This is a genomic window from Colwellia sp. MT41 (assembly GCF_001444365.1).
Classification (GTDB): domain Bacteria; phylum Pseudomonadota; class Gammaproteobacteria; order Enterobacterales; family Alteromonadaceae; genus Colwellia; species Colwellia marinimaniae.
In genome coordinates, this window is sequence record NZ_CP013145.1 from 1,441,786 (window position 1) to 1,672,471 (window position 230,686).

Annotated in this window: 194 protein-coding genes, 18 tRNA genes, 3 rRNA genes, 4 pseudogenes and 1 riboswitch (2 of these 220 running past the window's edge); of the genes and pseudogenes, 98 read left to right on the plus strand and 121 right to left on the minus strand. The window is 39.7% G+C overall.

The window, feature by feature from the left end; genetic code table 11:
• The 3 genes from CMT41_RS06105 to CMT41_RS06115 form a co-directional block, all read left to right on the plus strand.
• Positions 1-524, plus strand: partial view of a TetR/AcrR family transcriptional regulator gene (locus CMT41_RS06105; protein WP_057180395.1) — the 3' portion only. It extends 109 nt beyond the left edge of the window; 524 of the gene's 633 nt are visible here — the last part of the coding sequence; its start codon lies off the left edge, out of view; its stop codon occupies positions 522-524.
• A 238-nt stretch (positions 525-762) separates the two neighbouring features.
• On the plus strand, positions 763-2,115 hold the full coding sequence (locus CMT41_RS06110; protein ID WP_058026639.1) for a DEAD/DEAH box helicase: 1,353 nt from the start codon (positions 763-765) through the stop codon (positions 2,113-2,115).
• Positions 2,116-2,159: 44 nt separating this feature from the next.
• Complete coding sequence (locus CMT41_RS06115) at positions 2,160-2,870, plus strand: hypothetical protein (protein WP_057180399.1); 711 nt, start codon at positions 2,160-2,162, stop codon at positions 2,868-2,870.
• Positions 2,871-2,901: 31 nt separating this feature from the next.
• On the opposite strand, the gene CMT41_RS06120 is transcribed toward CMT41_RS06115, so the two are convergent.
• Positions 2,902-3,819, minus strand: a complete 918-nt coding sequence (locus tag CMT41_RS06120; RefSeq protein ID WP_058026640.1) for a GGDEF domain-containing protein — start codon at positions 3,817-3,819, stop codon at positions 2,902-2,904.
• 360 nt (positions 3,820-4,179) lie between these two features.
• Here CMT41_RS06120 and CMT41_RS06125 point away from each other — a divergent pair, with 360 nt between their 5' ends.
• Positions 4,180-6,147: a monovalent cation:proton antiporter family protein gene (locus tag CMT41_RS06125; protein WP_057180402.1), complete on the plus strand. Its 1,968-nt coding sequence runs from the start codon at positions 4,180-4,182 to the stop codon at positions 6,145-6,147.
• An 82-nt stretch (positions 6,148-6,229) separates the two neighbouring features.
• On the opposite strand, the gene CMT41_RS06130 is transcribed toward CMT41_RS06125, so the two are convergent.
• The 10 genes from CMT41_RS06130 to CMT41_RS06175 all read right to left on the minus strand — a co-directional run bounded on the left by CMT41_RS06130 (position 6,230) and on the right by CMT41_RS06175 (position 17,175).
• Positions 6,230-7,381, minus strand: coding sequence for a patatin-like phospholipase family protein (locus CMT41_RS06130; RefSeq protein WP_057180403.1), 1,152 nt, complete (start codon positions 7,379-7,381; stop codon positions 6,230-6,232).
• A 258-nt stretch (positions 7,382-7,639) separates the two neighbouring features.
• The gene (locus CMT41_RS06135) at positions 7,640-7,999 is read right to left on the minus strand and encodes a DUF3718 domain-containing protein (protein WP_231732984.1); all 360 of its coding nucleotides are present in this window, start codon (positions 7,997-7,999) and stop codon (positions 7,640-7,642) included.
• Between the two features lie 59 nt (positions 8,000-8,058).
• Positions 8,059-8,161: riboswitch (cyclic di-GMP riboswitch) on the minus strand.
• Positions 8,162-8,389: 228 nt separating this feature from the next.
• Entirely contained in the window at positions 8,390-9,046 is a 657-nt protein-coding gene (locus tag CMT41_RS06140; protein WP_058026641.1) for a 3-oxoacid CoA-transferase subunit B, read from the minus strand.
• Positions 9,047-9,048: 2 nt separating this feature from the next.
• Entirely contained in the window at positions 9,049-9,774 is a 726-nt protein-coding gene (locus CMT41_RS06145) for a CoA transferase subunit A (RefSeq protein WP_058026642.1), read from the minus strand.
• Between the two features lie 31 nt (positions 9,775-9,805).
• A complete protein-coding gene (locus CMT41_RS06150) occupies positions 9,806-10,747 on the minus strand; it encodes a hydroxymethylglutaryl-CoA lyase (RefSeq protein WP_058026643.1) in 942 nt (313 codons plus the stop codon).
• Positions 10,747-12,807: an acetyl/propionyl/methylcrotonyl-CoA carboxylase subunit alpha gene (locus tag CMT41_RS06155; RefSeq protein WP_058026644.1), complete on the minus strand. Its 2,061-nt coding sequence runs from the start codon at positions 12,805-12,807 to the stop codon at positions 10,747-10,749. The genes CMT41_RS06150 and CMT41_RS06155 overlap by 1 nt, the downstream gene beginning before the upstream one ends.
• Before the next feature lie 4 nt (positions 12,808-12,811).
• Positions 12,812-13,666 (minus strand): enoyl-CoA hydratase/isomerase family protein, encoded by an 855-nt coding sequence (locus CMT41_RS06160; RefSeq protein WP_058026645.1) that lies wholly within the window; start codon positions 13,664-13,666, stop codon positions 12,812-12,814.
• An 88-nt stretch (positions 13,667-13,754) separates the two neighbouring features.
• Positions 13,755-15,371 (minus strand): carboxyl transferase domain-containing protein, encoded by a 1,617-nt coding sequence (locus tag CMT41_RS06165; protein ID WP_058026646.1) that lies wholly within the window; start codon positions 15,369-15,371, stop codon positions 13,755-13,757.
• Positions 15,372-15,496: 125 nt separating this feature from the next.
• Positions 15,497-16,666 carry an isovaleryl-CoA dehydrogenase gene (locus tag CMT41_RS06170; protein ID WP_057180416.1) on the minus strand — a complete coding sequence of 390 codons (1,170 nt, stop codon included), beginning with the start codon at positions 16,664-16,666 and terminating at the stop codon, positions 15,497-15,499.
• 119 nt (positions 16,667-16,785) lie between these two features.
• On the minus strand, positions 16,786-17,175 hold the full coding sequence (locus CMT41_RS06175; protein WP_058026647.1) for a MerR family transcriptional regulator: 390 nt from the start codon (positions 17,173-17,175) through the stop codon (positions 16,786-16,788).
• 309 nt (positions 17,176-17,484) lie between these two features.
• Between CMT41_RS06175 and CMT41_RS06180 the strand changes: the two genes are divergently transcribed.
• The 11 genes from CMT41_RS06180 to CMT41_RS06230 all read left to right on the plus strand — a co-directional run bounded on the left by CMT41_RS06180 (position 17,485) and on the right by CMT41_RS06230 (position 31,671).
• Positions 17,485-18,669 carry an acetyl-CoA C-acyltransferase gene (locus CMT41_RS06180; protein ID WP_058026648.1) on the plus strand — a complete coding sequence of 395 codons (1,185 nt, stop codon included), beginning with the start codon at positions 17,485-17,487 and terminating at the stop codon, positions 18,667-18,669.
• A 188-nt stretch (positions 18,670-18,857) separates the two neighbouring features.
• Positions 18,858-20,015 (plus strand): acyl-CoA dehydrogenase family protein, encoded by a 1,158-nt coding sequence (locus tag CMT41_RS06185; protein WP_058026649.1) that lies wholly within the window; start codon positions 18,858-18,860, stop codon positions 20,013-20,015.
• Between the two features lie 143 nt (positions 20,016-20,158).
• Positions 20,159-20,947, plus strand: a complete 789-nt coding sequence (locus tag CMT41_RS06190; protein ID WP_058026650.1) for an enoyl-CoA hydratase — start codon at positions 20,159-20,161, stop codon at positions 20,945-20,947.
• Positions 20,948-20,991: 44 nt separating this feature from the next.
• Positions 20,992-22,164, plus strand: coding sequence for an enoyl-CoA hydratase/isomerase family protein (locus tag CMT41_RS06195; RefSeq protein ID WP_058026651.1), 1,173 nt, complete (start codon positions 20,992-20,994; stop codon positions 22,162-22,164).
• Positions 22,165-22,282: 118 nt separating this feature from the next.
• A complete protein-coding gene (mmsB, locus tag CMT41_RS06200; protein WP_057180428.1) occupies positions 22,283-23,173 on the plus strand; it encodes a 3-hydroxyisobutyrate dehydrogenase in 891 nt (296 codons plus the stop codon).
• A 10-nt stretch (positions 23,174-23,183) separates the two neighbouring features.
• Positions 23,184-23,954 (plus strand): SDR family oxidoreductase, encoded by a 771-nt coding sequence (locus CMT41_RS06205; protein ID WP_058028159.1) that lies wholly within the window; start codon positions 23,184-23,186, stop codon positions 23,952-23,954.
• A 712-nt stretch (positions 23,955-24,666) separates the two neighbouring features.
• Positions 24,667-26,222 (plus strand): 16S ribosomal RNA (locus CMT41_RS06210).
• Between the two features lie 174 nt (positions 26,223-26,396).
• A tRNA-Ile gene (locus CMT41_RS06215) sits at positions 26,397-26,473 on the plus strand.
• A gap of 619 nt (positions 26,474-27,092) precedes the next feature.
• Positions 27,093-29,997: ribosomal RNA gene (locus CMT41_RS06220) — 23S ribosomal RNA — on the plus strand.
• 131 nt (positions 29,998-30,128) lie between these two features.
• A 5S ribosomal RNA gene (rrf, locus tag CMT41_RS06225) occupies positions 30,129-30,243 on the plus strand.
• The 16S, 23S and 5S rRNA genes sit together here with 1 tRNA gene alongside, the layout of an rRNA operon.
• Positions 30,244-30,483: 240 nt before the next feature.
• Complete coding sequence (locus CMT41_RS06230) at positions 30,484-31,671, plus strand: hypothetical protein (protein WP_058026652.1); 1,188 nt, start codon at positions 30,484-30,486, stop codon at positions 31,669-31,671.
• A 440-nt stretch (positions 31,672-32,111) separates the two neighbouring features.
• Here CMT41_RS06230 and CMT41_RS18565 read toward each other — a convergent pair whose 3' ends face one another.
• A complete protein-coding gene (locus CMT41_RS18565; protein ID WP_083494225.1) occupies positions 32,112-32,507 on the minus strand; it encodes an MATE family efflux transporter in 396 nt (131 codons plus the stop codon).
• A 229-nt stretch (positions 32,508-32,736) separates the two neighbouring features.
• Here CMT41_RS18565 and CMT41_RS06245 point away from each other — a divergent pair, with 229 nt between their 5' ends.
• The 4 genes from CMT41_RS06245 to CMT41_RS06260 all read left to right on the plus strand — a co-directional run bounded on the left by CMT41_RS06245 (position 32,737) and on the right by CMT41_RS06260 (position 35,033).
• Positions 32,737-33,240 carry a regulatory protein RecX gene (locus tag CMT41_RS06245; RefSeq protein ID WP_057180433.1) on the plus strand — a complete coding sequence of 168 codons (504 nt, stop codon included), beginning with the start codon at positions 32,737-32,739 and terminating at the stop codon, positions 33,238-33,240.
• A 118-nt stretch (positions 33,241-33,358) separates the two neighbouring features.
• Positions 33,359-34,042 carry a 2OG-Fe(II) oxygenase gene (locus CMT41_RS06250; RefSeq protein ID WP_058026655.1) on the plus strand — a complete coding sequence of 228 codons (684 nt, stop codon included), beginning with the start codon at positions 33,359-33,361 and terminating at the stop codon, positions 34,040-34,042.
• A gap of 24 nt (positions 34,043-34,066) precedes the next feature.
• Positions 34,067-34,540: a hypothetical protein gene (locus tag CMT41_RS06255; protein ID WP_088568972.1), complete on the plus strand. Its 474-nt coding sequence runs from the start codon at positions 34,067-34,069 to the stop codon at positions 34,538-34,540.
• A gap of 190 nt (positions 34,541-34,730) precedes the next feature.
• Positions 34,731-35,033, plus strand: coding sequence for an antibiotic biosynthesis monooxygenase family protein (locus CMT41_RS06260; protein WP_057180436.1), 303 nt, complete (start codon positions 34,731-34,733; stop codon positions 35,031-35,033).
• A gap of 202 nt (positions 35,034-35,235) precedes the next feature.
• Here the strand turns inward: CMT41_RS06260 and CMT41_RS06265 are convergent, their stop codons facing one another.
• Both CMT41_RS06265 and CMT41_RS06270 read right to left on the minus strand, forming a co-directional pair.
• Entirely contained in the window at positions 35,236-36,453 is a 1,218-nt protein-coding gene (locus CMT41_RS06265) for an HD-GYP domain-containing protein (RefSeq protein ID WP_058026656.1), read from the minus strand.
• A 192-nt stretch (positions 36,454-36,645) separates the two neighbouring features.
• The gene (locus tag CMT41_RS06270; protein WP_232300062.1) at positions 36,646-37,371 is read right to left on the minus strand and encodes a DUF3108 domain-containing protein; all 726 of its coding nucleotides are present in this window, start codon (positions 37,369-37,371) and stop codon (positions 36,646-36,648) included.
• Between the two features lie 564 nt (positions 37,372-37,935).
• Between CMT41_RS06270 and CMT41_RS06275 the strand changes: the two genes are divergently transcribed.
• Positions 37,936-38,853 (plus strand): universal stress protein, encoded by a 918-nt coding sequence (locus CMT41_RS06275; protein WP_058026658.1) that lies wholly within the window; start codon positions 37,936-37,938, stop codon positions 38,851-38,853.
• A 385-nt stretch (positions 38,854-39,238) separates the two neighbouring features.
• Positions 39,239-39,406 (plus strand): hypothetical protein, encoded by a 168-nt coding sequence (locus tag CMT41_RS19340; protein ID WP_197410259.1) that lies wholly within the window; start codon positions 39,239-39,241, stop codon positions 39,404-39,406.
• 140 nt (positions 39,407-39,546) lie between these two features.
• On the opposite strand, the gene CMT41_RS19345 is transcribed toward CMT41_RS19340, so the two are convergent.
• The gene (locus CMT41_RS19345; RefSeq protein WP_197410260.1) at positions 39,547-39,717 is read right to left on the minus strand and encodes a hypothetical protein; all 171 of its coding nucleotides are present in this window, start codon (positions 39,715-39,717) and stop codon (positions 39,547-39,549) included.
• Between the two features lie 474 nt (positions 39,718-40,191).
• Between CMT41_RS19345 and CMT41_RS06280 the strand changes: the two genes are divergently transcribed.
• From CMT41_RS06280 to CMT41_RS06305, 6 genes are all read left to right on the plus strand, one after another.
• Positions 40,192-41,445: an OprO/OprP family phosphate-selective porin gene (locus CMT41_RS06280; RefSeq protein WP_058028160.1), complete on the plus strand. Its 1,254-nt coding sequence runs from the start codon at positions 40,192-40,194 to the stop codon at positions 41,443-41,445.
• Positions 41,446-41,527: 82 nt separating this feature from the next.
• Positions 41,528-42,511, plus strand: a complete 984-nt coding sequence (locus CMT41_RS06285) for a tripartite tricarboxylate transporter substrate binding protein (protein WP_057180441.1) — start codon at positions 41,528-41,530, stop codon at positions 42,509-42,511.
• Positions 42,512-42,594: 83 nt separating this feature from the next.
• On the plus strand, positions 42,595-43,077 hold the full coding sequence (locus tag CMT41_RS06290) for a tripartite tricarboxylate transporter TctB family protein (RefSeq protein ID WP_057180442.1): 483 nt from the start codon (positions 42,595-42,597) through the stop codon (positions 43,075-43,077).
• Positions 43,078-43,081: 4 nt separating this feature from the next.
• Positions 43,082-44,614: a tripartite tricarboxylate transporter permease gene (locus tag CMT41_RS06295; protein WP_057180443.1), complete on the plus strand. Its 1,533-nt coding sequence runs from the start codon at positions 43,082-43,084 to the stop codon at positions 44,612-44,614.
• 128 nt (positions 44,615-44,742) lie between these two features.
• Positions 44,743-46,341 carry an ATP-binding protein gene (locus tag CMT41_RS06300; RefSeq protein ID WP_058026659.1) on the plus strand — a complete coding sequence of 533 codons (1,599 nt, stop codon included), beginning with the start codon at positions 44,743-44,745 and terminating at the stop codon, positions 46,339-46,341.
• Between the two features lie 56 nt (positions 46,342-46,397).
• Positions 46,398-47,117 carry a response regulator gene (locus tag CMT41_RS06305; protein WP_082606458.1) on the plus strand — a complete coding sequence of 240 codons (720 nt, stop codon included), beginning with the start codon at positions 46,398-46,400 and terminating at the stop codon, positions 47,115-47,117.
• Positions 47,118-47,228: 111 nt separating this feature from the next.
• Here the strand turns inward: CMT41_RS06305 and CMT41_RS06310 are convergent, their stop codons facing one another.
• The 3 genes from CMT41_RS06310 to CMT41_RS06320 form a co-directional block, all read right to left on the minus strand.
• Positions 47,229-47,426: a hypothetical protein gene (locus CMT41_RS06310; RefSeq protein WP_057180446.1), complete on the minus strand. Its 198-nt coding sequence runs from the start codon at positions 47,424-47,426 to the stop codon at positions 47,229-47,231.
• Between the two features lie 120 nt (positions 47,427-47,546).
• On the minus strand, positions 47,547-48,392 hold the full coding sequence (locus CMT41_RS06315) for a substrate-binding periplasmic protein (RefSeq protein WP_198149791.1): 846 nt from the start codon (positions 48,390-48,392) through the stop codon (positions 47,547-47,549).
• Between the two features lie 82 nt (positions 48,393-48,474).
• Positions 48,475-49,047, minus strand: coding sequence for a M48 metallopeptidase family protein (locus CMT41_RS06320; protein ID WP_057180450.1), 573 nt, complete (start codon positions 49,045-49,047; stop codon positions 48,475-48,477).
• 813 nt (positions 49,048-49,860) lie between these two features.
• On the opposite strand from CMT41_RS06320, the gene CMT41_RS06325 reads away from it, so the two are divergent.
• The 3 genes from CMT41_RS06325 (at position 49,861) to CMT41_RS06335 (ending at position 51,617) form a co-directional block, all read left to right on the plus strand.
• Entirely contained in the window at positions 49,861-50,121 is a 261-nt protein-coding gene (locus tag CMT41_RS06325) for a DUF2999 family protein (protein ID WP_057180452.1), read from the plus strand.
• 20 nt (positions 50,122-50,141) lie between these two features.
• Entirely contained in the window at positions 50,142-50,498 is a 357-nt protein-coding gene (locus tag CMT41_RS06330) for a HopJ type III effector protein (RefSeq protein ID WP_058028161.1), read from the plus strand.
• A gap of 129 nt (positions 50,499-50,627) precedes the next feature.
• Positions 50,628-51,617 carry a zinc-binding dehydrogenase gene (locus CMT41_RS06335; RefSeq protein ID WP_057180454.1) on the plus strand — a complete coding sequence of 330 codons (990 nt, stop codon included), beginning with the start codon at positions 50,628-50,630 and terminating at the stop codon, positions 51,615-51,617.
• Between the two features lie 197 nt (positions 51,618-51,814).
• On the opposite strand, the gene CMT41_RS06340 is transcribed toward CMT41_RS06335, so the two are convergent.
• The 4 genes from CMT41_RS06340 to CMT41_RS06355 form a co-directional block, all read right to left on the minus strand.
• Positions 51,815-51,891, minus strand: a tRNA-Met gene (locus CMT41_RS06340).
• Between the two features lie 159 nt (positions 51,892-52,050).
• Positions 52,051-52,127, minus strand: a tRNA-Met gene (locus CMT41_RS06345).
• A 62-nt stretch (positions 52,128-52,189) separates the two neighbouring features.
• A tRNA-Met gene (locus CMT41_RS06350) sits at positions 52,190-52,266 on the minus strand.
• A 79-nt stretch (positions 52,267-52,345) separates the two neighbouring features.
• A tRNA-Met gene (locus CMT41_RS06355) sits at positions 52,346-52,422 on the minus strand.
• A gap of 477 nt (positions 52,423-52,899) precedes the next feature.
• Between CMT41_RS06355 and rlmKL the strand changes: the two genes are divergently transcribed.
• The 5 genes from rlmKL to rmf all read left to right on the plus strand — a co-directional run bounded on the left by rlmKL (position 52,900) and on the right by rmf (position 59,653).
• Positions 52,900-55,050, plus strand: a complete 2,151-nt coding sequence (gene rlmKL / locus CMT41_RS06360) for a bifunctional 23S rRNA (guanine(2069)-N(7))-methyltransferase RlmK/23S rRNA (guanine(2445)-N(2))-methyltransferase RlmL (RefSeq protein ID WP_058026661.1) — start codon at positions 52,900-52,902, stop codon at positions 55,048-55,050.
• An 8-nt stretch (positions 55,051-55,058) separates the two neighbouring features.
• Positions 55,059-55,322 carry a glutaredoxin family protein gene (locus tag CMT41_RS06365; RefSeq protein ID WP_057180457.1) on the plus strand — a complete coding sequence of 88 codons (264 nt, stop codon included), beginning with the start codon at positions 55,059-55,061 and terminating at the stop codon, positions 55,320-55,322.
• Between the two features lie 46 nt (positions 55,323-55,368).
• Complete coding sequence (uup, locus tag CMT41_RS06370; RefSeq protein WP_057180458.1) at positions 55,369-57,291, plus strand: ATP-binding cassette ATPase Uup; 1,923 nt, start codon at positions 55,369-55,371, stop codon at positions 57,289-57,291.
• Positions 57,292-57,410: 119 nt separating this feature from the next.
• The gene (locus CMT41_RS06375) at positions 57,411-59,249 is read left to right on the plus strand and encodes a DUF3466 family protein (RefSeq protein ID WP_058026662.1); all 1,839 of its coding nucleotides are present in this window, start codon (positions 57,411-57,413) and stop codon (positions 59,247-59,249) included.
• A 230-nt stretch (positions 59,250-59,479) separates the two neighbouring features.
• Entirely contained in the window at positions 59,480-59,653 is a 174-nt protein-coding gene (gene rmf, locus CMT41_RS06380; RefSeq protein ID WP_057180525.1) for a ribosome modulation factor, read from the plus strand.
• 155 nt (positions 59,654-59,808) lie between these two features.
• Here the strand turns inward: rmf and fabA are convergent, their stop codons facing one another.
• Positions 59,809-60,324 carry a bifunctional 3-hydroxydecanoyl-ACP dehydratase/trans-2-decenoyl-ACP isomerase gene (fabA, locus tag CMT41_RS06385; protein ID WP_057832249.1) on the minus strand — a complete coding sequence of 172 codons (516 nt, stop codon included), beginning with the start codon at positions 60,322-60,324 and terminating at the stop codon, positions 59,809-59,811.
• A 188-nt stretch (positions 60,325-60,512) separates the two neighbouring features.
• On the opposite strand from fabA, the gene CMT41_RS06390 reads away from it, so the two are divergent.
• The 14 genes from CMT41_RS06390 (at position 60,513) to CMT41_RS06455 (ending at position 69,813) form a co-directional block, all read left to right on the plus strand.
• Positions 60,513-60,794: a hypothetical protein gene (locus CMT41_RS06390; RefSeq protein WP_057180460.1), complete on the plus strand. Its 282-nt coding sequence runs from the start codon at positions 60,513-60,515 to the stop codon at positions 60,792-60,794.
• Positions 60,795-61,009: 215 nt separating this feature from the next.
• Positions 61,010-61,654, plus strand: a complete 645-nt coding sequence (gene uvrY, locus CMT41_RS06395) for a UvrY/SirA/GacA family response regulator transcription factor (RefSeq protein WP_057180461.1) — start codon at positions 61,010-61,012, stop codon at positions 61,652-61,654.
• 24 nt (positions 61,655-61,678) lie between these two features.
• A complete protein-coding gene (uvrC, locus tag CMT41_RS06400; protein ID WP_082606459.1) occupies positions 61,679-63,607 on the plus strand; it encodes an excinuclease ABC subunit UvrC in 1,929 nt (642 codons plus the stop codon).
• 160 nt (positions 63,608-63,767) lie between these two features.
• Entirely contained in the window at positions 63,768-64,349 is a 582-nt protein-coding gene (gene pgsA, locus CMT41_RS06405; protein WP_057180462.1) for a CDP-diacylglycerol--glycerol-3-phosphate 3-phosphatidyltransferase, read from the plus strand.
• A 249-nt stretch (positions 64,350-64,598) separates the two neighbouring features.
• Positions 64,599-64,674: transfer RNA gene (locus CMT41_RS06410), tRNA-Gly, on the plus strand.
• A 60-nt stretch (positions 64,675-64,734) separates the two neighbouring features.
• A tRNA-Cys gene (locus CMT41_RS06415) sits at positions 64,735-64,808 on the plus strand.
• A 4-nt stretch (positions 64,809-64,812) separates the two neighbouring features.
• Positions 64,813-64,897: transfer RNA gene (locus CMT41_RS06420), tRNA-Leu, on the plus strand.
• A gap of 45 nt (positions 64,898-64,942) precedes the next feature.
• Positions 64,943-65,018 (plus strand) — tRNA-Gly (locus CMT41_RS06425).
• 316 nt (positions 65,019-65,334) lie between these two features.
• Positions 65,335-65,410: transfer RNA gene (locus CMT41_RS06430), tRNA-Gly, on the plus strand.
• A gap of 118 nt (positions 65,411-65,528) precedes the next feature.
• Positions 65,529-65,613, plus strand: a tRNA-Leu gene (locus CMT41_RS06435).
• A gap of 297 nt (positions 65,614-65,910) precedes the next feature.
• A tRNA-Gly gene (locus CMT41_RS06440) sits at positions 65,911-65,986 on the plus strand.
• Between the two features lie 117 nt (positions 65,987-66,103).
• Positions 66,104-66,188 (plus strand) — tRNA-Leu (locus tag CMT41_RS06445).
• A gap of 524 nt (positions 66,189-66,712) precedes the next feature.
• Positions 66,713-67,942 carry an ABC transporter substrate-binding protein gene (locus tag CMT41_RS06450; RefSeq protein ID WP_058026663.1) on the plus strand — a complete coding sequence of 410 codons (1,230 nt, stop codon included), beginning with the start codon at positions 66,713-66,715 and terminating at the stop codon, positions 67,940-67,942.
• A gap of 74 nt (positions 67,943-68,016) precedes the next feature.
• Complete coding sequence (locus CMT41_RS06455) at positions 68,017-69,813, plus strand: sensor histidine kinase (protein WP_058026664.1); 1,797 nt, start codon at positions 68,017-68,019, stop codon at positions 69,811-69,813.
• 134 nt (positions 69,814-69,947) lie between these two features.
• Here the strand turns inward: CMT41_RS06455 and CMT41_RS06460 are convergent, their stop codons facing one another.
• The 8 genes from CMT41_RS06460 to CMT41_RS06495 all read right to left on the minus strand — a co-directional run bounded on the left by CMT41_RS06460 (position 69,948) and on the right by CMT41_RS06495 (position 79,958).
• Positions 69,948-71,171: a glycosyltransferase gene (locus CMT41_RS06460; protein ID WP_057180467.1), complete on the minus strand. Its 1,224-nt coding sequence runs from the start codon at positions 71,169-71,171 to the stop codon at positions 69,948-69,950.
• Positions 71,164-71,892 (minus strand): acyltransferase, encoded by a 729-nt coding sequence (locus tag CMT41_RS06465; protein WP_057180469.1) that lies wholly within the window; start codon positions 71,890-71,892, stop codon positions 71,164-71,166. Before CMT41_RS06465 ends, CMT41_RS06460 begins: the two co-directional genes overlap by 8 nt.
• A complete protein-coding gene (gene glmS / locus CMT41_RS06470) occupies positions 71,889-73,685 on the minus strand; it encodes a glutamine--fructose-6-phosphate transaminase (isomerizing) (protein ID WP_058026665.1) in 1,797 nt (598 codons plus the stop codon). Before glmS ends, CMT41_RS06465 begins: the two co-directional genes overlap by 4 nt.
• A 132-nt stretch (positions 73,686-73,817) precedes the next feature.
• On the minus strand, positions 73,818-74,924 hold the full coding sequence (locus CMT41_RS06475) for a glycosyltransferase family 4 protein (RefSeq protein WP_058026666.1): 1,107 nt from the start codon (positions 74,922-74,924) through the stop codon (positions 73,818-73,820).
• Positions 74,917-76,182, minus strand: coding sequence for a glycosyltransferase family 4 protein (locus tag CMT41_RS06480; RefSeq protein WP_058026667.1), 1,266 nt, complete (start codon positions 76,180-76,182; stop codon positions 74,917-74,919). Before CMT41_RS06480 ends, CMT41_RS06475 begins: the two co-directional genes overlap by 8 nt.
• 68 nt (positions 76,183-76,250) lie before the next feature.
• On the minus strand, positions 76,251-77,609 hold the full coding sequence (locus CMT41_RS06485; RefSeq protein ID WP_058026668.1) for an O-antigen ligase family protein: 1,359 nt from the start codon (positions 77,607-77,609) through the stop codon (positions 76,251-76,253).
• 8 nt (positions 77,610-77,617) lie between these two features.
• Positions 77,618-78,928 carry a lipopolysaccharide biosynthesis protein gene (locus tag CMT41_RS06490; protein WP_057831849.1) on the minus strand — a complete coding sequence of 437 codons (1,311 nt, stop codon included), beginning with the start codon at positions 78,926-78,928 and terminating at the stop codon, positions 77,618-77,620.
• Positions 78,918-79,958 (minus strand): glycosyltransferase family 4 protein, encoded by a 1,041-nt coding sequence (locus tag CMT41_RS06495; protein ID WP_058026669.1) that lies wholly within the window; start codon positions 79,956-79,958, stop codon positions 78,918-78,920. Before CMT41_RS06495 ends, CMT41_RS06490 begins: the two co-directional genes overlap by 11 nt.
• Before the next feature lie 240 nt (positions 79,959-80,198).
• On the opposite strand from CMT41_RS06495, the gene CMT41_RS06500 reads away from it, so the two are divergent.
• Complete coding sequence (locus tag CMT41_RS06500) at positions 80,199-81,173, plus strand: endonuclease/exonuclease/phosphatase family protein (RefSeq protein WP_058026670.1); 975 nt, start codon at positions 80,199-80,201, stop codon at positions 81,171-81,173.
• 301 nt (positions 81,174-81,474) lie between these two features.
• On the opposite strand, the gene CMT41_RS06505 is transcribed toward CMT41_RS06500, so the two are convergent.
• The 13 genes from CMT41_RS06505 to CMT41_RS06565 form a co-directional block, all read right to left on the minus strand.
• Complete coding sequence (locus CMT41_RS06505) at positions 81,475-82,170, minus strand: tyrosine-protein kinase family protein (protein ID WP_058026671.1); 696 nt, start codon at positions 82,168-82,170, stop codon at positions 81,475-81,477.
• A gap of 1 nt (position 82,171) precedes the next feature.
• Positions 82,172-84,280, minus strand: a complete 2,109-nt coding sequence (locus tag CMT41_RS06510) for an SLBB domain-containing protein (protein ID WP_058026673.1) — start codon at positions 84,278-84,280, stop codon at positions 82,172-82,174.
• Positions 84,281-84,317: 37 nt separating this feature from the next.
• Positions 84,318-85,121, minus strand: coding sequence for an OmpA family protein (locus CMT41_RS06515; RefSeq protein ID WP_057180487.1), 804 nt, complete (start codon positions 85,119-85,121; stop codon positions 84,318-84,320).
• On the minus strand, positions 85,121-85,471 hold the full coding sequence (locus CMT41_RS06520) for an STAS domain-containing protein (protein WP_057180488.1): 351 nt from the start codon (positions 85,469-85,471) through the stop codon (positions 85,121-85,123). Before CMT41_RS06520 ends, CMT41_RS06515 begins: the two co-directional genes overlap by 1 nt.
• A gap of 162 nt (positions 85,472-85,633) precedes the next feature.
• Positions 85,634-86,515 carry a uridine diphosphate-N-acetylglucosamine-binding protein YvcK gene (gene yvcK, locus CMT41_RS06525; protein ID WP_157466292.1) on the minus strand — a complete coding sequence of 294 codons (882 nt, stop codon included), beginning with the start codon at positions 86,513-86,515 and terminating at the stop codon, positions 85,634-85,636.
• 34 nt (positions 86,516-86,549) lie between these two features.
• Positions 86,550-87,191, minus strand: a complete 642-nt coding sequence (locus tag CMT41_RS06530) for a sugar transferase (protein ID WP_057180491.1) — start codon at positions 87,189-87,191, stop codon at positions 86,550-86,552.
• Between the two features lie 8 nt (positions 87,192-87,199).
• Entirely contained in the window at positions 87,200-88,384 is a 1,185-nt protein-coding gene (locus tag CMT41_RS06535) for a glycosyltransferase family 2 protein (RefSeq protein ID WP_057180493.1), read from the minus strand.
• Complete coding sequence (locus CMT41_RS06540; RefSeq protein ID WP_058026676.1) at positions 88,378-89,472, minus strand: glycosyltransferase; 1,095 nt, start codon at positions 89,470-89,472, stop codon at positions 88,378-88,380. Before CMT41_RS06540 ends, CMT41_RS06535 begins: the two co-directional genes overlap by 7 nt.
• Before the next feature lie 10 nt (positions 89,473-89,482).
• Entirely contained in the window at positions 89,483-90,931 is a 1,449-nt protein-coding gene (locus CMT41_RS06545) for a GumC family protein (RefSeq protein WP_057180497.1), read from the minus strand.
• A 1-nt stretch (position 90,932) separates the two neighbouring features.
• Positions 90,933-91,403: a hypothetical protein gene (locus CMT41_RS06550; RefSeq protein ID WP_058026677.1), complete on the minus strand. Its 471-nt coding sequence runs from the start codon at positions 91,401-91,403 to the stop codon at positions 90,933-90,935.
• 292 nt (positions 91,404-91,695) lie between these two features.
• Entirely contained in the window at positions 91,696-92,178 is a 483-nt protein-coding gene (locus tag CMT41_RS06555; RefSeq protein WP_058026679.1) for a hypothetical protein, read from the minus strand.
• A gap of 47 nt (positions 92,179-92,225) precedes the next feature.
• Positions 92,226-94,313: an LruC domain-containing protein gene (locus tag CMT41_RS06560; RefSeq protein WP_058026681.1), complete on the minus strand. Its 2,088-nt coding sequence runs from the start codon at positions 94,311-94,313 to the stop codon at positions 92,226-92,228.
• A 506-nt stretch (positions 94,314-94,819) separates the two neighbouring features.
• Complete coding sequence (locus CMT41_RS06565; RefSeq protein WP_058026682.1) at positions 94,820-96,256, minus strand: sigma-54-dependent transcriptional regulator; 1,437 nt, start codon at positions 96,254-96,256, stop codon at positions 94,820-94,822.
• 177 nt (positions 96,257-96,433) lie between these two features.
• On the opposite strand from CMT41_RS06565, the gene CMT41_RS06570 reads away from it, so the two are divergent.
• The 4 genes from CMT41_RS06570 to CMT41_RS06585 all read left to right on the plus strand — a co-directional run bounded on the left by CMT41_RS06570 (position 96,434) and on the right by CMT41_RS06585 (position 103,220).
• Positions 96,434-97,720, plus strand: a complete 1,287-nt coding sequence (locus CMT41_RS06570; protein WP_058026684.1) for an HD domain-containing phosphohydrolase — start codon at positions 96,434-96,436, stop codon at positions 97,718-97,720.
• A gap of 608 nt (positions 97,721-98,328) precedes the next feature.
• Positions 98,329-99,999: a glutamine--tRNA ligase gene (gene glnS, locus CMT41_RS06575; protein WP_058026686.1), complete on the plus strand. Its 1,671-nt coding sequence runs from the start codon at positions 98,329-98,331 to the stop codon at positions 99,997-99,999.
• Positions 100,000-100,197: 198 nt separating this feature from the next.
• Positions 100,198-102,345, plus strand: coding sequence for a transporter substrate-binding domain-containing protein (locus CMT41_RS06580; RefSeq protein ID WP_058026687.1), 2,148 nt, complete (start codon positions 100,198-100,200; stop codon positions 102,343-102,345).
• Between the two features lie 26 nt (positions 102,346-102,371).
• On the plus strand, positions 102,372-103,220 hold the full coding sequence (locus tag CMT41_RS06585; RefSeq protein ID WP_231732985.1) for a hypothetical protein: 849 nt from the start codon (positions 102,372-102,374) through the stop codon (positions 103,218-103,220).
• A gap of 157 nt (positions 103,221-103,377) precedes the next feature.
• Here the strand turns inward: CMT41_RS06585 and ilvN are convergent, their stop codons facing one another.
• Positions 103,378-103,875: an acetolactate synthase small subunit gene (gene ilvN / locus CMT41_RS06590; RefSeq protein ID WP_057180513.1), complete on the minus strand. Its 498-nt coding sequence runs from the start codon at positions 103,873-103,875 to the stop codon at positions 103,378-103,380.
• A gap of 120 nt (positions 103,876-103,995) precedes the next feature.
• The gene (locus tag CMT41_RS06595) at positions 103,996-105,723 is read right to left on the minus strand and encodes an acetolactate synthase 3 large subunit (protein ID WP_057180514.1); all 1,728 of its coding nucleotides are present in this window, start codon (positions 105,721-105,723) and stop codon (positions 103,996-103,998) included.
• Positions 105,724-106,237: 514 nt separating this feature from the next.
• Here CMT41_RS06595 and CMT41_RS06600 point away from each other — a divergent pair.
• On the plus strand, positions 106,238-106,816 hold the full coding sequence (locus tag CMT41_RS06600) for a DUF4136 domain-containing protein (RefSeq protein WP_057180516.1): 579 nt from the start codon (positions 106,238-106,240) through the stop codon (positions 106,814-106,816).
• 180 nt (positions 106,817-106,996) lie between these two features.
• A complete protein-coding gene (locus CMT41_RS06605) occupies positions 106,997-108,553 on the plus strand; it encodes an HD domain-containing phosphohydrolase (RefSeq protein WP_057180517.1) in 1,557 nt (518 codons plus the stop codon).
• A 392-nt stretch (positions 108,554-108,945) separates the two neighbouring features.
• On the opposite strand, the gene CMT41_RS06610 is transcribed toward CMT41_RS06605, so the two are convergent.
• From CMT41_RS06610 to CMT41_RS06620, 3 genes are all read right to left on the minus strand, one after another.
• Positions 108,946-110,169, minus strand: coding sequence for a pyridoxal phosphate-dependent aminotransferase (locus CMT41_RS06610; RefSeq protein ID WP_058028162.1), 1,224 nt, complete (start codon positions 110,167-110,169; stop codon positions 108,946-108,948).
• 458 nt (positions 110,170-110,627) lie between these two features.
• A complete protein-coding gene (locus CMT41_RS06615) occupies positions 110,628-112,325 on the minus strand; it encodes a proline--tRNA ligase (RefSeq protein WP_058026689.1) in 1,698 nt (565 codons plus the stop codon).
• Between the two features lie 137 nt (positions 112,326-112,462).
• A complete protein-coding gene (locus CMT41_RS06620) occupies positions 112,463-113,461 on the minus strand; it encodes an ion channel (protein WP_058026690.1) in 999 nt (332 codons plus the stop codon).
• Positions 113,462-113,508: 47 nt separating this feature from the next.
• On the opposite strand from CMT41_RS06620, the gene CMT41_RS06625 reads away from it, so the two are divergent.
• Complete coding sequence (locus tag CMT41_RS06625) at positions 113,509-113,991, plus strand: GNAT family N-acetyltransferase (protein WP_058026692.1); 483 nt, start codon at positions 113,509-113,511, stop codon at positions 113,989-113,991.
• Between the two features lie 145 nt (positions 113,992-114,136).
• Here the strand turns inward: CMT41_RS06625 and CMT41_RS06630 are convergent, their stop codons facing one another.
• Together CMT41_RS06630 and CMT41_RS06635 are read right to left on the minus strand one after the other, a co-directional pair.
• Entirely contained in the window at positions 114,137-114,577 is a 441-nt protein-coding gene (locus CMT41_RS06630) for an RNA-binding S4 domain-containing protein (protein WP_058026694.1), read from the minus strand.
• Positions 114,578-114,599: 22 nt separating this feature from the next.
• Positions 114,600-115,016 carry a hypothetical protein gene (locus tag CMT41_RS06635; RefSeq protein ID WP_058026695.1) on the minus strand — a complete coding sequence of 139 codons (417 nt, stop codon included), beginning with the start codon at positions 115,014-115,016 and terminating at the stop codon, positions 114,600-114,602.
• 306 nt (positions 115,017-115,322) lie between these two features.
• Between CMT41_RS06635 and CMT41_RS06640 the strand changes: the two genes are divergently transcribed.
• From CMT41_RS06640 to CMT41_RS06690, 10 genes are all read left to right on the plus strand, one after another.
• Positions 115,323-115,631 (plus strand): DUF3313 family protein, encoded by a 309-nt coding sequence (locus CMT41_RS06640; protein WP_083494229.1) that lies wholly within the window; start codon positions 115,323-115,325, stop codon positions 115,629-115,631.
• A gap of 22 nt (positions 115,632-115,653) precedes the next feature.
• Complete coding sequence (locus tag CMT41_RS06645) at positions 115,654-116,994, plus strand: BamA/TamA family outer membrane protein (protein ID WP_232300026.1); 1,341 nt, start codon at positions 115,654-115,656, stop codon at positions 116,992-116,994.
• A gap of 163 nt (positions 116,995-117,157) precedes the next feature.
• Positions 117,158-117,233, plus strand: a tRNA-Val gene (locus CMT41_RS06650).
• Between the two features lie 44 nt (positions 117,234-117,277).
• A tRNA-Val gene (locus CMT41_RS06655) sits at positions 117,278-117,353 on the plus strand.
• 71 nt (positions 117,354-117,424) lie between these two features.
• Positions 117,425-117,500, plus strand: a tRNA-Val gene (locus CMT41_RS06660).
• Between the two features lie 71 nt (positions 117,501-117,571).
• A tRNA-Val gene (locus CMT41_RS06665) sits at positions 117,572-117,647 on the plus strand.
• Positions 117,648-117,718: 71 nt separating this feature from the next.
• Positions 117,719-117,794, plus strand: a tRNA-Val gene (locus CMT41_RS06670).
• Positions 117,795-118,206: 412 nt separating this feature from the next.
• On the plus strand, positions 118,207-119,619 hold the full coding sequence (gltX, locus tag CMT41_RS06675) for a glutamate--tRNA ligase (protein WP_058026697.1): 1,413 nt from the start codon (positions 118,207-118,209) through the stop codon (positions 119,617-119,619).
• A 42-nt stretch (positions 119,620-119,661) separates the two neighbouring features.
• Entirely contained in the window at positions 119,662-121,011 is a 1,350-nt protein-coding gene (locus CMT41_RS06680; protein ID WP_058026698.1) for a DEAD/DEAH box helicase, read from the plus strand.
• 348 nt (positions 121,012-121,359) lie between these two features.
• Positions 121,360-121,995 carry a pseudouridine synthase gene (locus tag CMT41_RS06690; protein WP_058026701.1) on the plus strand — a complete coding sequence of 212 codons (636 nt, stop codon included), beginning with the start codon at positions 121,360-121,362 and terminating at the stop codon, positions 121,993-121,995.
• Between the two features lie 43 nt (positions 121,996-122,038).
• Here the strand turns inward: CMT41_RS06690 and CMT41_RS06695 are convergent, their stop codons facing one another.
• The 4 genes from CMT41_RS06695 to CMT41_RS06710 form a co-directional block, all read right to left on the minus strand.
• A complete protein-coding gene (locus CMT41_RS06695) occupies positions 122,039-122,362 on the minus strand; it encodes an HNH endonuclease signature motif containing protein (RefSeq protein ID WP_058026703.1) in 324 nt (107 codons plus the stop codon).
• A 607-nt stretch (positions 122,363-122,969) separates the two neighbouring features.
• On the minus strand, positions 122,970-123,176 hold the full coding sequence (locus CMT41_RS06700) for a cold-shock protein (RefSeq protein ID WP_057180547.1): 207 nt from the start codon (positions 123,174-123,176) through the stop codon (positions 122,970-122,972).
• Positions 123,177-123,899: 723 nt separating this feature from the next.
• A complete protein-coding gene (locus CMT41_RS06705) occupies positions 123,900-124,757 on the minus strand; it encodes a 23S rRNA (adenine(2030)-N(6))-methyltransferase RlmJ (protein WP_058026705.1) in 858 nt (285 codons plus the stop codon).
• 86 nt (positions 124,758-124,843) lie between these two features.
• Positions 124,844-126,436: an ABC-F family ATPase gene (locus tag CMT41_RS06710; RefSeq protein WP_057180549.1), complete on the minus strand. Its 1,593-nt coding sequence runs from the start codon at positions 126,434-126,436 to the stop codon at positions 124,844-124,846.
• Positions 126,437-126,717: 281 nt separating this feature from the next.
• Here CMT41_RS06710 and CMT41_RS19015 point away from each other — a divergent pair, with 281 nt between their 5' ends.
• The 4 genes from CMT41_RS19015 to CMT41_RS06725 all read left to right on the plus strand — a co-directional run bounded on the left by CMT41_RS19015 (position 126,718) and on the right by CMT41_RS06725 (position 130,153).
• The gene (locus tag CMT41_RS19015; RefSeq protein WP_157466294.1) at positions 126,718-126,885 is read left to right on the plus strand and encodes a hypothetical protein; all 168 of its coding nucleotides are present in this window, start codon (positions 126,718-126,720) and stop codon (positions 126,883-126,885) included.
• Positions 126,886-127,078: 193 nt separating this feature from the next.
• On the plus strand, positions 127,079-127,435 hold the full coding sequence (locus CMT41_RS06715; protein WP_058026707.1) for a response regulator: 357 nt from the start codon (positions 127,079-127,081) through the stop codon (positions 127,433-127,435).
• Between the two features lie 30 nt (positions 127,436-127,465).
• On the plus strand, positions 127,466-128,089 hold the full coding sequence (locus CMT41_RS06720; protein ID WP_057180553.1) for a chemotaxis protein CheC: 624 nt from the start codon (positions 127,466-127,468) through the stop codon (positions 128,087-128,089).
• 9 nt (positions 128,090-128,098) lie between these two features.
• Positions 128,099-130,153, plus strand: coding sequence for an ATP-binding protein (locus CMT41_RS06725; protein WP_058026708.1), 2,055 nt, complete (start codon positions 128,099-128,101; stop codon positions 130,151-130,153).
• A gap of 342 nt (positions 130,154-130,495) precedes the next feature.
• On the opposite strand, the gene CMT41_RS06730 is transcribed toward CMT41_RS06725, so the two are convergent.
• The gene (locus tag CMT41_RS06730) at positions 130,496-132,793 is read right to left on the minus strand and encodes a YgiQ family radical SAM protein (RefSeq protein ID WP_058026710.1); all 2,298 of its coding nucleotides are present in this window, start codon (positions 132,791-132,793) and stop codon (positions 130,496-130,498) included.
• Positions 132,794-133,316: 523 nt separating this feature from the next.
• On the opposite strand from CMT41_RS06730, the gene CMT41_RS06735 reads away from it, so the two are divergent.
• On the plus strand, positions 133,317-135,218 hold the full coding sequence (locus CMT41_RS06735) for a DUF885 domain-containing protein (protein WP_058026712.1): 1,902 nt from the start codon (positions 133,317-133,319) through the stop codon (positions 135,216-135,218).
• A gap of 116 nt (positions 135,219-135,334) precedes the next feature.
• Here CMT41_RS06735 and CMT41_RS06740 read toward each other — a convergent pair whose 3' ends face one another.
• The 4 genes from CMT41_RS06740 to purM all read right to left on the minus strand — a co-directional run bounded on the left by CMT41_RS06740 (position 135,335) and on the right by purM (position 138,856).
• Positions 135,335-135,826 carry a hypothetical protein gene (locus tag CMT41_RS06740; RefSeq protein WP_058026713.1) on the minus strand — a complete coding sequence of 164 codons (492 nt, stop codon included), beginning with the start codon at positions 135,824-135,826 and terminating at the stop codon, positions 135,335-135,337.
• Positions 135,827-136,188: 362 nt separating this feature from the next.
• Positions 136,189-136,953: a DUF3108 domain-containing protein gene (locus CMT41_RS06745; protein WP_057180562.1), complete on the minus strand. Its 765-nt coding sequence runs from the start codon at positions 136,951-136,953 to the stop codon at positions 136,189-136,191.
• A gap of 137 nt (positions 136,954-137,090) precedes the next feature.
• A complete protein-coding gene (gene purN / locus CMT41_RS06750; protein ID WP_057180564.1) occupies positions 137,091-137,732 on the minus strand; it encodes a phosphoribosylglycinamide formyltransferase in 642 nt (213 codons plus the stop codon).
• 83 nt (positions 137,733-137,815) lie between these two features.
• Positions 137,816-138,856, minus strand: a complete 1,041-nt coding sequence (gene purM, locus CMT41_RS06755) for a phosphoribosylformylglycinamidine cyclo-ligase (protein ID WP_057180566.1) — start codon at positions 138,854-138,856, stop codon at positions 137,816-137,818.
• Positions 138,857-139,035: 179 nt separating this feature from the next.
• Between purM and CMT41_RS06760 the strand changes: the two genes are divergently transcribed.
• Together CMT41_RS06760 and hda are read left to right on the plus strand one after the other, a co-directional pair.
• Entirely contained in the window at positions 139,036-140,466 is a 1,431-nt protein-coding gene (locus CMT41_RS06760) for a DUF2066 domain-containing protein (protein ID WP_231732987.1), read from the plus strand.
• The gene (gene hda, locus CMT41_RS06765) at positions 140,463-141,170 is read left to right on the plus strand and encodes a DnaA regulatory inactivator Hda (protein WP_057180568.1); all 708 of its coding nucleotides are present in this window, start codon (positions 140,463-140,465) and stop codon (positions 141,168-141,170) included. The genes CMT41_RS06760 and hda overlap by 4 nt, the downstream gene beginning before the upstream one ends.
• 155 nt (positions 141,171-141,325) lie before the next feature.
• Here hda and CMT41_RS06770 read toward each other — a convergent pair whose 3' ends face one another.
• The 5 genes from CMT41_RS06770 to CMT41_RS06790 form a co-directional block, all read right to left on the minus strand.
• Positions 141,326-143,272: a hypothetical protein gene (locus CMT41_RS06770; protein ID WP_057180570.1), complete on the minus strand. Its 1,947-nt coding sequence runs from the start codon at positions 143,270-143,272 to the stop codon at positions 141,326-141,328.
• A gap of 40 nt (positions 143,273-143,312) precedes the next feature.
• A complete protein-coding gene (locus CMT41_RS06775; protein WP_057180572.1) occupies positions 143,313-143,708 on the minus strand; it encodes a DUF2069 domain-containing protein in 396 nt (131 codons plus the stop codon).
• Between the two features lie 37 nt (positions 143,709-143,745).
• Positions 143,746-144,102, minus strand: a complete 357-nt coding sequence (arsC, locus tag CMT41_RS06780) for an arsenate reductase (glutaredoxin) (protein WP_057180573.1) — start codon at positions 144,100-144,102, stop codon at positions 143,746-143,748.
• A 67-nt stretch (positions 144,103-144,169) separates the two neighbouring features.
• Positions 144,170-145,639 carry a M48 family metalloprotease gene (locus CMT41_RS06785; protein ID WP_232300027.1) on the minus strand — a complete coding sequence of 490 codons (1,470 nt, stop codon included), beginning with the start codon at positions 145,637-145,639 and terminating at the stop codon, positions 144,170-144,172.
• 60 nt (positions 145,640-145,699) lie between these two features.
• Positions 145,700-146,308: a hypothetical protein gene (locus CMT41_RS06790; RefSeq protein WP_058026717.1), complete on the minus strand. Its 609-nt coding sequence runs from the start codon at positions 146,306-146,308 to the stop codon at positions 145,700-145,702.
• Positions 146,309-146,446: 138 nt separating this feature from the next.
• Here CMT41_RS06790 and CMT41_RS06795 point away from each other — a divergent pair, with 138 nt between their 5' ends.
• Genes CMT41_RS06795 through CMT41_RS06805 form a run of 3 tightly spaced genes read left to right on the plus strand, consistent with a single transcriptional unit; the run spans position 146,447 to position 148,323 of the window.
• Entirely contained in the window at positions 146,447-146,665 is a 219-nt protein-coding gene (locus CMT41_RS06795) for a sulfurtransferase TusA family protein (protein ID WP_057180578.1), read from the plus strand.
• Between the two features lie 53 nt (positions 146,666-146,718).
• Positions 146,719-147,801, plus strand: coding sequence for an AI-2E family transporter (locus CMT41_RS06800; RefSeq protein WP_057180580.1), 1,083 nt, complete (start codon positions 146,719-146,721; stop codon positions 147,799-147,801).
• A 48-nt stretch (positions 147,802-147,849) separates the two neighbouring features.
• Entirely contained in the window at positions 147,850-148,323 is a 474-nt protein-coding gene (locus CMT41_RS06805; protein WP_058026719.1) for a methylglyoxal synthase, read from the plus strand.
• A 188-nt stretch (positions 148,324-148,511) separates the two neighbouring features.
• On the opposite strand, the gene bcp is transcribed toward CMT41_RS06805, so the two are convergent.
• Together bcp and CMT41_RS06815 are read right to left on the minus strand one after the other, a co-directional pair.
• Positions 148,512-148,988 (minus strand): thioredoxin-dependent thiol peroxidase, encoded by a 477-nt coding sequence (gene bcp / locus CMT41_RS06810; RefSeq protein WP_057180584.1) that lies wholly within the window; start codon positions 148,986-148,988, stop codon positions 148,512-148,514.
• Positions 148,989-149,075: 87 nt separating this feature from the next.
• Positions 149,076-149,603 (minus strand): glycine cleavage system protein R, encoded by a 528-nt coding sequence (locus CMT41_RS06815; protein ID WP_057180585.1) that lies wholly within the window; start codon positions 149,601-149,603, stop codon positions 149,076-149,078.
• 201 nt (positions 149,604-149,804) lie between these two features.
• Between CMT41_RS06815 and bamC the strand changes: the two genes are divergently transcribed.
• Complete coding sequence (bamC, locus tag CMT41_RS06820) at positions 149,805-150,974, plus strand: outer membrane protein assembly factor BamC (protein WP_057180588.1); 1,170 nt, start codon at positions 149,805-149,807, stop codon at positions 150,972-150,974.
• 374 nt (positions 150,975-151,348) lie between these two features.
• On the opposite strand, the gene CMT41_RS06830 is transcribed toward bamC, so the two are convergent.
• From CMT41_RS06830 to CMT41_RS06840, 3 genes are all read right to left on the minus strand, one after another.
• Positions 151,349-152,065, minus strand: coding sequence for a M15 family metallopeptidase (locus tag CMT41_RS06830; protein WP_058026721.1), 717 nt, complete (start codon positions 152,063-152,065; stop codon positions 151,349-151,351).
• A 29-nt stretch (positions 152,066-152,094) separates the two neighbouring features.
• On the minus strand, positions 152,095-153,321 hold the full coding sequence (dapE, locus tag CMT41_RS06835) for a succinyl-diaminopimelate desuccinylase (protein WP_083494230.1): 1,227 nt from the start codon (positions 153,319-153,321) through the stop codon (positions 152,095-152,097).
• Positions 153,322-153,397: 76 nt separating this feature from the next.
• Complete coding sequence (locus tag CMT41_RS06840; RefSeq protein WP_058026722.1) at positions 153,398-153,751, minus strand: Spx/MgsR family RNA polymerase-binding regulatory protein; 354 nt, start codon at positions 153,749-153,751, stop codon at positions 153,398-153,400.
• A gap of 575 nt (positions 153,752-154,326) precedes the next feature.
• On the opposite strand from CMT41_RS06840, the gene CMT41_RS06845 reads away from it, so the two are divergent.
• Positions 154,327-156,078: an Ig domain-containing protein gene (locus CMT41_RS06845; RefSeq protein WP_058026724.1), complete on the plus strand. Its 1,752-nt coding sequence runs from the start codon at positions 154,327-154,329 to the stop codon at positions 156,076-156,078.
• 808 nt (positions 156,079-156,886) lie between these two features.
• Here CMT41_RS06845 and CMT41_RS06850 read toward each other — a convergent pair.
• The 3 genes from CMT41_RS06850 to CMT41_RS06860 form a co-directional block, all read right to left on the minus strand.
• Positions 156,887-157,267, minus strand: a complete 381-nt coding sequence (locus CMT41_RS06850) for an ACT domain-containing protein (RefSeq protein WP_057180600.1) — start codon at positions 157,265-157,267, stop codon at positions 156,887-156,889.
• Positions 157,268-157,737: 470 nt separating this feature from the next.
• Positions 157,738-159,858 carry a phosphate acetyltransferase gene (gene pta, locus CMT41_RS06855; protein WP_058026726.1) on the minus strand — a complete coding sequence of 707 codons (2,121 nt, stop codon included), beginning with the start codon at positions 159,856-159,858 and terminating at the stop codon, positions 157,738-157,740.
• Between the two features lie 33 nt (positions 159,859-159,891).
• The gene (locus CMT41_RS06860) at positions 159,892-161,130 is read right to left on the minus strand and encodes an acetate/propionate family kinase (RefSeq protein WP_058026727.1); all 1,239 of its coding nucleotides are present in this window, start codon (positions 161,128-161,130) and stop codon (positions 159,892-159,894) included.
• Between the two features lie 209 nt (positions 161,131-161,339).
• Between CMT41_RS06860 and CMT41_RS06865 the strand changes: the two genes are divergently transcribed.
• Positions 161,340-161,888: a DUF412 family protein gene (locus CMT41_RS06865; protein ID WP_057180604.1), complete on the plus strand. Its 549-nt coding sequence runs from the start codon at positions 161,340-161,342 to the stop codon at positions 161,886-161,888.
• 83 nt (positions 161,889-161,971) lie between these two features.
• Here CMT41_RS06865 and rlmA read toward each other — a convergent pair whose 3' ends face one another.
• Together rlmA and xthA are read right to left on the minus strand one after the other, a co-directional pair.
• Positions 161,972-162,787: a 23S rRNA (guanine(745)-N(1))-methyltransferase gene (gene rlmA / locus CMT41_RS06870; RefSeq protein WP_058026729.1), complete on the minus strand. Its 816-nt coding sequence runs from the start codon at positions 162,785-162,787 to the stop codon at positions 161,972-161,974.
• A 12-nt stretch (positions 162,788-162,799) separates the two neighbouring features.
• Positions 162,800-163,606 carry an exodeoxyribonuclease III gene (gene xthA / locus CMT41_RS06875; RefSeq protein WP_057180608.1) on the minus strand — a complete coding sequence of 269 codons (807 nt, stop codon included), beginning with the start codon at positions 163,604-163,606 and terminating at the stop codon, positions 162,800-162,802.
• A gap of 477 nt (positions 163,607-164,083) precedes the next feature.
• Between xthA and CMT41_RS06880 the strand changes: the two genes are divergently transcribed.
• The 3 genes from CMT41_RS06880 (at position 164,084) to CMT41_RS06890 (ending at position 167,100) form a co-directional block, all read left to right on the plus strand.
• A complete protein-coding gene (locus CMT41_RS06880) occupies positions 164,084-164,800 on the plus strand; it encodes a winged helix-turn-helix domain-containing protein (protein WP_057180609.1) in 717 nt (238 codons plus the stop codon).
• 170 nt (positions 164,801-164,970) lie between these two features.
• Entirely contained in the window at positions 164,971-166,260 is a 1,290-nt protein-coding gene (locus tag CMT41_RS06885; RefSeq protein WP_058026731.1) for an ATP-binding protein, read from the plus strand.
• 189 nt (positions 166,261-166,449) lie between these two features.
• Complete coding sequence (locus CMT41_RS06890; RefSeq protein WP_232300028.1) at positions 166,450-167,100, plus strand: VC2046/SO_2500 family protein; 651 nt, start codon at positions 166,450-166,452, stop codon at positions 167,098-167,100.
• Positions 167,101-167,106: 6 nt separating this feature from the next.
• Here CMT41_RS06890 and CMT41_RS06895 read toward each other — a convergent pair whose 3' ends face one another.
• On the minus strand, positions 167,107-167,604 hold the full coding sequence (locus tag CMT41_RS06895; protein ID WP_058026732.1) for a YchJ family protein: 498 nt from the start codon (positions 167,602-167,604) through the stop codon (positions 167,107-167,109).
• Positions 167,605-167,863: 259 nt separating this feature from the next.
• On the opposite strand from CMT41_RS06895, the gene CMT41_RS06900 reads away from it, so the two are divergent.
• Entirely contained in the window at positions 167,864-170,323 is a 2,460-nt protein-coding gene (locus tag CMT41_RS06900) for a S9 family peptidase (RefSeq protein ID WP_058026734.1), read from the plus strand.
• A 163-nt stretch (positions 170,324-170,486) separates the two neighbouring features.
• On the opposite strand, the gene CMT41_RS06905 is transcribed toward CMT41_RS06900, so the two are convergent.
• From CMT41_RS06905 to CMT41_RS06940, 8 genes are all read right to left on the minus strand, one after another.
• Entirely contained in the window at positions 170,487-171,200 is a 714-nt protein-coding gene (locus tag CMT41_RS06905; protein ID WP_057180616.1) for a DUF3379 family protein, read from the minus strand.
• A complete protein-coding gene (locus tag CMT41_RS06910; RefSeq protein WP_058026736.1) occupies positions 171,193-171,708 on the minus strand; it encodes a sigma-70 family RNA polymerase sigma factor in 516 nt (171 codons plus the stop codon). The genes CMT41_RS06905 and CMT41_RS06910 overlap by 8 nt, the downstream gene beginning before the upstream one ends.
• Before the next feature lie 341 nt (positions 171,709-172,049).
• Positions 172,050-173,876, minus strand: coding sequence for a BatD family protein (locus CMT41_RS06915; RefSeq protein ID WP_232300029.1), 1,827 nt, complete (start codon positions 173,874-173,876; stop codon positions 172,050-172,052).
• Positions 173,877-173,887: 11 nt separating this feature from the next.
• Positions 173,888-175,972 carry a vWA domain-containing protein gene (locus CMT41_RS06920; protein ID WP_058026738.1) on the minus strand — a complete coding sequence of 695 codons (2,085 nt, stop codon included), beginning with the start codon at positions 175,970-175,972 and terminating at the stop codon, positions 173,888-173,890.
• Between the two features lies 1 nt (position 175,973).
• Entirely contained in the window at positions 175,974-177,032 is a 1,059-nt protein-coding gene (locus CMT41_RS06925) for a vWA domain-containing protein (RefSeq protein ID WP_057180621.1), read from the minus strand.
• The gene (locus CMT41_RS06930; protein ID WP_083494231.1) at positions 177,029-177,721 is read right to left on the minus strand and encodes a DUF4381 domain-containing protein; all 693 of its coding nucleotides are present in this window, start codon (positions 177,719-177,721) and stop codon (positions 177,029-177,031) included. Before CMT41_RS06930 ends, CMT41_RS06925 begins: the two co-directional genes overlap by 4 nt.
• A complete protein-coding gene (locus tag CMT41_RS06935; protein ID WP_058026740.1) occupies positions 177,721-178,815 on the minus strand; it encodes a DUF58 domain-containing protein in 1,095 nt (364 codons plus the stop codon). Before CMT41_RS06935 ends, CMT41_RS06930 begins: the two co-directional genes overlap by 1 nt.
• Positions 178,816-178,903: 88 nt before the next feature.
• Complete coding sequence (locus tag CMT41_RS06940) at positions 178,904-179,890, minus strand: AAA family ATPase (protein WP_057180625.1); 987 nt, start codon at positions 179,888-179,890, stop codon at positions 178,904-178,906.
• 470 nt (positions 179,891-180,360) lie between these two features.
• Here CMT41_RS06940 and fadI point away from each other — a divergent pair, with 470 nt between their 5' ends.
• Both fadI and fadJ read left to right on the plus strand, forming a co-directional pair.
• Positions 180,361-181,668, plus strand: coding sequence for an acetyl-CoA C-acyltransferase FadI (gene fadI, locus CMT41_RS06945; protein ID WP_057180627.1), 1,308 nt, complete (start codon positions 180,361-180,363; stop codon positions 181,666-181,668).
• Positions 181,668-183,980 carry a fatty acid oxidation complex subunit alpha FadJ gene (gene fadJ, locus CMT41_RS06950; RefSeq protein ID WP_083494232.1) on the plus strand — a complete coding sequence of 771 codons (2,313 nt, stop codon included), beginning with the start codon at positions 181,668-181,670 and terminating at the stop codon, positions 183,978-183,980. The genes fadI and fadJ overlap by 1 nt, the downstream gene beginning before the upstream one ends.
• A gap of 188 nt (positions 183,981-184,168) precedes the next feature.
• Here fadJ and CMT41_RS06955 read toward each other — a convergent pair whose 3' ends face one another.
• The gene (locus CMT41_RS06955) at positions 184,169-186,979 is read right to left on the minus strand and encodes an insulinase family protein (protein ID WP_058026741.1); all 2,811 of its coding nucleotides are present in this window, start codon (positions 186,977-186,979) and stop codon (positions 184,169-184,171) included.
• 285 nt (positions 186,980-187,264) lie between these two features.
• Between CMT41_RS06955 and sixA the strand changes: the two genes are divergently transcribed.
• Entirely contained in the window at positions 187,265-187,765 is a 501-nt protein-coding gene (sixA, locus tag CMT41_RS06960) for a phosphohistidine phosphatase SixA (RefSeq protein ID WP_057180631.1), read from the plus strand.
• 99 nt (positions 187,766-187,864) lie between these two features.
• Here the strand turns inward: sixA and smrB are convergent, their stop codons facing one another.
• Positions 187,865-188,539, minus strand: a complete 675-nt coding sequence (gene smrB, locus CMT41_RS06965) for an endonuclease SmrB (protein ID WP_058026743.1) — start codon at positions 188,537-188,539, stop codon at positions 187,865-187,867.
• A gap of 197 nt (positions 188,540-188,736) precedes the next feature.
• On the opposite strand from smrB, the gene prmB reads away from it, so the two are divergent.
• The 3 genes from prmB (at position 188,737) to CMT41_RS06980 (ending at position 192,266) form a co-directional block, all read left to right on the plus strand.
• On the plus strand, positions 188,737-189,681 hold the full coding sequence (gene prmB, locus CMT41_RS06970; protein WP_058026745.1) for a 50S ribosomal protein L3 N(5)-glutamine methyltransferase: 945 nt from the start codon (positions 188,737-188,739) through the stop codon (positions 189,679-189,681).
• Positions 189,682-189,781: 100 nt separating this feature from the next.
• Positions 189,782-190,903 (plus strand): chorismate synthase, encoded by a 1,122-nt coding sequence (gene aroC / locus CMT41_RS06975; RefSeq protein ID WP_058026746.1) that lies wholly within the window; start codon positions 189,782-189,784, stop codon positions 190,901-190,903.
• 205 nt (positions 190,904-191,108) lie between these two features.
• Complete coding sequence (locus CMT41_RS06980; RefSeq protein ID WP_232300063.1) at positions 191,109-192,266, plus strand: MFS transporter; 1,158 nt, start codon at positions 191,109-191,111, stop codon at positions 192,264-192,266.
• Between the two features lie 106 nt (positions 192,267-192,372).
• Here CMT41_RS06980 and CMT41_RS06985 read toward each other — a convergent pair whose 3' ends face one another.
• The 7 genes from CMT41_RS06985 to CMT41_RS07015 form a co-directional block, all read right to left on the minus strand.
• Positions 192,373-192,918 (minus strand): manganese efflux pump MntP, encoded by a 546-nt coding sequence (locus CMT41_RS06985; protein ID WP_058026750.1) that lies wholly within the window; start codon positions 192,916-192,918, stop codon positions 192,373-192,375.
• A gap of 567 nt (positions 192,919-193,485) precedes the next feature.
• A complete protein-coding gene (locus CMT41_RS06990; RefSeq protein ID WP_057180643.1) occupies positions 193,486-193,692 on the minus strand; it encodes a hypothetical protein in 207 nt (68 codons plus the stop codon).
• A 136-nt stretch (positions 193,693-193,828) separates the two neighbouring features.
• A complete protein-coding gene (locus CMT41_RS06995) occupies positions 193,829-194,668 on the minus strand; it encodes a class I SAM-dependent methyltransferase (protein WP_058026751.1) in 840 nt (279 codons plus the stop codon).
• Between the two features lie 91 nt (positions 194,669-194,759).
• The gene (locus CMT41_RS07000) at positions 194,760-195,131 is read right to left on the minus strand and encodes a hypothetical protein (RefSeq protein WP_058026753.1); all 372 of its coding nucleotides are present in this window, start codon (positions 195,129-195,131) and stop codon (positions 194,760-194,762) included.
• Between the two features lie 68 nt (positions 195,132-195,199).
• A complete protein-coding gene (locus tag CMT41_RS07005; protein WP_057180646.1) occupies positions 195,200-195,604 on the minus strand; it encodes a DoxX family protein in 405 nt (134 codons plus the stop codon).
• A gap of 168 nt (positions 195,605-195,772) precedes the next feature.
• Positions 195,773-196,075 (minus strand): hypothetical protein, encoded by a 303-nt coding sequence (locus tag CMT41_RS19485; RefSeq protein WP_232300030.1) that lies wholly within the window; start codon positions 196,073-196,075, stop codon positions 195,773-195,775.
• 378 nt (positions 196,076-196,453) lie between these two features.
• Positions 196,454-196,678, minus strand: a complete 225-nt coding sequence (locus tag CMT41_RS07015) for a hypothetical protein (RefSeq protein WP_058026754.1) — start codon at positions 196,676-196,678, stop codon at positions 196,454-196,456.
• A 362-nt stretch (positions 196,679-197,040) separates the two neighbouring features.
• Here CMT41_RS07015 and CMT41_RS18575 point away from each other — a divergent pair.
• Positions 197,041-197,346 (plus strand): annotated as a pseudogene (locus tag CMT41_RS18575) (group II intron maturase-specific domain-containing protein); the annotation flags it as partial.
• 108 nt (positions 197,347-197,454) lie between these two features.
• Here the strand turns inward: CMT41_RS18575 and CMT41_RS07020 are convergent.
• Together CMT41_RS07020 and CMT41_RS19020 are read right to left on the minus strand one after the other, a co-directional pair.
• Complete coding sequence (locus CMT41_RS07020) at positions 197,455-198,063, minus strand: hypothetical protein (RefSeq protein WP_083494233.1); 609 nt, start codon at positions 198,061-198,063, stop codon at positions 197,455-197,457.
• Positions 198,056-198,205 carry a hypothetical protein gene (locus CMT41_RS19020; RefSeq protein ID WP_157466296.1) on the minus strand — a complete coding sequence of 50 codons (150 nt, stop codon included), beginning with the start codon at positions 198,203-198,205 and terminating at the stop codon, positions 198,056-198,058. Before CMT41_RS19020 ends, CMT41_RS07020 begins: the two co-directional genes overlap by 8 nt.
• 417 nt (positions 198,206-198,622) lie before the next feature.
• Here CMT41_RS19020 and CMT41_RS18580 point away from each other — a divergent pair.
• Positions 198,623-198,923, plus strand: a pseudogene (locus CMT41_RS18580) (group II intron maturase-specific domain-containing protein); the annotation flags it as partial.
• A gap of 97 nt (positions 198,924-199,020) precedes the next feature.
• Here CMT41_RS18580 and nadS read toward each other — a convergent pair.
• From nadS to CMT41_RS07045, 5 genes and pseudogenes are all read right to left on the minus strand, one after another.
• Complete coding sequence (nadS, locus tag CMT41_RS07025; protein WP_057180655.1) at positions 199,021-199,305, minus strand: NadS family protein; 285 nt, start codon at positions 199,303-199,305, stop codon at positions 199,021-199,023.
• A gap of 1 nt (position 199,306) precedes the next feature.
• Entirely contained in the window at positions 199,307-199,522 is a 216-nt protein-coding gene (locus tag CMT41_RS07030; protein WP_083494234.1) for a type II toxin-antitoxin system RelE/ParE family toxin, read from the minus strand.
• A gap of 1,089 nt (positions 199,523-200,611) precedes the next feature.
• Positions 200,612-200,749: pseudogene (locus tag CMT41_RS19785) on the minus strand (excalibur calcium-binding domain-containing protein); the annotation flags it as partial.
• 345 nt (positions 200,750-201,094) lie between these two features.
• A complete protein-coding gene (locus CMT41_RS07040; RefSeq protein ID WP_057180659.1) occupies positions 201,095-201,445 on the minus strand; it encodes a VOC family protein in 351 nt (116 codons plus the stop codon).
• 111 nt (positions 201,446-201,556) lie between these two features.
• Positions 201,557-202,009, minus strand: a complete 453-nt coding sequence (locus CMT41_RS07045; RefSeq protein ID WP_057180658.1) for a hypothetical protein — start codon at positions 202,007-202,009, stop codon at positions 201,557-201,559.
• Between the two features lie 775 nt (positions 202,010-202,784).
• Here CMT41_RS07045 and CMT41_RS19025 point away from each other — a divergent pair.
• Positions 202,785-203,090 carry a hypothetical protein gene (locus CMT41_RS19025; RefSeq protein WP_232300031.1) on the plus strand — a complete coding sequence of 102 codons (306 nt, stop codon included), beginning with the start codon at positions 202,785-202,787 and terminating at the stop codon, positions 203,088-203,090.
• A 229-nt stretch (positions 203,091-203,319) separates the two neighbouring features.
• On the opposite strand, the gene CMT41_RS07060 is transcribed toward CMT41_RS19025, so the two are convergent.
• The 6 genes and pseudogenes from CMT41_RS07060 to CMT41_RS07080 all read right to left on the minus strand — a co-directional run bounded on the left by CMT41_RS07060 (position 203,320) and on the right by CMT41_RS07080 (position 206,424).
• Complete coding sequence (locus CMT41_RS07060) at positions 203,320-203,676, minus strand: hypothetical protein (RefSeq protein WP_198149792.1); 357 nt, start codon at positions 203,674-203,676, stop codon at positions 203,320-203,322.
• Between the two features lie 216 nt (positions 203,677-203,892).
• Positions 203,893-204,867 carry a transposase gene (locus tag CMT41_RS07065; RefSeq protein WP_058026764.1) on the minus strand — a complete coding sequence of 325 codons (975 nt, stop codon included), beginning with the start codon at positions 204,865-204,867 and terminating at the stop codon, positions 203,893-203,895.
• Between the two features lie 88 nt (positions 204,868-204,955).
• A pseudogene (locus CMT41_RS18590) lies at positions 204,956-205,090 on the minus strand (transposase); the annotation flags it as partial.
• 161 nt (positions 205,091-205,251) lie between these two features.
• A complete protein-coding gene (locus tag CMT41_RS07070) occupies positions 205,252-205,704 on the minus strand; it encodes a hypothetical protein (protein WP_058026766.1) in 453 nt (150 codons plus the stop codon).
• Positions 205,705-205,966: 262 nt separating this feature from the next.
• A complete protein-coding gene (locus CMT41_RS07075) occupies positions 205,967-206,233 on the minus strand; it encodes a DUF6953 family protein (protein ID WP_058026768.1) in 267 nt (88 codons plus the stop codon).
• Positions 206,233-206,424: a YodC family protein gene (locus tag CMT41_RS07080; RefSeq protein WP_058026769.1), complete on the minus strand. Its 192-nt coding sequence runs from the start codon at positions 206,422-206,424 to the stop codon at positions 206,233-206,235. Before CMT41_RS07080 ends, CMT41_RS07075 begins: the two co-directional genes overlap by 1 nt.
• A 633-nt stretch (positions 206,425-207,057) precedes the next feature.
• On the opposite strand from CMT41_RS07080, the gene ltrA (CMT41_RS07090) reads away from it, so the two are divergent.
• Positions 207,058-208,404, plus strand: a complete 1,347-nt coding sequence (gene ltrA, locus CMT41_RS07090) for a group II intron reverse transcriptase/maturase (protein ID WP_058026772.1) — start codon at positions 207,058-207,060, stop codon at positions 208,402-208,404.
• A 95-nt stretch (positions 208,405-208,499) separates the two neighbouring features.
• On the opposite strand, the gene CMT41_RS07095 is transcribed toward ltrA (CMT41_RS07090), so the two are convergent.
• From CMT41_RS07095 to CMT41_RS07105, 3 genes are all read right to left on the minus strand, one after another.
• On the minus strand, positions 208,500-209,048 hold the full coding sequence (locus tag CMT41_RS07095) for a hypothetical protein (RefSeq protein WP_058026774.1): 549 nt from the start codon (positions 209,046-209,048) through the stop codon (positions 208,500-208,502).
• 119 nt (positions 209,049-209,167) lie between these two features.
• Complete coding sequence (locus tag CMT41_RS07100) at positions 209,168-209,440, minus strand: hypothetical protein (protein ID WP_058026775.1); 273 nt, start codon at positions 209,438-209,440, stop codon at positions 209,168-209,170.
• Positions 209,441-210,528: 1,088 nt separating this feature from the next.
• Positions 210,529-210,810: a hypothetical protein gene (locus CMT41_RS07105; protein WP_157466298.1), complete on the minus strand. Its 282-nt coding sequence runs from the start codon at positions 210,808-210,810 to the stop codon at positions 210,529-210,531.
• A 1,582-nt stretch (positions 210,811-212,392) separates the two neighbouring features.
• Here CMT41_RS07105 and ltrA (CMT41_RS07115) point away from each other — a divergent pair.
• The gene (ltrA, locus tag CMT41_RS07115; RefSeq protein ID WP_082606468.1) at positions 212,393-213,739 is read left to right on the plus strand and encodes a group II intron reverse transcriptase/maturase; all 1,347 of its coding nucleotides are present in this window, start codon (positions 212,393-212,395) and stop codon (positions 213,737-213,739) included.
• Positions 213,740-214,141: 402 nt separating this feature from the next.
• Here ltrA (CMT41_RS07115) and CMT41_RS07120 read toward each other — a convergent pair whose 3' ends face one another.
• Both CMT41_RS07120 and CMT41_RS07125 read right to left on the minus strand, forming a co-directional pair.
• Entirely contained in the window at positions 214,142-214,393 is a 252-nt protein-coding gene (locus CMT41_RS07120; RefSeq protein WP_058026778.1) for a hypothetical protein, read from the minus strand.
• A gap of 149 nt (positions 214,394-214,542) precedes the next feature.
• Entirely contained in the window at positions 214,543-214,914 is a 372-nt protein-coding gene (locus CMT41_RS07125) for a hypothetical protein (protein WP_058026780.1), read from the minus strand.
• A 617-nt stretch (positions 214,915-215,531) separates the two neighbouring features.
• On the opposite strand from CMT41_RS07125, the gene ltrA (CMT41_RS07135) reads away from it, so the two are divergent.
• Positions 215,532-216,878: a group II intron reverse transcriptase/maturase gene (gene ltrA, locus CMT41_RS07135; protein WP_082606468.1), complete on the plus strand. Its 1,347-nt coding sequence runs from the start codon at positions 215,532-215,534 to the stop codon at positions 216,876-216,878.
• 427 nt (positions 216,879-217,305) lie between these two features.
• Here the strand turns inward: ltrA (CMT41_RS07135) and CMT41_RS19350 are convergent, their stop codons facing one another.
• From CMT41_RS19350 to CMT41_RS07185, 10 genes are all read right to left on the minus strand, one after another.
• Positions 217,306-217,683 (minus strand): hypothetical protein, encoded by a 378-nt coding sequence (locus CMT41_RS19350; RefSeq protein ID WP_197410264.1) that lies wholly within the window; start codon positions 217,681-217,683, stop codon positions 217,306-217,308.
• A gap of 435 nt (positions 217,684-218,118) precedes the next feature.
• Complete coding sequence (locus tag CMT41_RS07145; RefSeq protein ID WP_058026782.1) at positions 218,119-218,610, minus strand: SHOCT domain-containing protein; 492 nt, start codon at positions 218,608-218,610, stop codon at positions 218,119-218,121.
• A 126-nt stretch (positions 218,611-218,736) separates the two neighbouring features.
• Positions 218,737-219,012, minus strand: a complete 276-nt coding sequence (locus CMT41_RS07150; protein ID WP_058026783.1) for a hypothetical protein — start codon at positions 219,010-219,012, stop codon at positions 218,737-218,739.
• Positions 219,013-219,131: 119 nt separating this feature from the next.
• A complete protein-coding gene (locus tag CMT41_RS07155) occupies positions 219,132-219,929 on the minus strand; it encodes a hypothetical protein (protein ID WP_058026785.1) in 798 nt (265 codons plus the stop codon).
• 767 nt (positions 219,930-220,696) lie between these two features.
• Positions 220,697-221,032 carry a 5-carboxymethyl-2-hydroxymuconate Delta-isomerase gene (locus tag CMT41_RS07160; RefSeq protein WP_058026786.1) on the minus strand — a complete coding sequence of 112 codons (336 nt, stop codon included), beginning with the start codon at positions 221,030-221,032 and terminating at the stop codon, positions 220,697-220,699.
• A 120-nt stretch (positions 221,033-221,152) separates the two neighbouring features.
• On the minus strand, positions 221,153-221,608 hold the full coding sequence (locus tag CMT41_RS07165; protein ID WP_232300033.1) for a DUF3465 domain-containing protein: 456 nt from the start codon (positions 221,606-221,608) through the stop codon (positions 221,153-221,155).
• 132 nt (positions 221,609-221,740) lie between these two features.
• Complete coding sequence (locus CMT41_RS07170; protein ID WP_058026788.1) at positions 221,741-222,298, minus strand: GNAT family N-acetyltransferase; 558 nt, start codon at positions 222,296-222,298, stop codon at positions 221,741-221,743.
• Positions 222,299-222,407: 109 nt separating this feature from the next.
• Positions 222,408-223,112, minus strand: a complete 705-nt coding sequence (locus CMT41_RS07175; protein ID WP_058026790.1) for a competence protein CoiA — start codon at positions 223,110-223,112, stop codon at positions 222,408-222,410.
• A gap of 115 nt (positions 223,113-223,227) precedes the next feature.
• Positions 223,228-223,548, minus strand: coding sequence for a hypothetical protein (locus tag CMT41_RS07180; RefSeq protein WP_058026791.1), 321 nt, complete (start codon positions 223,546-223,548; stop codon positions 223,228-223,230).
• A gap of 459 nt (positions 223,549-224,007) precedes the next feature.
• Positions 224,008-224,871 (minus strand): 4'-phosphopantetheinyl transferase family protein, encoded by an 864-nt coding sequence (locus CMT41_RS07185; RefSeq protein WP_058026793.1) that lies wholly within the window; start codon positions 224,869-224,871, stop codon positions 224,008-224,010.
• Between the two features lie 477 nt (positions 224,872-225,348).
• Here CMT41_RS07185 and CMT41_RS07190 point away from each other — a divergent pair, with 477 nt between their 5' ends.
• Both CMT41_RS07190 and CMT41_RS07195 read left to right on the plus strand, forming a co-directional pair.
• Positions 225,349-226,206 carry a transcriptional regulator gene (locus CMT41_RS07190; RefSeq protein WP_057180669.1) on the plus strand — a complete coding sequence of 286 codons (858 nt, stop codon included), beginning with the start codon at positions 225,349-225,351 and terminating at the stop codon, positions 226,204-226,206.
• 16 nt (positions 226,207-226,222) lie between these two features.
• Positions 226,223-230,686: the 5' portion of a type I polyketide synthase gene (locus CMT41_RS07195; RefSeq protein WP_058028169.1), read on the plus strand. The gene runs 3,807 nt beyond the window's last position; only the first 4,464 of its 8,271 coding nucleotides appear in the window; it begins with the start codon at positions 226,223-226,225; its stop codon lies beyond the right edge, outside the window.

Sequence of the window (230,686 nt, forward strand, 5' to 3'; positions counted from 1 at the left end):
CGGCTGTAAATTATCATTTTGGCTCTAAAAAAGAGTTGATCAAAGCCGTGATGTCTCGTTATATGGATGAATTATCACCGCAATTAGAGTCCGCACTGGCATTAATATGCCAAGCCGAACGTAAACCGAGCTTACAAGAGGTTTTTTATGCGTTTATAGAGCCGTTACTCAAGCTTAATGAGTTTAAAGAAAACGGTACCAGCACATTTTTGCAGTTATTAGGACGAGGCTATACCGACAGCCAAGGATTTTTACGTTGGTTCCTCACAACCCAGTACCCGGATGTGTTCACCAACTTTACCAAAGCAGTAAAAAAAGCTTACCCAGAGTTGAGTACTGAAGAAATGTTTTGGCGTTTACATTTCACCATGGGCACTATTGTTTTTACTATGTCATCAAGTGAAGCCCTGATTGATATTGCCCAAAATGATTTTAACAATCAGTTAGATATTGCTGGAGTTATCGAGCGCGTTATTCCTTATGTTGCCGCGGGTGTTGCCGCGCCGATTACTAATTATAACTAAGATTTTTATAGCGCATTAGCGGTGGTTTACTCTCAAGGGTAAACCCTCACATTAACAACCTTGGCGGAGGAACTGCTGACCTAGCGTGCCCGCCTAGCCAACAAAAGTTTAAGCTCTAAATTAACGGGCAAGCTAATAAATCAAGACTAGTTCTGTTTTTAATAAAAATATGTATTATAATCCCGCCCCATTATGCTATTTCAGTTTTTTACGCGTTTATTTAGGGTTTAGGTGACATATGAGTGTTGATACAATTGGCTTATCAGCGGATTTATTAAAAGCGGTTAAGGCCTGTGGTTATAAAAATTTAACCCCCATTCAACAAGAAGCTATTCCTGTTATTCGCCAAGGCACAGATCTTTTAGCGAGTGCACAAACGGGTACTGGAAAAACAGCAGCTTTTAGCTTACCCATTTTAGATGCCATTGCTAAAGCCAACCATGCAGCTCACAGTGCGAATACTTCAGGTAATGAAAAAAGCGCATCAGGTCAAGCACTTCGCGCGTTAATATTAACGCCAACCCGTGAGCTGGCCAAACAAGTTGCTGATAACATCAAACAATTTAGTCAATTCATGCCGATAAAAACTGCCGCTATTTATGGTGGCGGTAAAATGGCCTCACAAACTAAGGTGCTAAAACAAGGACTTGACGTTTTAGTGGCCACACCTGGTCGTCTGTTAGAGCACTTAGCCTTGCATAATGTAGATTTATCACAAGTGAAATTCCTTGTTTTAGATGAAGCCGATCGCATGCTGGATATGGGTTTTTTAACCGATATTGAAAAGTTGATGTTAGCGATTAAACATAACCATCAAACGTTAATGTTTTCCGCCACTTTTTCAGAACGGGTCAAATCATTAGCCAATAAATTGTTAAAGACGCCAAAGACCATTAGCGTTTCTAGAGAAAACACCACATCAGGTAAAATAAAGCAATCAGTTTACTGGGTAAGTGAAGCGCGCAAACGTGAATTACTTTCTGAGTTGATCGGGGTGAATAACTGGCAGCAAGTACTTGTTTTTGCTGGCACCAAAGAAAGTGCTAACCTCTTAGCAAAAGAGCTAAAACTTGACGGTATTAAAACGGCATTATGCCATGGCGATAAAACCCAAGGTGCAAGAAATAAGGCCTTAGAGCAATTTAAAGAAGGTAAAGTGCGCGTATTAGTGGCAACCGATGTTGCTGCTCGAGGCTTAGATATTGAAGATCTTCCCTATGTAGTTAACTTTCATTTACCCTTTTTACCTGAAGATTATGTCCATCGTGTTGGCCGTACGGGCCGGGCGGGAAAATCAGGAACGGCTATTTCTTTAGTAAGCCCCAAAGATGAACGTTTTTTAGGTAATATTGAAGAGCTTATTGGGCGGAAATTTGAACGTATTGTCGTACCAGGTTACGAGTTTAATCGCCAAGAAGCCGAGGCTTATCAAGAAGAAAACATTAAGCGTGAGAGTAAAAACAGATATCGTGCTACCCAAGAAAAAAATCAAAACGTAGCTAAAAAAGACGTTAAAAGTAAAGCACAGCAGAAAAATAAAATGGCGCGAACTAACAGTAAATACAATAGTAAAATTAAAAGGAAGCGCTAGCTTTTAGCTGAGCACGTCACTCAGTGTCAAATTGCCATCCCAACATGGATACCCCAATAGCACCAGTAGCAATAATTGAAACACCTTTTAGTAAAAGGCATTGTTGCTGGTTTTGCGGTGAGCCTAGCCAAGTAAGTTTTATTTTTCCAGCCATCAGTGCGACTTCTGCTAATGAGACTAAGCAATACTTGTTACGCTCATGCTCTCATCCCGTGATATCTGTGCCAACTTGCTATGAGTGTCAACAACTGGCTAAAAATAATCATGAAGAGAATATTTGGGCCGTTAAACACTTGGTAAAACGCCAATTGTTAAAGCGCTATGCAAAAGACCTTGCTATCGGTATTCAGTGGTCTGAGCAAGAATTAGCGAGTAGTGAATTTGAGCAAGGAAACTTTGCCGGTTTTGCCCGAAGCGCTTGGTTTATGTATGAAGTGGCCAAGGAGAGAGTTAACTATTTAGGCTGGCCATTAGTGGTTCATGGTATTGAACTCAATGAGGATGAGTTAGTGGCAGCTGATACCTTTAGCTTTGATGGTGTCTTGTATCCCTCATTAGCTGAGGCGATTAATCACTATGCCAAGGTGTTTTTATTAGATGAGCCGTATGTTATGGCTGTTTTACAATACATGAGTCATGGTGATATTGATGAAAAATCATTTGCCCAAGCCGTGCGTTTTTGTCGACTATTAGTGAATGCCACCGCGAATGAACGTAAAGTGGCCTTTAAGGCGCTAATGAATAACAGTGGCTAATGCTAAATAGAGATAGCCAGATCAGCTTTCTTTAGACCACACTTAAATGTGCAGTCGTTTTCATTTTACTTTGGTATAAAACTTTATCTGCACGCTCAAAGAAACTCATTTCATTATCAGCCCTATTCATAAAAGTTGAACCTAAACTGCAACTTAATTGATATTTACTTAACAATACATTGCTAGCTAATGCCAGGTTTATTCTATTTTCAATAATGGCTAAGGCGCTATCGTTAGCATTCTCGACGATAATGGCAAACTCATCGCCGCCAAATCTAAATAAGCTGTCCGAGTCACGAATACACTGACGTAATACATTGGCAAATTCTCGTAAGGCTAAATCGCCGGTTGCGTGGCCATAACAATCATTAATCGCTTTAAACTTATTTAAGTCACTTAAGACCAAACCAACCAAACTATGATGGCGGTTAGCATTATGCATGGCGCGTTTTAATTGCTCATCAAAATAGCGCCGATTTCCTAGCCCTGTTAACGCATCTTGCATGGCCAGTTGCATCGCAGCATGATAGGCAATCGCATTTTTAAGTGGGTGCAATAAACATAGGTGCAGTTGCTGTAAAACTTTATAATTAGTTAAACTGATCGGACTATTAATGCCATAGCTGAGGGTACCGATAAAATCATCGGCAATTTTCAAATCAAATCGGCGCTCTTTTTTAGCTTTCCTGCTACCACGTAATGCCTTATTGAAGCTTTGACTTTTAAAATAAAGTCCAGAAAAATCAACGTAGCGTGCCGCTTCTACGGCAAAAATATTTAATAATGTATCTATGTCCAGTGTGGTTTGTAATTGCGTCATAAAGTCTAATACTTTACGTTTATCATAAACAATATCAGTAATATTTTCTGCAACAAGCGCATCAGTGCCCAATGAACTATAGGTATTGAATGGTGAGAATCTATTATCAAGTACGTTTAGTGTTTGCATACGACAACCTCATTAACTATATCTTTTAACGCCAATTATTCAAAAATTACTGCTAAAAGAGCATATTTTGACGTTATTTTTCACTACTTATTTAAAAGCAATAAATGTACCATTTTGTTGGGATGTATCGTTTTTTAGGTCAAAGAGAGACTATTTGTGCAATCTAGTACTTTAACTAATTGAAATGTAGTTTTTTTTGTTGTTAAAATACTTTAATGCTGGCTAAACTATAATTATTGCAACTAGTTCTTGCCTTGAGTCATAGCTTAGACGGCAAAGTATTGCCGCTTGGCAAATAACGTTAAGTTTTGAGCTATTACTTGTACTTAGAAATGAACATAACAAAATAAAGGAAGTTGTGTGAGCGGTTATTTTGAAATTCTTGCGATATTAACCTGTGCTGTATTTGTCGTATGGCTATTTCGTCGGTTGAAATTACCAGCTATCTTAGCGTATTTAGTCGCGGGTATGATCGTGGGTCAACATGGCTTAAATATCGCTAATGATCAAGCCGATTATGATCACTTTGCCGAGCTAGGCATTGTTTTTTTACTCTTTACCTTAGGGCTGGAATTCTCATTACCTAGACTAATGGCCATGCGCCATCTAGTGGTCTCGGTCGGCAGCTTACAAGTGGCTATTTCTTTACTTATCTTTATGGTCGCGGGATTAGCTTTTGGCTTAAGTTTATCGGCAGCTTTTGTCGTTGGTAGTATATTAGCCCTCTCATCAACCGCGATTGTTATTAGGCAACTCAGTGAAAGTGGCGCCATGAACCGCAAGTCGGGGCAACTTTCTGTTGCTATTTTACTTTTCCAAGATGTTGCGGTAGTACCCTTATTAATTGTTATTCCTATGTTGGCACTTGATAGCCAGAGTTCCATGGTTTGGGCATTAATGCTTGCTATGGTTAAAGGGGTAGTGGTAGTCGCATTATTGTTATTTGTTGGTAAATGGTTACTGCCAAAAGTTTTTAATATTATTGCGCAAGTTCGCACCGATGAGCTTTTTGTTTTAACTACCTTGTTAGTTACCCTTTTAGCTTCTGCTTTCACCCAGTGGTTTGGTTTATCAATGGCCTTAGGCGCATTTCTTGCTGGTATGATGCTAAGTGAAAGTGAATATAAACATCAACTTGAAGCGGATATCAGACCCTACCGTGATATCTTATTAGGCTTGTTTTTTATTACCGTTGGCATGAAGCTAGATGTCGGCTTAATATTATCCTCACCTTTTAGTTTATTAAGTTTGATGCTCTGTTTTATGTTGGTCAAAGTTATGGTCATTAAAACGCTGGCAATTAGAGCGGGAGAGTCAGGTAAAGATGCTTGGGCATCTGGGTTAATGCTGGCGCAAATGGGGGAGTTTGGTTTTGTGTTAATTGCTTTAGCCAGTCAAAGTCAGGTCTTATCACTTGATGTCGCCTCTATGTTACTTGGTGCAGGAGTACTTAGCATGGCGATCACCCCTTTTATGATTAACAATGCTAGATCTTGGGCGCTATTTTTAAGTCAAGAAAAGACCGCAGAGACCTTAGATTTATCAGAATTACCGGAAAATAATGTCTTGGCTGATCACGTCATTATTTGTGGTTTTGGCCGTATTGGTCAAACAGTAAGTCGCTTCCTAAAACAAGATAAAATTGATTTTATCGCTATCGATGTCGATCCACTGCGTACACGAAAAGCCCGCGAAGCTGGTGAGAAGGTACTCTTTGGTTCCTGTCGGCAAACAGAGGTACTAAATGCTGCTAATTTAGCCCAAGCTAAACTGGTGGTTATTGCTTTTGGCAATGATAAACAATCCCTTGAGGTGATTCAAAAAGTAAGAAGTATGAATAAAAAGGTACCCATTTTAGTTAGAACACGTAACGATGACCAACTTACTGCGCTTAAAGCGGCTGGCGCCAATGAAGTTGTGCCGGAAAGCTTAGAGGGTAGTTTAATGTTGGTGTCTCAAGTCTTGTCATTATCAGGCGTACCTTTTTCTCGTATTATGCGCCGTGTGCAAAAAGAGCGTAAAAATCACTATAACCACCTGCATGGTTTTTTTCAGGGCGAGCAAACCGATATGAGCCCTGACGGCATTGACCGAATTGAATTTGCTCATGCAATACTCATCAATAATAACTCTTTTGCCTGTGGTAAATCACTTGCTACCTTAGCGCTAGATCAGCGCCGCGTGCATATTGTCGCCTTACACCGAGGTGATGTGGAAACAGAATCACCCGCATTAGACACTGTTTTACAAGATCAAGATACCCTAGTTGTTAGAGGAAAACCGCGCCGAGTGGAACGAGTTGAGCGTTACTTACAAGAAGGCGGCTAGTATCTGCCTGAGCTTATTAAGCGAGGACAATACTTGCTTCGCAAGGCGTCTATTTTTAAGCAACAACATAAAACTTGTCTATTTAAATGTCTAGAAAGGCTCTAATGGCTTGCTCTTGCTCCATGGCATCAGCGAAGCCTAACCTTATCAATTCACCGCAAAAATTTTTTTCAAATAACAAGTAACTGATGATACTCGATTCTGAGTCATTACCTATGCCAACCCCGCGTAAAAGTATGCGAATAGATAGGGGTAAATCGTAGTAATACTGACTAGCAATAGCATTAAAATCATGGCTCGGGTTAATGACAAAGCTATCTATATGCTGTAATCCTTCATTTTCCTTTCTATTTTTAGCCGATATTAGCTTGAGGGTTGAGTTAATACGGGCCATGCGTTCGAGATCGCTATGCATAGTATCAGCAAAAATAGAGTCCAGTAAATGACCAGCAATCGTTGCCGAACTCGGTGGATGGGGATTGTTTTCTCTTGCATGTAAAGGCTCTTTGGGCTGATCTACCCCAATAACAAATATTTTTTTTGCCCCTAAATGTATTGCTGGGCTTAAAGGTGATAACTGATGCACTGAGCCATCACCAAAGTGTTGATTTTTAATTTTTACCGATGGAAATACCATGGGGATTGCGGCTGAAGCCATTAAATGCTCGGTGTTTAGCTGACACAATTCCCCGCGCCTTTTTACCCGTGACCAAGGGTGTGCTAAGCCATCAGATTGATAAAAGCTAATGGAGTCACCATTGCTATAACTTGATGCGGTAATGGATACGGCGGTTAAGTAGCCACGGGCGATATTTTTATCAATACGGTTAAAATCTAGTATTTGGTCAAGTAACTTTCTTAGTGGCGCATTGTTTAGTAAACTGCGCGGTGATCTATTGGCATAATCAGCTTGAAAGCTCGCTAACATAGCTTGGCTTATGTGACTAAATACTCTAACAGGGTCACTATAGTAGATACTCGATATATTAAAGTTTTTCCATGCCCATTCTAGTTTTTTTACTCCCAAATGATAGCAGGAAGCATAACAGGCAAGTGATGTGGTATTGATGGCTCCGGCAGAGGTACCACAAAGAATAGGAAAGGGAATACCATGGTTTCTTGGGATAAACTTTGCTATCGCTGATAATACGCCAACTTGATAAGCTGCCCGGGCACCACCACCCGTTAGCACAAGAGCATTTTTACTATTAAGGTAATTTCTTTTTAGTGTCATAGATAATAAGTCGTTTTTTATGATTGTTAATGACTTGCACAAATATATTTCTTAATTGGCTTCAATGACTTAAGTGTAAGTGTTTTTTATTTACTTCGCTAGGAAATAGCTGGATTATTATAGGCGATATATTTTATTTAAGACAAAAAAAAGCCAGCAGAAGCTGACTTTTTAAATGACATAGAATTATTAAATAGTATTGCTTTTACTCATCCGTTTTTATTGCTAAAAGGTATTAACGTCTACTTTAAAATAATTTTAACTACTAACGCGAGCGTTAGCAGCGTCTATCAATGGTTGCGATCCAGTTTGCAGGAATGCTAGGTTAGCCGAAACAACTTTCTTTGGTAATTTTGAAATCATCAAAGAACCTGTTTTTACTGAGCCTGAAGTTGATGCAAACTCTAATAAGTTTTTCCCATTACACTTAATACCGTTGAAGATACGACGAATTTTTAATTTATTCGTTTTTAAAAATGAACGCATGCGTTTCTTGTCATCGGATGCCACGTACTGACATAAACTTGTCGCAATGTCAGCAGCTTGTGCCTTTGGTGTTGTTACAACAGACGCTAATGTTAAAACAGTGATGGTTGAAGCTATTAATAATTTTTTCATTTTAAAAACCTTAAATAATGGAGTTAATAAAAGAAAAAACCACGGGATGTACCTGTTAACGAGGTGACTCCGCTGTCGTAGATTAACTTGCTATAAAGCAAATCAACCCTTAGACCGGTGGTTTTGCGTAACACGTTTTCGCGTGTTTTGCCTTTTCTTTGTCAATAGCAAGTATCACGTAATTGTTAGTAAAGTGCAAGTTAAATGGGCTGATCTGTTACTGTCAGTGACATGGTGTGCGTTATTGAGTTAAATTGTTACTAGATTAAAAAAAGGCAACGGTTTGATTAATATTGCCTTTTTGTTTGTGATAAGGGGGCGCGCCTGCTTTTTTTTAATTGTGGTCTATAAAATATATATTGTTACAAAGTTGTCCGAAATTGTACAGGGTTACAGTTTCATCTCTGCTATATCACCATTAACAACAAGCTCACCTTCTGTTAACTGAATTATTTCTTCAACGGAAACACCAGGGGCACGTTCCAGTAAATGAAACTTCCCGTCCTTAATTTCCATAAAGGCTAAATCCGTTAATACTTTTTTAATACAGCCTCTACCGGTTAAAGGCAGAGTGCAGTTTTTAAGCAACTTTGATACCCCATGTTTAGACGCGTGGGTCATAGTAACAATGATATTTTCTGCCCCAGCAACTAAGTCCATTGCTCCACCCATGCCTTTGATCAATTTACCAGGAATCATGTATGAAGCGATATTACCATTAGCATCCACTTCAAAGGCGCCTAGTACAGTTAAATCGACATGGCCGCCACGTATCATGGCAAAAGAGTCCGCTGAGTCAAAGACTGAAGCACCCTTTACCATAGTAACCGTTTGTTTGCCGGCATTAATAAGATCGGCATCAATTTCATCTATCGTTGGAAACTGTCCCATACCCAGTAAGCCATTCTCTGATTGCAACATGACTTCAATATCTTGTGGAATATAATTTGCTACTAACGTCGGAATACCTATGCCTAGATTAACGTAATAACCATCTTTTAGCTCTTGGGCAACACGCTGGGCGATTTGTTCTCTTGATAAAGCCATGGTTATGCTCCTTTTACTTTATGCGGATCTGCAGGGCGAGTAGTACGTTGTTCGATGCGTTTTTCAAAAGTTCCTTGAATAAGGCGGTCTACATAGATACCTGGGGTATGAATTTGATCTGGGTCTAAGCTACCAACTTCAACAATTTCCTCTACTTCAACGACGGTAATTTTACCGGCAGTCGCCGCCAATGGGTTGAAGTTACGCGCTGTTTTTCTAAAAATCAAATTACCATACCGGTCCGCTTTCCATGCTTTTACAATGGCAAAGTCACCGATAAGGGCTTCTTCTAGAATATAATCTCTACCATTAAAACTGCGTACTTCTTTACCCTCTGCTACGGGTGTGCCGACACCTGTGGCGGTGAAAAATGCCGGTATACCAGCGCCACCAGCGCGAATTTTTTCTGCCAGTGTGCCTTGTGGGGTTAATTCTACTTCTAACTCTCCCGCCATCATTTGACGTTCAAATTCAGCATTTTCACCCACATAAGAGGCAATTATTTTTTTAATTTGACGGTTTGGTAGCAACACGCCTAAACCAAAGTCATCGACACCACAGTTATTTGACACTAAGGTTAAACCTTTAGTGCCTTTACGCTTTATTTCGCTAATTAAATTCTCTGGAATACCGCATAAGCCAAAGCCACCGGCAATCACTGTCATGTTATCGGTAAGTCCAGCCAAGGCTTCTTCATAGCTTGCTACTACTTTGTCAAATCCTGCCATCTTTATCTCCTATTACTTTACTCTGAATCGATTATTGTTGTGCTAGGTATGCGGTTGATACTTTAGAAATTGGCGGTTTGCCTAATTTTTTACTGATAAACCAACCTGCTTGCAGCAACTTATCAAAATCTATATTCGTTGTTATACCTAAACCATTAAGCAGGTAAACAACATCCTCTGTGGCAACGTTGCCTGATGCACCTTTAGCATAAGGGCAACCGCCTAAGCCGGCAATAGCGCTATCAACTACTGAAATACCAAATTGTAGAGCGGCGTAAATGTTAGTTAACGCCTGGCCATAGGTATCATGGAAGTGAACCGCTAGTTGAGCCGTTGGTACACGGGCACTTACTGCCTGTAGCATTTTAGTTACGCTGGCTGGGGTGCCAATACCTATGGTGTCACCAAGGGATATTTCGTAACAACCCATGGCATGTAACTTTTGTGCCACCATGGCAACTTGCTCTGGGGCAATATCACCTTCATAGGGACAACCGACTACACAAGAAACATAGCCTCGTACTTTAATATTACGTTGTTTAGCATCCGCTATAATAGGTGCAAAACGTGCAATGCTTTCTTCGATAGAACAATTAATATTTTTTTGACTAAAGCTTTCTGAGGCAGCAGAAAAAATGGCAATCTCATCGGCATTAACCGCCATCGCCGCCTCATAGCCTTTCATGTTGGGTGTTAAAGCCGCATAGACTACTTTGCTGTTACGCTTTATGGTGGCAAAAACCTCCGCAGAGGTTGCCATTTGTGGCACCCATTTAGGGGAAACAAAACTGCCACTTTCGATATAACTTACGCCAGCATCACTTAAAAGTTCTATTAGCGCGACTTTATCGGCAGCACTGATAGCCTTGCCATTAATGAGAGCTTCATTTTGTAAGCCATCTCTTGGCCCTACTTCAACAATCTTTACCTTAGTTGGCAATTGCGGAGCTAGGCTCATCTGTTGATTAGCCATTAATTATCCTCAGCGTCTTTTGAAAATACTAATAATTCTGTGCCACCACTCACCATGTCACCGGCACTGAAAAATACTTCATTGACTATTCCGTCACTTGGCGCTTTGATGGTGTGTTCCATTTTCATCGCTTCCATGATCATTAGCGGTTGATCTTTAGTCACGTGCTCACCAGGGGTGACCAAGACACTAATCATAGTGCCATTCATCGGTGCGGTTAAACCGCCATGGTGATCATCATCCTGATTTTGTCCATGGTCAGGCAATACTTGGCTAAAGCTAAAAACGCCGTGCTCTTGATAAAGGCTTATGCGGTTATCAGTTTTGTTATGCGTAACTGCAACAATACTTTGGCTACGATGACCATCGATAGTTACCGTAATTTTTTCACCTTCAATTTCACCCTGACAATCAACAACGTGGCTAGTGACACCATTACCCTTAATGGAGATCAAATAATAGCTAGCACTGGCTTGACGTTTTTGCTCAATGGTAACGGCGTATTCAATATCATTGTAAGCCAAGGTTAATGAGTGATTATGGGGTTCATTTAAACGCCAAGCGTTGGTTATATGCCAAGGTGAATGGCGATCATTACTTTGTCTTGCTAGCGCTTTGGTTTTATTTTCAAGGTCGAGTATTAGGTATAAGGCGGCGGTAGGTAATTGTTTGGTTAATAACTCATCATTTTGCTTTTCATTGGCTTGATGAAAAATAGCTTGGCGATTTTTTTCAATAAAACTTGTGTCTATGTCGGCATTTTTAAAAGCATCTGTGGTAACCAGGTTATATAAAAACTCGATATTGGTGGTAACGCCTTCAATGCGATATTCACGTAAGGCTTTAGCTAAACGTTGTAAGGCTTTTTCCCTACTTTCATCCCATACAATCAATTTTGCAATCATGGGATCATAAAAAACACTGACTTCATCACCTTGACGAACCCCAGTATCGATACGCACATGTTTACTTTCTACTGGCGTTTTTAATAAATTTAACTGCCCAGTAGCAGGTAAAAAATCATTACTCGGGTCTTCGGCATAAATTCTTGCTTCAAAGGCATGACCCGTTATGGTTAATTCTTGTTGTGTTTTTGGCAACTTTTCACCGGCGGCAACACGTAATTGCCACTCGACTAAATCTTGTCCCGAAATCATCTCGGTTACCGGGTGCTCTACTTGCAAGCGGGTGTTCATTTCCATAAAGTAAAATGAGCCATCAACATCAAGTAAAAACTCAACCGTGCCAGCGCCTTGATAACCAATCGCTTGAGCAGACTTAATTGCTGTTTCACCCATTTTACTGCGCAGAAATTCACTCATGCTAAATGCTGGCGCTTCTTCAATCACTTTTTGGTGACGGCGCTGTACCGAGCAATCACGCTCAAACAAATACACCGCATTCTGGTGATTGTCGCAAAAGACTTGAATTTCAACATGACGAGGTTGCGTTAAATATTTCTCAACCAACATGGTATCGTCACCAAAAGAAGACATTGCCTCACGTTTGGCCGCAGCAAAACCTGCAGAGAATTCATCTTCACTCCATACTTCGCGCATACCTTTACCACCACCACCTGCGGTGGCTTTAAGTAGTACCGGATAACCCATAGCATCGGCTGCCTGTTTTAAGGTGTGCTCATTTTGATCCTCACCATGATAGCCTGGTACTAAGGGTACTTTAGCTTTTGCCATGATGTTTTTGGCAGCAGACTTTGAACCCATGGCTTCAATGGCTGCCACAGGAGGGCCGATAAAAGTAATATTCTCTTGCTGACAAGCACGACAAAAATCTGCATTTTCTGATAAAAAGCCATAGCCAGGATGGATAGCTTGCGCGCCAGTTTTCTTGGCCGCGGCAATCACTTTCTCTATCACTAGGTAACTTTCGCGAGAGGGTGAGGCGCCAAGATAAACGGCTTCGTCGGCCATATGTACATGTAAGGCATCTTTATCGGCATCAGAATAAACGGCGACCGTTAAAATACCCATTTTTTTGGCTGTTTTTATGATGCGGCAAGCAATTTCACCACGGTTAGCAATTAATATTTTACTAAACATCTATTTATCCTTCGCTGTCTTTACTGAGGTGACTGCCGGTTGTGGCACTTTGTTGCCAAGCAGGACTACGTTTATCAAAAAAAGCGCTAAGGCCTTCTTGTCCTTCACTTGAAACTCGAATACTGGCAATACGTGCACTGGTGTCGCTGAGTAGCTGTTCGTTGATATCTTGATAAGCAACATCAAAAGCGAGTTGTTTCGCTTGTCTCATTGCTTGTGGGCTATTGTTAAGCAAGGTGGCTATCATTTTATCTACCGCTGGCGTTAACTCATCTGCCTCGACCACTTCATCAACTAAACCAAGTTGCATGGCTTTATCAGCAAAAAATCGCTCAGCAGTTTGAAAATAGCGTCGTGACGCTTTTAAACCTATGGCATTAACAACATAAGGACTTATGGTTGCAGGAATAAGCCCTAACTTAACTTCGCTTAAGCAAAAACTGGCTTTGTTGCTGGCGATAACTATGTCACAACAACTGGCTAAGCCTACAGCACCGCCAAATGCAGCGCCTTGAATTTTAGCTATGGTTGCTTGTGGCATAAAATTTAACGCTTTAAGCATTTGCGCTAATTTAGTGGCATCTTTGAGGTTATCTTCATAAGAATAACCGGCCATACGTTTCATCCACGCTAAATCAGCACCGGCACTAAAGCTTTTACCATTAGCCGCTAGTACCATGATGTTAATATCGTCGCGCTTAGCAATATCATTGAAAATATCGGTTAAGGTTTTGATAATAATGTCATCAAAAGCATTGTGTTTTTCAGTGTTATTCAAAGTAACGGTAGCTACGCCATTATCGCTTACTGTATAAAGCACTTTCTTTGACTTATTTGAGTCTGCTGTGTCAATCGACATACTTTTTCCTTTACGCTTATTACGGGGAGAGAGTATCGCTTAATAGTACCGGCACTATTAATCAATTATATTTCCCCGTGAGGGCACGTTACATTCTGAAAATACCAAATTTAGTGTCTTCAATGGGTTTGTTTAGTGACGCTGATATGGCTAAGCCTAAGACTTGACGGGTATCAGCGGGGTCTATAATGCCGTCATCCCATAAACGGGCAGAGGCATAATAAGGGTGACCTTGGTGTTCATAGTCGGCAATAATCGGTTGTTTAAAGGCTTCTTCTTCTGCCGCAGACCAAGTTTCGCCATTACGTTCTTTTTTATCTCGGGTAACTTGTGCCATCACACCCGCAGCTTGTTCGCCACCCATTACCGAAATCCTGGCATTTGGCCACATAAATAAGAAACGTGGATCATAGGCTCGGCCACACATACCGTAATTGCCGGCGCCAAAGCTGCCACCAATTAAAATAGTAAATTTGGGGACTTTCGCGGTGGCAACTGCGGTTACCATTTTTGCCCCGTGTTTTGCAATACCACCTGCTTCATACTGTTTTCCGACCATAAAACCGGTAATATTTTGTAAAAACACTAGTGGTATTTTACGTTGCGCACACAGTTGAATAAAATGAGCACCTTTTTCAGCTGACTCACCAAATAACACGCCATTGTTTGCCACGATTCCCACCGGGTAACCAAAGATACTGGCAAAACCACATACCAGGGTAGTACCATAAAGTGCTTTAAACTCATCCAAATTACTGCCATCAACTATACGGGCAATAACTTCACGTACATCATAAGGCTGGCGGGTATCTTTCGGAATAATGCCGTAGATTTCATCGGCTTGGTAAGCCGGCTCTACTACATTATTAAGTGATTCAACATTAAGATTTATCGGTTTTACTCTATTTAAGTTTTTAATCGCAGCGCGGGCAATATCAAGGGCATGATGGTCGTTTTGGGCGTAATGATCGGTTACCCCAGAGGTACGACAATGTACATCTGCACCCCCTAATTCTTCTGCGCTAACTATTTCACCGGTCGCGGCCTTAACCAATGGTGGACCAGCTAAAAAAATAGTACCTTGCTCTTTAACAATGATTGATTCATCCGCCATAGCAGGAACATAAGCACCACCCGCAGTACAGGAACCCATCACCACAGCAATTTGAGGGATATTGTTGGCCGACATATTGGCTTGATTAAAGAAAATTCGACCAAAGTGCTCTTTATCTGGGAAAACATCATCTTGGTTGGGTAAATTTGCACCACCTGAGTCTACGAGATAGATACAAGGCAAGTTGTTTTCTTGTGCTATAGCCTGGGCTCTAAGATGTTTTTTTACCGTTAACGGGTAGTAAGTACCGCCTTTAACGGTGGCATCATTAGCAACAATGACACACTCTTGTCCGGAAACGCGACCAATACCGGTAATAATGCCGGCACAGGGTACGTAGTCGTCATAGACTTTATAAGCTGCTAATTGTGATAATTCGAGAAAAGCGGAACCAGGGTCAAGTAGTGCGTTAACTCGGTCACGCGGCAACAACTTACCTCTGTCTAAATGTCGTTGACGACTTTTTTCACCGCCACCTAGTTTTACTTCACTGAGTTTTTCACGCAAATCATCAATTTGACTTTGCATATGAGCCGCGTTATCGACAAAGTCTTGGCTGCGAGTGTTTATTTTACTTACTATTTTTGCCACGGGAGAGCCTTATAAATTAGTTTATTAATGTAGGAGGGCTTTATTCCCGATTTTTATAAACAATCGCGATTGAAACTGCTCCTACATAATTGCCTTTATTTCAATGGCAATTGCTGAAAAAATCGCTATTTAGATTCGTTAAACAATTCACGACCTATCAACATTCTACGGATCTCTGACGTACCAGCACCTATTTCATACAATTTAGCATCACGTAATAAACGCCCAACCGGGAACTCATTGATATAGCCATTGCCACCTAATATTTGAATCGCATCTAATGCCATTTTTGTCGCCAATTCTGCGCTATATAAAATAACTCCAGCAGAATCTTTACGGGTGGTTTCACCACGGTCACAAGCTTGAGCTACGTTATAAACATATGAACGAGCAGCATTCATTTGTGTATACATATCGGCAATTTTTCCTTGAATTAATTGAAATTCACCAATGGCTTGACCAAACTGTTTTCTGTCATGAATATAAGGAACAACATTGTCCATACAGGCAGTCATAATACCTAGCGGACCACCAGAAAGTACTACACGCTCATAATCTAAACCGCTCATGAGCACTTTTACGCCACTGCCGACTTCACCTAAGACATTTTCTGCGGGTACTTCACAGTCTTGAAACACTAATTCACAGGTGTTTGAACCGCGCATACCTAGTTTGTCTAATTTTTGATGGCGAGAAAAACCGGGGTAATCACGTTCGACAATAAACGCTGTTATGCCTTTTGAACCGGCATGGATATCTGTTTTTGCATAAATAACAAAAGTGTGCGCATCAGGACCATTAGTAATCCACATTTTGGTGCCATTTAAGACGTATTTATCACCTTTTTTAATGGCACTAAGTTTCATGCTTACTACATCTGAACCGGCATTGGGCTCACTCATGGCTAATGCGCCAATATGTTCACCTGAACATAACTTAGGTAAATATTTTTCTTTTTGTGCTTGGGTACCATTACGGTTAATTTGATTAACACAAAGGTTAGAATGCGCGCCATAACTTAATCCAACCGAGGCACTTGCGCGGCTGATCTCTTCAAGGGCAATCACATGTTCCATATAACCTAAGCCACTACCGCCAAACTCTTCCGCAACGGTTATGCCTAATAAACCCATATCACCAAACTTACGCCATAAATCATTTGGAAATTCATTATCAATATCTATTTGTGCTGCGCGTGGCGCTATTTCATCACGGGCAAAAGCATTCACCTGATCGCGAATCATGTCGGTTGTTTCACCTAAATTAAAGTTAAGTGAATTGTATCGTGAAATCATGATTTTTCCTCTTGTTGAACTCAGCCAGACAATGAACAACAGTGCCGAGCAGGTAACGTTAAATGGGCTTGGTTTTATTTATATTTTTTATAATTCATTGTGCTGTTAAATAAATTTTTCTACAGGGTTTTGAGGATGCTATTACAGTTATCCTCTAAGTCATCAAGTTCAATTAAAACCGCATTAATATCATTAAGTTGTTGCTTTAAATCACCTTTCTTATTAGTGATCAATGTCATTATGCTAGTTAACTGTATCGCACTGGTTTTATCAACATCATAAAGCTCAAACAAACGACCGGTTTCCGCTAACGAAAACCCTAGTCGTTTACCACGGAGAATCAACTTTAGTCGAACTTTATCTCGTTGGTTATAAATTCGAGTCTGACCTTTTCTTGCCGGAGAAAGTAATCCTTGGTCTTCATAAAAACGTATGCTGCGGGTGGTGATATCAAACTCTTTCGATAAATCACTGATTGAAAACTTTATCGAAGTCAGTTTCTGGCTCATGCAATATTTACTCAATAAAATTATTTATTGATTTATCTTATATGAAGTTTACGTTAACGTAAAGGTTGTTGAAGTTATACCTTGTCGCTAAAGTTAAGCTGACACTTGCTCTATGATTAGCCATACCCTGATGATTTTATAGCTATCTAGTATAGGAAAGTCTGTAGCTAGTTGCTGTAATTAACTGCTTACACTTTATCAATTGCATGGAACATAAGCCTTTAAGTTTACGTTGGCGTAAAGCAATTATTAAGTTAGGCTTGAACAATTACTAATTATTATTTCTGATTAAATGTGTTGGAGAACCGAATGTCATCATCTGATCCTATTGTTATTGTTTCCGCGGTAAGAACCCCTATGGGCGGTTTTGGCGGGTGCTTTGCCAGCGTTACTGCGCCTGACCTAGGTGCTAATGCAATTAAAGCTGCAGTCGCTCAAGCTAACTTAGCCGCTGACCAAATTGACGAGGTCATTATGGGCTGTGTTTTACCTGCTGGTTTAAAACAAGCACCGGCTAGACAAGCTGCAATTGCTGCAGATTTATCTTTATCAACCGTTTGTACCACTATCAATAAAGTGTGTGGTTCAGGTATGAAAGCGGTTATGCAAGCACACGATGCTTTACTTGCTGGCTCTATCGATACAGCAGTGGCCGGCGGTATGGAAAGTATGAGTAATGCGCCTTATATTTTACCTAAAGCAAGAACAGGTTTGCGTATGGGCCATGGCCAAGTCATTGATCATATGATGCAAGACGGTTTAGAAAATGCGTATGACGGCATTGCTATGGGCTGTTTTGCCCAAGATACTGCTGATGAAGCAAACTTTACTCGTGAAGCTATGGATGAATTTGCCATACGTTCACTTAGTCGAGCTAACCAAGCGATTGAATCGGGTGCTTTTAAAAATGAAATAACAGCCGTGACGGTGAAAAATCGTCGTAGCGAAGTGGTTATTGATACCGATGAGCAACCGGGTAATGCACGCCCAGATAAGATTCCTTCGTTACGTGCAGTCTTTAAAAAGGACGGTACTATTACTGCCGCTAACTCTAGCTCCATTTCTGACGGCGCAGCAGCGCTGGTTATGATGAAACTATCTGAAGCAAAATCTCGTGATTTAACACCACTTTGTAAAATAGTTGCCCATGCCACTCACGCACAAGCACCAAGCGAGTTTACTGTGGCACCGGTAGGGGCTATGAGTAAAGTGTTAGCTAAGGCTAATTGGTCTACCGATGATGTTGATTTGTTTGAAATTAATGAAGCCTTTGCTATGGTAACTATGTTAGCGGTTAAAGAAATGTCATTAGATATTAATAAAGTAAATATTCATGGCGGCGCCTGTGCGCTCGGTCATCCATTAGGTGCAAGTGGCGCCCGTATTATGGTGACCTTAATTCACGCTTTAAAAAATAAAGGTTTATCTAAAGGGGTAGCTTCCCTTTGTATTGGCGGCGGTGAAGCAACTGCTATTGCCTTAGAAATGCTGTAACTGACCACCTTCATGCTTGTATAGCCCAATTTATGTGGGGAAATTTTCCCAGTCAAAGATTGGCGACAAAGGTGTAAACACGATGTTTGGGCTAATGACTCGCGTCAGCGCCGTGCTTTTTCCTTTAACATGAACCATACAACGTAAAGCTGAACATATAGAGATGCCTTTTAAGATAGGAATTACTGATGAATTTTGATTTGACTGAAGACCAGAAAATGTTTGCTGAAACCGCCAAGCAATTTAGCGACAGCGAATTATTACCGAATGCTGCCAAGTGGGACCGAGAGCATACCTTTCCAAAAGATGTCATTACTAAAGCTGGGGCGTTAGGTTTTTGTGGCTTATATGCACCAGAAGAGGCCGGTGGTTTAGGGCTTAGTCGATTAGACTCATCAATAATCTTTGAACAACTATCCATGGGTTGTACCACTACAACGGCCATGATGACTATTCATAATATGGCAACATGGATGATTGCAACATGGGGCACTGCAACAATAAAAGCGGCTTGGTGCCCAGCGTTAGTTACTGGTGAGAAGTTAGCATCCTATTGTTTAACAGAGCCAGGCTCTGGCTCTGATGCAGCATCACTTAGTACCAGTGCAAAAATTGACGGTGACCATTATATTATCAATGGCTCGAAAATGTTTATTTCAGGTGCCGGTGAAACTGATGTTTTAGTTGTGATGGTGCGCACAGGTGAAGCGGGTGCCAAAGGTATTTCTGCCGTGGTTATTCCCGCTGACGCCGAAGGTGTTATTTATGGTAAGGCAGAAGAAAAAATGGGTTGGAATGCCCAACCGACTAAGCAAATTACGTTTGATAATGTCAAAATTCCACGAGAAAATTTACTTGCCAAAGAAGGTGAGGGCTTTTCTCTTGCCATGAAGGGACTTGATGGCGGTCGTATTAATATAGCTACTTGCTCGATTGGTACTGCGCAACAAGCACTAAATACTGCCACGACTTATATGCAAGAACGTCAACAGTTTGGTAAACCCATTGCTGCTTTTCAAGGTTTACAATTTAAACTAGCCGATATGGCAACTGAGTTGGTCGCAGCAAGACAACTTGTGCGCTTAGCTGCTTATAAATTAGATCAAAACGATCCCGAGAAAACCGCCTATTGTGCTATGGCAAAACGGTTTGCTACAGATATAGGTTTCCAAGTTTGTGATGCAGCCCTACAAATTCATGGCGGCTATGGCTATATGAAAGAGTTTCCATTAGAGCGTCACTTTAGAGATGTTCGTGTTCATCAAATTCTTGAAGGTACCAATGAAATCATGCGGGTGATTATTGCCCGCCGACTATTAACTGAAGGGGCAGGACAAATACTTTAGGCAAAGTCTCCCGATAAGGGCGTTTAACGTCCTTTTTGTTCTAACTATAGATTTAAGTTAAAGCCCAAATAAGACTCAAATCAAAGTTAATATAACAGCCCATATATAAAGTACTAAGCAAAGTACCTAGTAGAGGAAAGAAAATGTCTGATTATTCATCACAGTTTTTAACTGTAGAAGTTATTGCCCATACCGCCGTTGTTACCTTTAATAATCCACCCGCGCACACTTGGACGGCACAGAGCTTGGCAGACTTACGAGATTTGGTGTTGTCGCTCAATGAAGATAAAAATATTTATGCCTTGGTCTTAACGGGAGATGGCGGTAAATTTTTCTCAGCCGGCGCTGATCTTAATGTTTTCGCCGATGGCGATAAACAAGTTGCGAGAGATATGAGTGATATTTTTGCTCAGGCATTTGAAACGCTAGCTACTTTTCGCGGTGTTTCAATATCAGCGATTAATGGCTACGCTATGGGCGGAGGGCTTGAAGTCGCCTTGGCTTGCGATATTCGTATTGCCGAAGAGCATGCAGTAATGGCATTACCTGAAGCAAGTGTTGGTTTATTACCTTGTGCTGGTGGTACACAAAACCTTGCCTTACTGGTCGGGGAAGGTTGGACCAAACGCATGATCTTGTGTGGTGAGCGAGTTAACGCTGATAAAGCACTAGCCATTAATTTGGTTGAAGAAGTTGTTGCTAAAGGTGAAGGCAAGCGTGCTGCCATCGCTTTAGCTGAAAAGGTTGCCAAGCAAAGTCCGGTCGCAGTAGCTGCTTGTAAACAATTAATACAAAAGAATCGCGTTATGCCCATTGAGCAAGCCCTGCCACAAGAGCGGCAAGCGTTTGTCGACTTGTTTGACTCACTTGATCAAAAAGAAGGCGTACAAGCTTTTCTAGATAAACGTAAGCCTGTCTGGCTAAATAAGTAGTATTGATACTTTAAAACCTAAACAGCATATAAACAGGAAAAATTATGACGGACGTAGTTCTTTTTCATGAACTTAATTGTGATAACGGTAAAAAGGTTGGCGTGATCACCCTTAATTCTCCTAAATCACTCAATGCCCTCAGTGGCAAGATGATTGGCCTACTTTACCCACAGTTGCTTATCTGGCAGCAGCAACAAAACATTGCTGCGGTGTTTTTGCAAGGCGAAGGTGAGAAAGCCTTTTGTGCCGGCGGTGATATCGTCCATTTATTTGATGCGATGAAAGGTAATGCCATAAAAGCTAGCACCAGTAATAAAGATAAAACGACAGAACGGATTGCCGATAAAAACTTCGCGCCAGAAATTGAAGAATATTTTACCCAAGAATACCAATTAGATTATTTAATTCATACCTTTAACAAACCTTTTATTGTTTGGGGTAGTGGTATTGTCATGGGGGGGGGCTTAGGTATGCTTGTTGGTGGCAGTCATCGAATTGTCACCGAAAATTCACGTATTGCTATGCCGGAAATTAGTATTGGTTTATTCCCTGATGTCGGTGGCAGTTACTTTCTCAATAAAATGCCTGCTGGCTGTGGTTTATTTCTTGCGTTAACCGGGGCATCAATAAATGCTGCCGATGCCAAGTATTGCCAGCTGGCCGATTATTTTATTGAACAACAACAGAAGGATAACTTTCTCAATCAACTTAAAATGATTAATTGGGGAGAGACAATCCCATTAAATCACGACAAAGCATCACAATTATTGCAAGAGTTTGAACAAGGCTCAATCAGTAAACTGCCCACGTCACTATTAAGAGAACATCAAATACTCATAAGCCAGGTTGTGGATAACCAAGGCTTAAGTGAAATTATTGCTGCTATCTTAACTATTGAAAATGAAGATAAATGGCTAAGTAGAGCGAAAAAATCGTTGCAAAAGGGCAGTGCCTTGAGTGCTCAACTGGCTTATACGCAATTTAAATTAGGCAAAGGCCTGTCACTGGCAGAGTGTTTTCGCATGGAATTGAATTTAGCGGTTAAATGTGGACACTTCGGCGAGTTCCTTGAAGGTGTCAGGGCATTATTAATTGATAAAGATAATAGTCCACAATGGCGATATCCATCTGTTGAGTCAATTGACAGCAAGGTGCTTGCTTGGTTTTTCGAGTCTAAATGGTCAAAAGCAGCACATCCACTGGCTAAACTTGGCTAAACTTGCTTAACACCGACTAAGGCACAGACCAAGTGCTGAGTTAGCACTTGGTTCATCGATAAGATATAACAACATATATAACAACGATAATGACAATAATAATTTAAAAGGAATACCCATGGCAAATATCGCTTTTATTGGTTTAGGTAATATGGGCGGCCCAATGGCTATTAACTTAGCTAAAGCGGGTCACCAAGTTTGTGTTTTTGATCTTTCAGCAGATGCTGTGGCTCATGTTGTTGCCGCAGGAGCTAGTACTAAAGCCAGTGCTATAGCATGTGTGCAAGGAGCACAATTTGTTATCTCAATGCTACCAGCAGGTAAACATGTTGACGCGGTATACCTGGCAGAAAATACCGGACTGATTAATCATATTGAAGCGGGCTGTTTAGTTATTGACTCATCAACAATTGATGCTGCTACTTCGTGTAAAGTCGCTAAAGCTTTAGCAACAAAGGATATCAACTTTGTTGATGCGCCGGTTTCTGGAGGTGTTGGTGGTGCGGTTGCCGGTACTTTAAGTTTTATGGTCGGTGGCAGCACTGAAGAGTTTGCTCAAGCTGAGCCGATCCTTATGGCTATGGGTAAGAATATTTTTCATGCCGGTGTTCATGGTGCCGGACAAATTGCCAAAGTATGCAATAACATGCTGTTGTCGGTATTAATGGTCGGTACCAGTGAGGCATTACAATTAGGGCTTGCCAATGGCTTAGACCCCAAGGTGCTATCAAACATCATGAGTAAAAGTTCAGGCAGTAACTGGACCCTTGATGGTTATAACCCTTGTCCAGGTGTTATGGACAATGTACCTGCCTCGAATGATTACCAGGGTGGTTTTATGGTGGATTTAATGGCTAAAGATTTAGGCTTAGCCATGGAAACCTCCTTAGCAAGTCAATCTTCTACCCCTATGGGGGCGTTAGCGCGAAGCTTATACGCTATGCATGCAGCCTCGGGCAATGGTAGTAAAGATTTTTCCAGTATATTTAAACTATTTAATAAAAAGTAAGTTGAGACAAATGAAATTACAAGATAAAACAATCGTGATTACGGGTGGTGGTCAAGGACTTGGTTTGACTATGGCTATGAGCTTTGCCCAAAGTGGCGCAAATATCGCGTTGATCGATTTAAACGAACAGCAACTAAAAGAAAGTGCTGAACAAGTTAAAGCTGCTGGCCATAACAGCGTAAAAGTTAACTATTACCTAGCTAATGTCTGTAAAGAAGCTGAAGTAGAGCAAACTTTTCAACAGATCAATGAAGATTTTGGCGGCATTGACGGCTTAGTTAATAATGCGGGTATTTTACGTGATGGTATGTTTGTAAAAGCAAAAGATGGTGTTGTCGTTAAGAAGATGTCTTTAGCAAGCTTCCAAGCAGTGATTGACGTTAATCTTACCGGCGTATTTTTATGTGGCCGTGAAGCGGCAGTTCACATGATTGAAGGTGGCAAAGCCGGTGTTATCATTAATATGTCATCAATTGCCCGTGGTGGGAATATAGGCCAAACCAACTATGCTGCAGCAAAAGCGGGTGTGGTTGCTATGACAACAACTTGGGCAAGAGAACTAGGTCGTCACGGTATCCGAGTAGCTGCTATTGCTCCAGGGGTGATCCGCACAGCAATGACAGATGCGATGAAGCCTGAGATGCGCGATCGATTAGAGAAAATGAAACCCGTTGGCCGTTTAGGTGAAGCAGAAGAAATTGCCCATACGGCGAAATATATCTTTGAAAATGAATTTTTCACCGGGCGTGTCATTGAAATTGATGGTGGTCTTTGCATGTAGCTTGATGTTTTAGTCTATACAGCCTGTTTTTTAGCGCGATACTTAGCCGATTAGTCACTACTTTGTATGATATTTATGCGAACGAAGCCTTGTTAGTAAAAAAATAAAAATAAGTATTGTACTAAATGAAAAACTCTATAGAATGCGCATCCAGTTCCAAGGGGTTCAGGCAAATAGCTTAACCAACTGGACGTTATCTACAGGATGTAGTGTATTAAGTTAACGCAGGACGCAGTTAACTGTTTTGATAAGTTATCTGCTTCCTTTTAAGGTAAGTCAGCTAACTTAAGCTAACGTTTTAAAGTGTTTTTAAATACTTTATTTTTAATTAAGAAAAACGTTGACATCAAAACTCGGAGGCGTACAATGCGCATCCTACTTCGGGCAAACGGCAACGTTAGCAAGGAGCCAAGGTACTTAGCGAATGCGACTAAGACCTCTTTTCTTTAACAATTAGTTATCATGCAATTTGTGTGGGCACTCACATTAATGTTGTTTTACATAGTTTTCCTTTCGGGGAGAACAAAAACGCTTAATGAATGATGTTCATGCAAATAAATATAGTTACTTATTTCTAGCGAGATAGGTAGCGACTATGTAATGCTTCTTTTACTTGTAGGCGGGAACTTGTTCGCGCAGTACTTTTAAAAGGAACGACAGAATTCATTGAGCAGTAACACATCACTTGTGATGAGGTTACACAAACGATTTTTAATTGAAGAGTTTGATCATGGCTCAGATTGAACGCTGGCGGCAGGCTTAACACATGCAAGTCGAACGGTAACATGAACTAGCTTGCTAGTTTGATGACGAGTGGCGGACGGGTGAGTAATGCTTGGGAATATGCCTTGGAGTGGGGAACAACAGTTGGAAACGACTGCTAATACCGCATAACGTGCTTTTTGTAGTGAAAAGTACCAAAGGGGGGGATCTTCGGACCTCCCGCTTCTTGATTAGCCCAAGTGAGATTAGCTAGTTGGTAAGGTAAAGGCTTACCAAGGCGACGATCTCTAGCTGGTTTGAGAGGATGATCAGCCACACTGGGACTGAGACACGGCCCAGACTCCTACGGGAGGCAGCAGTGGGGAATATTGCACAATGGGCGAAAGCCTGATGCAGCCATGCCGCGTGTGTGAAGAAGGCCTTCGGGTTGTAAAGCACTTTCAGTTGTGAGGAAAGGTGGTGATTTAATAAATCATCACTGTGACGTTAGCAACAGAAGAAGCACCGGCTAACTTCGTGCCAGCAGCCGCGGTAATACGAGGGGTGCAAGCGTTAATCGGAATTACTGGGCGTAAAGCGTTCGTAGGCGGTTATTTAAGCAAGATGTGAAAGCCCAGGGCTCAACCTTGGAACTGCATTTTGAACTGGGTAACTAGAGTACTGTAGAGGGTGGTGGAATTTCCAGTGTAGCGGTGAAATGCGTAGAGATTGGAAGGAACATCAGTGGCGAAGGCGGCCACCTGGACAGATACTGACGCTGAGGAACGAAAGCGTGGGGAGCGAACAGGATTAGATACCCTGGTAGTCCACGCCGTAAACGATGTCAACTAGCCGTTCGTGGACTTGATCCGTGAGTGGCGCAGCTAACGCACTAAGTTGACCGCCTGGGGAGTACGGCCGCAAGGTTAAAACTCAAATGAATTGACGGGGGCCCGCACAAGCGGTGGAGCATGTGGTTTAATTCGATGCAACGCGAAGAACCTTACCATCCCTTGACATCCTCAGAAGCCAGTAGAGATACAGGCGTGCCTTCGGGAACTGAGTGACAGGTGCTGCATGGCTGTCGTCAGCTCGTGTTGTGAAATGTTGGGTTAAGTCCCGCAACGAGCGCAACCCCTATCCTTATTTGCCAGCGCGTTATGGCGGGAACTCTAAGGAGACTGCCGGTGATAAACCGGAGGAAGGTGGGGACGACGTCAAGTCATCATGGCCCTTACGGGATGGGCTACACACGTGCTACAATGGCAGGTACAGAGGGCTGCAATACCGCGAGGTGGAGCGAATCCCACAAAGCCTGTCGTAGTCCGGATCGGAGTCTGCAACTCGACTCCGTGAAGTCGGAATCGCTAGTAATCGTGGATCAGAACGCCACGGTGAATACGTTCCCGGGCCTTGTACACACCGCCCGTCACACCATGGGAGTGGGATGCAAAAGAAGTGGCTAGTTTAACCTTCGGGAGGACGGTCACCACTTTGTGTTTCATGACTGGGGTGAAGTCGTAACAAGGTAACCCTAGGGGAACCTGGGGTTGGATCACCTCCTTATCTTGAAGTAAAATTGCTTAATGAGAGCTTCGGTTCTACGAGTGTTCACACAAATTACATGATAACAAATATGAAGAAACTTGTTTTTTTAGCTTAGCTGGTTAGAACGTACCCATTCCTGATGAAAGCAGGGTGAGGGCGGCGCCGACGAGTTAGATAAAGCATAACCATGATAGGTCTGTAGCTCAGCTGGTTAGAGCGCACCCCTGATAAGGGTGAGGTCGGCAGTTCAAGTCTGCCCAGACCTACCAATTTTGTTTTTATCGGCGTTACTTGCCAACTCGTGTAGGAGTAACTACACGTTGTTACCAAGTGCCTTGATATAAAACGAAATGGTATTGTTTCTCTGTATAAAGAAAGAAGCCAAATTTAAGCTTAACTTTTAAAGTTATTTTAAATTTGGTTTTTTTAAACCACTTTTTAAGCGAATGTGCCTTAAATTGAAGTTCTTTAACAATCTGGAAAGCTGATATAAATATCGGTATTTATGTCGTAACGAACGGTGTCGCGCTGAACGTTGCAATGATATAAATACCAACAAAAGCGATACAATCTCTCCCAAGAGGTTGTATCAACATTCGATTGATGTCTACTCGACATTGATTGTCTTATCAAGTAACTCATCTTATATGAACCTTTCGAGGTAAGTATATTGAGTACGTGAAAATGTCAGACTTTACAATTAGTTCGGATTAGTCTCCGAACATTCTAGTAAAATGTTTTATCTTTTGTTCTTACAATAAATAATTCATTTCGACGGGATTTGTGCTTTAAACAAGGCGCTTAGATATGAAGTGTAGTTTGTTCTACACGAATATTTAAGCAACGAAGTATAAAGGTCAAATAACAAGAAACTACTTAGGGTTGTATGGTTAAGTGACTAAGCGTATGTGGTGGATGCCTTGGCAGTTAGAGGCGATGAAGGACGTGTTAATCTGCGAAAAGCTCAGGTAAGGTGATAACAACCGTTATAGCCTGAGATGTCCGAATGGGGAAACCCACTTAGCATAAGCTAGGTATCGTTAACTGAATACATAGGTTAACGAGGCAAACCGGGAGAACTGAAACATCTAAGTACCCCGAGGAAAAGAAATCAACCGAGATTTCGTTAGTAGCGGCGAGCGAACGCGAATCAGCCCTTAAGCTTATTGGGCGCTAGTGGAATCTACTGGAAAGTAGAACGATACAGGGTGATAGTCCCGTACACAAAAGCAACCTTTAAGTGAAATCGAGTAGGACGGAGCACGTGAAACTTTGTCTGAATATGGGGGGACCATCCTCCAAGGCTAAATACTACTAACTGACCGATAGTGAACCAGTACCGTGAGGGAAAGGCGAAAAGAACCCCTGTGAGGGGAGTGAAATAGAACCTGAAACCGCATACGTACAAGCAGTGGGAGCCAAATTTAGTTTGGTGACTGCGTACCTTTTGTATAATGGGTCAGCGACTTATATTCTGTAGCAAGGTTAACCGATTAGGGGAGCCGTAGCGAAAGCGAGTGTTAACTGCGCGTTTAGTTGCAGGGTATAGACCCGAAACCCGGCGATCTACCCATGGGCAGGTTGAAGGTTGAGTAACATCAACTGGAGGACCGAACACACGTATGTTGAAAAATGCGGTGATGACTTGTGGGTCGGAGTGAAAGGCTAATCAAGCCGGGAGATAGCTGGTTCTCCCCGAAATCTATTTAGGTAGAGCCTCGGACGAATACCATTGGGGGTAGAGCACTGTTAAGGCTAGGGGGTCATCCCGACTTACCAACCCTTTGCAAACTCCGAATACCAATGAGTACTATCCGGGAGACACACTGTGGGTGCTAACGTCCATTGTGAAGAGGGAAACAACCCAGACCGCCAGCTAAGGTCCCAAAGTACTAGTTAAGTGGGAAACGATGTGGAAAGGCATAGACAGCTAGGAGGTTGGCTTAGAAGCAGCCATCCTTTAAAGAAAGCGTAATAGCTCACTAGTCGAGTCGGTCTGCGCGGAAGATGTAACGGGGCTAAACTAGTCACCGAAGCTGCGGATTTGCAATTTATTGCAAGTGGTAGGGGAGCGTTCTGTAAGCCGTTGAAGGTAGATTGAGAAGTCTGCTGGAGGTATCAGAAGTGCGAATGCTGACATGAGTAACGATAAGGGGAGTGAAAAACTCCCCCGCCGAAAGACCAAGGTTTCCTGTCCCATGTTAATCAGGGCAGGGTAAGTCGGCCCCTAAGGCGAGGCGGAAACGCGTAGTCGATGGGAAACAGATTAATATTTCTGTACTTCATTATATTGCGAAGGAGGGACGGAGTAGGCTAGGTGAGCACGGCGTTGGTAGTCCGTGTGAAAGGCTGAAGGTTGGGAGATTAGGTAAATCCGGTCTCCTCCTTTTATTAGGAAAACTGAGAGCTGAGACGAGTCACTACGGTGATGAAGTCATTGATGCCACACTTCCAGGAAAAGCTTCTAAGCTTCAGATATAGTGGAACCGTACCCCAAACCGACACAGGTGGTTGGGTAGAGAATACTAAGGCGCTTGAGAGAACTCGGGTGAAGGAACTAGGCAAAATAGTACCGTAACTTCGGGAGAAGGTACGCTGGTATAGGGTGAAGGAACTTGCTTCCGGAGCCTAAACCAGTCGAAGTAACCAGGTGGCTGGAACTGTTTATTAAAAACACAGCACTGTGCAAAATCGAAAGATGACGTATACGGTGTGACGCCTGCCCGGTGCCGGAAGGTTAATTGATTCGGTTAGACTTAGGTCGAAGCTGATGATCGAAGCCCCGGTAAACGGCGGCCGTAACTATAACGGTCCTAAGGTAGCGAAATTCCTTGTCGGGTAAGTTCCGACCTGCACGAATGGCGTAATCATGGCCACACTGTCTCCACCCGAGACTCAGTGAAATTGAATTTGCGGTTAAGATGCCGTATACCCGCGGCTAGACGGAAAGACCCCGTGAACCTTTACTATAGCTTGACAGTGAACATTGCTCCTACATGTGTAGGATAGGTGGGAGGCTATGAAACCATGTCGCTAGATGTGGTGGAGCCAACCTTGAAATACCACCCTTGTATGCGTGATGTTCTAACCTAGGGCCGTAATCCGGCTTGGGGACACTGTCTGGTGGGTAGTTTGACTGGGGCGGTCTCCTCCCAAAGAGTAACGGAGGAGCACGAAGGTTGGCTAAGTACGGTCGGACATCGTACGGTTAGTGCAATGGCATAAGCCAGCTTAACTGCGAGACAGACACGTCGAGCAGGTACGAAAGTAGGTCATAGTGATCCGGTGGTTCTGTATGGAAGGGCCATCGCTCAACGGATAAAAGGTACTCCGGGGATAACAGGCTGATACCGCCCAAGAGTTCATATCGACGGCGGTGTTTGGCACCTCGATGTCGGCTCATCACATCCTGGGGCTGAAGTCGGTCCCAAGGGTATGGCTGTTCGCCATTTAAAGTGGTACGCGAGCTGGGTTTAGAACGTCGTGAGACAGTTCGGTCCCTATCTGCCGTGGGCGTTTGAGAATTGAAGAGGGCTGCTCCTAGTACGAGAGGACCGGAGTGGACGAACCACTGGTGTTCGGGTTGTCATGCCAATGGCATTGCCCGGTAGCTACGTTCGGAACTGATAACCGCTGAAAGCATCTAAGCGGGAAGCAGGCTTTGAGATGAGTTCTCACTGGGACTTTAAGTCCCCTAAAGGGTCGTTGGAGACTACAACGTTGATAGGTCAGGTGTGTAAGGACTGCGAGGTCTTGAGCTAACTGATACTAATTGCCCGTGAGGCTTAACCATACAACACCCAAGTGGTTTTTGACTATAAAGTGTGTGTGAAGACTGACATAAATATATAAAACACGTACTCGTGTTACTTGAATTGCTTTTGTAAACTTTTTATATCAAATTTCTAGATTGACCCTTTTTTGTTTAGCGACCATAGCGCTGTGGCCCCACCTGATCCCATTCCGAACTCAGAAGTGAAACGCAGTTGCGCCGATGGTAGTGTGGGAGTTCCCATGTGAGAGTAGGACATTGCTAAACTCCTATTTAAGTTTCGATAATGAAACGCAAACGCCGATGGACGTGTGACTTATGTTGCAGTTAAGCCCATGTGAGAGCGTAGCGGGACATTGCTAAACTTCTATTTGTGCTTAGGCACTGAAAAGCCCGTTACGAAAGTAACGGGCTTTTTGCTTTATATAAACCCGTAGTTAACACTGCGGGTTTTCTATTTATTTTCGTCAATTTATGCTGATCTAATTTCTGGAGTTGTATTCGTAAATGAGAAAGTTTTTATCTTCCCCTGTGAAAATGGCACTAAGTGATGCCGAAAATGCTTCGTACCAAAATGCTTTAAAGCATGTTACTGAATTAAGTTTAAACCTTACTGCTGTCAAAGTGGAAAATAGACCGGAAGATTTTCTTGGTTGGTGTACAGAATTAATTGATGTCTGTCGTAACCGTATAAATATGAATCTGCTTGAAGAACAGCAACTACCCATTCTAAAAAAGCTAGAGCAAGTACTTGTATTAGGTGCAAGTGTTAGCCAGTTTAAAATGGCACGTATTGCGCCCTGGCCAATATTCACTGCTTTTATCGAACAGCAAGCCAGTTTACATGCACTAGAAGAACGGTTAGCTTTACTTGATTATATTCAACTGATAAAAGTAAAAAGTTTAACCGAAATGACTGAGCTAGAGCGTCTTGCCTTTGCCGGTAAACATACTAATCAGCATTGTCACACCCAATTTAATTTTGATGTTGAATGGTTTGCTTCAACCAAAGGCGCTAAAGTGTTTCATACTTTATTAGCCCAGCAACCTGAAAGCTTTGATCTAGCATTAAGTCATATTCCAGAGTCTGGTGATGTCACACCCAAGCAGTATCAAAAATTTGTCAGTGCCTACAAAAAAATATTCACCCGTTACACCGTTGAAAAGAAAAGCGGTGAAAAGGCGCCATTAGCACCGGCGACTCGTTTATTAGCCATGAAGCGTCCGGATCAATTTATTGCCTTAACAAATGCAAAAATAGATGTGCTTTGCCAAGGGTTATCGATAGCCAAGTTTAATGCTTTTGATTTTGACAGTTATTGGCGAGATATGATTGGTACATTGAGGACTTTTGCCTGGTGGCATCAAATAGAGCCTGAAGATGAACGTGAAGCCAAACTTTGGCAAGTTCGTGCCGTATTAGTCGACTTATTTATGTTTGCCGATGAAGACTTTGCCTTTGGCTCTAATTACCTTCGCATTCGTGACAAAAAATTAAATAGTGTTAAAAGTACCTACAAGTCAACTCGTCGAAGTCGTGTTAAATTAACGCATGAAGAAGTGGTTGAGCAAGCACTGGCACAAGAGGGTATACCTGACTATGTTCAAACCAATCGAGATACCATTCTTAAACAAGTTAAAGCCGGTAAGGATGTAGAACACGTAATTGGTTTAATGCGAGCCATCTTTGGCTAGATTGCCATTTAACAGCGGGATAAAGAATTTTTATCTCGCTAAGTTAATTTTCATTCTTTACTTCACTCATTCGAATTAACTTAGGGGCTTACTGCCCTTTAGGTGCTTTCAGTAAACATCATTCTACTCAGAAGCAAATATAATTAACTTAATTCACATTTGATCTATTCAACTGAGTCAGTAAGCACAAGGTAGTTCGCCACCAATCTCGCTAATACAGCTCTAACTTGGCTACTTAATTAATCCGTTTGCTATAAGTAGCAAGCTGTTCTTTTATTGGAATTGTCCTTATTTTGATAATGCTGGCTTTTCTAAACAAATACAGCACAGATACTCCAGCAAATAAATGCCCTAGCATTAACGCAGGGTAAAGTGAGTATTCACCATCACTGAATCCCAACCATGTAAGGGTATTAGCAGTAATAGACGGTATATGATAGCTAATACACTGGCGTTGATGGATCTTTGGCGTTCAATGTTGATTGATAAACAATGACGCAGCCTGCGCCAATATAACCCCAAGGTAACCAGGTAAGATAATGTTTTAAGTGTATGGTTACGCTATCGTGTTGACATAATGAGTTTGCCCAAAAATCAACTGTGTAGTTTAACACTAGGGCAATAACAAGTTGTGCGATTAGCACAGTGGCAAACATATATCGGTATGCCTGTTTTACTCTATCGTGATGACCTGTCCAGTAATTAAAGCCAATTATTGCTGGCATTGATGTTGTTAACGCCATAGGGATTAACAAAATTATGGCTTCGAGTTTGAAGATTAACGCAAATGCGGCGACATAAGTGTGATTATAACTAGTGGCAATTATCGTTAATATCGCTAAACTTAAGGGGGGTAATCAACTGTTGGCCAATAACTAGAAAGCTGGTTAGTTTAGGTTGGTTACATTGAGTTTTAAATGCTTTGACTGAAGGCCAACTAAGTTTTACTTTTTTATGCAATATATAACAAGAAATAAGGGTAAAGCTAATATCACTGATAGGGCGACTAAACTGTCGTAATAGCAAGGGCTTTGTGGCAGCAATAGCAATAGGATTAACATTACCATGTATAACAAAAAGAAAAATATCGAGCCTGAAGATATTTCTTATAAACGCGTCTTATCTTATATGCAGTGGCTGATCGAGCGGTATGGTGCTTACTCAGCTAAAACATTGCTGCAAAAGGCTAATTTACTGTTTAAGGCCGATACACAATTCAATGAACCGGCACTAGATTATCTAATAGAGCGAGGAATTGTCGATGATCTTCGCTACGCGGAACGTTTAACGCTTAGTTTATCAGAGAAAAAAATAGGCCCTAATAAAATAAAAGAGAAACTGTATGCAAAAGGATTATCATCGCAAACAATTAATGAGTGCGTTAGTGCCATAGCAACAACCGAGGAAGAGTATTTTGATAAAGCACTAATCCTAAAAACAAGAAAATTTGGTGACGAGCCCATTGACGATATAAAGCTAAAACAGAAAGCGTTACGGCATTTGATATCTAAAGGATTTTCATATTCAATCGCCAATAAAGCGGTCAGCTATTCATCTAACGAAGACTAGTTCCGCACAGTTTTTGATAACAAAAGCCCACGCTAATGTGCCGGAAAAGTGTTATTATGAGCTATATTCCGCTTTATTAGATTATCAATTAAATGTTAGTTTTACCTGCTAAGAAAGCATGTCGTTGAGCCAAGCCCAAACAACTCATTCTGGTGGTGACAAATCACTGTTTGAATTAATAGCCAATGACATTGTTGAAAAGGGTTACAGTATTCACCCTCATGCTTTGCCTAAAAATTTAAGTGAGCTGTTATTACAACATATTAGCAAACTGTCAGATGACGACTTTAAACGTGCAGGTATTGGTCGCAGCAAAGACCATATTATTGACGATCTTATTCGTACAGACGAAATTAGCTGGATCACCAGCAACAGCGAAGCAGGTTGCTCTTGGATAAAATGGTCTGAGTCACTACAAGCTTATTTAAATAGCCACTTGTTTCTTGGTTTATTCTCTTTTGAAAGCCATTTTTCTCATTACGCTAAAGGCGATTTTTATAAGAAGCACAAAGACGCTTTTAAAGGTGAAGGTAACCGTGTGTTATCTATTGTGGTGTATCTTAATCAAAATTGGTCTGCAGATGATGGCGGCGAGTTAGTTATTTATGATGAGAGTTCGCCCGATTCTCCCGTTGGTGATAACAATCATATTAGCGTAACACCTACTTTTGGTACGGTTGTGGTATTTTTAAGTGAAGAATTTCCTCATGAAGTATTACCCGCTAGGCGAGACCGATATGCTATTGCCGGCTGGTTTCGCTTAAATAACAGTATTGCCAATAATATTGACCCAGTAAGTTAATGTTATTTTATGGGAAAGTATCCTTTGTCTAAATTGCAAAATAAGCTTCATTTACTCAGTGAATTAAATGAGATTAATGAAAAAATAATTCCTTTAAAAGCATTAGCAGATAGAGAGCTTGCCTCTATTTATGGTTTAACAGGAATGGTTTATACCCCATACCTAGATGATTATATGCAGGTCAGTATTGAGAAGGCAGCGATATTAGCGTGTTTAAAAAGACAAAAAATATTGCCATTATCAGAGGTTGAGTTAATAACTACAGCCTTAGATAGCTTACATAAGAGCGCCAAAAGTAATGCTATTGTTGAGTATGAAGGTAATTGTTATCAACGTCGATTTTCGCCGCTAAAGTTAAACAAGTCAGGAAAAACGGTGCGTAAATGGGCTAGATATTGGCTTTTACAATCGGCTGATGGCCGCGTTGAGCCTAATTGGCAAGCTCAAGTTCGAGAAATTTGGCCATCTTATTTTTTAATTAGAACAGTCGGTTTGTAGTTATCTAAGCTTTATTAATTCGCTAAGAATTTTTAAGCTACTATAAGAATATTAGGTGTCTATGACTTGCCTATTTACCGCTTTGATCTATGGTTAAACGAAAAATCGTTACAACTTTGCTTTTAATTTTTAACCCTCAACACGGAAATGACGATATGAATTTACGTGTGATACTTGAAAAGGAAATAATATGTTTATAGTGGCAAATCGCATCCCAGTAGCAGAAGAATGGCAAGATGAGTTTGAAAATCGTTTCCGCAAGCGTGCTGGAGAAATTGATAAGCAGCCAGGCTTTGTCTCCATGCAAATATTAAAACCATTAAGTGCTGATGCCCCCTATGTAGTACTTACTCATTGGCAGGATGAAAACGTTTTTAAAGAATGGATTAACAGTGACGATTTTAAACTGGCGCATCAAAATCCTTTACCAAGAGAAGCTTTTACCGGTAAACCTGTTATGGAAAAACACCAAGTAGTTATTTCTACTCAATAAAAATCGGCGTAAAATAATTACTTATGCACAACAAGTTTACCCTTTAACGGATAGGTGTTGCTCAGGGCAATAAATAGTTCTTAACTCTGAAGAGAGAATTATCAATATATTGCGAGATAAATTTAATATTTATTTACCCTGAAGGCGAACTTTGGACGATTCACTTACCTCGTCGGGCAGGGTGTTATCAGCTATGAGTGAATTAATTATAAAAAGCCGCCTTGAAAAAACTGAGTAAATTAATATTGAATTCGTCAGGTTTGATACAGCAATCAATCTGATCTTTATACTTAGTCTGGCTAAGATCTAGTTCTTCCATGGCAATGGCTTGATTAAGCCGAGTGTTATAAAACACTCGGACAAAGGGTAGTAAAGGCTTACTTTTATTTAAGCGACTTATCAGGCCCAGTTTACCACTGGTAAGTTTTACTAATGTTCCTATTGGGTAGATGCCAAGGCAGTTGACAAATTGTTCAACTAGAACATTATCATAACTATTTGGCGCATCTTTCATTAAAAGATTAAAGGCTTTGATTGGATGCATACCGGCCTTATAAACTCGCTCTGCCGTCATAGCATCATAGCTATCGACAATAGCTATCATACGGCCATATTGGGTGATTTGTTGGTCATTTAGCTGTTTAGGATAGCCTTTACCATCGAGACGTTCATGATGTTGTTGCACTACTTCTATGATAAGTTCAGACAACTCTGAACTCTCCTTTAGCACTTCCATGCCTAGGTCAACATGGCTTTTCATCACGGTAAATTCTTGGGCAGTGAGTTTTCCGGGTTTGTTTAATATTTCTGGCGGGACTAATACCTTACCGATATCATGTAAAAATGCCCCGAGTGCCAGTTGTTCAATAATTTCACGGTCAAAGGCTAAATGTTTAGCAAATAAAGTCATTAAAATGGCAACATTGAGAGAATGTTCTACTAAATACTCATCTTTTATACGTAGTCGTGTCATGCAAGCTAAGGCATCTTGATTTCGAAAGATGGAGTCGACGATGGCATCGGTAGACTCCTTTGCTTCTACTACATTAATGGTTTTGTGTTCGGTAAGGCTACTCAGCATTTTATGTTGTAATTTTTTTGCGTCAGCATACAGTTTACTGGCCTTGGCCATTTCCTGATCTAATGAAATACCCTTACTGGTTTTTTTTGACTCGTTTGGCGTTTCTTTTTCCTTAACTTCAGGCATGATTTTATCTACTTGTTTTTGCCGGTTGGCATCTATAGTTAAGTGAGTAATGCCAGCTTTAATCAGTTTTAGGATACTTTCTTTAGAACTTACATAGCCTTCAGATTTTACGCTGACAGTTTTACCTTTAGTACGAACAGACAAAACATACATGCCAGGCTCAAGCTGATGGACTGTTATTTTCTGTACTGAGGACTCAGGTTTTTTGTTCATAAGATGTTGCTCATAAATTTGTACTTAGGAAAAGTAAACGATAAAATCCACAGCATATGCGTTTAGTAATCATAGCCAAAGTACCTATTATTAACCAGAGGCATAGTTGACAACTTTAATGGTGTAGCAAATTAATATGCTTGATTTAGGTAAAATGAAGTTTAAGAAGTCTTGGACTTAGAATATAAGCGTTCACTGTTTACATTGTTTACTAAAATAAGATAACCAGACAACGGGAGAAAATATCATATCAAGTTGCGCTTTTATCAGTTGATGGTCATGTTTAGCCGAAAACCATAAAACGATATCGGTATGCTCACCAACCTCAACCACTTTGATAGTGGTTATCGGTCCCCATTGCTGATGGTGAATAACGTCCAAGCCAACAACTTCAAATTTATAACGTTCAACCTTACTACTTGCTTGGCGAAATAAGGTAAAGTGTGTTTTTCCTTGGATTAAATTGAGTCGTATTTGTGCCCCTAAGGTATCTAGATCATATAAGGGCTGGTCTTCATTGTTTTGTTGGTAGTGAGAAACCTCAGTATTTAATGTCACCCTTGATGAAAGGCCATTAGCCGACATTTCCGCTTTCATTACTCTGGCTTTAATACCGGTTAGTTGTTGTGAAAAACTAGTGGTTAAAAAGTGCTGATACTGAGGCGAGTATTGCATAGTACTTTTTTGCTGGTAAGTAGAGTCAAGCCAAAGGAAACTTACCTCGCCGTAAGAGCTTACTACTGCCTGAGCCGAGGATGAGTTCTTATGCCATTGTATCGTGCGATGTAAATAGCCAACATTTTTCCCCATAAAATAAATATCATAGGCAAACTTTTTATCACATTGATGAAGTTCGCTAAACTGTTCTGCGGTTAACGTGCTAGGCACAAGCGTTTGTGCTTTTACTATAAATACCATCAAGCTACAGCTAAATACTGTTAACAGTGTTAATACATGCTTAGTAAAAAAGGTTAATCCGCTCAATTCAATCACCATGGTCTGTTAGAGGTATGTTGGTTAGCCGTGGCACAGCAATATTTACCACAATAGTAAGCCAATAGCTTATTTTAAAGTAGCAAAAGCTAACAGGTAAACCACACTTAAAAAATTGCCAACACTTTATCCAAGCGCCATTAAACTGATGTTTAGTTATACATGTTAGTTATACAAGATGATGATGTCGTCAATTGTATTTAATTGTTTTGGTAATAACTAGCATAAACGTTAGATAAATAATAAGGACATTTGCTAGCGAGCATAAGCAAAAGGTGCCACGCTTTATTCATGCTATTTTTGGTAATAACGTTGGTCTTTTTGTTTAGTTAGCGCAATTTTTTGGCTAGTTTAGTCGGTATAGGTTGCTAAAAGTTGTCAGTTCAACTAATTTTTAAAGTAAGGGGAATTATTAAGGTTATTGTCTAAGTTAATAGGGATGTTTATTAAAGCACTTTTATTTAGGTGCTTGATACTTAGGAGAAAATTATGAAATCAATTGACAAAATTTTGGTGGTTATGGACTCTAGTTCTGATCACCAAGCCGCATTAGTGCAAGCTATTAATATAGCGAAGAAAACCTCAGCAAGTATCGAGCTTTTTTTAGTCGCCTATAATAGTGAGTTTGTTAGTCATTGGAACTTTAATCAATCGCAATTAGCGGCTTTGCAAAAAGAATACATAGCCTCTAAATTACGTTGGTTAGAAACGTATTTACCTGAGGTTAAATTATATGATATAGACGTTAGCATGGCTGTTGTTTGGCATGCTGATGTTAGTTGTGCCGTGTTGGCTCAGGTAGCAAGTAATGGCGTGTCACTGGTGGTTAAGTCAACCAAGCAAAACTCAATAATCAATAAAATATTTTTTACTCCTTGTGATTGGCAGTTACTGGAACATTGCCCAGTGCCTTTATTATTAACTAAAAATATTAGCGACTATTCGTACCGTAGGGTTATGGCGGCGGTTGATCCGGAAAGAAGTCACAATAAAACCGAAAAATTAGATGCTGAAATCATCCAAGCTGGCTTGGTCATGGCTGAGCTATTTGACGGGAAACCCCTTATTTGTCATTGCTATCAGCCAATAGGAGTAGAACTATGGCAAGGCATGAGCTCTGTGGGTATGGATCATAGTTTAATGAATGGTGATTTTCATGAGTATAGCGATGCAATTAAGCATCATCACCAAGTAGCTTTTAATGAATTACTGAGTGACTATGCCTTTGATGAAAAGTCGACTCATCTTGTTGCTGGCTCTGCCGAGTTTGAATTACCTGAGTTGGTTAAAACGCAGCAGGTGGACTTATTAGTGATGGGCATGGCTAATAACGGTAAATTTATTGGCAATACCGTAGAAAAAATACTCGATAATGTCGGTTGTGATATTTTATCGATAAAGGGTTAAAACAAGACTCGTTGTCATTGCCCTAGTCACTTAGTCGGCAATGACACTTTTTTAAACTACTTAAAAATAAATGTTTACTTTTTCAACGAAGTATTGTAGATTTGCCTTGTTGTTTAGCAATCCTCGGCTAAATAACGTTAATCCTCAGTGATTTTTCGTGTTTTGTCTTTCCCTTTCACAGTCAGCCAACACCTTATAAAAGTTATTTAATTAAAGCTTTTTGCTGTATGAAATTCCGAATTTATTTCGGTCAATTCATGGTATTATTTTCGTTTTACACTGTACAGCTATAGAGCTTTTTAATATTGCGTTTCTACGCAATCATACCTCTCAGCATAAAGAAGTTCACCCTTTTTTATACGGAGCGTTATAAAGGAGTTATATTATGTCTTATACTTATCAAGGTAAGGTTTATGCCATTACAACACCAGTAAAGTCTATTTCAATCAACAAATTCAATGTTGTTGTTAAAGACCAAGCGGGCTCGCAATTGTTTAAATTTACCAAAGTGAATGAGTCTAAAGATTTTCTAGCTATGTTATATCAAGCATAACTAGCATAAATCAAAACCGTCAGTAAAACCGACGGTTTATACAAAAAACCAGAGTTACCTTAATAAGGTATTCTGGTTTTTTCGTTTTAAGGTCTTTTTTTCTTGCTAAAGGTAGATTGGCTGAGCGATAACACCAGGCGTTAATCTACCTTAGTAACCGTCACTTCTAGATACTTACTATTACCCGCATACCATTTTTGTACATAAATAGTGCCTAAAATGGGTGGCATGCCATCTTTGGGGATTTCTTTATAACGAACACTGTTTTTGTTTTCTTTTTCTAGTTCAAACTTGATTTTAGTTTCAGACATTTTGATTGTTTAGCTAAGCGAAAGTGCCGTTATTGTAATCTATATAAAGTAGCTGTCGAGGTTTAAGCTAAAAACTTCCGTGCCATCGATTTTGACCTTATGCCCCTCAGGCTAATTGAGACATTTATCTTCTATACTGTTTAAGTGCTTGCTATTTAGCGATTATTTTTATGTTAAACATAAATACCAACACCCATGAACTTTATGTTGTTAACTGTTTTTATGCTCTTAAAGTTATTTAGTTGCTCATTGTATATTTTTAACGACTCATCCTTTAAATATAGCCTTCCAATGTTGGGGCTGATGCCAATTTTGAATGGCATGTGCTTGGTATTGTACTTGTAAACCTTTATAAAAATTATATTACAACAAATAGAAGGATTTAAGTTCATGAGAGATAAACATCAAAAGACAAAGGTACTTTTCACCCCGAAAAGTAGAATCGCTAGTGTAAGTGTAGCGCTAGCGGTGGCTATGGCATTACCTATGGTTGCACAAGCGAATGAAAGTACTGAAGTAAAAAAACTTCAACAACAAATTGCAGAACTAAGCATAGCGGTAGCAGAAATCAAACAAGCGCCCAAAGTTAAAACCCAAGGCGGTGGTGTTAAGATTAAAAGCAATGATGGTAACAAATCTTTTAAAATAGGAGGCCGATTCCAACTGGACTATAACCGTTTTGATGGTGCCTATAATGCGGATAATAATGGTAAAACAGGTTCAGACCTTTTCCCGCGTCGTGTTCGAACTTATGTTCAAGGTCAGGTCGATAATTGGGATTACAAGCTATTGCTTGATTTTTCTGAAGACAAAGGTGAAATTACTTTAGCTCGCTTACGTTATAAGGGTTTTGAAAATGGCCCAACCATAAAGTTAGGTAAAATTCGTGAAGATATCAGTTTAGAAGCGTTAACGAGTAGTAAACACATTACTGCTATTTCTCGACCTATGTTGGCTAACGTAATGTCACCTTATTTTAAATATGGTGCTTCTGCATATCAATACTTTAAAAGCACAGGTCTTCGTTATGCTGTTGGCGCATACAAAGGTGGCAGTTTTGGTACTAACGGACAAGATGAAAATGGCGATCTTAATTTGTCATTGACCGGTCGTTTTACTTGGTCACCAATTCATAATAAAGGTGAAACCTTACACTTTGGTGTTTGGGGATCACAACGTGACATGGGTGGTGATAAACTGAGTGCCAAATTCGCTCGTGGTGAAGTGCGTAATACCAATGTTCGTTTGGTTAACTATGCCGCCGGTGGTGATACTTTTGCGGTAGATAACATGACTCAATTTGGCTTGGAGTTTGCTGGAGTTTACGGACCTTTGTCTATTCAGGCGGAATATGCCGTGCGAGATGTCGATGCCGTTGAGAGTATTAATGACAGCAGCTACGATGGTTATTATGTTACCGCCAGTTACTTCTTAACGGGTGAGCATAGAGTATATAAGAAACGTGGTGTTTTCAATTCACCAACACCTATTGCCGACAGTGGCGCTTGGGAAGTATTTGCCCGTATTAGTCAATTTGATGCCACATCAAATAACCAAGGTACTGAGACAGAAGTGCTGACCTTGGGTACTACTTATTACCTCAATAAAAAAATAAAATTCATGGTCAATTACTTGCTCTCTGATGTTTCTGGCCCTGGCGCTGCAGATTTAGTTGGCGAGATCACTGATGGTAAAGCCTTGACCGCTCGTGTGCAGTACTTATTTTAGCGGTACTTGTTTACCAGAAAATGATTATTTGGGCTTAGCAATAAGTGCAAGTTAACCTTAATTAAAAATTTTAGGATTCAATATGAATATTAAACAACTTACCTTAGCCTCAATGGCTATTGGTCTTCTTTCATTTGTGTCAACTTCAGTAGTGGCGAACGAAAAAATAGATATCACAAAGATACATTTTCTTATTCCAGGTGGCCCTGGTGGCGGTTGGGATGGTACGGCTCGTGGTACCGGCGAAGCCTTGATGAAATCGGGGAAGCTAGAAAATGCCTCTTATCAAAACATGTCTGGCGGAGGCGGTGGTAAAGCCATCGCTTATATGATTGAAACCGCAGAAAAACAAAAAAACACCTTGATGGTGAGTTCTACCCCCATTGTCGTGCGTTCATTAAGTGGTGTTTTCCCGCAATCATTCCGTGATCTTAAGCCTGTTGCCGGTACTATTGCTGACTTTGGTGCCTTTGTGGTACGTAAAGATTCTAAATACTATGATTGGCGCGATGTATTAGCTGATTTTAAGCAAAACCCTCGTAAAGTGAAGTTCTCTGGTGGTTCATCACGTGGCAGCTTAGATCATCTAGTCGCGGCCATGGCAATTAAAGCCGGTCGCGCAAAACCACGTAAATTAGTTTATGTTGCCTATGATGGCGGTGGTAAAGCCATGGCCGCTTTACTTTCAGGTGAGACAGCCATTCTTTCTACTGGTGTTGGTGAAGCACTTACCATGGCAAAAAGTGGTGATGTGCGCATACTCGCTATTACTTCAAAAGAGCGCCTGAAGGTATTACCTGATACCCCGACCTTAACTGAAATGGGCTATAACGTAGTCTTTGCCAACTGGCGTGGTTTTTTTGCGGCACCTACAATGTCTGATGAAAAAGTTGCCGCTTATGCAAAGTTATTGGGTGATGTACAAGAGACACCTGAGTGGACCGAAATCCAAGAGCGTAACGGCTGGGTTAATATGTACAACCCAGACAGTGAGTTCTATGCCTTCTTAGAGCAGCAAGAAAAAGATCTGGGTGTACTAATGCGTGAATTAGGCTTTTTGAAGTAACGTTTGTTGCAATAACGTTTTAGTTGACTGCTGTATTATTCGGTTTTATCGGTTTAGCCGGGTAATGCAGTTTGAGGTGAATTATGAAAATCAGTAAAAATGTCATTGGCGCATTAATATTTTTTATTTTTAGCGTCAGTTATGGCTACCATGCCTACCAAATTCCTTTATATCCAGGTGAAGAATATGATGTCTTTACATCACAAACCATGCCTAAACTCTACGCATTATTAGGGATTCTAGTCTCAGTTTTAGCCATTATCATGTCTATTCTTAACGATAGTCGCACGACTAATGACACAGAGAAAACAGTCGATGATTTTGACAAGAAAAGCTGGCTTCAGGTAGCAAGTCTTATTGGGTTAATGGTGTATTACGGCGCAACCTTAGAGCAGTTTGGCTTTATTTTATCAACCATTTCTTTTCTTATATTTGGTTTTCTTATACTGGGTGAGCGAAGTAAAAAACGACTTTTTCTTGCCTCCGTACCCGTTGTCATTGTCTTTTGGGCAATTATGACGCAACTGCTGGGGATTTATTTATCACCCGGCGACCTTTGGGGATAATACTATGTTAGACGGCTTAATTATCGGTTTTCAAACCGCGATGTCAATGCAAAACATAATGTTTGTTATTTTTGGCTGTTTTGTTGGCACTTTTATTGGTATGTTGCCGGGCTTAGGGCCTATCACTGCCATTGCCTTAATGATTCCTATTACGTATGGTATTGACCCTTCATCGGGTATGATCTTAATGGCAGGTGTTTATTACGGTGCTATTTTTGGTGGTTCTACCTCATCTATTTTGATTAATGCGCCAGGTGTTGCGGGCACAGTAGCGACATCATTTGATGGCTACCCTATGGCTTGTAAAGGTCAAGCAGGCAAGGCGCTTGCTATTGCCGCTTATGCTTCATTTAGTGGTGGCACTATTGCCGCCGTCTTTTTACTTGTGGCAGCACCTATGTTAGCGAAAGTTTCTTTAAGCTTTCAATCGCCGGACTATTTTGCCTTATTATTATTGGGTTTAACTGCTATTGCGGCTTTTTCTAATAAAGGTAGCTTCCTTAAATCAATCATGATGACCTTATTTGGTTTAATGTTATCAACGGTTGGTACGGATCAAGCTTCTGGCGTAGAGCGCTTTACCTTTGGTCAAATTGACTTACTTGATGGTATTAGTTTCTTATTAATAGCTATGTCTATGTTTGCTTTGTCAGAGGCATTACTCTCTATCATCAGTAATAATAGAGATAAAAAGTTAGGTATTGCTTCGGTTACTACAGAAGTAGGTAGCTTAAAACTCACTCGAGCTGAAATAAAAGAGATGGCGCCTACCGTTGCTAGGTCATCAGTGTTAGGCTTCTTTGTTGGTGTGTTACCCGGTGCCGGTGCTACGATAGCTTCATTTCTTGCTTATGGTATGGAACGACACTTAGCTTCAGCGAAAGAGAAACTAAAATTTGGTAAAGGCAGTTTACGTGGCCTAGCCGCTCCTGAAACCGCAAATAATGCTGCTTGTAGTGGCTCATTTGTGCCTTTACTTACCTTAGGTATTCCAGGCTCTGGTACTACCGCGGTAATGTTAGGTGCGTTAATGTCCTATGGCATTGAGCCAGGTCCACGCTTATTTGTTGATAACCCAGAAGTGTTTTGGTCAGTCATTGTTTCTATGTATATTGGCAACGTCGTCTTATTGTTTATCAACTTACCCTTGATTCCTTATATTGCTAAAGCATTGACCTTACCTAAGCAATTATTAACCGTGTTAATTCTGTTCTTCTCACTGATTGGTGTTTATTTAGTATCATTTAATGCCTTTGATATCTTTATGATGGCCGGTTTTGCCGTAATAGCCATTGGTTTACGTTTATTGAACTTTAGTATGTCTCCGTTGATCCTTGGTTTCATTTTAGGTGGTATGTTAGAGCAAAATCTACGTCGTTCATTAACCTTATATGATGGTTCAATCTCTTTCTTATGGGATAGACCTATTACCCTTGGTATATTAACGCTAACGGCCTTAGTGTTACTTATGCCCGTTATCTCGACCCTGAGAAACGGTCGTAGCTCAACTAGCCAAGAGAAGGTGGCTGAAATTTAAATGAATTAGTTTTAACATGTGTAAAGCTGATACGCGCAGCAATGGTATACTGCTACGCGTATCAGTATAAACTATATTTAAAGTACTATCGATGGATGCTATTATGTGCCTATTTAAAAGAAACACCGATGAAAATCGCCAATAAGTTAAAAAAATTGGGCTTGCATAACAAGTTAGCCTTAGTGTCGGTATTATTGGTTATGTTACAGATCATTTTTTTGGGTATGTTCAGCGTTTCCTATCTTGAGCAAGAGTTTGAACAGCAACTCGGTGAAAAAGCACTTGCCGTGGCACAAACGTTGGCTAAAAACCCTATTATTCAGCAAGCGCTGCTCGATAAAAAAAGCCAACCTATTCAATCCTATGTAGAACCCATTCGCCAAGCTATAGCCGCTTCTTTTATTGTTGTTGGCGATAGTCAGGGTATTCGATATTCTCACCCTGATCCGAACAAAATAAACCATGCCATGATAGGTGGCGATAATATTAGAGCACTTAGGTTCGGACAGTCCTATATTTCCAAAGCCGAGGGCTCATTAGGGGTATCTATTCGTGGGAAAACGCCCATTGTATTAGACGACGGTACCATCATCGGCTTGGTTTCGGTCGGTTATTTAGAGCACGGTATGATGCTCAGTATTAGTAATTATCGTGATACTTTCTTATGGGTTTTTGGTATTACCTTGATCGCCGGTTGTTGTTTGGTTTTGTATATTGCTAAACGTTATCGTGATGAAATATTTGGCTTAGAGCCCGAGGAAATTTCACGGGTTTATAGTGAACGAAAAGCGGTACTCGAATCAATTCTTGAAGGTGTGGTGGTTATTAATGAACAAGGTATCATTACCAGTTGCAACCCCATCGCGATTGAGATTTTAGCCAATATTACCGAGCAGAACTTAATTGGCTCCGCGGTACATGACCTCTTACCCGATTACCAGTTTATTTTTGCCAGTAACTCTTCCCGAATATGGCGAGATGTAGAAGTTGATATTGAAGCTGGAACGATAATATTAACAAAAACGCCTTTAATGATTGGTGATAAACAACACGGCGTGGTTGTTTCCTTTCGCCGTAAAGATGACCTGGTTGATTTAAGTGAGAAGCTGTCGCAAGTAAAACAGTTCTCCACCATGTTAAGAGTTCAGACCCATGAATATTCGAACAAATTAAATACCATAGGGGGTCTTATTCAAATTGGCTCTTATGAAGATGCTTTAGACTTGATTATGGTGGAAAATTCAGGTTATCAGGAGATAATTGCCTTTTTAATGCGCATTGTGCCAGACCCGATAATCGCCGGGCTTATTCTGGGTAAATATGATGTAGCTAAGGAACGAAAAATTGAGCTAATTATTGATCATGAAAGCAGTTTGCTGCAAGTACCGAGTAAGCTACCACGCTCAAAATTGGTGACTATACTCGGTAATATACTGGAAAATGCCTTTGATGCCGCCAGTAGTAATAAAGCGCAACCGGCTCAGGTGACATTATCGTTTACCGATATGGGTGAAGATATCATCTTTGAAATCGAAGACTCTGGCGTCGGGATGAGTGATGCTGCTATTAAAGATATTTTTACCTTTGGTCAAACTACAAAACATGCCATGGGTCACGGCATAGGTATGTTTTTAGTTAAAAATTGCTTAGATCAAGTGGACGGTACTTTAGCCATAACCCGGGCAAAAACAGGTGGCACAATTATGACGGTTTATATACCTAAATAGCCCAATAAAAACGAATAATAATAACTAAAAGTAGCTATCGAACAGGAGTGAATTAGGTGATAAAAACAAACAGTGTACTGATTGTTGAAGATGATATGCGTATTGCTAACATCATCTCGAAGACTATTAATAATGAAGAGGGCTTTGAGGTCATTGGTATCGCGCAAAATACCGCTGAGGCAAAAGACCTACTTGACAGCTTTAAGCCGGAACTTATTTTTCTTGATGTCAGCTTAGTAGATAGTAATGGCTTGGACGTATTAAAATATGTCAGGCAAGACTTAAGTGCCGCAGATATCAGTATTGTTATGTTAACAGCAGCCAAAGATAGCGAAGTGATTCAAGAGGCTATGTCATACGGAGCCTTTGATTATATTTTAAAACCATTAGCCTTTTCTCGGTTAAAGTTAACACTAAAACGTTATTTGCAATACCGTGAGCGTTTAAGTACTGATCAGCCCTTTGAACAAGATGATCTTGATGAATTATTTCATAATAAGGGCAAGTTAATTAGTCAGTCAAAACCAGCAATAATCATCAATGAGCAAGCATCATTACCTAAGGGAATTGACTCGTTAACGCTAGATAAAATTCGTACTGTGTTAAGTGATAATGCTGCTACTGCTTATACCGCTGAGTCTATGTCTGAATGTATTGGCACTAGCCGTACCACAGCAAGGCGCTATTTAGAGTACTTGTTAAGCTGTAATGATATTATCGCCGATATTGAATATGGCACAGTCGGACGACCTGAGCGTCATTACCTATTAACATAAACCTATTGAAATAAAAGTAGTTGAAATAGCCGCTAAGGAAATAGAGCAACGAATGCTCCGTACGGCTAAGATGTTTTTTTCATATCAATCCACATCATTTGCACCGCTGAACTAGTTATAGCCCAGAATAAAGCTTGGGCTATCTAAGTCAACTTGCTGCATTTTTGCTACCTTATCTGCTGATAACGTGGCTTTATTTTGCTCACTCTTATCCGTCATTGGTAAGTCATCACTAGACTCTACTTGTTTAGTACTTATCGCCACTGCCTGCATTGAAGCTTGGGTTGATGTATCGCTATTCTTAATCATGGTTAATATTCCTTAGTAATCATAAGTTCTGCTACTCACTCAGGAATATCATGTGGGGAATCTCAATTGAAGTAAATAATTTCGCCATAATGAACTTTAGCTGAATAAAGTTCATTTTGGTTACGGGGTAGCTTGTTGCTCTGCATGGGGTTTTAAACAAGAAGATAGTTGCTGCTGGCTTTCTTTATTTTCAAAGATTTGAAGGTAGGGCGTAATGCCATACTCTTGGTAAATGCTATCAATGGTCCCGGCATTACGCAGCTTAAATAATTTACAATTGAGTTGATGGAATCTAGCCGCTAAGGGGGAATCTTTAGGAATACTGATGTATTTAGCACTGACAAAGGACTCCTTAAACTCTGCTATTTGATAATGTAGCCCGGTATGTAAATGCCTGACTTGTTGGTAAGCCGCTTCAGCCCAACTTAGCTTTTGGATTGGCATTACATCTATACGGCCCGTCAATAATAATGACATCAATTGATTAATATCATGTGCATAAATGGTACTGACCTTGGTACTGACCTTGGTATTGAACTTGTCAATATAAGGTCCGTAATATGACCCTCGTAACAAACCAAAAATTAAATGGCCAAACTGTTTGGGCGAGTGATACCGTGCTATGTTTTTGATAGTAGGCGCTAGTAAGTAATGAATACTTCGTTGTTCGTAGCCTAACAACATAGGTAATAAATACCGCTCTCTTTCCGCAGTCATTGAGTGGCGGGGAATGATATCGACCTGACCCAATTTAGCTCTGAGTAAGGTTCTTGGCCAAGGTATTACTAACCATTGTGGCTCTAGGTTAGCATCAAGGAGTAAAAGCTTAATAATATCGATTAAAGGGCCATAATATTTATTATCAACTATCGACATTTCGGGGGGGCGGTGGCGAAGGTCAATTTGCACTGGCTCGGTAAAACCACTGCTGGACAGTAACAGTAAACATAGAGTTATCGACTTCATACCCATAACAAGATGAGCCTTTGGATTAGCTAAATCTTAAGTATAGCGGGTGAAAGAGCCTTTGTTGGTCATCACTCTCACCCTAGATAAGCTGTTCGCTAATAATGTGGGTTTGTTCAGCGGAAATGCTAGCTAATTCGTCTAAGTGGGTGAGGTAAATGCGCAGGTCTAATTCTAATTGGTGATAATCAGGCAGCATGCTTTGGCATAACTTATAAAACGCTTTGTTATGCTCCTTTTCCTTTAAGTGAGCTAATTCATGAACAACGATCATAGCTAAAAAATCTTCTGGCGCTTTTTTAAATAGACTACCAATGCGGATTTCATGTTTACTTTTAAGTTTATTACCTTGTACGCGTGACACATAGCTGTGTAGGCCTAAGGCATTATTGATAATATGAATTTTATCATCGTATTTGATTTGGCTTAAAGGCGCTGTTTTTTTCAAATATTGGTTTTTGAATGTCATTACATAAGTGCGTAAAGCTTTGTCATTACTTATCTGATGAGTATTTGGGTATTTAGTTAATAGGTATTGCGCTAATTTCTTTTGCTCAAGCATCTGCATAACTTGTGTTTGTACTTGTGCAGAGTAGGCAGATAAATACTTCAATGTGGGTCGCTCCAATACAAGAGGTTTAAATTTTGAGGGCATAATTTTTCATAGATAGTTAGCAAGGTTAGCGTTGAGATTTAGCATTAACTCAAGGGGTTTTTAATTTAACCTGGGTCGGTGCCACGCTATTATACTTTTTCTTTACTAAGAGTGTAACTAATGAGTTTTCTCAGCGGATGTTGGCTTTATTAATCGACCGTTGCCAGTGTTTCTGCTCAGGCCATTCGACTTTTTGGAGAGAAAAATCCTTATTGCTTTTTTAGTGATGTTAGTTTATCCACTTGTTTGGCTGTCATCATGATTGACTCGCTTTGTTAGCCATAAAAATAAAGCTGTTGTTACCCGTCTTCCTGTTTATGATGGTGCTATTGATAATATAAGTGGCGTAATTATTAAAGCGAATTTGTATGAAAGTGAAAGACAGGGGAAGGGGATGACAGTCTTGAGTGTATCAGCAAGCCGATTGGCAGAGTGTCAGAAAGCTTGCCTGTTTTAAACCTTCTTGATCTCTTTATCAAAAGGCATGAGCATATTTTATCGTAGAGGATCACTTTGCTCAAACCGCTGGCGCGGTAACACTTGAAGATGCCATCGAAACTTTTCTTGGGCGAGAAATTGTCGATGAAAGCGATCAAGTTGCAGGTTTACAAAAGCTCGCCAAAGAAAATTACCGACAAGGTTTAAAAGCCAATGCGAATTCTACAGAAAAAATGAAATAGATAATAACTAACAAGCAATTTTTTGATAAGTGCTCTTTAGTCTTTATCAATGCGTTATATTTGTTAACATAGCCCCAAATGAATACAGAACTTAAGTTCGGTATTTTATTATGTCCTAATACGAGATTGTTAAATGAATCCAATTATTCAAATTTTAAAAGAACTAAATATCAGTGATGACAAAATTAGCGAGTTGTTTCAGGCGCTGACAGAAAACCCTATGATGGCCATGGCATTTATTGGTCAACTTGCTATTCCACCAGAAAAACTACAAGCCATTATGAGTTTAGTGATGGCAGATCCGGGACTTATTGAACAGGCTGTTAATGAACTAGGTTTAGACTTCTCTAAAGTTGAGGAAGCAAAAGCTAAATTAAAAGCTGGTGATGCTTAGTGGCTAGCGCACAGCAAAACATGACCTTGGCACACTTACTTAGCCAATTAAGCTTAAATTCAGATGAAGTTACCTTTGAGCAAGTGATGCAAGTAATTGCTGAAAACTACAGCTATACGCCAGTAGGCTTTAGTAATGGTGATTTGCTTAATGAAACCGGCACTAATGAAGGCTCTTGTAAGATCTTTTACTTTGCCAGATTAAATGAATTAACAGAGCAACAAACATTGGCGTGTTTTGGCCGTTATTATCATGAGGACGTTTTACAAAACCCTCAGGGCAATGATCACAGTAATATTCGTAATTTTATTAAAAGTGGTTGGAGTAAGGTTAACTTTAACTCTGCTGCACTGACTGCTGTAGTAAAAGTCCAGTAGTTAAAATCTCTAAGCCCTATGTAGTTAGTGTCCTTTACGTTAACCGAAGCGCTTAAGTGCTACCTTACGCGCTGCGTTTAACTGCCCCCGAAATTCCTAGTGATTAACCTTACCTAAAGAGAAGTACCGTTGAAATATATCCAGGTCGATAACCAACAATCATTACTACTGAGTAAAACTTCTTTGCCTGAAATAGCGGCAGATGAATGTTTGCTAAAGGTTAAGGCTATTGGTGTTAATCGGGCGGATTTATTGCAGCGTGCGGGTAAGTATCCGCCGCCTGCGGGAGATTCCTTAATTCTTGGTTTAGAAGTTTCGGGTGAAATTGTTCAATGTGGTGAGCACACGGGCGTAAATCATATCGGTAAACCATGGCAAGCTGGCGATAAGGTGTTTGCGTTAGTTGCCGGTGGTGGTTATGCCGAGTACGTTAAAGTTAAGGCAGCACAACTGTTCACTTTACCTCAAATGTTCAGCTATGAACAAGGCGCGGCCTGTGCGGAAGTATTTCTAACCGCCTATCAAAGCTTATTTACTATTGCTAAGCTCAGGTCTAACAGCAAGGTACTTATTCATGCAGGAGCTAGTGGTGTCGGCAGCGCGGCTATTCAACTTGCGAAAGCGAAACAATGCCATGTCACGGTAACTGTTGGCAGTGAGTTAAAAGTACAAGCATGTTTAACCCTTGGTGCCGATGTAGCGATAAACTACCAAAAAACTGATTTTGTTGGTTACGCTAAAGCGAATATGCCATCAGGTTTTGACGTTATCATTGATGTGGTTGCGGGTGAGTATGTCGCTAAAAACATCAATGTTGCCGCGTTAGATGGTCATATCGTTATTTTATCAATGCTGGGCGGGCGATATTGCTCGCAACTTGATATCGCGAAGCTGTTGGCAAAACGGTTAACGCTGTCTGCTTCAACGTTAAGAAACCGCAGTGATGATTATAAAGCCAATTTAGTTACTAGTTTCATTAGCGACTTTTACCCTGAGCTGGTCAATGGACGAATCAAGCCAGTAATCGATTCGGTTTATCCTTGGCAACAAGCAGAGCAGGCTCATGAAAAAATGGCTAATAATGAAAATATAGGTAAATTAATCTTACTTGTTACTTAGGCAGAATTAATAAATATGTGATAAGACAATGACGACTTTCGGCTAGTTATTTATGTTGATAGAGAATACAGCCCGACGAGCTTATGCTTGGAGTAAATACTAAGGATATATATGAATTGGTTGCTGGAGCCCTTATCTTATGAAGAGGGAACTGACGACCTTATTCTTGGAGTCAAATACTAAGGATATATATGAATTGGTTGCGGGAGCCAGATTTGAACTGACGACCTTCGGGTTATGAGCCCGACGAGCTACCAGGCTGCTCCATCCCGCGTCCGAATGACCTACGTTAAGTAGGAAGCCAAGTCGTTTTAATTCAAACTTAAGAATTACTCTTTATACTTGAGTAAAGTTGGTTGTTGGAGCCCTTATCTTATGAAGAGGGAACTGACGACCTTATTCTTGGAGTCAAATATTAAGGATATATATGAATTGGTTGCGGGAGCCAGATTTGAACTGACGACCTTCGGGTTATGAGCCCGACGAGCTACCAGGCTGCTCCATCCCGCGTCCGAATGACTTGATGTAAAATCAAGAAAGCCTATAACGTTTTAATTCTGTTATAAAAGAATTGGTTGCGGGAGCCAGATTTGAACTGACGACCTTCGGGTTATGAGCCCGACGAGCTACCAGGCTGCTCCATCCCGCGTCCGAATGACATACGTTAAGTAGGAAGCCAAGTTGTTTTAATTCAAACTTAAGAATTACTCTTTATACTTGAGTGAAGTTGGTTGCGGGAGCCAGATTTGAACTGACGACCTTCGGGTTATGAGCCCGACGAGCTACCAGGCTGCTCCATCCCGCGTCCGAATGGTTTAAGTGCACTATTTCTAGGTACGTTAAACAAGCCAATAATTGCTTTAATTCTATTATCAGAGAATTGGTTGCGGAAGCCAGATTTTTAAAAAAAACTTGACGACCTTCGGCTATTTATAATGAACAGCCCGACGAGGTTGAACTTTTAGGCTGCTCCATCCCGTGTCCGAATGGTTTAAGTATTACTATTGCTAGCGACACTTAAACAAGCCACAATATTTTACTTCTTATTGCGAGAAGTTTCTTTTAGAGAGGTTACTCCCTGAAAGCGAGGCGTATAGTAAGGATAGCGCATCGATAAAGCAAGCGCTTTTATTAAAATAATACTGTTCGGTTGAATGTTATGCGTTACGAGTAAAAAACAGGCGGTTTAAGCTAGTTAAGGTTAACTTTTGTTTATGTGCTTTGTGTTTGTGTATATAATCGCGCCCATAGTTTACTCTGCTGTTTACTCCGGAAATGCACCATGAAAGAATCCATGCACCAATTTTTAGCTTTAACCTCTCCAGGTATTGAAGTTTTACTGTTCGATGAAATAATAAACCTCGGCGCCGATCGCGTTGTACAAAAACCGGAAGGCGTTTATTTTCAAGCTTCTTTAGCCTTGGGATATAAAATATCTCTTTGGACGCGCCTTGCTACCCGTATCATGCTTAAACTGGGAGACGGTGAAGCGAAAGACAAAGATGAATTATTCAAAGCGGCCAGTAGTATTCATTGGCCAGATATTTTTGACTCAACAACTACCTTTGCCATTGACTTTGTGGGTTACAGTGAAGAAATTCGAAATAGCCAGTTTGGCGGTTTAACGATTAAAGATGCGATAGTTGATCAATTTAGAGAGCAAGGTTTTGAGCGTCCAAATGTCGATAAAAAATCCCCACAAATTAGTTTCCAAGCTCGGCTATTAAGAGACCACATTCACATATATCTTGATTTTTCTGGTCGAGGTTTATTCCAACGAGGCTATCGTGAACATAGTGGCGCGGCACCGTTAAAAGAAAACCTAGCTGCTGCCCTTATAATACGCTCGGGTTGGTTAGCTGATACCAGCAAGCCATTAGTTGATCCTATGTGTGGCTCAGGCACAATTCTAATTGAAGCTGTTGCAATGGCTGCTAAGCAAGCACCGGCACTTAATAGATCGTCATGGGGCTTTGAATCTTGGTTAACCCATGATAATGACATCTGGGAAGAGCAATTAGCGCAAGCCATAGCAAGCTCGGAACAATCACTCGCTACGCTTAAAAACGTTAAAGTCTTTGGTATCGATATTGATGCACGGGTATTAAAAACGGCACAACAAAATGCCCGTAATGCGCATTTACAACAATATATAGAGTTCTCTTGTAAAAATACTAACGACATGAATAACACCTTTGGCGGGCCGGGTACTGTGTTATTTAACCCGCCTTATGGCGAACGTATAGGTGAATTACCTGAGCTAGTAGAAAATTTTGTCTTATTTGGTCAAAAACTTAAAACGCAGTTTATGGATTGGCGTGTGGCAATATTAACGGCAAATGTCGACTTGCTCTCTATGTTAAAATTGTCGAGCTTTAAACGTTACAAGTTCAAAAATGGCCCGTTAGATTGTCAATTAGCCTTATATAATGTTGATGAAAGACAAATGGCCAAAGATGCGGTTAACCCGCAATCTGACTTTGCCGAGCAAGATAGCGCTTTTGCTAACCGTCTTAAGAAGAACCGTAAAAATTTAAAGGGCTGGTTAAAATCCAATGACATTGAAGCTTACCGCTTATATGACGGTGATATTCCTGAATATAATGTTGCTATAGATATTTATGGTGAGTACTTGGTGATTCAAGAATATGCTGCGCCAAAAACCATTGAAGAACAAAAAGCTAAGAAGCGTCTACAAGAAGTGATTTATTGGGCGCCTAAGGTTTTGGGTATTCCAACCGATAAAGTGGTTTTAAAAACCCGATCTAAGCAAAAGGGTAGTAATCAATATCAACGGCTAAATAAATCGAAACAATCGATCATTATTACTGAACATGGTGCTCAGTTTAAAATTAACTTATGGGATTACCTTGATACGGGGTTATTTTTAGATCATCGAAAAACACGGCAAATTATCGCCAAAAAATCTCAAGGTAAGACATTGCTGAACTTATTTGCCTATACCGGCTCGGTTTCAGTGCAAGCAGCAATGCATGGTGCTTTGTCGGTTACCACAGTTGATATGTCAAATACCTATCTTAACTGGGCGCAAGATAACTTTGCTTTGAATAAGTTGAGCGGTCACAAATATCAATTTATTCAAGCCGACTGTTTAGATTGGTTGAAAAAGAATACCAACAAGTTTGATGTGATTTTTATCGATCCACCAACGTTTTCGAATTCAAAACGTATGGAAGATAGCTTTGATGTGCAACGAGATCATATCGCCTTATTAACCGATGCACTGAAGGCTCTCAATAGAGGTGGCGAAATATTTTTCACAAATAACAAGCGCAATTTTAAAATTGACTTTGATGCGTTAGATACACTGGGCTTAACGGCACAAGCGATGTCAGATGTTACTCGTGATAAAGATTTTGCCCGTAATAAACATATTCATAATAGCTGGTCTATTACTAGAAAAAAAACCTAGTAGTAATTATGAATAAATATAATTTATATGGCAGCGAAGGTTGTCATTTATGTGAGCAAGCTTTGGCTCTCTGTTTGGCGGTACTGCCCAGAGAGCAGCTAACAGAAATTGATATTATCGAACAAGATAGTGTTGCTCATGAAACGCAAACCCTGGTCGAGTTGTATGGGGTACATATTCCCGTACTCGAAAAGTTAGCGCAAGACAGCAGTAAAAATATTAAGTTGTTTTGGCCTTTTACCCAAGCACAAGTTGAACAATTAAGCCTGTAGCAATTATTAGCAAGTTATTAGAACTTATTAAAAGTTAAGAAGAATTATGGAATTATTAAGAATAGCCAATGGTGAACTAGCCTTTGGCGAAGATAAAATATTAGATAAAGCAGAATTAAGTATACAAACCGGTGAACGTATTTGTTTAGTGGGTCGCAATGGTGCGGGTAAGTCTACTTTAATGAAAATATTAATGGGCTTTCAAAATCTAGATGATGGTCAAATATTAAAGTCTAGCACCATGCAAATGTCTATGTTGCAGCAAGATCCGCCAGAATCATCTGAAATCAGTGTCTTTGATTTTGTCGCTGAGGGGGTAAAAGAAAATGCCGAACTCCTCCGCCGTTATCACGCCATAATTCATTTGATTGGCGAAGATCCCAGTGAAAAAAACCTTAACAAGCTAGCCAGTGTGCAAGAAAGTCTTGAACAAGCAAATGCTTGGCAAGATGAACAACGTATTGAGCAAGCCATGAGCACGCTATCGTTAGATCCAGATGCAAGGATTTGCGATTTATCGGGTGGTTGGTTACGTAAAGTTGCCTTGGCTAAAGCCTTAGTAATTAACCCTGATATTTTATTACTGGATGAACCTACCAACCACTTGGATATTGAAAGTGTATTATGGCTGGAGAAGTTCCTAAAAGACTTCGGCGGCACTATCATCTTTATTAGCCATGACCGGGCGTTTATTCGTGGTTTATCTACCCGTATTTTAGATCTTGATCGCGGTAAATTGAAAAGCTACCCAGGTGATTATGATTTATATATCGAACAAAAGCAGCATGACTTACAAGTAGAAATGCAACAAAATGCGTTATTTGATAAAAAACTAGCTGAAGAAGAAGTGTGGATACGTCAAGGCGTTAAAGCCCGTCGTACTCGTAATGAAGGTCGAGTACGCTCTTTAGAGAAGCTACGTAACGAACGTACCGCACGTCGAGAGGTGCGTAATCAAAGTACCATGAATGTTACTCATGGTGATCGCTCGGGCAAGTTGGTCTTTGAAGCTGAAGACGTAACAGTAGCCTTTGGTGATAACGTTGTTATTAAAAACCTTAATTTACTTATTTCTCGTAATGACAGGTTAGCGTTAATAGGCGCTAACGGTACGGGTAAATCAACCTTAATTAAACTCATCATGGAACAGCAAGCGGCAACCAGTGGTAAAATGCGCTCGGGTGTTAATTTAGAGATCGCTTATTTTGATCAGCATAGAGAAGCTCTTGATTTAAACCTAACCGTGCAAGAAATTGTCGGCGAAGGTAAACAAGAGGTTATGGTGAACGGTAAATCTCGCCATGTATTGGGTTATTTACAAGACTTCTTATTTAGTCCTAAACGTGCTCGGACACCAGTTCGTGCCTTATCGGGTGGAGAGAAGAATAGACTATTACTTGCGCGCTTATTTTTGCGTCCAAGTAACTTACTTATTCTCGATGAGCCAACCAACGACCTTGATATTGAAACCTTAGAGCTACTTGAAGAAGTTGTGGCAAATTATGCGGGAACCGTTATTTTAGTGAGCCATGATCGTGATTTTGTTAATAACTGTGTCAATACCTGCTTGTATTTTGATGGTACCGGACAGGTAAATCAGATTGTCGGTGGTTATGATGATGTTGATAGTTATCTCGCTTTAAAAGAAAAACAACGCCAAAATATGGCCGATGGCGCGCAACAAAAAACAAAATCAGTAGATGATAAAAGTAAGCAAGAACAAAGTTCGTCGCAAGTCGAGGTTGCTAAGAAAAAACTCTCCTTTAAAGATGCCCGTGAACTGGAAACTTTGCCTGAAAAAATTGATGAAATAGAAAACTTGATTGATTCATTGCAAGCACAAGTGAATGACGCTGACTTTTTTAGTCAAGATGACGATATAACGAAAAAAGTTTTGAACCAGCTGAACGATTGTGAGTCAAACCTTGAGATTGTCTATGCCAGATGGCAAGAGCTTGATGAGCAGTAATCAACAATAGGTCATTAATTTTCTTTAGGGCACGCCTTAAATTTTAGATTTTAACTCACCTTAACTTATATAAGTTAAGGTGAGTTAAATAGAACAACCAAAAAGAGTTAATCAGTAGTATGAAGCAATTTTCAAAAAATATATTGGTGTTAGCGGTAACAAGTGCCTTAAGCCTTAGTGTCCTTAGCTTTAGCCAAGCAGCTACTTATAAAGTAGTTGAAGTTGATAAAAATGCTAAAGGATACACTTACGGTGGCAAGCTAAATATCAAAGGTGAAATGGCCGTATCGGGGGGGAATTCTTATAACTTTCCAGTACAATTTGACTACTTAGATGAACAAGATTTTAATGATATTGTTTATTTAGCACTTACCCGACATGATTATTACTTTGGTCTTGAAGAGATTGAAGATGTTGATGGATTTGAAGAACGTGCTAAAGCAGGTAACGCAACGGCCAATGACCTAGTTTGGTCAAAGATGTACCTGCAAGGCAAAAATACATCTACGACTAACCTAAACTTTGAATACCAAATAGTTGCCGATGCTGCCGCTCTGCTTAACCTAGATCCAGGCAGCAGAGCATCTGAAAAAGTCTGTATTTTTGATACTGATTTTGATGGTACTCCATGTGCTGAGGTAGTAACACGTTCAACCGTCAATATTATACAAGGAATTACTAACAGTGGCTTAATCTTTGGTACGGGCTCTGCGCCTTACTTACCCATAGAGGGTCCCGCTACTGAAAGTGATGGAACTTTTAAAACCCACTGGGTACGTGAACATGGTCAACGTGGCTTTTACATCGATGCCAGTAGTGGCGAAATAATCTCAGTGGAACCAGAGGTAATGGAATATGGGGGTGGTATTTCTGCCCTTTTTGATATGAATGATAACGGTACTGCTGTTGGTTATACTAGCTATGGGCTAAGTGATGCTCGGGTAGAATATATAAAGGATACCAGTGGTGGTTGTGCCGATACTGATGTACTCGCCACTATACCTTATAAAATATGTGTACAAAAAAATCAAAGTGGCATGTACTATATTCAGGCCTCTAAGGCAACAATATCAGCTGGCAGCAAGCCGGTAACAGAGCTGTTGGGCTTATTAATTTCTCCGCATGACGATGATGATAGAGCCTTTTCTAGCCAAGCGTTAGCGGTCAATAATCACGGTGTTGCCGTCGGTTATGCCCAGGGTTGGGATGATAGCAATGTCACTACGGCTGCAGTTGATGAGCGCATGACCGGCTCCTATGCAGTACTGTATAAAGATGGCAAGGTGTTAGACTTTAATCAAAAGCATTACTATTTTCGTTACGGTTATGTTTATTCTTTTTCTCGTGCTAATGATATTAACGATAACGGTTTAGTGGTTGGTTATACCCATGATATCAATAATTCTGTCAAAAAACTTTTTTATGTTAAGACTACTAATGTTCTAGAGAGTGAGATGGAAATTGTTATTCCAAAAGGATTTTTTAATAGCTCAGTTAGTACAGCTTTTGCGGTAAATTCTGCCGGTGTTATCGTCGGTGAAGCGCAAATTGAAACTCATAATGAAAGTTCGCAAAACCCTCGCCGGACAGTGGGCTTTATTTACGATACCGCCAGTGATTCAGCAGTGATAATTGATGTCAATACGCTGTTAAAATGTGAATCTGATTATTACATTCTTAAAGCCAGTGACATTAATGATGCTGGCCAAATATCAGCTACCGCCATAGTCAAAGTAGAAAGCTATGATGCTAAGGGCAACGCCATACTTGATGATAGCGGTGAACCGGTGATGATAGATGTCGCCCGAGCCGTTTTACTCGAGCCTATCCCCGATGACGGAATTACTTGTGAGGCATTTGAATATAAAGTTGAACGACAAGGTGCGAGTTTTGGCAGCATTGGCTTACTATCACTGTTAGCGGTATTTGGACTTCGTCGGAGGAAGTTCAACAGCTAACGCTAACTACCGTTTAAGTACTGCTCTTAAAGCATAAAAAAAGCACTCTTGGAGTGCTTTTTTTATGCTTGTCGTTTATCCATTTAAGCCATTGTATTTTGATTTTTTTGAACTATGCTTAAAGAAGTTGTGCAATATCAGTGAGCGAATGATGTTTACTAGTAAGCAATTATTTATCGCCACTGCTATTGGTATTTCTATTAAGAAGAACCAAGGAGCGTGTATTTATGATGAAGCGGCAAAAACGCGATCGTCAAGACAGGGCACATACAAGAGGTTACCAAGCAGGTATATCTGGTCGTTCTAAGGAACATTGCCCGTACCAAAATGATGCAATAAAGTCACAATGGCTTGGTGGATGGCGAGAAGCCATAGAAGATAAACATCAAGGGCTGTTTAAATAAACAATTGCTTGTTTTATCAACAACAGTTCAACCGAAATTGAAGTAAATGAATTGAATTGAAAAGTTAAAAAGCCCAGCAAGTTGCGGGGCTTTTTTTAATTTTAATTAGTGTTAAATTATAATTAATATATTACTAAAGCTAGCACTAGCTTGCTCTAAAATTTACTGGTATCAGTAAATAAACCTACTTTAAGATCTTTGGCGGTATAAATTTCACGACCGTCAACACTGACAGTACCGTTAGCAATACCCATGTAAAGTCTACGTTTAATCACGCGTGTGAAATCTATCCTAAAGGTAACTTTTTTATCGGTTGGTAGTATTTGACCGGTAAACTTCACTTCACCGACACCTAAAGCTCTGCCTTTACCTGGACCACCCCCCCAAGACAAGAAAAAGCCAACTAATTGCCACATAGCATCTAAACCTAAACAGCCGGGCATTACCGGATCACCTTTAAAGTGGCAATCAAAAAACCATAAGTCTGGCGTTATATCTAATTCGGCTATTATATAACCTTTACCGTTTTCACCACCTTCTTCAGAAATGGTAACAATGCGATCCATCATTAGCATATTACCTGAAGGCAGTTTTGAGTTACCTTCCCCAAATAATTCTCCTGTTCCTGCCTTTACTAAATCTTCTTTACTGTATGAGTTTTGTTGTGGCATCGCCATAATAAGCTGAAATCCGATAATATATTTTAGGGAGCTACTTTAGCTTACACTTGTACACTAAACAACTGCGAACAGTTAAAAGATAAAATTAATTTGTCATGATCAAATGAACAAGCTTCCTTGATTACACACTCGTTATGCGTGATTATAGGCTTATAGAGCTAGGGATAAATTGAAACGACATGAAAGAATCTGAGCAAGTGAATGAACAACCGTTAAAGAAAGTTGCTATGAGTAATGCCGAAAAACAAAAGCGTTACCGTGAGCGGCAAAAAGCCCGCGGCTTGCAGGAAATGCGCGGTTATATGTCACCCGAGGCAAAACATTGTTATGAGTTAATCAGTGAACAAACTAATTGGTCTGACAGTGTAATTTTGAGCAACGCCGTTCGATTAACCTATGCCGCTTATAAAAATGGCCAAATAGGTCTGTTAAATAGCTGGCTGAAAAATAATAAGCTCTAAAGCTGGCTAATTTTGTTATGCACCTAGTTATTAGGCTTTTCGCTGATATTGGGTTCATAAGTCCATTAAAGTACATTTAATGGCATGTTCAACTTGTGCCCTAGTCAGAGCGGACAATAAATTTAATCAGGTAATTATTCGGTAATATTCAATTGAATAGTCAGCGTTTTCGCTATATTCTTGCTACTTCTCATCTTTAACTAAGGTTGTCTTGCGTGATAAATGTTTTATTGGTTGATGATCATCACCTTGTTCGTGTCGGTATTAGTAAAATTTTAGGCTGCGTTAAGGGATTAAGTGTTGTCGGCGAATGTGAAACAGGTGAAGAGGCAATTAAGTTCTGTCGACAAAAAGAACCGGATGTATTACTCATGGATATGGATATGCCAGGTATGGGCGGTCTTGAGGCGACAAAAAAAATATTACGTTTTGCGCCCGATGTCAAAATTATAGTATTAACTGCGCATTCCGAAGACCCGTTCCCAAGTAAAGTGATGCAAATGGGTGCTGCTGGGTATTTAACAAAAGATGCTGGCCCTGATGAAATGGTGAATGCTATTCGCGCCGTTAATAGTGGCCAACGTTATTTACCTTCTGCTATTGCGCAAAAGATGGCGTTAAGCCAATTTAAATCGGTTGACGATAACCCTTTTAGTTCCTTATCCGATAGAGAGTTACAGATTATGATTATGATAACTCGTGGTGATAAAGTACCAAATATTTCAGAACATCTGAATTTAAGTACTAAAACGATTAATAGCTATCGTTATCGAATGTTTGACAAGCTTGCTGTTAGCAATGATGTCGAGTTAACGCATTTAGCTATCCGCTATGGCATGATAAAAACAGAAAAGCTATAGATATCCTTAAGAAGCTTAAACTTAATGTCGCCAAAGAATACCGAAAAATCAGCCAGTAAACAATTAGGTCAAAACCCAGCAGCCTCAACTTTTGACAGTGAGGCTTTTTTGCGTGTAGTGACCGAACAAGCTGGTGTCTATCGAATGTATAATAGTCAGCAAGTGATTATTTATGTCGGTAAAGCCAAACAGCTTAGAAAACGTCTAACAAGTTATTTTCGCAAAGATGTTGGCTCAGTTAAAACACAAGTATTAGTGCAGCAAATTGCCGCCATTGAAGTCACCGTTACCCATACCGAAGGTGAGGCGCTGATACTTGAAAATAACTATATCAAAAAGTATCAACCTAAATACAATATTTTATTACGTGATGATAAGTCATACCCTTATTTACTTATTACCGATCATAAGCACCCTAAGCTAGGCCTACACCGTGGTGGTAAAAAAGTAAAAGGTGAATATTTCGGCCCATTTCCGACGGTTGGCGCCGTTTGGGAAAGCTTGCGCTTAATGCAAAAAATATTTCCTATTAGACAGTGTGAAGATAGCTATTACCGAGCACGGTCAAGACCCTGTTTACAATACCAGTTAGGCCGCTGCTCAGCCCCCTGTGTTAATAAAATATCGGTTGATGATTACCAAGTGCAAGTGAATTTAGCCAAGCTTTTTCTACAGGGGAAAAGCTCTGCTGTGATTGAACAGTTAGTGACAAAAATGGAATTAGCCAGTAATAAGTTACACTTTGAGCTCGCGGCAAAATATCGCGATCAAATAGCCACATTACGTAAAGTTCAACAACAACAACATGTCAGCGGTCATATCGCCGAGCTTGATGTTGTCGGCTTATATCGTGATAAATCACAAGTGTGCATACATTTACTCTTTATTAGACAACATAAAATATTAGGCAGTAAAAGTTATTTCCCTACAGTGCCTAGTGAAAGTAGTGACAGTGACATATTACAGGCATTTATTGCTCAGCATTACTTAACAAATGATTCACAAAGTCATGGTAAAATCCAAGGTAATATTCCCAAAGAGATAGTCATCAAAGAATCTATTGAGCAGGTAGTAGAGTTAGCGGCACTACTGAGTGAACAAGCAGAGTATGACGTTAAAATATCAACAAATACCCGCAGTGAACGAGCTCAATATTTAAAGTTAGCGAGTACTAACGCACAAACGGCCCTTGTTACTCAAACTAGTCATAAAGAGTCTATGCAAGCACGTTTTGTGGCGTTAAATGAAGTATTTGAGTTGAAAAATGGTATTCATCGTATTGAATGTTTTGATATTAGTCATACCATGGGCCAACAAACAGTAGCCTCCAATGTGGTCTTTAACCAAGATGGGCCACTCAAAAGTGATTATCGCAGGTATAATGTCCATGGCATCACGCCTGGCGATGATTATGCTGCTATGGCCTTTGCTTTAAACAAGCGCTATGGCAAATTAAAAGCGAATCCGAGCAACCAGATCGAGCATAGTGCCTTAGAAAAGTTGCCCGATATTGTCTTTATTGATGGTGGCAAAGGCCAGTTGGCCAAAGCTGAAGAGTTTTTTAGTCAGCTGGCATTAACTAGAACGCCACTACTCGTTGGTGTTGCGAAAGGGGCGTCACGTAAACCGGGCTTAGAAACCTTAATTTTGGCAGGTAGTCATCAGCTACTTTCCTTACCCGCGACATCACCCGCTTTACATCTGGTGCAACACATTCGCGATGAATCACACCGTTTTGCTATAACAGGGCACAGAGCAAAGAGGCAAAAGGTGAGTAAAAAGTCTCGTTTAGAGTCAATTGAAGGTATAGGCGCGAAAAAACGGCAAAGTTTATTAAATTTTTTGGGTGGTTTACAAGAGGTCATGCAAGCGGATGTTACCGCCTTAGCGAAAGTACCTGGCATAAGCCATGTATTAGCAAATAAAATCCATGAGGCTTTACATGAAAAGTAATAAATCATAGCACCATATTTATCTATCCCTCGAAAAATCAAATAAGCTTTTGCTAAGTAAGCCTTTAACCCAAGCTTTTAGCTTCACTTGTCATATTCAGCCGTAGCACTGCTATAACAACTTGTGTAAACTAGAGAAAAATACTTGTAGTGAAAAGTAAATGTGGACAATACCTAACCAAATAACCCTGTTTCGGATCATCTTGATCCCTATTTTCTTGATAATTTTCTATTTACCACTTTCATGGAGCCACTTTGGCGCATTTGCTGTTTTTTGGTTAGCTGCCGTTAGTGACATCTTAGATGGCTATCTTGCTCGTAAGCTCAATCAATCTTCTGCGTTTGGCGCATTTTTAGACCCAGTAGCCGATAAACTCATGGTCGTTGTTGCCTTGGTGATGATTGCTCAAGATTATAGCTCATGGCTGGTTTCTGTTGCGGCGATTATTATGATAGCGCGAGAAGTCTTTATTAGCGCCTTGCGTGAGTTTATGTCTTCTATAGGAAAACGTGATGTGATTGCCGTCTCTAATATGGGGAAATATAAAACTGCCGCGCAAATGCTTGGTATTATGGGGCTCATTTGGCAACCTGATTATGATATTCCGTTAATATTATTTTCCTTGCCTCATGAAGTCATTAATTACCTTTCTTATGGCTTTTATTTTATTGCTACCGTGCTAACCGTTACTACCTGGGTAAGTTACTTCAAAGCGGCTTGGCCTGAGTTAAAGCAGCAATAAACTCTTTTCAAAGACTCGTTTATAACTAATGGGACGATTAACAAGCCATTTAGTTAAAAATGGAACAAACAACTCGCTTTTTAAGCAGTTAGGATAAAAAGTTAATTTAATAGTTGACTGGAAAATATTTAGATGTAGAATGCGTTTTCGTTGACAGGGAGTCAGCAAGTAAAGTGAAGTTGGCTAAGTTGATGTTACATCATCTGTCATTTCTTTTACTGAAGTTTGTAATTTTTAATTTTAAATGAAGCGGCTGTAGCTCAGCTGGTAGAGCGTCACGTTGCCAACGTGAATGTCACGAGTTCGAGTCTCGTTAGCCGCTCCAATTTAACTTAAAAAGCAAAGTTCATTGATAATGATATCACTGATACATCGTTGACAAAATGGCGGGTTGGCAGAGTGGTTATGCAGCGGATTGCAAATCCGTGTACACCAGTTCGATTCTGGTATCCGCCTCCATTTTGCCCGGGTGGTGGAATTGGTAGACACAAGGGATTTAAAATCCCTCGCCGAAAAGCGTGCCGGTTCAAGTCCGGCTCCGGGTACCATATCATCAACGATAGTTGGGAAGTAAAAAGTAAAGCTCTCATGAAGCGGCTGTAGCTCAGCTGGTAGAGCGTCACGTTGCCAACGTGAATGTCACGAGTTCGAGTCTCGTTAGCCGCTCCAATTTTAGCTGTAACGCTGGAAGAAGTTTTACCTAGTAGTAAGCAGTAAGTAAAAGTAAAGCTCTAATGAAGCGGCTGGTGTCAGCTGGTAGAGCATCACGTTGCCAAAAGCGAAGTGAATGCCACGACTTATGTTGATGAGAGTAGTCTCGTTAGCCGCTCCAGAAAACCTGTAAAAGTAAAGCTCTAATGAAGCGGCTGGTGTCAGCTGGTAGAGCATCACGTTGCCAAAAGCGAAGTGAATGCCACGACTTATGTTGATGAGAGTAGTCTCGTTAGCCGCTCCAGAAAGTAAGTAAAAGTAAAGCTCTAATGAAGCGGCTGTAGCTCAGCTGGTAGAGCATCACGTTGCCAACGTGAATGTCACGAGTTCGAGTCTCGTTAGCCGCTCCAAATTTTTATAAGTTTATGACAGTTGTCAGTCATGTTTTTTTACAAAATATGATAAATAAATTTATAAAGAGTAGGTACCAACCTACTATAAAAATACTCCCTTATCGAAAGATACAATGCCCGGGTGGTGGAATTGGTAGACACAAGGGATTTAAAATCCCTCGCCGAAAAGCGTGCCGGTTCAAGTCCGGCTCCGGGTACCATCTTATTAAAAAGATAGGTAGTAAATAAAGCTCTAATGAAGCGGCTGGTGTCAGCTGGTAGAGCATCACGTTGCCAAAAGCGAAGTGAATGCCACGACTTATGTTGATGAGAGTAGTCTCGTTAGCCGCTCCAGAAAACCTGTAAAAGTAAAGCTCTAATGAAGCGGCTGGTGTCAGCTGGTGTCAGCTGGTAGAGCATCACGTTGCCAAAAAGCGAAGTGAATGCCACGACTTATGTTGATGAGAGTAGTCTCGTTAGCCGCTCCAGAAAACCTGTAAAAGTAAAGCTCTAATGAAGCGGCTGTAGCTCAGCTGGTAGAGCATCACGTTGCCAACGTGAATGTCACGAGTTCGAGTCTCGTTAGCCGCTCCAAATTTTTATAAGTTTATGACAGTTGTCAGTCATGTTTTTTACAAAATATGATAAATAAATTTATAAAGAGTAGGTACCAACCTACTATAAAAATACTCCCTTATCGAAAGATACAATGCCCGGGTGGTGGAATTGGTAGACACAAGGGATTTAAAATCCCTCGCCGAAAAGCGTGCCGGTTCAAGTCCGGCTCCGGGTACCATTTTAGTCATGTCTTCTTGCTAGTTATAATGACAATATTATAGATTAGTACTATTAATTTTATTCTTGATCTGTTCTTTAATTATACCTTTCTCCCCCCTTATTTTATAATAAATATCTTTTGTTGCACCACAATAAAATTTTAAATCTCAATATTTGCTTTGAAATCTGCATAGACATAAGCTAAATAATATTTAGTAAGTGATCAGTAGTACTGCAATTGTGCCATTTTTATATTTTTAGTCTATTTACACCGCATATTTAAAATGGCTCTGTTCCTAATACTGTTGTCTATATTATAATCCTATGATTATTATGTGGAGTATTGCTTGAAGTGATAAAGGCGAGCTTCACAAACATGGATGCTTATGTAGAGCCTCATGGATGGGTTAACGCGTATCGCTTGTTTACTCAGCAAAACTAAACTACAACAGAGCCATAGAATAGTATGATTAATCTGTTAAAGTGATAACTTCACTATAATGAATAAGACAAGTATGTCATTAATTAATAAAAGGATACGCTATGTTTTTTAGTAAATATGTATTTGCATCTTTATATTTTTCCTGCCTTATCTTACTCACTACTTATACTGCAGATGTTCATGCTCAGCAAAAATATACTATTTATCTTGATGCTGATTTTAGTGGTGCTAAAGCTTCGAGTTTAGCTATACAGCAAGGTATCAATACTGCATTGGCTGAGGTTGATTATCAACTTCAGGGAATTAATTTTGATGTCATTACTAAAGATCACCGGGCTAACTCATTAAGAAGTAGACGTAATTTAGAAGATTTTTTGCTAGATAAACAAGCATTAATGGTGTTTTCTGGTCTCCATTCGCCGCCCCTATTAGCGAATAAAGATTTCATTAATGAAAATAAAATTCTTCTTTTAGATCCCTGGGCAGCCGCTGGGCCAATCACTCGCAGCAGCTCAGCGCAAAACTGGATATTTCGCTTGTCGATTGATGACAGTAATGCCGGTAGCTTTATTAGCCAAAAAGCCATTGAGCAAGGTTTTCGTAAACCTTACTTATTATTAGAGGACACCGGTTGGGGTCGCTCAAATGAAAAAACAATGACACAAGCCCTTAAGGAAGCATCGATAACACCTGTGGGTTTGTCTTGGTTTAATTGGGGCACTGGGAAAAATCATGCCAAAGTCTTACTTCGAGATATTAAAGCCAGTGGTGCTGATGTAATATTTTTTGTGGGTAACTCTGCTGAAGGCGCTACCTTCACTCATGCCATGGTTGAATTACCACAAAACATTCGTTTACCTATTAGGAGCCATTGGGGGATAACTGGCGGGGATTTTACTGAAAAAGTGTCCGCAAGTCAGCGGGAAAAAATAGATTTACAGTTTATCCAAACCAATTTTTCATTTCTAAATGAAGATTTATCAATGTTTGCTAAAAACGTGTTAGCGTTAGCCATTAAGTCAAATAAGGAGCTAAAGCACAAAGGGGACATAAAGGCACAAACAGGCTTTATTCACGCTTATGATCTGACTAAAATTGTCATATCTGCCATCAGACAAGTTAAATTAACTGGGGATAAAGATAAAGATAAAATACTGATTCATCATGCCTTAGAGCATTTAGCCAAGCCGGTGCTAGGACTGTTGAAAAACTATCAGCGACCATTTTCCCCTTATAATAAGCAACAATTTAATGCTCATGAAGCACTAACTATTGACGATTACTCTATGGGGAAATTTAACCATAAAGATGAAATTGTCTTACTTAACTAGTAAATAACACCTAATCGGCATAGTGAAAATTATATTGATGAAACTAATAATAATGAAAATATTGGGTGAAATAAATGGTTAAGACTGGGGTGTCTTTTGCTTTAGCACGATTTGTCTTTATAAGTTGCTTAGCTTTAGCGGTAATAATTACCAGCTTAGTGGTCAATCATGTGGTTGAATCAGTGAACACTGAATATGAAAAAATAGCCCATAGAGAAATTAATACGTTAAGTAATAATTACCGAGTGTTTATTAATCATCATTTAATTTTATTAGAAGAGCAAGCTCGTGCTTCGCTGTTTATACAAGCATTGATGCAACCAAAAAGTAACCTTGGCAAGATACAAGATTACATGGCAGGATTAACATTATTAGGTCAAAAATATGATGAAACCTTACTCGATTTTGAAGGTAGTACGTTATATTCCACCTCGCAATCTGGTATTAATTATAGAGAATACCCCTGGCTTAAAAGTATCCTGAGTGGCGAGGTTTCCAGTTCTATCAAAGTCTTAAATATTGATGGCAAATACTTTTGGTGTTTAGCTTATCCTGTTGTTTATAATCAGTATGTTGAAGGTGTTTTGTTAGCCAATATACCGTTAAAAGCTATTCACGCTAGGCAAGGTGATGTTGAATTACTTGATGGTTTAATGATTGAAGTGGTGCAGGCGGGGCAAACTATTGCGACTTTTGGCAAGCAAGTCATTGGCACTAAGCAAATGATGCAATGGCAAGATGCTGGAGTGAGCTTTGCCTTTACTATCGATGAATCCTATCGAAATGAAGCCTTGTCAAAATTAGTTATTCAGCTAGCCAGCCTTATTATTGTTGCCATTGTATTGACGACACTCTTGGCTTATTTCTATGGTTATCGCTATTTTGTTAAACCTATACTGGCCCTTTCTCAGTTAACGTCAAGCCTTGAACAAGGCAATGAGCCGCAAGCCTTGCAAGAAGATCTAAGGTTCAAGGAATTTGCCGATTTATTTAAACAGTTTAATCATATGAGTGAAAAAGTAGCCAAACGTGAGCGCGCGTTAAGGCAAAGTTATGAAAAACTTTCAAATACCAATGAGGAATTAAAACAGAGTGAATCACAATTAGTACACTCTGAAAAAATGGCCAGCATAGGTGTATTAGCCGCAGGTGTTGCTCATGAAATTAACAACCCCATTGGTTTTATTCGCAGTAATTTAGAGGTGTTAGCCGATTATTTTAGTGATATTGAAAAATACTATCATGAATTTAACGAAACGCTTGCTAGTGACGAAGATAAAGAAAACCATAAGAGATTAGCAAAGAAATATGAGCTTGAATTTCTTTTTAAGGACTCACCGCCTTTAATCAAAAGTAGTATTTCTGGCGTAGATAGAGTGACCGAGATAGTAAAAAGCTTAAAGACTTTTGCGCGTGTTGATCACTCAGAAAAAGTACTGATCGATGTCAATGAAGGGTTAAGGGCCACCTTAAATATGGTTCACAATGAACTTAAATACTGTTGTCAGGTACATGTCGACTTACAGCCTTTGCCAGCCATACGTGTTTTTCCGGGAAAATTGAATCAAGTATTTATGAACTTGTTGATTAATGCGGGCCAAGCTATAACGGATAAAGGCGATATCTATGTCAGGAGTTTTGTTGAGGAGAACAGTATTATTATTGAAATTGAAGACACTGGCATGGGAATAGATGCCGATAACATAGCACAAATATTTACTCCTTTTTACACCAGTAAACCTGTTGGAGAGGGAACTGGTTTAGGTCTGTCCATTAGCCATCAAATCATTGAACAACATGACGGTAAAATTATGGTCAAGTCCGAAATAGGCAAGGGCAGTTGTTTTTCTGTGCACCTACCGATAAATTGACCGGCAGGGCGCTAGTATTAGCATTGAGCGCAACCGGTGTTGGTAAAACTCGTTACTGTTGATTTTAGCAAGCCATAGTGGCTAAATATTTATGCAGACTGCCAGTAAGTACAAATTCAACGTTGTTAGCTTTCCTAGCACATTACTAAGTAACGTTGCACATCCATTGCTCTATTCTCCCATGATTCATCTTTTACGCATGCCTTTCGACATTGTTTTACTTGAGTCAGCGCAAGCAGGTCATTTATATCCTCTAGCTTATCAAAGTTAACTACTGGAGTTATCTCAGCATTTGCTAGCAGTATCGCCTGATAAAATGGCTTAGCCGAACTCGATATTTGCAGATACTTTCGATAACCATTTAAAGCATTAAAATCAGTGGTGACAATGGGGGTGCCGCTAGCTATATACTCTCTTAACTTTAACGGGTTACACATTTGAATTTGCTTATTGTTTACAAAAGGTAAGATGGCAACATTCCAATTTTGAATATACTTAGGTAATTCTGTATGGGGTTTTTCCCCAAGAAAATATACATTAGGAAAGTGCTTTAATTTATCTACATTACAGCTTAGCTCGCCAATAAAAACAAAACTCCAATGGGGTAGTGCTGTGATCGTTTGCACTAATAAATTTTGATCTAACCAGGTTGAAATGCTGCCATAAAATCCGGCTATAGGCTTACCTTGTGGTAAATCACTCGGGGTAATATTAACCCGCTCACTAAAGAGTGAAAAGTTTACCCCATGAGGAATATTGACTACTTTATCACGAGGGAATTTCTCTTGCAGTTTTTCACTGGCGGTAAAAATGTAGTTTGATTTTTCAATTAACTCAAGCTCTTTTTTTGCCACAAATTCGTGATCTACACCGGCAAGACTACTAAAGTCATCCCCACAATAATACACACAAGGAGCATTGCCAAATAGTTCTAAATAGTCGACCGAAGTGGGTAACGATGTCCAAATAATAGGATTGCTAATGGCCAATTTTTTGCAGGCTATGCGGAATTGATACTGTAAAATATATTTACTCACTTTCAAAGCAAGCCAGCTATCTGCACAAGGGATCACCAGAGGATTAATAATAACGAAATGACTACTATTGTGCACATTGACTTCATCATGCTTGTTTTGAGCAAATAAAAAAGATTTCACTTTATTATAAAGTCTGAACAAGTCATGCCGAGTAAACTTTGGCTTTCTTAAGCCAATAGAATTAAACCATATAATGGATCGAGTTTGTCCAAGTACCTTAATTAAATGTTGAGTAGAGCTGGGGTGTGCGCCCCAATCTTCACCAAAAACCACAATAGGTCTATTTTTACCTGCAGATACTGAAGACGTTGAATTAATCATGATTATCCGCCTCAATTGACTTTATAACTCTTGCTGGTACACCCGCAGCGAGGACAAAACTGGGTAAACTTTTGGTGACCACACTGCCTGCAGCTACTATGGTACCTCGGCCTATAGTCACGCCGGGCATCACTTTTACCCCGGTGGCTAACCAGACATCATCTTGTAAAGTAATATCGCCTACTTGCGATTCATGGTCTGGTTTGCCTAGCGCCCGTAATTTGGCATTAATGGGGTGTCCAGGATAACCCGCTAAGTAGCAATCACCAGCAATTCGGACGTTATTACCTAGGGTTATTTTATTGCCCACGGATATTGAGGTACGCCAGGCAATACCAACATTATTGCCAATAACTAATAGCGGGATAGTATTACCAACGGCTCGACCACTTATTGTGGTCATAGCCGCTAACCTGACTTTGTCGCCCATAATTATGTCTAGACTGCCGATAACAACGGGTAAACCACCATACAGATAAAGCTGTTTAGGCTGGTTTTTTAGCCTAGATTTAAATAAAGGTGTGTAATAAAAAATGCGTAGTACATCCGCTATAATCTGCTTTAAAACTATATGAATGATATAAAGCAGCTTAAATATAACGGGAATGTTTGGCATTTCTATGGTCTTGATGGTGAACCAAAGTTTTTTTATCAGTTGAGCTGAAACACTATCACTTGTTTTAGCCCACTGTTTTGCGTGGTTAATGTTAAAAGTAATCATTCTACTGTCACCGATTTAGCTAAATTTCTGGGTTGGTCAACATTTTTTCCTAGCGTTTGAGCACAGTATAATGCGAGCAATTGCATTGGGATAACAGTGATAATGGGCTGTATGGACTCTGGCGCTGGGGGTAACTCAAAAAATTCATCTTCTTTTAAGTTGATATAATCCCTGATAGAAGCATCGCCAATAATAAATAATGGCGCGTTACGAGCTTGTACCTCTTGAATGTTTGACAGTAATTTATCGGTCAAACTGTCCTTAGGTGCTATGACGACCACGGGCATTTGCTCATCAAGCAAGGCTATTGGTCCATGCTTTAATTCCCCTGCCGCGTAAGCTTCGGCATGAATATAACTAATTTCTTTCAGTTTTAACGCGCCTTCATGTGCTATGGGCGTTTGTATACCGCGACCGATAAATAGTATATTTGAGTATCTGCTGAGTTTTATCGCCAGTAATTTGATTTCTGTACAGCGTTGTAAAATTTTTTCAATTAAGTAAGGTAGTTGCAGAAAGTTTTGTTGTAATTGTTTTAACTCATCGAACTTTATAAAGGCTCTTTGTTGTGCTGCTTCAAGACACATTTTATAAAATATGGCTAACTGACAAGTAAAAGCCTTGGTTGAGGCTACGCCAATTTCTGGACCGGCATAAATTTCAAAGGTAAAATGGGCTTCTCTCGCTATGCTACTATTCGCGACGTTGACTAACGCTAATGTTTGTACTTTATTCGCTTTGGCATACTTTAATGCTGCTAAGGTGTCTGCTGTTTCTCCCGATTGAGAAACAAAAATGGCTAACTCTTTATGGGTCATTACCGGCGAACGATAGCGATATTCAGAGGCTATATCGACTTCAACTAAAATATTAGCGTACTTTTCAAACCAAAATTTTGCCACCGAGGCTGCGTAATATGAAGAGCCACAGGCAATGATAGTAATTTTATTGAAGTCGTTAAAATTTATCGTTGAATAGTCGCTGGCGTGACGATCAACTGACAAGCTATTAAGTAGATCAACTTGTTCAAAAATTTCCTTTTCCATAAAGGAGCTATGTTCACCTTTGGATACTATCTTTGAGCAATAGCTATTGTTTACATAATGGATTTTTCTATTGGCGCTTGGGTTGCAAAGCTTGATGCCGTGACTCGTTAGCTTGATTAATTCATTGTCTTTAGGATAATAGATTTTACTGCTATCCGGCCCTAAAGCCATGGCGTCTGATGCCAGATAAGCGCCGTTAACCCCCTGTGAGATAACTAAGGGACTGCCTTGTTTGATGGCATAAAGGTTATTACTGTCACCATCGATTAGTACACCCAAGGCATAACTGCCTTTTAATTGTAAAATGGCTTTCGCTATGGCATCTTCTTCAGACAGGTGTTGCGATAAATAATGATTTATTAAGTGAGGAATCACTTCACTGTCGGTTGAACTGTTAAAATGGTGGCCCCATTGCAGTAACTTTTCTTTTAAGTGTAAGTAGTTTTCAATGATGCCATTATGGACAACAGCCACTCGCCCACATTGATGTGGGTGGGCGTTGCTTACCGTGGCTTTTCCGTGTGTAGCCCAACGGGTATGACCGATACAACATTTACCCTCTAAAGGCTGTTCTAATAGTAAACGTTTTAACTGATTAAGTTTACCCTGTACTTTTCGTGTTTTAATTTCGTTATCGGCTAAAATTGAAATACCAGAAGAGTCATAACCGCGATATTCAAGCCGACTTAAACCCTCTAATACTGGTTTTATTGCTGAGTCTGCTACTGCCCCAATAATGCCACACATAACAAATACCTCTTTACATTGTTATCCTACTATTGATTACTAAGCATTTATTATGCCAATGAATATATTCAATAAAATCAAATTGATATATTGGGAAATATTGTATTTTTGCACTTTGACAAGGCTATTTTGTTAATTGCGAATGCTTTTGAGAATGTGGGCATAACAACTACGATGGGAATAGTGTTGGACCCTAAGTTTAGCTTGCTGAGCAATGTTCAATAATAAAGTGGGATCATTTATTAGTCGGGTTAACACTTGCACTAAACTTTCCATGTTATTAGGACTATATTTTAGGCAATCGTAGTTATTTGTTAGCTGTTGATCCCAATAAGCATTATCAGCGGGAATTACGATGGCTAGTCCAGCAGCCATGGATTCTAAAATTGATAGGCCAAAAGGCTCATGTTCAGCAGTAGAGATAAATACCGATGAGTTTGCTCTAATTTCATTTAAATTGTTAGGGTCCGCATACCAGTGAATATTATCAACCTTAGCAAAGTCAGCTATATCTAAATAGCTGTCATTTTTTGGCTCAATATAGCAAACGCTGGCAAAATATTTATTAACATCTTCATAGCTACTATTTAGCTTGGTTATAGCCGCGATAAAAAGTTCTATATGCTTCCATTTTAATAAAGAGGCAGCCCATAAAAAGCCAATTTTATCGCTACTTTTATTATTAGTATCCTTTACTTTGATGGTTGAGCAGTTAATACCATTCACAAAAGGGATATACTTATTGTTCGCTATATTTTCCTTATTACTATGGCATTTTAAGGCATGGAAAATGGAGGCATAAGTGGATGGTAAGTAAAACACCTGTTTTGCTCGCGTTAAACCAAAACCAGCAACTTTAGAGTTAGCAATATCACCTTGAATAAGTTGAATAATATCTATGTTAATTATCTCAGTGAGCAGATATAGTGAAAAATCAACGTTTGGCCCGGAAAAGCCGATTATTTTGCTGAATCTTTTCAGTTTCATCATCTTGGTGATTAACGAAAACAAATAAACAAAGTGCTTTAGAAAGTAAAGCATGCCAGTGGTTTTATTTTGCAGGTAAAGAGGAGAAAACAATGGAACGAAGTGTACATTGAAGTTACACCAAGAGTCGCTGTCATTGGAAATAACCCATACCTCAATATCGCTAGGTAATTCAGCGACTATTGTTTTCATCACTATTTTAGAGCCCCCCTTAAAAGGCACAGGATCATAAATTAACACACGTTTAATCATGACTCTTCCCCGATGAAAGCTTTAACAGTATGTGGGTATAGCCTTTAGTTAAAAATGCTATTAGCAAGGTCTTAGTGTGTAAAAATATAAGTTTCGTCATACTGTGCTTGCTGTCACGCTGTAACAAGGATTGATAAACAAGATTGAAGGCAATGAACTGTCGCTTTAAAGAGAACATTTTTATTATATGTTTTTGTGCCTTGCTAGCGAGGTTCTTTCTTAAAAGTGGCCTGTCAATTAAGGACTTTATTGCGTTAACGAGCTCATCAGTGTTGTTAGGTGATACTAATAGCGCATTTACCTGGTCGGTATATATTTCATTAATTCCAGGGATATTACTGGTGATGATGGGCAGTTTAGCAAGACTTGCTTCGGCCAGCGTTAGGCCAAAAACCTCTTCCAACGGCACTGAAATAAAACAATCGGCATTGCTTGAGTATATTTCAGCGACCTTATCGCTCGCTGAAAAGAATTTAACGTTATGCGTTAAATTTAACTGAGTAACTAAATGAGTTAACTTGGCTGCTTCACTGCCAGAGCCAACAATGGCAAGTTTTACTTGATAGTGATTTTTTAATTTAGCTAGTGCATACAGTAATTGCTCTACTGCTTTTCTAGGAATTAATGAGCCTAGGTATAATATGACAAAGTCAGTATCTTTTGCCGATAACTCAGCTCTAATATTCCTCGGGCAAGGGCTTAATATTCGCTGTGGGTTAATGCCATTATAGATAACTGCCACTGGTTGGCTGTTAAACTCATTATGCTTAAATATGTCAATGACTGATTGGCTAACACCTATGACGCTATCGGCCCCGTGAAACAATAACGTTAGCCTGTCTCTATACATATACCTAGCATGTAAATGCAGCAGTAAGGGCATAGCCATAAATTTGCAAACAGGTACCATCCATTGGCAAGGTGCACCATTATTGCAGTGTACCAAGGAAATTTTATAGTGCTGTAATAACTTTTTCGCTTTAAAAAGTAATTTAAAATACTGGTGGAAGTTCCACCGTGGTGTGGTCCAATAACCAAGACAAACGAAGTTATCAATAATTACCTCAATACCTAGTTTTGTCGCCTGCTTTGCTAATACCTCACTATTGCACCACAATACGGGTGAATAGTGATGCTGTTTCGCTGTGTTAAGTAAATCTAACAGGACAATTTCACTGCCTCTGAGCCAGTTTTCGCCATAGTGAACGTATAAAATTCGGCTATTAACCCTGTTATCTTGTCTACTAAAAGCTGTCATGTTTATTTCCTCAGATGTGCTGAACATCACAGTGATTGCCAAGCTGATTTTAGTTGAACCCTGCCTCTTCAGGTCGTTCGGCTGCCACTCATCGACTGCAGATAACGATTTAAAGCAATGACTAAAGCAACTTGTAAATATATTGGCCAGATAAAGCCTTGAGTTAAGAAGGTGCCAGAAACGATAAAGCCAATAATTCCAGCAGGAGCAGCATTGAGTGCTACACGTATGCCAGGAGTATGCTCTTCAACCTTGATTGTATTCAACATTTTTAAAGACATAAGTAAAGTGCTGACAATTAAAGTAACAAATAGTATTAGCCCAACAAAGCCGGACTCGGCCAGTACACCAAACCAAGTAGAATGAACGGCATGGTTTAAACCGTCCCAATGACTGCTATAGAAAAAATAATTGTAATAAAAATTATTAATGCCTACTCCTAGAATCGGATTATCCAGCGCCATATTCCATGCTGCTTGCCAGGCGTAAAGTCGCCCCATGGCCGACTCGTCTATCCCCGCTTCAGCAGCTCCACCTGATGCTCTTTCACTGATCTTTGCGACGGTAAATAAAACAGTTAGGGCCATTGCGCCCCCGGTAAACAATAATACTTTCGAACGTATGCGCTTATAGGCAAATAAACTTATTACCGCTAAAAAGCCCAGTAAGCCGCCACGACTTTGCGTCGCTAATAGGGCATAGAGTAAAATGCAAAAAGTAGTCAAGCTAAATAACCGTTCAAATTTAGATAATGATTGCTCTAAAAAAGTGGCTATAGCGAAGGCCATAGGATACAAAAGCACCAGGGCTAAATCATTTGGGTCGCCAAGTAAAGACCCTATATCTCGGCCAATTGTGACCCGCGTTCCCTCCACTAAGCCGATACCGTTGAATTTGTTATATAGGGCAACAAGTCCAACAACAGCACCAGCAAAGATAAAGACACGGCTTGCGCTAATAAAGTGACTCTCCTTACGCATCATCCAAGCAATAATAAAGGTAATTAATATAATTTTGCTGTAAACCCCTGTCCATGCTTTTGTTGCCACCGCGACATTACTGGCAAAGGGGACAGCAATAGTTACCAACAAAGAAAAGAGAATTAAATAGGTAAATTGAGGGCACCAATAAGCATGAAGGTTCTGCAGGATGCTAGCTCGTAAAAAAACGATAAATATCGCTGATAATGCCAATAGTAAAGGTAGTTTCAACGGTTCTAAAATAGGAAAAACTTCATGAATTCGAAAAAATGAAAAAATAATAAAAGCTAAGACAATCGCAAAAGAGAAGTTGACCATGCCCCACAGAACAAAGGGAGCTAGCCCGATAATAATTAGGATAATAGGGTGTGGAAATAAGTATAATGTCAAGGTTGACAGCATTAATAAAATTGCCAGGCCGGTAATATTTAAGGGGGTATAAGTCATAAGTCACCTTAGTTTATTTGACCAATGCAAGTCACAACAAAAGCGGCACTGATTGCTGAAAATAAATAACCCAATTTATAGGGTAGATAGACTTGTCGTTGACTGAAATAATAGAAAAGTGCCATACGTATAGCATTAGCTATAATGAGCGCTGCAAGTGCGCCTTTAATCATAAATAAGGGCACTAAAATAATAAGCAATAGTCCACCAAAGCCACTGGCCACTAAGTTAATATTCATTTGCACTTTGGAGCTTTTTTCGACAAAACAGCCAAGGTTTAATAAGTCGGCTAACATTTTCAATAGGGTGCATAGCAATAGCCAAGGTAATATACCTATGGCAGCGTGATAGCTAACAGGGGTTAACCATTGAATTAATACCGGGCCTAATAAGCCAATGACACCACAAATGAGTACCGAAATAATGGCACCAAGTACGGCAAAGTGAGCATTTAAGGCCTTACCATTATGCTCTTTTAGTAGCGAAAATCGTTTAGGAAACCACCAGAGGGTAAAAGGTTGAATAAGCAGAGTTGGTACTAAGGCGAACTTGATCGCTATAGCATAGGTGGCAATTTCTGTGGCACCAAAATGATCTGCCAATAACCATCTATCCATACCTGATAAAGTAAATGTGGCGACACCACCAATAAAAATAGGCCCGGCATAGGAGAGTATGTTGCTCATTTGCTGCAGTGAAAAACTGATTTTTGTTTCCTTTAATTGAATAACCGATAAAATAAGCGCGACAATTACAGCAGACACTGCTCCTGCGGCTAAAATACTGGTGATGCCCCAACCATTGACTAACCAATAAAAAGTGAGTGTGACTTGCAGCACTACCTTCAACATGGAGATACAAAAGAATAGCCCAGCTCGATCCGTGATCCGTAACCAAGCCAAAGGAATATTGATTAAACCACCGACACAAAGCGCAATGCCTAATAAATAGAGTTCATTTTCGGTAATGATGCCAGGTAAAAACAAAGCCAAGTCTTTAGAGTAAAAGTGAAAAAAGGCATATGAAAGAATCGCTATAATGCCGGCAATAAATAAACATTCAGCGGCATGGCGTTGCTTTTTTTCGATGCCATCGGCTAAGCCAACAAATCGATATAATGCTTCTACTAAGCCAAAACCTAATATAATCGAGACCACATTAGAAAATACTACTAACACTTCGAGTCGGCCATAATCTTCGGGCGTCAGGTAATGGGTATATACAGGCAGCATGAGCAAGGAAATACCTTTCATCAGAAAAATGCTTAAGCCATAGAGTGCCGATTGGTTTAATAGGTTTTTATAGCGACTAATGTTCATGTGAACCTCCTATTAAGGCTTTACGGTAAACCTTGAAAATTTGAGGAATAATGGCGTGAGAAGAAAAATTGTTTTTAATATGTTGATAAGCAGACCAGGACATTTTTTTTCGTTGCTCACTTGACAACATTTGTCCCTGTTTAACGGCGTCAATAAAGGCTACTTCGTTTAAGGGTGGTATTAGCCAGCCATTGATATTATTGATAACGACAGCTGAGATGCCACCAATATCATAACTAATTACGGGTATCCCTCTCACCAAAGCTTCAAGGGCAACCAGCGGTAAACCTTCTTCACGGCTGGTAATACACAACAAGTTTATCTTGCACCAGTGTTGCTGCATGGAATTAACGTGCCCCATTAACATCACGTTATTTGTTGCCGCCATGCTGATTTCTTTTAACATAGGGCCGTTGCCATATATTGAAAATTGGTACTGTGGTAATTGCTCGGCTAGGCGTAAAAACAAATCAGGACCTTTTTCATAGCTTAATCGCCCAACAAAGGCTATCTGGCTAGCGAGTGTTGTCTCTGTTAAGGTTTTCTCTGGTAATTCGACAAAATTTTCAATCACCTCGGCGGTTAAATTGGCCGACTTTTTGATTTGTTTAGAGACACAAATACAAGGGCTATAATGGGCTGTCATACGGTCAAGCCAGCGGTATAGTCTAATTTTAATACTACCTTTCTCGCCAGAGTGAAAAGTTGAAACGACCGCTTTATTCGCTAATTTGCCAGTAAGTCGACCAATAATTCCCGCTTTGTAACCATGGGTGTGTACTAAATTAATGGCTGAATATTTAATTAATTTATAAAGTGTCGCTGGGTTACCGTCTAGTTTTACCAATATTGAACGCAGGAATTTATCTGACTCAAATACCGGATGTTTACCATAATTGTTTAGCAAAATAATTTGCACATTATGACCTGATTTATGCAGGCCTCTAGCAAGATTGACTACATGAGTTTCTATGCCACCATAGTTTCTACTATCAAGCAGTAAAGCTATGGTTAGGGTTTTAGTGGCCATATTAAACCTAAAATTCAAAGTGTCATAACTTTAAAATGCATAAAACAGGCCAGTTGAAAATATAGCTTACTAGCCCCCGTGTCAGAATAGTTAGTGGCTAAAAGTACGACTTTAATCGCAATATGCATAGCCAGTTAGAGCTTTGCAAAGCAAATTAGTAATTTGACGATATTGTTCGCTTTAACTTAGCAGCGGGTGAGCTATCCAGTGAAGTATGGTATTTTGCGCTAACATTTAAGGATGAAAGTCACAATTATTCAGTCAAAAGGGCAAGTATCTATGGAGATAACGCTAGTTATTGCGTCAATACTCATATTTTTGCCAAGCATTATTTGGTACTTATTGAAACAGGCGCACTCACCTTGGTGGCTTGAGAATACTTTTTCAACGCCTTTTATTGTCTTGCCAATATACATTGTCCTAATGTTCGTGCTTATTAGCTTACTCTCCTGGCAAGATTGCCTGGGCTATTTATTGATTAATTTCATTGTTGCACTTTGTTTAAATAGCAGCGGCAGCTTTAATAATAAAACCTGTGTTGATCCCGTTAGTTTTTTTCAATTTAACATCAAGTACCATGAGGGGGAAAATGAGCTAGCTGAGTTAATAGCTCATCTTAAAGCGGAACACTATCATTTAATTACCTTACAAGGCGTTAGTCAGCAAGCAAAGAGGCAACTGATAGCGCAGTTAACGCCGTATTTTCCTTATTTTGTCAGTGGTGAAAGTCAGCGACAGCAGATTTTTAGCGATCAGCTATTGTTTAGTCGCTACCCATTTACGCATATTAAATATTATAAAAGTGGCCATAGTGCTTTTTTAATCACCAGCCGATGGCAACTGCCGGTTAACGACATTAACTTGCTTACTTTACATCCGCCTTCGCCACGTAATGAAAAATTATGGCAAACCAGGAATAAAACTTTATACCAATTAAAGCAATCACTTAAAACTACCCCATTGACAAAGTCGTTAGTGATAGGGGATTTGAATTTATCAAAACATTCAAGACGAATGGATAAACTGATGGTGGGCATGAAGAGCGAATTTGTTAATTCATGGCCTAATATACCTTACAGTTTGCCTGTTTTTGGTTTAGCCATTGATCACTTTTGGCTTTCAGCACCAGCAAATATTTGCTCTCGACAGCGTATTAGCCAGTTTAGTTGGTCAGATCATTATGCGGTTAAAACTCAGGTTGATTTTAGCAAGTAATAATAGCCAGTCTATTAAGTTAGTAGTCAATCATAGCTTGTCAGCGGCTTGATAATAAGTATGTTTTTTTGTACTTAGTCATTCTATATTAAATAGATTGTGGACTATGTTCGATGCGCTGACAAGGCTCTAAATGACGATTTTATCAGGCTTAGCGTCTAGGTTGTTATTTTGAACTGGGAGTAACCATTCACATTAAGCAATGCTTAACTTTAATATTTTACCCCGTCGCTGAGTGGCAATAAAGGTATTATAATTACTCTGATATCTTTAAATTGGCAGGAATAAAAATAGTCTCTCTTTAGATCGAAACATTGAGTAAAACGGTGGACGCTAATTTTTTTCTTAGCTTGCTCATCAATACCGGGCATAGCCAGTTAAGTCGATGGCTTTCTCGCTGCAACTCGACTAATAACGAAGGGTTACTTTTATCATTCAATACGGAACCGATTAAATTAACTTTTTTATTTTTAAGTTTTTCAATGCTCTCTTGTATTGAACTTGCGGGGGTTCTGCCCGCTTCTATGACCAATATAGTACCCTGACAAACTTCACTAATGATCTCTGCGGCTATATTACTTTGATTTAATGATGTTAATGCTGAAGTATCAAAAATAATACAGTCAAAATCTACCAACCAACGCTTGATCGCGGCAAGCAGAAATTTGCTTTCCCTATACTGTAAGACATCGCGGATATTTTGCGGGGCTGGCAGCAAGCTATAACCTTTACTTTCGATGGCAATAATTTCATTTTCAGCGACGTGGTTGTTCATCGACATCAATAATTTTTCAGACAATGCTGGATTAAAAGTGTTCATTTCAACGAGTAATACTTTTTTACCAACAACTTGCGCGCGTTCAACAATCGCTTGCGCTATGGTGGTTTTTCCTTCGCCTGCTATAGCAGAAGTGACGGCTAAGGTTTTATAGCCTGAGCCAATTGTTTGATTATAGATAGCTTCAACTTCAGCATAATGAATAGGTAGCACGGACATGTTATAGCGCTCCCACAATGGCCACGAGTGAAACGATACTAACGATGTCTTTGACATTAGCCATAAATATATTCCAGTTACTTTGCGATAAATCGGGGACAAAAACAGTATCGCCAGCACGCACTAAGGGTAAAGTGTTAAAATCTGGATGTTCAATAAATTCTTCTAAGTTAAATATATGACTAACATTTTCTTGTGTTTGACTGCGAGATATATTAACCACCATTATTTTTTCTAAATAGGCCGTTTTTGTCGGACCGCCTGATTCAGCCAGTAAGTCTAACAATGTCATATCAGGGCTAAATAAATAACGGCCAGGCTTGGCCACGGCACCTATGATGCGCACCGTTTGTTCTTTTTTATAATCTAACCAGGGTCGGTCCCTTTCTGGCACATAGATACTGTCCCCTGATTTGACTATGGGTAATAAGGTCTCATCACCTGTTTCAAAGTACAAGCCTAAATCAAGCGTTGTTACTTTGCTTTGCACGCTATTGCGGTGGGTAATTTTAATATTATGAATATCTGCTCGTTGATTTGGCCCATCAGCGGCGGAAAGTATATCTAAAAAATGCATTTTATTATTAAAAGCATATCGACCGGGTTGTCCTACTTGGCCAAAAACATAAATAGACGATGCTTGAGATTGGCGCAACCATCGTGCCTTGTTATCAATAACATCACGAGGCCGCTCACTGACATAAATAGTGTCTCCTGCGCCTACTTTAGGCAAAAGAGAGAAGTCACCACCTTCAGTAAAGAAGTGTTCCAAGTCGAAGGGCTTCATCCGTTTACTTTGGCCTTTTTTTATTATTCTAATTTGCGACATATCGGCATCTTGCGTTGGGCCGCCAGCATGAGCTAGGATATCAAGAAAACTCATTTCGTCGCCCCATTCATATCGGCCGGGTTTGTTCACGGCACCTATCACTCTTATGGCTCTATCAGGGGTGATTTTAAGCCATGACTTTTCATTCATATCCGTTTTTTCAGGTACAAAGATAGCGTCACCTGGGTACACTTTTGGTATAGCTGCTTGGGTTAACCCTTCGGTAAATGCCTGTAAATCGAAAGCATCCACTTGACCCGTAGCGCGTATAATTCTGATTTTTCTTGAGTCGGCGAAACGAGTGGGCCCACCCGCATTGGCTAGAATATCAAAAAACTCAGTGCCGGCTGGCGCTTCATATGCTCCAGGCTTGAACACCTCCCCCATAACATAGACGGTTCGTAAGCCACGTTTAACTTCTTCTTCCCGTATGGGCACAAATAAAGTTGCGCCCGCGGTGATTTTTGGTATAAGAGAGGCATCACCCGTATCTAAATATCTCTTTAGGTCAAACAGTTGCGGAGTGCCATTATTAATGACTCTGATATGTTCTACACCGGCATAGCGAGTGACGCCACCAGCTCTCATCAGCATGTCAACAATGGTATTGCCTTCTTTATATGAAAATATGCCGGGTTTGATCACTTCACCAAACACCTTGATTGCCGTTTCTGCGGCTGAGCCATCGCCACTGGCGGATAATGTCGCGGCATCAAAATCCATTTGTACATTACCAATCAAGGGGGATGCTGGGACAAAAATAATATCTAATGGGCTTATATCCGGTAAAATTGAAAAGTCGCCGGTGTCTAAATATTTTTTATAATCAAAAATGGTGATTACACCCTGGCGATTTAATTGTAATCTGTCTAGCTGGGCACCTGAACTGGCGCCACCTGCTTTTTGTAGCGCCATTTGTACATTCGCCCCCTCAGGTAAATCGACCATGCCGGGATTATTAACAAAACCTAATACCTGGATAGGTATGCGTCTTTCAATTAAGTACAGTTGAAAGTTGTTGATGGCCCGATATTCTTGACCTAATAGGTGAGCTAGGTCTAGGCTGGCTTGCTTTAGTGTTTTACCGGCAATGGATATTTTACCTATCTCAGGTAAGTGTAAAGTACCATCTCTTTTCACTTGGAAGGGCTTTTCAAATTCTATTTCACCAGGGATTTCAATTTGTAGTACGTCGCCAGGGCGAATGGTAATGTCACTTGCTTGCACATAACTCGTCATAACAAATAAGCAAGTTAAAAAAAACATTGATAATTTACCCATGAGCAACCTCCTAGATTGTGCGTTTATCGCTAACAATTTAAAAAACTAAGGTAATAGAAGTAAAGCGATTAAACACTCGGGCAACATCACTACGCTCTAATTCCCTGAGGCTCCGCTCTCCTTGGCTTTCAATAATTATTTTTGATGCCTCAATGCCATGGTCAGTAAAAAATTTTGCCACATTATCGGCCCGTTTTTGACTTAATTTACTGTTATAGGCTGTGCTTCCTTTGCTATCTGTATGGCCAATAATATGTAATTTTGCACTAGGGTAGTTTTTAATTAAATCAATAAGCCTATTGAGGGATTGATAATATATCGGTTTAATTTTGTCTTGGTCAAAGTCATGTAGTGTTTCGGTGATAAAAGTGTGCTTTATATCAATGCTGCTTTTAGCCATCGATGGGTTTTTACATTGCTCAAAATCTGCTTCACGATACCAGCGTTTAAGCACTGTGCTTTTATTGGTATAACCGCAGCCTATGTGGCCATTAATATATTGATTGATACAACGAATCTTGCGTATTTGCCGGTCGAGTTCAACTAAGGTTATAAAAGCATCCTTCTCCATCTCTGCGTTATGCTCTTGGGTGGCTAGCGCTAGCAATGATTCGGCTATGGTTAATTGTCCCAATATACAATTTTTAGAGCCCTGTTGTTCTAATGCCAATAGCCGAGACTCAGCGCTAACAATATAGTTATGCATACGCGTTTTCTCACTGCTCTTTGAATAAGTAACCTCTGAAAGTAAGCTGGTCTTGTTATCAAGTGTTGTTGATGAACTACAAGCTGACACTGCTATGGCAGTGCTGAGTAACAATAAAATAGGCCGAATCAGCATTAGCTGGCAACGAGTATATTTGTGGTACTCGCTAGGTAATCGTCGAGAGTTTCATAGCAATTTATGGTTTTATCTAGAAACAACATTTGAAAGAGCTCCAAAGGTTGTTGTGCTAAGCCAATAACATATACGCTATAACCTTTAGTGATCATTCTTTTATATAAAAAGACAATGGCACCAATGCCGGAGGAGTCAATAAAGTTAACATGCTCAAGATCAAATATGATGTTAGTAGCGAATTTACTGTACCTTTCTATATCATCTTTCATGATCTTTACTGCCTCAGCATCAAAGTTATCATGTAGTTTAATAATAAAATCGTTATTGAATTCATAGGTTTTATTTAACATAACTAATCTCACAAATTAAGTTAACACATTTATATAATGGCAATGTTTATGCCATGTATTTTTAAGTTAAAATACAATGGCTTATGTTTTGTAGATTTTTATGTTTGTCTTTAATTGCAAATTAGATTGCAAATTGCAACCGAAAAAAAATCAGGAGAAATACTAGGGTTTTAGTAAGGCAAGTAACTGATTCCGGTAGAATCTATATTGGTGTTTACCATGTATATCGGCAGGCAGTTCGGCGATTGTGTATGGCTGACATAATTCGATAGACTTAGGTACTCTATGGCGAGGAATCAAGGAATGGATCTTTTTGACTAGTCCAAGCTTTCGAATAAATTCAAGATGATAATGTATTTCATCGTATTGATTGTTAAATTCATCTTTAACATTGGCGATAAAATACACGGTCAAATTATTGTTGCGGTTAATGACATCAACTACGGCGGTCATTAATAGGCTTGGTAAAGTGCTGGTATAGAAACTGCCAGGACCAAGAAATAAAACATCGGCATTTTTCAAATTTTGTAATACTTCTTTACTTGGTTTTACCATAGGGGTTAAACCAAGTTTATTGATCTCTTGACTAACATTATCATCAACCTCTACTTCACCAATATAGCAATGTTCGGATGAATGACTTACTAGTTGGGTTATGGCATCGGACATAGGTAAAATATTTGTTTTAATACCTAAATACTCTCGCATTACTTGTACCGTTTCTGTTGGTCTAATGCATAAAGAATCAACGGCGCAAAACATCAAATTACCTAAGCTATGTCCTGATAAGTCACCTAGGTTATCGAAGCGATATTCAAATAACAGTGATTTAGTCGATGCCTGCTTGGTTAATCTTGATAAACAATAACGAATATCCCCCCAGGAAATTGTCGCGCAGCTATCCCTTAAGCGGCCGGTAGAACCGCCATTGTCGGTAGTACTGACAATGCCGGTTAAATTGACAAAGTCAAAATCATCAATAATTGCTAAAAGGTGGCCTAAGCCGTGGCCGCCACCAATGCAAGTCACATTAATCTTTGTCATAGGCTTAACAAGCTCTTTTATTGTGGTGGCTAGATTATTGTCCACGTCCCAGTACCATTATAAGCAAGGTTTTGAAAAGTATCCTTATATCCATTAATAACCAACTACCTAGTTTAGTGAGTGATAGCGAGTAGGCAAAGTCATAAGCTATTTTAGTTTTAACGTCGTCAATACAGGTATCATAGCCCTGAGAAACCTGTGCTAAGCCGGTAATTCCAGGAGTCATCTGATAAGTTCTCTCAGAATAAAAGGGGATTTGTTTTTCTAGGTTTTTGACTATTTCAGGCCGTTCAGGTCGAGGACCGATCAGCGACATTTCACCTTTAATGACATTAATAAATTGCGGTAGTTCATCTAGTCGGGTTTTTCTCAGTAACTTGCCTACATAGGTAAGCCTTTTATCATTAGCGATAGCCCAAACAGCACCCGTTTCTGCCTCGGCATCATTAATCATGGTGCGAAACTTGATCATGTAGAAATGTTCTACTTTTCTTGATTTAACTTTACCTACCCTTAATTGGCAATAAAAAATGGGACCTGGCGTTGATAGTTTTATCATCAGGGCTATAACCACAGCCAAGGGGCAGGTGAGTACCAAGCATATGATGGCAAAAACTATGTCGATACTTCGTTTCAGAAAAGAAATTCCGGGGTGAATAAAACTGGTTTGTTTCATGGTAGCTCCTAAATTTTAGTCCAAACTTTTTCTTGTCGCCCAAAGATAAACTTTAAACAACCTTTAAGGGCGACCCAATAGCCGGTGATTAAATAACAGAGTAGTTTTAATACTTTTAACTTGGGTGCTAGGTGAAAGACATTTATTAACCAGACCATACCGTATAACAATACTTGGCAGACAAATAGCGCCAGAAAAAAGCTGTAAAAGGCAGCTAGGTACATATTGCTGATAAAGATAAGCACTAAAATAAAAGGCGTTATTGCTCTTAACGCCTTGCCTGAAGCAAAGTTTATTGCATTCCAGCCATACTTTGGTGATAACAAGGGCAGTAAATAGATGAGTTGTTGGAAGTTACCCGCCGCTATTCTTAAACGTCGGGTCATATCTTGTTCTAAATTGACTTGCTCTAATTCAATGGCCACGACTCGAGGTTCGTAAATTACTCGATAGCCCTGCTTAATAACATTCATGGGGATCAAAAAATCATCATTAATAGTGTCCGCTGGAATGTCTTCATAACATGACTTCCTTAATGCATAAAAAGCACCGTGAGCACCCAACACACTAGCCAGAGAGCTTTCTCTTGTTTTGACCATGGATTGATATTGCCAGTAATATTGCTCACCTGCGGTGCCTTTCTTGATGAATTTATAGCCACCAGAGACCGCACCCACTAGGGTATTGGTAAAGTGGCTATCTAACATAAGTAAACAATTCACCGGCAATAATGCCGAAACATCACTAAAGACAATGTTATCAAACTTGGCTTTTATTACCCCTTCTTTGAGCACCGCCACTTTTCCTCGATTGTCTTGGAAATTTATCAATTGGCAGTTCAAATCTTGGCAAGCAAGCTCAGAAAGGGTTTGCTTGGCAATGTTATAAGTTTCATCATGGCAACCATCGCATAATAAAATCAGTTCATATTTGTCACTTGGATAGTCAATAAAGCTTAAGTTTCTAATTTTCTCAGCAATGAATTTAGCTTCATTAAAGGCGGGAATAACAATTGAAAAACTATTCAATTTTTGGTCCTCGGCACTAAAAATGTAACGACGTTTTTTTATGCTAGGGGGGCGGACTTTATTATTTCTAGTGGCTAATTTGAGCAGCACCGGATACAGTAGGTGGTGATAAATCACTAAAAATATTGCCATTGCGAAGATAGTTATCATTATCATGTCTAACATAGCTTACACCTTAACTCTAGTTGGATTAATGAAAGGTATTGCTTGATCATATTATTGATAGAACGGTGGTTTTTGATGAATTGTCTGGGTGAATGATTACTTTTTTGGTTTAGTGAGCGTATTAATGCTTGTGCTAATAAAGTGGGATTATTGGCTTTAACCATAATGCCGGTTTTACGACAAACGGCTTCCTTGCAGCCACCAACATCAGTTAACACCACGGGCACCCCACACGCCTGAGCTTCCATCGGCGATAAAGGTAAACCTTCGTTATTCGACGATAGACAAAAAACATCAAGTAACGGATAGAATGAGGTCATATCACTAATATGACCTAAGAAGAAAACTCTATTTTCTAAATGTAATTGCAGCACTAATTGCTCTAATTGTGCTTGTAAACTACCGGTACCAGCAAGTAATAACGCAATATTATTGGGCAGTTTAGCCAAGGCTTTAATAAGAACTTCATGTGATTTAACGGACTCTAACCTTGCTGCGCAACCAATAAACTTGAACTGGCTTGGTAAGCCAGCCTGTTGCCGTAGTTTGTTTTTATTGAGCACCGAGGGTTTAAATTTATCAGTATCTACGCCGTTGGTAATGACGATAGGATTTAATGACGGCATTAAACGCTTAACTTGTTTAGCAACAAAGTTGGCATCAGCGACATAAATAGGGCGAACCAAGGTGATAAAAAGTTGTTGCAGCAACCTAGGCCGAAACTCTGCTAGGTGCCAGGCATCATGTTCGGTATGAATAATATGATTAATATTGGCTAGTCTTGCCGCGATACCACCATAAATCAGTGGGCCTATATGATGAGTATGCACATAGATAGGCTTAATTTGTTCAAATAATGTTTTTAGTTGCATGAAAATATTAGCTTGCCACCCCGGCTTTTTGTCTAATATATGGATAAATTTTTGACCACAATCAATATTATGCCAATAATCTTTAACGTGGTGATTTTCTAGAGAAATAATATGGACATCAAAAAAGGGTTGCGCGGCACGTTGAAATTCTAGCGCAAAACTTTCTATACCACCTGGTTTTAAGTGTTGTACTACATGAACAATGACAGGTTTCATCGGGCTTCTCCTATACTTTATTGACGCCAATATGGGGTAATCGCGTTATGACGGGAGCTGAGGTGATTAATTCCAGTTGATATTTTCCGCGGATTGAGGTGTCAGCTATTTCAGCAAATAGCACTAAGCCACCACCTAAACTAATGCCACCGATAATGCCGGCTAAGAGAAAAATAGACAGCGGGAAGTTGGTCGGAGAGCTAGGTCTAAAGGGTTCATCGATTATTTTGATTCTCTCAGGCTGTTCAAACCGGCCGAGGGCACCCGTTATTTTTGCCTTTTCAAAGCGGTATAGTAAATCACTGTACAGATTCCGTTTTACCGTAAGGTTTCTTTCAAGTTCTAACAGTTGTCTTTCCATTTCCCCGGTACCGGCAAGAGACGCTTTTAACCGTTGTGTTTGTCTTTCGATGGAATGTATTTCTTCTTTTATCTGCTCTACGTGACCATCGGCGAGTTGCAGTTCTTGCAGTTGTGACACCAGTAATAAATGGTGATTATTATCAACCTTGCCATCCTGCATATTGCTGGCTATTTCCCATAAACGATTTAGGTCGACCTCGTTTATTTTGTATGATGCTTTACTTTGAATTACCCGTTCATTTTCCAGTTGGGTTAATTTTCTCAGTGCTATTTCTACTCGGCTATGTCTGTCAGTGTAACGCGACCTCAATATGGCCAATTCACTTTTTGTATTCACTATGCTTTGTTCTATCTCACTCATTACGGGGTCAACCTGAGCGAGTCTGGTACGAATGGTTCTTTTGGCGGCAATGGCTCCTGATAAGGCGATTCTTCGTTGCTCAAGCAAATCACTTAATTGGCCAAAACGGCTGCTATTGGTATTATAAAGTCGAGGTAAATGCTCAGCATTAAATTGTTTAAACTCAGCTAAACGATATTCTGCTGCTTGTAAGTCAACTATTTTTATTTTTAGTTGGCCAGTTAAAAATGTTTCTGATGCGTCTAGTGCCGATAATTCGGGCGCTAAAAGGGTCTCTAAGAATCGTTTCCTCACCATAAGTAAAACATTGACTATATTTTCAGGTGAGTCGGTAAGGTAAATAAGTTTAACCAGATCTTTGCCGATAAGTTTTACCTTAAGCGCCGCAGACAATTCCTTCACTAAGTTCTCTTTTTGTAAGTCACTTGAGTCTTCATCAATCAGTCCTAAATCTAGCGCAACATTGATCAACATATGTCGACTATGAAGTAGGGTATCTAATGTGGTTATTCTATTTTCTAAATCTGTTGATACCGATAAGTCTTTAAGGAATGGATTCATTTTGGCACTTTCTTGCACCAATATTGTGGTGTGCGCTTGCCAATTTCTTGGGGTAATGAAGCAGGCGATGACGGCAATAAGTGGTAATGTTATTATTGGAAAAATAACCAAATAACGATGACGCCATATCGCCGCTAAAATCAGGTGAATATTTATAATTATTGATGTCTGCATCTTAGGCACCAATACTTAAGTGAATAGTGTCAGTTGATAGGTCAGGGGCAAAGATGATAGTTACCCCTTTATTCAAGCGTTCAACGTATTGACGAAGTATTGTCGCGCGTTTCATCGCAAGGCTTAATTGCTGTAGTTGACTTTCTCCTTTAGCCGGGGCGATATTAATGATGATAGGGTGTTTATTTTGTACTAGTATTTTTGCCAGTTTGATTCTATTGCGGTAGTTTAATTCTTTATCATGCAATTCATAAGTGAAAGTATAAGTGGTGATATGAATGTGCTGGGCCATTTTTTGCGCTGCTCGTAAGGCTTGAATACTCATTAAAACTTTTGTATTAACCACTTGGCTATTTTCTCGGTTTTCCTCGCGCTCAATTATGGCTAATGAATCACTGATGAACGTTGAAGTACAGCCAGTACAGGTGAGTAAGCTAAGCGAAAAAATGCAGTTTAAGAAAGTTTTATTCATGTGCTATCACCTTATATATGCAACCATACCTTCTGATATACAAGTTACGAGCCATGTTTTAAGTTGTTGTTAATTATTATATTTACTGGCTGTGTTGTTTTTTTATCGCGATTACTGAATCGTTTTTGCGTTTTGCTTGTTAAAATGCAATTAGGCTCGGTAAATACCTTAGTGGCAATAAAGTAAAGCCTTTGTAAGAGCGACTAATTTCCTTAAGGAATAATCTCTCAGCCAGGTCCTTTATACTGCCCATCAAAATCAAAGATAGAGGCAGAACTCAGTGCTAACTTTTTTAGAAAGTAATTTGCCAGTTATTGCCTGATGCAGCGATATGCCAGTAGGTAGTTATTGGTTGGGCGTCATTTTCAATGGGCCAAATCTGGGCGATTAATACTTGCTCGGTCACGCTTAAAGACAAAGTGAATTGTTGCTGTTGTCTGGTGAGGCGTGCTCTTAACTTGCAACTTTTATAATTGATGGTAACAACATCATTTTCATTAGAAAAGTCGGTGCATATATTAATAAAGTAGTTAATTTCTTCGGTGGGCGAGGCGGGTAACGTTAGCTGTAACTTAACAACAGAGATAAAGTTAAACTCTGGCGTGCTAATTAACTCACTGGTGCTTATCACTGCTTGGGGTTGACTAGCTGTTGATGGACTCGTGGCGGGGATTTCTTGTGGCACGACATTACTTTCTTCACTGTCTGCCTCATCACCGCCACAACCAAACATTGTCAGTGTTACCAGTACAAGGGTAATTAAAGTCGTTTTCATCAGGTGAACTCCTCTTGGTATTGTCAATGGTATTGTTAATCGTTATGTTAATAAAGCTTAGAATTAACCGCATTACTTTGTGCAAACCAGCTAGTGGCTTTATTACCATTACTTTCGATGAATTTTTGAAAGTCTGGGTATGCGTGTAAAATGTCGACCATTTCACTGGGGTGCTGCCACTCTTCTTGTGAGCCAGGGTTTATTGCCAATGCCCAGGGTAAACCCGTGCTGGTTTGATAGGTATTTTCGCCACTAACTTGAGTTCTGTCGTCGGCCAGGCCAAAAAGAGAGACATCAGCTTTAGAGCTTGGCATTTTATTTTTTAGATGAATTTCTAATGCTCTACCTGGATGGAAAAAGAGCTCGCCATGGTAGGTACTTTCTTGAGCAAATATAAAGGGGTTATAAGGTGCTTGAGGGAATTGTTCAAGGGCAATAGCAGTGATAAACGGCACCGTTACGCTAAAGGTCATCAGGGATGAGTTACTACAGTTACTCTCGGTCCGATAATATAAGCAGTCTTGGCTTAATTGAATGTGATTGCGTAAATCATCAGTAATGTTAATCACTAAATATTGAGTACCCTCTTCAATGGCGCTGCTCTCTTGTAACACACCATTGATTTCAAAACGAACTAAGCTGGTGTCGACATTGCTAGCGAGTATATTATCTAGTTGAATGGCAAAGCCATTATGATAAGAAGCACCTAGCGCTTTTACTTCCCCTTGAAATTCTATTTGTTTTACTGCGTAGGTGTCTGTTAATAATAATGATGAGTTCTGCAGGATAACTACGTCATTCATATCGTAATCACCTTGCTCTGGCCAGCTGTCCTCAAAAGCAAGGTAATAAGGGGTATCTTGAATTTGGCTATTGCCTGGATTAGTCACAAGTACGCGGTAGTCCTCTACTTCACCGTCACTGACACCGCCACTGGCAACTACAGCAGCTACTGTGGTAAATCGCGCTCGGGTCCAAGTAAAACCATTTAAGGCCGTTAAAGGAGTATTGACCAAAATCACTTCTGTGGTGTCAGCCATATATTTATCAGAGATGAGCTTTTCATCGGCGGTAAATTGACCGTCACGATCCCAATCAGCCCAAATATTAAGGTAGCCAGCCCCGGTGACTTGCACCTGAATCAAGCTATCACTGCCGGCCAATAAGGGCGTTAAGAAAATTATGCCATCATCTTCATCTGTTTTAGGGTAGACCTTGGCATTATGCTCAGTGGTTATACTAGTACCTAAGTAATTATCACTAACGCTATGTCTAGCACCATTACTAAACAAAGTCGTACCATAACTGTCTGGGGCATCACCGTAATCTGTGGTGGCGGCTACGGATTCATCAACAATAGGGGCAAGAGCACAGCGGGCGCCATCGTTTTGCGAGGCACTGGGGCCATAGGCGAAAAAGGTTGCTTGTGGATTTGAGTCAGCAACATCAATAATAAAGACATAGCCATCACTATTTCGACTGATATATAAGTAGCCATCAATATCAAAATAAACAGCACCAAATGTACCTTGCTCGCCGACATTAGCCAGCGCAGTCGCGACTCCGCTAGTGACATTAATTTGGTATAGTTGACCATCTCTATCAACGGTGTACAGCAGGTTATTAGTAGGATGAAAAGCAAAATCAAAAATGGTTAACGACAGGGCTTGGCCATCAATGACTTTAATTACTTGCATATAATCGTCTGATTGCACATCAAGCGACACCTTGTATAAACCATAACTGGCACCTTTTTTATAAAAATAATAACTATTTTCATTGAGTGCGATATCACCGACATAAAAGTTTACCCCAGGATTATAGAGTAAGGTAATGGGTGTCGCTTGGTAGTCGCTGCCAATACGCACTAAGGTGCCCCATTCGTAGCCCCAGCCGTAAAGGTAATTGTCGTGAAAGTTAAAACCAATGGCGTTTATTTTACCCGTGGTACCTAAATCATCGGATAGCAGTGAGTAATTGCCGGTCACTAGGTTTACCCCGTAAAGTTTCGCAACTTGCTGTTGCATTAAAAACGCTTTAGAAGGACAACTTTCAAAAGGAGCGGCGTTTAATGATAAGTGAAATATCATTAAACCCGCGAAAGATAAAATACGAATTTTTTTCAGATAGATCATGAAAAACTCCCTCAACCCTGTTTATGAACAATTAAGCAAGGAGCGATCCGTTTGTTTTTTTATTTTAAAATTTTAAGATATATCTTAGGGCAACCCCGGTCTTTAAAGGTTTAGTCAGCTAGCTTTTTTTGTTCTAAGCGCTCAGCCAGCGTTAAAATCACTAGTGTATTTAATTTATTGCAATAAAGGATTATTTTGCAAAATAGTTCTTTATTTGCCATGTACAAAATAATAATTAATCATAACTAATTGATTTGTTATTATTATATTTTTGGCATGTAGTTTGCTCTTTAAACCGTAAGGCTGTTGGTTATGGCGGCGTTAGTTATGAGAATAACCAGAGAGAACCTTGTCAACGCCGCCATCATAGAGTGTCAGCTCCATTGTTCGTTAGTGTTAACCAACAGCCTTACTTAATGCAAGTGAGCAAAGCCAGCTCTTTGTCTCGGCTTTATCATCGCTTGGCAAAGAGGCTATGAGCTTTGATATATTGGCAGAGTCATTATTTACCAGTTAAGCTTTTTTCTATAAATGGTTGAAGGGCTGACTTCTAATAAGGCCGCCGCTTTGGGGATATTGCCCTGGCAATGCAATACTGCCGCTTCGATAGCTTGTTTTTCAACTTGCCAAAGTGGTTGAATAGCGGTGTTTTGGCTTACTTGTGGCTTATCCGCACTATAGATGTTTTTTATATTTTCAATAGGAGAAGTTGGTTGAATGGCACTATAGCTCCTTACCGTCGTTGATAACGACTTAATGATCATTTCGGAGGTTATTTGCTCACCACTGTTGAGGATCACCATGCCATGAATTACATTTTCTAATTGACGTATATTTCCCGGCCAGTCATAAGAGCAGATAATTTGAATAGCATTACGAGAGAATTTTTTAAAATGCTTATATTCTACTTTGTTGTATTTTTTTAAAAAAAAGCTGGCGATATGGACCAGGTCACCGCCTCGTTCTCTTAAAGGAGGTAAAGCCATGGTAATAACGTTTAAGCGATAATATAAATCCTCTCTAAAATCGCCATTTATTACCGATTGTCCAATAGAGTTCGAGGAGGCAGATATAATTTGCGCATGAAATTTTATTACTTCATTTGTGCCTAGCGGGGAAAACTCCCGCTCTTGCACTACTCGTAACAATTTTGCTTGCAGCGGCTTTGATAAGGTGGTTATCTCATCTAAAAACAAGCTGCCTTGCTTAGCGGCAGAAAATAAACCTTCTTGATTGGAAATTGCGCCAGTAAAGGCACCTTTAGTATGACCAAAAAGTTGCGATTCCATTAAGTTTTCACTAAAATTTGCGCAGTTAACCGCAATAAATGGTTGATCTTTATGGTAACTTTCATAATGACAAGCTTTAGCAACTAACTCCTTACCCGTACCTGTTTCACCGGTAATAAAAATGGGCGCATTAGTACTTGAAGCATGTCTAATACTGTCAAATAGTTCATGCATGCTTTCATCTTCTGCAACCATGCCGTGAAAGTTAATTAAGCCAGTCACGGGTATATTTCCGTCATTAGTAGCAGACACACTAATATTTTTTTGTCTACTAAGGGCTTTATCGACGACAAACTTTAGTTCTTTATTTATCCAAGGTTTACAAATGTACTTTTCGACCACGCCAGAGCTAAAAGCAGCGGAGATAAGGTCAAAGTCTTGATAGGCAGATAAAATAATACGCTGGGAGTTAGGCCAGCGTTTTTTAATATGCTCTAATAGTTCGCAACCATTCATTTCCGGCATTTGTTGATCTGAAATAATGACATCAGGCTGATTTACTTGGCAATACTCTAGTGCGGCAAGTGGTGAGTTAAAGTCAATGATAGTAGCCTGAACACTGTGTAAAGCTCTTTTTAATGCTTGTAATATATTGATGTCATCATCAACAAGCAATAAAATTGGTAGCGGGGAAGTGTTATTGTCATTTTCCATAATAAATGCCCGATTAAAAAAGTTTATCTTTTAATCATAGAAGATATTTGCAATATCATAGGTGTTATTTGCAATTTGCATCTTTTTTTAAAATGCTTAAACTATAGTTATAATTTTAAGGCCATGATAAAGACGGTAGCGGTTTGAAAACCGTATTCACCAGCTAGGGACTAATAAATGGACAAACCTTCATTACTAATACTTGATGATGAAAAGGAAGTGCTTAACGCGTTAAACCGTGTGTTACGTAAACATTTTCAATTGTATTTGTTTTCAGATGCGAATGAAGCCATTGGCTTTTTCCAAGATAATCCTAATATTCCGCTCATACTTACCGATATGAGAATGCCGATTATGGACGGTGCGACATTCTTAGGGAAAATTATTGATATAAACCCTCACTGTAAGCGATTTTTACTCACCGGACATGCCGATATTAATTTAACGGTAACCGCCGTTAATGAAGGGAAAATATGTCATTATTTTTCAAAGCCATGGCATAATGAAGAATTGATCACTGAGCTAACAAGTGCTTATGAACTGTACTTAAATGAAAGAAAAACTAAGCAGTTATTAAAAATAAATTTGGCTAAAAATGCCGAACTGTCGCTTATTAATAGCTCTCTGGAATTAGAAACCAATAAAAGCAAAAAAAAATTACTGCTTGTTTCCACGCGAGAAGCCAATGGTTTTGTTCGGCTCAAAAAAACTTTTTCGACCTTTATTGATATTTATGCGGAAACCATTTGTTTACATACTCAAGATGTTACTCGCCATAATTTTCGTGTTGCCGCTCATGCTAGGTTAATCGCAGAAAGTCAATCTTGCGATAAACTCACCACGTTTCAAATTTATATTGCTGGCTTGTTGTATGAAACGGGAAAATTAGCACTCGAGCAAAGTTTGCTGAAAAAGCCTATTGATACTATGTCGCAACATGAAAAAAATCTCTACAGTGGCTTTTATCAAAAAAGTTATGACTTACTCAATAAGGTTGATGAGCTTTCGTTTGTTGCCGACATCATAAAACACATTCCGGAAAACTTTAATGGCAGCACTGCACCTGAACATTTAGCGGCTGACGAAATTCCGTTAGGCTCGCGTATTATTGCTATCGTTTCAATGTACGATAATTTAATCAATGGTCGTCAATCACCGGCTAAAATGACAACAGTACAGGCCAAACATCGTGTTAAAGAATTAGCGAAAACCATGTTTGACCCAAGGTTGCTTGACCATTACTTGACCCTTTTAGATGAACAGCCAAATTCAGCAGAAGGGCGAGTTGAGTATTTATTAAATAGTAGTGATTTACGTGTCGGCATGGTGTTAACCCAGGATATTGTTAATACCGATAAAAATCCTATGTTGACTAATGGCACAAAAATAGAGCAGTACCATATTGATAAACTACTTGCCATTGAAAAAGAGCAAGTAGAAAGTTTTTTGATTTATGCATATTAATATAGCCACTAACCTTGCTCAGAATAGCATGGTTTTCGGCTATATTTAGGGCGTTTCTACCTAGTTAATAGGCACCTTTGACTAAAAGCACAAAAATAGAGCAGTACCATATTGATAAACTACTTGCCATTGAAAAAGAGCAAGTAGAAAGTTTTTTGATTTATGCACATTAATATAGCCACTAACCTTGCTCAGAATAGCATGGTTTTCGGCTATATTTAGGGCGTTTCTACCTAGTTAATAGGCACCTTTGACTAAAAGCACAAAAATAGAGCAGTACCATATTGATAAACTACTTGCCATTGAAAAAGAGCAAGTAGAAAGTTTTTTGATTTATGCACATTAATATAGCCACTAACCTTGCTCAGAATAGCATGATTTGCGGCTATATTTAGGGCGTTTCTACCTAGTTAATAGGCACCTAGTACCACAGAATATCAGCAGGTGAATATTACCGCCCCTAGGCAATATACTCTTATCTAACGCTATTCTCCCTAGTAAACACTTGCTATAATGCGGCTATCTTGGTGCGCAAAATGCACTTTATATAGTAAATAGATGAGTAAGTTTGTCTGCTTGCTATTCGTTTTTTTCAGAGGTTTATTTTCATGTCGGATGCCGAAAACCGCCCAACAAACTTTATTCGTAATATCATTGATGCTGATTTGGCTAGCGGTAAACACACCAGTGTGCAAACACGCTTTCCACCAGAGCCAAATGGCTTTTTACATATTGGCCATGCAAAAGCTATTTGTTTGAGTTTTGGTATCGCCCAAGATTATAACGGAAAATGTAATTTGCGTTTTGATGATACCAACCCTGAAAAAGAAGATATTGATTATGTGCATGCCATTCAAAAAGATGTTCTGTGGTTAGGGTTTGAGTGGGCAGGTGAAGTTCGCTATTCCTCTAATTATTTTGAGCAGTTACATGGTTTTGCCATTGAGCTTATTGAAAAAGGCTTAGCGTATGTGTGTTTCTTAACTGCGGATGAAACCCGTGAATATCGCGGCACTTTAAATAAACCAGGTAAAAACAGTCCTTACCGTGAAACGTCTATCGCAGAGAATTTAGCTTTATTTGCCAAAATGAAAAATGGCGAAGTCAAAGAAGGCGAATGTGCACTACGTGCTAAAATTGATATGAGCTCAAGCTTTATCTGTTTACGTGACCCTATTATTTATCGAGTACGTTTTGCTCATCATCATCAAACGGGAGATAAGTGGTGCATTTATCCTATGTACGATTTCACTCATTGTTTGTCAGATGCCATAGAAGGCATTACCCATTCTATTTGTACCTTAGAGTTTCAAGATAACCGCCGTTTATACGATTGGGTTATTGAAAACGTCTCCGTACCGTCTACGCCACATCAATACGAATTTTCTCGCTTAAACCTTGAATATACTCTGATGAGTAAACGTAAGCTAAATACCTTGGTCGAAGAAAACTTGGTTGAAGGCTGGGATGATCCTCGTATGCCAACGATTGCAGGTTTTCGACGACGTGGTTATACCCCGGCTTCAATTCGTGAGTTTACTAAGCGAATTGGTGTGACTAAAATGGAAAACACCATTGAAATGAGTGTTTTAGAAGCTTGTATCCGTGAAGATTTAAATGATAATGCCTCACGTGCTATGGCTGTACTTGCTCCGATCAAACTGGTTATTGAAAACTACCCAGAGGATAAAAGCGAAGACTTAGTTGTTAAAAATCATCCCAGTGATGAAAGTCAGGGCACACGGATTGTCCCTTTTAGCAAAGAACTTTACATAGAAGCAGAAGACTTTAGAGAAGAAGCCAATAAGAAATATAAACGTTTGGTTATTGATAAAGCGGTACGTTTACGTGGCGCCTATGTAGTCACAGCGACACGCTGTGATAAAGATGAGCAAGGTAATGTTACTACCGTCTACTGTACTTACAATGAAGATACTTTAGGTAAAAACCCAACAGATGGTACTAAACCTAAAGGGGTAATTCACTGGGTTGATGCGGCTAAGTCTCTTGATGCTACGGTGCGTTTATACGATAGATTATTTACCGTGGCAAACCCAGCCGCAGAAGATGACTTTCATGCGGTAATTAACCCTGATTCTCTAATCGAGATTACCGGGGTAAAAGTTGAGCCTTCATTAGCGGATGCCAAAGCTGAAATTGCTGTTCAGTTTGAGCGTCAGGGGTATTTTTGTTTAGATAATGATATTAAAGAGCCAGGGGCGCTAATTTTTAATCGTACGGTTGGTCTGCGAGATACCTGGGCTAAAATCAGTAAATAGCCTGAACGTATTGCTAAAAGCATCAGCCAAAGTAGGGTAAAGCAATTGCGCGCATTGACTGTGTATTGAGTGTTATTGAGCTGAGTTCTTTTTACCTAAAGCCAGTAGTAAGTTATTTAAACTTACTACTGGCTTTTTTTTTGTTAAATCTGTTAACCTTATATAAATAATTATACTCCATTAATTAGGGCTTATTTAATGAATAACCAGTTAGCTGCATCAGTATTTTTAGGTGTTTTTTTGCTACTTGCCTTAGCCGGCTGTCAAGAGCCGCCCTCAGTAGCCGCAGATGCTAAAACAGCGCTAAATAGCCAAGATAGCCCGAATGCTAGCAAAGATGAGTTAAACTTACTGGCTCAAAAAGTCGCAAAAAAAAGTATAAGCGCTAGATCCTGGTCCCAAATCAAAGCCTCAGGTTACATTAATGCGGTAAAACTTGATTGGCAGTTAGAATCGGCATTACCTCGCGCAGGCTCGACCAGTGCCTATCATTCTATCTTATTGCAGCGTTTTGCCGATGAGCGCGGCTTAAAGATTAACTGGCTGCGAGTGAGTAACTTAGCCGCTATGTTTAGCAAACTAGCCACTTTTGACGTTGACATTATTCCTCGGCATTTAACCATAACCGCGACACGTTTAGAAAAATTTAGTTTTTCCTATCCCTTGTTACGTGATAGAGAAGTGGTGATCGCTAAAGCGGGTAACGATAGCTTTAATAGCAAAGACGATATTACTATTACTCTACCTATCGGCTCAGCTTATATCGACAGTGTCAGTAAACAGTTCCCCCATTGGCACATTAATATTGTTGAGGAGAAAGTCAGCTCACAAGAAATGGCTGACACTATTGTCGATGGAGCAATGAAATATACCCTGATTGATGTTTTTGCTTTAGAAACATTGCAGCAATATCGTGATGATATTCAAAGTGTCTTTATCCTACCGAAAGCAATCACTCTCGCTTGGGCGGTTAATTTAGATAATGATAGTTTTTTACATGAATTAAATGACTTTATCTCGGTTCATCATGTTATGCAGGTAGTTGAGCCAGAACGTGAAATTGACTTTGATCAGTTAAAAAAAGACAAGCTTACTTTACGGGTTATCACACGAAATAGTCCGGAAACCTATTTTTTATGGCGTGGTGAATTACTCGGTTTTGAATATGAATTGATGCGTAAATTTGCTGATATCAACAAGGTGAAATTGGTTATTGTTGTGGCCGATACTTATGACGAAATGCTGACATTATTAGCCGAGGGTAAAGGCGATATCATTGCTGCCGGTCTGTCTCGAACACAAGCACGAACAAAAAAAATAGCTCAAGCCGGCTTAGCCATTAGTATTCGTTATAACCGGGTAAAAGAACAATTAGTGGCTCATCAAGATAGTTTAGCTATCAATGAGCTAGCTGATCTTAATGGTCGCACTATCACCATAAGGAAAAGCAGTAGTTTTTGGACAACGGCGCAAAGATTAGCGCAAGACTTTGGCGCTAACATTGTTATCGCCAACGAAAATATCGCCACAGAGATATTAATCAGTCAGGTGGCCGATAAAGAAATTGATTTAACCATAGCCGATAGTAATTTAATCGCTATTGAGAGCAGCTTTCGAACAGAAATTATTACTCCGTTAACGTTTAAAGAAGATGTGCCTTATGCCTATTTGGTTAGGAAAAACAATCCGCAATTACTTGCCAATTTAAATGAGTTTGTTAGAAAATACTACCGCGGGACTTTTTACAATGTCGTCAAAAATAAGTATTTTCACAATAAAAAATCAAAAGAAAGTCATAAAAAACACCGTTTACTATCAGGTTCAAGCTTGTCGCCCTATGATGATATTGTCCGCTCTTATGTCAAACCCTATAACTTCGATTGGCGTCTGATTGTCTCGCAAATGTATCAAGAAAGCCGCTTTGATCCACTCGCCAGTAATGCCTCCGGTGCTTTTGGTTTAATGCAAATGTTACCTCGCACTGCCGCAGAGCTTGGTGTCGAGGATTTAAAAGACCCAGAGCAAGCCATAGCGTCCGGTGTGCAATATTTAAACTGGACCCGTGACCGATTTTCTAAGGACTTACCGGTACAAGAGCAAATATTTTTCTCCTTGGCATCCTATAATGCGGGTTATGGGCATGTAAAAGATGCGCAGCGCCTGGCAAGACAGCTCGGCTTAAGAAGTGATCGGTGGTTTAACAATGTTGAAAAAGCTATGTTACTCCTGCAGCGCCGCCAGTATTATCAAAAGGCCAGATTTGGCTACGTTAGAGGCCGAGAGCCAGTAAATTATGTGCGTGATATTCATCAACGCTATTTAAGTTATATTCGCATTACAGGTTAGCATCTTTACTGTATTAGGCATTACTTTTGAGCGTATTATTATTTATGAACGTCAGACTATTTACCTTTATCATACTATTTTTTTGCACAAATTCCTTCGTCAATGCTGACGAAATAGAGCCAGTGCATTATGCCTATGCTAATTATTTAGGCAGTGGTATCTATCGAACCACAGGGCAAAATGCTAGCTTGATCAGTATGCCGTTCTCCTATGAGCTTGGGCATAAGGGCAAGCTAAGTTATGGCTTACGCTTACCGGTTTCAATTGGTTTTTTTGACTTTGATTTTGCCGACTTACCTAACCTAGATTTACCCGATGAAGTCGGCACGATAACCTTTACTCCCGGCATAGCCTTTAACTATCAATACAGTAAGAACTTGCTGATAGAAAGCTATATTGATGTCGGCTATGGCCGCAACCTAACCACCAATAAAGGCGTTAATATTCATTCTTCAGGTGTTTCTGCGCTCTATCATTTTGAAATAAAAAAGTATGACTCTATTTGGGCCAATAGAATTTATATTGCTCGTTATGATGGTAATGGTTATGATGCCCAAGACTCTTATGCCGCGTTGCAAATAGGGTTAGACACAGGGTTGCCAGTGCAATATCAAATATTAGGTTATCAATTTCAGCCAAGAATTTTTGCCACGGCTTTTTGGTATTTTAGCGAAGTTGATTTTTTCATGCCGCGCACTCAGGCCCTTGATGAGGGTAAAAATATTAGCCTAACTAATAGTATAGAATTAGGTTTTACTTTGAAATTTGCCAAAACCCTCGGCTATTCTTGGGCGGGCATTGATAGACTCGGCTTGAGTTATCGTTATAGCAAAAACTTTAGCGCCGTGCGTTTGTTGTTTAGTTTTCCTATATAAAGTGGGGGCTTACAGCTTAGCTGCCAAGGTCATAAAAAATCCATTATCAATGAAGGAGTAATGGATTTTCCCAGACGTTAAGTATCGCTGTACGGCTCATGTTCTTAATTGAGCCGCATTAGCCAGAAAGACTCTTTTTAGTGAATAACTTTATCGGTTATACCCGGAGCGCTTTATCACCACGCGCCATACCGACACAACCTGAACGAGCTGTTTCAATAATTTCCGTCTCATTTTTAAGGGCATCAATAAAGGCATTGAGCTTGTCAGCATTACCGGTAAGTTGTACGGTATAAACCTGCTTGCCAAGGTCAATAATATTGCCACGAAAGATATCCGTTATGCGTTTTACTTCAGTGCGAGTTTTATCATTCATAGCACCAACTTTTACTAGCAGTAATTCACGTTCAATATGTTTTCTGTCGGTAATGTCAGTGATTTTAATGACATCAATAAGCTTATTAACTTGTTTAACAATTTGCTCTAATACCTTGTCATCGCCCTTAGTCGCAATGGTCATACGGGATAAACTATTATCATCAGTTGGGGCTACCGTTAAGCTTTCAATATTAAAAGCACGTTGAGAGAATAGCCCAACAATACGTGATAATGAGCCGGGTTCATTCTCCATCAAAATAGCTAAAATTCTACGCATTAAGATTTACTCCTTTATTCGCTGACTTTTGATTGAACAACAGGAAGTAGTTACAACTGTGGGGTAGTGAACAGACTTCATTTTCCACTAACATAAGAAACATAGCTAAAATTCTAGGCATTATGCTTTTACTCCTTTTTTAAGCCACATTTCATCAATAGCACCCGTGCGAATTTGCATAGGGTAAACATGCTCATTCTCATCAATCATGACATCGACAAAAACTAAGCGATTTTTAATACTAAAGGCTTGGCTTAGTTTTTCATCCAACTCATCTAAAGTATTGATTTGAATACCCACATGACCATAAGCCTCGGCAAGTTTAACAAAGTCAGGTAGAGATTCCATATAAGAAGAGGAGTGACGGCCGCCATAAACCATGTCTTGCCATTGGCGTACCATGCCAAGAGAGCGGTTATTTAAGGTGATAATAACCACGGATAAGTTATATTGTGAGCAGGTAGAAAGCTCTTGGATATTCATTTGAATCGAGCCATCACCGGTGATGCAAATAACATCTTTATCGGGGAAAGCGAGTTTTACCCCCATAGCCGCTGGCAAGCCAAACCCCATTGTGCCTAAACCACCTGAATTGATCCATTGTCGTGGTTTGGCAAAGGGATAGTATTGCGCAGCAAACATTTGATGTTGGCCAACATCAGAGCAAACATAAGCTTCCCCCTTGGTTATCTTATACATGGCTTCTATCACACGTTGTGGTTTTATTTTTTCACCGGCAATTTGCTCATAACTATTACTTTTGACCGCACGCCATAAGTTGATTTGTTGCCACCATTGGCTTAACGCACTTTCATCTGGGGTGAATTTAATTTCATTGAGTTCATCGAGCAGTTGCTGCATAACTATTTCCACTAAACCAACCACAGGGATATGGGCATTAATGGTTTTAGAAATAGACGTTGGGTCAATATCTACATGAATGATGGTTGCGTTGGGGCAGAATTTTTCAACATTGTTAGTCACTCTGTCATCAAAACGAGCACCTAGCGCTAAAATAACATCAGCATTTGCCATGGTTTTATTTGCTTCAAGACTGCCGTGCAGGCCCAGCATACCAACAAACTGTTTATGAGTACCTGATATACCACCCAGTCCCATTAAGGTGTTTGTTATAGGAGCCTTAAGTGTTTCTACCAGCTTAGTTAGTAATTCGGAGGCATTAGCTATGATAATGCCACCACCAGAATAGACCACCAATTTTTTTGCCTTAGCAATGGTTTGCGCCGCTTTTCTAATTTGCTTAGGATGGCCCTTAACATTTGGGTTATAAGAGCGCATTTTAATCTCAGTATTGATATTAAAAGGTGCCTTGTTTTGTGGGGTTAATATATCCTTAGGTAGCTCTATTACTACGGGACCAGGTCTACCTGTGCTTGCGATATAGAAGGCCTTAGCGATGGCATCAGGTATATCAGTTAGGCTTCGACAGTTAAAACTGTGTTTAATTATAGGGCGAGTACAACCAACGATATCCGTTTCTTGAAAAGCATCATTACCTATTAGCGACGTGGCAACTTGCCCAGCAAGAATAACCATGGGGATAGAGTCCATATAAGCCGTTGCTATGCCAGTAATACAGTTCGTTGCCCCGGGACCTGACGTTGCTAACACCACACCGACTTCTCCCGTTGCTCTAGTATAACCATCAGCCATATGAGTGGCCGCTTGTTCATGACGTACTAGAATATGTTCAATCTCATCTTGTTGAAATATAGCGTCATATATATCTAAAACGGAGCCGCCGGGGTAGCCAAAAATGTACTTAACTTTAAGTGCTGATAGTGATTTAACTACCATTTCAGCACCGGTAAAAAGTTCTGTTGTCATACCATCACCTTGTTTATTTTAATTTTGCTTATTGAAAATGAAGTTTATTGTTTAGGTTGAATAAATAAATGTTGAGCAAATAAAAAACCCCCGGTCTTATAAAGAGCGAGGGTTTGTTAATATGCTTACTTAATCGTTGTTGTTAAGCACCAGACATCCTCGCTAGCGATGAAAGCACCACTAGGACTATGAGGACGACATTGAGGACTATTTTTTTAATTATCATACTAATTTTAACAAAAACGTAAATATTTTAATGGCTACTATTGTTAAAGACTTTACTCGTTGGTGTCAATCAAAAATTACAAAACAACGAAAAAAGTATCTTTATTCTTTTGTTCTACCCCTTGACTGTAACTTTATATAACGTGCTGTTACGAGAAATCGTACTTTAAAACAATTTAAATCACTGTTTTACCTATATTAGTAATACGTTTTGATTTATATTAACGGTCAGGTTATCCCGCAGACCAATTGACTTAAAACACCGGTCTTACTACAAAATGGAACAGATATGACCCCACTTAAATTATTAATTATTGCCTGCTTAATTGCTTTTACCGCAGGTTGTGCCACACATTCAGCTAAAGTTGACTTTGACCGAAATACTGACATTGAAACCATGCACTATAAAACCTTTGCTTGGTTAACCAAAGGGAAAATTATGGCGCCAGCAGTTGATATCAACCCCGTGATGAAACAACGAGTTGATAACAGCATAGAGCAAGCTTTTATTGCTAAAGGTTATCAGTTAGTGGCTAATGCTGAAAATGCGGATTTTACTATTTCTTATACGGTTGGCAGTCGCGATAAAATTAAAGTAAATAGCTATCCAGCGACTTATAATACCGGCTTTGGCTGGGGTCGAGGTTACTATGGTGGTCGTGGCTATTACGGTAGTATGTCTATGGGCACTGAAACCAGTGTTAGACAATATACCGAAGGCAAGTTAGCGATTGATATCTATGATGTTAAAACTCACCAGCCAGTATGGCATGGTTGGGCGACCAAGCGTTTAACCTCAGATGATAAAGAAGCACCATCAGCAATGTTGAATGATATTGTTGTGAAAGTTGTGAGTCAGTTCAACTAAATAATAACGTTCTATATCGGGTATAAAAAAACGGCGCTAAGCCGTTTTTTTTTGTTTAAAATAAGTAATTTAAGCTAGGTAAGGTTACGCTAATAAAGGGACTTTTTTGTAATATTCCTAGTAATTTAGCTGTTCTGAATTACACTCATATTATGGTCTCCCTCAACATAATAGACATCAATGAGTAACTTTATTTTTCAAGACGAAATTGAAGATGAAATTAACGATAAACCGCATAAAACCGATAAAGTTTGGCGTATTTTAGTTATTGATGATGATGAATCTGTTCACCAAGTAACTAAACTAGTACTTGCTGATGCTGAAATTGAGCATAGAAAATTAGAAATCGTCTCCGCTTTTTCTAGTAAACAAGCGAAAGAAATTATGTTAAATGATAATTCTTTTTGCATGGCTTTTGTTGATGTAGTGATGGAAACTGACCATGCTGGTTTAGAGCTGGTTGAATGGATTAGAAAAGACCTTAAAAATCAAGCTATTCGCTTAATATTACGTACTGGTCAAGCTGGCTCGGCCCCAGAGGCAAAAGTCATTAAAGAGTTTGATATTAATGACTATAAAGAAAAAACTGATTTTACTGCCAATAAAATGATCACCACAGTGTATGCCAGTATTCGTGCCTATCGTGACATTATGACTATTCAGCGCAGTCTGGATGCCTTTAAAAAACTTATTGCCACGACTCATGATTTATTAAAAATCAATCAATTAAAGAATTTTGGCTCAGCAGCACTTGCTCACTTACTTACCTTGATGAATGTTGAAAGCTCTGCCCTCTATATTGCTAGAACTCAAGTTGATTTTGCCAAACAAACCACTAGTTCAATTATTGCTTGTACGGGCAAGTATGTTTGTGAGTCAGATTCTTTGGAAGCCTCTAATATTGATAAACAAGTAAAAGCTAGAATTCAGCAAGTATTTATTGATAAAAGTCACTATCGCGATGACAGCTGTTTTGTTGGTTATTATCAGGCGTCGAGTAATTCTGCCTCAGTACTCTATATTGAGTTTGAAGATGATAATGAGCACTTTAAAGCCAGTTTAGCTGAGTTATTTGCCACCAATGTAGCCCTTGTTCTTGAAAGCTTAACAAAGCAACAAGAAATAGAGAAAACCCAAAGAGAGTTACTCTTTATTGTTGGTGAGGCGGTGGAAGCTCGAAGTAAAGAAACCGGCGCCCATGTGCGCCGTGTAGCTATTATTTGCGATATACTGGCAAAAAAATTCGGTTTAGAAGACAGCTTTGTTGAAGCAATCCGCTTAGCTGCGCCATTACATGATTTAGGCAAGATAGCCATCCCGGAACATATTTTACATAAGCCTGGCAAGTTAGAGGGCGAAGATTGGGAAATAATGAAATCTCATGCGCAAATTGGTGCTGATATTTTAGAAAAATCTACGGTAAGTATTTCTAAATTAGCCGCTCGACTGGCAAATTATCATCATGAAAATTGGGATGGCAGTGGTTACCCCAAAGGCTTAAAAGGAGAAGAGATACCGGTTGAGGCTCGAATTATGGCGGTAGCAGATGTCTTTGATGCCTTGGGTTCAAAGCGTTGTTATAAAGAGCCCTGGCCAGCTGAAAAAATAAAAGAGTTCTTATTATCACAAAGAGGTATAAAATTTGAGGCGAAATTAGTCAATATAATGGTTGAGGATTTTGATGAGTTTTTACAAGTAAGGCTAGATTACCCTGACTATGCAGATCCAGAACATTAATTAGGGTTCAGTTGTAGTTTAGTGTGGGTGAGTAAACAAGCGAGACGCATAAACCCATCCATGGGGCTCTGCACAAGCATCAGGACAATATGCTCCATGCATTGTCTTATAAGGTACGTCCTTTACCGTCATGCTTGTGAAGCTCGCTTTTATCACACTAACAACAATAACTGTAAAATCAATAGGTTACGATGTTGGCAACAGCCAACTACAACACAGCCTTAATTAGTGCTCGTTAATTTGTACTCGCTTATTAGTCAATCATGCGCCTTGTAGCAAAAAAATTAAGCCATGCTCAAACTCACGTATTAACAATGGTCACGGGGCTAAATAAATTTTGCCTGAGCACTCGTTATTATAATAACGAGTGCAAACAACTATGACTTATTTAGCTATGCGGTAACTTGTTTGTAAGTAGAAAAAAAGTTTTTTATTTTATCAATGGCTGGAATTAACTCATCAACATGAGGTAAAAATACTATGCGGAAGTAGTTCTGCTCTTTAATGTTAAAGGCGCTGCCGTGAACCAGTAATATCTTTTCTTGTTTGAGCAAGTCTAAAATCATTTGCTCATCATTTTTAATATTAAATTTTTCTTGGTTTACTTTAACAAAAAGATATAAAGCGCCCATGGCTGGGTGACAAGATAAACCATCAATGTCGTTGATCATTTTGGCGGCAATATTTCGCTGCTTTAATAAACGACCATCACCTTCAATAAGTTCATTAATACTTTGGTAGCCACCCAGTGCGGTTTGAATAGCATGCTGGCAAGGGACATTGGCACAAAGACGCATAGAAGAAAGCATAGAGAGTCCTTCAATATAATCTTCAGCATGTATTTTTGGCCCTGATATCACCAACCAACCGGCTCTAAAACCAGCAACACGATAGTTTTTAGACAGACCGCCCATGGTAATTATTAACACATCTTGAGCCAGACTTGCGGTGGGAATATGTTTGGCTTGATCATATAAAATTTTATCGTAAATTTCATCACTGAAAATGATTAAATCATGTTGACGAGCCAGAGTAATAATTCCCTGTAAAACTTCTTCTGGGTAAACCGCGCCAGTTGGGTTGTTTGGGTTAATCAATACAATGGCTTTGGTCTTTTTAGTGATCTTTGCCGCCATATCTTTAAGGTTTGGATACCAGAAATTTTCATCATCACAATGATAATGTACCGGGGTACCACCGGAAAGTGACACTGCAGCTGTCCATAAGGGATAGTCTGGCGCTGGAATTAACACTTCATCGTCATTATTAAGTAAGGCTTGCATAGCCATAACAATTAATTCACTGACACCGTTGCCCAGATAAATATCATCAACACTGACATCTTTAATGCCTTGTTGTTGAAAATACTGCATCACGGCAACTCGTGCTGAATAGATTCCCTGAGACTCGGCATAACCTTGAGAGTTTGGTAGGTTGTGAATAACATCTTTTAAAATATCATCAGGTGCTTCAAAACCAAATGGGGCAGGATTACCAATATTGAGTTTAAGAATTTTATGACCTTCATCTTCAAGGTGCTTCGCCGCCGCTGCTATTTGCCCTCTAATTTGGTAACGGACATTGTTGAGTTTAGAGGACTTGGTAATAGCTTTCATCAGTAGGGTACTTCTTAAGTAAATGGATAAAAAAGAGAACATGTCATTGTTGCCAATAATTCGCTGTTTTGAAAGCCTTAATTTGGCTTTTTTTAAGGCTAAATTGTCAGCGTTTATCTCTAAATGGCATATTGCCATGATTGCTTAGGGCTAATAAAATAATTAGCCGATGAAAAAGGTTGCAAAGTGTTAGCTTACTCGTTCGTCCAAACTGATAGTCGAGCCGATTATTAAGGTGTTCGCTGTGAAGGGTATGAACGTACATCAACGTGGCACCTCGAAGTACTTGATTGAATGACAGACTAGGTTTTATTCGCAGTACCGAGAGAATCCACAGAGTTTAACTTCGGCGTAACGCGCTAGCCGTGCTAAGTAACTTGGTTAAAACAAAAAGGGGCCTAAGCCCCTTATTATCTACATTACTGGTTATTTAATGCCACTAATTTAGTTATTTTAACTTAGTTAAATAAAGCCAAAACGTCATCAATAGCGATTAATGATTTTTCACCGGTAATACGGTTTTTAAGCTCTACTTGTTGAGCATCTAGATTACGTTCACCAATGATAACTAATAATGGTGTACCTATTAATTCGTGGTCAGCAAACATAACACCTGGGCGCTCTTTTCTGTCATCAAACAATACTTCAATACCAGCCTGAAGCATAGACTCATATAAGGCTTCCGCCGTTTCTTTTACTCGAGCTGACTTGGCCATGTTCATTGGTACAATCGCTACTTGAAATGGTGCAATCGCCTTAGGCCATTTAATGCCGTATTTATCGTGGTTTTGTTCGATAGCGGCGGCGACAATACGTGAAACACCAATACCGTAACAACCCATGGTTAAGGTTTGGTTTTTACCATTCTCATTGAGTACCGAACACTTCATCGCCTCGGCATATTTACGGCCTAATTGGAAAATATGACCCACTTCAATACCACGTTTTATTTCGATAGTCCCTTGACCACATGGGCTAGGGTCGCCAGCAACAACATTACGGATATCTTGTATATTAATTTCGCCACAATCACGTTGCCAGTTAACACCAGTAAAAGAGCGACCATTCTCGTTGGCACCACAGACAAAATCGCTTAAGTGAGCGGCACTACGATCAACAATCACCTCAATAGTTAAGCCTTTAGGTCCTAATGAACTGCTATGGCAGTTAGCAATAGCGGATACTTGTTCGTCCGTCGCGAATGTTAACGGTGCAGCAATTCCTGCTAAGTTCTCAACTTTAACTTCATTGAGTTGATGATCGCCTCGCAGCACTAGTGCAACTATTTTTATCGGTTCACCTTCTGCCGTTGCGCCAACAACTAACCAAGTTTTTACGGTGGTTTTTACATCTAGCTCTAAGGTTTTTATTAAACGCTCAAGTTTTAACTCTACTGTTTCTATATCTTGAGTCGGCTCGGCACGTTCACCTTTTGGTGCTAATGCTTCGGCTTTTTCAATGTTTGCGGCGTAATCGCTGGCATCACTAAAAGCAATATCATCTTCACCTGAATCAGCAAGTACATGGAATTCATGTGATTTTTCACCACCAATTGAACCGGCATCCGCTATAACCGGACGGAAGTCTAGTTCAAGACGTTCAAATATACGGCAATAAGCATCAAACATAATTTGATAGGTCTTTTCTAAACACTCGTCTTCTAAATGAAAAGAATAAGCATCTTTCATTAAGAATTCACGGCCACGCATCACACCAAAACGAGGACGAATTTCATCACGGAATTTTGTTTGAATTTGAAATACAGTTACAGGTAATTGCTTGTAACTGCTCAGTTCGTTAGCGACTAGCTTAGTGACTACTTCTTCATGGGTTGGCCCCAAAACAAAATCACGTTGATGACGATCTTTTAGCCGTAATAACTCCGGGCCATAATCGTCTAAACGACCAGACTCTTGCCATAAATCTGCAGGTTGCACCATAGGCATTAATATTTCGTTAGCGCCTGCACGTTGCATTTCTTCACGGATAATGTTCTCCACTTTTTTCAACACGCGTAAACCTGTTGGTAACCAAGTATATAAGCCTGAAGCAAGGCTACGAACAAGACCTGCTCGTAACATCAATTGATGACTGATAACTTCTGCACTGGCAGGGGTTTCTTTAAGGGTAGACAGTAAATATTGACTGGTACGCATGGCTTATGATTTCCGTAAGAATAGGGGGGAATATAAAATTGCCGTTATTCTATCAGGGGGTCAGCCTATGAAAAAGTAATAAATGTATTATTTATGACTTAGTGACTATATTAGGCGTGATAACAACGGCTAAAAGCTTAGCGGGTCATTTTCTTAACAAAAACCACCACAAACAGGGCGATAGTAAAACTGCCGGTAAACGCTTCTAGCGCTGCAATGGCGCGGGATATGCCTACTGGGGTAAAGTCGCCATAACCTAAGGTGGTAAAGGTCACCACCGAATAGTAAAGCGAAGAAAAGAAGAAGGCTACATTTTCTTCCATTGACTGTTCGCTGCTGACCGCTTGAATCTCACCGTTATAACTTAGGCCAGTAAAAGTATAGAGGATGGCGCAGACAAGAATTATCGCCATAGATAAGCCGATAATGCGTAGAGGTGCTTCCCCGTAACCACAAAATATATCAACCAGCTTAGAAATGGAGCGTTTTACACTATAAGGTGGTAGTTGCAAACGGCGCATGGTCAGCTCTTTTTGAATAAAATAGCCAGATAGGGTGAAAATACCTTCATGCTCAGCATGTTTACGTAAATCGCGGTAAATTTCTTCGGCTTGCTCTAATAAATCAACATTTTCCTGCTCATCTTTAGCTAACAAAGCCGCTCTGGCATCATGTTCCTGTTTGATTCTTTTACCTATATTAACGTTTTCGAATTTACTGCCCATCCACTTTACCCCAAGCATATTAGCGCCAGCCAAGTTGGCACAGTTGAGGTTCGAGTCACGCAAATCAGCTTTCATAACACTGGCATGTTGTAAGTTAATATTAAATAAGTGGCCACTTCGTAGGTTAGCGTGATAAAAATCGGCGAAGGAAAAATCATAGCCCAATTTCTTACCATGGTTGACTAAATCTATGCCTTGGAGTTGAGCACGAGTTAGTATGATACCGCGCAACATGCCACCTTCTTGCGCGTACTTCTCTAAACGCTGTTTTACCTCTGCGCCGGTTTTATCGATCGCCTGATCATGCCAGTAACAATAGCCCGAGCCATTGGCTTCACCCTGACAGCAGTAGGCTTGTTGCTCGGTGCTATCGGGGTCTTGATATTGGCACAATAACTTTATTTTATTCATTTAAAGAGTATAGTGCGCTGCATCAAAAAGTAAAAATAGGAACTGGTGTGCAAATAACATTAATTCAAGCAGATTACCATAATGAGCAACACGGCAAAGATTTAGTGATGTTGTTAAATGCCTATGCCCTCGACCCTATGGGCGGAGGGGAAGCACTCTCTGATGAGGTTCAACAAAACTTGGTTGCTACCTTAGCAGAGCGCAATGATTTTTTAACCTTACTTTGTTATGTTGATGGTAAACCCGCAGGTATACTTAATTGTATTGAAGGTTTCTCAACTTTTAAATGCAAACCTTTACTGAATATCCATGATTGTGGCGTGTTAAAAGAATATCGAGGCTTAGGTCTAAGTCAAAAGCTGTTTGTTGAGGTAGAAAAAATATCGCGGGCACGTGGCTACTGTAAACTAACCCTTGAAGTGTTAGAGGGAAATGTTATCGCGCAAAATGCCTATAAAAAATTAGGTTTTACCGGCTATGAACTTGATGAAAAAACGGGTAAAGCGATGTTCTGGGAAAAAGTGTTATAACTCTATTTTTATCAGTAAATGTTTTATAAGTAAGTTTTTATAAATAAGTATGTAGTAAAGGTTAATGAGTGCTTAGTCGCGGTTGTACAAATTTCTCATTAACCATAGTTGAATAATTATTAAGTTAAGTTATTCACTTAAATTATTAAAAGGAAATAGGCCGTCTTTTTTTCGGCATCATTTCTTGTTCATTATTCGCCTTAACCAGAGCTGGAGTATTATTTTTACTCGCTTGTTTTGCCGGTTTATTTTTAGCCGGCTTATCTTTGCAATGGGCCTTTTTCTTTGGCAATGGATGAGCAGCAACTTTGCTTGCTTGGGCATGTGTATCTTCTGCAAGTTGCTCGGTTTCAGCTAATTCCTCATTGATGATTAACTGTACCACTTCGCCATTAAACTCAATTACATCTTGATGATAAACTTTTTTACGCTTTTGGTATTCCACTTCACCATTAAGTAAAACATAACCTTCGCTGATCACGACTTTTGCTTCACCGCCACCACTGACCAAGTTAGCTATTTTAAGTAACTTACATAGCTCAATGGGTTGCTGGTTTAATTCAATAACTAAGTAACTTTCTGACATAGATTTCTCGTAAACTCATTGATTACTTAGTTAGTTGCGTTAATAGCTCAGTGATTTCAGTTTTCAACTCTTCGCTATCAATGGTTTGTGCGGCATCATTCGCTTTATTAGCAAAAACCAGTGCCTTGTCTTTTTCTTCAAATTCAACTTGACGTTGTGCCATTGCTAAATAAGCTGAGGCGGTAAAAGTAGCTAAGCTTAACTTTTCTGCTATTGCTAAAGCGACTTGATAAATATCCATGGCTTGCTCGCCATCTTCGGTAAAGTCAGCAAGTGCTTCCCATTGTAGCGGATGATCTTTTTGTGAGCCTTGGTTGGTCGCACAAAGCACTTGTAACTTTTTACAGCTAGCAAGTCTTAATTCTTCATTGTCAGTTGCGGATGCGTCAGCGATTTCTTGGCAAATGGCAAGAATTTCAGTATATAAAGGGGCTTTCATAGATAATCCTAGTGTATATAAGTAGTTACCGGTTTAATTTTTAATGTAATTATATTTACAGCGGCATAATTTCAGGCAATATTAGCATACCCGTACTTTTTGTACATTAGACAGTACACACAATACAGGATGGTAGAATGAATATTCGCTTTAATGTACAGGCACTAAGGTCTGCTAAAACAAGCTAGCTAGTATTGTTTTCGCTACTTTTATCTTTGGCTAGAGTTGCCGCTGATTGGTGCAAGAGCTAACAAGTGATAGGCACCATTGTGGTGTATCAACCGCAACAGGAAACGCTGGTGGGCAATGTCGCTGGAGCTAAAAGATGAGTCGGTACTTATTTTAGATGTTACCGCACCCGATATTAACTTGGCAATTAACGTTAAACGCTATGCCAGTGACGCTGGCCAAACAACGCTGTTTTTAGAACTTTACGACGGAGTTAGTAGTGAGATTTTAGCGCGTATTGTTAGCACGTCCGTGGCTGGCGATGAGAGTTGTTATCACTGGGCAACACGGTTTTCTAATCGAGCCGATGCCAAGTATATGATAAGAAAGTGGGCGAAAGCATTGCGAACAAAGTATGATGAAGTTCACATGTTAAAAACGAATTAAGCTAAATGAGTAAAGTATATAGATGAAAATAGTTGTTAATTGTTATTTTGTAAAAACTTCAGTATCGTTGTTTTTAATTAACGCTATGCTAATGGTTACTATCAGTGCTGTACAAGCTAAGCCACCAAGTCAGGTTAAGTTTTCGGTCCAGCGGCAAGAAAACACTAAGCCGCGTGAAAGCTTAATATTGCCTTATGCCTTTAGTACCGATGATATGGGTACTGTCATTGGTGTAGGGGCGATGGCAACAGGTCTTTACCAAAAACAAATGACAGTGGCTGGCACCCTTTATGGTGGTGGAGAGTCTACTGGGCTAGCTTTAAGTGTGTGGGACTATCGTGTTTTAGATAGTGAGCGCTTCTTTTTAAGCGCTATCGGTATGGTGGGCGAGTATCCATTACTACGGGCATATGCACCTTTGCCGGGTGAATCATCATCACCAACTTCGCCGCGAGCAGGCGCAAATGACTCAAGCTTTGATGATTTTATTCAAGCCAGTGGGTCAAGTAACTGGTGGGAGGTCAAATTAGAGTATGTATTACCCTGGGGTAGTGCTGAAAAGTACAGTATGGCTCGTTATCAATTACAGGGCGGGTTATTAACCGAAGAAGTAGAACAAGCTGACTGGCACCCGTTTAACACAGGTACCAGTATTTTAATTGCTCGGCAGTTCAATCGTTACCAGCAATATAGAAATGAAGAGGGGGAACTCTCTGGTGCTGTTCATGGGCTCGAGTTAGGCCTGCTTTATGATAATACCGACTTTCCTGTTAACCCAAGTCAAGGTAGTTCACAATATATCGCCTTTAGTTATAACCCTCAGTGGTTAGAGTCAAAGAATGATTGGACCTTTATTGAACTTGAAGCGAGTAAATATTTTTCCTTAGGGGCTACTTCATTTGCTAAACAAAATATTATTGCTGTTAATGCTTGGCTTGGTTACTCGCCAAGCTGGCAAAATACCCTAGATGATGCAGGAAATAGCCTAGTCAGCAATAATGCACCTTTTCTTGAAGGGGCAACATTAGGTGGTATGTATCGGCTACGCGGGTATAGGCAAAATCGCTTTCATGATAAAGCTGTTATCTATGTCACCGCAGAATATCGGATGACCTTGGACTATAACCCCATAGCCAATGTACGCTGGCTAAATTTTTTACATCTTGATTGGCTACAAACGGTATTTTATGTTGAAGGGGGTAGGGTATCGCCTACTTTTCATCGAGATACGCTGCTCTCTGATTGGAAAACTGATGTCGGTATATCATTACGAGCACTAACCGCAGGTATTGTCGTGCGACTAGACTTTACCCGTTCAAATGAAGGCACAAGTACTTGGTTGATGGTAGGTCACCCATTTTAACCTGATAAAGTTAACCTGACTTAAGAACGGTTTTTATGCATACTAATGCAGCGTTCTGGCTGAAAAGAAATCAAACGTATGATTTTTTGAAATAAATTAGTGATTTTAGAGCTTTTCTGTTGACAGATTTTACGAACTGCCTATAATACGCCCCCGAAGAGACGGACGATTAGCTCAGTTGGGAGAGCACCGCCCTTACAAGGCGGGGGTCACTGGTTCAAGCCCAGTATCGTCCACCACTTTTTCTTTCCATTAGAAATAAGTGTGAAGTAAAACTATAAATGGACGATTAGCTCAGTTGGGAGAGCACCGCCCTTACAAGGCGGGGGTCACTGGTTCAAGCCCAGTATCGTCCACCAATTTTCTTACCAAGAAAATCACCATAGTAAAGATATACATTCTTTTTCCATAAAGAATTAAAACTCAAAATGGACGATTAGCTCAGTTGGGAGAGCACCGCCCTTACAAGGCGGGGGTCACTGGTTCAAGCCCAGTATCGTCCACCAATTTTCTTACCAAGAAAATTACCATAGTAAAAGATATACATTCTTTTCCATAAAGAATTAAAACTCAAAATGGACGATTAGCTCAGTTGGGAGAGCACCGCCCTTACAAGGCGGGGGTCACTGGTTCAAGCCCAGTATCGTCCACCAATTTTCTTACCAAGAAAATTACCATAGTAAAAGATATACATTCTTTTCCATAAAGAATTAAAACTCAAAATGGACGATTAGCTCAGTTGGGAGAGCACCGCCCTTACAAGGCGGGGGTCACTGGTTCAAGCCCAGTATCGTCCACCACTTTATTGTTATTTAACTATGAAAGTAAATAACAATAGCAATAGCAATGTTTATGATTCGAAAAGCTTCAAGCCCGCTCTTATCAAGAAACATCCAGCACTCTTAATACCTTTCTTTATATTATATATTTTTACAAGCTGTGCAGATTCACTGATTCAAGTCCACTATTTTATTAAATACTCTCTACCTGCTAATTTTTATCAGCCGCAGATATCTGCTAATAAAGAGAAATTTACCAGTGTATTTTAAGCACTGTCATTGTTTTCAAAGATAAGCTATTTAATTACATCAAAGTGATGAATTAACTTACCCTCAGTGGTAAAATGCCGTCAATTTTTTAGACTTACCTTACTTATGCCATGTTCTTTCGACAATCAAAGTACGGCTTTAGTTACTTTATATTGAGACTTTTATGACTTTAACAACACGTTTTGCCCCAAGCCCAACAGGTTATTTACATGTTGGTGGTGCTCGTACTGCCTTATATAGCTGGTTATATGCCCAAAAAAATGGTGGTGATTTTATACTTCGTATCGAAGATACCGATTTAGAGCGTTCAACCCAAGCTTCAGTTGATGCCATTATGGATGGTATGAACTGGTTAAATCTTAAGTGGACTCATGGTCCCTATTTTCAAACAGAACGTTTTGATCGTTATAAAGAAGTCATCGAACAACTACTTGCCTCGGGTAATGCGTATCGTTGTTACAGCACAGCGGAAGAAGTTGATGTGATGCGTGAGGAAGCTAAAGCGAAAGGCGGTATTGAAAAATACAATGGCTTATGGCGTGACCGTACTGACCACCCAACAGATAAACCTTTTGTTATTCGTTTTAAAAATCCGCTTGAAGGCGTCGTGGTAATTAAAGACATAGTTAAAGGTGACATTACCATTAGTAATGAGCAGTTAGATGATTTAATCATTGCGCGCTCTGATGGTACACCAACATACAACTTAACTGTGGTTGTTGATGACTGGGATATGAAGGTTTCTCATGTTGTCCGTGGTGATGATCATATTAGTAATACCCCGAGACAAATTAATATTTTTCGTGCTTTAGGTGCCCCCGTACCTGAATATGCCCACCTGCCAATGATTTTAGGTGAAGATGGTAAGCGTTTATCTAAACGCCATGGCGCTGTTAGTGTGATGCAATATCGCGATGATGGTTACTTACCTGAAGCGCTGCTAAACTATTTAGTGCGTTTAGGTTGGTCACACGGCGATAAAGAAATATTCTCTCGTGAAGAGATGATTGAGTTATTTGATTTAAAAGATTGTAATCGTGCACCGTCTGGTTTTAATACCGATAAACTTATCTGGGTAAACCAGCACTACATGAAAACCTTAGACCCTGCTTATGTTGCTGAGCACTTAGCGTGGCACATGAAAGAGCAAGGCATTGACACCACTAAGGGGCCTGCTTTAGCTGATATTGTTAAAATTCAAGCAGACAGAGTGAAAACTCTGAAAGAAATGGCTGAAATTTCACGTTATTTCTATGAAGACTTTACCGAGCTTGATGCAAAAGCGGTTAAAAAACATTTACGTCCAGTGGTTAAAGAGCCAATGTTATTAGTAAAAGAAAAACTAGCCGCATTAACTGATTGGTCACCAGAGCCTATTCACGCCGCAATTAACGATACTGCGGTTGAATTAGAACTTGGTATGGGTAAAGTCGGTATGCCACTACGTGTTGCGGCCACAGGCGGCGGTAACTCACCATCACTTGATATTACTTTAGCCTTGTTAGATCAAAAGAAAGTGTTAGAGCGAATTGACCAAGCCTTAGTGCTTGTTGAAGCAAGAATTGCTGCGAGTTAATGACAATTTTAATCACGTTAAATAAACGTAGGAGAGTGCCTAGTGCAATTTAGTGATTTTGGTTTAGACAGATGTTTGATAGATACCGTTAATCATCTTGGTTTTAGCGAGCCAACACAAATTCAGCAACAGGCTATTCCTGCGGCGATGGCGGGGCATGATTTAATTGCTTCATCGAAAACCGGCTCGGGTAAAACGTTAGCTTTTATCCTGCCAGCGATACAAAGGTTAATTAAAAACCGTGCTTTATCTAAGCGTGATCCACGGGTAGTTATTTTAACGCCAACACGTGAATTAGCTAAGCAGGTCTTTAGTCAATTACGTTTGTTTACTGCCAATACCCAATTTAAGGCAGTGCTGATTTTAGGCGGTGAAAACTTTAACGACCAAGTGAAAGTGTTAGAGAAAGACCCACATTTTATTGTCGCCACCCCGGGTCGTTTAGCGGATCATTTAAAGCAAGGTCATTTCTATTTAAATGGCTTAGAGCTGCTTATTTTAGATGAAGCCGATCGCATGCTGGATTTAGGTTTTAGTAAACAGCTCACGCAAATAAATAATGCTGCCGATCACCGTAAACGCCAAACCTTATTGTTTTCAGCAACTTTAGACCATGCGCAAGTGAATGACTTTGCCAAAGAGTTATTAAAAAAACCGAAACGTATTGCCATAGCATCAGCTCATACCGAACATGAAGATATTACCAAACGTTTCTTTTTAGCAGACAATCTCAGTCAAAAAGAAGTACTTTTGCAGCATTTCTTAACGACAGAAATTTCGCAGCAAATCATTATCTTCACGGCAACACGAAGTGATACTGAACGTTTAGCTACCATGTTAACCAAGCAAGATCTTAATGCGGTCGCCTTAAGTGGTGACTTAAATCAAGGCCAACGTAATCAAATTATGGACAGTTTTGCTAAAGGTAAACACAAGATATTGGTTACCACAGATTTAGCTTCACGTGGCCTTGATTTAATCAATGTTTCGCATGTGATTAACTTTGATATGCCAAAACATGCGGAAGAATTTGTCCATCGTATTGGTCGGACGGGTCGTGCAGGAAGCAAAGGGGATGCGATTTCATTAGTCGGGCCAAATGATTGGTTAAGCTTTAAAAACGTTGAAGCTTTCTTGCAGAAAAAAATAAGCTTTACTAAAGTTGCTGGTATTAAAGTCAAATTTAAAGGCTTAAAACCGAGAAAAGAAAAAGTGGTAAAAGCTAAAGTGACTAGCACGATAGAGCAAAAACCGCTGGCTAAGAAACCGAGAAAAGTCATTAAGAAGACATTTCTTGATATAGAAGATGCTGGCGCCATGAAAATTATTAAGCGTACGAAAGCATTAACACCTGAGCAAATTGAAAATTCGTCCAAAAAAGAACAGGATTAGCATTTTTCGCTAATAAATAGCTAAAAGGCAACTTCGGTTGCTTTTTTTATGCCAAAAGTAACGTGTTTTGAGTAAGTTAGCATTATGTTGGCAGTAAGTTGGACGTAAGTTGGATTTATTCTACTCGAGCCCGCTATGCCGACAAACTTGCCATTAGAATCAATGCTTAGATTATGTTTTCTGTTCGCTAAAAAGCCAAATCGAAATCCCCCGCAAATAAATGACTTAGAAGCTATAAAGCCGTGGTCAGTTTCACTCAAGCATAACACTTAGCAGACGCAGTGCATCTAACCCCGACTAACGGTATAATGTGATACCAGTCAGACTTTACCAGCAAAGCTATGTTTAATGCCAACCACTAACCCAACCAGTTTAACAGAGCTCGCTGAGCCAAACCAAGATCAGCAGCACCAGCACTTCAAAATATTTAAGCCATATGGTTTTTTAAGCCAGTTTTTACCCGAAGCACGAAAGAAGAAAAACCTGCTAGGTGAGCTATTTAACTTTCCCGAGCAAACGATGGCGATTGGCCGATTAGATCACGACTCTGAAGGCTTATTGTTACTGACAACCGACGGTATGATGAGCTACAAAGTCAGAGACAAAGCTATAGAGAAAGAGTACTACGTGCAAGTTGATGGCGTGATCACGGTAGAAGTCATGTCACAGCTGCAAAATGGTGTTGAGATTGCTATTAATGGCACTAAATATCTAACCCTGCCTTGTAAAGTGTTCAAGTTAGACGGTGAGCCACAACTGCCCACTCGTGGTCGTAAAATTCGCGATTCGAGACATGGCCCTACTAGCTGGATATCTATCACTCTGTGTGAAGGCAAAAATCGTCAGATAAGAAAAATGACGGCGGCTGTGGGCTTTGCCACATTAAGACTGGTAAGAGTTCGGATTGGCGACATCCATATAGATAGCTTGATTGCCGGTGATGTTGTTACGCTAGCTAATTTTGACGCCGCACTTAAGCGCTAATGCCAAGCACAGCGGCTGTGGTAAGGCTGACTGAGGTGTCTTGTTAACTGTATCTCTCTAATCGCTTTGAGGCTTTTTGTGCTATTTCGAAACTTGATCCGATTTTTCTGTATAATTCATTAGGGTGGAAGCCTTGAGGATATTCTTCACCATTACTGTGATGATAGCTCTCAGCCATCTTGTGATGCTCAGGACAGAGAGAAATACCATTTTCCTTAATATAGCCACCAAATGGCATTAGATTTCTTTCCGTAATGTGATGGACGATCAAATTGTCAGTCTGTCGACAGAATACGCATTTATTTCTATCCCGCTTAAAGACAGAGTCCCTGAAGTTTTGACGTACCAGTTTTTTGTTGCCACTCATAGAACCTCCCCAATTTGTAACCTTCAATATTCAGTTAACGCCCTAATAATGACTTTAAGAAAAGTAACTAGTTTATTGGTAGCACATGTATAGCGTTTTGATTTGAAAATTTATTATTTAAAGAATAACACCAAAATGTCTGTTAATACCACAATATAGTCTTTTACACCTGATTCATACCATACTTATATTGGTTCAGGTCAGTGCTCTACATTCCTCACCAGTCCTTTATTGAATGGACATCAAAAAAAGTTTATTCATCATATTGGGCTGGAGTATACTCGGTGCAACAAGGTCAAAAAGGAAACTCACATCAATCAGCATTAGAACTTTATCCTTTTAATGGCTCAGAATTTATGGATCAGAATACTGTTTCGATGCTGGCAGACAAGCAAGCGCTATAGTGAAGCTAAATATCTGAAGACACTGAGAGATAGAAAATCACCTTTATTATTGTGAGAAAAGGTTGGCTAAAAGACTCAGGGCGTGAAGAAGAAGTTAGGGGGTTAGGTGGTGAAGCTAAATTGGATTGGTTTTTCTATCGATAACAATGAAGTAAGTGAGTGCGTGTAACGCATCCGCTTACTTCATTGTTATGTGCTACGGTTTAAACAGCAACAACTTTATTTGCACATGGACCTTTCTGTCCTTGACCTACTTCGTACTCAACGGCTTGACCATCAGCCAATGTTGCATATTCACCGCCTGATTGAATTTCTGAATGATGAACAAACAAATCTTTACTTCCGTCTTCTGGAGTAATGAAGCCGAAACCTTTATCTGAATTAAACCACTTAACTATACCTTTACTCATAACGTTCTCTTTATTTTTGGTGAAAAATATAATTCTGATTTGCTATCACCATTACAAAATCAGATTTTGAATTTAATTAAGCCACTTTAAGCTGCAACTTGTATTGCGGATTAACGATGTTTACCTTTTTTATTTTTCATACTAGCCACCTTTCGCGCAATAACAAGTAACTCAGATGAAATATCATCGGCTCGATCTTTTATTAATTAGCTCATATCACCCGATGAAAATAGTAAACCTCGCTCAGGTTTTATGCCTAACGATGGAATGAAATTTTTTGTTTTACCCGTACTACCAGTATCAATATAGTAAAAAAAATTTCTTCATTAAAGCTCTGAAGCACTTTTTTGAAGATAATAACTTGTTCGGTAATTGATCTTATTTGAGACTATAACGTTTCAACTAATTCCGGCAATATTTGAAGATGGTTTAATTACGTAATTTAGCTCTTATAGGCTTATCGTGACAATGTCGAAAGGCACTCACTTTACCGTAGCAGCAAATCAGTATTAACCATCAGGTTAAAACATCATTGTACAGTGAAAAGAAGCGAGTAAATAGCCTTTAGACTTCTTATACTTTGTTAAATACTAAATATGTAAGGCAGGGAGCTTCAATCCCAGCATTAATTAGCATGTTAGCTGAGAGCCATCAATAATTTTCCGATGTTTTTTATAGTAGCCATAGTTTTAATCGTATTTACCCATAGCTGATTAAGCGACGTTACTCGGCAATAAGTTGCTTAAGGCTATAATGGCTATCATTACTACCTAATTTAGTTTTCATATAAGGTAATATTTCTTCGAGTTGTGTTGTTAATTGCCACGGCGGGTTAACAATAAACAAACCAGTGCCGGTCATGCCATATTCGTCAGTATCCGCTGTCATGCAAAATTCAACTTGCAGCACATTTTTAACCGCACTTGCTGTGAATGCTTGCTGCATTTCTTCAACTAGCTCACGCTTAACCACCGGATACCAAAGAATGTAAGTACCAGTAGAAAACTTAGCATAGGCCTTGATGATGGTCTTGACCGCTTTTTGATAATCTTCTTTAAGCTCATAAGGCGGATCAATAAGTACTACACCACGGCGACTTGGTGGTGGTAATAAGCCGAGTACACCTTTATAACCATCAGACTGCTTAACAAATACTTTACGCCAGCGCTGACAAAAATCTTCTAAGTGTTTAATATCCGTTGGATGTAATTCAAATAAATGACTGCTGTCTTGGCGACGAACAAAGGCTTTAGCTATGCCAGGAGAGCCAGGATAAACCTTAAGTTCACTACTTGCTTCGCTATCAGGACTGAGGTTAAGACTGTTGATTAGCGATAAATAAGGTGCAAGTGCTTCAGGTGCATGGTCATCGTTAATTATCTTGGCAATACCGTCTTTATACTCCCCCGTTTTTTGCGCATACTCTTCGGCCAATTGATACATGCCCGCGCCAGAGTGACTATCTATATAACAAAAGCCTTTTTCTTTACGAGTCATATAATCAAGTACCAGCGATAAAACACTGTGTTTGAGTACATCGGCAAAATTGCCAGCATGAAAAGCGTGACGATAACTAAGCATAAAAAATATCTTCTTCAGTAGGCGCGGTTTTAACCGCGCAAATAAGGGGGGTAGCAATATTTAGCGCGACTGAAGTCACGCCTACGTTATGCTTGGCTAGCTAAGTACTCATCATAAGTACCGGCAAAGTCGATATAACCGTCTTTGGTTAATTCAATAATACGAGTGGCGATAGTTGAAACAAACTCTCGGTCATGGCTAACGAATAAAAGCGTACCCTCATATTGCTCTAACGCCATATTTAATGATTCTATGGATTCCATGTCCATGTGGTTGGTTGGTTCATCAAGCAGTAAAATATTAGGCTGTTGCATCATTAACTTACCAAATAACATCCGACCTTTTTCACCACCGGATAACACTTTAATTGATTTTTTAATGTCATCAGCGGAGAACAGTAAACGCCCTAAATAACCACGAATCGCTTGCTCGTCATCAGTGGGTTGACGCCACTGGCTCATCCAGTCAAATAAGGTCATGTCATTTTCAAACTCAAATTCATGATCTTGTGCGTAATAACCAATATTTACATTTTCAGACCAAGTAAACTCACCTGAATCTTGCTCATAAGCGACTTCGTTCATTAACATGCGTAAAAAGGTTGTTTTACCAATACCATTTTCACCAATAATAGCGATGCGTTCACCTACTTCAATTAATAATGAAATATCTTTAAGAATATGATTACCATCAAAGCTCTTATTTAGTTTCTCAACCACTAGCGCATTACGGAATAATTTCTTTTCTTGCTCAAAGCGAATAAACGGGTTACTACGACTGGATGCTTTCACTTCTTCTAACTGAATTTTATCAATGCGCTTAGCACGAGAGGTGGCTTGTTTTGCTTTTGAAGCGTTAGCTGAGAAACGCGCCACGAAGGCTTGCAGTTCGCCAATTTGTGCTTTTTTCTTGGCGTTATCGGATAATAAACGTGCTCTTGCTTGCGTGGCTGCCAACATGTATTCGTCATAGTTACCCGGGAAAACACGTAGCTCACCGTAATCTAAATCGGCCATATGGGTACAAACACTGTTCAAAAAATGTCTATCATGAGAAATGATGATCATAGTTGAATTACGTTCATTTAACGTTTCTTCTAACCATTGGATAGTGTGAATATCCAAGTTGTTGGTTGGCTCATCTAATAATAAAATATCAGGATCTGAAAACAGTGCTTGCGCTAGTAATATACGTAACTTAAAACCCGGCGCTATTTCACTCATTAAACCGTAATGTTGCTCTACTGGGATACCCACGCCAATTAACAACTCACCAGCACGAGCTTCTGCGCTGTAACCATCCATTTCGGCATATTCAGACTCTAAATCGCCTACTTTCATGCCATCGGCTTCGCTCATTTCAGGTAAAGCATAGATGCGGTCACGTTCTTCTTTAACTGCCCAAAGTTCGGTATGACCCATAATTACGGTGTCAATCACGCTGTAGTTTTCAAAGGCGAATTGGTCTTGACTTAATTTACCTAAACGTTCACCGGTATCAAGGGTAACATTGCCACCGGTTTGCTCTAAATCACCGCCTAATATTTTCATAAAGGTAGATTTACCACAACCATTGGCGCCAATTAAGCCGTAACGATTACCGTCACCAAATTTTTGTGAGATGTTTTCAAACAATGGCTTAGCGCCAAATTGTTGGGTTATGTTATTTGCTGATAGCATATGTGTTCCGTCGAATGTTGAGGTTTACTGAGTCAAATGTGCCAGTAATTTTACCGATAATTACCGAACAAGACGTAGTTACCGGACAAGTAATACGCGCGATTATACACTAGTGTTTAAAAACCGCATACGATAATTTCCAGATTAGCTATGTTCAAATAAACTAGTTTATGGATATGCAACCTTAGGGCTATTTCAGCAAAACTAATATATTCACAAATAATAAAGAGGTCGGGCTAAAGTTATCTTCAGATAAAGCCACATGGCTAACCGCTAAAATAGTGCTCAAAGTAAAAACGTTAAAAGCCTTTATGCAAAGCCAAGATAACCCTGATCCTAGCCATGAAAAAGCGGTGTCATTAACGGATGACGTTAATGATCTTGTTGAAGCACTAGTTGTTGAAAACAAAAGTAGCTATATCTATCGGTGTTTTGTCCGGTTTACCTAAAATTAATGCCTAGAATAAAAGCCAATTTTTATGCATAACGCCATAAGTCACTTTTCAATGGTTCACCTCACAAGGTCTTTATCTTTAAGGCTAATGACGCTATTTTTATTGATTAGCTTGATAAAAACCAAGTCCCTGCATAAGCTTTCTAGCAACTTTATGCTATTTCAGGATTTAACGTTTAGGGGGCACAATGAGTAAAACAATTTTAGTGGTTGATGACAGCATAGTTTCACGCATGATGATAAAAACAATTATAGAAGCCCATGTACAAGGGGTGGATATTATTGAAGCTGGTAATGGCGAGCAAGCACTCGACAAAGTAGCTCAAGGTAAGTCGATTGATATCGCCTTTGTTGATTACAATATGCCGGGCATGACCGGACTTGAGTTAATCAGTGCTTTAGCGGATAAGCTGACCATTCCAAAAATCGCTTTACTGACCGCAAATATTCAAGATGAAATCAAAGCTCAAGCATTAGCGGCTGGAGTAACATTTATGAATAAACCTATTGATGAAGAGGTTATTGCAACTTTTTTACATAACTAGCAGTAAGAATAACAAACGAGTATTTATTATATGCCAGATAAATTGACTCCCCTTGAAATAGACGCTTTAACGGAAATTTTCAATATTGGTATTGGTCGAGCTGCTAGATCCTTGAATCAAATGGTTTCACAAACGGTTGACTTAACTATTCCTGAAATCGAGATATTACCCAATAATGAGGCTAAACAAAGGCTTGATTTTGATACTTCTATGGAAATTAGTGCCGTTACCCAACGTTTTTCCGGGGACTTTCAAGGGCAGGCTTTATTAATGTTTAGTAAAGATAATGGTTTGCAGCTGGTTAAGTTATTACTTGGTAATAAAATACCGATTGAGGACTTATCAGAGTTAGAGCAAGATTCTTTAGTTGAAATAGGCAATGTTATCTTAAATGCTTGTTTTGGTACTGTGATTAATTTTTTACAAGCGTCTATCTCAATCGATATGCCTGAGTTTATCCAAGGAAATCTTGATCAGGTTTTTACCTACAGTAGTGAATACGACTGGTCACTGTATATTAAGGTGAAATTTTCTTTACCCAGTGTTGATATTACCGGGTATATTTCCTTTATTATGGATATTACTTCATTAGAAGTTTTTCAAGAATCAGTGCGGAAATTTGTTTATGGAATCACGAATGCTGCTCACAGCTAAGGTGATGATATGGCAACGTTAAGCAATGATATTCTTTATGCCTCCTTAAACCAGCTTTCTGTTGGCATTATTATCATTGATAAGCAGCAAAGGTTGGTCTTTTTTAATCAATGGGTAAGTGATTATGCCGGTAAGTCCTTAGCTGAAAATCAAGGTAAATATTTAGGCTTGGTATTCAAAAAGTATCAAGACTCCCGGCTGAGTGATGCCTGTGAGTCTGCTTTGACCTTGGGTTTACCGGCAAGACTATCAAATACCTTTAATCCGACACCTTTACCGCTTTATCAAAAAAATGCTTTGGGCGATGAAACTGCCTTAATTCAACAACAAATTAGTGTTAAAAAAATTGCGGTTGAGTCAGCAAGCCCTCTTTGCCAAATAGTTATTGATAATGTTACCCATACGGTTAAAAAGGAGCAAACCTTACAAAAATTAGCCGATGAAAATAAGCTTCAGCAGCAAAAGGCTGAAGTAGCAAATCGCTCAAAATCTGAATTTCTTGCCAATATGAGCCACGAAATAAGAACACCCATTAATGGTGTACTTGGCATGCTAACGTTATTAGCGGATACTGAGTTAAGTAAAAATCAACGCCATTTCTCAAAACTTGCTCGGGTTAGCGCGGAAACCTTATTGCATTTAATCAACGATATATTAGACTTTTCTAAAATTGAAGCAGGTAAGCTGGAGATTGAAAAAATAGTATTTAATCTGCCTGACTGCATCGTTGAAACGGTACAAGCTATGGCTATTAAAGCACAACACCAAGGTCTTGAAGTTATTATTGATACCACAGCGTTGACCGAAGGCTTGGTCGTGGGCGATCCTAGCCGATTAAAACAAATAATGACTAACTTGCTAAGTAATGCGATTAAGTTCACCAATAAAGGTGAAATTAGTATTACTGTTACCGCGCAAGAGGACAGCTCAGCAGGTGTTAAATTAGTGGTTGTTATTGCAGATACCGGCATAGGTATCCCCGCAACAAAATGTAGTGGGCTTTTTCATGCGTTTACTCAAGCTGACGCCTCGACCACCAGAAAATATGGCGGAACAGGATTAGGACTGACTATCGTTAAGCAGTTATGTCAATTGATGGGTGGGAATATAAAGGTTAATAGTCAGTTGGGACAGGGCAGTCAATTTACTTTTAATCTAAGCCTAGGGAAGAGTGGCCGATCAATAAAGCCGTACCAAGGTTTTAGCGAGCAGCCTATTTTATTAATTGACGGTAATGAAAAAAGTGGACTGAGCATTAGTAAACAATTACAGCTATGGGGGCTTAATGTTGTGATGAAAACAGCAACAGATGCAGCAATCACCATGGGTGATAAAATTGAAAATAATGATTTTTCCGTCATTATACTTGATAGTAATTTAGGTAAAGTGGCACTGGATCATATTGCTAATTTATTGCGGAAAAATAATAAACTAGGCTCGAAAACCGTGCCTATTATTATGCTGACCTCAATGGCTCATAGCTGTACTGAAACAAACAGCATGCTTTTGACCTTGGACCATGCTGGCAACACCTATCAGTTAGCAAAACCTATTAGTGCGGCCATGTTTTATCAAGTATTAACGAGCGCTTTTGCTAGTGAAAACCGCAAGTCAGCCCAGGGCGATTTACCGGTAAGCCCCGCAAAAGTGCCACCAAAAAATAATATCAATAAACAAGCAAGAATACTCTTGGTTGAAGATAATAGAATTAATCAAGAAGTTGCTTTAGGGCTATTACGTATGATGGGCCATAGTGCGGATGTTGCTATCAATGGTGTACATGCGTTAGAGCTAATATTACAGCGGCAATTTTCGCAGCCGTATCAGTTAGTGTTAATGGATTGTCAAATGCCGAAAATGGACGGATATCAAGCGACGAAAACTATTCGCTCTGATGAGGCCTATCAGCATGTTAATCAGGTGAGTATCATTGCCATGACGGCAAATACCATGAGCGGTGATCAGCAAAAATGTTTGGATTCTGGTATGAATGATTATTTAGCCAAGCCGATTAATCCACAATTATTAGCAGAAAAAGTAGCCTTTTGGCTCGCTAAGGCGTAGGTAACCTATATACCCGTGACCAATCAAAGTGCAGGGTTTCAGTGGGAATTAAAATGGCTTTAGGCAAGGAGAATCATTCTATGGTTTGATTATTTAACGCGGTATAAAGTCATTTTAAACCCATCGAAGAAGCGTTTGAGCAACATCACTTCATCGTTGCTGTAACTCATAATGACGCTGCACGGATGCAGCTTATTAGAGAATGCAGGAGCATATTCTCCTGAACAACCATTATTTCATCACAGCGCCTTGAATTGAAATTGCTCAAGCACTCTGAAACATGCCTCTTGAATAGTCACGGGTATATTTGTGATTATCTACAGCCCGAGCGCTAAGGTATACTTACTTCGGGTTTTTCCTATCATCAAACTGATTGTCTGAAAAACGCGTCAAGCCTTTTTTGTGTGTTGGCGTTTTCTTATTTTTACCATAGCCTGATTTAAGACGATTTTGACCTGGACTGGTTTTAAATCCTTGTGCGTTGTTTTTCCCTTGTCGGTTTCTATTGGCTAGTTGCTGCTCATTACGGGTCTCTCTGGGAACTAAACAGCTAGGCGCAGAGCCAATCAGTTTAGTTAAGCCCATTTTTGTTAACGCTTGACGAATTTGCGGCCAGTTTACTGGATCATGATAACGCAGCATGGCTTTGTGTAAGCGTCGTTGAATGGTGCCTTTGGGCACGATTATTTTACCATCGTCCTTAGCTAAATTCTTGGTGGTCACGTTACGCAAAGAGTTTAGTCCGGTATGGTATAAGGTGGTGGCATTCGCTAATGGTGACGGATAAAAATTTTGTACCTGATCTAACTTAAAATCATTTTCTTTTAGCCAAAGTGCTAAATTAACCATATCTCTGTCCGTGGTACCTGGATGAGCCGAGATAAAGTAAGGGATCAAATATTGCTTCTTACCGGCAAGTTTAGAGTAATGATCGAACATTTCCTTAAATTTGTCATAGGTACCCATACCTGGTTTCATCATCTTATCAAGTGGCCCTTGCTCGGTATGTTCAGGGGCGATTTTTAAATATCCGCCAACATGATGGGTTGCTAATTCTTTAATATATTCAGGGTGCTCTATGGCTAAATCGTAACGAACACCCGAAGCGATTAATACCTTTTTAATCCCTTTCACTTTACGCGCTTTACGGTAAAGCTCGATGGTGGGGGTATGATCGGTATCCAAGTGGCCACAAATAGTCGGCCAAACACAAGAAGGTTTACGACAAGTGGCTTCGGCTTTTTCACTTTTACAATTGAGCTGATACATATTAGCCGTTGGGCCACCAAGATCTGATATTACGCCAGTAAAGCCTGGGACCATGTCTCTGATGTTTTCTATTTCTTTGATGATAGATTCATGGGAACGACTTTGAATAATGCGGCCTTCATGCTCAGTAATTGAGCAGAAAGTACAACCACCAAAACAACCGCGCATGATATTAATCGATGTTTTTATCATGTCATATGCGGGTATTTTTGCATTACCATAACTTGGGTGTGGTACTCGCTTATATTCAAGATCAAATACGCCATCCATTTCCGCAGTTGAAAGTGGTTTCGCCGGTGGATTTAGCCAAATAAGGCGCGTGCCGTGGCTTTGAACTAAGGGCTTAGCGGAGGTTGGGTTCACTTCTTGATGAAAAATACGCGATGCATGCGCATAAAGAATCTTGTTGTCTTTTACCTGCTCAAAGGTGGGTAAATAAATATAAGTGTTCTCCCAAGGTTTGGACTTTTTCTCCCAGGTCTTATTACGGTAGTCAGCCATTACGATAGGCTGTGCCGTTTTAGTAATATCATTAGCCTTATTTTCTGCTGCCGATTTTGCTTCGTTATCACTACAGCTTTCTGGGGTGATTTCTGCGTAAGGGTTAGCGATGGCGTCAATTTTACCAGGCCGGTCGATATCGCGGGAATCTATGCCTTTCCAGCCGGGCAGTGCCTGATTGGTTAAGAAAGCACTACCGCGAACATCGGTGATGTTTTTAATATCTTCACCGCGAGCAATACGATGAGCAATTTCAACTAATGGCCGCTCGGCATTGCCAAACACTAATAAATCTGCTTTTGAATCGAACAATACTGAGCGACGCACTTTATCTGACCAGTAATCATAATGGGCTATACGGCGTAAGCTGGCTTCAATACCGCCAATAATAACAGGTACACCTTTATAGGCTTCTTTACAGCGTTGAGTGTAAGCTGTTACTGCGCGATCTGGACGTTTACCACCTTCATCATTTGGCGTATAGGCATCATCATGACGCATTCTTCGCTCAGAGGTATATCGGTTAATCATGGAGTCCATATTACCGGAGGTGACACCAAAAAATAAATTAGGCTGACCCAGTTGCATAAAGGCATCTTTTGAATGCCAGGCTGGCTGGGCGATTATGCCAACTCTAAAACCTTGTGCTTCAAGCATACGACCAATAATAGCCATACCAAAACTGGGGTGATCAACATAAGCGTCACCGGTGACAATAATTATATCGCAACTATCCCAGCCTAATATGTCCATTTCTTTTCGCGACATAGGCAAAAAAGGCGCGGTGCCGTAGCACTCAGCCCAGTATTTTGGATAATCAAATAATCCCTGCTGTTTTTTCGATATTATTTGCTGCTTTGCTGAAGTCATATACCATTCCCATTGGGGTTAACCGATTCAAAATTACTGAGCCGCAAAAATTCCAAAATAGTATCACTAAGCAAGTATTACTAAACCGAGAATAGCGGGCGCGGGATTATAGCAGAATTTAAGAGAAAGCTCTAAATTTATAGGGGGCGTTTTTAATACAACTTAACAGCCAACTCGCTAAAATAAGGATTGTATAATGTTTACAATCTTAAGCGCATTTGCTCTAATCTAAGTTACTCATATTAAGTTAAGTCATATTAAGTTACATGGCTATGTAGTTAGCTCAGGACGTCGTTGTAAACGTCATCTTCGAAGTCTCTGATCGAAGATCCATTGCTTTTAGAAGCTGGATCCCCGATTAAGAGACCACGGGGATGACGATCCTGAACCATGTACATAGGCATGTTAAGTTAAGTCATATTAAGTCAAAATGATTTAAACAAATTTTTTATCATAAAATAACAAAAATGAGACAAAGCAAAAATAATAAATAATAATTGTGTTAATTATCCTAGAGGAAGCTATGAATAAGAACCTAAAAAACAGCTTACTAGCCAGTGCCATTGTCGCCGCACTTGGCTTGAGTGCTTGTGATAAAGCAAGCGATACTGTAGCCGTAAATAAAGCAACGCCAGCGACAACGTCTACTGAAAAAATGACTCTTCCTAGCGCAGAACAAACCTTAACGGCGCTTTATCAGCAAGCTAAACAAAGCCTTTTTAAACAACGTGCTTTATCAGCGACTATGTATGGTTTGTCTGCACAGGATGTTGGTCAAGCCATTAGTGATAAGATGGAGCTTTATGGCGTTGAAAATGAAGCCAAACTGCGCGCTGATTTATTATCGATATCGAATCAAATTGCCAGCGTTAAGCTTGAAGGGGCTGATATCAAGGCGAAAAATAATCAACAAGTGATGGCTGGGTTAACGCGATATTTTGCCGGGGAGCCAAACTTTAGCGTTGGTTTTATTGATACTTGGATGGGACTTTCACCCTTTATTGTCAATCAAATTAATGGCCCTTTGATTGATATCCCACGAATTATGCAAAACGATCAACCCATTACCACAGAGCAAGAAGCATTAGACTACATCACACGTTTAGCGGCATTTGGCCGTCTTGCCAGTAGTATTATTGAAAAACAAGCTTTTGATGCTGCACAGAACTGGTTACCACCGAAAGTAACGTTACAAGGTGCAATTAAGTACCTTAACGGTTTTACCCGTGTTGCCGCCGACCAGCATACTTTTGTTAGTGTCTTTACCGACAAAATTGCAAAGGTTGACGCCCTTACCGCCGAGCAAAAGCAAGACTTAATACAACAGGTTATTGTGCAAGTTAGTCAGGTGGTTTATCCCGCTTACCAATCGGTAGCAAAAGCCAGCGAACAATTATTAGCTAAATCTCGTGATGAGTCGGGTATATGGGCACAGCCAAAAGGCAGTGATTATTACCGTGATGCGATTAAACAATTAGCTGATAGTGAACTAACGCCAAGTGAAATACATCAAGTTGGCCTAGATGAAGTCGCTCGTATTAGTATTGCTATGGATATCATATTACAAGAGCAAGGTTATAAACAAGGCTCTGTTGGCGAGCGTATGGTAGCGTTAAATGAAGAGCCGCGTTTTTTATATGAAGATTCAAAAGCAGGGCGGGAAGAGCTATTAAGTGATATTAATGGTTATATCACTGAAATTACCACAAAAATGGCTCCTTTTTTTAAAACTACGCCTAGTTATCAAGTTGAAGTTAAAGCCTTTCCTGTTGAGCTACAAGATGGTGCGCCGGGTGGTCAATATACTTCACCGGCTGTCGATGGTAGTAAACCAGGTATTTATTGGATTAACTTGCGTGATATGAAAGCCAATCCTAAGTTTGGTTTGAAAACATTAACCTATCATGAAGCAAACCCTGGCCATCATTGGCAAATAGCCTTGAACTTAGATCAAGCAGAGTTGCCTTTTTTACGCAGAATTGCCCCTTACAATGCTTATGCAGAAGGCTGGGCTTTATACAGTGAGCAAGTCGCTTTTGAATTAGGCATGTATGAAAACGATCCCTTTGGTAATTTAGGTCGCTTACAAGCAGAATTATTTAGAGCGGTGCGTTTGGTAGTTGATACTGGCTTACATGATAAACGCTGGACACGAGAGCAAGCTATTAGCTATATGTCAGAGCAAACGGGTACCGCTGAGTCTGATGTTATTGCCGAAATTGAACGTTATATGGCCTGGCCTGGGCAAGCACTTGGCTATAAATTAGGGATGCTAAAAATATTAAGTTTAAGAGAGCAAGCACAAAAACGTTTAGGTGATGCCTTTGATTTAGCCGAGTTTCATGATGTTGTGCTGTTAAATGGCGCCGTGCCTATGGCAGTGTTATCACGAAATGTAAATCATTGGTTAGACAGCAAGTCATAAGTGAACGCATCTAGTCGATAAAAATCCGTATTGTTGTGAACAATACGGCTTAATTTTAGCTAAGTAAAATAACGGCTATTCGTTATCACACTTGCCGGTATTTTGCTTACTTAAGCTTAGTGGCTGTGTCGATAATGTCTCGTTAGTTCATTTTTACGCAGGTTTTTAAGCAGCACACACTGAGTTTTCCCTAGACGTGCGCAGCTATCGAGCTCGGCAATTTCATCGTCTCTAAACGAGGCATTTGACAGGATAACTGCTGAGCAGTTACCTCGGCATAAAACACGTTTTATTTGCTCAATATCTAAGTGAGCAGAATTTTTATCAAGTAAGCGATTCACTTTATTTTTGCCTTTAAAACTAACACAAAGCACTTTTGAAATATCAACACCGTGGGTGTGCGCTAATTGCTCTAAGGATGCTTCTTCAGGGTTAATAAATAATACCCATTTTTTTTGTTGCGTATGTTGCTGACAAATATCGGCATAGAGGCATGACAATTCTTGATGATTGGCCACATTGGCTAGTTTTAACCAAGTCTGCTGTGCAAGGGGAGTATTGAAAGCTTTGTTTATGACATTGCTATTAAGGGTATCGGTGGTGTACATAGTTCTGCCTTGAGTTGGATAGTGACGAGTACTGTATGTTTGTACAGTATATGGGTTTTGCTGGTTATTCAAGCATTATTTGTTGTTTTTTACACATTGTTGAGGTGTTTATTTTGAAATATAGCTATTGAATATGTGTCTCTGCTGAAAGCAAAGAAGAATAAAACGCTGGACGTTGGCTTAGGCGGTGGTGATGGTGGTTTTTAGCTAGGGAACTAGTAGTAATGTGTTAGATGAAATGAATTGCAAGCTATTAATTAAGTGAATAGCTAAGTGAATAGCTAAGTTAAATGAGCATAGCTATGCTCATTTAGTGGTGACTAACAAGCTAAAGGACGTTATTAAATACTTGCTAAGGTTTATTACTCTAATGCTGATAATTGTGCTTCAAATTGTTCCGTGCCGTCTTTCACTTGATAGAGCTTAACCATTAAAAAGTTTAACTCTGGGGCAAACCAAACGTAGGTGATACGTTTTTTTTCAACAATTTCACGCTTCAAACGGATAGTTTTGACTAAGCCAAAAGGAAGTATTAGTTCCTCATCACCATCATAGATATATTGATAATTTTTGATCGAGCCGCGAGTACTGATCACCGGGTAAACAAACTTTTTTTGTGCTGGGTTGTTAATTAGGTCGATGCGATTTTGCAGATGGTAGCTAAGTTTATCTAACAAACCATCAGTGAACTCTAAAGTGATCTCTTTATTATTTTTAATATCGGTTGCCGTTTTTCCCGCTAGATCATACTGCCATTGGTAGTATTTATCGCGACCTGTGCCCTCGCGTTTATAATCATAACTCAACGGTATCACTTGATTGTTTTCTATCTTAACTATGGCGGTTTCACTGCGTTTATCAGAAAAGATGAACCAATGTATATCCGTTTCATAATGGTATTTAATTTTATTATCAGCAAGGTAACTCAGCTGTCTGACTGCGGTACCTACGGGATCTGATTTATGTAATAAGGTATAAGTTGCCCGATAAGCAGGGATGACTGCTGCGAAGGACTCTTTTTTCTGTTGAGCGCTTGCTGGCTTTTGTGTATCAATATTAGTATCAGCCGTATTGGCTGAAACCAGGAAAGGTAATATGAATAACAGTAGGGAAAAGTGTTTGCGCATAATAAGCAAAGAGTCCAGCAGCAAGAGTATATTTAAGGATACTAACAGCTTCTGTAGAGAGTTTATAAAAAACACTAATCTATTTTTTGTGCTATTTATGCCCAGTTAAGCCCAGTTAAGCGAGTTAGCTATCAATATTAATCGTTAGCATAACCTGAGGCTGGCAGTATATTACCATCGAGTATTGCATGGTCGCCCTGCATGTTAAGTCTTTGTTCAGTGAACCACTTTACCACTAAGGGGTAGATACGGTGTTCTTGCTGATGAACACGGGCCGCAAGATCTTCACTGCTATCACCTTCAAATACGGGTACTTTCGCCTGAAGAATTACTGGACCACCATCGAGTTCTTCAGTAACAAAGTGCACACTAACACCGTGTACATCATCACCGGCATCAATAGCACGTTGATGCGTATTTAACCCTTGGTATTTGGGTAATAGCGATGGGTGTATGTTGAGCAGTTTGCCTTGAAAATGTTGGACAAAGCTGGGTGTAAGAATTCTCATAAAGCCTGCTAATACGATTAAATCAACAGCAAAGCCATCAATTATTTTGATCAGTGCTTGATCGTAATCTTCACGGCTAGAAAATTCTTTATGTGAAAGAGCTAGGTTGGTAATGCCAGCATTTTGAGCGCGAGTTAGGCCATAAGCATCGGCTTTATTTGATACTACCGCAACAACCTCTCCAGGAAAATTGTCATTGGTACAAGCATCAATAATGGCTTGTAAGTTTGTGCCACCACCAGAGATCAATACAAGGATACGACTCGACATCTTTGTTCCTCAATTTTTAGATAAATTAAAGGGGCTAATAAATAGCCCCTTTATAATATTTTTTTGCTTAGCAACGTTGTTATTTAGTTAAAAACAACTTGCTCTTCACCGTCAGCTTTATCGGCTATTTCGCCTATATGCCAAGCATTTTCGCCATGTGCGGTTAGCACTTCGATGCTTTGTGCTACTTTATCAGCAGGTACAACGATAATCATACCAACACCACAGTTGAACGTGCGGTACATTTCATGTTCGGTGATATTGCCTTGCTCTTTTAACCAAGTAAAGATGCTCGGCCATTGCCAGCTGTCACCTTTAATAACGGCTTGTGCTGTTTCAGGTAATACCCGCGGGATATTTTCCCAGAAACCACCACCAGTGATATGAGAAAGTGCGTGCACATCAACATTTTTAATTAACTCAAGCACAGATTTTACGTATATCTTAGTTGGCTCAAGTAAATGGTCAGCGATTTTTTTACCGTCAAGTAATTCATTAGTATCGGTATTGTTTACTTCTAATACTTTACGAATTAATGAGAAACCATTTGAGTGCGGGCCAGAAGCACCAAGGGCAATAAGTTGGTCACCGGCAGCAACGTTAGTACCGTCAATTAAGCGCGACTTTTCCGCAATACCAACACAAAATCCAGCGATATCGTAATCGCCTTTATGGTACATACCTGGCATTTCAGCCGTTTCGCCACCAACAAGAGAACAACCAGCCTGTATACAGCCTTCAGCAATACCTTCTATAACTGAGGCAGCAACATCAATATCAAGTTTGGCAGTAGCATAATAATCAAGGAAGAATAATGGTTCAGCACCTTGGACGATAAGGTCATTAACACACATAGCCACTAAATCGATACCAACCGTATCGTGTCTACCTAAATCGATAGCTAAACGCAATTTAGTGCCGACACCATCGGTACCAGCAACTAATACAGGCTCTTTATAACCGGTAGGTAATTGAAATACCGAACCAAAACCACCTAACCCCCCCATAACTTCAGGGCGTTTTGTACGTTTTACCGCACCTTTAATTTTCTCAACTAGGGCATTACCAGCATCAATATCAACACCAGCATCTTTATAGCTTAACGATTGTTTTTGTTCGCTCACGGGAGACCTCAGAAATTACCGACAGTATTTTATGGGGCGTATTCTACCAGTGCCAAGGCTCATACTCAAGTTGATAACCGTATCTTAGCTTGTTTTATTTTTTGAGGGTATTTATCAATATTTGCGGGTATTAATTACTGTCATTGTGATAAGATAATAGTTATGAAGTCATGGAGTTTATGAAGTTTTTAGTTGATATGTTTAGATTTCCTTTTGTTATAATTTTCCTTATATTTACACTTTTTAGCACTAATCTACTGGCCCTGGAAGTAGATGATTTATACCAAGCTAATGTTGTTGTTGATTCACAAGCGAAAGAACAGCGTCAGCAGGCAATAAAACAAGCACTGCAAGGGGTGTTTTTAAAAGTTGGTGGTAAAAAGAGTGTTTTAACACATCCAGTGTTACAACAAGCACAAAAAAGAGCCAGTCGCTATGTTAGCCAGTATCGTTATCAACGAAAAGACGCTGAGCTAAGCTTAGTTGTCAGTTTTGATGAAGATAAAGTTAATCAATTGTTTAAAGACGCCAAGTTAGCGCGCTGGGGCAGCTTACGCCCACAAGTGCTTTTATGGTTAATCGATGAGCAAGGTGCAAGCCGTACTATGGTTGCCTCCGATGCGGATAGTATTATTCCCGCAAGTGTTCATGATTTTTCGATACAACGTGGTTTGCCTATTATCATGCCGTTAATGGACCTAACCGATAGTGAACATGTGGTGGTAAGTGACTTTTGGGGCTATTTTCCTGAACAAATTCAACAAGCCTCGCTGCGTTATTTTGCTGATACCATTATCGTGATGAGAGTGTCTGATTCAAGTTTAGTGAATAAAGAAGATATAGCTAAAGCAGCAAGTGCGGTAGATAATATTTCTTGTGGTTTATTGTGCCAACCAGCAGAAGTTGACCGCCCTAAAGTGCTAGATTGGCGGGTTTATAGCCAAGGCACACTGTATACGCAAACATACCAAGGTGATAATAAAATCAGTTTGATTCATCAGGGTTTATCCGATATCACCGAGTTGATTTATCAGTCTTATGCTTTATCAACCTCAGCAGAAAATAATTTTGTCATTGAAGTGAACAATGTCACGTCATTAAAACATGATATGCAATTATTTCAATTTTTAGCAGATTTATCAGCGGTTAAGAATGTTACTTTAATCAGTGCCCAAGGTAATGTTCGTCGTTTTAAATTAGACTTGCTGGGTTCAAAGGCTTCATTCCTAGCGTCCTTAAAATTAAACAATAAGTTAACGCAACAAATGAATACTCAGCTTGATAGTTTTTCTCAGCGTCAGCCATTTAAGCCTCAAAAGACTGCTCAAGCTGAACTAAACGACAGCAATAACTCAGTAAAGTTTACTGTCCTCGGCGAAATAGATACCGCTGGTGTTGAACTTTCTCAGGGGAATTTAAAGGCTAATAAAATAGTGTTTATTGATGAAAATGTGGCGGTTAGCAACTCAGTTCAAGATAAGGGTAACAATCTAGACGTTAAATCTGCCATTGAACTGGCAATAAATACGTCATTGCCGACAGTATTTGCGGCCAAACCACAGTTAACGCGGGTGCCATCTGTCCCGGTTTTTTATTGGGAGCAAGGATGAAACAAGTTGCTCAACTCACCTTGAAGGTGCAATTACCTGATGATGAAACATTCGATAACTATAAAAGTGATGATAATCTAGCGATTGTCAGCCAATTAAAATCCTATATTGATCAGCAACAGGATAGCCCACATAGTTTTTATTTGTTTGGCTCATCTAGTGTTGGTAAGTCACATCTACTTCATGCTAGTAGTACTTATGCTGCACACGTTGGCAAATCTTCAGTGTGTTTATCTTGTGCCGAATTAAAACGATTACCCGTGGAAGTCTTAGATGGCTTAGAGCAAATGGATTTAATTTGCCTAGACGATATTCACTTAATTGCCGGTGATGAGCGTTGGCAACAAGCTATTTTTGATTTGTATAACCGGGTGTTTGAACAAAACAATTACTTATTAATTACCGGGGATGAAAGTGCCCAACAACTAGGTATTAGTTTACCTGATCTTGTCTCTAGACTTTCTTGGGGTTTAACGGAGCAAGTTAAACCACTTGACGATGAAGAGAAAATCATTGCTATCCAACATCGTGCCACGCAACGCGGTTTGTTCTTGTCAGACGATGTGGTTAAGTTTTTACTTAATCGTTTGAGTCGAGATATGGGCAGCTTAATTAGCTCACTGGATGTCTTAGATAAAGCCTCTATTCAAGAGCAAAGAAAAATTACTATTCCCTTTATCAAGCAAGTGCTTAACCTGAAATAGTTAGCCGATGGCGTTAGTAACGTCATCACCAAGGAAAACATGCTCAATAAAAACAAAAAGCACGATTAAATCAATGGTGCTTTTTTTTTGGTAGGCATGACTAAAACTATTAACTATGCCTATTGCATTAGAGCTATTGAATTAGGCGTTTGCTATTAATGATTAGGTAAAGGTTTTTGGTAATAACGATTAAAGTTTTCTAGCGTTTCAGTTACCGGCGCAATGCTGGCCTTTTCTGTTGCTGGCTGAGGGATAGCATAGCCATTTAGCTGTTTCATCAAATTATCCATATTAGGTTCGCTTGGGCTGATGGTTAAATTATCCAACCAACTATCCCCGACAACCATGGTTATGGGAGCTGGTACTAAGTTTATGGCGGCTTGACTGTCAAATTCAGCTAATACCCTACTGGCACTAAAAAGTACTCGTTCTGTTAATTTATCGTCGCCAATCCGGCCACGTTGCCCCCAAGTGACGATATAATCAGCAGCGGAAATATTATTGCCAGAAGGTTGGTTGGTGATGGCAACATCGCGAATAACGCCAAAGCGGTTTTGCATCATTAACTCTTCAAATAACATGGCGTAATCTTCACGTTTACTTGAATAAGCATAATAATCTGTCGCTCTGTCTGGGCTAAAGAAGCTTTCAATGTCAGTAGGTAAGTAATTCTTTTGTGTTGAGTTGGCTGTTTCACCGGCAAAGCTAACTTGTGCTAAATTACGCATTTCTTGGCTGGCTAATGGTAGAGCAAGAGCAAGTTCATCGGATTCAAAATCAGTACTAAGGGCCGCATCAAGCACACGTTGGTCACTATGATGAACATACCACTCATTACTGGGGAAGAAGTCATTAGCATGGGCAAGTTCATGATACATTAAGGACGTTAAGCGATATAAAGCCGCTGTTGCTGTACGAGTTACTCGTGCCGACTTACTAAAGCTTTGGCTCGCATAGGCATTATCTTTAATATAACGCCAAGGCATAACAAATTGTAAATCATTACCAAAGTCGGCTCTAAAATCGGCGGCCTCATTTATGGTATCTCGCTCTTGGGGGCTTAACCAGAAATTTTCTGCATCTAAATATATTGCGCCCGTGGCAGCCCAATAAAAAGAAGGGCGAATATCATAAGCGATAACAATCGCCGTGGTAGCCCTTAATAAGTTTTTTATATCGTCATTGTCATCATTATTTGTTAAAAAATCTTTAAACCTATCACCCATCCACTGATGAGATACCAGCACTCTGTCCATAATGCTTGCCACAGAAGGTGTCGCCGACGAGTCATTTACTTCCTCAGCAAGTAACGGTGTTTGAGCTAGGGTACAAGAGCTGCTTAAGCTATTGTCATACACGCAATGAACTAAATTTTCAGCGTAAGGGCTATTGGCGTTATAGGCGAAAACATTGGCTTTACGATCGGAAAAATAAGCATTGCTCCTAATCGCGTCAGCGGGCTCGACTAATACCGCCACTTGGTCGTGATAGGTTATATTAGTGTTAGCGTCAGTTGCTGAGACATTAAAAGCAATAATGGTATCAAAACTAACCTTAGGTGCATCAAAGAATATTGTTAAGGCTCCCTTACTATTGTCTGTTGTTAACGTGACACTAGGTCCCTCTATTTGCTGCCATATCAGAGTGCTGGCGTCTATCGATAGCTGTATTTCAGTGCGAAATGAGACTTTATTCCCTGTTAAGGCGGTATGAGATAAGCGGGCAGTGATTGCATGGTAATCATCACTGACAGTAATATTCTTCTCTAAGGTTTGTGTCAGGTTATCGTTTAGGGTAAAAGAGACGCTAAAGCTATAACTGCCGGCGCTTGTCGGAGTAAAAGAGATAACTTTACTTGTCTTTGCTAACAGGGTTACTGGCTCACCAGTTAATTGTTGCCAGCGAATATTACTGACAGTGTCATAGGGAAAATGAAGAAGAAGATCAATGCTTTGATTGATATTTTGTCTTTCATCAAGCTGTACTATGCTATTGAGTGAGTAATCCGTTTGGATCCGATTGGAGTTACTATCACAAGCCGTTAATAAAGTGACTAGTGACATTGATAGCAGTAAGTTGATCTTGACAAAATTTAATCGCATTGACATCTTCCTTGTTATTGCAGCGTGATTAAGCGTTGAGCTATTTGTCTTCTTTCTTTTTTCGTATACTCAGCCCAAGCTCTTGACCACGGAATTTAGCGTAATAACTAGCACCAAAAAACATTGCACTAGCAAAAATCAACTCTAATATCGCCCATATTCTGTCTGCTGGCAATACCCAAAGTGTGGTTAAGCTATGTAAAAAGTAGATTAAAACAATAAAATTAGACCAAGCATAGGTAAAAGGGTTGCCTTGTAACATACCTTTTAATGGTAATAATAACGGTAGAGTAAACATCAATAAAGACGTTGACGTACTTAAACTTTCACTCGGGCTGAGTACTATTAACCATAATGGCATAAATAAAAGTAATGAAAAATAGCCCGCCAAGGCTATTTTTTTGTAGGTGTCGGTTGAAAACATTTGTTTATTCATTGGGTTACTTATTGGTAATGGTGGATATAATTGACATTTAGCCTTTAAAAAAACTTAAGACATTTTCAGGAGGGCGACCAATAATAGCCTTGCTACCGTCGGTTACAATAGGGCGCTCAACTAGCTTGGCCGTGTTTGCCATGGCGTTAATTAGCTCGTCTTCACTAGCACCTTTTAAGTTTTGTTCAGTAAACTCAGCTTCTTTGGTACGCATCATCTCAATAGCGGAGCAATTAAGTTGCGCGAGTAGCTGTTTAATTTGCTCATGATCAAGGGGTGATTTTAAGTACTCAATGATAGTGACTGCTTGCTTTGTCTGTTGCACCTGCTCTTCAAGTAAAGCCAGTGTTTGACGACTTTTTGAGCATCTTGGATTGTGATAAATAGTATACATAGGGTTACCTTTAAAATAGCCTGCTATAAAAATGCTAACAGGCAGAAATGTTGACACGATAAATGGCTTATAAGCGTTTTAAGCGATTCTCTTGTTCTTGAAATTGTAAAATACGGGCCTTTATCCTTTTTTGTATTAAAGGCTGATCTTCAAGAAAAGTATAACCGGTTTGTAACTCATCGGCAGCCTTGGCGTATGCACCTAACAAGGCATAGACCTCTGCTTTATTCATGTGCATTAAACCCTTTTTTCCTTGTGAACGATATAAGGTGGTTAATATATCATAAGCGATAAAGTTACCTGGATTGACCAATAAAAAGTCCTGCAGTATTTCCGCAGCGAGATCATAATTTTTTACCGAAAGTAGGGCGTTGGCGTAATTTAAACTCACCACTTGGTTATTGGGCATAAATAAATTTAATTGCTCAAGCATCTTAATGGCTGATGATGCTTGGTCATTTGCTAAATACACATCCGTTAAGGCATCAATATAAAATAGATTATTGTTGTCCTGTTGTTTTAATGTTTCTAAAAGTTGTAATGCTTGTTTCGTTTGTTTATTTTCAAAATACGATAAGGCTAAACCGTACTGTGCCGCGGCTTTTATCGCATAGCGATTTTTCTTTAATTGATGTTGATAATAAATAATATTTGACTTGGCATCGCCCTGGTATCTTGCTTTCAATCTCGCCTTAGTGAGTTCAAAGTCTAAACTGGGTGGCAAAGGCCTGGCTGGATAATTTAATGCCCGTTGCCTAGCATCAGCGATGCGCGATTCAGGTAAGGGGTGGGTTAGCAGCATGGCTGGCGGCTTACTGGCATAGCGGTATTTTGCTGACATCTTGCTAAAGAAATTGGATGCGCCTTGTGGATTAAAACCACTATTGGCTAACAAAGTGATACCGACTCTATCGGCTTCTTTTTCATTACCTCGAGTGTAGTTGATACTTGCCTGTTGTGTCGCGGCCATACTAGCGCTAAGCGCTGCCATACCAACGGTGGGGTTGATTAAGGTCAGTAATACACTGGATAACATAGCAGCCATAGTTAAACTTTGAGTTTGGCTTTGTGACTCAAGTCGGCGGGCTAGATGGCGTTGGGTAACGTGAGATATTTCATGGGCAATAACAGACGCTAGCTCACTCTCTGTATCCGCTGTGGTAATTAAACCACTATGAATGCCTACATGGCCGCCAAAAAAGGCAAAAGCGTTTAATTCATTATTATTGATGAGAAAAAATTCAAAGGCATAATTAACCCCTTGGGCATTTTTCACCAAGGTATTACCTAAGTGATTAATGTATTCAAGTAGAACCGGGTCTTGAATTAATGGCTGTGAAGCACGTAATTGGCGCATCATCGCCTGGCCAATTTGTAGCTCTTTATCTATAGATAAAACGCTATAGGCTGAAATGCCAATATCGGGTAATTTATTTTTATTGTTATAGTTATTAATGGCACTGGCATTAAAGCTCGTCGCCACAGCAGTACCTAATGTCAGCAATAATGCGATAAGCATGGGTTTTAGGTTAAACAATATTACATCCTACATTTATGATCGAAATATACATGGTGATTAAAAGGTGATTTTACCTACTTAGCTTTCTTGGCTAAGGATATTACCATTTTTATTGGCGATTTCTTGATAAAACTCGGCAATACTATAACCTTTGACCGCAATAATTTGAAAAGATTCGCTTAATGTTGTAATTAACGTTTCGACTTTGTCATGGGCAAACTTTAATAACGCTTTATCGGCTTCGTCACCGCTTTGGAAGCAGTATATTGCAAAGGCGACTAAGCTATTTATGCGAAAAAGCATTTGTGTTTTTTCGGGTAGCCAAGTATGAAAAGGGCAGTTGCCTTGATTAATCATGTTTTGAGTGACATTTTCGCCATCAACAACTGGGTAACAATGTAACTCATAACCCATATCATTAAATTCATGCCGTAAGCTAATTTGTGCTTTGTTTTTTACTTGCATAGCACCATCAAGACTTTTACTTGCACCTAATAGGGCTAAATTCCATGTGTTTGGCTTTAATACCTCTTTGTAGGCACTATCAAAACCATGGGTAAGTATGCCATCTAAATCCCCTAAAGAAGAAGAAAACATATGGTAAATCGTAGAGACATCGCCCCAATTGATTTGTTTTTTATAAGCATTAATTTCTTTTAAGCTAGCTTCTGGGCCTAATGAACTCATTTAGTTAATATTCCTAGTATTTAAGTTGTCTTTACATAAGACATACCTATAGAGGTACGCTATGATAACTTTAATTAGTACCATGGATTAATTGTCGCAAATTAGTGAATTAAACTAAAGCGCTGTTTTTATAATTAGATGATTTATAAATATGATGGTATAGGCGAAAAGTGTCCGCTACCTTTAATTAACCTGCGTTTATTGTTAAAAAAAATGCAGGTGGGTGATGAGTGTATCATTCGTATAAATGATGTCGGCTCATTAAATGACATCCCTAAGCTGTTAGATAAACAGGGCTATCAACACAGTAAAAAAAATCTTGGTAATGGTACGGTAGAGATCAGTATTAGTATATAAAATTAAGCAAGAGCAACAGCCTCTTGGCTAAGCAAAATAAAAAATAGGACGTTATGTTTAAGTTATTCAGTGATTGGTATACCCGTAAATTTTCAGATCCCCATGCCGTAACCCTCGTTGTCATTTTGATATGTATTGCCTTGTTTATTGCTTTATTTAGTAGTTTATTAATGCCGGTCTTTGTTGCTATCTCCTTAGCCTTTTTATTAGATCTTCCGGTTAATAAACTGATGCATAGCTCCATGTCACGTTTGAGTGCCACGATAGTAGTGATCGTGGCTTTTATTGGCTTTGCCTTATTGGCGGTTTTGGGACTTATGCCCATTATTTGGACGCAAAGCAGTAATTTATTGCAAGAAGTCCCTAATATGATCACTCAAGGACAGGTGTATTTATTGACCCTACCAGAAAAGTACCCAGAACTAGTACATGAGTCTCAAATTGAAAGCTTTATTGTTATGGTCAATGATAATCTACTTGAATGGGGTCAGGTCGCGCTGAAAGCGTCATTAAACTCTATTTCTGACATTGTCGCTTTAATGGTTTATTTAATTCTTGTTCCCTTAATGATGTTTTTCTTCTTAAAAGATAAAATTGAATTAATGAACAGCGTCGCGTATTTCTTACCTAAAGAACGCCGCATGGCAAAGAAAGTAAGTAAAGAAATGAACCAACAAATTTTAAATTATATCCGTGGTAAAGTGATTGAAATTATTATTGTTGGCACAGCAACGACCATAGCTTTTATGTTTCTTGATTTGCAATATGCATTATTATTAGGTGTTTTGGTTGGTTTGTCGGTACTGGTCCCTTATGTGGGAGCAACGGTTGTTACTTTTCCGGTCATGTTAGTAGCGCTTTTCCAATTTGGCTTTGGCAGTGAATTTGGCTACGTTATGCTTGCCTATGGCATAATTCAAGCAATCGATGGTAATGTTATTGTGCCTTTACTTTTCTCTGAAGCGGTTAACCTTCATCCAGTTGTCATTATTATCGCGGTGATATTTTTTGGTGGTTTATGGGGCTTCTGGGGGGTGTTTTTTGCCATCCCTTTAGCAACGCTGGTAAAAGCTGTCATTAATGCTTGGCCTTCAGTGCCCGAAACAGACGAGACAAATGAAGCCCCTGAACTGTAAAACAATGGAAATAATTGCAAAAAATCCTCGCTAGTTAAAGGAACTAAAATGGAATTATTGTACACCCAACGAATGATGCCAGCGCATAAACGCATGGCACTAGTGGCCCATGATAATAAAAAAGCCGATTTAATTGCTTGGGCGAAAAAGCGTAGTGAGGATTTAAAATTCCACCATTTATTTGCTACTGGCACTACGGGTTATTTATTGAGCAGCGCCATTGCTTTACCGATAAAGTGTCTGTTGTCAGGGCCCATGGGTGGCGATCAACAACTTGGTGCATTAATCGCAGAAGGGGAGATTGATGTGCTAATATTTTTCTGGGACCCGCTTGATGCGGTACCCCATGATCCTGATGTTAAAGCACTGTTAAGATTAGCCGCGGTATGGAATATTCCGGTAGCGACTAATAAATCTACCGCTAATTTTTTGATGGACTCGGAGCTGATGACCGAAGAGAGTGCTATTGAAATTCCAGACTATGCGGGTTACTTAGCGGCACGTATCAAGTCAATGGACTAAATACCTTAGTAAGGTATTTAGTCCATTGCTAGCTAAATTAATAGTACTTAACTTAATAGTGTTAATTCAATAGTATTAATTCAATAGCAATAACTAAAAAGCCCTAAGCTAATATTATTTAGCTTAGGGCTATTCTTTTTTACTTTAAGGGCAAGCACCTTTAACGCTTACGGTAACTAGCTATTAAGTTACTGACTTAACTCGTTTAATACAGCTAAAACCACATCGTGATGTTCTTTAGTTTTGAATTTATTAAAAACGTGGCTGATCTTGCCATCAAGGCCAATTAAAAAGCTTAAACGATGAATGCCGTCGTACTCTCTGCCCATAAACTTCTTTAAACCCCAAACACCAAATTGCTCGGCTACTTGGTGATCAACATCAGCTAACAAGGAGAAGTTTAGTTCATCCCGTTGGCAGAATTTAGTTAAGCGCTTTACTTCGTCAGGGCTGATACCAAAAACAACCGTGTTTAATTCATTCAGCTCAGCTTTAATATCACGTAGACCTTGTGCTTGCACGGTACAACCCGGAGTCATTGCTTTCGGGTAGAAATATACTAGCACCTGTTTTTTGCCGATATAATCAGCTAATGATACTGACTCATCATTTTCATTAGCTAGGGTAAATAGTGGCGCGGTATCACCAACGTTTAGAGTATTCATTATAAACTCACTGTTAAAAAGGGATGAAAGTCATTTACTTGATTTTAAGGGTAACTATGTCTTACTCATTGAACGCTATGCTTATTACTATAATAAGTTAGTATTGGCTTTTTTAATACAGCCTTGGACGTCAGTTTGCTGACAAAGCTCTAAGAAGTCACGCTCAATCTCATCAATACTAATTTTCTCCGTTAAAGCAAATAATATCTTGGCACTCATATGGTTAGTTTTGGGATCTATAGCTGATTTCAACGAAGAAATGTCTATTTTTCGTGTGGCAAAAAAGGCGGTCATTGCTTTTAAAATACCCGGTTGATCAATACCACAATATTCAGCTTGGTAGTGTTGTACCAAGTTAAAGGTTCTATGACCAGATGTTCGCTTCATCATAGTAATTAAATCTAAAGTATGAGCAAGTTTAGGGATCCTCGCTTCAATCTTATTAATTGCTCTGCTTTCACCATTAAGTAACATAATGAAGGTAAATTCAGAGCCAAAAAGGGCCATTCGGCTGTCCAATATATTACATTCGCATTCACTTGCTAATTTAGTTAACTCACTAACACAACCTGTTCGGTCCGATCCCATTGCGGTTAGTACTAAATATTGTGACATTCATTACGCCTAAGTTGTCAATAAAGACGTATTGTAACTGATCATGATTAAAGTTGGAATCATCTTACATTTTTGTGGTCATATAACTTGTGTTTGTAAAATCAGCCAAGTACCATGGGGCGCAATGTTTAGCCCTATTTTAGTTTTTTAGTGAGCTTAGTTGGGTTTTGACTATCAATAACCTAAGCCACAGGAGTTTTAATGAGTTGTAGAGTATTTTATTTATCACTGTTAGCCTTGTCACTAACAGCTTGTGGTTCTGTTAATAATAAACAAGCGCAGGGGAGCTTTGCTTATCAGTATAAACCTGAAGCTAACGCTCTAGTGATTCCTGCCAATTTGAATAAACCCAAACAAGCGCAGGACTTCTTTGTCTCCGATAAAATAAATCATCAAGGCCCTATTGGTGAAGATATGGATATTCGAGCACCTTCACTGGTTATGCCTGTTGCCGCCTCTTCAAGAGTTGTTGATGAGTCTACTGTCGCGATTATTTGGTTTGATAAGGTTTTAGAAGATAAAGATTTATTGGAATTTATCGAAAAAGTTGTCATAGAAAAGTTAGTTGAAGACAAAATCACCTATAACTATATTGAAGAAGATGTTGAGGTTACCTTAAGTAAAGTCATTGAGGGGGCGACCAGCTTAAAAGAAACCAGTATTAAGCGTGAAGGCATTAAGACGGCCATCATAGAATCAGATTGGTATCATAATGAGGTTGATGTTGGTTGGATTTATACCGACATACAATTTTCCAAGAGTTTACGTTTCCGCTATCAATTATTAGCTAAACCTCATGGTCGCAGTGTCTCATTACGTGTTTCATTAGTTGATTTTTTACAAACGGATGAAACCGGTGGTAGCAAAAGCATGGATCCCATTGATAAGCAACGTGCTGAAAAAGCTATGCTTAATGAGCTAATTGCCGCTGTTGATTATAATTACCGTCTTCAACAGCGCTCGGATCGCTTAACTCGTGCCAATCAAAAGCTAGTAACAATAGGACAAAACATTGAAGAAGAAGCCGGCTATGTTGTTGAGATGGGCTTAGACGACTTATGGGACAATATGCCTTTATTCTTCGAAAAACATGGTTTTACCATTAGCGATTTAAACGAAGATAAGAAAATTTACTATGTCGACTTTGTTAAACCTGATAGTAGTGTTTGGGATAGTATTTGGGGTCAAGATGTACCGGTTATCGATGTTAATGATGCCAACTACCAATTTGTTTTAGCGCCTCTGGATGAACTTAATCAAAAAACCGCAGTAACCATATATAATGCTGCCGGAGAGCCGTTACCGTTAGCAACCTTAGAGCGAATTTTCCCGGTATTCGAGCAAGGTTTATCGTTTAGAAACGTTTTTTAATATAGTTGTTACGATAAAGTTTACCCGCTCTTTGTCGAAATAAGACAGAGGTAAAGTTGGCATAAAAAAACTCCACACTTTTTATATCTAGTGTTGGAGTTTTTTTATGTTTTGAATTTGTCAGCTCTTTAGGGCTTGTTTTTTTCATATGTTGCCAATTTATGAGCACTTTTGTTACTTCTTGGCAGGGTTTCTTTTAAGTCATTTAAATTGTGTTTGCGCATTTTTTGTTTAGCGTTTTTTTGCAGGGTACTCAAGTTACCTATGATAATAGCTAGCGCTATTACTATCATGAAAATAGCTACGCCATTGTCCATTGGAATGCCTCTTAATAAGTTTGTTAAGTTAGTTAATGCTAAGTAATATCTCTCAGCTTACTGTTTAGTGAGTATAACATTTGTCGGCGCAGCACAGACATTATTAATATAACGCTTTGCTATGTCATCTAAATTTTTAATAATGACGTCCTTGCCCAATATAGTGCTGTTATTTAATGCCTTGGCTAACCGTTCAATATCAAAAGCTTGCTGATATTGTTGTGCTAATGGTGCGTAAGATAAATGCCAAGGCTCACTGGCAACACCACCTTGGAAGCTAGCATAAGGCAGGAAAAAGCCAAATTGATGGGCGTATTTAACCAACCAAGCAGATAATTTTGCTAAAGGCCCTTGGGCACTATATTCCCATGGTTCAAGCTGTAGTTGATAGTCATCAGCTAGCAAATTTGGCGCGTAAACATCAATGTCACAGCCCCAATGGTGCCTACTAGCGCCGGGTAGGGCGGAATAAAGTAAAATACTGTGGGTCAACTCAAGTGGTGATAAACTCGCGGCTAAAATACTTTCTCCGGCAATATTCTTAATCGGTGTTTTTCCAGAAAACTTATTGTTCCATAACATAAGCTGTCGGTCAAAAGATCGAAAGCCACTGGCAATGCTTAAGTCAATATTAGCGGTGCTAGCCGCAGCAACTAAAGCATTAAAGGCATTTTTCATTTCTTGGTGAATGGCCACTCGCTCATTGAGATAATACAGGTGTTGCTCGGTTTGACCGAGTACTTGAGCGGAATGGCTTTCATTGCTAGTAGGCATGGTTAAATGACACCTTAGAACTAAAGACGTTAGCCATTAATGTTTTTGTGTGTGCATAAAACATTAACCAAGCAGTGATAATATATATCAACGAGTTGTTCTAAATCGTGACAAGAAACAGACTCATTAACTTGATGGATAGTGGCGTTACATGGACCTAGTTCAATGACTTGGGCACCCGTTGGCGCGATAAAACGCCCATCTGAAGTGCCACCTGCGGTAGAAAGCTGGGTTTTTTTACCGGTAACAGAGAGTATGGCTTGGCTAACGGCATTGAGGAAACCGTGTTCAGAGTTAGCATGCTTGGTAATAAAAGGTTTACCATTAAAAGTCCACTTTATCTCATAATCCAGTTGATGTTTGTTAAGGATTGACTCGACTTGCTCAACAATCATTTGATCGGTTAATTCTGTGCTATAGCGTAAATTAAATAATGCCGTTAAATGCCCAGGGACAACATTACTGGCACCTGTGCCGGCATTAATATTTGATAATTGAAAGCTAGTCGCCGGGAAATATTCATTGCCCTGATCCCACTCTATTTGGCTGAGCTCTGTTAATGCGGGCATAGCTAAATGAATCGGGTTTCTGACATGCTCAGGATAGGCAACGTGACCTTGTTTACCCTTAATGATTACTTCAGCAGTAATTGAACCACGGCGACCATTTTTTACGACATCGCCAACAGTATGAGTACTTGAAGGCTCACCGACAATACAATAAGTGATTTTTTCATTGCGTGCTTCTAGGGTATCAATAACTCGAGTGGTGCCATTAATAAAGGGTCCTTCTTCATCACTGGTAATCAAATAAGTGATAGCACCTTGATGATCTGGGTGGTCTTTAACAAAACGCTCGGTCGCCACTATCATTGCCGCTAGGCTACCTTTCATATCTGCTGCGCCACGGCCATATAACATGCCATCAATTATTGTTGGCTCAAAGGGCGGCGTATGCCATAGTTCAAGGTTACCTGCCGGCACCACATCGGTGTGGCCAGCAAAACAAAAAACTAAATCATTGTTTATTTTACCCGTGTTTTTCTTATTGTCTGGGCCCAGGCTACCGTCTCGGCGTGACCAAAGGTTAGTGGTATCAGCAAAAATCATTGTTTCATTATTAAAGCCAAGTTTAGCAAGGCGCTCTGCCATCAGTTTTTGACAACCTGCATCTTCAGGGGTAACTGAAGCTCTACTCATAAGATCTATTGCCAGTTTAATAACGGCGCTTTCATATTTTTGTTCAGTTTGACTCACAAGAACTACCTTTAGTTAATTTTTAATACATGACTATAAAGACATGGCTTTTAAATGTTGATCTTTACTGTCTGTTTTACTTATTTGTTTCGAAAATATTTTGATACTGTTCAGCTTTAAAACCGAGGTTTAGTTCATCATTCAATGGTAATAGCGGTCTCTTAAGTAACGTAGGTTGTTCAAGCACAGCGGCAAACATAACTTCATCTGTTAAATTGTTTTTTATCTCATCAGGCAGGTTACGAAAGGTGGTACTGCGTTTGTTTAATAATAAAGACCAATCACTTTGCTTAACAAATTGTGTTAATAATTCGGCAGTTAACGGTTGTTTCTTAAAATCATAAAGTTGATGTGTTATGTTATTTTCAGCAAGCCATTTAGTTGCTTTTCTCACGGTATCGCAATTCTTAATGCCATAAAGTGTAATCATATTTGAGCAGTATCCAATAGTTAATAATCAATGCTTAAGATGATATCAGAATCAGTAGGCTATATCCGCTAGTAATAGGCAATGTGTTAGCTAGATCTAAGGATTAAGTGTTTTTTCTCGATCATGTAAATATTTTACCCAATACACCCTTTAGATAATGTTTTTTTATATAAACTAGAGGATTCATTGAGGTGTGAATTTTAATTGCTTACATTTTGTTGCAATAGTTATGCTCACTATTATGTCTATTACTCCAAGGGTAACCGACATTAATATAGTTACTCAAATGACCTAAAACCAGCTCATGTGACGGTATTTATAGATAAAAACCATTTTGTCTAAAATTGCATCACCCAATTATTTGTGCTATCTTGCGCGCCTTAAAAAAAGTAGGGCGTCAAAATCGATCGAATATACCTTGATGATTACCCTGTTTTTTTGAAAAGGTCAATTGTCTGTCGTTGATAAAGCAATTTCATTTAACGAGAAAATGCTAAAATTATAACCATTGGCCAGCCAATTTAAGCAATAACCTTTATTATCCCAATTCAGGTTATATAGGAAACAGTTTACTGATGAATATACCAAGAACTATTTTAACACTATTCTTGTTGGTGTTAACGCTATGCATTTCTGGTTGTGGCGGCGAAAAAAAATCCACTGCTACTCCTGAAACTCCTGTTGCTATCAGTGATAAACCTATCACCAATGCTGTTAATGGTCAGACATATACTTACCGCGCTGATTTTGCTGACTGGAATAATAATACCGACGTTACTTTTACCATTAAAAACAAACCTGACTGGTTAAGCTTTAATGAAAAGTATGGCGCTATTACCGGATTGGCCAAGCCATTTATCAATATTCATAAAAATGTTGAATATGTCTATTTTGATATTGAAATTATTGCCACACTCAACGGCCAAGTGAAAAGCACTAAGCCGTTTAATATCGTTATCACCAATGAAGCGGGTAAAATAGTCACTAAGCACATCGTCTTTAGTGTGACCTATGCAGACAGTGAAACGAGCATTAACCAAGCGGATATCGACCAACATTACCACAGTGTTGCAGCTTATGTTAACTACCTCTCTAACGGCAAACACCAAGTCAAATTTGATGTTGTTCATTTAGAGCCGATGACAGTATCTCGTGAACAAATGAGAACAATCAGATTAAGCCAAACGGCTTTAAGTAATGTTTATCTAGATAATGCGGCTGATTTATCCAGCAAGTGTGATCTAACGGTGATGATGCCCTTAGCACGTACTTGGTATGATGAGAATAAAGAAGGTGAACACGTTAGCGCCGAGCCAGATTTTTCATTTACCGAAAAACTTGGCGATATCAATAAATGTGAATCTTTTTTCATAGGTACAATGGCTACCCATTACCTCAACATTCCTGAAAATATAAACATCGACGATTACCATAGCATGATCTTTACCTTCTATGATGACGAGATTTGGCACCAGCCTTTTGCTAGTAATTTCGAGCCGGGCTTTAACCTTAAGCAAGGTGAAAAAGGGCTAGACGGTTATCATTTCGCCACAACGAATATGAATGACGATGATTTTAATGAAGCGCTTTATCTCGACATAGATTCTACCGATAGACCGTGGGCTGAACTCGAGATACTCCGTAACAATCCCAGTATTATGTCTGAGTTCTATACTCAAGAGCAAGCACCACTGACATCCAGTGAAAAGAGCACTACGCATGAGCTTTTTCACCTGCTGGGGCTTTTAAATCATGACGATGGCATAAATAGATACAATGTTGATAAAAGTATTTTCAAAACGTTAGCAACACACTTGAAAAAAGGTTATTGGCCGGCCGTTAATTATGGTGATCTATTTAGTATTATGGGCTCAAAAGCTTTTAGTCTTGGTTTAGCCCCATCATCACGAGAGCTTTTAGGTTGGGTAGATAGTAATGATATTCACGCTATTGATAGCAGCAGTGAGGCCGTCATTATTAATGACATTTACAGCACACAAGGGAAAACCCTTGCTAAAGTAAAAGTTGAAGGTGGTTATTTATACCTGAGTTATCATGCAGGTAATAGTTATGATGAACCCCTTAAACATCCATTATTACAAGAGCATAGCCAAGGTATTCAAATTCACTATACCAATGAAAGAACCCCAGCAAAAATGTCTGAGTATCCAACAAGCTCAACATTGCTAGACCCTGATGAAGATCTATTCAATGACAGCTACGCGCTAAAAGCCGGTGAAAGTTACACTATTTTTAATGTTGAAATAACCACTGTTTCGGTTGACGGTGAGCAAGCGATTTTTGATGTGAAGTATATCAAAAATTAACTATTTTAACCTCAAGGGGTTCATTAATAGCAAACATCACCTTTAGCTGAATCATACTTTATCGGCTCTGTTGTAGTTTAGTGTTGTTGAGTAAACAAGCGATACGCGTAAACCCATCCATGGGGCTCGGCACAAACATCAGGACAATATGCTCCATGCATTGTCTTATAAGGTACATCCTGTACCGTCATGCTTGTGAAGCTCGCTTTTATCACTTCAGCAACACTTCCTATTAAGTCATATAGTTGCCATGTGGACAACAGTATGATGGAACAGAGCCACTTTATCGGAGTTAAAAAAGTGATGATAGTCAGCAAAAACTAAAGCCCTATCATTACTTTAGGGCTAGTTTTTTTAGCATTTAATACCTTAATTACTGTTTGATATCGGCGCTAATATTCGCCACCACCCATATAAAACCTAACCCCTAAGCCAACATTGGTACTATATTCCTAAGGCGCTATGAGCCCCTGAACGCCACAGAAGTATGAAGTGGAAATGTCAGCTTTATAAATGGAAAGCTGCCCCTCGTTGCCTCTGATTTTATAAGCCAACAGAACAAATTCAGTATTAAAATAGAGTTTTAATAAGGTCAGCTATCGTATCAAAGTGGTCATTATACTGGATGATTTTGAACAACAAATTTAGACCTGTTTGTGGTAATAGCAGAACTAAAACTTCACCTAATTTATAAGTGAATGATCGTCTTTCTTAGGGGGGAGGTCTGTTCTGGGGTGATGACAGTTTACGGCACTAGTAATAAGGTGATCATAGTTTTCCAATATGCAGGTTATTTATTGCTTTGGCATTATATGATTATATATTGATTAGCCCGTAGCGCTGCAATGGCTTGGTTGATAAATTCTTCTTTAACCAGGATATAATCGGTATCGAAAGTGGAAATGGCAAAAATACTAATTTTCTCATTGGCTAATACCGTGGAAATTTTCGATAAAATGCCGGTCATTGTTAAAGCTAAAGGGCCAACAACCTCTAGAGCCTGCCAATTTAATTCCACTTCATCACTGTCAATAGTAATATTTTGCGGTAAAACGATGGATATTTCATCGAAAGTTTTGGCGATAAAAAAGATACTGGCGCTAAATACTTCACTTGGGATAATCGCACTTTTGGATAAACTATGAATGGCAAAGTGCTCGTTAATCAGTCTAAGCGTTAACTGTGTCATTAAGGCCCTTAAATTGTTATATGACCTTAACTATAGCACTTGTTAGTTATCGTCAGGCTTAATTTATCCTGATTGTTTTGCATGCCATTGATAGTAGCATTTGAAAATGGCAAGCTCTCACTGAAAGTTATTTATAGTGGCCATTTACGAAGCTTTTACTAGGTTTCCTTTGGGTAATGTTAACAGTTATCTTGATATTTTCTATCCACAAAACCTGTGGATAGAATTGTTAGTAATCTTGTGGTAACTAGCTTTGCCATTGAAAAATAAGGAAAAAACCAGTAGCTCATTTTTTGACTAGTTAGGTGGTAAATACAAATAAATAAGATAAGTTATCAAAATAGCCTGTTGGATCCTTTTCACGGTGAAATTAAGGTTTTATTGCGGTTAAATAGGTTAAAAGTCACTTTAAGCTCAGGTTGAACCTTGCTAATAGGTACTTATTAACAAAGTTCATTAAGCTGGCTACGTTATTGTGTCGCCTGTATTGCCGTTAAGGCTATGGTATAAACAATATCATCCACTAATGCTCCGCGTGATAGATCGTTAACGGGTTTATTCATGCCTTGTAGCATAGGGCCTATGCTTAATAGACCAGCTGAGCGCTGTACCGCCTTATAGGTGGTATTGCCAGTATTTAAATCTGGGAATATAAACACCGTCGCTTTCCCTGCTACCGGACTGTTTGGCGCTTTTTTCCGGGCGACATTCTCCATAATGGCGGCATCATATTGTAGAGGTCCATCAATAATAAGATCAGGGCGCTTAGCCTTGGCTATTTCAGTTGCCTTAGCGACTTTTTCTACATCAGCCCCATGTCCGGAACGGCCAGTACTGTAACTGATCATGGCAACTATGGGTTCAATACCAAACGCTTTGGCTGAGTCCGCAGATTGAATAGCAATATCGGCTAACTGTTCGGCATTAGGATCTGGGTTAATGGCACAGTCGCCATAAACAAGCACTTGCTCAGGAAGTAACATGAAAAATATCGATGAAACTAAAGCGCTATTGGCAGCGGTTTTAATTAATTGTAATGCGGGTCTTATGGTGTTTGCGGTGGTATTAACCGCCCCTGAAACTAGGCCGTCAACTTGACCAAGTTGTAACATCATAGTAGCTAAAACAACATTATCTTTGAGGTTTTCCAGTGCAATAACATCCGTTAAACCTTTATGTTTACGCAACTCGACCAAAGGGCCAACATAATTTTCTCTAATGGTATCGGGATCCGTTATTAATAAGTTATCAGGAAGGGTAATACCTTGATGCTCGGCTATTTGCAGAATTTCTTCTTTATTACCCATAAGTTGACAGCGCGCAATATTACGTTCACAGCAAATTGCTGCCGCTTTGATTGTGCGTATGTCGTTTCCTTCAGGTAGGACTATTAGTTTGTTTGCCTTGCGAGCAAGTTCGGTTAATTTATGCCTAAAGGCAGGGGGTGATAATAAATTATAACTATTGTTTTTTGAGGTAAGGCTTTCGAGCCAATGACTACTTAAATTATCGGCAACATGCTGCTTTACTTTATCTTGACGTTGGATATCATCTTGCGGTATTTCTGGGTTAAAACTCATGATGTGACGTGATGTTTGCCAAGTGTCCCAGGGTACAGATAATACCGGTAAACCTGCTTCAAGCGCTTGTTTACATAAGTCCCAAACTTGCTTTGATGGTTCAAAGCCATTGGTTAATATCATGCCGCCTAATTTAGTACCATTTAATGCTGATAAACAGGTGGCAATAATAATATCGGTGCGGTCGCCAGGGGTAACAATAAGGCGGCCAGGGACTAAATAACTGACTAAATTAGACACGGTTCGTGCACAAAAGGCAACGCTGCGAAAGCGGCGATGTGCCATATCACCGTGATTAAGGACTTTGGCATCAAGGTAGTTACTTATGTCACAGATGCGCGGAGCAATGAGGTCTATATCCCACATTATGGTGCCAAGTAAATCAAAGTTCCGGTCTTTAAAAATGGCTAAATCTAACCAGTCTTTTAGTTTGAAATCACTTTCTATCTCTTCTTCTTTTGGCAATAAACCGTATTCGTCTTGATCTGGGCAATTGAGTTTATTGATAACACAGCCAATGAGCTGCTTGTTTTTGATACCGCCATAGGTTTCAGCAGTGACTAGCAGTCGGTCTTCAAACTCTTCGGCACTGTCATTGCCAGGGCTAGCAACCAATACTATGTTGGCACCGAGCGCTTGGGCGACATCACGGTTAATACGCCCAGCATAGGGTTGTCTTGCTGTGGGTACTAAGCCTTCAATAATGACTACGTCGTGATCTTTTTTAAAGGCATTAAAATTGGCAACAATTTCTTCTAACACGGCATCGTGCAGGCCATCGGCCATTTTTTCTTCGACATAACTAAGTGATATGCTAGTGCTATTTTGCGATAAGCTAATGGCATCAATGGCTTTATTCTTTTTAGCTAAGCTATTACGCGAAGGTTGGCTAATGGGTTTGAAGTGTCCAACTTTAATACCTTTTTGTTGACAAGCATGTAATAAACCGAGTGAGACACTGGTTAAACCGACGCCTGAGCCAACAGGGATTAACATAATTCTATGGGGCATAAATTAAATCCTACTTAACGTGATATGGAGCATTTACTTGGCTAAATTTTTTAATAACAGCGCTGATTGTTCGGCTATTACCCATTCTTCATTGGTGGCAATAACCCAAATAGCTCTGGCGTTTTTTGTGGCAATATTAGCTGAGGCGCCAAAGCGAGTTGCTTGGTTCTTATCTTCATCTAAAGAAAAGTTTAATAAGCCAAGTTGTTTCACTATTTCAGTACGTACCCAACTTGAGTTTTCACCTATACCACCGGTAAAAATAAGGCCGTCTAGTTGAGTTAAGCTGGCGCTATATGAGGCGATGCTTTTAGCAATACGGTAACAAAATACCGTCAGTGCTAACGTGGCTTGCACATGATTATCTTCTAACATGGCCTTTTCTAAGGTACGGCAATCATTACTTAAACCGGAAACACCTAATAAGCCACTTTCCTTATTGACTAATTTATCGACATCATTAATGGCGTAACCTAAATTATCTACTAGATGAAAGAGAATGCCGGCATCGATATCGCCACAACGAGTGCCCATCATCACGCCTTCGCCAGGTGTCATGCCCATACTAGTATCAACACTCTTACCATTTTTAATAACGGTAACACTACAACCATTGCCTAAATGGGCACTGATCAAGTTACATTGCTCTAGCGGCTTATTTAAGTATTTTGCTGCTTGTTTAGCGACAAAATAATGGCTGGTACCGTGAAAACCATAACGTCTTATGCCGTGTTCCTTGTACAGTGAATAGGGTAGCCCATAGAGGTAGGCTTTTTCTGGCATACTTTGATGAAACGCCGTATCAAATACTGCTACTTGCGGTAAGTCGGCAAAAGCTTGCTGGCATGATTTAATACCAATAAGGTTCGCCGGATTATGTAAGGGAGCTAGTTTTGCCAATTGAGCAATCGCTTGCTCTACCACCTCAGTAATTAACCTAGGCTCTGAATAATGTTCGCCACCATGAACAACCCTATGACCAATGGCACTGATATATTGAACTAAATTAAGTTGTCGTAAGTGCTCTACTAAGACAGTCAGTGCTACTTGGTGATTAAAGGGAGCGGTTAGTTTATAAGACTGTTTATCCTCACCCTGCTTGATGGTGATTCTAGCCGTTGAGCTGAGTAGACATTCGGCTAAACCTGATAATAGCGTTTCGCCAGTCAATGGCCTGATTAAGGAAAACTTAACGGAAGAGCTGCCACAATTAATCACTAAAATGGCAGTTGTATTAACTGATACTTGGCTGGGCGATTTTTGTTGGGTCATGTATGTTGTCTTTTAAAAAAGTGAAAAGGTTTAGAGATAATAGATGCAATAATATTAGTGTCTTCATTATAGCGCTGGACTTGCTTAAAAATCTTGATGCAAAGTAATAAAAGACTGTTTTATTGGCGTTTTAATGATTACTATTCGTACTCATTAGTTAGTTACATTTCTGACTGTTGCTTATAAGCTCTAACTGCTATAGTAGTGATATGAATATCTCCGTTGTAGAACTCATTAAATTGGGGCAAAAATATTTAGCACTTTGGCCTGACAAGCCAGAACTAATGCAGTATTTTGAGGATTATCGAGCAGTACAAAGCGCCCGCTTTATTTGTCGATATTTCCCTGCCTTAGCCATGTTTACTGTCATTATGCAGCTTTATTTAGCCTCAGGGTATCCATTGGGCCAAGGCTCGATAAATAATGCCATAAATGCACTACCGCAAGCGCTGGTCTATGGTTTGTTTTTAATCAGTATGCCAGTACAGGCCTTAGTTTTATCTGGGGTAAAAGCCGATAAGTTGTTACCACCATCACTGGCTTCTTGGTATCACAGTGGTTTAGAAAAGGTAAAGCAGCAGGGTAAAGAGAAAACTGCTGAGCAAGTCGGTTATAGCAATGATCGTAACAATGAGCAAAGTAATGGTCGTAGCTATAGTCACAGTAATAAAAATGCGATTGCTAGCTTAGCAACCTATAAACCACGCTATATCGATCTTGCGCAACTTTTACAATTAACCTTTGCAACGACAAAGTAACTCTCGCTACTTTGTTTATTGTTAGCGTAAACGTTTGTTGTGATAAAAGTGACTTCCCCGATTATCCATGCTGTTGATTATTATTACTTTTGATATAAGCGCAGAACAAAATCAGCTTGGCAACTGAATTCTTTTTGTTGCTTTAATTTGTTAATTAACTCTTTACTGGCTTTAAAGGCAAAGGGTGTCATTGCTAATAAATTCAACACATCGTCACTATTAGAGAAGTTCATCGGGTAATTTAAGCGTTGTTCTTCAATCAAGGTTAATTGCTTAATTACTTGTTTTGCAGTGTCATGTTTATTCGCCTGGCGATATATCAGTGCTTTAAGCTCAAATAAATGGTTATCGGCCGGTGTAACCGTCAACAAATAACCCTTGTCTTGTAAAATACGAGTAAACTCATTTTCTAAAATGGGGGCGTAAACACTATATAGCCAGCCAAAATGGCCATCATTAAAAGGCAAGTCAGCAAGTGTTGCCACGCTATAAAAACAATCTTGATAGCGTTTTGCGGCTATTTTTATCGTTTCTTTGGCAATATCAACGCCGTAGACACTATTATGCTCAGTTTTATGCTGATGAGTATAAAAACCTTCACCACAGCCAGCATCAAAAACGGCGGCGGTTTTATCACCATACTTTTGATAGAGCGCTAACATACTGTCAAGCAAGGGCTGGTAATAGCCTTTATCTAAAAATGCCCGTCTAGCTTGTACCATTGCCTTGTTATCGCCAGGCTCTTTTGAGTGCTTAAATTGAACCGGTAATAAGTTTACATAGCCTTGTTTTGCTTGATCAAAGCTGTGCTTATTTATACAACGGTAGCTCTTTTCAGTAAGTAACAAGGCTTGTTGGCAAAGCGGGCATCGGTATTGCGCTAGGTTTTCAGTATGCATGTAGAGTGAACCTTAAGAAAATGTTGACCAAATAGGTGCATGATCTGACGGTTTCTCAATGCCGCGTAATTCATAATCAATATCAGCTTCAATACATTGTGCTGCCATATCTTTAGTTGCTAGAACAACATCAATACGAAGGCCGCGGTTATCATCAAAGCCACGTGAGCGATAATCAAACCAAGAATATCGTTCACTAGTATCAGGGTGTAATTTTCTAAAAGTATCAATAAAACCCCAATCCATTAAGGTTTTTAGCCATTGACGTTCTTCGTCTTGGAAAGAACATTTACCACTTTTTAACCAACGTTTACGGTTAACTTCGCCAATACCTATATCAAGGTCAAGTGGTGAAATATTGATATCGCCCATGACGATGACATTTTCATCATTAGTGTGGTTGTCATTAAGGTAGTTCATTAAATCTTGGTAGAATTTGCGCTTGTAGGGATATTTAGTTTCGTGGCTAATATTTTCGCCTTGTGGAAAATAGCCATTTAATACCGTAACTTTCTCACCTTTATCGTTGGTAGTTGTTACCATAATCATTCTGCGTTGTGCTTCATCATCATCGCTAGGGAAACCGCGCTGCACGGTATCTGCTGCTTTTTTACATAACATAGCGACGCCATAATGTGCTTTTTGACCATGGAAATATACATGGTAACCCATGGCTTCAACCGCTGCTAAAGGGAAAACTTCATCATGTACCTTAATTTCTTGTAAGCCAATAATATCGGGTTGATGTTTATCGATAATCGCTTGCAGTTGGTGAAGACGGGCACGAAGGCCGTTAATATTAAAACTGATAATTTTCATAGAATTCCTAATGAATTTTAGCGAACAATATCGATATGTATTGCTGGGTAAATTAAGCGGTTGATCTTGCGTGTTTATCTATCGTCTCGCAAGGTTTATTTTACCAAGGTGCGGTGGGATTTTCATTTTAGTCTCTGCTATTGAGCAATTTTGAGATAACAAGGCGCAAAGAGTGTGCTGTGCTCCTGAATATGCAACGGGTATATATGCTTAAGCATGGTCTGACAAACTGCCTGATGTAGCGCGATTTTGACGTTTTTTAACTCCGTTAGTGTGAACGTTAGCCACAGCCCTTGATGTTATAAAGTGTAATTTAAACGTAACAACTGGTAGAGGCTATTGTTTAACCGTAATAACTTGTTTAAGCTAAGCCTAAATGAGCAACACAACATAACTGTTAATACAGTTATCAGTACCGTTATTCGTACCGTTATTTATCAATAGCATAAATAACACGTATTAAATAAGGAAATGTATATGCCAGATAGTAACCCAAACGTAAAAAAAATATTATTGGTTGAAGATGATCGTCAATTATCCGATTTAGTCACCGACTTTTTAACCAATGAAGGCTTTCATGTTAAGCAAGAGTATCGTGGTGATACCGTTGCTAAACGGGTAAAGCTTTTCTCGCCAGATATCATTATTTTAGATGTAATGTTACCCGGTAAAGATGGCTTTGGTGTTTGCCGTGATTTACGCCCAGAATTTACCGGCCCGATATTAATGTTAACAGCAAAAAGTACTGATTTTGACCAAGTGTTAGGCTTAGAAATTGGCGCTGATGATTATGTTATCAAGCCAGTTGAACCGCGAGTATTATTAGCGCGAGTTAACGCCTTATTACGTCGCGGCGATTTACCTAACCAAAATGAAGAAAAAGCTGAAATTAACTGTGGTGGTTTATTTATCAGTAAAGCCTCACGTAAAGTGACTTTGCAAGGTGAAAATATTGACCTAACCAGCCAAGAATTTGATTTATTATGGTTACTGGCCAGTAAATCCGGTGAAGTACAAAATCGAGATTATATCTATAAAGCGGTAATTGGCCGTGAATATGATGGCTTAGACAGAAGTGTTGATGTGCGAATTTCTCGCTTACGTAAAAAATTACATGACAGCACTGAAACGCCATTTAGGATCAAGACTATTTGGGGCCAGGGTTACTTATTTGTGCCAGACGCATGGGGCTAGCTCTAGGGGATAGGTCACTGTAGCCATTAGCTATTTGCACTCAAAGTGCAGGTTTTACTGGTAATTGCTATATAACCACTAAAATATCAAGGCTTTGTTTACTTCTTGCCAGTGACAAAGCCTTTTTCTTAAGCTTACTTTTACTCCATTCTGTTAATTAAGGCACATTAATGAAATTAGGTCGTTCGTTTTTTAATCTCTATTTCTTTATCATATCCACTTTTATCATTTTTTCTTGGGCACTCGATGAAGTGTGGGCATCTTATCTAGAGCAAGATATTGAATCCTATACCGGTTATAAAACCATGATGATGGCCTTAGGGGATTATGTTCAAAAGCATCCAGAAAACGAATGGCAGGATATAGTTTCGGGTGCCGGAGAAAAATGGGAACTACCTTTAAAACTCATGTCTTTAGCAGAAGTTGATGCCATAGATCACACCGAACATAATTCGTTAACACATACTAATACCCATATTTATTATTTTGATGGTAATGTCGTACTGCATTATTTACTTAAAGGCTCCGACTCTGTTCTTACCTTAGGTCCGGTAAAAATGCCAACTAGGCCCAGATTAAAGGCCATTTACCGCGTGTTAATATTAGCCTGTTTTGGCGTTATCATTTTTATTTGGTTATGGCCGATGTCACGGGATTTAGAATTATTAAAAAAAGCGACCAAGGAGTTTGGTCAAGGAAATTTTGATAGTAAGGCCCCTGCGGCAAAATCAACCATGATAGCGCCGATGATTTCCTCCTTTAATATGATGGCAGCGCGTATTCGACGTTTAATTGAAGCCCATAAAGAGTTAACCAATGCCGTGTCCCATGAGTTACGAACGCCTTTAGCGCGAACCAAATTTGCTTTACAGATGCTTGACACAATTAAAGATGATGAAAAAAGAAAAAAGTACCAGCAACAAATTAGTAATGATGTGCGTGAATTAGAAGAGCTGATCAATGAAATGCTTATATATGCTGCTTTTGATAATGACAAACCTGAACTGAACTTTAGCCGTACTGACTTGAACGAGTTAGTGAGCTTACAAATAGCCAGTCATGATCAGTTTGTCAGCTCGATAGAGTTTATTAATAAACTGCCGAATAACCTTGTTTGCTGTGATGACCACTTTATCGATAGGGCGGTTAATAACTTTATTAGCAACGCCATTAAGTATGGTAATGGCCAAGTGAGAGTGACTCTGTCATTAGAAAATGAACAATGCCAAATTTGTGTTGAAGATAACGGGGATGGTGTTTCTGATGAATTTAAGCAAGTTATTTTTGATGCGTTTTCACGTGGCGATCAATCAAGAAACCGTGAAACCGGTGGTTTTGGTTTAGGTTTAGCTATTGTTGCTCGCATTATGGAGTGGCATCAAGGGCATGCAGCTATCGGCGATAGTGAGCTTGGTGGTGCGTCCTTCACACTTACGTGGCCAATAAAGCAAGTGACTTAACTTAACTATTATCAGCGGTAAGTAAAAGTAGTACTTAAACGTAGTGCTCAAAGGCAATAATTATTGGCAATAAAATCGCTTAATAAAGCAGTGTAATAATTAATTGTAAATTTATGCTCTTATCGGCTAAATGTTTTTTACTTTTAGCCGATAACTTATTTATCAAGGCATAAATAAGAGCATAGCGCAGTGGCCGTAGAGCTATCACCACAGTTTTCAAGCAATAATTTCGCTCCAGATAATGAAGTGAGTAAGAGCAGTGCTGAGCATTTGGTCACTGATTTTTCAGTCACTAATGTATTGCTACATGAATTGCAACTTGGTGAGCAGTTGAATGAAAGTGTTGGACAAACACGTCGTGCAGACTTTACCTTGATGCTGGCAATGTTAACGGATGATGTCCGTGAACAAAGCCAATTTTTATTACCTCAAGCAGCCGAGCCTATAACGGCAGACTTAAGTAATATTGCCTTGAGAAAACAATTCAACCTAGCTGCATCAGCACCTTTAGCACTGTCTGCACCAGAGGATGTTAAGCAATTCAACCAAGTACAAACGATTGTCGATAACGATTTAGCTAACATACATTTAACTAACGCGATGAAAGCTAAACCGTTAGCTTTTCGTGATGATAAAAGCCATATCGACACGCAAGTGCTGCAAAATACCAGTTTATTTACTCAGCTTAAGCACAGGCAAATTACCGCAGCGGCAACACCAGTTAAGCCTGGATCGAGTAACGAGGCGGATAAACCGCTTAGTCAGCCACTGAACTTCAATGCTCAGGCCTGGTTAGATGGCATTCAGCAAGCACTCATTAAAGCACCACTACTTAACTAAGCCTAGTTAGAATGATCGAACCTGCGATTTAGCACAGCACTGTTTAAACTTTTTGCCTTTTTTAGCGGACCAATCCGTTGCATATTGGTTACATGGGCATAGTTCATTGCGTTTAATTTTCTTTATCTGGTTATGCTCAGTAATGTCACCATCAAGGTAGCGCCACTGGTTTTCTTCAACAGTAAAATTAGACTTTTCTCGTAATTCCCATAAGGTATTATCGACGACATAATAGGCTGAAAATTCTACCGTATTTTTACTACTGGCATGTATTTTTAACGCCAACCACAAACATTCATCCGCCCACGCTTGAATTTCTCCTAGCGACTGCTTTAGTTGCTGAGCAGCGCCATAGGTAGCAAAAATATATTGACCATTTTTTGTTGCGTAGGCACTAAAGCGTGAGCGCATCAATTGCTCAGCCGAGCTGGGTTGCTGCTGTTGTGTAATATAAAGTTGGCAACAAGCATTAAATAATAAGGTTGAACCGCACGGGCAAAGCATAACAAAGTGTCCAATGATGGTAGTATCAGTAAAGCCTGTTATTTTAGCGTTTTTTTAACGCAGATAAAACGGTATTGGTCGTTTTATCTTACCCTTTATTTTATTTTATTTTATTTTCTTTTCGATTAGGATAACGCCTCAGAGTAAAGCTAACTTAATTACACTAATTTAATATAACAGCAGAGCAGTCAGTGTGTGCGTTAACTTGGCACTCTGCATTTATTCTTTAACAAAAAAACTCAACAAAAGAATTTATTTTATGAAAATACAACTCATTGCCGTAGCGCTTAGCTTTTCATTAGCCGCTTGTAGTAATACTCAGCTTAGTGAACAGCTTAATACCTCTGCGCCAGACAAAGTGCCCAGTATTGTGGCAGTTAACGCACAAGCAAGCACTATTATTACCTTAGAGCAAGTGATGGCAGACCCTGATTGGTTTGGTCGTGCACCAGAATCATGGTATTGGGGCGATGATAGTAACACTGTCTATTATCAGCAAAAACAATTAGGCAACCCTTTACGTGATTTGTATGCCCTGGATCTGGCTAATAGTAGTAAGACCTCGCCAGTAGATTTATCGATTAAGCATAAAGTTGCCGATAAAAATGCCAAGTTCAATCAAGCGCGTACCCATAAAGTTTATACTTTTAATGGTGATGTTTTTGTTAAAACCTTAGCGAGTAATACGGTAAAACAGCTAACATTCACCTCAAACACTGAGCGTAAGGCATTCTTTTTGACCAATGGCGATATTGCCTATCAAGTGGCTAATGTTTTTTATCGCCACAATAGCCAAACAGGTCAAATTAAAGAATTGGCAAGTTTGCACATGTCAGACAAACCCGCGGGCGTCACCGAGCCAAAAAGCTACCTAGCTAAAGAACAGCATAAGCTCATTGCATATATTGCCTTACAGCAGAGAAATGCGCAGTTAAAACACGCGCAAAAACAGCGTTTAGCCGCTGAAAACTCTGCGGTAACCGACAGTAAATTTTATTTTGGTAAAGATAATAAAGTAGCCTATGCTAGCCTGTCACCAGCAGGTGATAAATTATTGGTCAGCATAGCCTTGGCAAAATCTAGCCGTGATAAAAGCGATATTATGCCTAATTACATTACTAAAGAGGGTGTTATTGTCGCTAAAAAAGTACGTGCTCGTGTAGCCAACAACCGACAGTATAAAGAACAACTTTTTATACTTGATTTAGTAACAGGGACACAACAAGCTTTAAGTTATGACAGCCTACCGGGTTTTGATGAAGATGTTTTAGCGAGTGTTAAAGCGGAAAACTATGCTCGTGCTGGCAAGAAATATAAGTCGGAGAAAAAAGCGCGTAACATTCATGTGCTTGGTATGTATAACCCCATTAAGTGGAGCGAAAATGGTCAACATCTGGCGATAATGTTAGAGGCTTGGGACAACAAAACACGTTGGTTAACCACGGTTAATTTCTCTGATAATACCTTAGTTAGCCAACATAAACTCCATGATGATGCTTGGATTAACTGGAACTTTAATGAATTTGGTTGGTTAAATGCTGATAATAACGCCAGCCTTTATTACTTATCGGAAGAGTCTGGCTATTCTCATTTATATCACAAAAATTTAAACGCTAAGGCGGTTAAGCTAACGTCTGGTGCCTTTGAAGTGAGCAGTGTTACGCTAACGCAAGATAATCAGCACTTTATTTTTAAAGCCAATAAAAAACACCCAGGTATTTATGAAATATACCAAGTGGATATGGCTAAGAATCTAATTGCATTAACAGACTTAGGGGGTAAAAACGATTATGTGCTTAGCCCAGATGAATCAAAACTGTTAATTGAGCATTCTACCGTTACTATGCCGCCTGAGCTATATGTGCAAAATATAAATGCGGCAGGCACGGCTAAGCGCATTACTTATACGGTATCTAAGCAATTTTTGGCTATGCCTTGGGCGGCACCAACGGTTGTTGCTATTCCTTCAAGTAAACAAAAACAACCAATTTATTCAAAAGTATATTTACCTAAAAACTTTGATAAAACTGCCGATAAAAATCGTGCTGTTATGTTTACTCATGGTGCCGGCTACCTACAAAATTCTCACTTGGGTTGGTCAGGTTATTTCCGTGAATATATGTTCCATTCCATGTTAGTTCAACAAGGTTATGTGGTTATTGACATGGATTACCGCGCCTCAGCCGGTTATGGACGAGATTGGCGTACCGCGATATACCGTCATATGGGCAAAGTGGAAGTAGAAGATATGCGTGATGGTGTTAATTGGCTCATTGAAAATGCCAATGTTGATGCCAAGCGTGTTGGTACTTATGGTGGCTCTTATGGTGGCTTCTTAACGCTGATGTCTCTATTTACCGACCCTGATTTATTTGCTTCAGGGGCGGCAATTCGCTTAGTGTCTGACTGGGCTTATTATAACCATGGTTATACTGCCAATATTTTAAATACTCCTGAAGATGATGCCATAGCCTATGAACGCAGTTCACCGATTTATTTTGCTGAAGGACTGAATAAACCCTTACTCATCAATGCGCCTATGGTTGATGACAATGTCTTTTTTGAAGATACCGTACGTTTAGTACAACGCTTGATTGAACTTGAGAAAGAAGATTTTGAAACAGCTATTTATCCGGTAGAGCCACATGGTTTTGTGCAACCAAGCTCGTGGTTAGATGAGTACCGTCGTATCTATAAGTTATTTGAAAACACGTTATAGACTAGTTTTTGTGCTGTGCATAAGTCATATGTTTGACTTTTGTACCGCGCTTTTTGTACCGCACTTATAAACACGACCATTCTAATCGTCGTATGATGAAGACAAAAAAGCCCTGCTATCACTGTTAATAAGACAGCGACAGCAGGGCTTTTTTATTGCAAGATTAAATAAGCCAAGACACAGTTTCACTGATTTTTTGTTGCCATTGTCCTAAAGACTCATTTTTATCAGCAACGACAATAATATTACTGTGAGTAAACTCAAGCGAGCTACCAAACAATTTTTTGTCATTAAAATGAGGGCTAAAGCTTAATTGCTCATTTTTAGGGACAATAAAGACAGTAACAGGGCTGGTTTTACCTTGATAAACTAAGTGCAAACTTTTCATACCATCAAAACGGCAATAATCGGCAAATAACAACTTGCCTAGGGATTGACTGAAGTTGCCATCAAACGTCGCCATCTTCTGGTTTAATGACGCTAAGGTCACTTGGCTAGTAGCATTGTTAGCAAAACTGCCTTGCTCATGATAAACATGGGCTAGGGCATAATCCCCTAAATTGTTATAAGCACTGGAAAACTGCATAAAGTTAAGCATTAAGCCACCAACAATGGCGACAGAGGCCGCTATCGCTAAATGCACACGCGTTTTACGCTTTTGCACTTGGTGACTTGCCAAGGTTTGACGTAAGATCAGTTTTTCGGCTAAACCTTCAGGTACGGGCACCTGTAATGCGCGCATGATTTTTTCATCTAATTGACAAATTTCTTGGGCAAATTGTTTTTTGCTTGGATCTTGTTGCTGCGCCGCGATAGTGTCAGCATCTTGGTTATTGGGATCGGCATATATAGCACGTCGAAATTGCAAATCATCCATTGTACATACCTCGTTTTACCGGTTGTGCCGCTAACACTTCTTTTAATTGGTTTCTGGCTCTAAATAAACGTGTCATCACAGTGTTTTTATTTAGATTTAACATGGTGGCAATATCGGCGCCACTAAAACCACCTAATACTTGTAAAACTAACGGCTCTGAATATTCTGGCGGCAGTTGCGCTATTTTTTCTCTTAACCAGTGGTTTTCAAGCTCCTGCTCTGTGGTCACTGATTGAGTATCTGTTATGTTTGCCTCTTCATACTCACTCATCTCAAAACGCTTTCTTTCGAAGCGCCGGGCATTCTCTCGTCGTAATATAGTGATTAACCAGGACTTGGCGGCTTTTTCATCTTTTAACGAATCAAGGGCTCGCCAAGCACGTAAAAAGGTTTCTTGCACCAAGTCTTCCGCCACTTGTTTTTCGTGGCAGAGCCAATAGGCATAACGGTATAAATCACCGTGTAGCGCCTTTACTAGCGCCTCATATCTAACTTGTTTTGTCATCATATGGTTATAGACCCTAGCATAGGCAAGTTTATTTCAAGCGCCGGTAAATTTTTTAATTTATGCAATTTATTATAGCTAATGCTTAACCTTTAAAATTAGCTATGTTGTAGTTAGGTGTTGGTAATATAGTAAGCTATTGATTTTACAGTGAGTGTTGGTGGTGTGATAAAAGCGAGCGTCACAAGCATGACGGTAAAGGACGTACCTTATAAGACAATGCATGGAGCATATTGTCCTGATGCTTGTGCAGAGCCCCATGGATGGGTTTATGCGTCTCGCTTGTTTACTCGCCCACACTAAACAACAACAGAGCCTTAAAATTAGCTTACAAATATGCGCTTTTAAGGGTTAAGTGCTAATAAGTGCTTGGTATTATTTTTTTCACCTTGCTGCTTCTGCACCGTTTGAATGGCGGTGAGTAAAGTCAAACCTTGCCATGACGGTGCGCCATCAATAGCACTCTTGCCATAAAGGTGCTGCTGTAAATCATTCAATGCGGTGGCAAAGCTTTGCTCTTGAATACACTCTTGAGCCTGGGCAATATTATGGATTTTTAGTCCAGGTCTATCACTGGTGAGTAATTGTCTTAGCCAAGGCAAGATCAAATGTAGCGCTTGCTCGGCATTATTTTTCTTACAGGCGGCTAACAGAGCAAGATAGTGGCTACCCGAAGTAAAGACTTTTGTTGCCTTATTAAATTGAGCCGGCTTATTTTTATGACGGATTTGCCGTAAATAAATACTTTGAATAAGCCATGCTAAGCTCGTTAATAGCCATAAGCTAAGAAATAGCCATTGCCAGCGCTTATCTTGCACAGCTGCTACTGAGGTGGCGAGGGCAGTCTGTTCAGAAGAATTTCCAGTATTCTTAGCTGAGTTATTAGCCGCGTTATGGCCAGGAAAATCGGCCGTGTTAGCGGTGTCGTTTATTGCTTTTGTAGGATCATTGAACGGGTCGCTAGCAAAACTGCCTTCTGCTGCTTGTACCGAGATAGTTTGTGTTGGCAGGGTGGCATATTCAATTTTATTGGTGATGGTATTGAACCAAGTAATACTCATAGCGGGTAAGACAAAGTCCCCCACCATACTTGGTACTAGGGCAAAATTTTGTACCTTTTGGCTGACCAAGCGATTGTTGCTTAGGTTGGCATGTAACTCAGCTTGATCTGGGTATATTTTCAAACCAGGGCTACTTTGCATTTCAAGCTTGGGCAGTTGTGCTTTTGAAAGGCCAGCAGCAGTTAAAGTGATAGTACGAGTAATAGGCTCGCCGACGGTAAATTGTGCATTACCTGCTTGCCATTCTTGATGTAAGGTTAATATATCAGTCGGTAACCATGGGGTGTCGCTTGGGTAGTTGGCCGGTATGGGTAAGACAGTTAAGTGAAGTTCATCGCCTACAATTCTCACTGGTTTCGTTTGCGCAAAGCTTAAAAAACTTGAACGCCGAGTCGATGCTTGCAATATCTCACCGGAAAATAGCGGTGCTTTTAACCTAAGTTCACCACTTTGTTCCGGGGTAATAGCATAAGTTTGTTCAATTACCCGGTAACGTTTACCATTGATAATGCTATCAGACTGCTTGTCTTTGCCTATTTTTTCAATGGTAGCACCGCGTAAACTGGGCTCAGTTAAGTTGCCACTTTTAAGATCTACGGCAAAATGTAGCTTTATTGATAGGGTCAATAACTGTTGTACATATACCTCAGCACTGGATAACTCACTGGTGACAAAAATATCAGCTTGTGCCTTGCTACTGGCATCATTTGTTGCCACCACGGTCAGCTCAATGGGGTCACTTTGTCGGTCTGCAACCTTAAGGGCAGGGATGATAAATTGCCCAGGGTTACGGGCAATTAAAATTATTTGCCATTTAGTGATACGGGTGGTTTTAAAGTTGATCATACTGGTTTGTGAGCTAACCGATGTTTGACCGATAATAAAATCATCAAGTAAGGGACGGGTATCTAAAGCTTTCGGGCCGACATCGTCATCAGCAATTACCGTTAATATTATCGACTCATTAATCATCGCTGGATTTTTATCAATAGTGGCAGTCACTTTTGATAAAGCGTAGGCATTATTGCTTAACAAGAGTGTCGCCATAAGTAACAGGGACAGCATGAGGCTCTGTAAAAGAAATAAGGGCACCTTAGCTGTTACAGGCATTGAAGAATTACTTACCACTTTTTAGTTACTCCTTGAGGCGAACCCTCATGTCGGCGCTTTTGATATTCGAGGCGCATTTTATTTCGTAATAGTAAATAAGGATCGTCAGTGACCTTATTTAAAAGTTGTTGATGTTTTTGCTCAAGTTCTTGTGCTTTGTTATCGCTGGCTTGTTGATCTAGCGATTTTTCATCGCTTGGCTGTTGTTCATCGTCGGCAGCTTTACTTTGCTCTGCTGGTTGTTTTTTTTGCTGTTCTTCTTGTTGTTTACTTTGTTCGTTTTGTTGCTCTTGCTTATTCTCCTCAGCAGCTTGTTGGCTTTCTTGTTGCTCGCTTTGCGGTTGCTGCCCTTGTGAGTCCTTATTTTCTTGGCCCCCTTGCTGTTCTTGTTCTTTATCGCCAGGTGATTGTTCTTGTGAGTCCTGATCTTTCTTATCACCTTCAGACTGTTGTTCTTGTTGCTCTTGCTGTTTTTTCAGCGCTTCAAGTATGGCTAAATTCTCTTTGGCATCGGTCAAGTTAGCCTCTTTTGCTAGCGCCTTTTTATAAGTTTCGATAGCCTCATCAACTTTTTGTAACTGTGCTAGGGCATTGCCCTGATTATACAATGCTTGTGCGCTGTCGCTTGCTTTAAATGCTTGTAATGCTTGTTCATAATCACCGGCTTTGTAGTGAGCACTGCCTTGCCATTGACTATCTTCAAATTGCTCAGCCGCTTGTTGATAATCTTTTTGTTGATAGTATTGTTGCGCTTGTTGGTCTGAGGTTTGCCATAAATCTCGCCAAAATTGATTTGCACCACTGATGGTCGCATTGGCGTAGACATCACTCTTGCTATTAGTGCCAGTGGTGGTGTGCAAACTAGATGTTGTCGGCTCTTGCTTGGTGTTCAGCTCAGCAGCATAACTGCGTGGACTTAGGCTGGTTAAACTCAATACTAACGTCAGTGGCATTAGCCATGTTATTGCTAATATACTGGTGCCGCGGCGAAAGTAGCTTAATAGCAAGGGCACAATAATGATGAGTAACCAAGGGCCTTGCTCTTGGTATTGGTCGCCTAACAATGCTTGATTACTTTGAGCTGTACCTAGTTGTTTATTGTCTGAGCCAACCTTGTCCTCCAGGCTATTACTTAAATGAGCCGTCAGTGCTTTGATATCCGTGTCATCGTTGGTCATGGTATGATAAACCCCTCGGCTACGCTTACTAATCGCCGCCAGTCTAGCCGCGGGTAATTTGGGCACCACGATAGCGCCTTTATGATCTTTGAGTAACTTGCCGCTACTTAGTTTTATCGGGGCACCATTTTTACTACCGACACCTAAAATATTCACTTTATGGCTGTTGCCATTTGCCCAAGCGTAAATATCAGACATTTCTTCATTATCAATATCATCAGTCAACCAATAAATATCACCGCTAATATGACCGGCATTCTTAAGAGTTTGATCAGCTAAGATTAAGGCTGCCAAAGCATTTGCCCCATAAACAGGCATAATGTCAGGTGACAATGCCGGTAACAGTAGCTCGATATTTCTAATATCTTGCGTTAATGGACTAATAATAAAGGCATCACCTGCATAGGCAATTAAACCAATATCACCTTCGTTGATTACTTTCAGTAAATCGAAGGCTTTATAGCGAGCACGGGTCAATCTATTGGGTTTTACATCGGTAGCAAGCATGGAGTAAGACATATCCATGATAAGTACCGAGCCACGATCTAGTTGATAAACCGGTTGTGGCAATTTTTGCCAAGCAGGTCCTGCTAGGGCAAAAATAATAGCACTGCCAATAACAAAAGGTTTTAACCAATAAGAGCTTTGGGATGAGGTAACTGATGTTGTTTGGCTGTGCGTATTTTCCAATAAGGCGTTGGCTAAATGCGCAGGGAGGAAATGCTGCCAAGGTGATTGGTAATAGCGGATCTTTTTCAGCAGAAATAACACCACTAATAAAGCGAAAAAGGCGAGTAACCACCAAGGTCGAATAAAGTGAAAGTTATTGACTATGCCTTCGAAGCTGAGACTATCTAAAGTAAAATTGCTAGCTACTTGGCTTAAATCAGTTGATAAATTAGTTTGTTGTGCTGACATATTATTTACCACCCTCAGCATAGGACTTAGCGTGAACATCATTTTTATTCATGGTTTTGTGGTGTAATAAAAAATTGGGCAATAAAAAGCTGACATGTAAACTGAGTAAATAAACAAAACAAATGAGCGCGGCTAATGCTAGTGGCCAATAGTATAACGCGCTCAGCGGACGCATTTTTTGCTGCTCTTGCTTAACAGGCTCTAGCTGATCTAACAAACTATATATTTCACTCATGGCTTGACTATCACGAGCACGAAAATATTGACCACCGGTTTTTTCGGCGATGTTAGCTAAGCTTTGCTCGTCTAAATCACTTGAAGGATTAATGTGTTGTGTGCCCCAAAGTGATTGTTGCAGCATACTATCTGCGCCAATACCGACGGTGTAAATAGTGATTCCTTTCGCAACGGCTAATTCTAATGCTTGTTCAGGTGTTATTTTACCCGCGGTATTTTGACCGTCAGTTAATAATAACAAGACTTTATTAGAGTCTTGCTTGGTATCAAAACGCTTAACCGCGAGCGCGATGGCATCGCCAATGGCTGTTTTTCTACCGACAAGATTGAGTTCACTTTCATCGAGCATTTGCTTAACGGTTTTTCTATCAAAGGTCATCGGCGTTTGCATGTAGGCATCATCGGCAAATAAGATTAAACCGAGACGGTCACTAACACGGCGCTCGATAAAATCGCCAAGGACAACTTTAAGCATTTGCAAACGATTGACATTGCGACCATTAAGTCTCATGTCTTCTATTTCCATACTGCCAGAAAGATCAACGGCAATCATCATTTCACGGCCTTCACTGGGTATATCAATAGCTTCACCCAGCCATTGTGGTCGGCTAATAGCCATAACCAGCAACAGCCAACAAAGTGATAAAACAATTAATGGCGTATTACTTTTTTGCTGAACCCTCACTGTATTGCTTGAGACATTAATTAGCGTCGGCATGATCAGGGCACTTTCTTGCTTGCCATTCTTTTTAGCGGGTAAAAAATAGATAACCAGGGGCAGAGGTAATAAGGCAAATAGCCAAGGCCAAGCAAAACTTATCATTGGCTAATCTCCTCTTCTTTATTAAGGGCAGAAGATTTTTCTGCAAGTACAGGTTTATTATATGTAGAGGTTTTTTCTGTAGGCACAGGTTTATTAACAGCAAAGGGTTTCTCTACTGGCACAAGTTTATTGAGGGCGGAGGGTTTTTCTATCGGTAAAACCTTAGCACTGCTTAGCGATTTATTAACGGGGAGTGCATGAGTTAGCCATAATTTGGTTGCTTGCTGGCAATCGCTATCGATATCAGTATTTGTGCCTTGTTCCGCTTGATATTGCTGTTGAAAAGCGGCTGTACTGAGTTGAGTAAACTTCACTTGGTATTTTTCCGGTAATTGTTGCATTAAAAAAGTTTGAAAATTATCACCATATAATTGTGCTAATTGTTGACGACTAAAATATTGCATAGCCGCCCATTTTAATAAGTTAAGACACGCTTTAGCGCTCATTGTTTGATTGTTAGCAAGCACGGCTAGTGCTTGCTGTTTACTGGCATTTAACTGTCTATTTTGTTTACGCTTTTTATAAGACCACCAAGCCGCAATAACGATAAGTGCCAGCAGTAGCCACCAACCTGGTGCGATAGGCAAGTTACTCACTTGCTCTGGTACATGGATATCGTGCAATTGTAATGGTGATGATTGCTCAGGTAAAGGTTGACCTGTTGGCACCGAGGCATTGTTTATAGTCATTATAAAGAGACCCCACTGTATTTTAATTGTTGCTCAAGGGAATTTCCAGCGCTAAAGTGTACTATGCGAGCCCCCGTTGCTTGTAACAGCAACTGCAATTTCTCCGCCTGTTTACGGGCTTGTTGCTGGTATTGCTCGGCGGTTTTTTTATCGCCCAAGGTTAACTGCTGACGATTAAAGCCATCGGTAATGGTTACCGCTAACTTCCTAGTGCTTTGAGGAAGCTCTTGCTCGAGCGGATCACTAATTAAACACACGACTAATTCACAATGTTGACTAATTTGGCTTAGATGTCGTAAGGCATGTGGACAGTTTTTTTCATCGCTAAGGGCTTGACCATCGGTGATCAAATAAACCAGTGAACCGGGTTTAGCAAGATATCTTAAACGGGCACAGTGTTCATCGAAGTAATGACTTTTCTGTCGTCCTGTCACGCTTTGATTTTCAGCTTTATTGCCTTCTTGGCTGCAGGGGACTTCAGGGTCTAATGAGACCGTTTGAGCGGCATTGGCCGTTGGCTTTTTTTGATTATTTAAGGTGGTTAAGGCATGTAAATAATGCAGCACACCCGCTTTACGACTACGGGGTTTTAATTCTATATGCTGTTCATCACAAAATACTAGCCCACCGATACGATCACCACGACTTTTTGCATGCCAAGCAACGAGAGCTGCTAAATGGCCAGCTTGTACCGCTTTAAAGAGCAATTTACTACCAAAACACATATTCTGGCTTAAATCCGTAGCTATCAGTACTGGTCTTTCAATTTCTTCACGAAAAAGTTTAGTGTGAGTTGTGCCCGTGCGTGCAGTTACCCGCCAGTCAATGGCGCGAACATCATCACCGCTTTGGTAATGACGTACTTCGTCAAACTCCATGCCGCGACCCTTGCTACGCGACAGATAATTACCAGATTGTTTACCTTGAATATTTTTTTTACCCACCAAGTCAATTAAGCGGCTTTTACTTTGATACTGTAATAACTCCTGCATAGATAAATCAATACCATTGCTATACAAACTTGCCAGTATGGATTGATAAGAATCGGTACTGGCGTTAATTGCAGGTGATTGTTTTTGACGATTAAACCACATAAAGTAACTCTACTTGATAATTCGATTTGGATTAACAGTGATTGCGCTAATTATTAGCCACTCAGCTATTACGGCTAGGCATTAGTAACTAGGCAACAGCAACCTGAGTTAAAATATGATCTAGTACCTGATTCGTGGTAATTCCTTCAGCTTCAGCTTGATAACTGAGTATAATTCTGTGTCTAAGGACATTATGGAACACCGCTTGAATATCTTCAGGGCTGACAAAATCTCGATTATGTAACCAAGCACGAGCGCGGGAACAACGATCAAGCGCAATAGTGGCACGTGGGCTAGCACCATACGCTAACCAAGAACTTAACTTGTCATCATACTTTTCTGGCTGGCGAGTGGCGATAATTAAATCGACTATATAGTCCTCTAAAGTAGGAGCCATATGTATATTTAGCACTTGCTCACGCGCTGAAAATATTTCGCTTTGACTTAATACCCGTAAAGTCGATTTTTCAGTCGCTGTATCCTGGCCGTCATTGGCATTGGCTTTTAACGCTTCGCTACGATTTAGTTTCAGGATTTCTAACTCGGCTTTTGCGTCTGGGTAACCAATTTCAACATGCATCAAGAAACGATCTAATTGTGCTTCAGGCAGTGGATAAGTACCTTCTTGCTCAATGGGGTTTTGTGTTGCCATCACTAAAAACAACTTAGGTAAGTCATAGGTTTTACGACCAACGGTGATTTGACCTTCTCCCATCGCTTCTAATAAAGCCGATTGTACTTTGGCGGGTGCTCGGTTAATTTCATCGGCAAGCACTAAGTTTTGAAACAAAGGGCCTGGTTGAAAGACAAAGGTACCATCGTCTGGACGATAAATATCGCTACCGGTTAAATCGGCAGGTAATAAATCAGGGGTAAACTGGATGCGGTGAAAATCAGCCTCTAATCCTTGCGCCAAGGCGTTAATGGCGCGAGTCTTGGCTAAACCCGGAGGTCCTTCAACAATTAAATGACCATTAGCCAGTAAGGCAATAAGCAAACTCTCAACTAACGCTTCTTGACCAATGATTTGTGAAGATAAATGTTGTTTTAACGTAGAAAAATGTTCAATTGCCATACTGATAAATTCTTTTTAATATTGTTGGTTATAAAGTGAAACTTAGTGATAATCTGGCTTAGACTCGCTTTACAGCACATTTTTGTCAAGCGGTTATACTAAGTAAACGTTGTTCTCGGTGCTGTTGGCCTAGCGTAAAGCTTTATTGCTTAATGATGTATTTGTTATCAGCAAACGTACTTAACCGCCTCGGCTGCCATCTTTTTCAAGCACAATAGCTTTATAAACGACAGCTTTAACAACACCTGGTATTTTATATTAGGTTTTTGTGAAAGAAAACAAGTGATAGGTAACAAAATTTTAATACTAATTGTTATCAACTAAGGGAAAAAATGTTATTTGTCGTGGTTGATGTCAGGTAATGATTGAATTTTCCCGCTAGTTAGTTAAAATCAAGGGAGTTTCATGAGGTCAGACCTCTTGGGTTTTTAATTAAAAATTACATTATAACTAAGCGTGTGGAGTAATAAATGACAATAAGAAAACTAACAACCTCGAGCGGTGAGCGCATAGCAATCGTTGCTGGCTTGCGTACACCGTTTACTAAACAGGCAACGGCTTTTCATGGTGTACCAGCCGTTGACTTGGGTAAAATCGTTGTTAACGAATTATTGCAAAAACACGATATTGACCCTGCTATAATTGACCAACTTGTTTTTGGTCAAGTAGTGCAAATGCCGGAAGCGCCAAACATTGCTCGCGAAATCGTCTTGGGTACGGGTATGAAGGTCACTACCGATGCCTATAGTGTTTCTCGCGCTTGTGCCACCAGTTTTCAATCAACGGTCAATGTTGTTGAATCTATTATGGCTGGCCACGTAGATGTGGGTATTGCGGGCGGCGCCGACTCTTCATCCGTAGCGCCAATAGGTGTTTCTAAAAGGCTTGCTCGTACTTTAGTCGACTTGACCAAAGCAAAAAGCTTAGGACAAAAGCTTTCGTTACTTAGTCGCCTTGGCTTTAAAGATTTATTCCCAGTATCTCCTGCCGTGGCAGAATACTCTACTGGTATTTCAATGGGCGAAACCGCGGAGCAAATGGCGAAAACTTATAATATATCTCGTCAAGACCAAGATGCTTTAGCGCATAGGTCGCACACCTTAGCGACAAAAAGCTGGCAAGATGGCAAATTAGATGGTGAAGTGATGACGGCTCATGCCGCACCTTATAAAAACTTTATTGATAAAGATAACTGTATTCGAGAAAACTCTGATTTAGCAAGTTATGCTAAATTAAAGCCAATATTTGATCGTAAACATGGCACAGTGACCGCAGCAACAAGTACGCCGTTAACCGATGGTGGTGCTGCTATTTTATTAATGCGTGAAGGCAGAGCCAAAGAGTTAGGTTATAAGCCATTAGGTTATATTCGTAGCTTTGCCTTTACTGCTATCGATGTTTGGCAAGACATGTTGATGGGTCCAAGTTATGCTACCCCCCTTGCTTTGCAGCGTGCGGGCATGAATTTAGCCGACTTAGATCTTATTGAAATGCATGAAGCCTTTGCCGCTCAGGCGTTAGCGAATATGAAAATGTTCGCTAGTACCAAATTTGCTAAAGAACACCTTGGCCGTGATAAAGCTATTGGTGAGATTGATATGGATAAGTTTAATGTTATGGGCGGCTCACTCGCTTACGGTCATCCGTTTGCCGCAACAGGCGCTAGACTTATCACCCAAACACTTAATGAATTAAATCGCCGTGGTGGTGGAGTTGGTTTAACAACGGCTTGTGCCGCAGGTGGTTTAGGCGCAGCAATGATTTTGGAGACAGATTAATGACTGAAAAAACTCATTCAAATGATAGTGAACACAATAACGAGGCCTTAAACGTTGAAGCGAAGGTTTCTGCTGACGATGTTGCAACTAGTGTCGTGACTGAAGTCGCCACTAATGGTAATGCTACGCCAGAAGAATCAGTGGTCAGTGCTTTTACTTTAGTACGTCACGACAATGGTATTGCCCATTTAGTGATTGATGTTATTGGTGAAAAGGTTAATACCCTTAAACCTGAGTTTGCTGAGCAAATTAATGCGGTATTAGCTGAAGTTAAAGCCGATAAAACCATCACTGGCATAGTGTTATGTAGTGGTAAGCAAGACTCTTTTGTGGCTGGCGCCGATATTAATATGCTGGCAGCATGTCAAAGCCGTGAAGAAGTTGTCGCTTTATCTCGACAGGGGCAACGTATTTTTGCTCTGCTAGAGCAATTTCCTATTCCTATTGTTGCCGCTATCGATGGTACCTGTTTAGGCGGTGGTTTAGAGCTAGCTATGGCATGTCATGCTAGAGTTTGTAGTGATAATAGCAAAACAGCCTTGGGTTTACCTGAAGTTCAGCTAGGGTTATTACCAGGTAGCGGCGGTACTCAGCGTTTACCTAAATTAGTCGGCTTACAAAAAGCGTTAGACATGATGCTTACCGGTAAGCAATTACGCGCCAAGCAAGCGCTAAAATATGGCTTAGTTGACGATGTTGTGCCTAGCACTGTTTTACTGCACGTTGCCGAGCAACTGGCGATAACTTTGCAGCAACAGGGTAAAAAAATCGTTAAGCGTAAACAAGGCCTAGTGGATAAATTGTTAGAGAATAATGCTGTTGGGCGAAATATTGTCTATCAACAAGCACAAAAATCTGTGCTGGCTAAAACCCAAGGTAATTATCCTGCCCCCGCTAAAATCATTGATTGTATCCGCACAGGTATCGAGGTTTCATCTGAAAGTGGCTATAAATTAGAAGCAGAGCATTTTGCCGATCTGGTCATGAGTGATGAATCAGCGCAACTGCGTCAGTTATTTTTTGCCACCACAGCAATGAAAAAAGAGCAGGGCGTTGCCGATGTTATGCCGGAAAAAATAGCCAAAGCCGGTGTGCTTGGTGGCGGTTTAATGGGCGGTGGTATTGCGTTTGTCACCGCAACTAAAGCGCACATACCGGTGCGAGTTAAAGACATTAACCACAAAGGTATTGGCCAAGCATTAAAGTACAGCTATCAACTACTCAATAAAAAAGTGAAACGTCGTTTTTTACTTAACAGTGAGATGCAAAAGCAGTTAGCCATGATCACGGGTAGTATTGACTACACTGGTTTTAAAGCGCTTGATATTGTTGTAGAAGCGGTATTTGAAGATTTAACCTTAAAGCAAAATATGGTGGCAGAAGTTGAAAAACATGGCCATGATAAAACGATTTTTGCCAGTAATACTTCTAGCATACCTATAGGGCAAATTGCTGCTAAGGCAAAGCGTCCGGAAAATGTTATTGGCCTACATTATTTTTCGCCGGTTGATAAAATGCCGTTAGTGGAAATAATCCCCCATGATAAAACCTCTGATCAAACTATCTCCAATACGGTAGCCTTTGCTAAAAAGCAGGGTAAAACACCTATTGTTGTTAAAGATAAAGCCGGTTTTTATGTCAATCGTATTTTGGCGCCCTACATGAATGAAGCGGCTATTTTACTGCTTGCGGGCGAACCCATTGATAAAATCGACAAGGCGCTAGTGAAGTTTGGTTTCCCTGTGGGTCCTATGCAATTGCTTGATGAAGTTGGTATTGATGTCGGCGCTAAAATTGGGCCAATTTTACAGGCAGAACTTGGTGAGCGTTTTGCCGCACCTGCGGCTTTTGATAAATTACTCGCCGATGGTCGTTTAGGTAAAAAAGTGAAGAAAGGCTTTTACCTCTATCAAAAGAAAAGCTTGGCAAAAACCTTACTTAATACCCTTAAAGGTATTAAGTCGGGACACAAACAAGTGGATGAAACTATCTATGACTTATTAAATATTAAACCAGCGGGAAGTTTAACTGCGGCGGAAATTAGTAAACGTTGTACTTATATGATGCTAAATGAAGCAGCACGCTGTGTTGATGAAGGCATAGTGCGTAATGCCAGAGATGGTGATATTGGCGCAATCTTCGGCATTGGTTTTCCACCATTCTTAGGTGGTCCACTACGCTATATTGATAAAATTGGTGCTAAGTCTGTGGTTGCACAATTAAGCCAATGGGCAGAGCAACATGGTGAACGCTATAGTCCTTGTCAGGCGTTAGTCACTATGGCTGAAAATGATCAAAGTTACTACGGATAAAGTTACCCTAAATAAAGGCTGTGACTTATAAAATAGCTTAAGCTGTTTTAAGTAACTAAAAGGCTGTTGAGTACTTTGAACGTCATGGTTCAATTTTACCCAACAGCCTTTTTTATTTGCTTGTTAAGCTCTAGTTAAGCTCTAGGTATGCGCGAGTAATCAGGTGATTATGCTGCTGCTATAGCCGGTTAGAATTTTGTCGGACTCGTTTGAATAAAGGCATCAATATCCGTGATTGTTTCGCCTTTGGGTTTTTTCGCCTGTGCCAGCAAATCACTTTCGGAATATAGAATAAACCTATCGGGCTGACAAGCACTGACTAAGTTTGTTTCTACAAAGTTTTTTACCTGGGCTAAGGTTAAATCTAGCACTGCCTGCAGTAATTTTTCTTTTTGCTGAAATGCTTCATCTTTATTACAAATTGCGGCCCAAAAGCGTTGGCTTTTAATACGTAAATTATGATCTTTTTCTTGTAATTGACTGGCTAAACCCTGTAGCAAATGTTGCCACTGCTCCGTGCCAATATCATTGAGTACGCTAATACTGTCACTGATAAATTCATCCATGGCTTGTGCTAAGGTAAAGGCATCACAATGGGGCGACTGGATATAAAAAGCAATACCAGGATAGCAATTGATAGGCACATAACCAACACCAACTAAATAGCCATATTGTTTGTCTGTGCGCATTTGCTGAAAAAATAACGGTGATAATATATGGCTAGTGATCATAGCAAGGGCGACAGTGTTATCGTCTTTATGTGCAAAGGCTGTATAAATCACACTAGCATGATCGTGATCAGGTAAGCTAATAGGCAAGAGTAGCGTTTCTTTAGCTGATATATCGGTTACAGGGCATTTTATGGCATGACTTTTATTAACCTTGCCGTGGAAAGCCTGCTCAATGCTCTGGCATAATTGTTGTGCATGTTCAAGCAACCAGTTGCCATGAATGAGCACCTCTATAGTTACTTGTTCAAACAGTTGTAAACTAAAGCGCTGGTATTGACTAAAGCTTACCTGACTAAGCGCTTGTGCTAAGGCTTTACTTGCCGGGTTATTGGGTTGCATGACTGAGCTTAAGGTAGCAAATAGCTGTGATATTGATTTACTTTTATCACTGTTTTGCCAATGTTTTATCAGCTGTTGCTGTAGTAAATTAAAATGTTCCTCGCACACTTGATGATTTTTCAATCGCTGTAATAATTTACTTAATAGTAAATGCTGATTTTCACTATAACCTGATAATTGTACGGTAACGCCACCTTGATGAGCGTACAAATGATAATGAATACCCGCCAACTCGGCATCATAGTTCTCTTCAATGACAGTATCTGTATATAAATCGACAAATAAACGCGTCATGGCAATATTGGCTATGCTGGCAACCACAAAAGGTGAGTCGATACCTATATATAAGTAACCCTTGGGTACTTTGAAGGTCCTGTCTTGTTTATACCAAGCCACTAAACCATTTTTATTGATGATTTTTTCAGGAATATTTGCTTTGACTGCAGCCGTTTCAATAAGGGGCTCACTGGGGTAAACAGTGGGTTTTTCAACAATGTAAGCATTGGCCTTAGGTAAATATAAACCCTGAATATGGGCACTATTTGTTGCGGCAATAGCTCGCCAAGAGGATAATTGTTGCTCAGAGATTGGTGTAACATGGTAAGGCACTTGGTACCAAAAGCTATGTTTGGAAAAATTATTTTTCTGGCTAACATGCATCAGTCGCATATTATCGACGCTTAAATAGCCGAGTAATTTTTTTATGTTCGCTCGCGACATACCCGACATAACATAATCACCAAAAATATAATCTTCTTCTGGGTAATACTGCATGTTGATGACGAGTTGACTAACGCTGTCTAGTGGACGCATTTTTTCATGATAAATAAAGGCTAATTTACTGATTTTCTGTTTTTCTTGATAGTAGTGTGCTGCTATTTCGCTATGTTTTAGCAAGGCAATATAAGCAAATACTATATCGATCACTGCATTAAGGTGGGCTTCACCTAATTCAGTTAAGGCAATGCTGATATTAAAGTCTTTAAAATTAGAGCCATTAATACCTGAGCCAGCAGTCAATGATAAGGCCCATTGATGCTTTTTGAGCAAGGACAAAACACTGCCTTCACCTTCATGACCTAATAAATAGGCAAGTATCGACTCAGGTTTGTCTTGATAATATTGGTCAATGCTTTCCATGGCAAAACTAATAATTAGCTGATGATCATTTTTCACTGGGCAGACATCAATTTTAATTTTTTGCTGTGACGGTAAATACAAAGGTTGTTCAATTTTCGGCAGCGCAGTGTCGGCTGCTTTTATCCCACCAAAAAGTTGCTCAGCAAGGTCTTTCAGCTCGGTCAAGCTTTGTGGACCTTCCAAGGCCAAGGTCATGTACTGAGCACGATAATAGTGGTGGAAAAAGGCTCGTACTTCTTGGCTAATATTGTCACCGTCTCGATCGGCTAAGGTATCAAGGTTACCAACAGAAAACTGCGAAAAAGGGTGCTTAGGGTTAACCGTATCTTTGTGAACATCATATAAACGTCTGATGTCATCTTTTAACTTTAAGGTGAATTCGGCATCAATATTTTCGCGTTCTTTAATAACAAAGTCATCGGATAATAAAGGCGCGATAAAAAACTCACTAAAACGCTCTAGGGCTGCGGTGAAGTGTGTCGCAGTGATATCGAAGAAAAAACAGGTATGCTCAGTGCCAGTCCAAGCATTATGATTGCCACCATGTTGACTAATGAATTTTTGATACTCACTACCATCAGGGAAGTTTTTTGTCCCTAAAAAAAGCATGTGTTCTAAAAAATGTGCTAACCCTTGCCTATCTTTGGGATCATTAAAATGACCGACGTTTACCGCCAATGCTGCTGCCGATTTAGCGGTATCATCATTGTGGATAAGTAGTACTCGTAAACCATTGTTTAGAGTAATGGCTTGATATTGTTTAAAATCATTGGGACTTTGCTTCAACACTAAGGCTCCTAAGAACACTTTAAACTGCAAAGCGTATAACGAGAATTGGATAGCTTATGAAATTAACAGGGAGATAAAGTAATGTCTTAATTACTTAAAGGAATAAATAAAACTATTTATTCTTAACTGTTGTTACTAAAGCGAGTTCATTTCTATTACTATAGCCGGAAAAATAACTCAGACTCAATACTTTAGCTAATAAAATTTATAAAAAAAGTTAAAATTTGAATTTATCCGCGAACATAATCTGCCAAGTTATCTATTAAGTAACGGGCGGGAGAATTAATGCAACTTTTTATAATGCGCCATGGTGAAGCTAAAAATTTTGTTGAGCAGGGCAGTCGTGATGACAGTCAAAGAGCGTTAACCACAGAAGGTAAGCTAGAAGTAAAAATGATGGCGACTTGGTTGCAAAAAATGAAAATCAAGCCAAGGCAAGTTTTTGTTAGCCCCTATGTTAGGGCTCAGCAAACCTGTGCTATAACAACGGCTATGATGCAAACGGCTATTACCACCCTAGATTTTATTACCCCTGAAGGTGATGCTAAACAAGTACATGATTTTATTGATGGCTGGTGTAGTGAGCAAGGGCAGGTAGTAAAGCTGCAGGATGAAAGCCTATTAATTATTGCTCATATGCCTTTAGTTAGCTACTTAGTGGCCCAGCTAACGCACTCGAATAATACCCCCATTTTCGCCACTGCCGGTATTGCTCATATAGATTATGATATTGACGCCATGCAGGGCCAGTTGCTCGCCATGGTGTCGCCATTAGACCTATGTTAACTAAGCGCATGTTATAGGATAAAATGGCCTAGTATAGTTTGCCTATTGCAGGCTTAAGTTTGACGGCGCAATTTTTTAGGTAATATGTGCAACAGAGTTTTAATCGCGATTAAATTTATCTTTTAATTCAATTAAGGCGAGTAGGGCACCATTACCACCCCATTCTAAAGGTGCTTGGTGAAAAGCCATGACATCGGGGTGTTGTACTAACCAATGTGGTACCTTGTTTTTTAAAATATGTGAGCCTATGCCATGAACTATGCAGACACATTGAGCGTGTTCTTTTTGACAGGCAAAGAGCAGAGCCGCTAGTTCTTTTTTCGCTTGGTGTTGATCTAAGCCGTGTAAATCAAGGATTAAGTCGGGTTGGTAATGGCCGCGGCGTAGGTTTTTCACTTCAAAGCTATCGACACCCTCACGAACATATTTCATTGGGCCTTGCTTATTTAAGTTAGGCTCAAATTCATCGGAAAAATGAAATTGTGCAATGGCTTGATTTGCCTGGTTATGCCCTTGGTCATTTTTTAGGGAAGTGTTAGACTTGTGAGCACTTTTTACTAACCGAACTTTGTCGTTGATTAACGGCTTAACTTGCCTGACAACATCAGCAAAAAGTTGCTGGTCACTTGGCACTTCTTTAGCTGACTCCGCCACTTTAGTTAACGACTCAGCCGTTTTTTTTTGCTGCTTGATACTTTGCGCACGCAGCTTAGCTTTTATGGTCGAGAGTTTGGTTTTTAAGGCTTTGTTATTCATCCGCGCAGTGTAAAACATTTTAGTATCAATACATATCAATTAATCTTGATATGGCGTCATCGAGACCGTAATAGCAAAGTAAGATAACTGTGATACAAAACAGCTCAAACCTAGGCATTTAAAGCGGTTTTTACCAACAGCCAGAGTGCCTAGTAGGCAATATATAGAAATCTCCATGAAGACATTTCGGGAGAATACCAGATAAGGAAAATAATGTGAGCAGTACCGATTTCGAAGACATCACCGAGCAACTACATACCATTGCAGATTATTGTCGTTATGGCGCCAGTTTGTTTAACCAAGCTGAACTTTTTTATGGCCATGGCAATGACAATGCCTTAAGTGAAGCCTTTACCTTAGTGATGTTTGCCATCTCCTTGCCTAAGGAAATGAGTGAAGATGTGATGAACTGTCGTCTACTCAAGCAAGAGAAACAGGACATCTTGGCCTTTTTCCAACAACGCGTTGATACTCAGAAACCTGTGGCCTACATCACCAATCTTGCTTACTTTGCGAAATTACCTTTTTACGTTGATGAACGTGTTTTAGTGCCACGATCACCTATTGCTGAACTGATTGAAAAATACTTTGAACCCTATTTTAGTGAGAAAAATCCGCCACAAAAGATATTAGACTTGTGTACTGGCAGTGGTTGTATTGCCATTGCTTGCGCCAGTTATTTTCCTGAGGCGGAAGTTGATGCCGTTGATTTATCGCTTGATGCGTTAGATGTTGCCCAAATGAATATTGAAAACCATGGTTTTAGTGCACAAGTTATGCCAATTCAATCTGATGTTTTCTCTGGGGTTGTTGGCCAAAGGTATGATTTAATTGTCACTAATCCGCCTTATGTTGATCAAGAAGATATTGATAGTCTGCCGACGGAGTTTACCCATGAACCAGAAATGGGCTTAGGCTGTGGTGACGATGGCTTAGATATTGTACGAGTAATATTGGCGGAGAGTGCTCAGCACCTCAATGATGATGGCATACTCATTTGCGAAGTAGGTAACTCACAATATCATGTTGAAGCACTCTACCCTGAGGTGGATTTCACGTGGTTAAGCTTTGAGCGTGGGGGTCACGGGGTGTTTATGTTAAACAAAGCACAGTTAGAAAAACATGCAAAATTATTTACTGGCGCTGTCATAGCTGAGTAATAAGTCAGCAGTAAAGCACCGAATAAATAAAATAATAGTCACAATAAACGCTAGAGTAATAGTAAAATTCTAACAATAAATTAATAGGCGGTAATGTTTAATGTCAGGTAATACCTTCGGAAAATTATTCACAGTGACATCATTTGGCGAAAGTCATGGTTTAGGTCTAGGCGCAATTATCGATGGTTGTCCGCCAGGGCTTGAGTTATCTGAGGCTGATTTACAAATCGATTTAGACCGACGCCGTCCAGGCACCTCACGTTACACTACCGCACGTAGAGAAGCTGATGAAGTCAAAATTCTCTCGGGTGTATTTGAAGGGAAAACCACCGGCACACCCATAGGTTTAATGATTGAAAATACCGACCAACGCTCAAAAGACTATGGCAACATTGCCCAAAGCTTCCGCCCAGGCCATGCAGATTATACCTACTGGCAAAAATACGGCTTACGAGATTATCGTGGTGGTGGTCGCTCTTCTGCCCGAGAAACCGCTATGCGTGTTGCGGCTGGCGCCATAGCAAAAAAATATTTAGCGGAAAAATTTGGCATGACCATTAAAGCGTGTGTCACGCAAATTGGTGATATTGTCGCCAGTGGTCCTAATGGCACACCGTTTGATGTTAATTTGGTTGATTGGCAAAGCGTCGAAGAAAACCCATTTTTCTTTGCCGATAATACTAAGCTTGAACAACTTGGTGAGTACCTTAGGGCCATTATTAAAGCGAAAGACTCTATTGGCGCTAAAGTGACTGTGGTGGCGACTAATGTCCCTGTCGGCTTAGGTGAACCCATCTTCGACCGTTTAGATGCGGATATTGCCCATGGCTTAATGAGTATCAATGCGGTAAAAGGTGTTGAAGTAGGTGATGGTTTTTCCGTGGTAAATCAAAGAGGCTCAGAGCATAGAGATGAGCTGACACCAGCAGGTTTTTCAAGCAATCATGCCGGTGGTATTCTTGGCGGGATTTCATCAGGGCAGCAGATCATTGCTCATTTAGCACTTAAACCGACCTCAAGTATTGGTATAAGTGGTAAAACAGTTGATTTAACAGGCAAAGCGACTGAGATCATTACTAAAGGTCGTCATGATCCCTGTGTCGGTATTCGCGCTGTGCCTATTGCTGAAGCAATGTTAGCACTAACGCTGATGGATCATTTTTTACGTCACCGTGGACAAAATGCTGATGTGCAATGTAGCACTCCAGACATTGAAGCCTAATATGGCAATACTATAGTTGAGCAAGTAAGAGCAGCGATTGAGGGTAATCTTATGATAAAACACCCTCAAGCTGTTTTTAGATAATTCACTATATTTATTAACCGATTATCACCAAGATGTTAATCGGTTAATACTCAGCTATCAATCAGCTATCTATTAGTTATCACTCATTATAAGGCTCACTAGCTTGGCACTTTTTAAGATGATGTTTGTGCGATTATCATCAAATTACTTTTTTTATTTTGCCTTACTTGGCCTCATTTCACCTTTTTTATCAATATACCTCGATGGTAAGGGCTTTAACTCCCGGCAAGTAGGTGAAATTCTTGCCATTATCACCGCGACAAAAATCGTCGCCCCTAGTTTGTGGGCAATGCTGGCAGATAAAACCGCCAAGCCGTTGTTTATTATTCGACTGGGTGCCTTTTTAGCGCTACTGAGTTTTAGCTTACTGTTTTGGCTTAATCACTATTGGCCAATTACCTTTTGTTTGGCTCTTTTTACCCTATTTTGGACCGCTATTTTACCGCAACTGGAAGTACATACCTTAACGTCTTTGCGGCACAGTAATAAAATATATGCCCGAGTACGTTTATGGGGCAGTTTGGGTTTTATTGCGTTAGCAATCATCGCTGGTGAGGTAATGAGTGTATTTGGCTATCAAAGCTTTACTGGTATTGGCATGGTAATATTGGCTGGTTTATTTGTTAGTACCTTAATGTTAACACCGTTAAAGACAGTAACCGCTGTTAAAGATAAGGTGAACAAACAGGGCGCCATTTTGCCTAAACTCATGGACAGGCATTTTATGTGCTTTTTCATTGCCGGTTTATTATTACAAATTAGTTTTGCGCCCTATTATGGTTTTTTTGCACTATTTTTACGTGACTTTCATTACTCTGGTTTAGCGATTGGCTTATTTATATCTATGGGCGTTGTCGCCGAAGTCATTGCCTTTATTTATATGGGCAAGCTGTTTAAACGTTTCGCTTTAACTAGCTTACTGGTCTTTAGTTTAGCTATTACCGCCTTACGATGGTTTTTAATGCCAGAAGTGGCTGGCTCAGTGTTATGGCTCGGACTGATTCAATTAAGCCATGCGGCGAGCTTTGCTATTTATCATTGTGCCAGCATGCAATTTATCTCTTCGCACTTTAGTAAAACAGAACAAAGCCGCGGGCAGGGCATCTATTTAGGTGGTGTTTATGGCGTTGGTGGTGCTATTGGAGCTTATATTACCGGTATAATATGGTTAGATGGCTTAGGCGCAGGAACCGCTTTTATGATGGCGGGCGCAAGTGCGTTGCTGGGGGCTATCATTATGATGTTTAGTAACAAAAATCGAGTCATTAAACTCAAGTAGGCAATTGCCCCTAGAGTGTTGCCACTACGCTAAAACTATTTTCTCAATAATGAATAGTGGCGATATTGTTAACTGTTATTTGCTTTCTTTTGACGTTAGTACCGAGTTAAGACGTTAACAGTATTTTTATTGACATCATAATCAAGGTGATACCGCCAACAAACTCAGCTTTACTCTCTAGCCATGTGCCCCCCTTAATGCCCACCAATACACCAAGCCAGCTAAAGAAAAAGGTAATTATCCCAATAATAAAACAAGCAAGGAAAGGGTTTACCGGCAAAAGGTTTAAGCTAAAGCCCGCTGCCATCGCATCAATACTGGTGGCAATGGCAAGAATTAATAAAACGCGATGGGTAATTTTGCTTAAATTTCCTTCTATCCCTGCTGAGAAAGACTCATAAATCATTTTTGTACCAATAAGAAAAAGCAATAAAAATGCAATCCACTGGGTATAGGAGTCGGTCCAACTTAACAGCCCTTTACCGCCTAGAAAACCTATTATTGGCATGACTCCTTGAAGTAGGCCAAAATACAGGGCAACTATTATCCCTAAAGGAGCGATTTTACCGTGCTGTTTGCTTGCGCCTAAGCCAATGGATACCGCAAAAGAATCCATACTTAATGCTAAGGCTAAAATAAATACTTCTATCATTGGAAAATACTCTAATTCGAACAACAACAAAGCCGTGAACTAATTAAGTGACGGACTTTTATTTGATTAGCTAACTCTTGACCACTTAATCAGGGACTAGTTAAGTTTTGAAAATAAATATTCATCAAGAAGCTGGCCATTATTAATATGCCATCCCGGCCAAATTACCATCAAGTGCAATAGCTTTGATATGGGGTCAGCTTGGCTGCCAATGTTTACCCAGCAAAGAGCATCATCAGCCGTGTAGGGTTAAGGGATGGCGGCGGTAATATATTGTGTTACTTGTTGATCATTTAAATAAGCAAGTAACAAGGGGATATCGGCATGATTAAAAGGTCTTAGCTTGGTTAGTCAGTTAAGAATACTAGCCAATAAAGTTCTACGGTTCATATTGCCAGATTAGCGGATGATCTCTGTAACAATTTGTGTTATTACTGAATTAGCGATAAAAAATTGCTTATGCGCTTGCTGGTGAATTTGCTCATCGAAACATTACCTTGCACAGAGTAGGGCAGGGGAACAACGTGAGGTTAAGGCTATCGCCCCATTATTTTTATGGTATTTGCTTTAGTTATACCAAATACTGACCACAATGGTTGCTGGCTGAAAGGAACCACCACTTTGTGATTGAGTGATATTATGAACTTTGATATTTTGCTGTGTGGCTAACCAAAGATTAATTTCACCCTCTAAACCATGATCGGTTGCGACATCAGATTTAGGCAGAAAACCTATTTTAGCTCGTAAAATTTTAGTAAATATTTTAACTTCCATAATATTCCCTTATAAAAAGTGTGTTGAGTACTCGGTAGTATCAGTGGCTTTATTCACCCGGTATTGTTCGTTGCAAAGGGGCAGATACCAGTAGAACTAAGTATCAGTAATAATGTCACCGCGCCCTTTTATACTATTATTTCTGTGCAGTGACGCCCATCAAATGTTCTACCTTTACCACACGCTTGAAGCCTGCCGCTTTGAGCCGTCGGATGACACCATCGACAAAACTGCTGCCTTTCTTTACTACGTGTGGATTGCCAGTGTAATGAAAAAGCCGTCCGTTCCGATGCAGTACTCGGAAAATCTGCCGGTAGAACTCTTCACTATAAAGTTCTCCAGCGAGGGAAAAACGCGGTGGATCGTGAATGACTGAATCGAAGGAAGTTGCCGGCATTGTAGTTATAAGCTCAAAGCTATTGCCCTGACGTTGCACAATTCCCTCTAGGGCCAAATCTTTTGACCAAGGGTTCTGCGCGCGCAGCCCCATTACTTCACGGCTCAGTTCGATGCTAAGTACCTCGCTTGCACCTAGTCGAAGGGCAGCAATGGCCGCATAACCCAGTCCGCTGCAGCAGTCCAATACCTTATCACCCTTACGTACCGCCTGTTGAGCCATCGCAGAGGCACTGACAAAGGGGTCGGTTCCCTTAGATATGTGCATCTTAACACCACTAATTTCTAGCAGAGGTGCACCAGCTGTGGGAACAAGCTTGTAGTAGCCAGAGCTGCGGTCTTCAAGTGGGGTCATATCGCCATCGCGACAGAGGTAGATCCTCTGTGTCTTCTTGACGATTTTTTTAAGTTGCTCAATGGACAGTTGATTGTCTTGGTCGAGCACTAGGCTCTGATCACTTAAGGAAAAGTCCCGTTCTGAAAGGTTCAGATCAGTGGATAGCCTGACGCAGGATAGTCCTTGGGCTATGGCCTCCAGCGCCTGTTGGGCATTTATGCTATGAAGGTAGTACTCGGGCATATTGTTGGTCTATCTAGTTAAAAATACTGACGCTACTATACACCTTCAGCGTTGCTGGAGCTTACTTAAATCAGCCCTTAGGTGTGCTGGTTTATTTTTTGTTATGCTTTTTGTGCCACGCCATACATATTAATAAAGCAACTAGGCCGCTAATATAGGTGGCGAACAAAGGAATGAATGTCGGCTGAGAGGCAAGTTCATACCCTTCAGGGTAATGTGAATTACCGGCTAAATCCCAAGCAGCAATAAGTCCTACAATTAACCAAACGACGGATGCTAATTGTTTATGGCTAGGTGCGGTGACATAACCAGCAATAACCACACAAAAAGCAGCAGTAGCACCAATAACGGGTTTTTTCCAAATACCAGCTAAATCAGCAAGTATTCCCGCCGCTATGGCGGACACTAAAAATGAAATAATGACTATCACAAACGAAAAAGCAAAACCTTTGACTTGATTCATACTAAGACCTATTGAAAATATAACGCTTATATTAAGCGGCTAAAGTGAGATCGTTACTTAATGCGCGGTTAGTCAGTCGTATTGGTACTCTCAATTTTATCCAAACACCATTTACCCGCACCTTTACTCGCTATAAACAAAAACAGAAAAGAATAAAGTATTGCAGCATCACCATGATTAATTAGAGGAAAAAAGTTTTCATCAAACCGGAAAGCCCAATGGAATTGTAGGTAAGCTACAGCCATTGTACCGCTAGATAAAAAAGCTGCAATGCGAGTTTGAAATCCTAGTATTAAACATAAACCACAGACTAATTCTATCAGTCCACCAAACCACATTTGAGAGCCTAAAACAGTTTCGTGGCTAGCAAGCCAACCGAATATTTTCTGTGCACCGTGAGAGGCAAATAAAGCACCTGAAACAATTCTCAATAAGACATAAATGGTCTCTGAGTTTTTTGAAAGTAAGTTCATGTTATTATCTCGTTATTTGTTGATTTTATTATAGATACAGATTGTTACTAATATGGATTATGCTATATTCTGTAATACAGTGTAACCCTTTTTTAAGGAAATATATTAACGATTGTTAGCCGCGGGGATACCGAAAAAAATAGCAATAATAGCCTTGCATTGATTTACTTAGCTGCCTTTTACTGAGTCATTATCATACCAAATACCATACTTATCACCTTGCCATTTTAACCAATGGTATAAATAAGCAGTAGCAAGCATGAGTAGCCCACCAACAAGTGCAGCTTCACTTATGAGCCCTAAGCAACAAAAAATAAAACCACTTATGTGACCGATAGTTTCAACTCTAGATACTGATTTTCTGCTCGGTCGAGTTTGTAAAAAGTTAAAGACAAACCAACACTTCAATAGTAAAGGTAAAGCTTTCCAATTATCTGATTTTTTATCAATGATAAGTTTCTCCTGATTCAAAGTTGATACATCAACCTCAAGTGCAGCAGCAAGACATTTAAGGGACTCTAAACTAGCGTTTGCACCACTTTCAATCCGTTGAATTGTCCTACATTTAATCCAGACATTTGAGCTAATTGATCTTGTGAAAGGTGATGGCTAATACGTAGTTCTTTAAGAATCATTAAACTTACCTCTGTACTTAAGAATCACAAGTATTCATTGATTTTGTTAATGTCGGTTACGAATTTCCCCCGACATTCCCCCGACAGTGCAATATACGTTACTTATTGGCCAGCTAACGCTATTTTAAGCGGCAAATTGCAGTTAGCTAAAATAAGTGAGGCAAGAACAAAAAGCCAACTGTATTATGTCCTGATTCATTTTTTTATATGAAAATCACACCGAAGTTTCAATATTTGATTTTGGTACAACGTCATTTTTTAACATTAAAACAATTAGGTAGACAATATTTAGTGGCGGCGTAATACATAATAAAACACCAATTAGTGTTGCCACTTTAGGTTTTTCAGTTTTGCGTTTACCTAAGTAATAGCTTAAGCCACCAACGATAAACATAGAGTAAAAAACTATCTTACCGAACAGTGTTACATTGATATCCATGTGCAGAAGTTCCTTTTGCATATAACGCCCAAATAACAGGCTAAGTAATGGTTAGCTAAAATTGTGTAGCGAGGCGAAACGTAGCCCACTGTTACGTGTCCGTCTTGATTACCTTGTGTACGCCCAGCATGGGCATGAACTAATGAGGTAAAAGTCCTCTGTAGGAAGGTCACCGTTACTCTTTTCGATAAGAGAATAACATGTTGTTATTAAACGCTAACTACTAGCGAATGGCAAGGGCTTATCCGTGAGGATTGATCTGAAGGACAGATATATTGCTCCTGCAATATCTGCATTTTACCATCCATGACGGTCAAGCCGCTAGCCCTCCCTATTGGTAAAGCAGGCGAGCTGATGAACAAAAACATCAGATGAGGCGTCTGACCAACCGAAATTGGGGTGTTAGTATGGGTTATCAATTGTTTAAAGTGAGTCAGTACCTGCGAGGCTGGATCAACTATTTTGGTATTGCTAACGCTTATCAAACTTGTGTAGAGCTAGAACACTAGCTCCGCCGTCGAGTAAGAATGTGCTACTGGCGTCAATGGCGAAGCTCGAAAACACCGGGTATTCAACAAGCATTGAATAACGACTATTTGGCTAAAGCGGGTTTATATTCACTAAGAGAGGGATGGGTCAAGGTTCACTACCCTAATCAGAGTGTTTAGATTAGGGGTTCTAAATGAACCGCTCTGTGCGGCGGCGCATGCAGGGTGGTGTGGGGGCTGGAGGTTATATACCTCTGGCTACCAGATTAGCTTGAAATTTAGACAAGGTTATATTTTAGAGAAATTTTGATCAAGTTCAAGAGGTCTAAAATATCCTTTTATGCAGTTTGGGTTTCTAACGCAAAGTTGTATATGGTTTTTTTCTTTAAATCCAGCTCCAGGATAAAGGTCATCGCCTTCCCAGAAAGCACCTCGAGTAGTATCAAAAGGTATATCATTTTGAGATGAAATTTCAGAATGCATATATTGAATAACAGCGCAATCAAGCTTTCTATAAAGCTTATCGCTATCCCCAATAAATGCGGTTTCATTATTTGGCATTGATATATTAGCTGTTGAATGCAATTTTTCGAGAGCTTTGTAATGAGCTTGGAGGACATCTAAACAATTTGATTCAAGTAAGTCAAAACATCGACCTAAATGAATTACAGCACCAATTACCATTGGGTCTTGAAGTTTTTTTCGTTTTTCTTTTAATTCGATACCGTAGGCCTCGGCTCTAGCGGGACTATTTTCCCAGAAATACATTCCAGATCCCAACCAGTCAAAATCATTTTCACTAGCTTTGAAGCCTTTAGTGCCGTTTAATATTTCTTCACCTATTTTACGTTCACAGGCATGAAAACCTAGAACAAGAGTTGGGTGGTATTTATACACTATAAGGTTCTTCAGGAGTCCCGTCTTGTTTCACAATACCCGCGGCAACTAAAACAGCTAAAGCTTTTTCAGCACTTGATGTACTTTCTATAGTATGTTCGTTTAATTTTTCAATCATTAAACGCGCTTCTTCTTGGCTCATATTAAGCTCCTAAGAAAAGGGAAAGATATAATGCCACGTTAAGCGGCTAAATATTATTGAAGTATACACAAACTTTGACTTGAAAGCTAACGCCTCATTAAGCGGAAATTAATGGTTTGCTATAATCGCGAAGCGATAGCCAACTGTTAATTTTCCATTTAAATGACTTGTGTACGCCCAGCATGGGCATGAACTAATGAGGTAAAAGTCCTCTGTAGGAAGGTCACCGTTACTCTTTTCGATAAGAGAATAACATGTTGTTATTAAACGCTAACTACTAGCTAATGGCAAGGGCTTATCCATGAGGATTGGTCTGAAGGACAGATATATTGCTCCTGCAATATCTGCATTTTTACCATCCATGGCGGTCAAGCCGCTAGCCCTCCCTATTGGTAAAGCAGGCGAGCTGATGAACAAAAACATCAGATGAGGCGTCTGACCAACCGAAATTGGGGTGTCAGTATGGGTTATCAATTGTTTAAAGTGAGTCAGTATCTGCGAGGCTGGATCAACTATTTTGGTATTGCTAACGCTTATCAAACTTGTGTAGAGCTAGATCACTGGCTCCGCCGTCGAGTAAGAATGTGCTACTCGACGGCGGAGCTCGAAAACACCGGGTATTCAACAAGCATTGAATAACGACTATTTGGCTAAAGCGGGTTTATATTCACTAAGAGAGGGATGGGTCAAGGTTCACTACCCTAATCAGAGTGTTTAGATTAGGGGTTCTAAATGAACCGCCCTGTGCGGAACCGCATGCAGGGTGGTGTGGGGGCTGGAGGTTAGATACCTCTGGCTACCCGATTATTTTTTGTTTACGCTAAAGCTCGAATAACAGCACTTGGGTTTTTAGATAACACTGTTAATAAAACCAATGCTGGGCCTCTAGGTGTTCTATCACCGCGCTCCCAGTGCCGAAGTGTACCTAAACTGATACCGAAATTTGAGGCGAACTCAGTCTGGGTCATGTGTACATTTGATCGGATTGCTTTAACATCAACAGGATCAAACTTATGAACAGTGGCTTGTTTAATATTGCCTTCACTGAAGTCTACCGCTTCAGTTAACCCCTGCTTAATACTTTCAAAGATGCTACTCATTTTAGCCTCCGTAGTTTTTAATTAATTTAAGAGTAAATTTAGCTAGCAAGTTGCGCTCAGAATGGGATAAATTAGCTTTTTCATTTTTTCCAAAAAGTGAAAGAAGAAATAATGGCATTGATTCACTATGAAAGTAATATATTACTCTCACACCACCACTTTTTCCTCCTCCGCTTTTAGACCATCTTAATTTTCGGATTCCGCCAGTGCCTTGCATAAGGTACCAGCTTTAGGGTGCTCTGCTAGATAATTTATTAAAAGTTCAGAATCACTTTTAGATAGGTGTTTTTGAACTTGCTTTTTATATTCTGGTAATTCAACTATTGTTTGCATGAGAACAATTATAATCCAATGGATTACTTTTAGCTAGCGCCAAAATTAGATACAAAACTAACGCCTTACTAAGCGGCGATAAATAGTTGGTTAAAATGTGTAGCGGAGCGGAACCTAGCCAACGGTTAATTTTCCATTTAAATGACTTGTGTACGCCTAGCATGGGCATGAACTAATGAGGTGAAAGTCCTCTGTAGGAAGGTCACCGTTACTCTTTTCGATAAGAGAATAACATGTTGTTATTAAACGCTAACTACTAGCGAATGGCAAGGGCTTATCCGTGGCGGTCAAGCCGCTAGCCCTCCCTATTGGTAAAGCAGGCGAGCTGATGAACAAAAACATCATATGAGGCGTAGGCTAGAGGTGAGTTGGCACAAGACGACGAAACCACGTGATCTAATGGCCACCGTAAATGATGATGCAGTGCAAAGAAAGTACATGTTCTTCTTATTCTGGTAGAGTGGGGGGAGATCTGTTTAACATGCGATCGAAAAGTTACCAGTAAGGCTCTGGTTAATAAGTGTCTTGGCTTTTGGCTGTCATCGAACCAAAAGAGCGAACCAGATGGCAGATATATTGCTCCTGCAATATCTGCATTTCCGCCATCCGTGGAGGTCAAAATCGATAGCGCATGATTGGGCAACTAGGCATGTGATTAACGATGTCAGCAGACGGCACTTATTATTTAGGTAATAGCGCCCAATGTCCTCTCTCTTTTGTAATGGTTGGGACAGGGTGAAGGCCTGAACTTGAAGATCAGTGAGGAGACTGTGCAACTCAATATTCCATGCCAGACCGGGATTTAGAAATAGTGGCGTTGATAATATAGCAACTAGCACTGGAATAAGTAGGAGCTAATCGGCCAATTTATTCTAAACATCTTTGGCAACCGCCCTGTGCGGAGCCGCATGCAGGGTGGTGTGGGGGCTGGTGGCTAGAAACCTCCGGCTACCCGATTAGAGGTTTGAAAACACTACCATTTATTGAATTGTTTCTCGCATGGAATACCATCATTATCACCGTCCATTTTGGTATTAGGACAATGCTGAATAAAGTATTTTGCTTCTTCATACGAGGTCATTTGAGAACAATGTTGCCTACCATCGCATTTATAAATAACTTTAGGTTTAGCTATTTCTTTGGCTTTAGCTAAAGTTTGCATTGCACTACTATTTGAAAACGCATTTACCGCAGATTTTTTAGAAGATTCTACTACGGTATTATCTTTTAAAAAGAATAGCCAAGCCCCGAAACAAATAACTATGAAAATTAATAAATTTTTCAATTTAACTCCATTATTGATAAAACTTCTAACGAGCTTGTAGAATAACTCGTTTATTATGAATTACCCCCTAAAATCGGGGTGGTAAAATACATTACCTATATCGAGTTAATCCTCTACAGTTCGATACAGGAGCACAAAATTTTAGTCCTTTTTGAATGGTTTGTTATGTAATCATTCTGCCCAAACTGCAAATTCATTTCCATTTGGATCACCAAAGTGAAATCTTCTTCCACCAGGAAATGAAAAAATAGGCTTAATTATTTCACCACCTGCTTTCTCAATTTTTTCTTGAGTTGTTTCAAGCGAATTACTATAAAGAACAATTAACGGACTTCCATTCTTAGTAGAAACAACTAAATCTGATTTGAAGAACCCACCATCTACCCCTTGAGCAGTGAAACTAGAATAATCTGGACCATAATCCACAAATGACCAACCGAAAACATCACTGAAGAAAACCTTTGTGGCTTCAATATTTTTAGCTGGAATTTCAATATAATTAATTTTATTGTGCTTCGTCATTTCGGTGTTTCCATTCTTAATCTCTCCTAAGTTTTCTGCGCTAGTGCTAGCAAAAAATAAAGATAGTACCAATACTAAAATACATCTCATAAACACTCCTGATTTATTAGCTTATGTTTTCACACCACTAATGTAAGACCAACGAGATCTGATACCTGCGGCATAAAACAAACCAATTACTAACCAAACCATTGAACTCGCTACCCAAAACCAAACGCCCAAATTTATGACGTATGGAGTATTAAACAGTAGAGGTATAAAAAAACCGTACAATCCTCGAACGATACATAAGCCAGCGATTAGTATTAGAAAAAGTTTTAAAAATGGAAGCCTACGTATTATACCTGCTCCAGAGAGTGCGTACAAAGACCACCCGAAGAAGATGCACACCAAAATTGAGCCAACAAAAGCTGGATACATAGAATCAGATTTAGCTAGTGTAGCCATATTTTCACCGGCTCCTGAAGCTAAATACCAATCTGGACCGCCAATAATTATAGCTATATGAAGTAGACTACCGAGAAAAGTTAATACAGCACCAAAAATAAAACTCTGCTTAATCATACGACTCCTTCCTAGATTGAAAACATAATGAGCTCGTAGAATAACTCGTTTATTATGAATTACCCCCTAAAATCGGGGTGGTAAATGCATTACCTATATCGAGTTAATCCTCTACAGATCAATACAGGAGCACAATATTTTAGTAGTTTTGGCTGAATTAGTTATTCTACAGCCTCAACGCCTTAATAAGCGGATAAAAATGGTTGGTTAAAATCGCGAAGCGATGACCAACTGTTTTTATTCCGTTTAATTAACTTGTGTACGCCCAGCATGGGCATGAACTAATGAGGTGAAAGTTCCTCTGTAGGAAGGTCACCGTTTAATTAACATGTTGTTATTAAACGCTAACTACTAGCGAATGGCAAGGGCTTATCCGTGAGGATTGGTCTGAAGGAAGCCGCTAGCAAACTTGCGAGCTGATGAACAAAAACATCATATGAGGCGTAGGCTAGAGGTGAGTTGGCACAAGACGACGAAACCACGTGATCTAATGGCCACCGTAAATGATGCAGCAGTGCATAGAAAGTACATGTTCTTATCTGGGGAGATCTGTTTAACACGCGATCGAAAAGCAACCAGTAAGGCTCTGGTTAATAAGTGCCTTGGCTTTTGGCGGTCATCGAGCCAAAAGAGCGAACCGATGAAAACCGATAGCGCATGACTGGGCAACTAGGCATGTGATTAAACAGAAGTCAGCAGACGGTATAGTAGCCAAATGCCCATCGTAATGGTTGGGACAAGGTGAAGGCCTGAACATTTAGAAGAAAGAGGAGTCTTGTTTAACTTGCCTATACCCACTACGCCGTCAGGCGATTACTATAAGCAGCGTAATAACCCGCAGCCAGCTTTCAACCAAGATCTATTTCAACAACTTCTTGAACCGATGAATTTACAACGCGCTTGGCAACGAGTTAAAGCTAATAAAGGAGCCGCAGGTATTGATGACATGTCCATTGATGCTTTCAGCTTATGGGCACAACAAGGTGGCTGGCAAACATGTAAAACTCAATTGGAACAAGGTGAATATCAACCGAATGCAGTCAGACGAGTGGAAATTGATAAACCTGATGGTGGTAAATAAAAACATCAGACATCCCTTTAAAATAATCACCATAGGTTATCACAAGTCATTAAATTCTCATCATTTACATCACCTGTTATTGAGGGGTTTCACGTAAAAACAATGAATTGTTGGCTGTAGAGGATGAAATCAGCTGCTCGGTAAATTTCAGTCATGCTAAAGCCTTAAGTCTCAAAAATATGCTTAATTGGTTATGACTTTTTGTTACGAGTTTGGTTATGAAGTGATGCTAAGCGAATAGCTTTTGGCAAACAGAGACTGCCGCACGTTTTTTAAGGTGTTGATGCTGACAAAACTCAGTTAACGCTTGAGGATTACCCACCGCGCCATGAAATAATGTTCTAAATTGTGTGGTCAATACTAACCAGTTTTCAGTACTTATGTTTAATCGAGTGAGTATATTGGGCAGGTTATTGTCAATGTAGCCGCATTTGTCTTCCCTAATACAACGACCTGTTAAATCAACTAATTCAATATACTCTGTTAGCTCAAAAGCTAAACCTTTAGGCGCGTTTTGTCTTGGATTGCCAATAAAAGGGAAAAGTACTTTCGGTTGCTTTGCTTTTTTGGCAAAAACATCAGACATCCCTTTAAAATAATCACCATAGGTTATCACAAGTCATTAAATTCTCATCATTTACATCACCTGTTATTGAGGGGTTTCACGTAAAAAAAATGAATTGTTGGCTGTAGAGGATGAAATCAGCTGCTCGGTAAATTTCAGTCATGCTAAAGCCTTAAGTCTCAAAAATATGCTTAATTGGTTATGACTTTTTGTTACGAGTTTGGTTATGAAGTGATGCTAAGCGAATAGCTTTTGGCAAACAGAGACTGCCGCACGTTTTTTAAGGTGTTGATGCTGACAAAACTCAGTTAACGCTTTAGGATTACCCACCGCGCCATGAAATAATGTTCTAAATTGTGTGGTCAATACTAACCAGTTTTCAGTACTGATGTTTAATCGAGTGAGTATATTGGGCAGGTTATTGTCAATGTAGCCGCATTTGTCTTCCCTAATACAACGACCTGTTAAATCAACTAATTCAATATACTCTGTTAGCTCAAAAGCTAAACCTTTAGGCGCGTTTTGTCTTGGATTGCCAATAAAAGGGAAAAGTACTTTCGGTTGCTTTGCTTTTTTGGCTGAATGAATGCGTTGTTGAATACTGGTGTGGTTTGAGGTTTCGGGGGTTGTAGCTATGTTGGCTCTTATCGGGTTTAAATCAACATACGCCATACAGGCGATAACAGCAGCTTCATCTAATAAGGCTTGGGATTTAAAGCGACCTTCCCAGAACCTGCCTGTGCATCCATCTTCTTTGTTGGCTTGTACAGCAATACTTTCATTTAGAATGCGCATAAACCAGCTGATATCAATTAACCTTGCTCGATACACCTCTGCGGTTTCTTCCAGTATTTGTTGTAGAGGTTTAATCAGTTTTTCGCCGCGTAAATATTGTTGTGTGATTAATGTGCCTTTAAATAATTGATGCCAACGAGTAACAACTTCATGCATTGACCATGCTTTGGCTTGCTCAACATCAACATGTAAAACAAGATGAGTATGATTACTCATTACCGCGTAAGCACATACATCAATAGCAAAGGTTTGGCTTAACGCTAATAGTTTATCTTTGACCCAACCGCGCCTATGTTCAAAGCTTTGCCCGGTTAACTTATCTTCGCCACATAGAAAAGCACGACGAACACAACGAGAGATACAGTGATAATAACAGGTATCAATTAAACTGACTTGCTGTTTTCTTGCCGTTGCCATAGTGATCTCAACTGGTTTTATTGCTGATTAAATAAGCATAGTTGAGGTTTTTGTTTAGTTCCATTGAAAGGGGTGTCTGCTATATTCTACCGCGCCTATGTTCAAAGCTTTGCCCGGTTAACTTATCTTCGCCACATAGAAAAGCACGACGAACACAACGAGAGATACAGTGATAATAACAGGTATCAATTAAACTGACTTGCTGTTTTCTTGCCGTTGCCATAGTGACCTCAACTGGTTTTATTGCTGATTAAATAAGCATAGTTGAGGTTTTTGTTTAGTTCAATTGAAAGGGGTGTCTGCTATATTTTGTGGGTTAAAATATGTAGCGAAGCGAAACGTAACCCACTGTTTTTGTTCCGTTTAAATTCCTTGTTATGTGCGTTACACGACAGCGCCAGTAAGCATGAGGAAAACTCCGGGTAAAAATAAGCACTTAAACAACATAGGACGAATTACTTCAACCAAACTTGTTCCACCTCTCGTTTTCATACCACTACCTAGCTCTATCACGGTTGCCCAACTGGCTAAAAACGTACCAATAAAGCCAGATAACTTTGCTATATCAAATCTATATTCAAGAGACAAGTTGCCTTTAAACAGCCCTAAAGAAATAACTAATAAAACCATCAGCCCTACATATATAAAAGAGGTATAGACATCTTTACGATAGATACACAAACCTTCTTTAAACTGTTGTGTGTGCCTATTTCTAATGGTGTCCTCACCTATTTCTGTATGCAACAACACAGCATTTTTCACTTCTAATTCAACAAACTTACTTTCACTAAAAAATGAAATAATTAGAGCGTATAATTTTCGATACCACTGAACCATTTATATTCCTAGCACATAACGAGCTTGTAGAATAACTCGTTTATTATGAATTACCCCCTAAAATCGGGGTGGTAAATGCATTACCTATATCGAGTTAATCCTCTGCAGTTCGATACAGGAGCACAAAATTTTAGTAGTTTTGGCTGAATTAGTTATTCTACAGCCTCAACGCCTCACTAAGAGGCAAATAATAGTTGGTTAAAATAAGCGACGAAGGAGCAAAAACCAACTGTTATTTGTCCTTTTGAGTGACTTGTATGGCTTATCCTCTAGCACCTCTGCCTGGTTCATCTTCAGGAACTCTAAATCGCCAATACTTTCCAGCATTAACCCAAACAACATTTGTCTCAGTTAGTTTCTTGAAAGCATTAAGTAACACTCGATTAAGAACTAGATTCCCATCACTATTTTCACGCAATAAATCTTCGCTTGCTGATTTAACTAATTTATCAACTACATCATCCTGATAAATACACCCGTCTTTTTCGAGTAATAAAATCATCCATGATAAAGTTTCATTAACATCCATTATTTAACTTCTTGAGCAACAAGTTCTAAAGAACCTTCAGGAAAATGACCAATTTCAAGCTTCTTTCCTGCAAACCATTGGCAGTAATAGTATGAGTTTCTCTGTGAAGGCATCGTTTGTATTGTCATATCTGGACCTCCAGATTTTATTTTTACTATATCGCCAACTTTAAATTTATTTTCTACTTGCATGTGTAACTCCATTATTGATTGGTAAGCCTAACGCCTCGTTAAGAGGCAAAAAATTGTTGGCTAAAATTAGCTACGAAGGAGCAAAAGCCAACTGTTTTTTGTCCTTTTAAACGACTTGTGTACGCCCAGCATGGGCATGAACTAATGAGGTGAAAGTCCTCTGTAGGAAGGTCACCGTTTAATTAACATGTTGTTATTAAACGCTAACTACTAGCGAATGGCAAGGGCTTATCCGTGAGGATTGGTCTGAAGGAAGCCGCTAGCAAATTTGCGAGCTGATGAACAAAAACATCATATGAGGCGTAGGCTAGAGGTGAGTTGGCACAAGACGACGAAACCACGTGATCTAATGGCCACCGTAAATGATGCAGCAGTGCAAAGAAAGTGCATGCTCTTATCTGGGGAGATCTGTTTAACGCGCGATCACCAAGCAACCAGTATGGCTCTGGTTAATAAGTGCCTTGGCTTTTGGCGGTCATCGAGCCAAAAGAGCGAACCGATGAAAACGATAGCGCATGATTAGGTAACTAGGCATGTGATTAAACAGAAGTCAGCAGACGGTATAGTAGCCAAATGCCCATCGTAATGGTTGGGACAAGGTGAAGGCCTGAACATTTAGAAGAAAGAGGAGTCTTGTTTAACTTGCCTATACCCACTACGACGTCAGGCGATTACTATAAGCAGCGTAATAACCCGCAGCCAGCTTTCAACCAAGATCTATTTCAACAACTTCTTGAACCGATGAATTTACAACGCGCTTGGCAACGAGTTAAAGCCAATAAAGGAGCCGCAGGTATTGATGACATGTCCATTGATGCTTTCAGCTTATGGGCACAACAAGGTGGCTGGCAAACATGTAAAACTCAATTGGAACAAGGTGAATATCAACCGAATGCAGTCAGACGAGTGGAAATTGATAAACCTGATGGTGGTAAACGCCAATTGGGCATACCCACTGTGCTTGACCGTATTATTCAGCAAGCAATAGCCCAAGTGCTAACGCCCTTGTTTGATCCATTCTTCTCAGTGAACAGCTTCGGCTTTCGTCCGAATAAGAATGCTCAACAAGCGGTGTATCAAGTGCGAGAAATCATCAAGACGAAAAGGACATTCGCCGTCGATGTTGATCTATCAAAATTCTTTGACAGAGTAAATCACGACTTATTGATGACACAGCTAAAGCGTAAGGTGCAAGATAAACGCCTATTGGCGTTGATTGGCAAATACCTACGTGCTGGTGTGATGGTGAATGGTAAGTTATTGCCCAGTCATGAAGGTGTGCCTCAAGGAGGTCCACTCTCGCCTTTATTATCGAACATTATGTTAGATAATTTAGATAAAGAGTTGGAAAGCCGAGGGCATAAATTCGCCCGTTACGCGGATGACTTTATCATCTTGGTCAAGTCAAAACGTGCGGGGAAACGGGTGCTAACCAGCATTACTCGCTACCTAGCCACGAAGCTTAAACTGGTAGTTAATGAACAGAAAAGCCAAGTGGTTAAGGTAGGCGAAAGTAAATTTCTCGGTTTTACCTTTAAACGAGGCAAGATCCAGTGGCATGCTAAAACACTGCACATTTTCAAACAAAAGATGAGGCGTCTGACGAACCGAAATTGGGGCGTCAGTATGGGTTATCAATTATTTAAAGTGAGTCAGTACTTGCGAGGCTGGATCAATTACTTTGGCATAGCGAATGCGTATCAAGCCTGTGTTGAACTCGACCACTGGATCCGCCGTCGAGTAAGAATGTGTTATTGGCGTCAATGGCGTAAGCCTCGGACTAAGGTACAAAACTTACTCAGACGGGGCGTTAAGATCCAAGCAGCGGTTGCTTGTGGTATCACCAGCAAAGGGCCGTGGCGAAGTTCTAAAACGCCGGGTATCCAGCAAGCACTGAGCAATAGTTATCTGGATAAAGCGGGTTTGTATTCACTAAGAAATGGATGGATAAAGGTTCACTACCCTAACCAGTGTGTTTAAGTTAGGGGTTCTAAATGAACCGCCCTGTGCGGAGCCGCATGCAGGGTGGTGTGGGGGCTGGAGGTTAGAGACCTCCGGCTACCCGATTAGGCATTTTAAAATGGTATATCGTCACTTACCGTACTTGATCCTTTATTGGGGTACGGATCTACATATTGCTCTTTAAGATATATAGCAATCTGTTCTTGATAGAATTTCAATTTCATCAATTCTTCATCAATACTCATAAATATTCCAACTTTATCAACCATTGGATGGAGATGTTTACTGCCATTATTCAAAGCCATTAAATCATTTTGGTATTCAGTTATAGCTTGGCGACTTGAACTTATAAGCGCAGTAAGTGCACTTATATATGTTTGTTTTTTTTGTTCATCTGCTGATGACGCCAATTCACTTTTTAAATGTTGTAGCTCTACTTTCTGTAAGTGCACAGAAATCATTAACCAGACAACAGCAAGACAAGCGGCTAATACTCCAATTGTACCACTTATATAGCTACCAAAAGCTCCCCAGTCTTGTTGACTATTTGACACTTCGCCATTGAAATTAGAAAAAAACATTCCTAAAAAAGTTATTACGGCTCCGATCAAAATAATGAAACTAGAGGTAATAGCAAAGTTTTTTTTGAAATAGGTGAACATTTGTAACTCCAACTTGATGCCTAACGCCTAATTAACAGGCTAAGTAATAGTTGGCTAAAATGTGTAGCGAAGCGAAACGTAGCCAACTGTTACGTGTCCTTGTTTAATTTCTTGTTAGGTTAATCTTTTGATTTCAAACGTGTTAATAAACCAGCTACTAATCCACTAACAATTCCCGTAATAAGATACCTCGGAATATCCTCGATGGATATAAAAGGAATAATAAATTCATCCGTTAAATAATTTGCAGCAATAATTAAAACCACGAAAAGTAAAATGTTAATATCTGTTGCAATTTTTCCATTGCAACCCGGGCACCTTTTATCACTTGATAAATTATTAATTGATTTAGAGAATATACTGATTCTTTCGTCACAATGCGGACATTTCATGCGATCATCCTTGATTAACCTAACGCCCAATTAACGGGCTAAGTAATAGTTGGCCATACTTGTGAACGGAGTGAACGCGGCCAACTGTTGCGTGTCACGTTGAATTGCTTGTTAGATGCAACCGTAGTTGAATCAAACGCTTAACGTATTTAAATACACCGTTATTAAAACGGCAAGCTTTGAACTTGAGCCACAATACTAACCCTTTTTGAGCGAATGGTTTTGCTAATCTTAGCCCGGAGAGTTTCCCAAACAGTGAATAAACCTATTCGCGGTTACCACCAAAACCTAAACTGGTGAAACTTATTTGTTCCGCCCTTAGATCTAGTTTTTAAAAGCAACTAACGCCCAAATAACGGGCTAAGTAATACTTGCTAAAATGTGAAACGAAGTGGAACCGAGCAAGTGTTACGTGTCCCAGTTGATTTGCTTGTTAGTTGCAACATACTTTCACCATGTACAACAATAACTTAAACGCACCGTAATGAAAATACCAAACCGTGAATTTGAGCCATTACACTCACTATTTAGAGTGAATAGTTACGCTAATACACCTTTCAGAAACGTGATGAAAGTGACTAACTTATTCGCGGTAAAGCACCAAACAGTGAATTGGTGAAACTGAATTATTTAGCACTTAGACGATCTTTTTTATTAGCCAACTAACGCCCAAATAACGGGCTAAGTAATACTTGCTAAAATGTGAAACGAAGTGGAACCGAGCAAGTGTTACGTGTCCCAGTTGATTTGCTTGTTAGTTGCAACATACTTTCACCAAGTACAACAATAACTTAAATGCACCGTAATGAAAATACCAAACCGTGAATTTGAGCCATTACACTCACTATTTAGAGCGAATAGTTACGCTAATACACCTTTCATAAACGTGATAAAAGTGACTAACTTATTCGCGGTAAAGCACCAAACAGTGAATTGGTGAAACTGAATTATTTAGCACTTAGACGATATTTTTTATTAGCCAACTAACGCCCAAATAACAGGCTAAGTAATAGTTGGCTAAAATGTGCAGCGAAGCGAAACGCAGCCAACTGTTGCGTGTCCTTGTTGATTTGACTTGTTATGTGTAATTACTGTTTAACACCACAAGATGCTGTAAAAGCCACCCACTTTTTTGTAATGGACTCGCCTGAAGCTCCGGCTATAAATGAGTAACCATGTCCACGAATTTCAGTTTTAACTAAATCGTGGATAGATGAAATATCATGAGTTTTATGTAACAACGCATACATTTCAGCAGCGAAAGCTAAATGCTTAGTCAGAATTGGGCGATCATTGGCATTACCATCATTAGCTAATGCTTCTGACATTGCGCATACATACTCTGTTAATTTAACTAATGCTTCATCCATACTCATTTACACATAACGCCCAAATAACGGGCTAAGTAATACTTGCTAAAATGTGAAACGAAGTGGAACCGAGCAAGTGTTACGTGTCCCAGTTGATTTGCTTGTTAGTTGCAACATACTTTCACCAAGTACAACAATAACTTAAACGCACCGTAATGAAAATACCAAACCGTGAATTTGAGCCATTACACTCACTATTTAGAGCGAATAGTTACGCTAATACACCTTTCATAAACGTGATGAAAGTGACTAACTTATTCGCGGTAAAGCACCAAACAGTGAATTGGTGAAACTGAATTATTTAGCACTTAGACGATCTTTTTTATTAGCCAACTAACGCCCAAATAACGGGCTAAGTAATACTTGCTAAAATGTGAAACGAAGTGGAACCGAGCAAGTGTTACGTGTCCCAGTTGATTTGCTTGTTAGTTGCAACATACTTTCACCAAGTACAACAATAACTTAAACGCGCCGTAATGAAAATACCAAACCGTGAATTTGAGCCATTACACTCACTATTTAGAGCGAATAGTTACACTAATACACCTTTCAGAAACATGATAAAAGTGACTAACTTATTCGCGGTAAAGCACCAAACAGTGAATTGGTGAAACTGAATTATTTAGCACTTAGTAAATAGTTTTTGATAGCCAACTAACGCCCAAATAACGGGCTAAGTAATACTTGCTAAAATGTGAAACGAAGTGGAACCGAGCAAGTGTTACGTGTCCCAGTTGATTTGCTTGTTAGTTGCAACACACTTTAACCAAATACAACAATAACTTAAACGCACAGTAATGAAAATACCAAACCGTGAATTTGAGCCATTACACTCACTATTTAGAGTGAATAGTTACGCTAATACACCTTTCAGAAACGTGATGAAAGTGACTAACTTATTCGCGGTAAAGCACCAAACAGTGAATTGGTGAAACTGAATTATTTAGTACTTAGACGATTTTTTTTATTAGCCAACTAACGCTTTGCTAAGCGGCAATAAAATTGTTGGCTAAAATTAGCGAGGAACGAGCAAAAGCCAACTGTTTTTTGTCCGTTTAAGCAACTTGTGTACGCCCAGCATGGGCATGAACTAATGAGGTGAAAGTCCTCTGTAGGAAGGTCACCGTTTAATTAACATGTTGTTATTAAACGCTAACTACTAGCGAATGGCAAGGGCTTATCCGTGAGGATTGGTCTGAAGGAAGCCGCTAGCAAATTTGCGAGCTGATGAACAAAAACATCATATGAGGCGTAGGCTAGAGGTGAGTTGGCACAAGACGACGAAACCACGTGATCTAATGGCCACCGTAAATGATGCAGCAGTGCAAAGAAAGTACATGTTCTTATCTGGGGAGATCTGTTTAACACGCGATCGAAAAGCAACCAGTAAGGCTCTGGTTAATAAGTGCCTTGGCTTTTGGCGGTCATCGAGCCAAAAGAGCGAACCGATGAAAACGATAGCGCATGATTAGGTAACTAGGCATGTGATTAAACAGAAGTCAGCAGACGGTATAGTAGCCAAATGCCCATCGTAATGGTTGGGACAAGGTGAAGGCCTGAACATTTAGAAGAAAGAGGAGTCTTGTTTAACTTGCCTATACCCACTACGCCGTCAGGCGATTACTATAAGCAGCGTAATAACCCGCAGCCAGCTTTCAACCAAGATCTATTTCAACAACTTCTTGAACCGATGAATTTACAACGCGCTTGGCAACGAGTTAAAGCCAATAAAGGAGCCGCAGGTATTGATGACATGTCCATTGATGCTTTCAGCTTATGGGCACAACAAGGTGGCTGGCAAACATGTAAAACTCAATTGGAACAAGGAGAATATCAACCGAATGCAGTCAGACGAGTGGACATTGATAAACCTGATGGTGGTAAACGCCAATTGGGCATACCCACTGTGCTTGACCGTATTATTCAGCAAGCAATAGCCCAAGTGCTAACGCCCTTGTTTGATCCATTCTTCTCAGTGAACAGCTTCGGCTTTCGTCCTAATAAGAATGCTCAACAAGCGGTGTATCAAGTGCGAGAAATCATCAAGACGAAAAGGAAATTCGCCGTCGATGTTGATCTGTCTAAGTTCTTTGACAGAGTAAACCACGACTTATTGATGACACAGCTAAAGCGTAAGGTGCAAGATAAACGCCTATTGGCGTTGATTGGCAAATACCTACGTGCTGGTGTGATGGTGAATGGTAAGTTATTGCCCAGTCATGAAGGTGTGCCTCAAGGAGGTCCACTCTCGCCTTTATTATCGAACATTATGTTAGATAATTTAGATAAAGAGTTGGAAAGCCGAGGGCATAAATTCGCCCGTTACGCGGATGACTTTATCATCTTGGTCAAGTCAAAACGTGCGGGGAAACGGGTGCTAACCAGCATTACTCGCTACCTAGCCACGAAGCTTAAACTGGTAGTTAATGAACAGAAAAGCCAAGTGGTTAAGGTAGGCGAAAGTAAATTTCTCGGTTTTACCTTTAAACGAGGCAAGATCCAGTGGCATGCTAAAACACTGCACATTTTCAAACAAAAGATGAGGCGTCTGACGAACCGAAATTGGGGCGTCAGTATGGGTTATCAATTATTTAAAGTGAGTCAGTACTTGCGAGGCTGGATCAATTACTTTGGCATAGCGAATGCGTATCAAGCCTGTGTTGAACTCGACCACTGGATCCGCCGTCGAGTAAGAATGTGTTATTGGCGTCAATGGCGTAAGCCTCGGACTAAGGTACAAAACTTACTCAGACGGGGCGTTAAGATCCAAGCAGCGGTTGCTTGTGGTATCACCAGCAAAGGGCCGTGGCGAAGTTCTAAAACGCCGGGTATCCAGCAAGCACTGAGCAATAGTTATCTGGATAAAGCGGGTTTGTATTCACTAAGAAATGGATGGATAAAGGTTCACTACCCTAACCAGTGTGTTTAAGTTAGGGGTTCTAAATGAACCGCCCTGTGCGGAGCCGCATGCAGGGTGGTGTGGGGGCTGGAGGTTAGAGACCTCCGGCTACCCGATTAGCCGTTTGTACACGCTTCATTAGGTTTCTTTCTTCGAATAATAGACATGACAATTAGAAGAATATAGCCAACAAGTGACATTATGCATGGTGATAAAACAACTGCGAAAAAGCCAATAATGGAGTTAGTTACCATCTTATTTGAGGTTAACGCTAACCAATATGCGACCACCCAAATAAGAACATATGAAATATTTGCCCCCGTTGCTTGAGCTCCAAACTCCGCTTGCATAGATACATATAACATGTAGCGCGTAGCAATCAGAAAAACTAAAGCCAACATCATTAATAGGTGGCAAGTAAGCTTCCCCTTATTAATCTTCGCCTCCAAACTTCTTTTTAAAAGCTATACACATTTCACCATTAGGCGATTTATCACATTCTTTTATAACCATTCCACACCCCATTTCAACACCTTTGTGAACAGAATACCTATCACTTTCTTCCATTCCTTGCATTTGCTCTTCCATTCCAATACTCAGGCATCCGGCAAGCAACGGCTCTTTAGTATCTGAACATGCTGAAATTAATAATATTACAGTACTAATTAGTAAAATTCTTTTCATTTTATTTCCTTATATTTATGTAATTAAATTTTAAAATTTAAACTCGGTGATACGATAAACGGCTAACGCCCAATTAACGGGCTAAAAATAGTGGGCTAAAATGGAGCGAAGCGAAAAGCCCGCTGTTTTTAGTCCTGTTGAATTGCTTGTTATAGGGTTGTTTCACGCTTCTTCTTTTTTAAGCGCTTTATTGCTTCTTTTTGTAAATCACTATCAAGTTCAACACCTTTAGTACGGGTACTATCACTTGTTCCATTTGCTAAATGTTCAATGAGTGATTCATCGGCAAATTTTTTCCATTGGTTTCTAGGTTGCTCACTTAGCTCAATATCTAATTCTTCTAAATCATCAATTGACTGATTTAGAATATTTGACTCTTCTCTCCGAAAGCTACGATTGACCTGAGCTTTGCGTTTTTTGATAGCTTTACGTGAGCTTTTATCATTTTCACCATAAGAATTCTTAGTTTGATTTACATAATCGAGAATCTTATTTTCTTGTGGAGTATTTCTGCGATCCATCGGAAACCCTATAACGCCCCATTAAGCGGCAAATTGCAGTTGGCTAAAATAAGTGAGGCACGAACAAAAAGCCAACTGTAATTTGTCCGTTTGAATGGCTTGTGTACGCCCAGCATGGGCATGAACTAATGAGGTGAAAGTCCTCTGTAGGAAGGTCACCGTTTAATTAACATGTTGTTATTAAACGCTAACTACTAGCGAATGGCAAGGGCTTATCCGTGAGGATTGGTCTGAAGGAAGCCGCTAGCAAATTTGCGAGCTGATGAACAAAAACATCATATGAGGCGTAGGCTAGAGGTGAGTTGGCACAAGACGACGAAACCACGTGATCTAATGGCCACCGTAAATGATGCAGCAGTGCAAAGAAAGTACATGTTCTTATCTGGGGAGATCTGTTTAACACGCGATCGAAAAGCAACCAGTAAGGCTCTGGTTAATAAGTGCCTTGGCTTTTGGCGGTCATCGAGCCAAAAGAGCGAACCGATGAAAACGATAGCGCATGATTAGGTAACTAGGCATGTGATTAAACAGAAGTCAGCAGACGGTATAGTAGCCAAATGCCCATCGTAATGGTTGGGACAAGGTGAAGGCCTGAACATTTAGAAGAAAGAGGAGTCTTGTTTAACTTGCCTATACCCACTACGCCGTCAGGCGATTACTATAAGCAGCGTAATAACCCGCAGCCAGCTTTCAACCAAGATCTATTTCAACAACTTCTTGAACCGATGAATTTACAACGCGCTTGGCAACGAGTTAAAGCCAATAAAGGAGCCGCAGGTATTGATGACATGTCCATTGATGCTTTCAGCTTATGGGCACAACAAGGTGGCTGGCAAACATGTAAAACTCAATTGGAACAAGGAGAATATCAACCGAATGCAGTCAGACGAGTGGACATTGATAAACCTGATGGTGGTAAACGCCAATTGGGCATACCCACTGTGCTTGACCGTATTATTCAGCAAGCAATAGCCCAAGTGCTAACGCCCTTGTTTGATCCATTCTTCTCAGTGAACAGCTTCGGCTTTCGTCCTAATAAGAATGCTCAACAAGCGGTGTATCAAGTGCGAGAAATCATCAAGACGAAAAGGAAATTCGCCGTCGATGTTGATCTGTCTAAGTTCTTTGACAGAGTAAACCACGACTTATTGATGACACAGCTAAAGCGTAAGGTGCAAGATAAACGCCTATTGGCGTTGATTGGCAAATACCTACGTGCTGGTGTGATGGTGAATGGTAAGTTATTGCCCAGTCATGAAGGTGTGCCTCAAGGAGGTCCACTCTCGCCTTTATTATCGAACATTATGTTAGATAATTTAGATAAAGAGTTGGAAAGCCGAGGGCATAAATTCGCCCGTTACGCGGATGACTTTATCATCTTGGTCAAGTCAAAACGTGCGGGGAAACGGGTGCTAACCAGCATTACTCGCTACCTAGCCACGAAGCTTAAACTGGTAGTTAATGAACAGAAAAGCCAAGTGGTTAAGGTAGGCGAAAGTAAATTTCTCGGTTTTACCTTTAAACGAGGCAAGATCCAGTGGCATGCTAAAACACTGCACATTTTCAAACAAAAGATGAGGCGTCTGACGAACCGAAATTGGGGCGTCAGTATGGGTTATCAATTATTTAAAGTGAGTCAGTACTTGCGAGGCTGGATCAATTACTTTGGCATAGCGAATGCGTATCAAGCCTGTGTTGAACTCGACCACTGGATCCGCCGTCGAGTAAGAATGTGTTATTGGCGTCAATGGCGTAAGCCTCGGACTAAGGTACAAAACTTACTCAGACGGGGCGTTAAGATCCAAGCAGCGGTTGCTTGTGGTATCACCAGCAAAGGGCCGTGGCGAAGTTCTAAAACGCCGGGTATCCAGCAAGCACTGAGCAATAGTTATCTGGATAAAGCGGGTTTGTATTCACTAAGAAATGGATGGATAAAGGTTCACTACCCTAACCAGTGTGTTTAAGTTAGGGGTTCTAAATGAACCGCCCTGTGCGGAGCCGCATGCAGGGTGGTGTGGGGGCTGGAGGTTAGAGACCTCCGGCTACCCGATTAGTTGTTTTTTATTAAATACGTTAAACTAACAACAAGTTACCATGGTTGCGTGGTTTAACGGAAGAGTTAAAAAACGCACCAGTACCGCTACTGCACAAAAGGTTGAACTTTGAGCCACTCAATTAACCTTATTGAAACGAATAAACCCTAATGGCGAAAACTCTCCGAAACACATGCCAAGCCAATTTATAAAATACCGTTTTTACAATAAAACTTTACTTGAATTAGCGGTGCCTACTAACGCCCTAATAATGGGCAAAAAATTGTTGGCTAAAATGTTGAGGAACGAAAACAGCCAACTGTTTTTTGTCCTTATTAATTAGCTTGTTAGCTATACTTTACACTAAACCTGAGTCTTGGTTTATAAATAAACCACCAACCATTAATAGCATAAAACCAGGTATTGAATGACAAAGTAATGCTGGGAATTTCTTAACATTATTATACGAAGGAACAAAAAAATACGGATCTAATTGCTGTATTATTTTATATATTGGAAATAATACAGGCTTAAAGAAAGAATTAAATGCATTAGCTAAAAATAGTTTTAAACCAGTAACATACATCAATACGAATGTTGAAGCTCCAAGGATTTCTATTAGTACCATGAGCTCCATACTGATTAATATTTCTGGCCCAGCCAAACACGCAGTAATTAGAACTGCTAATAAATACCAAATGCCTTTTGAGGTTATTTTTTTGATCCAATCAAGCACAAAACTCTCCTTGTATAGCTAACGCCCAAATAACGGGCTAAGTAAGACTTGCTAAAATGTGAAACGAAGTGGAACCGAGCAAGTGTTACGTGTCCCAGTTGATTTGCTTGTTAGTTGCAACATACTTTCACCAAGTACAACAATAACTTAAACGCACCGTAATGAAAATACCAAACCGTGAATTTGAGCCATTACACTCACTATTTAGAGCGAATAGTTACGCTAATACACCTTTCAGAAACGTGATAAAAGTGACTAACTTATTCGCGGTAAAGCAGCAAACAGTGAATTGGTGAAACTGAATTATTTAGCACTTAGACGATCTTTTTTATTAGCCAACTAACGCCCTAATAATGGGCAAAAAATTGTTGGCTAAAATGTTGAGGAACGAAAACAGCCAACTGTTTTTTGTCCTTATTAATTAGCTTGTTATGTTTAATTGTTAGCACCCAAAATTTTAGCTTTCATTGTTTCAAATTCAGCTTTGGAAATTATACCTTTTTCAAGTAAGTCATTAATTTTAATTAACTCTGAATAAGTATCTTTTGTTGTTTGAGTATATTTTGAATTAATATCAATTTTGACATTTTGATCGACTACATGATCCGCACGTTTTTTTAAAGATGTTCTAACTGCTTCTTCATCTTCTTTATTTACGACTCTAAATTGATATTCGAAAGATGCCCATTGTCCAGGTCCGTTACCTATAGGTGTATATGTAGATGAAACAGGAATGGCAATTTTTCCTTTTGATTTAGCAAATTTATTAGCATCTCTAATCACATCGGCTCTTAATGCTCCAGCGTTACCAAAAATACCACCGTGATCATCTCTAAATAGGACATATGTATCTGGCGATATTTCAACAACACCAGGATTAGCACATGCGGTTAGAACAAGACAGAAAAGCAAAATTATTTGCTTCATTTTAAGAGAACTCCAATTGTTGATTATTAAACATAACGCCATTTTAAGCGGCAAATTACAGTTGGCTAAAATAAGTGAGGCACGAACAAAAAGCCAACTGTAATTTGTCCGTCTTGAAAATTCTTGTTATGTTTCTTTACGCTTAGCAATTTCTTTGTGGTATTTTCGCTCTGTAAAAAACCATGTAGTAGTACCAAATAATAAACCACCAATAGTCCAAACTACGCCATTTATTACAACGTGAGAGGTTATAAGGCCTGATTCATCAAATGCTTCATTTACTATAAATGTCATCACAATAAACATTGGTAATCCCCAAGCTAATAAACCACTCAATAAGGTGAAATTTAGCTTTCCTTTTTTGCGAGTATCAGACCACGCATTAAAATCCTTTTCTTTCATATACTCCAAACCTTATGAGAAACATAACGCCCGCTTAAGCGGAAAAATGTAGTTGGCTAAAATGTTGAACGGAGTGAAAACAGCCAACTGTATTTTTTCCGTTTGAAGCGCTTGTTATGTTACAAGTTTCGTTGCATCTCTCTTAGCTTCATCGCTGTAGAACAAAACTCTCTTGCGAGCTTACTAGTTTCATCTGAAATTTGAATCCAATATGATTCAGGGATATCTGGGTTGTAACGACGAAACTCAGAAATGTTAATATAATCATATCCACCAACTGCACCAGCTGATTGTTGGGCGAAATGCCTATTAAAACACCAGGCTTGTTGAAGAAGTAGAGTTCTAAGTCCTTCGAGCTCCACATTAATAAAGTGGTAAACTGGGTCATTTTCATAATAGATTAGGTCATGGAATGGCTTAATTACACAATCTGGAACATATCTACCAAAAGGTTCATCGTTAATTTTCTGAATTACTTCATAAGGTAGGATACCATTTAGAAAGTCGAAAACTCGACGATCTTGCTCTGAATATGAACTTACAGCGGGCGCTAAATTGCTTGGATTTGCAAGCATAGTGTAGGCAAAATTTTCTGCCTGAACTTTCCACTCTTTCAGTTGTTCAACAGTATATGTAGAAAAATCTGCATCAATTAAATTCCCATGGTTTCTGCACATCCAAATCCCATTATCTAAACTTTTTCTTTGTTCAGGCGTCATGTTCGGATCATATCTAGGACCATTTTCTGCAGCAGCACAAATGTGCGCCGCTATTCCATTATTTATTTTTTTATCTAGGTCTGTATTGGAAGGACCTAGTGTAAACTGCCCGCAATTAGGGAATGAGCAGCGCCAACCTGCACGGTCGGCTAATATTCTTTTAGTTCCCTCTAAAAATTCATCTCTACCTTTACTCATATCACCTAACCTAATTTTTGTAACATAACGCCCACATTAACGGGCTAAGTAATAGTTGGCCATAATTGTGAACGTAGTGAGCGCGGCCAACTGTTACGTGTCACGTTGAATTGCTTGTTAGTTGCAACATACTTTCACCAAGTACAACAATAACTTAAACGCACCGTAATGAAAATACCAAACCGTGAATTTGAGCCATTACACTCACTATTTAGAGCGAATAGTTACGCTAATACACCTTTCAGAAACGTGATAAAAGTAACTAACTTATTCGCGGTAAAGTACCAAACAATGAATTGGTGAAACTGAATTATTTAGCACTTAGACGATCTTTTTTATTAGCCAACTAACGCCCAAATAACGGGCTAAGTAATACTTGCTAAAATGTGAAACGAAGTGGAACCGAGCAAGTGTTACGTGTCCCAGTTGATTTGCTTGTTAGTTGCAACATACTTTCACCAAGTACAACAATAACTTAAACGCACCGTCATGAAAATACCAAACCGTGAATTTGAGCCATTACACTCACTATTTAGAGTGAATAGTTACGCTAATACACCTTTCAGAAACGTGATGAAAGTGACTAACTTATTCGCGGTAAAGCACCAAACAGTGAATTGGTGAAACTGAATTATTTAGCACTTAGACGATCTTTTTTATTAGCCAACTAACGCCGTTTTAAGCGGCAAATTGCAGTTGGCTAAAATAAGTGAGGCACGAACAAAAAGCCAACTGTAATTTGTCCGACTTGAAAACTCTTGTTATGTTTACGTTACTACTTTTGCGTAACTTACACGATCTATGTCTACAACCTCAACCGACAGAGAACAACTACTTAATTTCAATGTTTTTAGTTGCTCTAACACTGATTGAGACAATAGTGATTTTTGTTCGGTATTGCGCCCAGACAGTATTTTTAATGTTATGTGTGCAAAGGACGTTATCTCATCACCTGATTGATGATCAGTGAAAGACAATGCTCTTACCTTAATATCTTTACCATCCATTTCAAATAACTCAGACTTTAACGCACCGGAAAACACTAGTGGAATTAATGCTTTTCCATCTATATTTTTAGAATGCTCAATTATGCAATGTGGCAATGAATACTCCTGTAAACATAACGCCCAAATAACAGGCTAAGTAATAGTTGGCTAAAATTGTGTAGCAAAGCGAAACGTAGCCAACTGTTGCGTGTCCTTGTTGATTTGCTTGTTATATGCCTATCCGTAGAACAAGCCATCGTGAAATAACCAGCCATCAATATGCTCACCACTTGGGTCATTATGAGTCCAGTGAATTAAGCCACCTTCATCGTTCCATTCATACTCCCCATAAAATTCAATAGCATCACCTATTTTTAATGAATTAATCATAGGGGCTAAATCAATATTGTGAGAAACCAGTAATGTTTGCCCAGAAGCTAATTGAATAATAAATTTTTGATGTTGTGTACCTGATGTGTCGGTTTCTAGCAATACAGTGACAGTCCCTTTACCGTTAACTTGTAAGTTATTTTCTTTATTTTGAAAAGCGGTTAAAAGCATCTGATCATCCGAACTTATTTCATTCTGAATTTCCTCAGTAATTTCATGTTGAACATCTTCCCCTGAATCGCCTCCACATCCTTGTAACATGGTCGCTAAGAATAATGTGAATATTACTTTTTTCATAAACATTTAATTACACCTACTGAAATTATTGTGACACTGGCATATAACGCCTAAATAACAGGCTAAGTAATGGTTGGCTAAAATTGTGTAGCGTAGCGAAACGTAGCCAACTGTTACGTGTCCTTGTTAATTTTCTTGTTATATTTCACAGTACTCGGACTGAATTAATCCAAAGCATTTAAGATCATGAAACTGATTTTTCCAGTAACCACTTTGACGCCTAATGCCTTCCTCTTTGAACCCAACTTTTAGTAGGAGTGATTCAGATGCAGAGTTTCCCGGAACAGTATCGCCTTGTATACGATTAAGTTTACCGCAAGATAAGTCACCTGAAAATGCCGATTTAACTATTCGATGAACTGCTTCAGTGGTAAAACCCTTACCCCAATATTTAGGCAGTAAATCATATCCAAGAACAGCGTTTTTCATTTTAGGACTCCAAGTATTAAAGCCACAAGTACCGATAAGTTGATTTGTTTCTTTTAGCCGAATAGCCCAACGTATACCAGAATTTTCTTTAAAACGAGAGTTAAAAAATTCAATCAAATTGCTTGCTTGTGACAGTTCAGTAAATGCCTCTAAATCATAATATTCAACAACTGAATTGTCCGAGAATATTTCAAATAAACTATTTGAATCTTCTTTTGATAATTGATCTAACCTTAATCGATTTGTCTCTAAAGTGGGAAATGACAACCTAAATCCTCCGTGAAATATAACGCCTTACTAAGCGGCGCGAAATAGTTTGCTAAAATAGCGAGGAACGAGCGCTAGCAAACTGTTTCGCGTCCGTTTGAGTAACTTGTTAGGCATTTTCAATTAGATTCCACTTTCCATTTTTGTATACTAAGCGGTGATCGATAATTCCATTAATTAACTCTAATAATGAACAAGAAAATAAACCGGGTGCCTTAATGGTATTTTGATCTCCTTCTCTTAATAGATTTAGTATTGGTAACTCTGGGAGGCATGGGAATAGACCTCTTTCAGGGCATTTATTATTAAACTCATTTTTAATACGATATTTCCCTATAGAATTACAAATAGTTTTATAACGTGGTGAGTAAAGTAACCAATACGATTCAACACCTGACTCTTTATATCGCTCTTGTCTTTTAAAGTAATCTCTTAAATTTTGATAAGAGTGCTGTATTTCAATTGCAACTTTTCTATCACCCAACTCAAAATATACATCTGCTTGCCATCTTTTATTTGATAGTCCCCCAGAAACTTCGAGCTCTGATTTAATATTAAGTGATCTAAGAATGAGCAATACAGCTACTTTCGATTCAAGGTGCCAAATAGATTCTTCGGAAGAAGCGCATTCATCAGAGTAATGCGCAAAGAAATGCTTGAAATTGGAACTTGTTTTAGGAATAGCAGGAGAATCACAACAAGGCATTTTAAAGTCACCAATATTGTATTTTACTTTTAAATTTTCCCATGAATTAGAATCAAAATCGGAAGCAAAGACAATAGTGTCATTTTGATTTATTGCATACTCAGCCATGATACTCCTTAATGCCTAACGCCCAAATAATGGGCAAATTACAGTTGGTTAAAATAGGCGACGCAGGAGCAAAAACCAACTGTTATTTGTCCTGATTAATTTGCTTGTTATATGCTCAGTACTCTTGCTGAAACTGCTCATGTAAATCGTAGAACTTTTCAGCTATTTTTGAGCCTGTAGAATTACGGATGGTCCTTAAAGTATTGGAAACGGCACCATCAACTGGCTTACCTGCAGAGTTTTTTCTTGGGCCATTCTTACGCATCATATTTTTAATATCTAGCCACTGAGGTAATAAATCATCTGGAAAATGATTATCATTAAGACTACTTGTTAAATCATTTGCAATGAGTAATCTACTTCGTGCATCTCCCGGAGCAATACATAATTCTTTAATTGCCTCTGAGATTCTATTTTTCGCATAATCGTATTGCATGGTACAAACCTTCAAGAGCATATAACAGCGTATTAGTAGGAATTTTTCCTGATTTAAACACGGAAAAGTTCCTACTTTCATGCTTTTTATTAAAAAACAACAATACAACAGATTTATCGGATAATCAATAACTTATACATTAAACTACCAAGCTGGTTGATGTGTGAAAGCAGGAATTATTCCCGCTTTCTTGTAGAAAGAAACAAGTAGGGGGTTGCTGTTTATTTGTACAGTACATTTGCGTTGTTTATTAAGATTATTTGGTTATTAAAAATTATTTTTTAGAATACGTTAAACAGCTTTACTAAAACTTGAGCAACAACAGGACGAATTTACCTAAGTCAGTATTTAGTTAACTCTTAAGTAGCGGTATATCAATATATGCACGTTCAACCATCCAAGTAGGGAGGTAATACCGCTAGAAAATAAGTAGCTAACAGTGTAAACCACTATTCGTGCCTATATTTCTCGGTAACCAAGCAAGGGTAGGGTGTTGAAGAAGCGTAATTGGTAATCAGCCTTTTGATTATCGCCTTTTTCGGTTAACTTTTTAGTCCTTAAAGAGATGGCTATACGGTGCTCTTGTTTTTCATCCATTGCTGCTGTTGGATAAACTAACCAACTGCGCCAAATTTGTGGTTCATCGACGCGATGCTCGGCAAAACTTAAGCTAATATTCTGCTTGATGGTAAATAGGTCTTTATGATTGTGTTCGGTGTCGGTAATACTGAAACTGAAATCTTTAAGTGGTATCGCTAAACCTAAGCCCCAAGCTTTGATATAAGACTCTTTTAAGGTCCAATAATCAAAAAATCGATTGCGTTGTTGTGCTAATGGCAGTGCGAATAGTTCCTGGCTTTCTTTAGGGGAAAAATAACGTTCGGCAATGGCTAATACGTCATTGCTACGACCGGTATTTTCAACGTCACAACCAATATCATCTTCAAGTGTTATCACACAAATAATGAGGTTTTTGGTATGGCTGATATTAAAGCGTAATGGCAGCGGGCAATTAACGATTTCCGGTTTATCTTTTTCACCTTTTTCAAATTGCCAATCCTGTGGTGCTACATCCGCATAATAAGACAATAAATCACGAATAAATGCACGAGTGATTAGGGCATCGTGCCTGTCTTTAGCAAACATATATCGTTGTTGTTTTGCTGTTTCTTTACTGGTTAATAAGGTGCTGTAAGTTGCTAACAGCTCATCTTTACCCAATAACTCTTCTGGCTTGGTCATCCATAAATGAATTTCATTGTTAGCTAGGGTAAGCCTTTTTTTTGATCTAGTTGAAAGTTCAGTTTGAGAAAATGAGGTCATAGAAGTATCGGTAGCTTGTGTTGTTTATTTAACGTGTGGTTAATGCTTACTGAGAGGTGATTTTATCATAAAGAGTTTAGGGTAAATTTGTTTTTATCAGTTTATTTAAACTTGCTTGAACTATAACAAAATGGCTAGCTGGTATGAGGAGTCGCTATTTAAAGAAAATAGCTATGAAGAGTACAGATTTCTTGCCAACTGGTCGAACAGATGAGGGCAGACCTTAGTCTATTTTAACAAAAAGTATGTATCGGGTGATTGTGTTGGGTTTGAAACCTGTGTATATTAGCCGCGATAAGATATTGATTGTACCTATGTACTCATGAAAATTTACCGAGAAGAGTCTACGGATAAAAATGAGCAAACAACCTACAAGCACTACTAAGCAACATGCTAATGCGATTAGCACGCTCCTTGAACATAAGCTGCGAGCTGTTATTCATGTGAACTTGACCTTAAATGAACTTAAGGTCAAAAATGATTAAGCAACATGCTAATGCGACGACTACGCCCGAAATGAGGGCGTTTATCCACGAGTCAGCGCTACCTACAGCTGTGCTTGCCCGTTTATTAAAAATTTCCGAATCAACCGTACGTAAATGGCGTAAACGAGAATCTCTTGCCGATGCGTCTCACGTACCTAAGCAGTTAAATACCACCTTAAGCGAAGCACAAGAGTATGTTGTGGTTGAGTTGAGAACACGTTTATTACTGTCCCTTGATGAATTGCTTGCGGTGAGCAAACAGTTTATTAACGTCAATGTATCCCGTGCTGGTTTGCAACGCTGTTTAAAACGTCATGGTGTTTCACGCCTTGCTGATATGCAAGAGGGTGGCGAAATGCGCGATGCCGATAGTGTTGCTGATGAAACAGTGGCCGTGGCAATTGAAGACACCAAAGAAAATAAGCGACTTGTCTCTCAGCTATCACCCTCAGCTATGCGTGAGGTCTTAAATAAAAGTAATAATTTATCACCCGATGAAGTGGTACAGATAAAAGTTACCCAATTACCTCACTTTGCAGATGAAAGCAAAGTCAAAACAGCAACGGCAGGTAAAAGTCCAGAGCACCGCCGTTTATTAATTGCCAATGATCCAAGTTCCAATTGGGTTTATGTGGATATTTATGATGGCAATGAGCGAGAAGCCGCCAGCCGTTACATGAGTTACGTACTCACCAAAGCCCCATTTCATATTCGCCGCATTTTAGCGGGGAACTATGCCGAATTTTTAAGTCGTTTTCGTTTATTAAATGAAAGTCCAGATGAAGCCAGTGCGCTGTCTTCCCGCTGTGATGATCAAAATATCGATAGCGAAAATGCAAATAAATACTAACAGTAGAGTAATATTAATGGCTAAAAAACAGCAAAAATCATCAAAAACTGTATCAAATACAACAAGTATCGACAACGAGGAAAAAATATTTAATTCTCGTTTACAAGAATGTCCTATCGCCATTATTGGTATGGCTTCTATTTTTGCCGATGCAAAAAACCTAGAAAATTATTGGGATAACATTTTTGAGTCAGTAGATGGAATTAAAGATGTGCCTAGTGATCGCTGGGCCATTGATGATTATTACTCAAGCAATCCAAAAGATGAGGATAAAACCTACTGTAAGCGTGGTGGTTTTTTACCAGAAATTGATTTTGATCCGATGGAATTTGGTTTACCACCAAATATTTTAGAATTAACCGATATCGCGCAATTATTATCACTAGTGGTTGCTCGTGATGTGTTAAATGATGCCGGCATTGGTGATGGCTCAGGTTATGATCGCGATAAAATCGGTATTACTTTAGGTGTCGGTGGTGGTCAAAAACAAATTTCACCCTTAACGTCTCGTCTACAAGGGCCGGTGTTAGAAAAAGTATTAAAAGCGTCAGGAGTTGACGCCGAAGATCGCGCCATGATCATCGAAAAATTCAAGAAAGCTTATATTGGTTGGGAAGAAAACTCATTCCCAGGCATGTTAGGTAACGTTATTGCCGGTCGTATTGCTAACCGTTTTGATTTTGGTGGTACTAACTGTGTAGTTGATGCGGCTTGTGCTGGCTCATTAGCGGCGATTAAATTAGCCGTATCTGATTTATTAGAATATCGCTCAGAAGTGATGATCTCTGGTGGTGTTTGTTGTGATAACTCACCCTTTATGTATATGTCGTTCTCAAAAACACCGGCTTTCACCACAGGTGAAGATATTCGTCCCTTTGATAATGACTCAAAAGGCATGATGATAGGTGAAGGTATCGGCATGATGGCCTTTAAACGCTTAGAAGATGCTGAGCGTGATGGCGATAAAATTTATGCGGTACTTAAAGGTATTGGTACCTCTTCAGATGGTCGTTTTAAATCTATCTACGCACCGCGTCCAGACGGACAAGCTAAAGCGTTAAAACGTGCTTATGATGATGCCGGATTTGACCCGCGTACTTGTGGTTTAATTGAAGCGCATGGCACGGGTACTAAAGCTGGTGATGCGGCTGAATTTGGTGGTTTAATTAAACATTTTGGTTTGAACAACAAACAAACTCAACATATAGCCATGGGCTCGGTAAAGTCACAAATTGGCCATACCAAAGCAGCTGCGGGCTCTGCGGGTATGATTAAAGCGGTGTTAGCACTACATCATAAAGTATTGCCAGCGACCATTCATATCGACCAACCCAATACGTCGCTAGACATAGAAAATAGCCCAATGTATTTGAACAATGAAACTCGTCCATGGATGACGCGCGAAGATGGTTTACCACGTCGCGCCGGTGTTAGTTCATTCGGTTTTGGTGGCACTAACTACCACATAGTATTAGAAGAATATACGCCAACAGCACAAGGCCAGTATCGTTTAAATGCCGTAGCACAAACTATTTTAGTGACGGCGAGCAATGAACAAGGCTTAGTAAGCACCTTAACCGAATGGAAAAGTAAGTTAACCATTGATAGTGATGCTCAGCCTTATGTATTTAATGCCTTAGTGACCGAAAACACTTTATCAACACCTGCTAGCGATCTAGCCCGTTGTGGTTTTGTTGCTAAAAATGCCGATGAAGCCATTAAGATGATTGATAGCGCATTAAAACAGTTTGCTGACAAAGCAGGTAGTAAAGACTGGTCAGTACCAACCGGCATTTATTACCGACAATCTGCTTTAGCGTTAACCGGTAAAGTGGTGGCACTTTTCTCAGGTCAAGGTTCACAATACGTTAACATGGGTCGCGAGTTAGCCTGTAATTTCCCCAGTGTTATGCAAGCAGCGCAAGATATGGACGTGGAATTTGCTAATGCAGGTTTAGGTCAATTAACCCCAACCACTTATCCTATTCCAGTTTTTAGTGATGATGCCCGTAAAGCACAAGATGAAGCGTTACGTTTAACGCAACACGCGCAACCTGCTATTGGCACGTTAAGTGTTGGCCTATATAAAACCTTTATTAATGCCGGTTTTAAAGCTGACTTTACTGCCGGACATAGTTTTGGTGAATTAACAGCGCTTTGGGCCGCGGGTGTATTAAACGAGCAAGATTACATGATGTTGGCTCGTAGTCGCGGTCAAGCCATGGCAGCACCGAAAGACAGCTCGGTTGATACCGGTACCATGATTGCTGTCGTTGGAGCAGCGGATAAAGTAGCGGCTGACATCAAAGACATTAAAGATATTTCAATTGCTAATTACAATTCAAATAACCAAGTAGTGGTTGCCGGGGTAACCAGTCAAATAGCCATTGCCATTACAGAGCTTAAAGCTAAAGGTTATAAGGTTGTGCCTTTACCGGTATCGGCGGCGTTCCATACACCACTGGTTGGTCATGCACAAAAACCTTTTAGCGACGCAATCGATAAGGCTAAGTTCAATAAGCCGGTTGTGCCAGTTTATTCAAATGGCACGGCAAAAGTCCATTCAAATAAAGCCGCGGATATTAAAAAGGCACTGAAAAAGCATATTTTAGAAGCAGTACATTTTAATGAAGAAATTGACAATATTTACGCGGATGGCGGTCGAATCTTTGTTGAGTTTGGACCAAAAAATGTGTTAACCAAACTGGTTGAAAATATCTTAAAAGATAAAGACGATGTTGTTGCTATCGCCGTTAATGCCAATCCTAAAAAATCAGCCGATATGCAAATGCGCCAAGCCGCAGTACAAATGGCAGTATTAGGTTTAGCGCTTAATGAGATAGACCCGTACAGCGCGATAAAACGCCCATTAAAGCCAGTTAAAATGTCGCCGTTAGCAATGAAGTTAACCGGTGCCTCTTATGTTAGCGCTAAAACCAAGAAAGCCTTTGAAGATTCACTAAACGATGGTTGGAAAATTAAACAAGCAACGTCTGTCCCTGTTGCTGTGCCAGCGCCGCAAGTAGTAGAGAAAATTGTCGAAAAAATTGTTGAAGTAGAACGTATTGTTGAAGTTGAGAAAATTGTTTACCTCAATGTTGATGGTTCAGTGGCCGATAGTGCGCAAGTTGCTGCGTCAAAACTGGGTCATCATGGCGATTTAGGTGCGAGTATTGAACGCAGTGTTAGCCAGTTTGTTGAACATCAACAACAGTTGTTAAACGTACATGAACAATATATGCAAGGTCCAAAAGAATACGCGAAAACGTTTGATGCGGTACTTACTGCTCAAGAGCCAGGTGAATTACCTGAAAGTTTAGATCGCACCTTAGGCATGTACCATGAGTTCCAATCAGAAACCTTACGTGTGCATGAGCAATATCTAAATAATCAAACCGATAATATGGCCGCCATGTTGTCGACTGCTGCACCTGAAACGTCAGTAGCTAAGCCAACAATCCCTGCGGTCTCAAAAACATTGGTCTCAAAAGCATTGGTGTCAAAACCAGTAGAACAAGCGCCAGTAGCTCCCGCAGCTTTACCAGTAGCTGCTGTTAGAGAAAATATACCAGCACCAATTCAAACAGTGGCAACCGCGGCTGCATTAGCACCTGTGGCTGAAACTGTTGTTGCCGTTGCAGTTGACACTGCTCCAGTAGCATCGCTTGAGTTACCGGCTATTGATTTACAAAAGATTCAAACAGTGATGTTGGACGTAGTTGCTGACAAAACCGGCTATCCAACGGAAATGCTTGAGCTTGAAATGGACATGGAAGCCGATTTAGGTATCGACTCTATTAAACGTGTTGAAATCTTAGGTGCGGTGCAAGAATTAATTCCTGACTTACCTGAGCTTAACCCAGAAGATTTAGCTGAATTACGCACCTTAGGTGAAATTGTTGACTATATGAAGTCGAAAGCTGAATCAGTTGCGCCAAGTGCGTCAGCTAATGAAAGCGCACCAGCACTGCACTTAGTTGAGACAGATACTGCCAGTGTTCCAGCCAGTGCTCCAGCCATTGATTTAAAACATATCCAAAGCGTGATGATGGACGTAGTCGCCGAAAAAACCGGTTACCCAACGGAAATGCTTGAGCTTGACATGGATATGGAAGCAGATTTAGGTATCGACTCAATTAAACGTGTTGAAATCTTAGGTGCTGTGCAAGAAACTATCCCTGATTTACCTGAGCTTAACCCAGAAGATTTAGCCGAATTAAGAACCTTAGGCGAAATTGTAAGTTACATGCAATCTAAAGTATCAGCGGCTCCAGTAGCGGTTGCTGCAAGTGCGCCAGCGTCAATATCAGCAGCTGCACCAGCAATCGATTTAGCGCATATCCAAAGCGTGATGATGGACGTAGTAGCTGAGAAAACCGGTTACCCAACGGAAATGTTAGAACTTGACATGGATATGGAAGCAGACTTAGGTATCGACTCCATTAAACGTGTTGAAATCTTAGGTGCTGTGCAAGAAACT

Excerpts from the sequence above, each read along its gene's own strand:
- CMT41_RS07065 (WP_058026764.1), bottom strand. The coding sequence starts at position 204,867 with ATGGCAACGGCAAGAAAACAGCAAGTCAGTTTAATTGATACCTGTTAT.
- CMT41_RS06995 (WP_058026751.1), bottom strand. The coding sequence starts at position 194,668 with ATGCCCGAGTACTACCTTCATAGCATAAATGCCCAACAGGCGCTGGAG.
- CMT41_RS06930 (WP_083494231.1), bottom strand. The coding sequence starts at position 177,721 with ATGACTATAAACAATGCCTCGGTGCCAACAGGTCAACCTTTACCTGAG.
- uup (WP_057180458.1), top strand. The coding sequence starts at position 55,369 with ATGGAATTATTAAGAATAGCCAATGGTGAACTAGCCTTTGGCGAAGAT.
- CMT41_RS07175 (WP_058026790.1), bottom strand. The coding sequence starts at position 223,112 with ATGGCTGAGTATGCAATAAATCAAAATGACACTATTGTCTTTGCTTCC.
- hda (WP_057180568.1), top strand. The coding sequence starts at position 140,463 with ATGAAACAAGTTGCTCAACTCACCTTGAAGGTGCAATTACCTGATGAT.
- CMT41_RS07155 (WP_058026785.1), bottom strand. The coding sequence starts at position 219,929 with ATGAGTAAAGGTAGAGATGAATTTTTAGAGGGAACTAAAAGAATATTA.
- CMT41_RS07000 (WP_058026753.1), bottom strand. The coding sequence starts at position 195,131 with ATGAATCAAGTCAAAGGTTTTGCTTTTTCGTTTGTGATAGTCATTATT.
- CMT41_RS06275 (WP_058026658.1), top strand. The coding sequence starts at position 37,936 with ATGAAATCAATTGACAAAATTTTGGTGGTTATGGACTCTAGTTCTGAT.
- CMT41_RS06830 (WP_058026721.1), bottom strand. The coding sequence starts at position 152,065 with ATGCCTACTAGCAATGAAAGCCATTCCGCTCAAGTACTCGGTCAAACC.
- CMT41_RS06145 (WP_058026642.1), bottom strand. The coding sequence starts at position 9,774 with ATGGCAGGATTTGACAAAGTAGTAGCAAGCTATGAAGAAGCCTTGGCT.
- CMT41_RS06245 (WP_057180433.1), top strand. The coding sequence starts at position 32,737 with ATGTATAACAAAAAGAAAAATATCGAGCCTGAAGATATTTCTTATAAA.
- CMT41_RS06715 (WP_058026707.1), top strand. The coding sequence starts at position 127,079 with ATGAGTAAAACAATTTTAGTGGTTGATGACAGCATAGTTTCACGCATG.
- CMT41_RS06285 (WP_057180441.1), top strand. The coding sequence starts at position 41,528 with ATGAATATTAAACAACTTACCTTAGCCTCAATGGCTATTGGTCTTCTT.
- CMT41_RS06520 (WP_057180488.1), bottom strand. The coding sequence starts at position 85,471 with ATGTTAAATAAAACCTATGAATTCAATAACGATTTTATTATTAAACTA.
- CMT41_RS06130 (WP_057180403.1), bottom strand. The coding sequence starts at position 7,381 with ATGACACTAAAAAGAAATTACCTTAATAGTAAAAATGCTCTTGTGCTA.
- CMT41_RS07145 (WP_058026782.1), bottom strand. The coding sequence starts at position 218,610 with ATGAAGCAAATAATTTTGCTTTTCTGTCTTGTTCTAACCGCATGTGCT.
- CMT41_RS06630 (WP_058026694.1), bottom strand. The coding sequence starts at position 114,577 with ATGTCAGAAAGTTACTTAGTTATTGAATTAAACCAGCAACCCATTGAG.
- CMT41_RS06265 (WP_058026656.1), bottom strand. The coding sequence starts at position 36,453 with ATGAACAAAAAACCTGAGTCCTCAGTACAGAAAATAACAGTCCATCAG.
- smrB (WP_058026743.1), bottom strand. The coding sequence starts at position 188,539 with ATGTTTTACACTGCGCGGATGAATAACAAAGCCTTAAAAACCAAACTC.
- CMT41_RS06790 (WP_058026717.1), bottom strand. The coding sequence starts at position 146,308 with ATGAGTTCATTAGGCCCAGAAGCTAGCTTAAAAGAAATTAATGCTTAT.
- fadI (WP_057180627.1), top strand. The coding sequence starts at position 180,361 with ATGACAATAAGAAAACTAACAACCTCGAGCGGTGAGCGCATAGCAATC.
- aroC (WP_058026746.1), top strand. The coding sequence starts at position 189,782 with ATGTCAGGTAATACCTTCGGAAAATTATTCACAGTGACATCATTTGGC.
- CMT41_RS06925 (WP_057180621.1), bottom strand. The coding sequence starts at position 177,032 with ATGATAAGTTTTGCTTGGCCTTGGCTATTTGCCTTATTACCTCTGCCC.
- fadJ (WP_083494232.1), top strand. The coding sequence starts at position 181,668 with ATGACTGAAAAAACTCATTCAAATGATAGTGAACACAATAACGAGGCC.
- CMT41_RS06460 (WP_057180467.1), bottom strand. The coding sequence starts at position 71,171 with ATGATTAATTCAACGTCTTCAGTATCTGCAGGTAAAAATAGACCTATT.
- bamC (WP_057180588.1), top strand. The coding sequence starts at position 149,805 with ATGAGTTGTAGAGTATTTTATTTATCACTGTTAGCCTTGTCACTAACA.
- CMT41_RS06775 (WP_057180572.1), bottom strand. The coding sequence starts at position 143,708 with ATGAATAAACAAATGTTTTCAACCGACACCTACAAAAAAATAGCCTTG.
- CMT41_RS06560 (WP_058026681.1), bottom strand. The coding sequence starts at position 94,313 with ATGATCTATCTGAAAAAAATTCGTATTTTATCTTTCGCGGGTTTAATG.
- rlmKL (WP_058026661.1), top strand. The coding sequence starts at position 52,900 with ATGAAAGAATCCATGCACCAATTTTTAGCTTTAACCTCTCCAGGTATT.
- CMT41_RS06300 (WP_058026659.1), top strand. The coding sequence starts at position 44,743 with ATGAAAATCGCCAATAAGTTAAAAAAATTGGGCTTGCATAACAAGTTA.
- CMT41_RS06710 (WP_057180549.1), bottom strand. The coding sequence starts at position 126,436 with ATGCTATCAGCAAATAACATAACCCAACAATTTGGCGCTAAGCCATTG.
- CMT41_RS06195 (WP_058026651.1), top strand. The coding sequence starts at position 20,992 with ATGACGGACGTAGTTCTTTTTCATGAACTTAATTGTGATAACGGTAAA.
- CMT41_RS07165 (WP_232300033.1), bottom strand. The coding sequence starts at position 221,608 with ATGTTTATGAAAAAAGTAATATTCACATTATTCTTAGCGACCATGTTA.
- CMT41_RS06815 (WP_057180585.1), bottom strand. The coding sequence starts at position 149,603 with ATGTCACAATATTTAGTACTAACCGCAATGGGATCGGACCGAACAGGT.
- CMT41_RS06455 (WP_058026664.1), top strand. The coding sequence starts at position 68,017 with ATGGTTAAGACTGGGGTGTCTTTTGCTTTAGCACGATTTGTCTTTATA.
- CMT41_RS06705 (WP_058026705.1), bottom strand. The coding sequence starts at position 124,757 with ATGCTTAGTTATCGTCACGCTTTTCATGCTGGCAATTTTGCCGATGTA.
- CMT41_RS06635 (WP_058026695.1), bottom strand. The coding sequence starts at position 115,016 with ATGAAAGCCCCTTTATATACTGAAATTCTTGCCATTTGCCAAGAAATC.
- CMT41_RS06695 (WP_058026703.1), bottom strand. The coding sequence starts at position 122,362 with ATGAGTGGCAACAAAAAACTGGTACGTCAAAACTTCAGGGACTCTGTC.
- CMT41_RS06295 (WP_057180443.1), top strand. The coding sequence starts at position 43,082 with ATGTTAGACGGCTTAATTATCGGTTTTCAAACCGCGATGTCAATGCAA.
- CMT41_RS19340 (WP_197410259.1), top strand. The coding sequence starts at position 39,239 with ATGTCTTATACTTATCAAGGTAAGGTTTATGCCATTACAACACCAGTA.
- nadS (WP_057180655.1), bottom strand. The coding sequence starts at position 199,305 with ATGAGTAGCATCTTTGAAAGTATTAAGCAGGGGTTAACTGAAGCGGTA.
- CMT41_RS06510 (WP_058026673.1), bottom strand. The coding sequence starts at position 84,280 with ATGGGTAAATTATCAATGTTTTTTTTAACTTGCTTATTTGTTATGACG.
- CMT41_RS06580 (WP_058026687.1), top strand. The coding sequence starts at position 100,198 with ATGAATAACCAGTTAGCTGCATCAGTATTTTTAGGTGTTTTTTTGCTA.
- purN (WP_057180564.1), bottom strand. The coding sequence starts at position 137,732 with ATGTCGAGTCGTATCCTTGTATTGATCTCTGGTGGTGGCACAAACTTA.
- CMT41_RS06570 (WP_058026684.1), top strand. The coding sequence starts at position 96,434 with ATGGACAAACCTTCATTACTAATACTTGATGATGAAAAGGAAGTGCTT.
- mmsB (WP_057180428.1), top strand. The coding sequence starts at position 22,283 with ATGGCAAATATCGCTTTTATTGGTTTAGGTAATATGGGCGGCCCAATG.
- CMT41_RS06545 (WP_057180497.1), bottom strand. The coding sequence starts at position 90,931 with ATGCAGACATCAATAATTATAAATATTCACCTGATTTTAGCGGCGATA.
- CMT41_RS06110 (WP_058026639.1), top strand. The coding sequence starts at position 763 with ATGAGTGTTGATACAATTGGCTTATCAGCGGATTTATTAAAAGCGGTT.
- CMT41_RS06905 (WP_057180616.1), bottom strand. The coding sequence starts at position 171,200 with ATGGATGATTTGCAATTTCGACGTGCTATATATGCCGATCCCAATAAC.
- CMT41_RS06310 (WP_057180446.1), bottom strand. The coding sequence starts at position 47,426 with ATGATTAAGAATAGCGATACATCAACCCAAGCTTCAATGCAGGCAGTG.
- CMT41_RS07080 (WP_058026769.1), bottom strand. The coding sequence starts at position 206,424 with ATGCAAGTAGAAAATAAATTTAAAGTTGGCGATATAGTAAAAATAAAA.
- CMT41_RS06990 (WP_057180643.1), bottom strand. The coding sequence starts at position 193,692 with ATGGAAGTTAAAATATTTACTAAAATTTTACGAGCTAAAATAGGTTTT.
- CMT41_RS06270 (WP_232300062.1), bottom strand. The coding sequence starts at position 37,371 with ATGGTATTTATAGTAAAAGCACAAACGCTTGTGCCTAGCACGTTAACC.
- CMT41_RS19345 (WP_197410260.1), bottom strand. The coding sequence starts at position 39,717 with ATGTCTGAAACTAAAATCAAGTTTGAACTAGAAAAAGAAAACAAAAAC.
- CMT41_RS07070 (WP_058026766.1), bottom strand. The coding sequence starts at position 205,704 with ATGGTTCAGTGGTATCGAAAATTATACGCTCTAATTATTTCATTTTTT.
- CMT41_RS06985 (WP_058026750.1), bottom strand. The coding sequence starts at position 192,918 with ATGATAGAAGTATTTATTTTAGCCTTAGCATTAAGTATGGATTCTTTT.
- CMT41_RS06550 (WP_058026677.1), bottom strand. The coding sequence starts at position 91,403 with ATGAATAAAACTTTCTTAAACTGCATTTTTTCGCTTAGCTTACTCACC.
- CMT41_RS07125 (WP_058026780.1), bottom strand. The coding sequence starts at position 214,914 with ATGGATCGCAGAAATACTCCACAAGAAAATAAGATTCTCGATTATGTA.
- CMT41_RS06895 (WP_058026732.1), bottom strand. The coding sequence starts at position 167,604 with ATGCTTTGCCCGTGCGGTTCAACCTTATTATTTAATGCTTGTTGCCAA.
- CMT41_RS06885 (WP_058026731.1), top strand. The coding sequence starts at position 164,971 with ATGAAATTAGGTCGTTCGTTTTTTAATCTCTATTTCTTTATCATATCC.
- CMT41_RS06620 (WP_058026690.1), bottom strand. The coding sequence starts at position 113,461 with ATGAATAAAATAAAGTTATTGTGCCAATATCAAGACCCCGATAGCACC.
- CMT41_RS06595 (WP_057180514.1), bottom strand. The coding sequence starts at position 105,723 with ATGACAACAGAACTTTTTACCGGTGCTGAAATGGTAGTTAAATCACTA.
- CMT41_RS06175 (WP_058026647.1), bottom strand. The coding sequence starts at position 17,175 with ATGAGCCAGAAACTGACTTCGATAAAGTTTTCAATCAGTGATTTATCG.
- CMT41_RS06730 (WP_058026710.1), bottom strand. The coding sequence starts at position 132,793 with ATGACTTCAGCAAAGCAGCAAATAATATCGAAAAAACAGCAGGGATTA.
- CMT41_RS06805 (WP_058026719.1), top strand. The coding sequence starts at position 147,850 with ATGGAATTATTGTACACCCAACGAATGATGCCAGCGCATAAACGCATG.
- CMT41_RS06690 (WP_058026701.1), top strand. The coding sequence starts at position 121,360 with ATGCCAACCACTAACCCAACCAGTTTAACAGAGCTCGCTGAGCCAAAC.
- CMT41_RS06325 (WP_057180452.1), top strand. The coding sequence starts at position 49,861 with ATGAATCCAATTATTCAAATTTTAAAAGAACTAAATATCAGTGATGAC.
- CMT41_RS06920 (WP_058026738.1), bottom strand. The coding sequence starts at position 175,972 with ATGTCAGCACAACAAACTAATTTATCAACTGATTTAAGCCAAGTAGCT.
- CMT41_RS06155 (WP_058026644.1), bottom strand. The coding sequence starts at position 12,807 with ATGTTTAGTAAAATATTAATTGCTAACCGTGGTGAAATTGCTTGCCGC.
- glmS (WP_058026665.1), bottom strand. The coding sequence starts at position 73,685 with ATGTGTGGCATTATTGGGGCAGTAGCAGACTCAGCAATAAAACCAGTA.
- pgsA (WP_057180462.1), top strand. The coding sequence starts at position 63,768 with ATGTGGACAATACCTAACCAAATAACCCTGTTTCGGATCATCTTGATC.
- CMT41_RS06485 (WP_058026668.1), bottom strand. The coding sequence starts at position 77,609 with ATGACTTATACCCCCTTAAATATTACCGGCCTGGCAATTTTATTAATG.
- CMT41_RS06940 (WP_057180625.1), bottom strand. The coding sequence starts at position 179,890 with ATGGCAATTGAACATTTTTCTACGTTAAAACAACATTTATCTTCACAA.
- CMT41_RS06140 (WP_058026641.1), bottom strand. The coding sequence starts at position 9,046 with ATGGCTTTATCAAGAGAACAAATCGCCCAGCGTGTTGCCCAAGAGCTA.
- CMT41_RS06150 (WP_058026643.1), bottom strand. The coding sequence starts at position 10,747 with ATGGCTAATCAACAGATGAGCCTAGCTCCGCAATTGCCAACTAAGGTA.
- CMT41_RS06480 (WP_058026667.1), bottom strand. The coding sequence starts at position 76,182 with ATGACAGCTTTTAGTAGACAAGATAACAGGGTTAATAGCCGAATTTTA.
- CMT41_RS06490 (WP_057831849.1), bottom strand. The coding sequence starts at position 78,928 with ATGAACATTAGTCGCTATAAAAACCTATTAAACCAATCGGCACTCTAT.
- CMT41_RS06540 (WP_058026676.1), bottom strand. The coding sequence starts at position 89,472 with ATGAAACCTGTCATTGTTCATGTAGTACAACACTTAAAACCAGGTGGT.
- CMT41_RS06720 (WP_057180553.1), top strand. The coding sequence starts at position 127,466 with ATGCCAGATAAATTGACTCCCCTTGAAATAGACGCTTTAACGGAAATT.
- CMT41_RS06880 (WP_057180609.1), top strand. The coding sequence starts at position 164,084 with ATGCCAGATAGTAACCCAAACGTAAAAAAAATATTATTGGTTGAAGAT.
- CMT41_RS06555 (WP_058026679.1), bottom strand. The coding sequence starts at position 92,178 with ATGAAAACGACTTTAATTACCCTTGTACTGGTAACACTGACAATGTTT.
- sixA (WP_057180631.1), top strand. The coding sequence starts at position 187,265 with ATGCAACTTTTTATAATGCGCCATGGTGAAGCTAAAAATTTTGTTGAG.
- CMT41_RS06205 (WP_058028159.1), top strand. The coding sequence starts at position 23,184 with ATGAAATTACAAGATAAAACAATCGTGATTACGGGTGGTGGTCAAGGA.
- CMT41_RS06160 (WP_058026645.1), bottom strand. The coding sequence starts at position 13,666 with ATGTCGATTGACACAGCAGACTCAAATAAGTCAAAGAAAGTGCTTTAT.
- CMT41_RS07180 (WP_058026791.1), bottom strand. The coding sequence starts at position 223,548 with ATGCAATACGATTATGCGAAAAATAGAATCTCAGAGGCAATTAAAGAA.
- CMT41_RS06375 (WP_058026662.1), top strand. The coding sequence starts at position 57,411 with ATGAAGCAATTTTCAAAAAATATATTGGTGTTAGCGGTAACAAGTGCC.
- CMT41_RS06185 (WP_058026649.1), top strand. The coding sequence starts at position 18,858 with ATGAATTTTGATTTGACTGAAGACCAGAAAATGTTTGCTGAAACCGCC.
- CMT41_RS06860 (WP_058026727.1), bottom strand. The coding sequence starts at position 161,130 with ATGACCCAACAAAAATCGCCCAGCCAAGTATCAGTTAATACAACTGCC.
- CMT41_RS07030 (WP_083494234.1), bottom strand. The coding sequence starts at position 199,522 with ATGCAAGGCACTGGCGGAATCCGAAAATTAAGATGGTCTAAAAGCGGA.
- CMT41_RS06865 (WP_057180604.1), top strand. The coding sequence starts at position 161,340 with ATGAATATCTCCGTTGTAGAACTCATTAAATTGGGGCAAAAATATTTA.
- CMT41_RS06465 (WP_057180469.1), bottom strand. The coding sequence starts at position 71,892 with ATGATTACTTTTAACATTAACCACGCAAAACAGTGGGCTAAAACAAGT.
- arsC (WP_057180573.1), bottom strand. The coding sequence starts at position 144,102 with ATGTATACTATTTATCACAATCCAAGATGCTCAAAAAGTCGTCAAACA.
- CMT41_RS06280 (WP_058028160.1), top strand. The coding sequence starts at position 40,192 with ATGGCATTACCTATGGTTGCACAAGCGAATGAAAGTACTGAAGTAAAA.
- xthA (WP_057180608.1), bottom strand. The coding sequence starts at position 163,606 with ATGAAAATTATCAGTTTTAATATTAACGGCCTTCGTGCCCGTCTTCAC.
- CMT41_RS06390 (WP_057180460.1), top strand. The coding sequence starts at position 60,513 with ATGAAAGAATCTGAGCAAGTGAATGAACAACCGTTAAAGAAAGTTGCT.
- glnS (WP_058026686.1), top strand. The coding sequence starts at position 98,329 with ATGTCGGATGCCGAAAACCGCCCAACAAACTTTATTCGTAATATCATT.
- CMT41_RS06515 (WP_057180487.1), bottom strand. The coding sequence starts at position 85,121 with ATGCTGATTCGGCCTATTTTATTGTTACTCAGCACTGCCATAGCAGTG.
- pta (WP_058026726.1), bottom strand. The coding sequence starts at position 159,858 with ATGCCCCATAGAATTATGTTAATCCCTGTTGGCTCAGGCGTCGGTTTA.
- CMT41_RS07185 (WP_058026793.1), bottom strand. The coding sequence starts at position 224,871 with ATGACCTCATTTTCTCAAACTGAACTTTCAACTAGATCAAAAAAAAGG.
- CMT41_RS06640 (WP_083494229.1), top strand. The coding sequence starts at position 115,323 with ATGTCGCTGGAGCTAAAAGATGAGTCGGTACTTATTTTAGATGTTACC.
- CMT41_RS07120 (WP_058026778.1), bottom strand. The coding sequence starts at position 214,393 with ATGAAAAGAATTTTACTAATTAGTACTGTAATATTATTAATTTCAGCA.
- CMT41_RS07005 (WP_057180646.1), bottom strand. The coding sequence starts at position 195,604 with ATGAACTTACTTTCAAAAAACTCAGAGACCATTTATGTCTTATTGAGA.
- ilvN (WP_057180513.1), bottom strand. The coding sequence starts at position 103,875 with ATGCGTAGAATTTTAGCTATTTTGATGGAGAATGAACCCGGCTCATTA.
- CMT41_RS06770 (WP_057180570.1), bottom strand. The coding sequence starts at position 143,272 with ATGCGATTAAATTTTGTCAAGATCAACTTACTGCTATCAATGTCACTA.
- CMT41_RS06605 (WP_057180517.1), top strand. The coding sequence starts at position 106,997 with ATGAGTAACTTTATTTTTCAAGACGAAATTGAAGATGAAATTAACGAT.
- CMT41_RS06260 (WP_057180436.1), top strand. The coding sequence starts at position 34,731 with ATGTTTATAGTGGCAAATCGCATCCCAGTAGCAGAAGAATGGCAAGAT.
- CMT41_RS19020 (WP_157466296.1), bottom strand. The coding sequence starts at position 198,205 with ATGAGCCAAGAAGAAGCGCGTTTAATGATTGAAAAATTAAACGAACAT.
- CMT41_RS06535 (WP_057180493.1), bottom strand. The coding sequence starts at position 88,384 with ATGTTAGACATGATAATGATAACTATCTTCGCAATGGCAATATTTTTA.
- CMT41_RS06450 (WP_058026663.1), top strand. The coding sequence starts at position 66,713 with ATGTTTTTTAGTAAATATGTATTTGCATCTTTATATTTTTCCTGCCTT.
- rmf (WP_057180525.1), top strand. The coding sequence starts at position 59,480 with ATGAAGCGGCAAAAACGCGATCGTCAAGACAGGGCACATACAAGAGGT.
- CMT41_RS06530 (WP_057180491.1), bottom strand. The coding sequence starts at position 87,191 with ATGAAACAAACCAGTTTTATTCACCCCGGAATTTCTTTTCTGAAACGA.
- CMT41_RS06230 (WP_058026652.1), top strand. The coding sequence starts at position 30,484 with ATGAGAAAGTTTTTATCTTCCCCTGTGAAAATGGCACTAAGTGATGCC.
- CMT41_RS06850 (WP_057180600.1), bottom strand. The coding sequence starts at position 157,267 with ATGACACAGTTAACGCTTAGACTGATTAACGAGCACTTTGCCATTCAT.
- CMT41_RS06700 (WP_057180547.1), bottom strand. The coding sequence starts at position 123,176 with ATGAGTAAAGGTATAGTTAAGTGGTTTAATTCAGATAAAGGTTTCGGC.
- CMT41_RS07015 (WP_058026754.1), bottom strand. The coding sequence starts at position 196,678 with ATGGATATCAATGTAACACTGTTCGGTAAGATAGTTTTTTACTCTATG.
- CMT41_RS06565 (WP_058026682.1), bottom strand. The coding sequence starts at position 96,256 with ATGGAAAATGACAATAACACTTCCCCGCTACCAATTTTATTGCTTGTT.
- CMT41_RS07040 (WP_057180659.1), bottom strand. The coding sequence starts at position 201,445 with ATGACGAAGCACAATAAAATTAATTATATTGAAATTCCAGCTAAAAAT.
- CMT41_RS06910 (WP_058026736.1), bottom strand. The coding sequence starts at position 171,708 with ATGATGACAAAACAAGTTAGATATGAGGCGCTAGTAAAGGCGCTACAC.
- CMT41_RS06505 (WP_058026671.1), bottom strand. The coding sequence starts at position 82,170 with ATGTCCGTGCTACCTATTCATTATGCTGAAGTTGAAGCTATCTATAAT.
- CMT41_RS06740 (WP_058026713.1), bottom strand. The coding sequence starts at position 135,826 with ATGTACACCACCGATACCCTTAATAGCAATGTCATAAACAAAGCTTTC.
- CMT41_RS07105 (WP_157466298.1), bottom strand. The coding sequence starts at position 210,810 with ATGGATGAAGCATTAGTTAAATTAACAGAGTATGTATGCGCAATGTCA.
- fabA (WP_057832249.1), bottom strand. The coding sequence starts at position 60,324 with ATGCCACAACAAAACTCATACAGTAAAGAAGATTTAGTAAAGGCAGGA.
- rlmA (WP_058026729.1), bottom strand. The coding sequence starts at position 162,787 with ATGCATACTGAAAACCTAGCGCAATACCGATGCCCGCTTTGCCAACAA.
- CMT41_RS06365 (WP_057180457.1), top strand. The coding sequence starts at position 55,059 with ATGAATAAATATAATTTATATGGCAGCGAAGGTTGTCATTTATGTGAG.
- CMT41_RS06645 (WP_232300026.1), top strand. The coding sequence starts at position 115,654 with ATGAAAATAGTTGTTAATTGTTATTTTGTAAAAACTTCAGTATCGTTG.
- CMT41_RS06315 (WP_198149791.1), bottom strand. The coding sequence starts at position 48,392 with ATGAAGTCGATAACTCTATGTTTACTGTTACTGTCCAGCAGTGGTTTT.
- CMT41_RS06600 (WP_057180516.1), top strand. The coding sequence starts at position 106,238 with ATGACCCCACTTAAATTATTAATTATTGCCTGCTTAATTGCTTTTACC.
- CMT41_RS06190 (WP_058026650.1), top strand. The coding sequence starts at position 20,159 with ATGTCTGATTATTCATCACAGTTTTTAACTGTAGAAGTTATTGCCCAT.
- CMT41_RS07100 (WP_058026775.1), bottom strand. The coding sequence starts at position 209,440 with ATGAAATGTCCGCATTGTGACGAAAGAATCAGTATATTCTCTAAATCA.
- CMT41_RS06320 (WP_057180450.1), bottom strand. The coding sequence starts at position 49,047 with ATGCCCTCAAAATTTAAACCTCTTGTATTGGAGCGACCCACATTGAAG.
- CMT41_RS06135 (WP_231732984.1), bottom strand. The coding sequence starts at position 7,999 with ATGAAAAAATTATTAATAGCTTCAACCATCACTGTTTTAACATTAGCG.
- CMT41_RS06725 (WP_058026708.1), top strand. The coding sequence starts at position 128,099 with ATGGCAACGTTAAGCAATGATATTCTTTATGCCTCCTTAAACCAGCTT.
- CMT41_RS06615 (WP_058026689.1), bottom strand. The coding sequence starts at position 112,325 with ATGCGTACCAGTCAATATTTACTGTCTACCCTTAAAGAAACCCCTGCC.
- CMT41_RS07095 (WP_058026774.1), bottom strand. The coding sequence starts at position 209,048 with ATGTTCACCTATTTCAAAAAAAACTTTGCTATTACCTCTAGTTTCATT.
- CMT41_RS06800 (WP_057180580.1), top strand. The coding sequence starts at position 146,719 with ATGTTTAAGTTATTCAGTGATTGGTATACCCGTAAATTTTCAGATCCC.
- CMT41_RS06915 (WP_232300029.1), bottom strand. The coding sequence starts at position 173,876 with ATGCCTGTAACAGCTAAGGTGCCCTTATTTCTTTTACAGAGCCTCATG.
- CMT41_RS06250 (WP_058026655.1), top strand. The coding sequence starts at position 33,359 with ATGTCGTTGAGCCAAGCCCAAACAACTCATTCTGGTGGTGACAAATCA.
- CMT41_RS06500 (WP_058026670.1), top strand. The coding sequence starts at position 80,199 with ATGAAAGTCACAATTATTCAGTCAAAAGGGCAAGTATCTATGGAGATA.
- CMT41_RS06760 (WP_231732987.1), top strand. The coding sequence starts at position 139,036 with ATGAAGTTTTTAGTTGATATGTTTAGATTTCCTTTTGTTATAATTTTC.
- CMT41_RS07190 (WP_057180669.1), top strand. The coding sequence starts at position 225,349 with ATGATTAAGCAACATGCTAATGCGACGACTACGCCCGAAATGAGGGCG.
- yvcK (WP_157466292.1), bottom strand. The coding sequence starts at position 86,515 with ATGACAAAGATTAATGTGACTTGCATTGGTGGCGGCCACGGCTTAGGC.
- CMT41_RS06735 (WP_058026712.1), top strand. The coding sequence starts at position 133,317 with ATGAATAAGAACCTAAAAAACAGCTTACTAGCCAGTGCCATTGTCGCC.
- CMT41_RS06120 (WP_058026640.1), bottom strand. The coding sequence starts at position 3,819 with ATGCAAACACTAAACGTACTTGATAATAGATTCTCACCATTCAATACC.
- CMT41_RS06290 (WP_057180442.1), top strand. The coding sequence starts at position 42,595 with ATGAAAATCAGTAAAAATGTCATTGGCGCATTAATATTTTTTATTTTT.
- CMT41_RS07045 (WP_057180658.1), bottom strand. The coding sequence starts at position 202,009 with ATGATTAAGCAGAGTTTTATTTTTGGTGCTGTATTAACTTTTCTCGGT.
- CMT41_RS06330 (WP_058028161.1), top strand. The coding sequence starts at position 50,142 with ATGACCTTGGCACACTTACTTAGCCAATTAAGCTTAAATTCAGATGAA.
- CMT41_RS06475 (WP_058026666.1), bottom strand. The coding sequence starts at position 74,924 with ATGATTAAACGTGTGTTAATTTATGATCCTGTGCCTTTTAAGGGGGGC.
- CMT41_RS06935 (WP_058026740.1), bottom strand. The coding sequence starts at position 178,815 with ATGTGGTTTAATCGTCAAAAACAATCACCTGCAATTAACGCCAGTACC.
- CMT41_RS06170 (WP_057180416.1), bottom strand. The coding sequence starts at position 16,666 with ATGATTTCACGATACAATTCACTTAACTTTAATTTAGGTGAAACAACC.
- CMT41_RS06610 (WP_058028162.1), bottom strand. The coding sequence starts at position 110,169 with ATGAAAGCTATTACCAAGTCCTCTAAACTCAACAATGTCCGTTACCAA.
- CMT41_RS07150 (WP_058026783.1), bottom strand. The coding sequence starts at position 219,012 with ATGAAAGAAAAGGATTTTAATGCGTGGTCTGATACTCGCAAAAAAGGA.
- uvrC (WP_082606459.1), top strand. The coding sequence starts at position 61,679 with ATGTCGCCAAAGAATACCGAAAAATCAGCCAGTAAACAATTAGGTCAA.
- CMT41_RS06980 (WP_232300063.1), top strand. The coding sequence starts at position 191,109 with ATGTTTGTGCGATTATCATCAAATTACTTTTTTTATTTTGCCTTACTT.
- gltX (WP_058026697.1), top strand. The coding sequence starts at position 118,207 with ATGACTTTAACAACACGTTTTGCCCCAAGCCCAACAGGTTATTTACAT.
- bcp (WP_057180584.1), bottom strand. The coding sequence starts at position 148,988 with ATGAATACTCTAAACGTTGGTGATACCGCGCCACTATTTACCCTAGCT.
- CMT41_RS07075 (WP_058026768.1), bottom strand. The coding sequence starts at position 206,233 with ATGGATGTTAATGAAACTTTATCATGGATGATTTTATTACTCGAAAAA.
- CMT41_RS06745 (WP_057180562.1), bottom strand. The coding sequence starts at position 136,953 with ATGCGCAAACACTTTTCCCTACTGTTATTCATATTACCTTTCCTGGTT.
- CMT41_RS06840 (WP_058026722.1), bottom strand. The coding sequence starts at position 153,751 with ATGATTACACTTTATGGCATTAAGAATTGCGATACCGTGAGAAAAGCA.
- CMT41_RS06795 (WP_057180578.1), top strand. The coding sequence starts at position 146,447 with ATGATTTATAAATATGATGGTATAGGCGAAAAGTGTCCGCTACCTTTA.
- CMT41_RS06900 (WP_058026734.1), top strand. The coding sequence starts at position 167,864 with ATGAAAATACAACTCATTGCCGTAGCGCTTAGCTTTTCATTAGCCGCT.
- CMT41_RS06845 (WP_058026724.1), top strand. The coding sequence starts at position 154,327 with ATGAATATACCAAGAACTATTTTAACACTATTCTTGTTGGTGTTAACG.
- CMT41_RS06495 (WP_058026669.1), bottom strand. The coding sequence starts at position 79,958 with ATGGCCACTAAAACCCTAACCATAGCTTTACTGCTTGATAGTAGAAAC.
- CMT41_RS06180 (WP_058026648.1), top strand. The coding sequence starts at position 17,485 with ATGTCATCATCTGATCCTATTGTTATTGTTTCCGCGGTAAGAACCCCT.
- CMT41_RS07060 (WP_198149792.1), bottom strand. The coding sequence starts at position 203,676 with ATGTCTGATGTTTTTGCCAAAAAAGCAAAGCAACCGAAAGTACTTTTC.
- CMT41_RS06115 (WP_057180399.1), top strand. The coding sequence starts at position 2,160 with ATGGATACCCCAATAGCACCAGTAGCAATAATTGAAACACCTTTTAGT.